This window comes from Bacillus sp. RB3, assembly GCF_030164735.1.
Classification (GTDB): Bacteria; Bacillota; Bacilli; order Bacillales; family Bacillaceae_G; genus Bacillus_A; species Bacillus_A cereus.
Genome location: NZ_JASNGE010000010.1, coordinates 1 through 188940, shown reverse-complemented (window position 1 = coordinate 188940; position 188940 = coordinate 1). Strand labels below are relative to the sequence as shown.

The window sequence follows — 188940 nt, the reverse complement described above, 5'->3', positions numbered from 1 at the left end:
TGAAGAAAATTTAGCCATAAAAAATGCACCTCCAATTGTTAGACTGTGTCTAACAATTGGGGTGCACTTCAAAATTTGTTAATGACTTTTGGTTTCTATAAAAAACCGCTCTAATCCTTCTTCCCAAGACGGCATTTGTGAAAAACCATTTAATCGTAGCATGTTATGTTGAAAGATAGAATATTTGGGCCTCGCAGCTGCAGCCCCGAATTCTTCCGTTGAAACAGGTAATACATTCACTTTCATATTGGCGTATGAAAATATCTTTTGTGCAAATTCAAACCAAGAGCATGAACCACTGTTTGATACGTGGTATGTACCGTATAAAGAAGTATGAATGAGCTTATTAATAACCATATTTAAATCCGCCACATACGTAGGAGAGCCAACTTGATCCGCTACAACGGATATTTCATCTCTTTCTTTTCCTAATCGCATCATCGTTTTCACGAAATTATTTCCATATTTACCATATAGCCACGATGTGCGAACGATAAAATATTTATTATGTAACTCTTTGACGAACTGCTCCCCCGCATACTTAGAGGCCCCATATATATTTATCGGCGCTGGACTATGAAATTCGTCGTATCCATCTGGTCTGGCACCTTGAAATACATAATCAGTACTAATATAAACTAGCTTCGCCCCTACTAATTGTGAAGCAACCGCTACATTTCGAGCTCCGATTGCATTTATTCTATACGCAAAATCCTGTTCTTTCTCCGCATGATCTACTTTCGTATAGGCAGCACAATGAATAATTATATGTGGTTTTATTTCTTGTACCACTTGTTGTATTCGGGATATATTTGTCACATCTAATAACTTTTTATCAAATGGATATATATCATATTCTTCAGAGTCTAACTCTTCAAATAGTTGCTTTCCTAATTGACCGTTTGCTCCTGTTATGATAACCCTCTCTTTCATTTAACATGCCCCTTACTAATCTTTTAGTGGTTTCCACCATTCCTTATTCTTTTCATACCATTTCACCGTCTCTTGTAATCCTTGTTCAAACGTGTATTTCGGTTCCCAATCAAATTCATTCTTCATTTTCTCTGCATCAATCGCATAACGACGATCGTGCCCTAAACGATCTGTAACATATTCAATGTCTTTTTTTGTTTTTCCTAAAAGAGTAATAATTTGTTCCACAACTTCTACATTTGTTTTTTCATTATTTCCACCTATATTATATACTTCTCCTACACGTCCCTTATGCAGAACAACATCAATCGCACTGCAATGATCCGTTACATGTAACCAATCTCTTACATTTAAACCATCACCATATAACGGTAGTTTTTTTCCTTCTAGTGCATTCGTAACCATTAATGGAATTAATTTTTCAGGATACTGGTACGGTCCATAATTGTTAGAACAACGCGTTACTATAACCGGTAATTGATATGTTTTATAGTAAGATAGAGCTATCATGTCCGCGCTCGCCTTACTTGAAGAATATGGACTATTTGGAGCTAACGGCGTTTTCTCTGTGAACTTCCCTGTTTTTCCTAAAGAGCCATACACTTCATCCGTTGATACTTGCACAAGTTTTATATGCGAATATTTTTTAACTAGTTCTAATAAAGTGACCGTCCCAATTACATTTGTATCATAAAAAGGAATCGGATTTTCAATACTACGGTCCACATGTGATTCGGCTGCAAAATTTACAATCACTTGTACGTTTCGCTCTTTTATAACGTGTTCTAATAGCTCTCCATTTTGAATTTCTCCCTTTACAAAAGAGTAATTCGGGTGATCCAGAAGAGATTTTACGTTATTTAAATTCCCGCTATATGTTAAGGCATCGTAATTAATAATTTTATATGTTTCATAACTTTGTAGCATGTAATGAACGAAATTACTTCCAATAAATCCAGCCCCACCTGTCACTAATATATTCATAAACAACGCTCCTACTTAAAAACTATCTTCATATTTCTCTAATAATGGTAATATCTGATCCTTATCGGACAATATAGGATCGGTTACTGGCCAAGGAATTGCTAAATCTTTATCTTCCCAAAGTAATCCTGAGTCATGCTCTGCGCTATAATATTCATCTACTTTATACATAACGATAGTATGCGGAACAAGCGTGCAAAATCCATGCGCAAACCCTTTTGGCACTAGTAATTGCCGATGGTTATCTGCACTTAAAATATATCCTTTCCATTGTTTAAATGTTGGTGATTTTTTTCGTAAATCAACGATAACATCATAAATTGCCCCTTGCATAACTTGAATGAGTTTCGTTTGTGCTTTCGGTTTTTTTTGAAAGTGTAGTCCCCGAATCGTTCCTGCCTTAGCCGAATAAGATACGTTATCCTGTACAAATGAATACGTTATCCCTAATGTTTCTAGCACCTGCTTATTATAACTCTCTGAAAAAAAGCCACGCTCGTCTCCAAACAACCTCGGTTCTAACAATTTTGCATCGGTAAAATTTGTTTCTACAACTTTCATATTCTCACCTATTCTCCGTTAAACTGTTTCCCAAAATTAATATCACGCGCTAACGTATTCGCCTTTTGAAGCGAAGCATGAGTTCCCGCATCAGTCCACCAGCCGCTCATTTCATTATAAGTAAGTACCCCTCGTTTTAAATACCAATTATTTATATCTGTAATTTCAAGTTCTCCCCGTGCAGAAGGTTTTAATTCTTTAATATAAGAAAAGACTTTCGAATCATACAAATAAATTCCCGTAACCGCATAAGAACTTTTCGGCTCTTTCGGCTTTTCTTCAATTTCAACTATTTTTCGGTTTTGAATATGTGCTACACCAAATCTTTCGGGATCTTCTACAGATTGCAATAGCACTTTCGCACCTTCTTTTTGATTTGCAAACTCTTCAACATACGGAAGAATATCATCTGAAAAAATATTATCCCCTAATATAACTACCATACGATCATTCCCGACGAAATCTTCACAAAGCCCTAACGCCTGTGCGATCCCGCCCGCTTTATCTTGCACACGATACGTAAAGGACACTCCAAATTCATGACCACTCCCTAAAAAGCTAACAACATCCCCCATATGCTCTTTACCCGTAATAATCATAATATCTGTAATATCGCATTGTTTTAGCTTATATACCGCATGATAAATCATCGGATACCGACCAACAGGAAGTAAATGTTTATTCGTTACTTTCGTTATTGGATATAATCTCGATCCAGTACCACCTGCTAAAATAATTCCTTTCACTTTTCATCTCTCCTTTATGATGGAGATAATATATCTTTGTAATGTTCTACAAACACTTTCCGGTACTTCTCATATGTATCCACATCAAACTCATCCCCGTTGTAATGAATACACCATAAATTTGCTTGATTTGGGATACCAATTAAATAACCAGCCCTTTGAAACTCTAAAGACTGTGACACATCATAAAAGTGAAACCCTTGAAACAAATCTTCTCGCCACGGAATATCATACTGCGTTGCCATGAATAAACCATCAATTGCCTGAACTGACAAAAATGGTTGATTACCATAAAAAACCTGATCTAAATTTAATAATTGATAATTCCGTCTTCTATACTCAATCACTTTCCCTACTAAATTTTTTCCTTCCCACCATATCCCGTTATTCGGTAAAAACTGAGCCCCAGCGACTCCTATTAAACCAAGCTTTTCATTTTCTTTAAAAAGAGATATAAGTGTAGAAAACATGTCTCGATTAATAAGATATGTATCTTGATGTATATACACTTTGTATTTCGCTGGATATGAAAGGGCTCGGTTGTATGCACTTGCCATACTTTGCGCATCTCGTATCGGAAAAATTTGCACGACATAACCAGAGGGAACAAAAATGTTTCTTATTTGGCTCTCACATTGTTTGAAAAGCTCCTCATTATTTACACAAACAACGACTAATATTGTATGATCTTTCATTTTTGTCCCCCCTTTTATTCTTCCTTATTTACATCTGACATATAGTGTTCCACAAATATTTTCCGATACTTTTCATAGTTCGTCATATTCACATCAAAATGATAATGGATACACCAAGCATCGCGCTGTACAGGTACACCGACTGTATATCCTGCTTTTTTAAATTCAAATGATTGAGATACATCATAAAAATCAAATCCGTCAAATAAGTCTTCTCGCCACGGAACATCATATTGTGTCGCCATTAATAAACCATCAATACATTCTACAGGAATAAATGTTTTTGATTCATGATACGGTTGTTCTAAACTTGCCATATAAAACAAATCATTCATATAACCAATGACTTTTCCTACAATTCCACGCCCTTCGTTCCATACGCCAGTCGGAGGAACATATTGCGCTCCAACCATCCCAATCATCCCAAGGTTTTCATGTTCCTCAAATAATTGAAGTAATCCGTATAAAAAAGCCCTATTTATAATAAAAACATCTTGATGTAAATACACTTTATACTTCGCTGGATGCGAAATGGCTTGATTGTATCCACTCGTCATACTTTTCGCATTTCGAATCGGCATAAATTGGACAATATACCCTGGCGGTACTAACAATTGCAATATATGTCGCACGCAGTTTGCATACAATTTCCGATCATTTATGCATGTAACAAATAATATTGTTTTGTCTGCAGCACTCATAATTGTGATTTTTCAGCTTCAATAATATACTGAAATACAACTGTCTCAGCCATGAAGCCACTTCCAAGACGATATTTTTTACAAATTCCATATAACTCCTCAATAAGCGGCTCATACATTTTATGATCAACATATACACGATCTACTTTACTAATTGAATATCCTGCTTTTAAAAACATTCTTAGCATTTCATTGAATGTAAAGAAACGAATATGTGTTTTATCTAATAAACCATATTCTGTATACGTCCAATTTCCAGCAAGTAAGGGAGCTAATACTGAAATATGAGCAACGTTTGGTATACTTGCTAAAATCATACCATTTTGCTTTATATATGGCTTAACCTTTTCAATCACAGCCCACGGATCAAATAAATGCTCTAATACATCCCCAAATAGGACGCAATCAAATTGCCCCTCCTCATAAGGAAGATCTATTTTTTCTATATCCCCTAAAATAACATGATCTAGTCTTTCCTTCGCTTTTTCTGCCGCCTCTGGAAATGCCTCTATTCCTGATACACGTGTACCGTTTTCTTTAATAGCTGCTCCCAATGTACCGCTCGAGCAACCAATATCAAGAACTTCTTTCCATTCCTTTTTTATATGCTTTAATAAATTCGGATTCGCTGCATTATAATAATGCTCGGATTTTTCTTCATATAAAGAACTTTTTTCGCGATTCATTTCACACACTCCTTATGCAAATTGAATTAGAAATATAAATCTCATATGAATTCTATAAAGTGCAGATTTTGTTCATCCCCCAATGATTATTAGCCCGCAAATAGCAGTATAAAATCTTTTATTTATATTGGTTACGTTACTGATACTCTAATATATAACCAATCTATTAGAGTTAGAATAGCGATAAATCATTTCTAAAAAACGAAACCTATTACACTTTATATGGTTTATCAAAAACTCCCCGAAAATATTTACGGTTATATTCAATTGCAGCATTATTCGGAACATAAGAAGCTGCTAATTCATTGTAATAATACGCTTTATCCTGCTCCCCTAACCTGCTATAACAAATACACATTTGTAAATAGGGTAGCCATGTGTAGCTAGCTGGACTATGGAAAGGACTTTCCGTTGCCATTGGTACTTCCGTGGCAAGTTTAAACCAAAATATCGCTTCATTATATTTTTCTTGTTCCATATATATATATCCTATTCTTGTACAATTCTCTCCTCTAGGGACGTCATACCGAAACGACTTCACACAAGATTCGATTGCCTTCTCCCACATTCCTAGCTTTGCATAGCAATCTCCTAACTTACCACATGCATAAATTTTCTCTTCATACCATCCTTCGTCTTGATTAAGAAATGTTTCATATAGAAGAACTGCATCATCATATTTTTGGTTATCCGTAGATTCATTTGCGTAATAAAATAAATCTCTCGGACTTAATTCTTCACCTGCCGCTACAGTATTTTGAAAAATTTTCAAATTACGATTTGTTACTTTTTTTTCTTTTTTATGTGTAATAGCAACATTACTACTAAAAACCTCACCAGAAATAGCTAAATACTCATGAACCTTTCCAAACCATTGAAATTGTTTTTCACGCTTTACAAGTCGATTTCTTTTTGTACAATATAAAGGTTTCCCGTTAGAATCCATTGCAAGATGATAAGGCATCGAAACAGCATCAATTTTAGGATCTAATTCTCTTTTTAAAAGTTTCAATGCTTCTTGAGCATCTTCTAATAAGACATCATCTGCATCTAGCCACAATATATACTCTTGCGTCGCTTTTGAAAAAGAAAAATTTCTTGCTGCTGCAAAATCATCAATCCACTGGAAATCATATATGTTAGAAGTGTATTTCTCTACGATTTCTTTCGTTCGATCGACGGAACCTGTATCAACTACTATAATTTCATCCACAATTTTTTCAACTGTTTCTAAACAACGGGCTATTGTCTCCTCCTCATCTCGAACAATCATACATAAACTAATTGTAATTCCTTGCTTGTTCAACATAATCACCCTCTTCCAAATCAATCATATGTTATACATATACTAAACTTTCCATTTTTTTAAATTGTTCAAGTAGTTTAAGATTTCTTTTCAATAATTCAAATGTCCGTGTCATTTTCTTTCGGTTTTGCATCTACTATATAATGAACGCTTTATGGAGGTGAATTTATGTCAAATAATAATTATTCAAATGGATTAAATCCCGATGAATCTTTATCAGCTAGTGCATTTGACCCTAATCTTGTAGGACCTACATTACCACCGATACCACCGTTTACCCTTCCGACTGGGCCGACTGGGCCGACCGGGCCGACTGGACCTACTGGACCTACGGGGCCGACTGTACCTACCGGGCCAACTGGACCTACGGGACCTACAGGACCTACAGGACCGACTGGTGGCACTGGGACTACTGGACCTACGGGGCCGACTGGTGGCACTGGGACTACTGGACCTACGGGGCCGACTGGTGACACTGGGGCTACTGGACCTACAGGGCCGACTGGTGACACTGGGGCTACTGGACCTACGGGGCCGACTGGACCGACTGGACCGACTGGACCATCTGGACTAGGGCTTCCAGCAGGATTGTATGCATTTAACTCCGCTGGGATTTCTTTGGATATTGGACTTAATGCTCCAGTACCATTTAATACTGTTGGATCTCAGTTTGGTACAGCAATTTCTCAATTAGATCCTGATACTTTCGTAATTAGTCAAACTGGATTCTATAAAATTACCGTTATCGTATACACTGCAGCAGTAAGTCTATTAGGAGGACTTACAATCCAAGTAAATGGGGTATCTGTTCCAGGTACTGGGGCCACTTTAATCTCAGTTGGAGCACCTATCGTTGTTCAAGCAATTACGCAAATTACGACAACTCCATCATTAATTGAAGTAATCGTTACAGGGCTTGGGCTATCATTAGCTGTTGGTACAAATGCATCTATTATTATTGAAAAAATCGCTTAATTTTTTACTTAGCAGTAAAACTGATATCAGTTTTACTGCTTTTTCAATTTCAAATTCAATCATGAAACATTCGCTATCTACATAATCATATTGTTGTATGACATTTTGCAGGAGGCACAAATATGGAAAGTAAATCTGCTGTTCAGCTTTATCTCGAATTGCTAAAGAAGACCATTTTATTTGAAATATGGTTAGAATATGAGGCATACTTACCCGCATCTCTACATATTTCAAAAGAACTAGAATTCGAGCCAGTTACAGTCCCCCTCCCTTTATTCATTAAGCAATATGCTGAAAACCATAACTTAAAAATTGTAAAACCAAATGTTTCAAAAAGTGAACGCCATGATGGAATGGATTGGCCAAGAGCAGCACATAGCATGATCGGTCGAGAACGTATGAACCAATTACAAGAGGCAATGGAAACCGTTGTTCGTGAAAATATAGAGGGAGATTTTATTGAAACAGGTGTATGGCGCGGAGGATCGTGCATTTTTATGAATGGTTTTTTACAAGCAAACAACATTACAAATCGTAATGTGTGGGTCGCTGATTCATTTGAAGGTTTGCCAGCACCGAATCTAGAACAATATCCAAAAGATTACGGTGATTATTTGCACACATTCGATTATTTACGCGTCTCTTTAGAACAAGTACAAGAGAATTTCAAAAAATATGATTTACTAAATGATCAAGTGAAATTTTTAAAAGGCTGGTTTAAAGATACTTTACCAACAGCACCAATTGAAAAAATAGCAATTGCACGGCTTGATGGTGATATGTACGAATCCACAATGGATGGTCTCGTGAACTTATATGATAAAGTTTCTAAAGGTGGCTATATAATTATCGATGACTACGGGCTACCGCCATGCGCTGAGGCTGTGACAGACTTTAGAAACCAACGAAATTTAAAAGCCCCTATTACTAAAATTGATGTATTTGGCGTTTATTGGAGAAAAGAATAAAAAAGATTTAATCTATAGGAGATTTCATTTTCACTCATCCTTCTCTCACTTCTAATCCAATTAAGTATTCTTTTTCGGAATCTCCTTACATATAACAATTGTTTTCCTGTGTTCTCTCAATACAAATTGAAAATTTTATTAATAGATTTACTACATCTTCTCATACAAGAAAGGGGTATACTCATGAGTGAACTTAACAAAGAAATGACTTTACTCCCCCCTCCTGAACTCGTCCAATATGTAGGTGGCGACTTCAAAAAAGTTGGAAAAGAGTTCCTAAAGCATTTTATTCAAATTGGCGCTTTAAAACCAAATGAAAAAGTATTAGATGTAGGCTGCGGCGTCGGTCGAATGGCTGTACCATTATTGAATTACTTAAATGATGATGGAGCGTATTATGGATTTGATTTGTTTAAAGATGGAATTACTTGGTGTCAAAATAACATTTCAACTATGCGTAATAATTTTCACTTTGAACATGTTGACATATACAATCAATTCTATAATCCAGAAGGAAAAGAAGATGCCTCTCAATATCGTTTCCCCTATGAAGACGGGACATTCGATTTTATCTTTTTAACTTCTGTATTTACGCATCTTCTCCCAAAAGAATTAGAACATTACGTATCTGAAATTGTACGTGTATTAAAAAAAGACGGGAGATGTTTCATTACATTCTTTCTTATAAATCCTGAATCGTCCTATTATTTAAATGCAGGACAAAGTACATTAGGTTTTTATCATCGAATCGAAAATTGCTACGTTGTAAATAAAGATATTCCGAATTTCGCAGTTGCTTATCCTGAGACAGATATTTGCAATCTATTGAATAAGTACGGCCTAGAAATAATCAATAAGCCGCATTACGGTTTATGGTGCGGCAGACATGAATATACAAGTTACCAAGATATTGTTCTTACAAAAAAAAGCTTCTGAAAGGAAGTTATGTATGATGAATGAAAAAAATCCACCTCTCGTTTCCATCCTTATTCCCACTTATAATCGGCCTCATTATTTCAAAATTGCTCTAGAAAGTGCATTGGCACAAACTTATTCTAATATTGAAATCATCATCGGAGATGATAGTACAAATGATGAAACAGCAACTTTAATACGCGAACAATACTTACCAAATTATAAAAATATAACATACATTCGAAATATCCCTACTCTAGGACAATTTCACAATGACCTTATGCTCATAGAAAAATCAAATGGTGAGTATATAAATTTTTTAATGGACGATGACGTGTTTTATAAGCATAAAATACAAAAAATGATGACCTATTTTGAGCAAGATCCCAATAAAAATCTTGCTCTTGTTACTTCTTATCGAGTACGCATTGATGATCATGGAAATCTAATAGGTGATTCCCATCCAACACAAAAGTTATATAGTGAAGACACCCCATTAAACGGGATATTTTTAGGTAATTGGATGTTAAAGGGTGGACACAACATTATCGGTGAGCCTACAACTACCTTGTTCCGAAAGGAATTGCTCACTGAACCTTTTGGCACCCTTAAAGAGCGACAATATTCTTGTAGTGTTGATATGGCCTCATGGATTTCTTTACTTTCTAAAGGAAATGCAATATACATTTCTGAGCCTTTAAGTCAATTTCGCTACCATGCTGGACAACAAATACACAATAAGCTCCTTCAAGGTTGTGAAGATTTCACACACCTCGTTATAACAGCAAAAGAATATGGCTTTTTACAAAATACTACAGACTATAGAGCAGCTCTACTTAGTGCTTACCAATGGTGTAAAAGTTCCTTAAAATACTATCTTCATCAACTAGATATTTTTCCTGACGCACATGTACGTCTTTCCCATTGTTTGGATATAATTATTAAAGAGTTAAACAATTAAACTACTCTGCAAAATTAAAAGTGTATGGACTATATGTGAATCATTCGTATAGTTCATACATTCTTTCTCATACTATAAAGTGAAACTTTAATCAGCTCTCACCAATCGGGCTTTTACGGGCAGTTGATCCCCCACCTAACTTCTTCGCTTTCGCTGAATTTTGAGGTAGGGGTCTTACTGCCCATTAATGCGGGATAAAATCCATTACTATAAAGAGCAGTAGAAAGGAATACCTACATTGAAAGATCCAAATTCTCAATATCAAATAGACTACGTATTACTATTTATTTTATTTGCCATTGGGATTGTTAGTTGTTGTGCTATTGCAAGTGCGCAAGCCTCTTTACCGCCATTTTTACAAAACGTCAATTTTGTACTAAAGCAAATCCAATGGTATTTCATTGGATTTATAGCCATTGGTGTTATTATGATTATCGACTTCGATCGTTATCAAAAAATTGCTTGGTATTTGTACAGCTTTGCAATGGTACTACTTATTGGACTAGAACTTCAAGTACCAGGTGCCGTTACAATTAAAGGCGCTACCGCTTGGTACAGGCTCCCAGGCATCGGAAATTTTCAGCCTTCTGAAATTATGAAATTATTTTTAATTATCGTCATTGGACGAATTATAGCAAACCATAATGAGAAATATTTTTCCCAAACAATACATGACGATTTTTTACTACTTGGAAAAATATTTGCAACAAGTTTGCCACCACTACTACTCATCGCAAAGGAACCAGATTTAGGAAATACAATGGTCATTTCAGCGATGCTTGCAGCAATGATACTAGTTTCTGGCATACGATGGCGTTTTATTTTCGGATTAGTTTCAGCTACTTTCGTTGCTGGAACTACATTAATATATATTTTTTTTACTCACACAGATTTCTTTAAAGCACACATTTTAAAAGAATATCAATTAAATCGCTTCTACGGATGGTTAGCACCTTACAAATATGATGCACAAGGCTATCAATTAAGACAAGCATTCTTAGCGACTGGATCCGGAGAAATGCAAGGAAAAGGGTGGGAAAATGGACAAGTATATTTTCCAGAACCACATACAGATTTTATTTTCACTAATGTCGCTGAACAATTTGGATTTCTAGGCGCAAGTGTCATTATTTCTCTTTTTTTCTTACTCATTTTTCGAATGATTCATATTGCTTTAGAAAGTAATGATCCTTTCGGTAGTTACATTTGCGCTGGTACAATCGGAATGTTTACTTTCCAAGTATTCCAAAATATCGGGATGACAATCGGATTACTCCCCATTACAGGGATAACATTACCTCTTATGAGCTACGGAGGAAGTTCACTGCTTACATACATGATTGCGATTGGATTCATTTTAAATGTTCGCTCAAGAACGAAAATCTTTATGTTTAAATGAACAACACAAAAACGCTATATTTTTATCTCTATCCTTTTTTAGATATACTAATGAAAAATACGATGGAGGTTTAAATATGAAATATGACATTATAGGAGATATTCATGGATGCTTCCAAGAGTTTCAAAATTTAACAGAGAAGCTAGGATATAACTGGAGTAGCGGTCTACCGGTTCACCCTGACCAACGTAAACTTGCATTCGTTGGCGATATTACAGACCGTGGTCCTCATTCATTACGTATGATTGAAATTGTATGGGAACTTGTCATACATAAAAAAGAAGCTTATTACGCTCCTGGAAATCACTGTAATAAACTATATCGATTTTTTCTTGGGCGTAATGTAACAGTCGCTCACGGACTTGAAACAACTGTTGCTGAATATGAGGCACTTCCTCCTAATAAGCAAAACATTATAAAAGAAAAGTTTATCACTCTTTATGAACAATCACCGCTCTACCACATACTAGATGAAAAAAGAGTAATCGTATGTCACGCTGGGATTCGGCAAGATTACATAGGAAGACGAGATAAAAAAGTACAAACCTTTGTATTATATGGTGATATTACAGGAGAAAAGCATGCCGATGGCTCACCTGTCCGTCGCGATTGGGCGCAAGAATACAAGGGGCAAGCTTGGATTGTATATGGACATACACCAGTAGCAGAACCTCGATTCGTCAATCAGACAGTCAATATTGATACTGGTGCTGTATTTGGTGGCAAATTAACCGGATTACGTTATCCTGAAATGGAGACTATCTCTGTCCCTTCTTCTTTACCTTTTGTCGCTGAGAAATTCCGTCCAATTTCATAACTACCTTACTTAGCGAGAAATTACCATATTATTTAGGCAGATTTCATATGAAACTAGGTAAAGTAATTAAAAAAAGATGCAATAAAGTGCATCTTTTTTTAATTACACTACATATAATGTCGCAGGAGGTGACAGAATGAAGAAAAAATCTTCTAAACAAAAAAGAAAATTCCCCCCTTTATATCTGCCCATGTACGGAATTAACAACTGGTGTAGTATTCGGGCTGCAGCGATAGAAGAACTGGAAGAACAAGAGTCATCAAAAAAAAGCAAAGTAAAACCAACATATGTCTCTTTAGAAAATGCTGTGATGAGCCGCATAATCGATCGCAGAAAAATAAAGATGCAACAAAAAAATAAACAGCTTTCAAATCAAGATGAACAGATACTACATTCTAACCAAACAGAAGAAAAGACGGAAGAAAATATTTCTGTAGCAATGAATAAAAAAGTGGAACCAGAAATTCCAGCTGCTATTATAAACAAAGTAAAAAAAATAAAAGAAGCATTAGCTTCATCGAATGATATACAAATTGAAAAACCACTCATAATTGAGACACCTACACCTGAAAATACAAAAGTTAAAAGGGGCGGCCGATATGCATATGCAGAGGGGCTTCACTCTCATGCGGAGGGCATGGCAGCACATGCGGAAGGCTTATTAACACACGCAAAAGGTTCTTTCTCTCATGCAGAAGGATCAAACTCAAAAGCAACTGGACATAGTTCGCATAGTGAGGGAAGTGAAACGACAGCAGGCGGGGCTTATTCTCATGCGGAGGGTAAACAGACAATTGCTTTAGGCGAAGCAGCACACGCAGAAGGAAACGCAACTATCGCTAACGGATCCTCTTCTCATGCGGAAGGTCATCATACATCAACAGCTCATTTTGCAGGTAGCCATATTATGGGGCGCTTCGGCACTGCAGAAGAAGCTTATTCTTGGTTTATTGCAAATGGTGTAAGCGACACCGACCATAATATCGGGGCTAAATGGCTTGCTCATAATGGAGAAATGTACATTGAGGGCGCGTCTTACAATGCAAGCGGAACGGATTTTGCACAAATGTTTGAAACCGAAGGTTATAAACCTATTGATGTCGGTTATTTCGTTACATTTAGTAACGAAGAAAAAATTCGGATAGCTACTTCACGCGATTCGTTCATTTTAGGAATATCTAGTGCAACCCCTGCCCTTATAGGAAATAGCGGGGCTTTAAGTTGGCAAAAACGTTATAAAACAGATAACTTTGGAAAACGCCAATATGTATGGACGGAAGCCGAAGAAATACAACCTCTTTTAAATACAGAATGGGATCCAACTTGCAAATATGTAGCAAGAAAAGATCGCGCCGAGTGGCTTCCTGTCGGATTAATTGGACAAATGTTAGTACGTGATGACGGCACTTGCGAAGCACATGGATATTGTCGTCCAAATGACAATGGCATTGCTACAAAAGCCGAAAGTGGATTTTTCGTTATAAAGCGTACGGGTGAAAACCAAATTTTAATATTATTCCGCTAAGAAAAAAGGGAACAAAATTCTTTATAATATAAGAATTTTGTCCCCTTTTTAAGTATGCCGCAACACTTCTTGCATATCGCTTGGAAGCTTTATAGTGAAAGACATCTCTTTCTCTAAAATAGGATGATAAAACGTCAAAGATTTACTATGAAGTGCTTGCCGTTTCATTTCATCCCTTCTCCCTCCATATAAGCTATCACCAAGTAACGGATGTCCTATATGAGCCATATGCACACGAATTTGATGCGTTCTTCCTGTCTCAAGCTCAAGCGCTACATGTGTCTTATGATATGTACTATCAATTACCTTAAAATGAGTAACTGCCCTTTGTCCATCCTCACAAACCGTTCGCTCAATAATGCTATCAGATTTTCGACCAATTGGTGCATCAATCATTCCTTCTCGTTCTACAATCTTTCCGTGAACAATTGCTTCATACGTTCGTTTCACAGCTTTTTGTTGATGCTGCTTCGATAAAAGATGATGCACGAAACGATTTTTTGCAATAAGCATAAGCCCCGAAGTATCACGATCTAAACGTGTTACGATGTGCACTGTACTTGCAAGGTGCTGCTTATTATAATGAGATAAAAGCGCATTGGCAACACTCCTTGTCGGATGTTCTCTAGACGGAATCGTTGACATGTTCGCCTCTTTATTAATGATAAGAACCGCGTCATCTTCATATACAATGCTTAAAGGGATATCTTCTGCCATCATCCCTTCACTTCTTTCCTCAACTGGAAAAAAGACACGTAATTCTTCACCAGCACGCAACTGATGACGAACACTCGCATGTTGACCATTTACTTCAATTGCCCCGCCGTGAAACTTTATATCCGTTAAAGCGGCTTTAGAAATACATTTCGTTTTCAAAAATTCCCTAACTAAAGTTCCCTCTTCAGCCGGACCTATATCCCATTTCAATGTAAATCTGTTCAAATATATAACCCTTTCTATTTATCTGCAACAAACGAGTCACGAACTCGTTTCCAGAACGGGAATGGACGGAAACGAACAAATCGTACTTTCTCGTTTGCGACGCGATACTGGATTGATTTCACATCTTGATGAACCATCGTTAAATGATCCACTGTAATTTGTAAGTTCATTCCTGCAGCTGGCTTTAACACACATGTATGATGCTTCGGCAATACAAGTGGCGATCCTACAGTACGAAATACACGATTGTTAATGGACGCCATTTCTGCAATTTGTATCGCTTCAATAGATGGGTGAATAATCGCTCCGCCAAGCGCTTTATTATACGCGGTACTTCCTGAAGGAGTAGAGATACAAAGGCCGTCTCCGCGGAATGTTTCAAAATATTCTCCGCGTATTTCTACTTCTGTTACTAATGTACCTTCTGCACTTTTTACAGTCGCCTCATTCATCGCTAAATACTGTGACTCTTTACTTCCATTCACATAGCGAATAATAACTTCTAAAAGCGGATATTCCACCACTTGGAATGGTGTTTTCGCAATTGCAATTACTAATTTCTCTACTTCTGTCGGTAACCAATCTGCATAGAAACCTAGATGTCCTGTATGTACACCAACAAATGCTGTTTCATCCAATCGATTATAATAACGATGAAACGCATATAAAAGCGTTCCATCTCCCCCAACAGAAATTACAATATCGGGTTCCTTTTCATCCATTATAAATCCAAAATCTAGCAAGTACTCTTTCATCGTGCTTGCCAGTGTATCTGATGATTGATCTCCCTTTGACATAATTGTAAATTTCATCGCCCAACACCCTTTAGTTTATGATTCAGAATCTTTCGTTTCTTGCTTTCTTGAAAAAGCCTTTTGCGCTTCTTGAATTTCAAGACGAATAGAAGACATTTCTTCATCTAATAAAAACGCCGCTTCAGCTGCACGTTGCAACCTTATTTTAATATCTTCAGGAAAACGTCCACTATATTTATAATTTAAAGAATGCTCAATTGTTGCCCAAAAGTTCATTGCTAGCGTGCGTATTTGGATTTCTACCAATACTTTTTGTTCACCCTGAATCGTTTGAACAGGATAACTAATGACAACATGATAAGAACGATAACCGCTATCTTTCTTTTGCGTAACATAATCACGTTCTTCCACGATTTCAAAGTCATTTCGTTTTCGAAGATATTCTACAACAGGCTTAATCTCATCAACAAATTGACACATCATTCTAAGCCCAGCAATATCCTGCATATCTTCTCTCAATCGGTCTAGCGGTACATTTCTCTTCTCCGCTTTATCAATAATACTTGCAACCGACTTTACCCTTCCTGTTACAAACTCAATTGGAGAATGCTCTGTTAACATTGCAAATTGAGTACGCATTCCTTTTAGTTTCACTTTCAGCTCTGCCACCGCTTGGTGGTAAGGTGCTAAAAATTCTTCCCAATTTCGATTCATTTCAACCACCACCAAAATCAATCCATTTGCTTATAGAAATACTTTTTCTACAGCAGTTACTAGTTCTTCTCCGTAATTTGCATTACCTTCAATATTTTCAACTAAATATTCTACTTCTTCTTTTAATCCTTCTAATTCCATTTCAATGTCATTCACGCGAACGAACATAACCACATCGTTATTCATCGCTTCATGCATTGCTTCCCAGCATGTGTGCGGAATACTTACATAAATGAAAGATGATTCATTTTCTAAGATATATAAAAATAATAAATTGTCTGAGTCTACAAGTACGTGATTACGCGCACTTAACTCCTTTACCTCTATTTCACTATTTTCCGCACAAAAAATAAGAGCATTCTCTCTCTTTTCTACGCTCTTAACTTGGATTTTATTTTGCATGCTCTAACTCCTCCATCTCAACTTCCTGTCTTACTTAACAGTATTATTGTATCATAACATGGACGCAAACAAATAAAACATTGAACCAAATTTATGAAAAAGCGATAATGTGTAAAGAATTATTTTTCAAAAGGAGATTATACAATGACACAAGAAATTGAAATTGAATTCAAAAATATCGTTACAAAAGAAGAATTCGATACATTATGTAAATCGTTTTCTATTGAAGCATTTACAAAACAAGTGAATCACTACTTTGAAACACCTGACTTCTCGTTAAAAGAAGCTGGCTCTGCACTTCGTATTCGTCATAAAGGAGAAACTTATACGTTAACGTTGAAACAACCTGCAGAAATCGGTTTATTAGAAACGCATCAAGTCGTAACAGAAGACGAAGCAAAAATGATGATGGAAACTAACACAATCATTCAAGGAGCAGTAGTAGATCAATTACACAAATTACAAATTCCTGTTTCTGCTTTAACATATATGGGTAGTTTAACAACAGAAAGAGCAGAAACATTATTTAAAGGCGGAACGCTTGTCTTTGATCATAGTTTCTATTACAATCACGATGATTATGAAATTGAATTTGAAGTGCAAGATGAAGAAACAGGAAAAGCTGCATTTATTGATTTATTAACGCAACATAACATACCTGTTCGCCATACAAATAACAAAGTAAAACGCTTTTTCCTTGCCAAACAAAACAAAGCACGCTAAAGTGAAAATTCCACTAGTGAATATGTTTCACTAGTGGATACATCTCACTAAAAAAGGTTACACCCGTAGAATAAGCAAAGAATCTTTGAGAAGGCTGTTTATTTGCCCTCTCGAACATTCCATTGCTACAATAGATATACATTTCATGGAAAAAGGAGTTTATAAAGGATGAGCAAGCAACCGATGACACCATTTGAAGCAATTGGCGGTGAACAATGCATTGCAATATTAGTAGATACATTTTATTCCTATGTCAGTAAACACCCTGACTTATCTCCCATCTTCCCGGAAGATTTAACAGAAACCGCTAGGAAGCAGAAGCAATTTTTAACCCAATATTTAGGTGGTCCTAATTTGTACACTGAAGAACATGGTCATCCTATGTTAAGAGCACGCCATCTCCCGTTTGAGATTACCCCAAAACGAGCAGAGGCTTGGCTATCATGTATGGAGCAAGCAATGGATGATACTGGAGTGCATGGTCATATAAGAGAGTTTGTTTTTGAACGTTTAGCATTAACCGCTCAGCATATGGTTAATACTCCAAACGAAACAGGTGAAGTGTAATGGATAAGCAGGAAGCAAAGCATATAAATATGCCATCTCCTTCCGCATGCGAGCATAAGTCTGTAGAAGCATATTTATTTATTGATCCACTTTGTAAAGATTGCTGGGAAATTGAGCCTTTTATTATTAAACTATGGCTTGAATACGGGAAATACTTCTCTATTCGTCATATCGTAACAGGGAAAGTGGATGGAACGAACGCTTCCTCACACAAATGGAATAAACCTGCTAATATTCGATTTGTGTGGGAAAAGACAACCAGTTTACAAGGTTTTTCATGTGATGGAAAGGTACATATGCAAGAAGCATCGTCAACACCATATTTAGTTTCGATGGCAATTAAGGCAGCGGAGTTGCAAGGCCGAAAAGCAGGTTCGAAGTTTTTGCGAAAACTCCAAGAATACATTTTCCTTGAAAATGTATCAAACCCTGATTGCGAACTATTACTTGCATGTGCGAGAGATAGCAATATTGATGTAGAAGAATTTAAAAAAGATCTACATTCTGCTAGTGCAAAAAAAGCTTTCCAATGTGACTTGAAATTCACGAATGAAATGCATATTACAGAAATACCTTCCCTCGTCTTTTTTCATGCGAACTCAGATGAAGAAGGTATTAAAATCGCTGGAAATTATTCCTACGATGTATACGTACAATTATTGAAAGAACTTGTAAAATGTGAAATTGAGCCAGAACCATTACCACCTTTAGAAGTGCTACTAGAAGCAACACAATTTATATCTTCAAAAGAAGTAGCATTTATTTATGACTGTCCGCAACAAGAAATTGAACGCGAACTAAAAAAATTACAACTGAAACGAAAAGTACAAATGATAGAAGTAAAATGCGAACGTTATTGGAAATGGATAGCAAAAGAAAAAGACCTGGTGTAAACACCAGGTCTTCTTCTTTACGGCTTATAAAAATATTAAAGGGGATGGGAGAAATTTTCACGTTCAAACAAAGGGGTATATGTTTGTATGTGAATTCGTTCACGCTTATTATATTACAAGATTCGACGTCAGATGACAACCCCTTTTGTCGAATTTCACACTTTTGTCACATTCTAAACGTTTTCATTTTTGAATAAGCTATAAAAAAGGTCATTTAGGGGGTTTATTTATGAAAAAATCTTATATTGCTCTTCTCTTTCTAGCTGTCATCGTTTCTTTTTTCTTGTACATCCTCTCTCTACTACAAGCTTTTCCTAAAATTATTGCCTTACCTCTTTTATTCGGAATCATCGTTATCACACTCTCTTATTTCAATTATAAAAAACGATTCAAAGGGTTTTAATTTCAAAAATCAGCCGTCAAGCTATCCTTTCAGTTAGAAAAAACAAAAAAATCCACCTTTCTCTTCAACAAATATCGACATTAAATCTATTCAACAAAAAAGACGAGGATACAATCCCTCGTCTTTTTCATTACTTTTCTTCAAATAATAATGCTTCTAATTCATTTAATTTCTCTTCAAATACTTGTAGCGCCTCTTTTACTGGTTCAGGAGATACCATATCTACTCCTGCTTTTTTCAGCACTTCAATTGGATAATCAGAGCTTCCTGCTTTTAAGAACTCGTTAATATAACGTTCTACTGCTGGTTGTCCTTCTTCTAAAATCTGTTTAGATAGAGCTGTCGCTGCACTAAATCCTGTTGCGTATTGATATACGTAATAGTTGTAGTAGAAGTGTGGAATACGAGACCATTCTAAACCAATCTCTTCGTCGATTACTAAAGCGTCACCGAAATATTTCTTATTTAAATCGTAGTAAATTTCCGTTAGCATGTCTGGCGTGACAGCATGTCCTTCTTGTACTTTCTTATGAATAATATGTTCAAACTCTGCAAACATCGTTTGACGGAATACAGTACCACGGAACCCTTCTAAATAATGATTTAATAAATATAGACGCTCTTTCTTATCTTCTGTCGTTTTTAATAAATAATCATTTAGAAGTGCTTCATTACAAGTAGATGCCACTTCTGCTACGAAGATGGAATAATCACCATATACGTGCGGTTGTGTTTTTCTTGTATAGTAACTATGCACCGAATGACCAAACTCATGAGCAAGTGTAAATAAATTATTTACATTATCATGCCAGTTCATTAAAATATACGGATTTGTTCCATATGCACCAGATGAATATGCCCCGCTTCGTTTTCCTTTATTCTCATACACATCTACCCAGCGATTTTCATATGCCTCTTTCAAAATATCAACATATTCATCACCAAGTACGTTTAAAGATTTTAATAAAAGGTCTTGCGCTTCTTCGTATTTCACATTCATTTTCACTTCTGGTACAAGTGGTGTATATAAATCATACATATGAAGCTCATCAAGTCCTAGTGCACGCTTACGAATATCGATGTAACGGTGTAATAAATGTAAGTTGTCATTTACTGTTTCAACGAGTTGATCGTATACTGCTTCCGGAATATTATTATTGCTCAATGCAGCTTGGCGAGCAGAATCATATTTACGAACACGCGCATTGAAATTATTACGTTTCACTGCTCCACTTAACGTACTTGCGAATGTGTTTTTAAATTTTCCGTACGTTTCATATACAGCTTTAAATGCATCTTTGCGAACACGAGGATCATCACTTTCTAAAAACTGAATGTAACGGCCATGTGTAATTTCTATTTCTTCTCCGTCTTCCCCTTTAATAGATGGGAATTTTAAATCCGCGTTATTCAACATACCGAATGTATTGCTTGATGAACTCATTACTTCAGACGCTTCCGCTAATAAAGCTTCCTCAGCTTCTGATAATACGTGCGGGCGTTGACGTGTAATTTCTTCTAATGCATGTTCATATACACTTAAATCTCTATTTTCCTTCAAGAATGTTTGCAGTGTATCTTCTGAAATCGATAAAATTTCAGGAACAATATACGCTGTGCTACTAGATACTTGTGAATATAAATTTGTTGCGCGATCATTTAATGCTTGATATACAGAGTTTGTTGTATCTTGATCGTAACGCATATGAGCATATGTATATAACTTACCTAATCGCATTGAAATTTCATCTTCATATTGCAATGCCTCAAGTAAATTGTCCGCAGAGTCACCAAGTTTCCCTTTAAATTCAGTTAACTTCGGCAATAGCTCTTTAATAGCTTGGAATTCTTTTTCCCATTCTGCATCCGTTTGGAAAATATCTTCTAATCGCCACGTACTTGCTTCTTCAATCTCGTTGCGATCTGGTAATGCTTTCGCTTTGTTTTGTTCAGACATTCTTTAAGCCCTCCTTTTAATATCTCTACTTAAGTACAATTCGTTTTTTCTTATGTAATTCCTTCACAATCATTCTTTATTATATCCCCTTTTCCTCCTCTCATGTTAAAATTTGCCTCAAATAAAGATAGCGCATGTATTAAGCAAATCTCATCATGTTTCATAATTTCCTCCTCTGATTTTAACATCACGACATCCCTTATTTTCCGGTACGTATAAGTTCCCACTTTACACAAAACACCTATATAGCATAAAAATGTCATATATTCAGTAACTGCCACTTTCCATATGTGCTTTGAAAAGTACGGAAGTATCCGCCTTTTCGTATACCTTTTTGCATAACTACACACGTATTGAAGAGAAATACACTCTCCCACTGCAAGCTCCCCTATACACTTCATATAGAGGAAAGCTTGCCATATAAATGGGTTTGTTTGTAAAGCAAATGCAGAAGGGAGTGGAACACCAATTTCAGAAGGAAAGCTTGCTGGGGTACATTTAAATTGATATAAGAGGCGTAATAATGACTTATAATTATAATTCCAAATCGGCAGGGCATTTTTGCGGAAGTAGTTCTTTCTCTTCTCCCACTCTTCACCCAATCTTTCTTTCCCGAAAGGAACGGGAGAAAAAAGCATTTCAAAAGTAGTCGTATCAGTTGGTAAATATATAGTATGTGAGAAAAAAACATTTGTAGAAAAGGGAGTGACAAATGCACATTTCATAAATGATTTTTGTTTCGGACAGAAGAAAATAAGAAGTGGCTGAGGATAAGATTGTAAGGAGAAAGCCATAAGTGAGGAAAATTTCATCCAATATGCAGATTGCTTTTTCAATTGATTTCCACCAACGATCCAAATGACCTGTATACCAGCTTGCCAATACGAATATGTTCTTTTGTACAGCTGCTCTATAGCGAGGTTTGCACATTGGTATTCAATTGCAATTTTTCTGCCCGCCCTCTCTACAAAAACATCTGGTCGTTGCTTAATTTCTGGAAGGTAGTACTCTATATCCACCTGAAAGTTTTGACGCTTGAACCATCTATATAACAATTCTTTACCATGCATATGATACGTTGATTCCGCTTCATAAAAGGCAAGACATGAATTCACTTTTTTATGAGCAAAATGCCAACTTTTTTGTTTCCCTAATTTCATTTGCACTTCCTTTCCACAAGCTACACAAAAGAATCGTTCTTGTTGACACATACGGCGCAAAAGCTTTTCATTACAATTATAGAGTAAATGAATTTTCTCTCCGTTTTCTCTTTTAGCGATAAATATCGTAATCACACCCTTTCAGCTCCTTATATTCTACAATTTGTTACAAATTCCTTTTAAAAAAGAGATGTCCCAATTTCGGACATCTCTTTTTATAATAAAGGTGATAATAAGCGGTATGTTGATTCAACAATTCGTCTATGAAGACGTCTTTTATGAAAATGATCAACATGAATTTCACTTGATTCTTCTAAATCATCTTTAAAGTCTTGAACAAGTTTTCGAATGCTATCTGTATCATATAAAAAGGCATTTACTTCAAAATTCAAATGAAAACTTCTCATATCCATATTAGCTGTCCCAATTGAAGCTAAATCAGAATCGACGATGACAACTTTACTATGAAGAAAACCTTTTTCATATTCATATATCTTTACACCTGCATCTAAAAGCTCTGGGAAGTAAGATCTCGATGCGTAAAAGACAGTACGCTTATCCGGTTTACTCGGCATTAATAAACGAACATCAATACCAGCAAGTGCAGCAACCTTTAATGCGGATAAAATATCATCATCCGGAATAAAATACGGCGTTGCAATCCAAATGGATTTCCGAGCAGAAGCAATCATGGCAAAATATAAATGCTTAATCGTTTCCCATTTATTATCAGGCCCACCTGCAACAAGCTGCACGCCTCCCCAATGCTCCCCCTCAACTGCTTTCGCTTGTAAATATTCAGGGGCTAGCACAGCCTCACCAGTCATATAAAACCAATCTTGAAGGAAAATAAGCTGCAAACTTTGTACAGCTTCACCACGCAAATATAAATGTGTGTCTCGCCAAAAGCCGAAGTACTTATCCTTCCCTAAATATTCATCACCAATATTTAATCCACCTACAAAGCCTTCATTTCCATCAATAATAACGATTTTTCGATGATTTCGATAATTAATTTTATCGTTTAAAATCGGAAAGCGTACAGGGAAGAACGGAATCATTTCGACTCCTGCATCGTTTAATTCTTCAATATACGATTTTGATAATTTAAAACTTCCAACCGCATCATACAAAAAACGAACGACTACGCCCTCTTTTGATTTTTGTATTAAAATATCTTTAATTTCCATTCCAAGCTTATCATCACGCACAATGTAATATTCCATATGAATGTGATGTTTCGCTCGTTTTAATCCATCTAAAATGGCCTGAAACGTTTCATCTCCATTTGTTAATGTTCTCGTTTCAGTTTGAAATGAAATATTTAAAGCGCCTAAGCGATCCGCTAAACGAAATAACAGCTCTTGATGCTTATGATTGCGTAAAATCCGTTCTTCGTAATCTTCATGCCCCTTATATTGTAAAAACGCTTGTTCATCGAGCAACGCCTTCTTTTGGAACATTCTCTTCCTCCGAAAGTTCTGTCCGAATAATAAATAAGCGAAGAATCCAAATACCGGAAAAATACCTAACACAATGAGCCATGTAAGTGTTTTTGACGGATGACGGTTCTCTAAGAAAATAACGCAACCAATTAAAAACGCAGATACTGTAAATAAAATACTAATAATACCTAAAACCGAAACATCTTTTATCCCAATCACATCTGAATAAAATGCTACATCAATAAACATACGTAACGAAACAAATAATGCGAACAATAGCAGTATAAAGAAAATCAGCTTTAACGTATTTTTCATCTCTTACCTCCTAACTAAGAAAGCTTTCCTATTCTTCATATAAAAAGCCGATTTCATACTACAGAAATCGGCCTACGTTTTAGCAGGAAAATTATTGCGAATCGTTTCAAGCGCATGCTCTTTCACAATTTGTTTTCCATACTCACTTACACGATGAATTGTTAAAGTTGATTCTTCTCCATATTCTAAAATAATACTTAAAATACGATCGATTTCTTCTTCATCATGTAGCACTTCATCGAATTCCACATATACATAATAGCGGTTCTCAAATGAATACAGCTCATCTTTTATATCTTCAAAGATAAGACGATGACTTAATGAAATGACATCTTCAAAATCATTAAACTTAATTAAAAAGCCAAACGTACCATCTTCATTAAAGTTTGTTCCTGTTTGTTCTTCTACCTCTTCGACTAATTCTTGCTGGAATAATGATTCGATGCCTTCATCTAGAGGAATATCTATAATTTTGTCTACCCCTATCGGTAGTTCCAGCTTTTGCCCGTCCTTTGAAAGCTCTGCTTTCGTGACAAGTACTTCAATCCCTTTATCGACTGCTTGCACTTGAATCCATAACGGCCCATCAATAAAGAAATCGTCATGATCACGAGCTTCGTCCATCATCTCCCAAAAGAGCTCTTCACTTCGTTCGCGATCATACCAAATCTCTTCACGATTAAATCCTCTATCCTCTATATCAATGTACGTAATAAAAAATTTCATCGTATGATCATTAATTCTTTCAATATCCAAAATACAACTCTCCCTTCCTGCTTAGAATTGTTATGAAGGGATTCCCCACTCATATGACAAATCAATAGATTCTTGTACTCTCATTTTATGATAAGATTCTCCAGAATGGAAATAAAATCGATTTATTTTACAAAAATAGTTATATGCCTATCTTTACTCGATAAACTACATAAATATATTATTATAGCGATTTCTTACTTACAAAAAATTTGGACATACATTTCCACATTCCCCCGTACACTGTAATAAAGTGAAACTTCTATTAGAAGAGATTATTTAACAACAACTTTCTTCATCACATACATATAGTTCGCTTATTAAAACATCATAAATGGAGGCAGACGAATGGACTTAGAGTTTTTAACATCCGTACTAATGATTGTCGGTATCGATGTTGTATTAGGTGGTGACAATGCAATCGTCATCGCACTAGCTAGCCGAAATTTACCTGAATCGAAACGAAATAAGGCTATTTTGATCGGTACTCTTTTAGCGATTGTACTAAGAATTGTCCTTACTATACTAGCTGTCTATTTACTCGACATTCCATTTCTACAATTGATTGGCGGGGTTTTACTTACATTAATTGCAGTCAATTTATTAACCGATAATAGCAACGATCTTTCTTCTATTCAAGGAAAAACAACTTTATTTCAAGCTGTGCGGACAATTGTTTTCGCGGATCTCGTTATGGGGTTTGATAATGTTATTGCCATTGCAGGTGCAGCTCACGGGAGATTTTTACTCGTCATAATCGGCTTACTCATTTCTATCCCGATTATTATTTGGGGCAGCAAACTTATTTTAATACTTATGGAGCGATTTCCATTCCTCATTTATTGCGGTGCAGCAATTCTTGCCTATACTGCAGGAAAAATGGTTACACATGAAGACAGACTTGCAACCTTTTTTCATAACAATCCAAGTTTCACTGCAAGCATTCCTTATTTGTTCATTTTCACTATTTTATGCATCGGCTTTATTGTACAACAAGTTCGATTACGCAATGTGAAACATTAAAAAAAACCTTCTACTATATAATAGGTAGAAGGTTTTCATATTATTATAATTAATTTACAAGACGTTGTGCTTCACGTAATTGGAACGTTCTTACTGTACGTGGTAAGAAACGACGAATTTCGTCTTCGTTGTAACCAACTTGAAGGCGTTTCTCGTCAATCATAATTGGACGACGTAAAATCCCTGGATAGTCACGAATCATCTTATATAAATCTTGAAGTGGTAAAGACTCTAAGTTTACATTCAATTCTTGGAAAACTTTCGAACGAGTAGAAATAATCTCATCCGTTCCGCTTTCTGTCATACGTAAAATCTCTTTAATTTCCTCAATCGTTAATGGATCTGAGAAAATATTACGTTCTGTATAGGGAATATGATTTTCCTCTAGCCATAATTTCGCCTTTCTACAAGACGTACAGCTTGGAGAACTATATAATGTTACCATACAAAGCTCACTCTCCTTAAAGAGTACAAATTCTGTACTAAATACAGTTTTAATTTCTAACTTCAGCAATTTTTCGTGATAACTTGTCTTATTGAAAAGTACAAAAATCACATTTCATGTAAGCAACAACTTATAATAAACAACAATTACTTTTAATAAGTAACTTCTATAATCATTATACAATAGATTTTGCAAGAAATATACAGTAAATTTCCTGCTAGTTGAGAAAACTCTCCCGTGTATTTCACTGCTATGTAACATGATTACGCTCATTTCAGCTGTACTTTAACAATAACTTTCAACCCTTTTACTACTCACTTCCCATAGATTTTTCATATAATATATAGTTATTTATCTATAATCTTCCCTATGAAAAAGAGAACGTTTTCTTACTTTTTCTTGATAAATCAATTAAGAAATGTAAGACTATACAAATGAGAATAAAAAGGAACATTTGTTCTTATTTTAACAAATATCCTCCCTCCTGTCTACATGATTTCTAAAGTAAATTAAATATTTTTCTGACATTTCTTTCTTTTTCATTTTTTATCTCATACAATAAACATACAGACAGGCAAAGGGGGAGTTTTCAAATGATTGCTTTTTTTATTGATTTTATTACGGTTGCTGCCCTCATCATCGGAATAACAGCATTGATTGGTGTCATTACAAATAGCATCGGCGAAAAGCTCTTTGGTGGAAAAGAAAAAATGAAGTTTGTTAACAAAAGTTTGGATGTACAATCTGGCTGGAACCAAGTTGGCGGAAAAGGCATTTATAAGAAACGAACGTATTAAAAAAAGCAGGTGATCACCTGCTTTTTTTCTTATTTCTCTACTGACGCCCATTTAAAGCTTAAATCGCCGCCATATTTATGGTTATACATATTTTTAATTGAATCTCTTTGTAAATATGCTCTACCACGTTGATATACTGGAACGATCGCAGCATCATCAAGTAACATTTTTTCTGCTTCTAATAAGTTCTTCCAACGAGCATTTACATCGCTTCCATCTTTTTTCGCCTTCATAATGATTTCATCGTATTTTGGATTAGAGTACTTCATCTTATTTTGTGACCCATCTGTTACAAACATATCAAGATATGTAATTGGATCTGGGAAGTCCGCACTCCATCCAGAGAATGACATGACATAATCGCCCGCATCTTCTAATTTTAGTTTTTGTGCGAATGGTTGTTGTTTAATTTTTACTGTTAAACCTGGTAAATTCTTTTCTAATTCACCTTTTAAATATTCACCAGTTTTCTTTGATAACTCTACATCTTCATTTAATAATTCTAATTCGATTTCATTTTTACCAAGTTCTTTTTTACCAGCTTCCCAATATTTCTTCGCTTCTTTCACGTTTGGTTTTACAATATCCCCGTTTACAGCACGGAAATCTTTTTTATCTGGTCCTTTAATGAAGTTATCAGGAATTAATCCTGTCGCTGGCTTAGAACCGTTATTTAATAATGTATCCACGAATGGCTTACGGTCAAAAGCAAGTGAAATTGCTTTACGAATATTTTTATTTGCTAAAGCTGGATCTTTTTGATTTAAACGAAGGAAGAATACAGATGTATCTTCTACTGTTTGGAAATCTGGTTTTCCTTTATATTTATCAATAAACTCCGCTAATAACGACGCTCGATCAATTGCATTTGTTTCATATAAGTTAATTGGCGTAGATGTATCTTTTACAATATTAAAGTTTACTTCTTCAATCTTCACTTCTTTATTGTCCCAATATGACGCGCTCTTTGTCATTTTAAAGCTACGTTCATGTTGCCAATCACTTAATGTAAATGGCCCGTTATAAAGCGTTGTATTCGCTTCCAAACCAAACTTCGTACCTTGCTCTTTCACAAACTTTTCATTCACAGGATAGAAGATTGGATATACCATTAAATCTACAAGGTATGGAATTGAATTATCTAATTCCACTTCTAATGTATAATCATCAATCGCCTTTACCCCTAATTGATCCGGACTCATCTCTTTTTTATTAATTTTCTCTGCATTTTTTATATCATACATAATGTACGCTGATTTCGCAGCTGTATCTGGGTTAATCGCTCTTTGCCATGCATATACGAAATCTTTTGCCGTCACAGGCTCACCATTTGACCATTTTGCGTCTTCACGTAATTTAAATGTATATTTTTTACCATCTTCTGATTTTTTGAATTCCTTCGCTACACCAGGAACTAGCTTATCATCTTTTCCTAAACTGTATAAGCCTTCCATCGTATTAGTCATTACTCTTGAAGAAACTGCATCAGCTGATAACGCTGGATCCATCGTTGGAATTTCTTGTGTTTCAATTAAGTTAATAACTTGCTTCGCGCCGCTTTTTCCGCTATCCCCTTTAGCGTTTGCTTGCGATTCATCTTTTTGATAGCTACATGCCCCTAACATCATGCTCATCGCTACTGTTGATGCTACAAAAACTGGTATCTTTTTTTTCATACTTCCACCCTCCAAAAAAATGTTAACCCTTTCATTTTCAAACAAAAAGAAATATATATATGTTCTAATAATTCATATTATACACACAAATGTATTTTTTGTATATTTATATTTCTATTTCATTAAAATTTTTCGTTAAAAAATATACCTTTGTAAACGTTTCATATTGCTGATTATTCATACTAAAGTGTTAAAAATAATATTTTTTATACTTTTCTAAATTATCAGAGAAAAATGAATTTTATATCTCATAATATTTTATGTATAATTATCCTTTTGTTTTTATCATAAAATAGCACTCTCTTCATAATAAAAATATGTAGGCTAAAATGAGTGCAAAGGTTAAGAAAGTATGTTACGATACATTTTGCTAAAAATAGATATCGGTAAAGAGGGGACGGACATGGCAGCAATTCAGGCAAAAAACGGGCCTACTGAGAAATTAAGTTTATTCTTATTAACATGGCCTATTTTTCTAGAAGTTTTTCTTTTTATGTTAATGGGGATCGCTGATACTTTCATGTTAAGTGCATTATCAGACGATGCTGTATCTGGGGTTGGTGCAGCGAATCAATATCTTCATATTGCGATTTTGGTATTAGAAGTCATCGGGAACGGCGCTGCTATCGTTGTATCTCAATACCTCGGTGCCAAACGCTTTATGGAAGCATCTAAAATATCAGCATTAGCCGTCACATTAAATTTAATAGTTGGGCTCGTTATAAGCGCTGGTTTTCTTTTATTTTCGAAACATATGATGCTCGCAATGAACTTACAAGGCGATGTACTAACGTATGCGCAAAACTACTTATCTATCGTCGGAGGAGCCATCTTCCTACAAGCTATTATTAACTCATTAGCCGCAATTATCCGTGTACACGGTTTTACAAAGCAAGCGATGTTTATTTCACTCGGAATGAATATGATTCATATCGCTGGAAACTACGTACTCATTTTCGGGAAATTTGGTTTCCCTGAGCTCGGTGTACAAGGGGCTGCAATTTCTTCCGCTATCAGTCGATTGATCGCACTTATTGTTTTCTTCTGGTTACTATACCGCGTTATGGAATATCGTGTGAAATTACAATATTACTTCACTTTATCCAAAGAATACATTGGGAAAATTTTAAAAATTGGCATTCCATCTGCATTTGAACAAGTGATGTATCAAGCTTGTCAAATCGTCTTCCTTTATTACGCAACGTACTTAGGAACGGAATCATTAGCTGCTAGACAATACGCTACTAACATTTCCATGTTCACTTATTTATTTGCAATTGCAATTGGTATGGGAACAGCCATTATTATTGGCCGCCTCGTTGGTGGTGGCGAAAAAGATGAAGCATACGAACGCTTGTGGAAAAGTGTAAAATGGGCAATTGGTGTAACTTTATGTATGGTCGCTCTCGTTATTACATTCCGTACACAATTAATGGGACTGTTTACAGATAATCCGCACATTATCGGGTTAGGCGCAAGTGTTCTTTTACTAAGTGTACTACTTGAAACGGGACGTACGATGAACATCGTCATCATTAATTCGCTTCGTGCAGCTGGTGATGCAAAATATCCTGTTTTAATCGGTGCATTCTCTATGGTGTTAATGAGTTTACCACTAGGTTACTTTTTCGCCTTTCATTTAGATATGGGGCTCGTTGGTATTTGGCTAGCAATCGCCATCGACGAATGGACACGTGCCATTATTATGTTCTTCCGCTGGAAAAGTAGAGCATGGGAGCGTTATGCGCTTGTTAAACCTGAAGAACAAGAGGAGAATGTTTCTGTTCAAGTTCAGTAATTTTGCATATGGATATCACTAATGATACATGAGATTTATACCGGCGATTCTTTAAATATATCGACTGACCGACAAATGTATACAATTCTTTTATATAGTAGAAAAAGAGCCATCCTTCCATAACAGAAGAATGGCTCTTTTTCTTATTGATAAATCTCTTTATATTTCTTGTACTCCGCTTCCGAACATAGTACGAAATGTCCTGGGCGAATTTCACGCATTGTTGGTGCTTCACTACCATAATTATGCTGTGATGGATCATATACGATACGTTTACGATTGCGCTCATAATCTGGATCTGGAAGTGGAATCGCTGATAATAGTGATTTCGTATATGGATGAATTGGATTCGCATATAATTCATCACTTGTTGTTAACTCAACGATTTGGCCACGGTACATTACACCAATACGGTCACTAATGTATTTTACCATTGATAAATCATGGGCGATGAATAAGTATGTTAAACCTTTTTCTTTTTGTAACTTTTTCAGTAAGTTTACAACTTGCGCCTGAATCGATACGTCAAGTGCTGAGATCGGCTCATCGGCAATGATAAATTCTGGGTCTACAGCAAGCGCTCGAGCGATACCGATACGCTGACGTTGTCCACCTGAGAATTCGTGTGGGAAACGGTTTGCGTGCTCTTTATTTAAACCAACTGTGTTTAATAGTTCATGAACACGGTCCATGCGCTCTTTTTTACTTTTCGCTAGTCCGTGAATATCGATACCTTCTGCAATAATATCCCCTACTGTCATACGAGGGTTTAATGATGCATATGGATCTTGGAAAATCATTTGCATTTTACGGTTGAATTTCTTCAGCTCTGCGCGTGATTTTTTACCATGTACATTTTCACCATCGAATAACACTTCACCAGCAGTTGCATCATATAAACGAATAATCGTTCTTCCAGTTGTCGATTTACCACAACCTGATTCTCCTACAAGACCAAATGTTTCTCCGCGGTAAATATCAAATGAAATATCATTAACCGCTTTGACAACACCACCACTCACGTCGAAGTGCTGCTTTACATTTTTTACTTCAATTAATTTCTCACGTTGTTTAGTCATGTTGTTCACCTGCTTTCATTTGAAGAATGCGTTTTTCAACGACTGCCGGCGGTTTTACTTCTGGAGCTTGCTCGTGAAGTAACCAAGTTGCCGCATAGTGCGTATCACTTACTTTAAATAAAGGTGGGTCCATTTCAAAATCAATTTTCAGTGCCTGTGGGTTACGTGGTGCAAAAGCATCTCCCTTTGGCGGCTTCAATAAATCTGGAGGCGTTCCAGGGATTGCATATAACTCTTCTTCTGAACCATCTAAACTTGGCATAGATGCGATTAAACCCCAAGTATATGGATGTTTCGGATTGTAGAAAATTTCATCTACAGTTCCAATTTCAACAACTTTACCAGCGTACATAACTGCCACTCGGTCCGCAACGTTTGCTACTACACCTAAGTCATGCGTAATGAAAATGATTGCTGCTTCTGTTTTTTGCTGAATGTCTTTCATAAGTTCTAAAATTTGCGCCTGAATCGTAACGTCTAGCGCTGTTGTCGGCTCATCGGCAATTAATAATTTCGGGTTACAAGCTAACGCCATCGCAATAACTACACGCTGTCTCATACCACCTGAGAATTGGTGAGGATATTGTTTTAAACGAGCTTCTGGATTTGGAATACCTACAAGGTCAATTAACTCTAAAGCAACTTTACGTGCATCTGCTTTACTCATCCCTTGGTGTTTAATTAGACCTTCCATAATTTGATTTCCAATTGTCATCGTTGGGTTTAATGATGTCATTGGATCTTGGAAAATCATCGCAATATCTTTACCGCGTACTTGCTGCATTTCTTTTTCTGTTAATTTTGTTAAGTCACGACCTTCAAATACGATTTCACCATTTTTAATGCGTCCAGGAGGATTCGGAATTAATCCCATTAACGCTTTAGAAGTAACTGATTTCCCTGAACCAGATTCTCCTACAATCGCCAATGTTTCTCCTTTTTTCAAATCAAAAGTAACGCCGCGTACAGCTTGTACTTCACCTGCATGTGTATCAAAGGAGACTTGTAAATCTTTTACCTCTAACAATGTTTTCATCTTTGCCTCTCCCCTCTTTTACTTACGCATTTTTGGATCTAACGCGTCGCGTAATCCGTCTGCCATTAAGTTAAACGCTAAAATTAATATACTGATGACAACCGCAGGGATGAACATCATATGCGGATACGTTTGAATAGATTTATAACCATCATTTACAAGAGAACCTAGTGACGCAAATGGTGGCTGAATTCCTAAACCGATGAAACTTAAGAACGCTTCACCAAACACCGCTGATGGAATTGTAAACATTGTCATTACGATAATAGGTCCCATTACGTTTGGAATTAAATGTTTCACAATTAATTGTGTATTTGTTGCACCTAATGTACGAGATGCTAATACATATTCTTGGTTTTTTAACTTTAAGATTTGTCCACGAACAATACGCGACATCCCTATCCAACCTGTAATCGCCATCGCAAGTGTAATTGACCAAATACCAGATCCCATAATGATTACCATTAAAATAACGATGATTAAGTATGGAATACCGTTAATAATCTCCATAATACGTTGCATAATGTTATCTACTCTACCGCCGTAGAATGCTGAAATACCTCCGTATGCAACCCCAATTACTAAGTCAATTGCTGCCGCTAAAAGAGCGATATATAATGATACGCGTGTACCTTCCCATGTTCTTGTCCATAAGTCACGGCCAAGGTCATCTGTACCAAACCAGAAGTACTCTTTAATATCACGTTTTTCATATTGGTCAACACCATATTGATCTGTACCGTCAAATGGTAACCAATGAACATTTTCAATAACTGGAATTTTTGGTGGTAATTTCGCACGACCTAAATCTTGCTCTTTATACGAGTGTTTACTTACCATCGGTCCAAAAATCGCTAATAGCGCAATGATAACTAACAATACAAGGCCAAGCATCGCACCTTTATGTTGGAATAAACGTCTTCTTACATCTTGCCAAAACGTTAAGCTTGGACGGGCAATGACTTCATTATCAACATTATTTTGATTGGCTTGTTGAAATAAATCTGGAGATAATTTTTGTACATCTTTCATCATTTTTTCCCTCCCGCTAAACGAATACGAGGATCAATAATTCCGTATAAAATATCGACAATGAAAATAACTAAAATGAAGATCGCACTATAGAAAATCGTAGTTCCCATAATAACTGTATAGTCATTTAAAGTAATCGATTTAACGAATTGTTCCCCAAGTCCTGGTACAGCATAAATTTGCTCGATAACAAGTGTTCCTGTAATTAATGCCGCAACCATTGGTCCTAAAATTGTTACAACTGGAATTAACGCGTTACGAAGTGCATGTTTGACAATGATAACGCCTTGGCTAATTCCTTTCGCTTTCGCTGTTAAAATGTAATCGGCTTGCATAACTTCAATTAATTCTGCACGAGAGAAACGTGCGATTGTCGCGATAACTCCCATCGATAATGCAATTGTAGGCATTACAGTAAACTCTGGTCCTTTCCAGAATGCTACTGGGAACCAGCCTAGTTTTACCCCTACGAAATATTGCAGTAATGCGGCGAATACGAATGATGGTACCGACATTCCGAGTACCGAAATAACTGTTGCACTATAATCTACCCACGTATTATTACGAAGTGCGGCAACAATACCTAAAATTAAACCGATAAATGTTCCTAATATAATCGCTTGTAAACCTAATTGGGCTGATGGTCCAATACGATCCACAATCATGTCTGTTACTGGGCGGTTATCATATTGGAATGATACCCCTAAATCACCTTTTGCTAAGTTACCTAAGTAACGTGCATATTGAACTGGTACCGGATCATTCAATCCGTATTTTTCAAGAATGATTTCTTTTTGTGCCGGTGATAGCTTCTCCTGGTTTTTAAGCGGAGAACCCGGAAGTAATTTCATCAAAAAGAAAGTCATTGTAGTAATTAAAAATAATGTCAAAGCCATGTACACGAAACGTTTTAATACATAACGTCCCATAGTCAAGCACCTCCCCGTTTTTCTCAAAAGCAATAAGATAGTTTAAAATATTCTTACTTTTATTTTTTTAAAATAAGAGCATATGCCCATCATAGGCATATACCCTTGTAAACGATGGAAAAAAAAGATTATTTTTGTTCAACAGATGCCCATTTGTAAGTTAATTTACCACCATAGTTAATTGGGATAATATCTTTTACGGCACCTTTTACTACATACGCTGAACCTTTTTGGAAGATTGGAGTGATAACTGCATCCTCTTTAATTAACATCTTCTCTACTTCTAGAAGGTTGTCCCAGCGAGCTTGTAAATCTTTTGTATCTGTTTTAGCTTTTAGGATTAACTCATCATATTTCTGATTAGAATACCCTGTTTTATTTTGAGAACCATTCGTAACAAACATATCTAAATATGAGATTGGATCTGGGAAATCTGGTCCCCAAATACCAAACGCAATATCATATTGCTGAGAATCTTCTAATTTATTTTTTTGTGCGAATGGTTGCTGTTTAATTTTAATTGATAAACCTGGTAAGTTCTTTTCCATCTCACCTTTTAAGAATTCCCCAACTTTTTTAGCATCTTCATTATCAAAGTTTAAGAATTCTAGTTCGATTTTATCAGTTCCAAGCTCTTTCTTCGCTGTTTCCCAAAGCTTTTTTGCTTCTTTTGGATTTGTTTCAACTAGCTTTCCATTTTCAGCTCGGAAATCTTTTTTATTTGGACCTTCAGCGAAATCTTTTCCAACAAATCCGTAAGCTCCAATTGCGCCGTTATTTAAAATAACTTTTGCAATGTTATCACGGTCAAAGGACATTGAAATTGCTTTTCTTAAGTTTTTATTACTTAAGTACTGATTACTTTGATTAAATCTTAAGTAAGCAACCCCTGCCTCTTTTCTTGTTTGGAACTCTGGGCTTTTTCTAAACTTATCAACAAATTCAGACGTTAAAGCCGCTCGATCAATCGCGTTTGTCTCATATAAATTTACATCAGTTGCTGTATTTTTTACAATATTAAAGTTGATTTCTTCGATTTTAACCGTTTTATTATCCCAATATGAAGGATTCTTCTTGAATTGGAAACTTTGTTCATGTTTCCAATCACTCATAACGAATGGACCGTTATATAATGTTGTATTTGCCTCTAAACCAAATTTATCACCTTGTGCTTTTACAAAGTTTTCATTTAGTGGGTAAAATACTGGATAAACTGTTAAATCGATAAAGTAAGGAACGGGATTGTCTAATTCTACTTCTAATGTATAATTATCAATCGCTTTTACACCTAATTGGTCAGCAGGTAATTCTTTTTTATGAATTTTCTCTGCATTTTTAATATCGAACATAATGTATGAATACGTTGCTTTTGTATCTGGATTTACTGCTCTTTTCCATGAATACACAAAGTCTTTAGCTGTTACAGGTTCCCCATTCGACCATTTCGCATCTTTTCTTAATTTAAATATGTATTTCTTCCCATCATCTAGCTTTTCGACATCTTCTGCAACTCCAGGCATTCTCTTTTGATCTTTGCCAATACGATATAAACCTTCCATCGTATTATTTAATGCTGTAGAAGATGAAGAATCAGATGCTAATGATGCATCCATTGACGGAATTTCAGATAACTCTGTTAAATTAAGAATCTGTTTTCCGTTACTACTACTCGTAGCGTTCTCTTTCCCTTTTGCTTTTGCGTCATCTTTTTGGTAGCTACACGCGCTAAGCAACATACTTGCAGTTAAAGTTGATGCAAGTAATAACGGTATCTTTTTCTTCATGTTGTGTTGCCTCCCCTAATTGCACTTCCTGTACCCTCACTTGTTAAAAAGTAGAATTGAAAGAATAATCTCCAAGTTTCTACAATTTTCATTATACATATAATATAACAATTGTGAATATAGTTTTTTGTTTTTTTGTTAAAATTTTTAATAAAATATTTATATTTTTAATTTTTCGTAAAGGGATACATTAACATTGCTACCATCATCTTAAAATCAGACCTTTAATTGCGTATAATTTTCAAAAAATTAATCCTAGTACTTATTATAGCTTTTATAGTATAATAATTCTAGTAATATTTTGACGGAGGGGAATATTTTGAATAAAGTTTTTTTTCATACTTGTATACTAATTTTTATAGCGATGATTGCTTCTAGTATTGGTGCATTCCTCATTTCATCTCAATTTTTGTTGAACTTTGTCAACATTTTGTTTTATATTGCACTGTTTTTTATTCTTATCGGCGGTTTTTTATACATATTTCAAAATGGTTTTTTCAATGTAACCATTTACGCATTCCAAAGAGTATTTGGTACGAACAAAAAGATTGACTCTTTAATTGAAGAAGTCGAGGAACCTACAGATAAGAAAGAACGTATTTATAAAACATATTCATTCAAATGGACATATCCAATTTGTATTACAGGTATCTTCCTTGGGTTGTTCTCGACCCTTATTAGCTTTACTATTTTGATGTAGTTTGCAAACACTATCCCATATGATATAATAATCAGCAAAACATTTTGTTATAAAACTTTAGTTCTTTCATATTAAAAGAGCTCAAGTAACAATAAATAAATTTATATGTATGCGATGATAAAGAAGAGTACATATTGAGGCAATTTCAGAGAGCTTGTGGTTGGTGTGAACAAGTAATTGTACAGTATGGAATGGGCTTTTGAGCACCAAACCGAACCGAAAGTAGTAGGCTTTGGCGTTATATCCTAACGTTATTATGGATTAGAGAGATTTCACAGTAGTGAAATAATTAGGGTGGTACCGCGGTCCATTCGTCCCTATAGTTTTTGGGATGAATGGGCTTTTTTGTTTGCCTTCTCTCCCCCCCATCACGCATTCAATTTTAGGAGGAATTACTTATGTCAGTTATCTTTTCTGGTATTCAGCCAAGTGGAACGATTACACTTGGAAACTATTTAGGCGCAATGAAGCAGTTTACAGAGCTTCAAAATGAACACGACTGTTATTTCTGTATTGTAAACCAACATGCGATTACAGTACCTCAAGATCCCGTCGGACTTCGTAAAAACATCCGCAGTCTTGCTGCACTTTATGTAGCATGCGGCATCGATCCTGAAAAAGCTACTTTATTTGTACAATCAGAAGTACCAGCACACGCTCAATTAGGATGGATCATGCAATCTGTTGCTTACGTTGGAGAATTAGAACGTATGACGCAATATAAAGATAAAGCTTCGGGTAGAGATTCAGTTCCAGCTGGATTACTTACGTATCCACCATTAATGGCTGCTGATATTTTACTTTACAACACTGAAATCGTACCAGTTGGTGATGACCAAAAGCAACATATGGAATTAACACGCGACCTAGCAGAGCGTTTCAACAAACGCTTCCGTGAAGTGTTCACAATTCCTGAAATTCGTATTCCAAAAGTAGGCGCTCGCGTTATGTCATTAACAGAACCTACGAAGAAAATGAGTAAATCTGATCCGAATCCAAAATCAATGATCAGTATGCTTGATGAACCAAAAACAATTGAAAAGAAAATTAAGAGTGCTGTTACTGACTCTGAAGGTATTGTGAAATTTGATAAAGAAAACAAACCTGGTATCTCTAACTTATTAACAATCTACTCTTCATTCTCTGGAAAAACAGTTGAAGAAATTGAAGCAATGTACGAAGGAAAAGGATACGGCGACTTCAAAGGCGACCTAGCGCAAGTAGTCGTAGAAGCAATTCGTCCAATCCAAGACAAATATAACGAACTAATCAACTCACCAGAACTAGACGAAATTCTAGACAAAGGTGCAGAAAAAGCAAACCGCGTTGCATTCAAACAACTACGCAAAGTAGAAAACGCAATGGGACTAAGCAGAAAACGTAGGTAACATATAAGGTGGAAGCGGCTCGTTCAGAATGTGAGGGGGATGGAGCTCCTGACGTAGAGGCGCTTTTTGCCTCGCAGGAAGGCGCGAAGCCACCGAACATTCTTGCCACTGGAGCTGGATTACTACAAAATTAAAAAACCGCCAATTGGCGGTTTTTTAATTTACCTTTTGCTCATTTTCCATTTCCCATAACTTTTCAAAAAATGGCTGTCCTTTTACGAGACGCTCGCATAATTGTTCATGCTTATCAGACCAGCCTGTTTTCGCTTCATCATACAGCTTAACCCAAATATCTTCAAATTCCATATGTTGAACCATTCCATATGCTGATGGATCCCACTCTGTGAACCAATAGCGAATTTCTGCTGTATTTTTCGTTGTATGTAATTGATCTAACGCCATAAATAATAATTGTTTTAGCTGTCTTTCTTTACGAGTCAAGCCATTCATAATGAAAGGCGATGGTGATAAAATGTGATGTTCTTTTTCTGTTTCTTCTACTTGGAACTCATACTTTTCTGCTTGTACGTTTTCTACCATCTCATATACCATCTGCTCTTGGCGTGGTATAAGTCTGCTTTTGCGAATTGGTACATTGTAACCAATTGTGTCAATCGCAATAATTCCTTTTCCATCTGTAACAACAAAGCAATACTCTTGCTGCAAACGTTCATGATTTTTACGAATATAAGCCTTATGATGTACGTCTTCCAGCATTTTTTGCGGAAGCTCTAACAATTCGTTCTCGATGTAATGATATAATGTGGCATCTACTTTTAATAATGGCACTTGATCTAATAACTCAATCGTATCATCTTTCCGCCATTCGTAAAAATGACAAACGTTATACCCATTTTCTTCACCTTCAAACCAATTTACCCATACATCATGTAGATATAACATTCACTACCCCTCACTTCACTACTGTTTGTACCAATCATTATGTTCATTTTCGCTTAACTTTATTCCACTTGAGGAAATATATTCTAATTATTATTTTTTCTTCTATTAATACTAAAAAAACAGGAAATAGAACTCCTGTTTTTTTATATATGAAATGTACTTGCTTTATTCAATATTTCTTTTGCATCTATAGATAATAAAGAAAGTGTATCTTCTCCTTCCAAAGTTACACAATCTTTGACAATATGAAATCCAAGCGCATAGCCAAGCATCTTCGGATAAGAGTGAAAGCCATTTAATAAGATGTCATGTTCCCTTGTTCCTCGTTTTATACTTATTCTTTCATGTACAATATTTTTCCAATAATAAATAGCCTCTTCCTTTGAAAGATACGCCGTCCACGGTGCATTGTTTTTTTCTGTATACCTTTCTGTTACTGCTTGTTCAGCTAGCCCTTCCATAATCATCGTATCAAGTAATGTATATTCTGTTTCTTTCGTCTCAATTTGATGTAACCTGCATATGTGATGATATTCATGCGCTAATAACACTTTTAATTCTTCTACCGAATTCCGTCCACATACGAATAAGAAAATAACATGACGCATAGATAATCCAGCCCTACCGTTATACTCTTCTTGTACAGTTCGATTATAGGAATCTGATAATAAAATAAAGACAGGGACATCTGGACCTTTTAACCAGTTTTTCAGTTTATCATACTCCAGGCTCAATTCTTTCCAAATTTCCTTTTCCTCTAATTCTTTAATTTCCTTTTCTCCGCGCATGATCGGGCGATACATCCCTTTTGAAATTAAAAAGCGATACAACCTTTCTTTTGGCAACGGAATATACTTCGTAAATTTCTCACAAAGTTTTTCTGGCCGCCCATAATATAAATGTAGCCATTCAGCTGTTTCAACAATCCCCATCTTTATCCCTCCTTTTTCTTATGTATATGCTACAGGAGAAAAAGGCGTAAAAATAAATAAGGAGTTTTTTCGCAATATATTGCGAAAAAACTCCTTATTTCATCTATTATTTATACGATTTAAATACTAACACTGCGTTATGACCACCAAATCCTAATGAGTTACTTAATACTGCATTTACTTCTTGGTGTCTCGCTTGATTCGGTACGTAATCTAAGTCACATTCTGGATCTGGTGTCTCATAGTTAATTGTTGGCGGAATTACTCCGTCTGTAATTGATTTAATAGAGAAAATCGCTTCAACAGCACCAGCTGCTCCTAATAAGTGACCTGTCATTGATTTCGTTGAGCTAATCGCTACTTTATACGCGTGCTCACCGAAAGTTTCTTTAATTGCCATCGTTTCATATTTTTCATTCGCATCCGTACTTGTACCATGCGCATTAATGTAATCAATATCTTCTGGCTGTAGGCCTGCATCAGCTAAAGCTTGACGCATTGCACGCACTCCGCCTTCACCACCAGGAGCAGGCATTGTAATATGGAACGCATCTCCAGTTGCACCATAACCAGCAATTTCCGCGTAAATGTGAGCACCACGCGCTAATGCGTGCTCTAATTCTTCAAGAATTAGAATACCTGAGCCTTCACCCATTACAAAACCGCTACGGTTTTTATCAAATGGACGGCAAGCCGTTGCTGGGTCTTCATTAAATGTTAATGCTTTCGCTGAGCTAAATCCTGCGAATGCCATACTTGTTAGCGGTGCTTCTGCTCCGCCTGTAATCATTGCATCAGCATCACCACGCTGAATTGCTTTAAATGCATCACCAATTGAGTTTGCACCAGATGCACAAGCCGTTACAGAACAAGTGTTAATTCCTTTTGCTCCTGTTGCGATTGATACTTGACCTGCTGCCATATCCGGAATCATCATCGGTACGAAGAATGGGCTCACGCGGCGTGGGCCTTTCTCAGTAAAAATCTTAAATTGTTCTTCGTATGTTTCCATACCGCCAATACCTGATCCAATCCATACACCAATTCGAGGTCCGTTTTCTTCTGTAATTTCAAGCTTTGCATCTGCAACTGCCATTTTCGCTGCTGCTACTGCATATTGTGTAAAGCGGTCCATACGGCGCGCTTCTTTTTTATCAATATATTTCTCGACTTCAAAGTCGTTAATTTCTGCTGCTACTTTTGCTGGAAATAGTTCCGGATCAATTCTTGTAAGTCGTCCGATTCCAGATACACCCTTTTTAATGTTTTCCCATGCTGTTTCAACATCTGTTCCGACCGGTGTAACAGCTCCTAGTCCTGTAATTACGACCCTCTTTTTTTCCATACAAAATACACTCCTTTTTTTCTCTCAGTCCTTATTTACCCCAACGAAGAGCGACTGCTCCCCATGTTAATCCGCCACCAAAACCAACAAGTATAATTAAATCACCATCTTGAATACGTCCATTTTGCAATTCCTCTACCATTGCAATTGGAATTGAAGAAGCTGATGTATTACCAAACTTTTCAATTGTCATACTCATTTTTTCTTGTGGTAAATTTAATCTCTCTCTTGCAGATTCCATAATACGAATATTCGCTTGATGCGGTACTAAGAAATCCACATCCTCTTTTGTAAGACCAGCCTTATCCAGCACGCGAAGACAAGATTCACCAAGTTGACGAACGGCAAATTTAAAGACTTCTCTGCCATTCATCATAACATACTCGTCTTGATATAGATGCTTACCGCCGCTTCCGTCTGCTCCTAATTCGAAAGATAGAACGCCTCTTCCTTCTGAAACTGCTCCCATTACGATAGCACCGGCTCCGTCTCCAAATAATACCGCTGTATTTCGATCATTCCAGTCTACAATTTTAGATAGCTTATCACTACCAACTACTAATACGTTTTTATAAGTCCCCGTTTGAATAAATTGCTGCGCTGTAATCATTCCGTACATAAAACCAGCGCATGCTGCACCTACATCCATTGCAGCTGCATGTTTCGCTCCAATCGTTTCTTGAATGACACAAGCTACTGCTGGAAACGCACGATCTGGTGTTACTGTCGCCACTAAAATAAGATCGATATCTTCTCCGCTAACCCCTGCATCTTCAAGTGCTTTTTTTGCAGCCTCTACGGCCATATATGAAGTATCTATTGTATCATCGGCAATGCGTCTTTCTGCAATTCCCGTTCTCGTACGAATCCATTCATCGGATGTATCCATTATTTTTTCTAAATCGTGATTTGTGACTACTTTTTCTGGCACATATCTTCCGATCCCTAAAATGCCCACGTTCACATCGCAGCCCTCCGTTTTATATCAATTATTATGACTTGGTACTAATTTTAAAACATAAATGTATTTTTGTCTAGAATATATTTCGCATAAAACAGAAAGCTAACGCATTATCCACTTTATTTTTCATTAAAAGAAACAGAAACATACCTCTCAAATATAAAAAGACTCAAACCCTTCTGTTCACGGTTCGAGCCTCTCTTCCATCTAAAAAGATGTTTTTTATTCTTTATCTGCTTTTCTTCTAAACTAGAGAGTTCTCCTCACTACCTTTCCTTTATCCTCTTCATATCTCTGGTTTTCCCCCAGGCGAGAATAAAAAAGGCCCTGACCGCTTCTATCCACGGTTCGGGCCTCTCTTCCATCTTAAAAAGATGCTTTTTATTCTTTATCTGCTTTCCCAAGCTCGTAAGCTTCGTTCATAACTTTCATTAACAACTCTAACACCGGCTGTGCCTTCTCCATATCAAGTGCAATTCCATTATCATCTAAAATTGCCTTTGCTTCCGGTAAATGCTTCATTGCGATTTGTAAAAACTGCATGCTTTTTTCGTTCATATTATACTCTTCCTCTCCATTAAAACTTTCACATACAATAGTGTAACACGCGTACTACCCTTCGTATAACTCTTTATATTTTTTCATGTGTGCCAGTTGCTTATTTAAACCGTATTCTAACGGAGTATTTCTTTTTATCGAAATTACTTCGATAGCCTCATCTCTTACTTCGCTATTATTTTTATTTACTTTATCATCCGCGCGTAAAAGATTCATACCTTTTTCCCATAATGACTGTTTACCACTAAGTAAATTGTATATACCAAGATGCGCCCCGTTCGTTCCATGTTCCCATAAGTATTCACATACATCTTCAACGTAAAGTAAATCATTCCCCTTTTCCTCAATCGTACAACGGCACTCTTTTTCAACTAATTCTGATAAAATAAGCTGATGAAACATCATAAAGGACGGTTGCCACGGTCCATATAATGTTGGAACTCGAAATACACTATATTGTAAATTCCCTTTTTTCAATCCTTCTTCTACTTTCAAAAATAGGCGCTTATTTTCGGATTCATCTGTACTGCCTACTTCAATAGAAGAAATTAAATTTAACTTCACTTTTTGTTCTTCACACATTCTTATAATTCGCTTTAAATATTGTAATATGACTCTTTCATTCCGAAATCCACTTTGCTGATTTGGCTCATATAAGCAAAAATAAACAGTATCGAATCTCTCTTCCTCAACCGATCTCCATCCATCTTCATCTCTTATCGAATAATACGTAAATAACGCATTTCGCCCAATTAATAATAACTTCTCTTCATTAATTTTGGTCATACTATCGAATTCATCAAAATCAAGACCATAGACTTCCACTTCTTCTGCAATCATTTTATTTACAAGGTGATAACCTACAAACGTAAGTGCACCTATTATCAGCACGCGTTCCATACCACCAACCCTTTCCCTCTGAAACAAATAGCTCCTCATTTATGTATATGGGAGCTTCATAATTCTTCTTCATATTTTTTAAAGAAATCAGTCGTTTGCCTAACCATTTTATATTTCACATCTTGCAGATGGAACAAGACAGAAGTATCACATTGATTTAGTTGCCTCATTTTCTCATATCTACGCAACTGCTGTTTTCTTCCTCTTTTTTCTTGTGTTGATACGAAAATTTTAACAGGTACACAAGATGGAAGAAGCGTAAATGATTTCTTATTTATTTTTGATTCTAATTCTTCTTCTTTGGCATCATACGCCAAACTTAATTCCTTCACGAGTCTCTTGTAAAAAAATTTATGCTCTTTCTCAAAACTTACATATTCCGGTAAATCTAAACACGGATTTAGCATAACAACAGAACGAATACATTCAGGATATTTGTTCATCATTTCAAGTGCTACAAGCGCTCCCATACCATCTGCCATAATGTGCATTTTCGCATTTAACGTCTCTTTTCTCAAAACAACATCATATAAACGTTTTGCCAGACGAACAGATTGATCGTTTCCCCAATGTCTTCCGTATAAATTAGAGGAAAAGACCGTGTAGCCTTGTTCAATAAGACCATGTAAAAAATAAGATTTACCCGCATGTTGTGTCCATAAACTTGTACCATTCTCAATAAAGTAGTTATAATCACCGAGGAGCATAACAGAAAATCCATTTGGCTTCTCCGGTAAATAAATGACACATGGTTCTTTTTCTAAGTAAAAAAAACGTTCCGTAATACTCATTTTTCCCCCGCCTTATTTTCTAAACATATAAAAGTACTCTTTTATAATGTATGAACGGAATGCAAATTTGCGTTGAAAAATCTACAAATATTTTTCTATATTCTTTTTTCAATTGTGTTACAATAAGGACAGATTGAACGAATAGAGGTGTAAAATATGCGTTTCATTTGGGCATTAATTTGGTCGTTCTTACTTGTACATATGATGAGCTATGTAATCGGCTCTATGACTGGCGGTACATACGACTTTAACCAAGCGTCTATTTTCTCAGTTGTTCTTGCTGTGTTAGTACTAGCAATTTCAGCTGCAATTCCAAACGAGCCAGTAGAACAACACTAAAAAAGAGTCCGGATTTTATCCGAACTCTTTTTTATTTTTATTTCACATGAACGACTAATTCGTTATTTTCTACATCAACAACTACGTGACTATTGTCAGTAATTGTTCCTGCAATTAATTCTCGTGCTAATTTCGTTTCCACTTGACGCTGTACGTATCGTTTTAATGGACGAGCTCCGTACATTGGGTCGAAACCAGCTTCTACAACAAATTCTTTTGCTGCATCTGTTAATTCTACTGTAATGTGACGGTCAGCTAGACGACCTTGTAGTTCTTTTACAATTTTATCAACAATGCCTTTAATTTCATTCGTTGTAAGAGGTTTGAATAAAATAATTTCATCAACACGGTTTAAAAATTCAGGGCGGAAATGTCCTCTTAATTGCCCCATTACAAGGTCTCTTGATTCCTCTTTAATCGAACCATCTTCTTCTAATCCATCTAGTAAATGAGCAGATCCGATATTTGAAGTCATAATAATAACTGTATTTTTAAAATCCACTGTACGACCTTGCGAATCTGTAATGCGTCCATCATCTAACATTTGTAATAAAATGTTGAATACTTCTGGATGTGCTTTTTCAATTTCATCTAATAAAACAACGGAATATGGTTTACGTCTTACCGCTTCTGTTAATTGACCGCCTTCCTCATATCCTACATATCCAGGAGGTGCACCAATTAAGCGTGATACTGCGTGTTTCTCCATATACTCAGACATGTCAATGCGAATCATTTGCTCTTCACTATCAAATAAAGACTGGGCTAACGTTTTTGCAAGTTCTGTTTTACCAACACCTGTTGGTCCTAAGAAGATGAAAGAACCAATCGGGCGGTTCGGATCTTTAATACCAGCGCGAGCACGAAGAACTGCGTCTGACACTAGGCTTACTGCTTCCTCTTGTCCGATAACACGCTCTGATAAGATTTGCTCTAAGCGTAATAATTTCTCGCGTTCACCTTCCACGAGTTTCGCAACAGGAATACCAGTCCAGCGTGAAACAATATCTGCAATTTCTTCTTCACTTACTTCCTCACGTAATAAACGATTTTCTTGTTTATTATGCCCGCCCATTTCTTCCGCTTCTTTTAACTCTTTTTCAATTGCTGGAATTTTTCCGTGACGAAGTTCGGCTGCTTTATTTAAATCGTAATTACCTTCTGCTTCTTCTAATTCACGACGCAGACGTTCTAAATGTTCACGTAAGTCACGAACTTTGTGAATTTCTTCTTTTTCTTTCTCCCATTTCGCTCTCATACCACTTGCAACTTCTTTTAAATCCGATAATTCACGTTGCAATGTTTTTAGACGCTCTTGGCTACCACGATCCGTTTCTTTTCCAAGAGCCGCTTCTTCAATTTCCAGCTGCATAATGCGGCGCGTTACTTCATCTAATTCTGTTGGCATAGAATCGATTTCTGTACGAATTGTTGCACACGCTTCATCAACAAGGTCAATTGCTTTATCAGGTAAGAATCGATCTGAAATATATCGATCTGATAAAACTGACGCTGCTACAATCGCACGGTCATGAATATTTACACCGTGATAAATTTCAAAGCGTTCTTTTAATCCACGTAAAATTGAAATTGTATCTTCAACAGTTGGTTCTTCTGCTAATACTTGTTGGAAACGTCTTTCTAGCGCTGGATCTTTCTCAATATATTTGCGATATTCATCGAGCGTCGTCGCCCCGATACAATGCAGTTCACCACGCGCAAGCATCGGTTTTAACATATTTCCTGCATCCATGGCTCCTTCTGTTTTACCAGCTCCAACTATTGTATGAAGTTCATCAATGAATAATAAAATGCGTCCTTCACTCTTTTTAATTTCATTTAATACAGCTTGCAGACGCTCTTCGAACTCACCACGGAATTTCGCACCAGCTACGAGTGCACTCATATCTAACGCAAAAATCGTTCTATCTTTCAATCCTTCAGGTACATCCTTTTTCACAATACGCTGTGCTAGCCCTTCAACGATTGCTGTTTTACCAACACCTGGCTCCCCAATTAAAACCGGATTGTTTTTCGTTTTACGTGAAAGAATACGGATTACACGTCGTATTTCACTATCACGGCCGATTACAGGATCGATTTTCCCTGCTCTCACTTCCGCCACTAAATCACGGCCATATTTTTCTAACGCTTCATAAGTTGCTTCTGGATTTTGACTAGTCACTCTTTGATTCCCCCGAACTGTCATTAAAGACTGTAATAAGTTATCTTTCGTAATATGCAATCTTGTAAATAATTGATTTATATCGCCTTTTTCTTCAGAAAAAGCAAGCAATACATGTTCTACTGAAATGTAATCATCCTGCAGTTTTTCTGCTTCTTTCCCTGCTCTTACAAGCAGTTGTTGCAGAGCGCTCGTTACATACAATTTTCCAACTTCTGCACCGCTCCCCGTTACAGAAGGTTTCTTTTTAATTAAACTTTCAGCACCTTGCTTTAATGCTTCTATATCAACATTCATTTTTTGAAATATACGTACTGCTAATCCATCTTGCTCTTCTAATAATGCAAGTAATAGATGAACAGTATCCACCTCTTGGTGATGATGAGATACCGCTAAAGATTGGGCACTCATAATCGCCTCTTGTGTTTTTGTTGTCATTTGATTTAAGTCCATCTTTACAGCCCTCCAAAAGTTTGACTTTCTTTGACCTTTGATTTGATTATACGCCAACTGACTTTTTTATACAATAATTTTGCCTATGTATTTTCAAACTTATTATTTGAAAAAGAAAAAGAGAGCATTCATTATACTGCTAAAAAATACGGTAAATGAAATTACAATGTGTAACGACAAAAAAGCCGCAATAATGATTGCGGCTTCTGTTACGGTTTTCTTTTATATGTCCACTGGCGGTTATGATTCGTGTTATCCGGAAACTTTTCACCGGCAGTTAATTTCACCATTTGCGGATCTTTCACCATACTTCCCGTTTCACCAATTTCTACGTAAATGCCATCATTCGGCGCTTTTTGTCCAGAACGAAACCTGCGATTTTGTCCCATCTTCATTCTCCTTCCATGACGTCTTGCCTCATTAGTATATCCATTTTAAAAGAAAGCTTTTCTGTCATGTTTAGGAAACAGTACTACATCTCATTCTTGTACATATATATGAATGACACAAGCGTAAGCAGGGATTTCTTTCCTACTTGTAGAAAAAAAAAGAAACCAACCTACTCTAGGCTAGTTTCAAAGGAGAGTCAAACATATACGAGAAGATTACATGTTCATTATATGCCTCACCACACGAGCAATGTAACCCTTTTCACAATTTGTACATAATGAAAGAAACATTGTTTGAACTTTCTAAAAAGATGTTGACTTTTCTTAATTTCCAACGATAAATAGTAGACACCGCAGCACTTTGAGACGTAAGATGGATATATAGTGAAATTTCCATCTATGGTGATTTCACCGAGTCTAACCTCTTATTTCTGCATATTAAAAACGGAAATACAGATAGATACAAAAAAATTATTATAAGAGGTGAAATTATGAACAAACAACATTTAATCGCATTAGACTTAGACGGTACTTTATTAACAGACAACAAAATAATTTCCACTCGAACGAAACATACAATTGCAAAAGCAAAGGAACAGGGACATATTGTTGTTATTTCAACAGGACGTCCATTCCGTGCTAGTTATGATTACTATAAAGAACTTGCTCTTAACACACCTATCGTAAACTTTAACGGTGCTTACGTACATCATCCTCTTGATTCAAGCTGGGGAACACACCACTCTCCTCTTGAGCTAGCAACAGCGCAAGAAATTGTCCGAGCTTGCTTTGATTTTGGCGTAAAAAATATATACGCGGAAGTAATGGACGATGTGTATGTTCGTGAAATTGATGAAGATAAAAAACATATTTTCGAATTCGGCTCTCCTAAGATTTTTACCGGAGACTTATTAAATATTTTAAACGATCATCCAACTTGCTTATTAATTGACGCACATGACGAGCATTCTACTGCAATTCGTCAACATTTAACGGATATGCATGCGGAAGTAATCGACCATAGAAAATGGGGCGCACCTTGGCCGATTATTGAAATTGTGAAAAGCGGATTAAATAAAGCAGTTGGATTACAAAAAATTTCTAGTCATTACAACATTCCACAAGAGCGCATTATCGCTTTCGGTGATGAAGATAATGATTTTGAAATGATTGAATTTGCTGGTCATGGCATCGCAATGGGAAATGCCATCCCTGAATTAAAATCACTCGCAAACCATACGACGTTAACGAACGAAGAAGATGGTATTGCTTTATATTTAGAAGAGGTTCTTGGGTTGTAATCTAAAAATTCCCTACTTATAGTTTCCTGCCAAATGTCCATACTATAAGTAGACGCATGAGACATTGCGTCGATTGTTTTCAGCTAAATAAAGGGGGTTTTTCGAATGGGTAAAAAGAACAAATCAAAACGTTTTATCCAACAAGGAGCCGATGCTGTTATGAAGCATGATGCAAGATTCCCGTACAGAGGTACATTAGCTGAGGCAGAAAAAGCAAGAAGTAACTCTTCTTTTGGAGGGGTTTAAATGGGGAACTTACTATTCCAACAAGCTAGAGATGCTGTTGAAAATGCCGTATCTTGTTCAAGCGGTACTGAGCAACAAGATCTCGTGTATAGAGCAAAAAATGCTTTGCAATCCGCTTACGCAAACTCTTCAACTGCTGAAAAAGTTCAGCTCCGTGAAATGCAAGAGCAATTGCAAAACATTACGAATTTACATTAAAAAAGAGGACCAACTTTGGTCCTCTTTAATCTTTCCGAAACAATCCGAACACCCCAACTGTTTGCAGTATATTTGTAAATGCACCTGGGTCCACTTGTCTAATAATCCTCTCTAATTCGTATAACTCGTAACGGGTAATAACCATCATTAACATTTCTTTATTTTCATTCGTATAAGCACCTGTTGCTGGTATCGTTGTAATCCCTCTTACTAATCGCGAGTGAATCGCCTTTCTTACGTCTGCCCCATTCTTCGTAACAATTAATGCTGTAATCTTTACATGACGAGTATGAATTGCATCAATAATTCTCGTTGATACATATAAAGTCACTAGCGTATACAACGCTTTTTCCCATCCATATACATAGCCAGCAGCGATAATGATAATTGCATTAAAAAAGAAAAAGTATGTACCGACAGGCTTATCTTTTATTTTTGATAAAATCATGGCGATAATATCTAATCCACCTGTAGAAGCACCCCACTTTAAAGCAATCCCTACTCCAATTGCCGAAATAATCCCGCCAAAAATCGCATTTAATATAATATCATTCGAAACCGCTCTAACAGGGATGATTTCTAGAAACAGAGTCATAAATATAACACAAAGAAAACTAAAAAAGGTGAAGGCCTTTCCAACCTTTTTCCACGCTAAAATAACGACAGGAATATTAAATAAGCTAAACAATACTCCCGTAGATATGTGAATCGATAAAAAATCACCTAATATTTGTGATAATAATTGAGACAATCCAGCAAAGCCGCTCGCATACACTTTTGCTGGCGTTAAAAATAAATTCATCCCAATCGCGTTTAATAAACCTGCGATGATTACAACGATTAACTTCTTTATAAGTTCAGTATAATTCAACTTCAAATCCATTTCGAATCCACCTTTACCCTTCATAAATGCACCGCTATACATAGTCTTTACGAAAAAGGAAATGATAAACGTACAACGTTTAGAAATGGAGTTGATACATATGCCACATACGAGTGATAACGACAAAAAAGCACGCGATAATAACGCAAAACGCACACAAAAAAATGAGCAAGAGCAAAAAAATATTCAGCAAGGTAAACGTGCATACTCTAAAAAGACCGATCACCTTTGATTCCATCGTACATCAACAATTATGTTGATGTACTTTTTTACATTTTAAAGGAAAAAAACATTAAAAATTCACTTCATGTTCACTTCTATATTCTACAATAGCGATAACATATTCGGATGAGGTGTTGGCATGAGAGGGAAACATATTTTCATTATTACTGCACTAATAAGTATATTGATGCTATCTGCTTGCGGACAAAAGAATGGCTCAGCTACAGTCGCTACAGCAACAGACTCCACCATTACAAAGGATAACTTCGAAAAACAATTGAAAGATCGTTACGGAAAAGACATGCTATACGAAATGATGGCACAAGACGTCATCACAAAAAAATATAAAGTACCTGATGAAGAGGTAAATAAAGAAGTAGAAAAAGTAAAAAAACAATATGGAGATCAATTCAAAAAAGTATTAGAAAATTATGGTTTAAAAGATGAAGAGGATTTCAAAAATCAAATTAAGTTCAAACTTGCTATGAATGAAGCGATTAAGAAAAGCATTACAGAAAAAGACATAAAAGACCACTATAAGCCAGAAATTAAAGCGAGTCACATTTTAGTAAGTGACGAAAATGAAGCGAAAGAAATAAAGAGTAAACTAGATGCTGGTGCTTCATTTGAAGAATTAGCAAAACAAGAATCACAAGATCTACTATCAAAAGATAAAGGCGGAGACCTTGGATACTTCAATTCAGGTACAATGGCTCCTGAATTCGAAACGGCTGCCTACAAACTAAATGTTGGACAAATTAGCAACCCCGTAAAATCATCAAACGGTTATCACGTTATTAAATTAACTGATAAAAAAGATTTAAAACCTTACGATGAGGTAAAAAACTCTATTCGCAAAAACTTAGAGGAAGAACGTACTGCTGATCCTGTATTCAGCAAAAAATTGTTACAAGAGGAATTAAAAAAGGCAAATATTAAAATAAATGATAGTGATTTGAAAGATACATTTACTCTTGTTTCTCCGCAAGGAAATTAAAAAAGCACAACCTTATTTTTTTAAATAAGGTTGTGCTTTTTAATCTTTCATCAATATTTCCAACTTTTTCTTCAAGCTTTTGTAATGCCAATTGATGTGATCTAATTCTATCTCCACTTCAATTAGCGCATCTATTAATTCTTCTTTAGACTGTTGTGAGTTCATAATATTTTCAAGTAATTGTTCGAATCTTTCAGTGCTCTCATATATATCATGTAAATCAACTGCTGCTATTTCGTGTTCTTTTTCAAGGGATAATACCGAGAGACTCTTTATCAATTGTTCCAGTACATTATCTTGCATTTTCGTACCTCTCTTTCAATATCTCATCATCATAAGAAATTATAAGATATACTGCGTTATAAAATTTCATATACACACCTTTTCGTCAAAGCGTATTACCCACACTTATTTTTGTTTAATAACTCAGATATCTAATCCCGGATAGCCCCTAAATATTAGGGCATTCATTCAAGCCCATTGCTAATTATCATACTTCCAATTATCCATAAAGTTTCTATTTCACGGATGCTCTCTAGTTTCTTTATACTCATCAATAATATATCCTGAATAAGCAGTAGCCTGCCTCTCATATCCAATTCTCGTTAGTCTTATATCATTAATCCATTGAAAATAATGTGTTAGTTCATGCGCAATAGTAAACAAATATCCTCCCAAAGCGTCATCTTTCCCTCTTTTCTCTAGCTCATCGTAATAATCTCCTGTCGAAATACGAATATACGGCTCATCATTTCGATCAAATGGTTCAAAGAAAGTACCATAGACCAACTCACCATCCATCGCCTTTATTTTATATGAAGATTTCACATAAATAGGTACTCTAATTGGAAAAAAATATTCTCGGCGTATCCATTTACAAAACTCTTTAATAGCTCTTCTCACTTCAGGATCAACATCTTTATCGAATTTTACTCGTAGTCCCATGCGATGACTCTTCTCTTCTAGATTATAATATTTCCGCCAATTTGTTAGTATCCAAATATGCATATAATCATCCTAATTATTTTATATTTTTAATACTGTCAGCGTTGTAAAAATTCAAAACACAGTGTAAAAGCTATCACAATTTTATACATAAAATGAAACTTTAATCAGTGATGATCTTACTGCCCGGCAAATAGCAGGATAGGCAGTACAAACACTGTGATAAATCTCTTATATTCTTTTAGCCTTTTTAATGAATCACATAAGAAATACTACAATCAAAATCTCACTTAAAAAACTACATAATAATTAACCATATATTTTTAAAACTTTATAACATACCTCTTCTATAACTTTAGTTTCCATCCTGCCTACTTCTTTCACAATATCTACCTTATAGAGCGAATACATTATTAAAAATAAAAAGAACTATCCCTTCTCTTAAAAATTCAGAGAAAGAATAGTTCTTTTTTCATCCACCTTATTTCTTAAAGTACGTCCAACCTTCTTCTTGGTAAACCTTTTCTTCTTTCATCAACTTACCAAGTGCGCGCTTAAATGCAGCTTTACTCATGTTAAAGCGTTCTTTAATATCTTCTGGATGGCTCTTATCCCAAAACGGCATTGCTCCGCCTCGTTCTTCCATATATGCATAAATTACTGCAGCATCATCTTCCATTCCTTCTTCTTTACGAGGAAGAAGTGAAATGTTAATTGTACCGTCATCTTTTACGTCAATAATACGGCCCGTTACACGCTGACCGATGCGGACTTGTTCTTTTCTTTCTGTATGGTGTAGGAAAGCACGGAAATGCTCATCCGTTAGTATGAATGAACCAACTTGAAGTGAACGATATACACGTCCGTTTACGTTTTTATTACGCATAGATGGCGTTGCATCTACGATAATTTCTTGCATATCACTGTCTCTTGCCGGAAGAGCAATTAAACGATCACGATTTGTTAATTTTAACGTACAATATAATTCGTCGCCTACTTCTGGCCATACCGGCATATAAATCGGGAACTCATCAGCTGGAATTAGTATATCTTTTGACACACCAATATCAACAAACACACCTAAACTAGGAATAACTTCTACAACCTTTACCCAGTTCCAATCATACGTTGTAATAATTGGTTCCTTCATTGTTGCTGAAATACGATTTTGGTGATCAAGGTATAAGAATACATCAATCGTATCGCCTTCTGCAATTTCTCCAGCTACTTCGTTTTTATGTAGGAAAATTTCTTCTTCTTCATTCCCAACCATATATCCGATTTCCGTTTCGCGTAAAACAGTTACCTGTTCAATCGATCCTATTTGCAAATACATATTTTTTAATTCCCTTCTATATATATAAAATTATCTTTTTTATCATTCCAAACAAAAGTTAATTATAACATGATTTTTCCTGTATTTGTCCAACTGCCCAAAATTCACTATAATAAAATGAGGTTACATGAATATAAGTACGAAAACACTTAAGTCTAGACTCGTTTTCAGCTATACTTTAGTATGTACAGTACATAACAAGATTGGAAATTTATTTGGAGGTGCTAACTATGGCAAAAGATAGTTCTTTTGACATCGTTTCGAAAGTAGAATTACCTGAAGTAACAAACGCAATTAATATCGCATTAAAAGAAATCCAAAACCGATATGACTTTAAAGGAAGTAAAAGTGATATTAAATTAGAAAAAGAAGTACTTGTTTTAACTTCTGATGACGAGTTTAAATTAGAGCAAGTAAAAGACGTTCTTATCTCTAAACTTGTAAAACGTAACGTTCCAATTAAGAACTTAGATTACGGAAAAGTTGAAGCTGCAACTGGCAACACTGTTCGCCAACGCGCAACACTTCAACAAGGTATCGATAAAGATAACGCGAAAAAAATTAACAACATCATTAAAGAAATGAAATTAAAAGTAAAAACACAAGTACAAGATGATCAAGTACGTGTTACAGCAAAAAGCCGTGATGACTTACAAGCAGTAATCGCAGCGGTTCGTAGCGCTGATTTACCAATCGACGTACAGTTCATTAACTACCGCTAAAAAGAAAACTCCTCTTAATTAGAGGAGTTTTCTTTTTTGTCTTGTAGAGACAATATTACGAGAACAAACTATATAAAAAGGTATATGCGGTGAAAATTGCTAAGTGAACAGAGTCTAACCATACGAAGACTTTACAAGTGACCGTATGATTAAACTAGGCCTTATTGTAGAATTTGTTTTATACATGCATTTAGCAGACCTTATTGAAAATAAGAAAAAGACACCTCAAGACGTTCCCCCTTCGATTTGAATTACTTTTCTTAATAACTACATCCTAGACCAAAATCATCTTAAAAATCGCTGTAACTCATAATTCCCCCCCCGCCAAAACGTAACAATTTATGAGTATAAGAATATTTCCCAACCTTTAATATAATGTAAAATTAATAAGGAACTTAAAAAATGTTAATTAAAAAAGAGTTAGAAGTGGTTATATGAAGAAATTAATACTATGGTTTTTATTGGCCACATTCTCCCTAAATACTGTAGGATGTTCTAATAATGCGAATTCACTAACGGATAAGTCTAACTGTATCAACAAAGCTTGGTACAAAAAAACTATGTCATGTAATCATTTAAAAAAACATTAAATAGTTAATGATAAAAGTCATAAAAAAAGACACCTAAAAGCGCCTTCCTCCGACTTGAACCATCTTAATTTTAATTATATTTGGATGGAGTTAAAAAGAAGCATAAATGGTTAATAAAGATGCAGACTTCAAAATAAAAAGTAAACTAAGTAAACTCTTATTCAAAAATTTATATTAAACACTAATATTTTAAAAGAAAGTTTATAAGTTTAGAACCTACAGGGATTTTCCCTGTAGGTTCTATTATATTTCAAGTAATCCCCAAATGAATTATGAGTGGCTTTTTTCATTTTGGTTTTCAAAATATTTTTCTTTAACCATTTTTATCAGATTTTCTTTTTCTGTTAGTTCAAATATAAATAATGCTTTTTTCATGTTATTTGCAATATCTTCTTCATTCTGTTGTTTAAATCTTAATAAATTCCATCCCTTTAAATAGTAAAGTTCACCTAATAAGTATAAAGTATTTAGATTAATAGCTAATTTGACTTTGTGAACATATTCCATGACATAATTCGGATTGTGATATATTTTTTTAATTCTAAGCTCTTTAATGGTAATACCCAAATCGTAAAATTCCATTTTCCACCTACTATTTAGCACTGTATTAGTATAAGAGTATTCTCTAACTTTTAATGTAATGTAAAATCAATATAGTTACAATTATTGATTGCTTCAAAGATTCTTCCCTATCGGTGCTAACACAAAAAACAGGTTAGGAAGAACATCCCCTTCCTAACCTGGCCCTCCTCTCACTAGGGACGTTTTCATTCTCACATCGTTTCTCTTAAGAAATTTCATATCAACAGAATAAATACTATCGCGCCACCGAACAAACTTACATATACAATAAGAAGACATGAACATAGAGCCAGCAACTTCTCATCTACGTTTCCTTTTAACTGCAATTAAAAACGCAATAAATAATACATTCACACCAACGATTAAGGAGATAAATAACCAATTCACACCTGTTTCTCCGTTAACTTTATACACGTTTGATTCTTCACGCTTTAAAACGAGATAAAATTTTCCGTTTTCCTCTCTTATAATTTCATCCTGCAACAATCCTCTTAACTCTTGTTTTTCACCAATTGCACTTGCAGGTAAGGAGACTTTTTGTGTTTCTTTCGTATTATTAATTGCTACTAAAGTTACTTCATCTTTATATTTTCGTTTTAGTATGCTCATCCCGCTCTTATCATACAGAAGCTCAAACGTACCGCGTCGTAAAGACGGTCTCGCCTGCCTAAGTTCACCTAGTTTTGTTATGTGCTGCATAAACTTTTCGTCTGACTTAAAATCCATTAATCGTCTATTATCGGGTACACTTCCTCCATCTAATGCAATTTCAGTTCCGTAATAAAAATTCGGAATTCCAGGTGATGTTAACAAATAAGTAAGCGCCAGTTTTAAACGTGATGGCGGATAATACATATTTTCTTTTGCAATACGCGCATATCTTTTTGTTTCTTGATCATCTAAAAGCGTAACAAATTCTCCTTCTTTTTTACTCACATCGTATAACGATTTCACCGATACATCTGCTTTAGAAAACGATTCTACTATTTTTTCGTTGTATTCACCATCCTCCTTTGTCATAATACGAAAATCTTTCTTTATCACTTGCATATCTTTTTGCGCGTTATCCCAAAAGGAACGCGGCTTTTTTTCACTATGTATAACATAACTTCCGTCTAAATCAACTTCTTTTATCCACCATTTCGTTGCATCAATTACCTGTTGTTCGTTTTCTCCAAGTGGAAATTGAAATACAACTTTCATTCCTTTTGCATGAGCTTCTTTTACAAGTTCTTTCACATCATTGTCTGTCCCGAAATGTTCATTTACCTTTTTAAAATTTCGCACGTCTAATCCATCGTACTTTCCACTTTCAAAAAGCGGCGAAAGCATAATGGTAGTAAAACCCATTTCTTTTATGTAATCCAACCTTTTTATAATTCCTCTTATATCCCCGCCTTGATACCCTTCTAAATTACCAACTTCTAACTGCTTGTCATTTTTCGGTTCTCCATTATTGAAGCGATCAATCATAATGGAGTATATAACTTCATCTCGCCACTCTCTTTTTTCGTCTGCAAAAGTATGTATTGGTACAAACAAAACAACAGCTAAGCAAAAACAAATGAATAGTTTCCTAGTCCGTATTTTTCCCACACGCATCCCCCAAGTTCTTTAATTGTAAGAATATTATACCAATTTTCTGAATGAAGCGCATATGTCGATTTTAATCCTCACAAAATAATTCATGTTAGGTTTCATTACATCATATATATAATTTTCTGAATTTTTAGTTGATTTTTGGTTTAATTTCGAATATGATATGAAACATAACAAATATATGTTATTTTTTCTAACATTACAGGAGGAGAGATCATGGATATGGGAGATACAGTTTTTATGTTTATGACGACAGTAATGGTCATGTTGATGACACCAGGATTGGCACTTTTTTATGGAGGTATGGTTCGCAGCAAAAACGTACTCAGTACAACGATGCATAGTTATAGCGCAATGGCTATCGTTTCGATTCAATGGATTGTTATCGGCTATTCTTTATCATTCGGACCAGATTGGCACGGGCTTATCGGTACACTTGATTGGTTCGGTCTAAACGGAGTTACCTACGCACCAAATCCAGACTACTCATCTACTATTCCTCACAATTTATTCATGATGTTTCAACTCATGTTCGCCATTTTAACTCCAGCTTTAATTTCAGGTGCATTTGCTGAAAGAATGCGATTTTCTGCCTTTCTTATTTTTATCCTTCTATGGACAACGATCGTTTACAATCCTGTCGCTCATTGGGTATGGGGCGTCGGCGGTTGGCTAAGGGAACTTGGTGCACTAGACTTCGCTGGCGGAAACGTCGTTCACATCACTTCCGGAGTTGCTGGTCTTGTATTAGCTATTTTCCTTGGAAAACGAAAAAACATAAATGGTTCTTCTCCTCATCATTTGCCATTTACAATGTTAGGCGCAGGCTTATTATGGTTTGGCTGGTTCGGTTTTAACGTCGGCAGCGCATTATCTTTAAATGATGTAGCTTTAACTGCATTTATTAATACAAATATAGCTGCTGCTGCCTCAGCATTAACTTGGATGCTTTCAGAGTGGTTCTTCCAATCAAAACCGACTGCGATGGGAGCTGCTTGTGGCGCCGTTTCCGGTCTAGTCGCTATTACACCAGCTTGCGGGTTCGTTACACCTTTCTCAGCTCTTCTTATCGGAGCAATTGGTGGTATATTATGCTTTGGCGCCGTTTTCTTCTTAAAAACAAAATTCGGTTATGACGATACACTTGATGCCTTTGGATGCCACGGCATCGGAGGAACTTGGGGCGGTATTGCAACAGGACTATTTGCAACTACTGCCGTAAACGGGGATGGTGCGAACGGATTGTTTTACGGAAACGCCGCGTTACTGTTTAAACAACTTGTAGCAATCGGGGCAACCTATGCCTTTACAATCATAATGACGTACACCATTATTAAAGTTATTAGCTTTTTCCTCCCCGTTCGAGTAGATGAGCACGAGGAACACATGGGACTTGATATTTCGATGCATGGTGAGAAAGCTTATGAGTATGTAGAAGAATCGGCAAATTAAAACGAAAAAGGTGTACTCCGTTCTAACACGGGGTACACCTTTTTCGTATATTCATAACGATACAATTATCTCAAACTATTGGTATATAAATATCCTTATCTATCTATTCATATAAACATCTTACCTTTTCATTAGTGCATTTAAAACGAGTTGTACTGCAACCGCATCATCTAAATAGCCGATTGGAAATATATAATCCGGAATTACATCGACCGATAATATAAAGTAGATCAGCGCACTTCCCATTAAAGCAAGTTCTGCAGTCGTTCCCTTCTTCTTCGTAAATCTTTCATACAATTCTTTTAAATCATTAATAAACGGGCCAATACTGCTTACCTTTTGAATCTTTTCAAGAAACCCCTTTTCAATCGTTTCTTTGCCTTCTTCTGTTTGCGAATATTGTTCATAATTCGTTAATTGCTGCTCTACATTCGATATACTAAACTTTTGATCATAGAGCTGTGCGGATTCAAGTAAATGTTCAATGTTATTAATGGAAACATGAATATCCGATTGCTCCTCCTGTTTCGTTTCAATAGAATAGCCTGCTGCCACAAACAAATCACCAACTGGAACACCAAGACTCTCCGCGAACTTTTGCAAATGCTTCGGATTTGCCTTTCGCTTACCATTTACAATCATTGAAATAGTAGCCGTATCAATTTCAGTAAGCAAACTAAGCTTTCGCATCGATAAAGACTTTTCCTTAAGTAACTTTTTCAACAACAATCCAAGATTACTTTTTTCATTATCTTGAGACATATCTCATTCCCCTTTATTCACGAGAATAACCATAGTTATTATAAGAAAAACAACTATAATCTCTATACAATTCATATTAACAAATTTTTTTGACTATTTACAAGATAGAAGTCCTTTATATGTTTACATTTTGTAAACAAAAAAGCTATCTTAAAAAATTAAGATAGCTTTTTAACTCATTTTAACCATTTCCGTAATAATAAAAATACACTACCACAAATTATGTAAGAACTCACGAATGTGACAATTGCTATAAAAAATGAATGATGCATAGAAAAGGTCAGTACCATTAATAAGAAAGATACGAAGATTAAATCCAATAAAATAAAATACCCCGAACTTAAAACACTTTCTACTAATTGTAACTCCGATTCTAATTCCGAATATTTCAGTCTTTTATACAGTAATCTCACTTTCACTCACCTTCTATGAATTAATCAAAAAATGCAGCAAAGGCAATAACTAATAATAATGTTCCACTAATCAATGTACCAAACTGACCTAAAGTGAATTTACCGATGCGAACGTGAGCTATCTTTCTTCCCAACACAACTCCGCCCCATACTGTAATAAAACTACCAACTGCAGCTGCAATACAAACAGCAATTGGATTCAAACCGAACAAACCCGCTCCTAATCCATTTGTGAGCGCATTAGCAGATAAACCAATCCCAAGAAAAATAGACTCCACAAAACCGATTTCCCCAGATTTACCGATATTTTTCGTTAAGCCATTTATTTCAGTGTCCCCCACTTCTCCTTCAATCTCTTGCACCGAAACCTTCCGAGGAATTGCTAGTAAGATGATTCGGAGACCGATTATAACTAATAAGAACGAACCGATTACAACCGGCATTATCCCAGGTAAAATTTTTGATAGCCATAAGCCAAAATATATTCCTACTACACTAAATAAAAAGCAAATTACCGAAATAATAAAATTTGATAGATGACTAATTTTTATATTTCGAATGCCATAAGAAATTCCTACCCCTAAGTTGTCAATACTCGATGAAAACGTTAGTGCTAATACCATCATCCATGCTGCCATTTCGTTCACCCCTTCGTATTGTTGAACATCCCGGAAACTAACGTGACATACATAGCATGGAATAGGAATATAGGAAGAAAATAACTCCCTATATTCCTTCCACTTAACAGCTCTGTTTAAAAACGGGGTAGAGTGAACCACTTCATTATATTCATACGATGTACTTTTCCTTTTTCGCGAACGAATTGAAAAATATCTCCCGTAAAAGATCCCATTTTACTAGAAATTTCTTTTTGCATCGCTTTATTTTCCGATACCGCTTTTACACTTAAATCTAATCCTTGCTCAAAATGTTCTAACGCTTTCTCTAGGTGGTAATCTACATCTTGTTCAACAGCTTTATGCGTCATTTCTTACTTCCTCCTTTTCCTCAACCTTTGCAGCTGCTTCAATTATCTCTTGTTCATTAGAATGTTCTTCTTCAACATAAGAAAGTTCTTTCTCGAATTGTTTTTGCATTCTATCCATTTTCGCTTCTACAATAATATCTTCCACTTCTTCTTTAATCGTTTCAAAAGTAGACTTCACACCTTTTGCACCTGATTCAACAAGTGGACGGAGTGTATTTCTTACAACAGGTAATAAAGCGGCACTTGCTAACGCTAAAGTAGATCCAATAACAATTTTTCGTATCATTTTCATTACTCCTTTACACTGTTTTTAATAATGCTAGTTCATTAACTACCAACTTTTTCGAGTCATCATTCTTATATGAGATTAATTTAATAATAGGTTTTGAAATTTGAGACACTGTACCAGCTACAAAAAGAACAGGTACCCATTGCATAAATGTTAATGGAGCGGTATGGAATATACGAGCAAATGGCGGAACATATATAGCTGATAATAATACAAGCCAAGACGTTCCTAACGCCGTCACAAAGAAACGATCTTTTGACCAATCACGCATCGTTTCGTCCGATCCTTCTTGTCTCCAAGAGAATGTTTGAATAAGTTGACCGGCAACTAATGCTGCAAATGCTGATGTTTGCGCTACCGCAAGAGGCACGCCAACCGCTAAGCTCATACCGAATAAAGCAAGTGAACCTGCTCCAAGCAGTATTCCCCGCGTTACAACTTTTTTGTACAACTCTTTATCAACAATATCTTGACGTTTCGTTTGCTTCGTTTTGTTTCCAGGATTTACAGCTAAAATCATCGCTGGTAAAGCATCTGTAATAAGATTCATTAATAAAATTTGAATTGGTACTAACGGAATCGGCATTCCCGCAATAACTGCCGCACTTGTCACTAATACTTCAGCTAAATTTCCCGTCAATAAACATCCAACCGCTTTACGAATATTACCAATAATCGTTCTACCTTCTTTTACCCCTTCCACAATGGAACCGAAATGATCTTTTTTCAATATAAGATCCGCAGCTTCTTTCGTTACTTCTGTTCCTGTTTGCCCCATCGCAATACCAATGTTCGCTTTCTTTATAGCAGGTGTATCATTTACACCATCCCCAGTCATCGCTACAATTTGACCGTCCGCTTGGTATGCAGCTACTATACGTAACTTATGTGCCGGTGTTACGCGAGCAAAAACAGAAGTATTTTTTACAATTTCTTTTAATTGTTCATCTGTTACATTGTCGATTTCTACCCCTGTCAAAACACGATCATCACGATTCCAAATACCGGTCTGCTTCGCAATAGAAATTGCCGTAGTCGGATGATCCCCAGTAATCATGACAGGCTTTACACCAAGTTCAATCGCTTCACGAATACTCTCTTCCACTTCAGGTTTTGGCGGATCAATCATACCAACTAATCCAACAAAAATAAGGTCATCATTCTCAACATTACTATACGCAAAACCTAATACACGTAATGCCTGTTCTGCAAAACCCTCGTTTTGTTGTAAAATGACCTCTTTTTCTTTATCACATAACGGATAGATTTCACCGTTATGTTGATACCATTTACATCTAGTAAGGATTGCCTCTACAGATCCTTTCGAAAACTTATACAATGATTCATTTTCCTTACAAACGACACTCATAATTTTCGTCTCAGAATCGAACGGTTCTTCATGATGTCGTTCAAATGATGCCATATCCTTATATGAAACACCCGCTTTAGAAGCAAAACTTAATAAAGCCCCTTCAGTTGGGTCACCTTTCACAATCCACTGATCGTCTTCATGTTCTAACTTACTATTATTACAAAGAACACTAATTTGCAGAACGCGAACAAAATCTGGATGTTCTAACGGCGTTTTTTCACTTTCATGATAAGTCGCTTCTTCTACTTCCATCTCTACAGCAGCTGCGACTTTAGACGACGTTACATCCGATATTGTACCAACTGGTTCATATCCATCACCCGATACACTCCACATACGATTTGGTGTGGCAATGACTTTAACTGTCATTTCATTCTTCGTAAGAGTACCTGTTTTATCAGAACAAATAACAGTTGTTCTACCTAACGTTTCTAAACTGGAAAGCTTCCGAACAAGTGCATTTTGCTTTTGCATACGAAAGATTCCTGCACTTAAAGCGATTGTAATCATAATCGGTAAACCTTCTGGCACAGCAGATGCTGTAAGAGCAACTGCTGTTGTAATCATTTGCGTAATCGGTAAACCGCGTAGCAATCCTGCTACAAGCACAATACCGCCAGCCACAAATGCTCCTTTAATAAAGGTTTTACTAATAGACGTCACCTTTTGCTGTAGTGGTGTAGGCTCTGTTTCTTCCCCCTTCATTAAGGAAATCATATAGCCCATCTCTGTACTCATCCCGGTTTCCACTACTATAGCTCTCGCCTTGCCGCGCGTTACGGATGTGCCCATAAAGAGCATATTATTCTGCTCCGCTAACGAAGATTCTTCCCCTACCGCATCCACTTTCTTTTCAACTGGTAGAGACTCACCCGTTAGCATCGCTTCATTAACTTCTAAATTCCAAGAGTCTATAATACGAAGATCCGCAGGTACGCGGTCTCCGGCTTGAAGGCAGACAACATCACCTGGGACGAGCTCACTACTTGCTACCTCTATCTCTTCCCCTTCACGGGTTACTATACAATTTGGCGCACGGAATTGATTTAAAGCTTCTACTACTTTTTCTGCTTTTCGCTCTTGAAGGGTTCCAATTACCGCATTGACGACGAGAATTGTCCCCATCGCTAATCCATCAAACACCCCGCCTGATAATACAGACAATCCAGCTGCTCCAAGTAAAATAAGCGATGTAAACTCTTTAAATTGCCCCATAAATGAAACAATCCAAGGAACAGACTGCTTCGGTTCAATTCTATTCATTCCATACTTTTCTTGTCGCATTTGCACTTCTCGAGCGCTTAGCCCTTGCTGTTTCTCCACTTGTAAATCTTTTATTACATCTTCTTGCGAGAGTGCATACCATTTTGTAGAAGTTTCTCTAGCTACCGAGTGGTTCATATTCAGTAACTTTTTATTAGAAAAAATCTTCTCACTTACTCGCTTCGCTCTAGATAAAAACGTTAAAGATAGAGCATTTGCCATTAAAGCGATAATAGGTGCCGTGAATATAGACCAAACAGCCAGCATCTCCCCGGCAATATTCCATATTTTCGCTACTCGAAAATGTTCTTTCACTAATAAATCGATTTGTTTCGCATAGGCGATTGACTGAAATATATTTTTCATTTCATAATAAGATACAGACGGAAATTCAATATTATCCTCACAAACAAATAATACTTCTTCCCCATCCGAACGAATACGCTCCACACGCTCTACAACATCACTATGTTGCCAACTTGCATCAATACCGTGCTGCGAAAGAACACTATGATTTACATGTAAACTATTTTGCAAAACTGCAAACTTCCACTGATTTTCACCTAATTCTTTCATTATTTCTATGAATTCAGGTGTAATCGTCATTTTCGATCCAACTAACAATCCTACACATTTTTTACCTTTAGCAACGAACTGAACGTTAAATCCTTCTTTGCCAAGTCCTTTCGCTTCTAGCTCATAAGCACTTATATCTACACCATTTCGCTGCACAAATACTTTACTCCCGATAAAGGATGGAATGCCTTGTATGTCACCTTTTATCCCTTCGTCATCAACTTCGATTTCAAAAGCTTTCCTTAACGTTCTTCCTGTTTGCTTCGCTCGTTGCACAACTTCCTCTTTCCAATCATGCCCACTTTTCTCCAGCAGTGAGGCTGCCGTGCACCAAACTTGCCCTTCATCTTCTGAAATGCAGCTAATCTCCGCTTCTTCATGACAGAATATACGCGATACATCGTCAAATACGATTGTTCTCGTTCGGGACAGTTGAGATAACGATCCTTCATTTGGAATAAGATATCCTCTTTCCCTCGCAACGAGATCTCCTTGTCGCCATGCATACTCAGCAGACGAAACTGCAGGTTTCGGATTCGCAGCTAATAAAACCGCCATTCCGCGTAGTGGATTTCTCGTAAAGGCCCATGTTGCTCCCCCAAAAAGCATGCCCCATTTCGATTGCTTTTCACTGTATGCTTTAATCTCCGGGGATAAAATTCTTTCTTTATACGAATCTGTCTCTTCATTTATGTTCGCTTGACTACGCTTCCAATTTAAATAATTTAATAGACTAAGTCCCGCTAGTACGACGATATTTTCCCGCGCTAGTGCGAGTGCAAGCGTTCCTATGCCAAGCACTAGATCAGAATTCACTTTTTTGCTAGCAACCATTTTTTTGAATCCTCGTTTTAAAAACGGGTATCCCGTCAAAACAGATAAAGCCCCCGACAAGTAAAAAAGCCCTGGACTTCTAGCTAAAGCTGATCTTCCCATAAATAGTTGCTTTATACCGAACGCACCTAATCCAGCGACAGAAAGCGCTAGTGGCAATGGAACACCTTCACCTTTTTTCTCGTAAGAAATTACACTAGATGAAGAATCTTCTGCTTTCTTCGTTTCTTCAATATTGTTAAAGTTAGTATTCTTTGTAGTTTGTTCTTCTAGGAGTTTAATTATTTCACAAACGGTATGTAGAGAGGTCTTGTTGATATCGTAAGTAATCAGGGCTCTTCCTGTAGAGATAGAGGGACTCACTTGATAAATACCTTCCACGTCACGAAAACGTTCTACTATCAAGTTCGCCATGTCCAAGTTGTATTTTAGTTTATATATTTCAATTCGAATTCTTCCAGGTAACGATCGTATAAATCTCGTTTTTAATAATTTACTCTGCATCATCATCCTCCTTATCCTTGTAAAGGAAGTAAAATCACTTACTATCTAAGGAGTAACAGGTATGCTTTCGTAATCTACACTCTGCTCAGAATGATATGCATTTACACGAGACGCCCATTTTTCCTGGAATTTAGAAATAGTTGTCGGTACAGCTTCTACTGCTCCAATAATTGGCGATACTGTTTTTACTGCCACTTTACGTGCCGCTTCTTTTACTTTCGGTAAAGCTTCTTCCATTTCTGAACTAGCATTTTGAATTTGTTCTTTTGCACCGAGAAAAGCAGACACTGTTTTTACCGCTAGCTTTCTTAGCCCCTTTCTCGCTTTTGGTGACGCTAATATAACCGCTGCTACTCCAACCGCTATACCGATTGGTGATTTCATAAATTGAAACATGTACATTTCTCCTCACTTAATTTTTTTCGAATTTGTAAAGTGAATCAATCCTATCCTACCAAGTAAACATGTAATTCATTCCATCACATCCTTTTTTTGTAAAAAGTATATATAGAGTATATATTTACGTTTGCATTATTTCAACAATTTATTAGTTTTTTGCAAATTTTATGTTAATTCAAAAAATATTTTTGTAAACACTCCTATTCCTATGCCATTAAACAGGTAATATATTCCATGTTTTGTTACTCAATTGTTGAGATTATATTGAGAATTTATTTTGTTTTTTCGCAAATCACAAACTAAGACACGCACTTTTACGAAACAAATTTTATATACTATAAAAAATGCTACAAGGAGTGATTTTCATGAGCTTATCTTATTGGAAATACGCGATTCTTACTCATATCACTGCAAATTTCCGTACCTTTTTATTCAATATCATTGTCGCTATTTTAGGAGAAATCGCCCTCTTTCTTGTCCTCAGTTTTATTCCAAAAAGATTTCATAAATTTTTTGCATAAAAAAGCCTGAGTTCCTATCTATCGTAGAACTCAGGCCACTTAGCCTTATTAAATAATGGGAACTTGTTACATAGATTTCTCAATACCCAATCTGGTATTAGAGAGAATATATCAGCGATTTTTTGGATATATCAACGATTTTTCAAATATATCGATTGTTTCTTTCAATATATCAACGGTTCGACACAACATATCGATTTACCAACAAATTCCGACATGTTTTACATGCGAAATACCCCACATAACTTTATACAAAAAAGACGACCGAAGCCCGGTCGTCTTTTCCTATTTATTTCGGAGCATTTCCTACATATTGCGTAATATCAACATTTAATGCCTGTGCTAAACGCATACCGTATTCTTGATCTGCACGGAAGAAGTTACAAACAGCTAATAATTTTGTGCGTTCATTTACGTCTTTTAGATCATTTGTTAAGTTTGCAATTAAGTTATCTTGCTCTTCTTTAGAGAATGAACGGTAACGCTCACCTGCTTGTTTGAAGTCATTTGGTTTCTCAATTTTTTCACGAGATACATAGCCTTCTACTTTCATAGTTGAATCGCGGTAAGCTTTGTCTTCAACTGGATTCTCTGCATGACGACTCGGTTCGTAGTTGATTGTAGATGGGTTTTGATTCACTTGCATCGCACCATCACGTTGTTGATTATGAACAGCTGCGTATGGGCAGTTTACAGGAATTTGTAAGTAATTTGCACCAAGACGATAACGCTGTGTATCTGGGTAAGAGAATAAACGACCTTGTAATAATTTATCTTCCGATGGCTCAATACCATTTACAGTTGCACTTGGAGAGAACGCTACTTGCTCTACTTCTGCAAAGAAGTTTTTCGGATTACGATTTAACGTCATTGTCCCTACTTCCATTAATGGGAAGCGATCTTCTGGCCATACTTTCGTTGGATCTAGTGGATCAAAGTCTAAAGAGTCCATTTCATCTAATTGCATAACTTGTACGTGTAAATCCCATTTTGGGTAATTTCCTTTTTCGATTGCATCGAACAAGTCACGAGTTGCATGATTGAAGTCTTTCCCTTGTACTTCTTGCACTTCTTTCGCATTTAAGTTACGTACACCTTGCTGTGGTTTCCAGTGGTATTTAATATAAACAATTTTACCTTCTTCATTAATCCATTTAAATGAATGGACGCCGAAACCCTCCATTTCACGATAGCTTGCTGGTGTACCGTAATCAGAAAATACCCATGTCATCATATGTGTAGATTCTGGACTTAACGTCATGAAATCCCAATAACGATCTGGCGTTTGAATATTCGTATCAGGTGCTGGTTTTAAGGAATGTACCATATCAGGGAATTTAATTGCATCACGAATGAAGAAAACTGGTAAATGATTACCTACGATATCGTAGTTTCCTTCTTCTGTATAAAATTTAACAGCAAACCCACGTGGGTCACGTGCTGTTTCAGGAGAACCTTGACCATGAATAACCGTTGAAAAACGAACAAATACAGGCGTTTCAGTTCCTTCATTTTGTAAAAATGCTGCTTTCGTATATTGCTTCATACTATTTTTCGTTACGAATACACCGTGAGCACCTGCACCACGTGCATGCACAACACGCTCCGGAATACGTTCACGATCAAAGTGCGCAAGTTTTTCTACTAAATGATAGTCTTCTAATAATACTGGTCCACGACGACCAGCTGTACGAGAATTTTGGTTGTCTCCAACTGGAGCACCTTGGTTTGTTGTTAAGCGATTATTTGGATTCATCTAGGGGGATCCTCCTCTTTCTTTCGTAGTAATCATTATTTATTTAAAATTATTATAAATTAATTATTATTCAAAACTAAATCTTTGTCAACTATTTCCTTCACTTTTTTGGAAACAATTTCAGCCAAACAGTCGATAAATGCAGATTGTGCATTCGGCATATTTGGTCTGAAATATTTGGCATTTAATTCATCCGTTACAACTTTACATTCATAATCGTTGTCATATAAAACTTCTAAATGCTCCGCTACAAAACCAACTGGGCAATATACGAAAGATTCGTACCCATGCTCTTCATATAAATCTTTCGTTAAATCTTGCACATCTGGACCAATCCACGGATCTGGAGTATTCCCAGCACTTTGCCAACCGATTGTATAGTTTTGAATATTTGCAGCTTCTGCAATTAAATCTGCCGTATGCTTTAGTTGTTCTACATATGGGTCTCCTGCTGCAATAATTTTTTCTGGCAAACTATGCGCTGAAAAAATTACGACTGCTTTCTCTTTATTATCAATTTCTGTAAACGTCTCTTTTATTTGGTCTGCCCAATACGAAATAAATTTCGGTTCATCATACCATTGTTCAATTGGTTCAATAACAGGACCACCGATTTCTTTTGAAAGACGAATAGCACGGTCATTATACGCTTTAATGCTAAATGTAGAGTAATGCGGCGCTAATACGATACTAATCGCTTGCTCGATCCCATCACGCTTCATTTCTTCTACAGCATCTTCTATAAATGGTGCAATATGTTTTAAACCTAAGTAACAAGTAAATTCATACTCTGTAAATATGTTATTCATTGAATCTGTTAATTTATGCGCCTGTTCTTTCGTAATTTTTGCAAGCGGTGAAATTCCACCAATCGCTTTATAGCGCCCAATTAAATCTTCAAGCGCTTCTTCTGATGGCGTACGCCCGTGACGGATATGTGTATAATATGCCTCTACATCGTCTAATGATTCTGGTGTTCCATACGCCATTACGAGTAAACCTATTCTTTTCTTTGTCATCTATCTAACACCTCAATTTTATAAATGAGAATCTTTTTCAGAACGTTTGTTTCCAATTATAACAAGTAATAATAAGTACGTCAAAATAATAATTCTAATTAAGTATTATTTATAAGGTGATTTTGAATTTTATATGACAATTTCTTTAATAAAAAGCGACTTACATAATTGTAAGCCGCTTTTCCCTTATTCCTTAATATTTACCCCATATTCTTTAAACCAAACATGAATTTGTGCTAAATGAGCTAAAAGCTGTGGCCCAGTCATCAATTGACCAAACCATGGTGTTTGAAATGCACTGCCGCCAGACTGAATCAATCCGCTCAACTGCTCTTTATCAAACAGTTCGTGTAAAATTGAACCTTTATCCGTTAATATATTTTGAAGCCATACTGTTACTGCGTTTGTATAGTGTGGATTGTGCGTTTTCGGATACGGACTCTTCTTTCTATATAAGATGTCATGCGGAAGTACATCTTCTAACGCTTTACGTAATAGACCTTTTTCGCGGTTTTTATACATTTTCATTTCCCAAGGAATATTCCACGCATATTCGACAAGACGATGATCTGCAAATGGAACACGTACTTCTAAACTTGCCCCCATACTCATGCGGTCTTTTCTGTCTAATAATGTTGTCATAAACCATACCATATTTAAATAAAATAATTGGCGTCTTTTTGCTTCTAGCGGACTTTCCCCCTCTAAAATAGGAACTTCTTGAATCGACTCTTCATAACGCCTTTGTACATATTGTTGTAAATTTAATTTATTTCTCCATTCTTTTTTTAGAAGTTGTTCACGTGCCTCTGTAGAACGCATCCATGGAAATGCACTCGATTGTAAATCATCTTCTCTATAAAACCACGGATATCCACCAAATATTTCATCTGCACATTCTCCAGATAAGCCAACGACAAAATCTTGTTTAATTTCTCGGCAAAACCATAATAATGACGAATCGATATCTGCCATACCAGGCAAATCACGAACAAGTACTGCTTCAGTTAAATACTCTGCTAATTTTTCATTCGAAATGACGCAGCGATGATGGGTTGTTTGAAATGTCTCAGTCATTAAATTAATAAACGGAGCATCTGAATTTGGCTGGAATGCATTTGCTTTAAAGTATTTGTCATTATCTTCGTAATCAATAGAATACGTGTGTAATTGCCCTTTTCCCGATCTCTCATATTCTTTCGCTGCAATAGCTGTAATAGCGCTCGAATCTACACCACCTGATAAAAAAGTACATAGTGGTACATCAGAAACAAGCTGTCTTGTAATAGCATCTTGTAGTAAAAAGCGCGTTTTCTCTACTGTTTCTTCAAAAGAGTCTTCATGTTTTTTACTTTCTACATTCCAATATCTCCATATACACAAACCGTTCTTTGAAAATGTCATCGCATGACCTGGACGTAATTCTTTTATACCAGCATAAATACCGTGGCCAGGCGTTCTTGACGGTCCGAGTCCGAATATTTCTGATAACCCTTCTAATGTTACTTCCGCCTTCACATCTGGATGCGACAATATCGCTTTTAACTCCGAACCAAATAGTAAGCGTCCGCTATCATATTTATAAAAAAGTGGCTTTACACCTAATCGATCTCTCGCAATAAATACTTGTTCTTTCTGTTCATCCCATACTGCAAACGCATATATACCGTTTAAATGATCGACACATTCTTCTTTCCATTCAATATAAGAAGCTAATAATACTTCTGTATCAGAATGACCTTTGAACGTATACCCTCTTCTTAATAATTCCTTTCGAATGTCTTCTGTGTTATAAAGTTCACCGTTATAGCAAATGGCATAATTCGTTTCATCTTTTAAACAAGTCATCGGTTGTTTCCCCCCCTCAGGATCAACAACAATTAACCGTTTATGCCCAAATGCGACATTTCCTTTAATCCAAACTTTATTATCATCCGGCCCCCGCTTCGCTAACGTCTCAGCCATCTTCGTAACGACATCTCTTTCTCCTTCTAATGAGCGTTTATAATCCACCCATCCTGTAATCCCGCACATATAAATCATCCTTCCATCTTATTTCTTTTCTTGAACGTGCAGTAATCCCCACCCTAAGAGTGCGGATCAAAAAATGAAAAACTTGACGATAACCTACTATCCACATATGGAATAGCATTCTCACTCAGTAAAACGTGTTTTATTGTATGCCCACCTATGTCTAGATGTGTCTAGTTATAAAGAACGCACGAACTGTCTATAACAGGAATAACTACTTTTCATAAAGGAGAAATCGTATATGATACAACGTAAACATATTTTATATAACCAGCCCCGTGCTCATACAGTCGGTAATGTAGAATATATAAACAATGAATGGGTATTCTTTGATGATGAAAATGATGAAGCGTTTCTATTAGAAGATATTGCCGAAGATGGGTTTGAAATTTTGTATAATAACAATTGGTTACCAGCCCGTTTCTATGAACAAGATGTATTACAAATCGCCAACGAGCAACACCATTTGCAAAATGGTGAAATGGTACGTATTCGAAAAAAGTTACTTCTTAGCTATAATGAATGGCTCGAGGAATTACCTGACTCTGTCTTCACATTATTAACTGAATCATTGCAATCACTTCACTACTCTTTATATGATTGCATGTATTGTCATAATTATTTATCCTTCTTACCGAAAGAGGAGTCACGCGAAGGAGTAAATATTCTTTTGTTTGATAACGACGAAATGATCTGTACACTGCAGCACCATTTCGTACGTCACACTACATCAAATAAAAATATGTTCCGTTTTACGAAAGTAAATGGAGAAGAGTTGCATATCGATGCGACATAAAAAATAAAAACCACCTTATCTCCCAAGTCTTTGAGATTATAAGGTGGTTTTATTTTTATTTGAATACGTACCAGCCAAGTGGCAATTTCAGTCCTAAGTATAATACTGCTACTAGCGCAACAATAAATAAGCCCCAAACCGCCCCTGTTGGTTTGTTTTTGCTCATTTTTACAAGAACCATTTCCATTCCGCCGATAACTAAAATACCAGCTAACATTTTCAGGCCGTACCACATGTGCATGCTACCTGTTGCTGTCTTCACAATACTCATGTACAACATGAAGCCTGTCACAATAATGATGATATACATTAGGCGAAGCCCCATATGTACACCTTTACCTTTTCTTCTTGCTGAATAAAGTGAATACGCAACGAAAAATAAAATTAAACCTAACGCCCATGCTGTAATATGCATATGTACCATCGTATCCCTTACCTCCTCTTTTCACACTTTTTCACTCTATATGATAACATGTTCATTTATTTTCAGGAAATGTTTCGCTTTTTTACATTTAAATGATATAATATTTAGAGTATTTACAAACTTCTTGTAATAACAAAAGGGGGAACAATCATGATTCAAACTAAGGATATTATCGAACTTACAGACACATACGGAGCAAATAACTATCACCCACTTCCAATCGTTATTTCTAAAGCAGAAGGTGTTTGGGTAGAAGATCCTGAAGGAAACCGCTATATGGACTTATTAAGTGCATATTCTGCAGTAAACCAAGGTCATCGTCACCCGAAAATTATTAACGCTTTAATTGACCAAGCTAATCGTGTTACGTTAACTTCTCGTGCTTTCCATAGCGATCAATTAGGTCCTTGGTACGAAAAAGTTGCGAAACTAACTAATAAAGAAATGGTACTTCCAATGAATACAGGTGCTGAAGCTGTTGAAACTGCAATTAAAACAGTTCGTCGCTGGGCTTATGATGTGAAGAAAGTAGAAGCAAACCGCGCTGAAATCATCGTTTGTGAAGATAACTTCCACGGACGTACAATGGGTTCTGTTTCTATGTCTTCAAACGAAGAGTACAAGCGTGGATTCGGTCCAATGCTTCCCGGCATCGTTGTAATTCCTTACGGTGATTTAGAAGCATTAAAAGCCGCAATTACACCAAACACAGCTGCATTCATTTTAGAGCCAATCCAAGGTGAAGCAGGAATTAACATCCCGCCAGCTGGTTACTTAAAAGAAGCTCTTGAAGTATGTAAAAAAGAAAACGTTTTATTTGTAGCAGATGAAATCCAAACTGGCTTAGGCCGTACTGGTAAAGTATTTGCTTGTGACTGGGACAATGTAACTCCTGACATGTACATACTTGGTAAAGCACTTGGCGGCGGCGTATTCCCAATCTCTTGCGTAGCAGCAAACCGCGACATTTTAGGTGTATTTGAGCCAGGTTCTCACGGTTCTACATTCGGTGGTAACCCACTTGCATGTGCTGTGTCTATCGCAGCTCTTGAAGTGTTAGAAGAAGAAAAATTAACAGAGCGTTCTCTTCAATTAGGAGAAAAATTAGTTGGGCAATTAAAAGAAATTGACAATCCAATGATCACTGAAGTTCGTGGTAAAGGTTTATTCATCGGTATCGAATTAAACGAGCCAGCTCGTCCTTACTGTGAACAACTAAAAGCAGCTGGTCTACTATGTAAAGAAACACATGAAAACGTAATTCGTATCGCACCACCTCTAGTAATCTCTGAAGAAGATTTAGAGTGGGCATTCCAAAAAATTAAAGCTGTATTATCGTAATGATAGAGAGGTTGTCCGACATGTTGGGACAACCTCTTTCTTTTTATATTCATTTATATTAAGATAAATTTGTATTTTTCTGTATTTTAAAATCATAAAGGAGGTGCGATATGCTATTAAGATATGGTAAACATATTAACTATTTAGCTACATCTTTTATTTTAGTTACATTCTTTGGCTTCCTACTTTCCACAACATGGCTTACTCACTACTCAACTCCTACTACATTCACACTACTGAAAGCATCATTTTGGACTGCTGTTATTCTTACTATCATTGGTTTTGGACGAGAAAAAAGCGCACTTACGGTTATACTATTTGGCATTTGCACACTTGCATTCATTGGTCTTTACACTTTTTCCATTATTGATTACCTCTATAACCCAAGGCCATAAAAAAGAGCTATCTTTTAACAAGATAGCTCTTTTCTTCACTTCACTACATTTCGCAAAGTACCAATTCCTTCTACTGTAATAACCACTTCATCACCAGCATGTAAAAACTTCGGTGGTGTGAAACCTTTTCCGACACCAGCCGGGGTTCCTGTTGCGATAATATCGCCTGGTTCTAAAGTCATTCCTTTACTTATCGTTGAAATAATTTCTTCTATTGAAAAAATCATTTTATTTGTGTTGGAAGTTTGCCTTACTTCTCCATTTACTACCGTTTCAATGTGTAATGCATTCGGCGCATTAACCACCGATTTATGAATTAAATACGGTCCCATCGGACAAAATGTATCGAAGCTTTTCCCAAGGAAAAACTGTTTATGTTTTCTTTGAATGTCTCGAGCTGTTACATCATTTATAATCGTATAACCAAAAACATGCTCAAGCGCTTTTTCTTTTTTTATTTGCTTCCCTCGCTTACCAATAATGATAGCTAATTCTCCTTCGTAATCTAGTTCGTCCGTTGCATGAGGGTGACCATTAATTTGCTCATTTATGCCAATAACTGTTGTTGGTGCTTTCGTAAAAATCATTATATTTTCTGGAATAGACTCTATTCCGCCCATTTCTATGGCATGCTCACGATAGTTTTTTCCAACGCACAAAATATTCTTTCTTGGCCTTGGAATCGGTGCTAATATTTTCACCTCTGTTAACGGATAATACGCCGCTTCCCCGTTCTCTTTTGCCCAATTTACAATTTCACATACTTTCTCAAAGCATTCAGTTCCTCTTTCAATACACTCTAACATTGTAATAGGGATTGTAACCTTTTCCCCTTTTTGTCTTTGCACTTCTCTTAAGTGTAATACCTTTTTTTCTTCTTCATCCACAATACCTACAAATACCTTTTCTTCTTTCTTCGCCGTTACAAAACGCAATATTTCCACTCTCCATCCTAAAACTCATGCCCTTTAATTGTATTCGCATCCGTAAGAAAAAAACCTTCTCATACACGCTAATTTTTACAATATTCTTCTCATACCCTATTCGTTACGCCTTTATATTTGGCATAAAATGTAGAAATTTTACTTTTTTTAGCGAAGGTATTTCTTTTTTATGGAGTTTTTGTATAATATGTACTACATATATACTAAAAATTTCATTTAGAGATGGAGCCGATTTCAATGTTTGAGCAAGCGATTGAAAAAAAACGTGAAAAAATGATTTATTTTGCTGAACGCTATGGAATGACTTCTCAAAAAACAGTGGATTGTAGCCAAGAACTGGACAGGCTCTTAAATGTAATTTGGCATGTACATACGGATTTTCACCCAAATCAAACACTCGACACACACACGCAATAGCGTGTGTGTCTTTTATTTCAAAAAAACACACATTTTATTGAAAACGCCCATACAATAGTAGAAAAGAAAATTTTAAAAACGAAGGGTGTTTTATATGCCAGCTATGGTCGGACATATTCGTATCGTCAATATTGGATCAAGTGGTATTTTTCATATTGGAGATGTATTTGCGATCAGGCCTATTAGTTACTCACGTGCTTTCGCCGGGGCCGGCTCTTTCAACGTTGGAGACAATGTTTCTGTCTACAATTATCAAAGTGCAACGACTGTCAACGATTCAGATGTAATCGATCAAGCGATAATTGGCTCAACTTAAAGGAGGCAATTGCATTGAATTTTTATGTAAACCAAAGTATCATCATCAACAGTATTAAAATTGATAGCATTACAACCTCTTCTGTGTTCCAAATTGGTACTGCCGGAAGTATTAAAGCCCTATCTAAATTTTCAAATACGGGCGGATTTACGGAGCCGCTTCGCCCATTACAGGCGAAAGGACAAATTATTTCTATCAAACCATCAACTAGTTCTTCTTAAGACATCCTTGTCATAAATATATAGCAGGAATATTTTTACCCTCCCTATTGAAAAGGAGGTTTCACAAATGAATCAAGATATATATACTTACTTACACCAACTTCAACAAGCTCTTCAAACACAACAAGCAGCCATCCTGAATTTAGAAGATCAAGTGCGCCAACTCCAAGAAGAGCTTAACGAATTAAAAAATCGCCCCTCCTCTTCTGTAGGAAAAGTGGAATACAAATTCGATCAATTAAAAGTCGAAAATTTAAATGGTACTTTAAATATTGGTTTAAACCCATTTTCAGCAAAAGGACAACAAATTGAAGATTTTCAAGTGGATACAGAAACATTGAAGGTAAACCCTGAAACTGAAACAAACCCAGACTTTTATCAAGGTATCCTCCAAGAAATGCATCGATACTTAGATGAAGAAGCATATAATCGTATTCTCCATTTTGAACAAGAAGAGCGAACACCGCTTGATGAAATGTATCGACAAATGATGGTGGATGACATAAAAAAACAGATGGAGCATCGACTCCCTTATTATTTATCACAAGCGCAATCATATGAAGGTATTTCAACAGATCCAGATTATTTACGAGATATCATTATTCAGGCAATGAAACAAGATATTGACAAAGCCTTTCTCTCCTTTATTCAGCACATACCGGGAAATTTCCGAAAGGAGTAAGTATGTATGAACCTTAACGTTGTAAACCGTGAGTTAAAAGTCGGACAGATTAAAATGAACGGTGTATCGTCGTCCGCACTCTTTTTAATTGGAGATGCAAATCTCCTCATTCTATCTTCTATTCTCGATACACCATTTGAAACAGTTACAGAGGGTCCATTTGTACCATTAGTAACAGATGTCCCTCCTACTCCAGGTTAAGGAGACTGAGAAATTATGTTGCATCATGTGTCTATTGTCCAAAATGTTTCTATTATTTCTTTAGGGATTGCTGCTGTATTTCAAGTTGGAGATGCAAACCAAATGGAATTAAAAAGTAGAGCTATTGCCGTCCACCGTGAAATTCCTTTTTATATACGGGGAGAAGGTCGCTTTGATGCTTTTGAAATCTTTACAGATGAACACATTACAATTCCAAAACGAACGACAGATGTAAAATTAAACATTGTAAATGAATGCCCTTTTATTGAAGTTAATAACGTTGAATTACGCACACTTTTAAATTCTGGTTGCTTTCAAATTGGAAATGTTGATTATGGTTTTAATAACTCTCGTATTATACAAATCCGCCAATATATTACGGATGAACCTTCCGCACAATAATTCATATAGTAATTAAAAAGCTTAGTAAAGTAGGTGGATGGTATGCCTTCGGTTGTAGGAAATCTCGTCGTGCAAAACAGTAACGGCTCTTTCAACTTAGGAGATTTTTATAACGTATCTCCGAAAGAAAACACGAAAGCCTATAACGGATCTGGAGCTTCCAATGTTGGGTTTGTCGTGAATACGTTTAACGGTGTTAGTGCAACGAATACATTTGATTCTGATGTGGCAGATCAAGATCAGATTGGAACAGCGTAAAAAAAGTAGGAGATATTCTCCTACTTTTTTCTTTTATCTAATTCAAAATTATTAAAATAAAATTTTAATAAGCAAGAACTTTACTGTCCACAAATAGTGGTATAAACAAGTAAGTAGTGAAGAGGCACTATTTCATTTTATTTAAATGATAACCCGCTCTCCTCCAAAGCCCTCCTAAGCTTCGGCAAAGACGCATGTCCCATACCATGCAGTTTTAATATTTCTTTTTCACTATATTTTGAGAGTTCTTCTACAGTTTGAATTCCATGGTGTTCTAATGCCCTTCTTGCTGGCGCTGAAAGAAGAGAGAGAAAACCTTCTTTTGGTTTTCTCTCTTTCTCACAGACTGGGCAAGTTGGACAATCGCTACTTTTATAGTACTCGTGTCCCTGTTCACAAGTTCTTAACGTTTTTTCCGTTACCATTTTCAAGCCCCTCTATTCTTCAATATTTACAACGTGATTCCCATCAAAGAAGTATAAACATTTCTCTTTTACAGGATGTTGTAAGCTTTTCTCCAGTGCTTTTGCATATAACGAAAGCTGCACTTTATATCGATCTTCTAAAATTGGTTTCGCTTGTTCGAATCCGCCTGGAAATTTCCCTTCAATCGTATCTGTTTTGAAGTCGATTAACGTAATGCCATCTTCCTCTTCAATCATGCAGTCGATAACCCCTTGGACAAGAATCGATTCCCCGCTATTCCCTTGCCAATCTTGATATGCTTCTTCTGCTGCAAGCATCATCGTAAATGGAACTTCACGCTCAACACTTTTCGCCGCTAATACCCTTTTACCTAAGTCACTGTCAAAGAATGAAATTACTTTTTCAATCGCTATTTCTTCCGCCTGCTCGAATGTTAATAATTCCTTATTTACCATTCCAGCAATTTGCTCTTGAAGAACTTCAACCGTAATCGGCTTCTTCAAATCAACATGCTGCATAACGGCATGGACTGCTGTTCCGCGCTCTGCGTACGTTAACCCTTTTTTCTCCATAAAGCGCGGACGTGTTTTAATTGGTGCACGTAGTTTTTTAATAAAGGCGTTATCACTACCATCTTCTGATTGATAATTTCTCTTTATTTCTGTAACAGATTGCTTCGCACGGTGAGATGTTGCTTCCTCATATCCGTACTTCCACATTAATCTGTCGTACACTTCATCTTTTCGTTCACTTTCTAACGGCACAGCCTTTTTCTCACGAAGCGCTTCTAACAATTCTTGTTTCTCTTCTTGAACTGGCTCTGGTGCAAGTAGCGTATTACCGTCCACAACTTCTACTTTCCAGCTAGTGTCATACCCGTAAATTTCATCTGGAATACTTCCTTGTCCTAATTCAAGAAGCATTTCACTATCACGGTGTCTATATAATGAAGGTGCAATCCAGTCTAAATAACAAGACGCCCCGGCACGTATGTGATCTGGTAATAACCATTCACTATGTTCCCTCGCATCAAGCCATTTTTCCATTTCCTTATTTGCATCCTTAACTGTTCCGATTAAAATTAACTTCTCTTTCGCGCGCGTCAACGCTACGTATAGTACGCGCATTTCTTCCGCAATTAATTCCATTTTCATTTTACGCTTAATCGCAAGCTGTGATAATGTTGTATATTTAATTCGTTTACGCGGATCGATAAATTGCGAACCGAAACCGAAATCTTTATGCAATAAGAAACGTTTCATTAAGTCTTGTGTATTAAAACGACGACCGAGTCCAGCTACAAATACAACCGGGAACTCTAACCCTTTACTTTTATGAATCGTCATAATGCGAACAACGTCTTCTTGTTCACCGAGGGCCCTCGCCGTACCCATGTCATCACCGCGTTCTAAAATACGTTCAATAAAACGTAAGAAGCGGAATAATCCTCTAAATGATGTTGCTTCGTATTGTCTTGCGCGGTCATATAGTACGCGTAAGTTTGCCTGCCTTTGCTTTCCAGCTGGTAAACCGCCAACGAAGTCGTAATAACCTGTCTCACCGTACACTTTCCAAATTAAATCAGAAAGTGATTGTTGACGTGCAAATTCACGCCATCCTTGCAGTAAGTTATAAAACCACTCTAATTTATCATGAAGTTCTTGCTCCTCTTCAAGTGGTGCCCCTTTTAAGAATGAGCTCATTACTTCATAAAACGAGCCTTTCTTTCCATGAGCACGAAGCGTCGCAAGTTCTTCATCGCTCAATCCAACGATTGGAGAACGAAGTACAGCTGCAAGCGGAATATCTTGCATCGGATTATCAATAACGCGGAATACGTTCATCATAATATTTACTTCTGTCGCTTCAAAGTAACCAGTCGCAAGGTCAGCGTACACTGGAATTCCTTGTAATTTTAACTCTTCCATAATTTGCGGGGCCCACGGCATGGAGCGAAGTAAAATAACGAAGTCGCGGTATTGTACTGGGCGCATACTATCATTTTTACGGTCATACACTTCATAACCTGAATCAACCATCGCTTTAATGCGCTGCGCCATAAGACGAGCTTCAAGCTGTGCTTTTTCGACTTCTGCACCTTCTTCTCCGTCTATTACTTCTTCTTCCGTTTGCTGAATGCACAGTAGTTCTGCCGCTACATCTTCACCTTCTGGATAGGTAGCACCTAACTTTAATTCAGCGTCTGCATCGTAGTCGATTTCTCCGACTTCTTCACCCATAATTTGTTTGAAGATAAAGTTCGTACCTGCTAACACTTCATGACGACTACGGAAGTTTTTCGCTAAGTCGATCTTCATTCCACCGCCCAATCCTTCTTGTGTGAAGCGTTTATATTTTCCTAGGAATAGTCCTGGTTCGGCTAGTCGGAAACGATAAATCGACTGCTTTACGTCACCAACCATGAACAAGTTTCCTTCACTCTCAGAATCTTTCGTTACGAATTTAATAATAGATTCCTGTACAAAGTTCGTATCTTGATATTCATCGACTAATACTTCAGCAAATTTATTACGATATTGGAGCGCCACTGCTGACGGATTCATTTCACCATTTTCACTTTGTTCACTTAAAATTTGTAAACAGAAATGCTCTAAATCTGTGAAATCGACCATTCCTTTATCTCGCTTCATCGCTTGGAAACGCTCTATAAATACTTTTACAAGTTGAACAAGCTTTTCTAATACTGGGTGCATATCTTGAAAATCTCGTAAGAAACTTTCAGGTTTTCGGCTAAATAACTCTTCTTGTAATTTCTTCACTTCATCTTTCGCTTTATTACGAAGAGAGTCTACTTGTTTTACAACATCTTCATTGTAATCACTTTTCTTAATACGCTTTAACGTTTGCCACGATACATTTTGCATCGCTTCATACAAACTTGTCCACGACTCATGAGCAGCTGATGATAGCGTTCCAAGTAAAGCTAGATCTGCTTGCAGGGTTTCAATGCGAGGCGCTGGACCGTCAGGAAGCATTGCGAGTTCAGTTGCCTTACGAATATGCTGTTCCGCTGTTTCAAGCTGGAATTTCACATCTTCTAATAAATAAGAAGCATATACTAAATCTTCAATTGTCTTTCCTTCTACGTCATATGCTTCTACTAATTTATCAAGCCATTTTTCCGGATTTGGATGCGCTCTTGACTCTGTATGAAGCGCTAAAATCATACGTTGTAAGTCATCATCACTACGGTCACTCGTATAACGATCAACAAGTTCAAAGAAGATTGTATTATCTTCGATTCCGTACTCTTCTTCTAATATGTCATCTAGCACTTCTTCTTTTAACAATTCATTTTCTGTTTGATTCGCAATACGGAAACGAGGATCAACATCAAGCATGTAGTAATATCCTCTAATTACTTGTAAACAGAATGAGTGAATTGTTGAAATGGAAGCTTTATTTAATAGGCTCAGCTGCTTTCTTACGTGTTGAGAGCCTGGTTCATCAATTAATACCTTTTCTAACGCTTCCCCGATTCGGTTTTTCATCTCTTGCGCCGCTGCATTCGTAAATGTTACAACGAGCAGGCGGTCGACATCGACTGGATTCTCTTCATTAATAATCTTTTTAATAATACGTTCAACTAATACTGCTGTTTTCCCTGACCCAGCTGCAGCCGCAACTAAAATATCACGTCCATTCGCTACAACAGCTTTCCACTGGTCATCTGTCCATTGACTACCTTCTGGTTTTTCAGGCCAATTTTCTATCATTCTCCGCCAACCTCCTCTCTTATTTTCTCCATCGCTTCGCTATCTTTCATATCTTTTAACGATCGGAACTGATTATCTTCAAGTGACTCATCAAATTGACAAACAGATTTGAAGTTACAGAACGTACATGCTGCTTTATTTCCCATTTTATAAGGAGCAATATCGATAACACCTTCTGTAATATCTTTTCCGATATTTTCAAACGTATGGTGTACATATTTTTGCAGTACGTTAAACTCTTGCTCACTTGCAATACTTGAACGCGCACTAAAGCTACCGTCTTTTTTCAGGCCAGCAGAAATAATATCTGAACTTCCTGTTGAAAGTTTGTTATCCATTAAACGAACAACGTCAGCATCTCCTAATACGAGTCCTTTCATTTTAAATTTCTTTAAAATTTCTTTTTCAATTTCAGCTTCAGATGCGTCACCTTTCATCTCAACGATTGGGTTATGAATATGGAAATACAATACACCAGCTGGTGATGCTGCGTGACCTTTTTTCATCCACGTCTGCGCATTCGAAGTAACAACATCTAAATACGTTAACATTTGAAGTGCTAATCCGTAATACACTTCCGTTAAATCTAACGCTTTTGAACTTGATTTATAATCAATAATACGTAAGAACGTCCCGTTTTCATCTTCTGCCTTATCAACACGGTCAATACGGCCGACAACTTCCATCTTCACACCATTTGGTAATGAGAATTCCATCGGCGGAAGTGATCCTGTACCACCCATACCGAACGGCACTTCTAAATCAACTGGTACGAATCCGCTTGACTTCGCATGTTCACGAAGAATGATTGACGTACGGAAAATGATTTGTTGTAGTTTTTGTTTTAAATAGAAATGACGGTTTGAACTTAATAAAATTTGTCGTTGTAATAACGGTGCGATTTCTTCTATTACTAAAACAGAAAGATGCTCACACTCTTTTATGGATAAATCCGCCCAAGTACGGTTTTCACGCAATAGCTTGTCCGCAATTTTCTTTAATGCCGCATGGAATAATTCGCCGATGTCCGGCGCATCAAGCTTGAAAATATCACGCTCTCTAAGCGATAAACCGTGCTGCGCAAAATGAGCGTATGCACAACGGTTAAATAGTTCCATACGAGAGACGCTTCCTTTAATTATATCTCCGTATAAATCTCTACTTACTGCTGTACTTAGTTTCTTCGCACGATTTCGATAGAATAAACTTGATAAGACGCGGCTACTTTTTTGTCTCCATTCATCTGAAGTTACGTAGAAATTATATACGTCCCACCAAAAGTCTAAATTCCCTTCAAATCCGTATCGCTTCCACGTTTGTAGTTGCTGCATAACGTAAGATAACGTTACTTCTGGCGTTGCTACGTATGAAATTTGTTCTGAACGTGATAAATCGTTTACGTCATTGGTAATAAATGAATCTTTCACATTAGGGAACATTCTTTTTATTTTCTTAATAAAGCTAGACGCAAGTAACGTCTTTCCTTCTTCATCTGCAAGCGGGCATGAAATATATAACTTCTCAGATGCTCTCGTTACCATTTGATACATAACGAACTGTTCTTTTAACAAAGTTTGTCTCGTCGTTGGCGCTAATTCAATCCCTGCTGCACCAAGAACTTCTCTTTCTTCATCAGAAAGCATACCTTCGTCCATAGGTGCTGCTGGAATAACACCCTCATTTACACCTATAATAAACGTTGCTTTCACGTCAGATAACCTGGAGTGATCAATATTAGCAATTAACACTTGGTCTAATGACGGCGGAATGTTAGCAAATTGAAGTGCCTCAAGACCTGTCGACATAACGTCCGTAAACATAGAAAGAGACATTTTCTCTTCACCAAGCATCTCTACAAACGTATCAAGAAGGCTCATTACTTCTTCCCATACTTGTTCATGATCTGTCGCAAATAAGAAATCTCCACTTTCTTCTGCACGTATACGTAATTCTTCTAGTTTTTTCGGAACATCCAGCTCTTCTAGAAATAAGTAAACTGCTTCACACATTTGCATAACTGTTCCTGCACGCTTTAACCTTTTTTGCATGCGAATAACAGGTGTTCTTACAACGTCACGTAACCTATTTATTTTCTCTTCCATTTCACGTTCACTGTCTGTAATCATCCCGTTCGTATCATCAAGAGAACGATAACGGCGATACATCCATGGATCCTCTGAAGTCCACCTCTTTCCTTGTACACCGTACGCTAAACAGTAATTTTCAAATTCATCCATTTCTTCACGCATCGTTTCTTTTCTTACGTCTAATGGATATAAAAGCTCTGTTTTCACGCAGCGGAACACCGCATCATAACGCCAATTCCCACTAATAATCTCGAGTGCAGAACGAATACATTCTACTAATGGGTGGTGTGACATCGGGCGCTTTTCATCGATGAAGTGCGGGATATTGTAATCTGTAAATAACGTGCGCATCACATCGTAATAACTTTCCCCATTACGAAGAAGCACTGCAATATCTCGGTAACGATATTTTTCATTCGCAACAAGTTTACGAATTTCACGAGCAACACCTTCTACCTCCGCTCGTAAATTCGCAGCTGTGCTAATCGTTACACTCGCTTCACCGTTAAATTTTTCATTCGGACGCGCTTCATAATGAGCTTCTAAATGCGCTAATGCGGGAGAATGAAAACGCGGCTGTTCCATAAGTGGAATTGTTTTTTCAATTTCTATTTTCTCTTCACGCGCTACTTGTTTGATTTTTTCATACGTTAACGTCGTTTCATAAAATAAATCGAGTTCATTTACTGGCTGTGCTAACGTTTTTTCATCTATCGTTAACGTGATCGTAACTCTCGCTCCGCAAATCATAAGCTGTCTTACAATCTCTAACTCTTGCGGGGAGAGTGAATGAAATCCATCTATATAAATTTCCGCACCATTTACATATTCAGACTGCGGAAGCTTTTCCACTAGCAATTGTAGGTAGTCTTCTGAATCTAAATATTTTCCAATTAAAGCACGTTCAAAATCATCGTATAGTAACTGTAAATCATACACTTTATTCGCTAGTAACTTTTGTTCGGCACTGCTACTATGCGCATCCAATTGTTGCCACATTTCATATACGTTAGATGGCGTTACATTGTAACGTTTAAACTCTGCAATCATACTGCCAAGATGTTCAAAGAAACCGTTTTGCTCCGCTGCTTTTTGGAACACCGATAATCCATCTTTACGAGACTCTACAATTTTACGGAGTAACATATGTACACCCGCTTCATCAATATGAAGACGACTCGCTCCGCCAACTTCTTGTAGTACCTTCCACGCTAATCGTGAAAAACTAAAAACTTGTGCCCGAATAGAACCTCTTACATCCTCACTTCCAATTAACGCCTGCTGCGTCTGGAATGTCATCTGTTCTGGCACAAGATATAATATTGTTTTCCCTCTCGGGCGTTGTTTTAACTCTTCTTGCACTTCGCGTAAACAAAGTGTACTTTTTCCACTTCCCGCTCTACCAATCACAAATCGAAGTGACATGTAACCCCACCTTTCACTTACATAACGAACGTTAGTTTGCTACTATAATTGTATTATAGTACACGAAAAAAGACAAACTGAGTTGTTTGTCTTTTCTATACTTCTACTTCATTATATCAACCTTTTGAAAAATTCGTTTGCACCTCTTGAATTGGCCAATATCGCAAATCAACTTTACCGACAACTGTATCAGCTTTTACAAAGCCAAAGTGTCTACTATCCCAGCTCCCGAGCCGGTTATCACCTACTACAAAAATAAACCCGGGTGGCACCAGCTTTTCTTTCGTTAACTCTTCTAATGTAAAGTCGCCTGTTAGTTGCCTTCCATTTATCTCTTTCTTATACTTCTCTAAATACGGCTCATCAATAAATTGACCGTTTATATATAACTTATCCTGCTTATATTCAATATGATCTCCAGGTAAACCGATAACCCGCTTTACATAGTCCTCTTTTTTATTCGCATGAAATACCACAACGTCAAATCTGTTCAAGTCCCCAACTTGATAACTCACCTTATTTACAACTAGCATATTGCCATCTTGCAATGTCGGCATCATTGACTTCCCCTCTACAACATACGTTGAAAAGAAAAACGTTCGAAAAAATACAGCTAATAATACACCAATTAAAATTGTTCGTATCCACTCTATGCCTTCTTTTTTCAAAGTTTTCTTCATCTGCTTCTCCCCTTATCCTTTAATACTGAAGCTTTCCTTTACAAAGAAGACTATTCTTAATGTAGTTCTAACTTTACTTCGATTTTCTTACCGACATACCATAAAATAAAAATACCAATCGCTACAATAACTGATTTCACTGGATTATGAATAAATGACATTAAATCATGACCGATATACGTTAAAATAAAAATCATCACAAGTTTTCCGAATGCTAACGCTAGACCAAACTGTTTTACACTAATTCGGGATAAACCAGCGACAACATTTATTAGCGCTGACGGTGTAAACGGAAAACAAAATATAACAAAAATCGGTGCGAATCCTTTCCTTTCAACCCACCCCATTGCTTTTCGTACTCTCTCATGCTTATTTACAAACGAAAAGAAACGACTGCGACCAAAATGGCGGATGATGAAAAAGACAAGTAATGCACCCATTACTGATCCAAGCCATGAATAAAGAAAACCGAGCCAAAAGCCAAATGCAACAGCATTCGCCAGTACAAATACAATAAGCGGTAATGCTGGAATCAACGCCTCTATCATCGGTAAACCAATACCAAGAAGTGGTCCGAACGCTTTATAACTCTCAACAATATGATCCATATTTTCTGGTGAAAAATACTCTTTGATTGTCTGAAAATCCATTCTACACTTTACCCCTTTACTCTAAATACTATCCCTACTGTATCATTGCTTATATGAAAGAGGAAATGGTAGATACGACATACGGAGATGTATTTATTAAAGTTTCCATATCTTTCATAAGAATTCCTTCATTATTTAGCTATGATAATCTATCAATATTCGACAGGACGTGTCTTTCATTTTGTTATTTAGATTGTTTTTCGGTTTTTATCGGTAAATGAAATTATACTGGTGATTTTCTAAATATATCAATTACAACTCGTTTTTTCTAATATATCGCCTTATCTACAAAGACTGACTGACAAACAAAAAAAGAATGGGGATTCCCCCATCCTTTCACACTTCGCCTTCCTTCACAAAATACACCTTCTCATAAGCGGGTCTTAATGTTGATTCCTCTTTTTTATCGACCTCTTTAAAACAAGGATTCCCTTGTTTTTTCCTACGATCTTCATATTCAGTACGTAATTTCGCTGTACGATTTTGTTGATTTTCAAAACTAGTTTTTGATATTTCTAATTTCACAGCAAAGCCATTTATAAATCTAATAATAAGATTTCCATCTTCTAATTCTTTATTACTTTCAATATAAAAATGAGACAACCAAGCGCACTCTTTTCTAGAGTAAGAATAGGTAGGGAAAAAATAAAGTTGATCTGCTGGACTAATCGCAATCGGTGCTTTATGTGTAATATGAGTTAACTCTTTCGTTCCTTCTTTTCTGCCTAAGAAACTAGAGCCATGCTTGCGGCAACTTCTTTCTATAATATCTAGAGGTTTTTGAAATACGAAAAAAGAATCATTCATTTCAACGACTCGCGTAACAATTTTCTTTTCACTTAGAATAACAGGAAGTAAGGCCATCGTATTTTTCGTTACAACATAATTTTCGACATAGCGTTCCACTTTACTTTCCATACTCCATTATCTCCTTTTTTCCATTTATATTAGCAGCTGCATATATAATTTTAGCATCTATGAAAAGGAAATAGCTTACAAGTTCCGCTTTTTTACAATTTTTTATCATTTATCAAACATTTGTTAAACAATAAAATCAAAATATAGAAATTAATTAATTTTAAAGTTATAAAAACAGCATTTATACTACCTATAAATATTTATTATCCATTCCTCATTTCACATCATTACAACAACTAACTTTGCTATAATTAAAATGTAAATCCAATATATGGAGGGCCACTATGGAAGAAAAAGAGATCCAACCATCGATTCAAATGAAAAATAGTAGCGTCATTATCGTGAAAAACTCAGCTAGTATTATATTCGGTTTATTTTTCATTCTGCTATTCTTTTCCAAACCGTTTCGTAAATCAAAATGTCCAGAATGTAAAGAACGTGAGAAGAAAAAATCAGGGCAAGAACAATAAAAGGCCTTCCTTTATGGAATGCCTTTTTACATTTGTAGTATCATTTTATTTATTCTTCTTCACCCTAAAAAAACAACTATATTTTCTTCTAAGGTTCTCTACATCTTTTTTGATTTGTAATATGATCCTTATATAAAACATGAGAAAGAGTATTTGTACTTGTTACCCGCTTTTAATTTTTATTAAAAAATTCAAATTTGTACATCTTTATCCATCACTAACAATTCGTTAATTAGTTAACTTTGCAATATAAGTTTTGTATATAATGTCATTCAAAAACAAAATATATATAAGTAGCTATTTATAATTACATTGCTTTTTATCGAATTCTAAAAAGGAGTTGTATACTATGGATAAAGAAAATCCATTAAATCAGCAGGTTAATAGCATTCCCTCAGATGCTCTGAATACCCCTAGTAAGGAACAAGAACAACTGTTAGAAACATCATCTCAAAACGTACAAAATTCCAACAACAACGCTAACAAAAAAGATGTTACTCAAGGTCTATCTGGAAAAGATTTCCCCATTTCAACAGAGAATACAAATTTATAGTTATTTACTATCATACGCAGCAAATGCTCTTGCTGAACTAATTCTTCTACAGAAACTAATACGCATTCCAGATAATTTTTTACCAGTTGTAACATCGAAAAAGAGATTTAGATATAAAAACAGGCTCTAAAAAAACTTTCTCCACAACAAAAAAAGGATGGCATTAGCCATCCTTTTTTCCATCATCAACTATAAAATTATAGTTTGATTACGTTTTTAGCTTGAGGTCCACGGTTACCGTCTTCGATTTCGAAGCTAACTTTTTGACCTTCTTCTAAAGATTTGAAACCGTCAGTTTCGATTGCTGAGAAGTGTACGAATACGTCGTTTTCGCCTGGAACTTCGATGAAACCGAAACCTTTTTCGTTGTTAAACCATTTTACTTGTCCTGTTACTGCCATAATTATTTCCTCCTAAGAAAATACAAATTTTAAATTTTTTAGTCTTCCTGTCTAAAAAAAGAATCCACACATTATCAAATACGAAACATAAACTAGTTCTCACATACTTTTTCTCGTTCGTTTTCAGCACTTGATAACATATGGATTGCTTAATTTAACTATTCAACTGACATCATCATAGCACATTAAAATAAAATGTACAATCTTTTTCGAAAATAGAATTTCTAATTTTTAGTATTTCTTATAAAATATAATTATCTCTATTCTAAATAAGGAGGAGTTTATGACCAATAAAATTCCTAAAAAAACATTAAAAAGAATTGAAGAGGATATTGAAAATAATAATCTTGGAAAAGCAAGAGATAGATTGCATGGCCTCATATTTACATACCCAAATGAATTACATCTTCGAAAACAACTCGGAGATATTTATTATAAATTACAATATCCAGAAATGGCTGGACGTTACTGGTATCTAGAAGAGCATAAAACAGGTATTATGCATGAATCATGTTTATTATTTGAAAAATCAATGGGAAATAGTCCTCATCATATTGCACGTGCTTTAAAGTTTAAAGGCGATTCTAACCATATAAAAGGTTTGTATAAAGATCAACCTTTATCTTTAGTGCAGAAGAAAGTAGCAGAGGAGTTAATTTATGAGTATAAAGAAACATGGAAAGATAAGCTAGTTCCTTTTGGCTGTCTAGCATTGCTTGCTTCCCTTCTCTTTTCTGCCGTTGTTGGTCTATTCACTATTTGGAATTGGATTTTTTAATCACAGGGGGAATTTTCACATGTCAAACTACGCTAAAGAAGAAAGGCTAACAGGGGGAAACGTCTCAAGCGTATATCGTTCTGAAAATACTGTTCGGCGAGAGTTAAAGCCAGACAGTGAAAAGATTCATAAGCTATTGCAACATTTAGAAAACAAAGGATTTCATTATGCTCCAAAGTTTTTAGGTGTAGATGAAAAGGATAGAGAGATTTTATCCTTTATTGAAGGAGAAGCTGGCAATTATCCTTTAAAAGAATATATGCGATCTAATGATGTATTAAAAGAAATAGCAAAGATGCTCCGCCTTTACCATGATGCTGTAAGTGATTTTCCGTTATTAGCTGATTGGAAACCGATGGATCGTACTCCAAATAACATTGAGGTTTTATGTCACAATGATTTTGCCATATATAACATTATTTTTAATAATAAGAAGCCAGTAGGGATTATTGATTTCGATGTTGCTGCTCCTGGTCCAAGACTATGGGATATCGCTTATACACTCTATACTTGTGTGCCTTTAAGTAGAGTGTATTATACTGAATCCGGTGAAGCCGTTCATTATGACTCATCGCAACATGCAGATCGTATTAAAGAGAGAGTGAATTTGTTCGTTCAGTCCTATGATAAAAATATGGATGAAGATTACTTAGGAATGGTGTTGCTTCGATTAGAAGGGTTATGTACATATATGAAACGAAAAGCTCAAGAAGGCGACTTGAATTTCCAAAGAATGATCGATGAAGGACATCTAGAGCATTATGAGAAAGATATGAAGTTTATTCGTGATCATAGGGCTGAGTGGAGTTGATTTAGTAATAAAGAAAAGTTAGTATCGTTTTTTGCCGAAAACTCAATCTCTCTTTTCGAATCGTTTAGAAAATAACAAGGGGCACCTTTCAAAAAGGTGCCCCTTCCTTTTATTTCGTAAACTGTGCTTCTTCCGTAGATCCTTTTAACGCTGTCGTTGATGAAGTTCCGCCTGTAATCACTTGTGCCACTTCATCAAAGTAACCTGTTCCTACTTCGCGTTGATGACGTGTTGCAGAGTAGCCATGTTTTTCAGCTGCGAATTCTGCTTGTTGTAGTTCAGAGTATGCTGCCATGCCGCGCTCTTTATAGCCACGTGCTAGTTCAAACATACCGTAATTTAATGAATGGAATCCAGCAAGTGTTACGAATTGGAACTTGTAACCGTAAGATGCGATTTCCTTTTGGAAGCTTGCAATTGTTTTTTCATCTAGTTTTTGTTTCCAGTTGAATGAAGGTGAGCAGTTATATGCAAGTAGCTTCCCTGGATGCTCCTTATGAATTGCGTCCGCAAATCGTTTTGCATCTTCTAAATTTGGTTCTGACGTTTCACACCAAACGAGGTCTGCGTACGGTGCATACGCTAAACCGCGCGCAATTGCTTGATCAAGACCTGCATTCGTACGGTAAAATCCTTCTGGTGTTCTTTCTCCTGTAATAAATGCTTTATCAACAGGATCAATATCGCTCGTAATTAAATCAGCTGCATCCGCATCTGTTCTTGCAACGATAATTGTCGGCACTCCCATTACATCTGCTGCAAGGCGTGCAGAAATTAAATTGCGTACTGCTGTTTGCGTTGGTAGTAGTACTTTTCCGCCTAAATGGCCACATTTTTTCTCTGAAGATAATTGATCTTCAAAATGCACACCTGATGCACCTGCTTCAATCATACCTTTCATCAGTTCGAATACATTTAATTGCCCACCAAATCCAGCTTCAGCATCTGCTACAATCGGTACGAAATAGTCTGTATCATCGCTTCCTTCCATATGCTGAATTTGATCCGCACGTTGAAGCGTTTGATTAATTCGTTTTACTACAGCAGGTACGCTGTTCGCTGGATATAAACTTTGGTCTGGATACATATGCCCAGAAAGGTTTGCATCAGCTGCTACTTGCCAACCACTTAAGTAAATCGCTTTTAACCCAGCTTTTACTTGTTGCATCGCTTGGTTTCCTGTTAATGCGCCAAGTGCGTTAATATAGTCTTCTGTATGAAGCGATGTCCAAAGCTTCTCAGCACCACGACGCGCTAACGTATGTTCAATATCAATTGACCCGCGCAGGCGAATTACATCTTCTGCCGAATATGGACGTGTGATCCCTTTCCAACGCTCATCTAATTCCCAGCTTTCTTGTAACTTCTCGATTCTTTCGTTTTTCATTTGTTCCATCCCCTTTTCATTTTTTATAAAATTTCATAACCCGGTAATGTTAAAAATGGTACGAATTCATCATTTCGAACGAGATTTGTAAACAACGTTGTCGCCTCTTGGAATCTCCCTTTCTTAAAGGCTTCCTTACCAATCTCTCTTTCTATTTTTGCTAATTCTTCTTCTTTTAATTCTTCCATTAATTCAAGCGTAATATTACGACCATCATTTAGTTTTCCACCTTCATGACGAATCCATTGCCATACTTGTGCTCTTGAAATTTCAGCTGTTGCCGCATCTTCCATTAAGTTATAAATGGGTGCTGCTCCCCGTCCGCTTAACCAAGATGCAATATATTGAATACCTACGCTAATATTCATGCGAAGGCCCTCTTCTGTAATCGTTCCCACCGGTACCTCTAGTAAATCGTTTTCTGTTACACATATTTCTTCACGTCTTCTAAAAATTTGATTTGGTGTTTTCATAATGTGATTAAACACTTCCATTGCAACCGGTACAAGTCCAGGGTGGGCAACCCAAGTCCCGTCATGACCGTCTAAAGCTTCGCGTTCCTTATCAGCACGCACTTTTTCAAAAGCTGCTTCATTTGCTTCTGGATTATTTTTAATCGGAATTTGTGCCGCCATTCCTCCAATTGCTGGTGCATTACGGCGGTGACATGTTTGAATTACTTTCAAAGAATACGAACGCATAAATGGCGTCGTCATCGTGACTTGTGCTCTATCTGGTAGTAAGAATTTATTATGATTACGGAAACTCTTTAAAAAGCTAAAAATATAATCCCATCTTCCGCAGTTTAAGCCAGCAGAATGATCTTTTAGCTCATACAAAATTTCATCCATTTCAAACGAAGCGTGAATCGTTTCCAGTAACACAGTTGCTTTAATCGTTCCATTTGGAATGCCGATATATTTTTGAGCAAATACGAATACATCATTCCATAATCTCGCTTCTAAATAACTTTCCATTTTCGGTAAGTAAAAGTATGGGCCGCTCCCTTTTGCTAAAAGAGCTTTCGCATTATGGAAAAAGTACAAGCCGAAGTCTACTAAGCTACCCGACATATTTTTCCCATCAACTTGCATATGCTTTTCCTCTAAATGCCATCCTCTTGGACGTACAATGAGTACAGCTGTTTTCTCATTTAATCTATATTCTTTCCCTTTATCATTTTCATGTGAAATCGTTCCCTTTACTGCATCTCGTAAATTGATTTGGCCTTCCACTGCATTTTCCCAAGTTGGTGAATTCGAATCTTCAAAATCCGCCATAAAAAGATGCGCTCCTGAATTTAAAGCGTTAATGACCATCTTTCTATCTACCGGTCCAGTAATCTCTACACGGCGATCCTCTAAGTCTTTTGGCAGCTTGGCAATTGTCCAATCCGCTTCACGTATGTGTTTTGTTTCTTCTAGAAACTTCGGAAACTCCCCTGCATCAATTCTCTTTTGTTTTTCTACACGTTTTTGTAAAAGTTCTATGCGGCGCTCATTAAAATTCTCATGTAGTTCCTTCAAAAAACTAAGCACCTCAGGTGTCAATATTTCGCTGTACGCTGGTAACATTTCTCCAACGAGTGTAACCCGTGAAGTTTGCGTCGACATATTAGCATCCCCTTCTTAAACTGTTTTATAACAGATTTGATTTCATGTTTTATATTATATAACAAATCTTCAGAAAAGGAAGTTTTTTTTGAAAATTCATTTCGTTTTTTTTCAAAACGCCATTCTTTCGCGCTTTATTTCATACAAAAAAGGCCGCTGTTATACAACAACGACCTTTTTGTATTATTTTTGAATTTCACTTTGACTAGTTAAACTTTATTACTGCCCTTGTTCCATATCATGCAATATTGCTCTATGTAAAAACTGTGCGTATTGTTCTCTCGTTACCTTCATGGACGGACCGAATTTACCTTCTCCGATTCCCATTGTAATACCATTTGTTTGTACTGCACTAATTGCATTCGTTGCCCATGAATTTGCTGAAACATCATTAAAGTTATGAGATCCCTTTGCCTGTAGGTCAAAAGCATTCGTAAGAACTTGTGCCATTTCCGCACGCGTTAACGTCGCCTTCGGTCTAAAGTTTCCATTCTCGTCTCCCTGGAAAATTCCGATTTCCGTTAGAGCCAATATCTCCTCGATAAAGCTTGTTGAATTTTCATCGATATCTCCATATGGGTTTTCATATTCATCTTGTTCTTCCATATCAAACACACGGTAAATTAAAGCTGCAACTTGCTCACGTGTTACATTATCCCCAAAACCGAATATTCCATCGCCATATCCCAAAATTATTTCTTGTTCCGCTAATTCATGAATTGCCTCATATGCCCAATGTCCTTTTGGTACATCTTTAAATACAATTGTATTTGCTTTTTGCAACGGTGCACTTTCCGCTTTTACACTATTACTCTCTGCTGAGAATAACACCCCACCCATAATTGTTAATGCTGTAGCTGTTTTTAATAATTTTTTGCTCATCAAATTATCTCCCCAATATGTATATGTTTTTTTAAAAATATACAGAATAAATGGTATAGTGACAATATATTTTCCGACACATTTCGTGACGGTTTTGTGAATCATATTACACATCATGTCTTTTTCATCGGGTTGATTATAAAGATTGTTTATAATCATAAAAATACATAAATACGAATAATAATTCTTTTTTAAACAAACAAAAAAGCACAAATTTTTCTATTTGTGCTTTCATATTTCACTCTACTTCCAATCCTCTTTCAAATGATAATTAATAATCGCATTATTAATAAACTGAGCATATTGTTCTCTAGGTACAGGGCGATTTAATTCATACATGCCATTCCCAGTTCCTCTCACAACATTATTAGATTGTAACGCACTAATTGCATCTTCTGCCCAGTGACCTTTTGGAATATCTTTAAATGTATGTTTTTGTTTCGTTTCAAAATTAAATGCTCGTTTTAAAATGACAGCCATTTCCGCTCTAGAGATTGGTGCTTTCGGCCTAAAATTCCCTTGGTCATCCCCTGTAAAAACACCACGTTTTGTTAACGCTAAAATTTCCTTTTTAAAAGTGGTTGTACTATCAGAAACATCTTTATATGGATTCGCTACTGGCCCTTCTTCTTTTATCTCAAGTGTTCTGTAAATAGTCCCAGCTACTTGTTCACGTGTTATAAGATCGCCAACACCATACTTCCCGTTTCCATACCCTAATATAATTTTATGATACGCTAAATCCATAATAGCATCATATGCCCAAAATCCGTATGGAACATCTTCAAACACAATCATTTGTGGATACTCTTCCGCTTTTACAGGTGTCACATTCGCCCCTGCAAATATACCTCCTGCCATTGTCGCAATCATCATTACACCCAATATTTTTTTCTTCATTATCCTCTCTCCCTATTTCATTCAAATAAAATGAACTTCATTGTTTCAGGAGTACTATTTTTTTTGTGAATGTAAGATAAAATGCAAATCTTCTAGAAGAAATATTCCCACTACCTTTCTGCTTTATACCCCCTTCTTTCTTTTTCAAAAAGGAAGTTGTCACATCTAAGGTTGTTATATACTAAAACATTCTACAATCTCTTTATAAACTCCTTTTCACTTTATAACTTCCCTTTATTGGCACCTAAAGGAGATGCCTAATGGAGATTACTATATTCATGGTTTATATTTCAGAGGTAGCATCCCCCTTCACTGATAACTCGCTTTCGCTGAATTTTGAGGTGGGGGTCTTACTGCCCAGCAAATAACGGGATAAAAAAATCATCCTTTTTTCTTAAAAGAGGATGATTTTTTTATATTTATTAACACTCAAATATGCTACTACTTTTGAAGAGTAAATTGGGCAACTATTTGTTTTAATTCTCCTGCTGCGTTATGCATATGTTCAATTGAAACCGAAATCTCTTGAACAGATTTTTCTTGCTGTTGAATAGACTCTTTTACCCTATCAGTTCGGTCAGATGATCTTTGGGAAATTTGAGCCATGTCTTCTGCAGAAGCCGAGATTTCCTCACTACTCGCTGCAATTTCATCTGTAGACATAGATACCGTTTGAATTTGCTCAGATACTTGCTGTACTTTTTCTGTAATTGTTCCAAATACTTTTTCTGTATGCATTACTACTTGTGTACCTGCCTGTACCTCATTATCTACTTTCCCCATCATATGTACCGTATGGTTCGTTGTTCCCATAACTTGAGTAATAAGATTCTCAATTTGTTTTGCAGAATCACTAGATTGTTCTGCTAATTTCCGCACTTCATCTGCCACAATTGCAAATCCTCTACCACTTTCACCAGCACGTGCAGCCTCAATTGCGGCGTTTAATGCTAATAAGTTAATCTGGGAGGTAATACCTTGCATAACATCAATGATTTTAACAATTTCTTCTGATTGTTCTTTCATAGTCTCTACTTGTTTCACACCGCTATGTACCGAATTTTGGATTGTATCCATCTGTTGAATCATTTGTTTCATTAATTTGTTACCACTCTCTGCATCTAATGCTGATTGAGCAGATAATTCATTTACAGAGGATGATGTATTGACTATACTCTGCATTCCTTGCGTCAACTCTTCCATCGCACCCGCAGTTTGTTCCATTGCTTGCATTTGACTCTCTGCACCATTTGCAACTTCTTCAATATCCATAGTGATTTTCTTCGCTGCACTACTAGATACTTCTGATGCAGATACTACTCCGTCTGCATGTTGGAATAAAAGCTGAATATTATTCTCTACTTCTTGCATATTTGTTCTTAGCCCTGCAATCATCTCGTTAAAATTACTTACTAATACACCTAATTCATCCTTAGCAGTATAATCACCATGTACGGTTAAATCTCCTTCTTTCGCTCTTTCCATCATACGACTAACCGTTTGTAAAGGAGCAACTATGAGCTTGCTAATAATATAACTTACTATACATATAACGATTGTAGTAACTACTACAAGAATGATAAAGGTAATAACGGAACGATCAATCATTTTTTGAGAATCTTTAAATACTTGGTCAGCTAAATTTGAAACATACGATTCTAGATCCACTGCATAACCAGCTAACTCTATTCCCTTCGGTTTTAATTCTTTCTGAAATTCATTTACCATTTGTGGCTCATTTGTTGCCTTCGCCTTTTCAAATAATTTTTTATATGTATCTTTATAACTTGGCAAAGATTTCTTCATCTTCTGAAATAGTTCATCCTCTTGCTTACTTAAATTAAAACCATCATCATATTCTTTTAATAAAGAATCATATTTTTTAAGATCCTTTTCAATATTATCAATTATCCCCTCTTTATTTGCCACTTCATTTTGTGATGCCGTAATTAATTCTAGTAAGTTATATTCTAATGAATTTTGTGTACGAAGCATTCCTTCTAATAAAATTGCAGAATATTGATAATCATCTACTACAACCTCTGTATCGTGCTTAATCTTATTAATAGAATTAATTGCTACACTGCTCATAATTACCATACCTAAAACTGCTAATGAAATAAGCGCTAATAATTTATATTTCACTTTTAAATTTTGTAAAAAATACATTTTTCCACCTTTATTCCTTTATATATAGATTTTTAGAATTTTATAGCTTATTATTTACAAAATCGTAATAAAAAGCAATGATAAATATTCCCAATATGAAACTTATATCTCTATAAAAAAAGAAGTAGCTATCATGCTACTCCTTTTTGCTTTGTTTCTCATATTGTTCAAACGTATGAATTCTTTCAAAAATTGGTGGGTGCGTGTATAAGAAAAATTTTACTAACGCAGGCGGATTTACTTGGCTTAAACTTGTTTTTGATAAATATTGAAAAGTTTTCACACCAGATTTCCCATCCTTCGTCATATTTAAAGCATATTGATCTGCCGCTCTTTCTTCTATACGTGAAACGTAGTTTGTTGCTGGTTGTGCTGCAAAAGAGAGGACAGAAGAAATTAAGAAAAATAAAGGTAACATGGAGAAACATGCTACTTTTGAAATTTGCAATGTATCTCCCCATTTGCGAATACACATATTTATAATACGACTAATTAAAAACATACCTATAAACGATAGCAATACATAACTTGCAACGCCAAAATATATATGTTTCATAACATAATGCCCCATTTCATGGGCCATTATAAATAAAATCTCTTTATCTTTTAACTGCTTAAGTGTTGTATCCCACATTACAATACGGGCGTTAGGGCCAATTCCTGTTACGTAAGCATTTAATGCATTCGTTTTTTCTGACATATTTACTTCATATACGTGTTTAGCAGGAATGTCCGCTTTGTCTGCTATCGCTAAAATTTTCGTTTCTAATTCTTTATTTTTCAGCGTCGAGAATTCGTTATACAGTGGATCAATAACGACAGGCTGTATGAATGTTAAAAAGATTGTAAATGGAACAGAGAGCGCCCATCCTGCGAGCCACCATCTCTTCGGAAATTTACGGATAAGCCATAATAGAACGGTAACTACGATTAACATAGTCGCATAACTTTCCCAAAAACCGATAACATGATCTTTTATCCAGCTTTGTGTACTTTGTGTTGAAATGCCGTAATCAACGGACACTTTCCGGCCAATCCATTGCATCGGTAAGGCAAGCACTGTTGTCAATAATGATAAATAAAAGAAATAAATCGCAACTTGCAAAACACTTATTTTAGTCGTTTCCTTCGACCATTTCTCAAACTTTCTTGAAATACCTAGCACAAGTACAAATAATAAAATAATCCATTCAAGAGGCGTCGCTAAAAAGTATAGTAAATTTTTCACGCGCGAATAATCTTGGCTTAGCGTAAGCTCTCTCGTACTCATAAACGTTTCTGGATCTGCACTCGTTCCCTTATACATGTCCGGAATAAGTTCATGATTCCATCCAAATAAATACCAATATATAAGTAACGCAAATCCAACGTACAAAAAAAGCGACCAACCGATAACCTTCTTCACGCTATTCCCTCCTCTATGCTGCCTGTCTATTATTATTGTAAGTTCGTACACGCTAAATTAGAACAAGCTTATTATGTGAATTGCTCTGGATCTTTTTATTTACATAAAAAAACTCTTCTACATAAGAAGAGTTTTACCTATCTTTAAACACTTTCTTCGGTTCACAATCCGTACACTTACAAACCAACACGTACCCTACTTGCTTTTTAGATAAAATAAAAAGCCTCTTTAAGGAAGTACATCTATTAATAAACTAAAATCTTGTAAAGAGAAAGAACTATATTTCATAATACCCTGTACAGCTAAAAGTAAAACAAGACCGATCACACACATATAGTTAACGCTTTCTTCATTCTTTTTTTCAGTAACGACTCCACCACTTATACATAAAATCCCTAGCAAATGGAGCGCTAAATAAATGAAAAAATAAGCTTCCTCCCAGCGCAAAATAACATTCACTGTCGTTATTAACACTAGACTAAGTAAAATCAAATAAAAAAACTTATTTGATGATATCGTTTCATTCATATAATTTTATACATCCCTTTCAAATTTCGAATTAATGATGTTTCAAAGCTATAAAGTAAATGATTGTTTTTATACCATAAAACAAAAGGAAAGCCACCATTACTTTCTCGAATACTTTATGAATCCACATATACTTCTCTTCATTCTTTTTGAAGATGCGCTTCATCATTTCTTCTACAATTAGACCAAATATTAGTAAAACCCCGAACACAATAAGAAGAGAAATAATATTTTCTTTTAAATGAGTACTAGAAAATAAGTAATACTCTGGAAACACAATCGTATCTACTACAGGTTGAAGCCAATGACAAACGCTTTTATCACACATATCTGTAATAGACGTAGAATCTATAATGTCTTTTAATATTTTTTCAACCGTCTTCTTCATCTTATTTACTCCCGACTACATCTGAAAAGCTCTTTTCCTGCTCTGCATATATAACCGGCACTTCTTTACTCCAATATTTGCGATTAACAAATAAAAAGATAAGTACTAAGTTTAATCCTGTTATAAAAATAATAAGTCCAGGAAAGAATGTCGTATAATTTGAAAAATCGGCAAAACTAATAATTTTTTCTCTACTTATTAGAAAAGACGCACCTATTACAAATGCATTGTTTAACATATGTATTGCAATTGGCATGAGTAAACTTTTCGTACGAATATATACGATTGACAATACGATGCTGAATATGGCTGCACCGAGGAAATCAACATGTAACAACGCAAACAATATTGCTACAACGATGGTCGCTATGCTCGTTCCCCATTTTGTTGCAAAACGTTGAAGTAAAAATCCGCGAAAAACAAATTCCCCGATAATTGGTGCGATGAATACGACCCTAATGACTTGAGATACATATCCCCCAGTACTATCTACAATTGGTTCATGCAGGGCGCTCATAATAAAGTCCGGTGTAATCCATGCAAAACTATACATATACAAAATAAGATACCCGTAACTAAACATGCATAACATAACCGTAATGTATAAAACTTGTACCAAGTTAAATGTTTCATTTTTATTAACAAATAATGAAAATGAAATGTGGTGCTTTCTATACTCATAAGAAATCCATACCATCGGAAGGATATAGAATATAAGGATATTTATAAAAGAAGAATTTTGTATATGAAATATACTTGTTAGCAAATCGCCACTACTTCTCGCTATTAAAATTAATAGTGCAAATACAATTAAAAAATATCTAGCTCGCATCACTTGAAACGGGTTCACACTCATCTCCTCCCCTATGTTACTTTTATCATATCATTTGATTCTTAATTTTTTGCGAAAGAAAACCTTAAAATTTCCTTAAAAATTCCATAAGTTACAAAATGATGATATGATATTCGAGAAAATTAGGAGGGATGTTTATGTACCAAGCAAATATTTTACTCGTTGATGATGAAACAGCAATTTTACAATTACTAACTACCATTCTTGAAAAAGAAGGCTTTTCTCATATTACAACTGCAACATCAGCTGAAATGGCTTTATCTCTAACTAAGCAAAACAATTACGATTTAATTATTTTAGATGTAATGCTTCCTGGACAATCTGGTTTTGATATTTGTCCAATCATTCGCCAACAAACAGATTGTCCAATTTTCTTCCTATCAGCAAAAGCATCTGATTTAGATAAAATATCCGGATTTTCATACGGTGCAGATGATTATATTACGAAACCATTTAATCCATTAGAAGTAGTAGCACGTATGAAAGCACAGCTTCGGAGACATATGAAACAAACCGTACCACACGAACAAAAACCACACTCAATTTCATTTGGAAGATTTGAAATTGATCAGCACTCTGCAGAACTAACAGTAGATGGGCACATTGTCGAATGTTCTGCTCAACTCTTTCAACTACTACTCTTCTTTTGCGAGAATCCGAACTACGTATTTTCGAAAGAGGAAATATACGAAAAAGTTTGGGGAGCACCTGCCTATAATGGCGATGACAACACTGTTATGGTCCACATTCGAAAACTACGTGAAAAAATTGAACATGATCCAAGTAAACCAGAATATATAAAAACCGTTCGCGGGCTTGGTTATAAGTTCGTTACAAAGTAGGGTGACGATATGAATTTTAATAAACGACTTATTATTCAATTTATCATGCAACACGTTTTTGTTTTAGTTACATTACTTATCGCTGTAGTTGCTGCTTTTACTTATTTAATTTTTCTTCTTACTAGTACTTTATACGAACCTAACATTCCAGATTCTGATAGTTTTACAATTTCAAAATACATCTCTTCAGAAGATGGGCATATTTCGTTACAATCTGAAGTGCAAGATTTAATAAAGGAGAAAAATGATTGGCTCCAAGTTGTAGATGAAAACGGAAAAATCCTCTACCACTTTAATACACCAAATGATGTTCCGGATGCTTATACGAAGACATCTTTAGTCGCATATATACAACATCATATCGAAAGCAATTATAAATTTACATATTGGGAAATTGAATTAGAAGAAAAGAAAGCACTTGTTATTTATGGTGGTATGTTAAAAAGCAATGCGTTACTGACAGCAATTCAAAAGGAGCATTCCTCTTTAACGATGGATTCGTTCGCATTAACAGACCAAGAAAAACAGTTACTATCTAAAGAAAAAGCAACACTTCAAATATTTAATCAAAATGGCGAAGAGGTTTTTTCCTATCCAACTGGAAAGAAAAAAACATTTTCAGCAATACAAATTGCCCTTAATGAAAAAGAACCGTGGAATCATAAAGAAAACACGTCTAGCTTTTACGATGCAAATAGTGGCAACCTTCTCGTTGTAACTGCAAAAAATGAGCACTACTATCCAGATGACGAAATTGAAGATGTATTTACTAAGAAGTTTCTCATCGGATGCGGATTAATCCTTCTTATCGTATTTGTTTATTTAGTCATTCTTTCTATTTGGTACGGTAATAAATTCGGAAAACCGTTATTACATGCGATGCGCTGGCTAAAAAATATCGCTGGTGGAAAGTATGAAGAACCTATTAGTAAAAAAGGAAAACCTGTCAGGTTCCGGCGATCTGGTAAAGAAAAATGGTCATTCCGTTTGTTTAGAGATGTAACAAGTTCACTAGAACACCTTTCTATTACACTCAAAAAAAATGATGCGATGAGGCAAGTACTCCAGCAAACACGAGAAGAATGGATTACCGGTCTAACGCATGATTTAAAAACACCACTTAGCTCTATATATGGCTACGCATTATTACTCGAATCGAATCAATATAACTGGACTGATCGTGATATTCAGCAATTTGGTAGTGTTATGAAAGAGAAATCTCAATATATGACGACATTAATTGATGATTTAAGCTTAACGTATCAATTAAAAAATAACAGCCTTCCTGCCCAACACGTAAACGTTGAAATCAATCAGTTCGTTCAAAAAGTATTATTGCAATTTATTAACAATCCAACACTCCAAAATCAAAATATTGAATTCGTACCGAGCTCAAATAAAATTCAATATTTCATTGAAGAAAAATGGTTCCAGCGTATTATCGAAAACTTACTCGTAAACGCGGTAAAACATAATAACGAAACAACTACTGTCATCGTAAAACTATCACAAAACGCTAATTCCTTTACACTCTCCATTTCAGATGATGGAAAAGGAATGGATGAAAAAACGAAAGAACTTCTATTTGAACGATATTACCGCGGAACAAACACAGAAGAAAGCAACATTGGAACTGGACTTGGCCTAGCCATTACAAAACAGCTCGTTCATGCTCATAACGGGACAATTTCCGTTGATAGTGCACTCGGAAAAGGAACGACGATTATTCTTGTGTTTCCGTTTCGTTCGTAGGAAAGACGCTATATGGTGTCTTTTTTTCTTTTCTGGGAGAGTTTTGCGGTAATTGAAATTATGCAGATCGTTTTTTTTGAGGTGTTTTAGCGGTATATGAAATTATATCGGCGATTTTTTGAATATATCGGCGCAACTCGAATTATATCAGCGATTTTCTAGATATATCGACTTACCGACAAAAACCGACAATACTAACCTACCTCCCTACTATACAAAGTAAAAATAAAACTATTAACAAATACATTTCTAAACTGTTATACTATAAATAGAAGTATAAACTAACTAAGTTTTGCATAAAATGAAGTAAACGAGGTGCTTCCAACACCCCGTCACTGCAACTAATTACCGTAAGGTGGAAGGTTGCAACTAAAGCTTATTTGAGCTTAGAAGACTTCCCACGCTTCGCAGGCAGACGGGTAGTCTTCTTTTTACGCTTTTTTGCCGTTAATTTCTTAAATCCCAAAACTATACCTTCTCTAGCTATAGTTTTGGGATTTCCAACAAAATTTGCAAAAGAAATTCCATACGATTACACCTCCTTTCTTCACCAAATGAAGAAAGGGCATAACCTTCCACCCGCAATATTTAATTGCTGTTTTATTTTACCATTTTCATATGTATTACAGATAAAAAAATACAAATTTAACAATCCACTTATAAAGTGAAACTTTAATCAGTGGAGATTTTGTTCATCCTGCACTGATTATTAGCCCTCACCAATCGGGCTGCCCGACAAATAGCGGGATAAAAATAACCTTTCATAACTCACTATGAAAGGTCACTCCATATTTCAGCTATTTCCCTACTAACACAAACACATTCTCATCAGGTGCTTCCATTACGGCAACATGTCCTGATTCTGTTGGAAATGGTTCGCGAATCCACTTTACATCTTTATTATCTTTTAAACTCTCATACGTTTGTTGTACATCTTCTACTAATACTTCGACTTCCATAAAATTAATATCCGGATGATTGCTTATTACTAACTCCGAACTTTTTTCATCTGGAAACTTCAATCCTATTAACGTCCAAATAGCTCCTTCTTCTAGTTCTCTTTCTATCATCCAGTTTTGCTTCATTCCCATTTCTTTATAGAAAGAAACTGATCTTTCTATATCTTTCGTATGTATAGATACACATTCTAGTTTTTTGAACATTTTCCTATTTCCCCTTTTATGAAAAAGCGAACCATCTCCCAATGATTCGCTCTTACCCTATTATTTTTTCTTCACCGGTATCCAAAGCTCTACTTGTGCAAACTCACTCTTATCTTCGTGGCAACGCTCATCGTACAGTTCAAACTCTGTAACTCCGCAATGTTCATACCCTGAATGCGGAAACCATTCTGAGAATACTGCATTCCAAGTTTGGTGAATAGACGATACCATTTCTTTATGAGGAACTTTCGGCGTTGTAAATACTGCATATGTTGCTGCAGGGAAAGTACGCTTTGCAATTTCATTTGGTACATTTTCAAAGTCTGTAACTTCCATTCCAATAATATAAGTGAAGTCCCCTGTTTCTAAATTAAAATCAGTACATAATCCAAGCTCTACCCATTGGCTCGTATCTTTACGATTCGGAATCGTTGTTCCAAGATCTTTTTGTAAATATTCTTGCCAAAATGCTGGGATGTCTTGATGGTTTTTCCCTTCTTTACTTGTCGTCTTCAGTTCATAACCTGCCATTAAAAATTCTGGTTTATTTACAATACGATATTCCATTTGTATGCCTCCTAAATACGGATTTAATTTTCTTTGCTTTACATTCACGCTGTAATACATCGGTGTTTCAATTTCTTGTTTTCGATATTCACTCGGTGTCATTTGAAATAATTTCTTAAAGGCTCTCGTGAACGTTTCGTGAGATTGAAAGCCATGCTCAAATGCGATATCAATAACTTTTTCATCCGTATGAGAAAGTTGATAAGCTGCCCGGGCTAACCTCCGCTTTCGAACATACTCCATTACTGTATCACCTACTAATGCCTGAAATACACGATGAAAATGCGACTCAGAAAAACCTGCAATACGTGCTAAATTACGCAGCGTCTGTTTTTCCATTACATCTTCCTCAATATAATCAATTGACCTTTGAATTTGTGTTTCATAGCTTTCCATCTCTGTTCACCCGCCTTATATGTATTATGATAAAAGAGAATCCTATCCAATTCTTGACGTTTTTTACTATAATTCCATAAAAAATTGTAACTTTTTTATATGTATTTCGTTGTTATGTATGAAGGGAGGGAAATGTAGTGAAACGCAAACAATCATTAGAAGACATTTACTCCGAGCATATGCAAGATTTATTTCGCTATCTTCTCTCCCTAACCGGAGATTCCCACTATGCAGAAGATCTCATGCAAGAAACCTTTTACCGAATGCTCGTCCATATTGACTATTATAAAGGAGAAGAAATTAGGCCGTGGTTATTTACAATTGCCTACAATGCCTTTATCGATTGGTATCGTAAAGAAAAGAAATATAAAACAACAGAAGTTGCAGAATTCCATTTACCAAACGTTCCAAGTACAGAACATGCATATTTCGTAAAATTTGAGATTGCTAGTTGGTTAGAAAGTTTATCCATTCTTCCGCTCGAAAGACGAAATGCCCTGCTACTACGAGATTACTATGGATTCTCCTATAAGGAAATAGCAGAAATGACTGGTCTCTCATTAGCGAAAGTGAAAATTGAATTACACAGGGGACGAAAAGAAATAAAAAGCATAAAGGAGTGATACAGATGGGCTGTGCAGAATTTAAAAAACTATGGAAGAAGTATGAAAATGGAACGCTCACGCATGATGAACAAGAACTGTTAGAAAGTCATATTGAGTCATGTGAAGAGTGTGAAGCTTACTTAGATGAGCTGTTAACAAAAACAGAACCAATTAAGAAAAAGTTACCTCCAAAAGATATTAAAATTCCTTTTTGGAGAATTAAGTGGAAACATCGTTTACAAACGTTTGGTTTTATATTATCAATTTGCATCGTTATCTATATAATCGGCGGGGTATTATCAGCCTTTTATTTTCAATCTAATAATGATAAAAGGCTAAAAGAAATTAGAGAGGTTCCTTCGCTTGCACTTGAAGCAACTATCCCAAATAGCCGCGTTATGGGAGGCGGAACAAGTGTAGAAGCTTTTTTCCGTACGAATAGCCAATTTGATTTAGTAAGAACCATCGGTAAAAAAGAAATGCCCCTCGGTACAATAGAAACAAAAAGCTTCTTATCATCTGTAGATATCACGAAGCAAACTTGGATGAATCCGTTCTATCAACCAAAACTCTTCTTTGTTCATCCAAAAACAGAGCAGGGTGATTATTTAAAGGATTCATCAAAAAAAGTATGGGATACACTTGCAAAAGTACATGATGGAACCGTTGCAGAAGTAGCAATTTCTTTTGATAAAGCTTACACTTTAAAAGAATTAGAACCGCTTTTATATAGCATATTCGAGGCACAAGAACTCCCTCCAACTCCTGTATGGTACGCTTTAGATACAGGACAAGAAAGAAAAAATGTAGATGACTATATCCTACATGGCGGAGAAGCTATAGGGTTTCCAGAACATGTAAGATTCCTCGATAATGAAACTGACGGGCAGAAAACGCAAGAAGACAAAGTAACCGAAATGATGCGCGTCCTTTCTATCCATAAAAAAACGGTAAGCAAAATAGCAGCGCTTTCTGAGAAAGAACTAAACTTAGATAAACGTTATCAATATGTAAAGGATAACGGTGTAAAAGTATACGGAATTGTTATTACTGGCCCATCGAAAGAGTTATTAAAATTACAAAACTCCCCGCACGTACGTTATGCGACTCTTGGAGATATTGAGATTTGGAATTGGTTTGATCATTAATAAAAAAGAAGTAGCGCTCTAAAAACGATGCGCTACTTCTTTTTTAATTCGAAATCACTTTCACATACATCCCTCTCACCGCTTTTTCATAAGCAATATCACTCATCTGTCTTATGTTTTCTGACACAACAGACGACTGAACGATTTTCCCTTCACGAAGTAACGGCGGATCAATAAGACGCACTTTATTTTTCTGATGTAAATCATAATCGTTTCTATCTTCTTTTACCTTTACATTTCGATGAACTTTGCTTAATAAAGCTTCTACTTCGGGGTCATTACATTGCTGCAATTTCGAAATAAGCTCCTCATCTTCAAGAAGAAAATCATCTGCATGAATAATCCTTTTATGAAGAGCTACCTTTAACGTTTTCGCTAACATATCATTTCCGTAAATATTCATTGGTTCCATAAAGAAATCGATTACTTCCTTGTAATACGTTTCTGTAAACCATTCCGCTATTTCGATATTTTGCAGAACCATTTTCCCCTTTACTTCGATGACATCCTCTAAAAAACTGTGAACTTCTTCTAAAGAAATATACCCATATGTATACATATCTCGTAATGTATAATCCACTCTGTCTGCGCATAATTCTGGTGCTGACCTTTCGAGTAACGTCCATTTCGAATCATCTAACAAAATATCTTCATAGTTATAACCATACTTCGCAAGAATCGCTGGAATTTCTGAGTTTTTCACAACAGAACTAAATATCTCTTCATGATAACTTTCATCTTCATTATGAAAAACGTAATCAATCACGTGGGAAAAAGCAGTATGCGATACGTCATGCAGTAAACTAGCGATCTGTTCTTCTACTGAACCACCTAGTTTTTTCACTAACAACATAACACCAACTGAATGATCAAAGCGCGTTACATTCCATTTCTCGTTCATTAAGTAACTTGCGCCTGCTTGATGAATTCCCTTTAGTCTTTGCATAGATTTACTTGAAATTAATTCTTCTACTACTTGATCCACTTCAAATTCTCCGTATAGTACATCTGATATGATCACTTACAATCCCCCTTTATTTTGATCGAGTCTTATAATCTTATCTCTTTTATGAAATTAGCACCAACATAAATATTTATTGTTATTTGTTTTTATTAAAAAAAATAGAGAGCCATCAGCTCTCTATTTCATAACCCCTATTCAAATGTAACTTCTACCTGCACAATCTCCGACCTACTTCCAAGTCTAAGCGGTGGTCCCCAAAATCCAAATCCAGAAGAAACAATTGCGTGGAACGCGCCTTTTTGTGCGTATCCCCAGTCTAGCTCGTACATTCTTCTCGTTACAATATGATTGGGCGCCATTTGTCCGCGGTGTGTATGACCGGATAATAATAAATCTACACCTGCCGCTGCTGCTTGTTTCAACTCAAATGGCTGGTGATCCATTGCGATAACAGGCATCGATTTATCTACCGTACTCATTAATTGTTCAAAGCTTTGACGATCTCGCTCTGTTTTATCTCTTCTTCCAACGAGATAAAAGTCATCTTCAATTGTAATTACTTCATCTAAAAGAATACGAATATCAATCTTATCCATCTCTTGTAAAAACTCTGGAACCGCTCTACCGTAGTATTCATGGTTCCCTAAAACACCATATACGCCTAATGGTGCTTTCATTTGTTTCATGATTGGTCCCATATTCTTTTGAATGAACACACCTGGATGATCATCGATAATATCACCTGGCAGTAAAATAATATCAGGTTCCATCTCATTTACATGACGAACAAGTCTTTTTAAATGCGAAACGCCAGACAGTTTACCGAAATGCATATCAGAAGCCATCGCAATGCGTAAACTTTTACGCCCCTCTACCTTTTTCGGTATGTGCACCTCGTACTTTCTTACTACCGGACTATACGCATTAAATACTCCATACGCAAAGATAAAGATAAATGCAGCTATCACAGCCGCCCCTGTCCAAATAATTGCCGCTTCTTTCTCTACTGAAAACTGTAAAAGAAAGACCATAATATTAGCTAATGGCAACAACATAAGCGCATATTGTATAACTGCAAACCAAATCGAACCTATCGTTCGCAGAAATGGCAAAAACTTAAACACTTGCACGAGAATGTACGCATATGAAATAAATGCAACTATGAAAGCATAATATCCCCAAGATTCCCAGCCAAATACCGCATGAAGCCAAACCCATCCGTTCCAGCCAATGTAAAACATAAGTAGTGTGTATATAATTAACATGGTAAATATATTGAGATAACGAAGATTCTTCACAGCCAGCCTCCTTATTGATTTCTTTTATTATAACTTGTTATGCACTTATAACGTAAATATTAAGCACTTCGCTCATCATAGTAAAAACCTATAGTTGTTAGACTTGTATCTAACAACTATAGGCACCATTTATATCAACATTGTTTTTACAAATGCTCTTTATAAAAACTTGTTAATTTTTCAACTGCAATTCCTACTGGTTCTGGTTGATCGTATAAATCGTAATGACTCACACCTTCCACAACAAGTAAATCTTTTTTCTCTGAAGCTGCTTTCTCATAAAGCTCATGACCATCTTTATAAGAACCAAATGCACCTTGCTTACTGCCGACAATAATTTGCAGCGGCTGCGTTAATAACGTATCTGCTAAATGGAACGCATCAAAACCGATTACGGATCCCATACTCGTAAAGTTTAACTTATTTGGCGAGTTCACACTTTGACCTCGCGGCGTTGTGTAATACTCAACTGCTTCTACAATATCTATATCCGTCATACCCGCTGCTACTAACTCTTCCTGATTTTTAGGAATCCAATTTGCAATCATTTCCTCTGCTCCGCGTGCTTCAGCAGTACGTTGTTTACCAATTGCCTCTAACACACCAATCGGGTTAGACTCACGATTTAAACGACCGATATTTGCACCAACAACTGTACCAACCGCTTTAATGCGGCGCTCTGTCATCGCAGCATTTACCGCATAACCACCGCCTGCACAAACACCTAACACACCGATACGTTCTTCATCTATATAAGGAAGAGTAGTTAAATAATCTACTGCTGAGCGAATATCCTCAACTCGCACAGCTGGCTCTTCAATATATCTCGGTGTACCTTCACTTTCACCTTGATATGACGCATCAAACGCAAGCGTGACATATCCTTGTTCCGCTAACTTCTCGGCATACAATCCTGCTGTTTGATCTTTACAGCTACTACCTGGATGCACACAAACAATCGCTGGATTTTGTTTCTTTTCCTCAGCACCTTCAGGAATGTTCAAAACACCTGCAACTTGTAAACCTCTTGTATAAAATCTTATATTTTCCTTCGTAACTGCCATATATAAAACCACCCTTATCTTATTATTAATTTTACACTTGTGAGAGTTATTACTCATGTGTATATTTATAATAAAATGAGTAGAACCTTGTTTCAATGACCACATTTACGCATTTGGGTGATAATACACACATAAAGAAATATGTGTATCAACAACGGAGGAACACGATATGGAGAAAATCGATAGAAGAATTATAAAATCACAAAACGCCATTCAATCGGCATTTATAGAAATGTTAATTACAGATGGATTTGATGAAATTACAGTTAAAAACATTACCGAAAAAGCAAACATCGGAAGAAAAACGTTTTACTTACACTATCTAGATAAGTACAATTTATTAGATAAAATTGTGGACGATCATTTAGACCAATTAAAAGAAATATGCTACGAGAAGCAAAACAAAGAATTTATAGAAGGAACAATCATATGGTTTGAATACTTCAAAGAACACAAACCATTTTTTGCGGCACTATTTAGAAGTAACAGCACCTTATCATTTCAAAAAAAATTACTAACTTTCATCATGGGTGAAATAGAGAAAAAATTAAATACAGACACATCAGTAAATAAAAACATCGATAAACATATCGTCTTAAAATTTTTAGGAACAGCTGTAATGGGCATTTTAGAGTCTTACGTGTTGGATGAAATTGATAGTGATGTTGCGTTTGTTGCGACGCAAGTTGGAGAATTGATTAGGAGGAATATATAAAATGAAACTTTAATCAGTGGGGATTTATTCATCCCCCACCTAACTTCTTTGCTTTCGCTGCATTTTGAGGTGGGGGTCTTACTGCCCAGCAAATAGCGGGATAAAATAAAACCGCATCAATTTCCTTAATAAGGATTGATAAAATGCTATTATCGTTATCCTTCAAAACTCATCTATGCAATTATGCATAACCATCCATTCTGTTTTATTTTCATGTTACGATATAAATGCAATACGACATATATCGACAAAGATAAAAGGAAGTGATTGTATGAAACGTTCTAAAACATACTTAAAATATTTAGCATTATCCGCTGTTTTTGCTAGTAGTGCTATAACTCTTTCAACACCTGCTGCTTACGCTCAAACAACATCACAAGTTGTAACAGATATCGGGCAAAATGCAAAAACACATACGAGCTATAATACATTTAATAATGATCAAGCTGATAATATGACAATGTCTTTAAAGGTAACTTTTATCGATGACCCTAGCGCTGATAAACAGATTGCCGTTATTAATACAACTGGTAGTTTTCTAAAAGCAAATCCTACTATAAGTGATGCACCTATTGATAACTACCCAATCCCTGGCGCTAGTGCAACATTACGTTATCCTTCACAATATGATGTTGCATTTAACCTTCAAGATAACAGCGCTCGTTTCTTTAACGTAGCACCTACAAATGCTGTAGAAGAAACGACTGTAACATCTAGCGTATCTTATCAACTTGGTGGCTCTGTTAAAGCTTCTGTAACGCCTAATGGCCCTAGCGGTGAAGCTGGTGCAACTGGTCAAGTAACTTGGTCGGACTCTGTAAGCTATAAACAAACTAGTTATAAAACAAATTTAATTGACCAAACAAACAAAAACGTAAAATGGAACGTATTCTTTAACGGATATAACAATCAAAACTGGGGTATTTACACACGTGATTCCTACCATTCTTTATACGGAAACCAACTGTTTATGTACTCTCGCACATACCTATATGAATCTGATGCAAAAGGTAATTTAATACCGATGGATCAACTTCCAGCGCTAACAAATAGTGGTTTCTCTCCTGGTATGATTGCTGTTGTTATCTCTGAAAAAAATACAGATCAATCTAACTTACAGGTCGCTTATACAAAACACGCCGACGACTACCAACTTCGTCCAGGCTACACATTCGGAACTGCAAACTGGGTTGGAAACAACGTAAAAGACGTTGATCAAAAAACATTTAATAAATTGTTCACACTAGATTGGAAGAATAAGAAATTAGTAGAGAAAAAATAAAGTGAAAAAACGAAGGGACTATTTAGACTCTTCGTTTTTTACTTACTCATAATAAGATCCTGCAAGTAATACCGTCGCTATGAAATTCCATGATATATTTTTAGGCATCTCTTCACCTTTATTTTGAAAAGCATCCATTAAAATATCAATGCTTTCATCACTTATAATCAATTTATCCCCTTTTATTTCCTCTTTATAAAAAGACATATTTTCTCTCCTTTACTCTCTTATACATATCCCTTGAAGACTCTCTTTTTCTTTCTATCACACTAAAACACGCACCACTTCTTCTAATAATAAACCCAACCATTCATCCAATTTGTTTCAAAACACTCTAATACATTCAGCCTTCTTTCCATAGTACTATTTCAAGATCATACTCATTCTTTAGAAAAGTAAAGCCACTTCTCATAGATGCATCTACTACAATAAGGCTAGAATAAATTAATGATCTTTGAGCATCATCATATCCAATGAAATGTAATACTTCTTTTGTATATAACATGAAATCTTCTAATTCTAATTGCACACCAAAGTCCCAATTTTCATGTGCATACCATAGAATAATCTTCTTAGACAATAAACTAGTTAATTCACGTTCAAATTCTTTTATTTCATTGATAACTTGTTCAGCATTTAATTCACTCATAACTTTGATAGGATTCGGTGTTTCATCAATTAAAAAGTTTACTAATGAAGCAATTTTCTTCCCGCTAATAATCTCAAATTCTTTTATAGACGGACATAACATTAAAAACTTTTCTCTAGTAGCCTTTTCCTCAACCTTTTCTCTTAACATTGCAATTTTCTTTAAACGTTCATTCACATTTATCACCTCATACATTCAGTAAATTAACATAATAAAGCGTATCATCCGTTTGAAAATACATAACCGATCCACAGCTATAATAATTAACAAATTGAATCGGCTCTCCAAAATGTTCATAGTACTTTTTCTGAATGTCACTTAATTTATTTTTTCGAAAAAAATTCATTTATGCTCTACAACCCTCTTTCTACTATACAACCTTGTTATTAAAGATAGATTTCTTCTTTCCAACTACTGGATTTAGATTGAACTACTATTAGATTTTCACTTTCCCATTTTAATGTCCCTAAGAATCTAGAATATACCATTTCATTCCCTACCTCTTCCACCAATAGTTGATCTCGAATCTTTAATCCCTTTTCATCATACACTTCACATCGTAGTTGGAAACCTTTAACACGATGAATTCCTTTTAATATCGCTATCCTCTTACGGCTTGGGCTTTTCTTAGGTGTCTTCCCAACTAAAAATATTCCTTCATAGTTTTGCTTCACAATTTCATCTAAAGATTCCTCTATATACCCTTTAACAACAGATGATGAAAGAGTAGAGTTTTCTTCAAGTCCAGGGACAACATATTGGCGTACTAATTTGCAAAACTCTTTGTATTTCTCTTCAACTGAATTTAATGCTAAAAAGTCCATAAAATCATATGGAACATATATACGAATTTCACCCAAAGCTCTATTCACTTCATATGAAATATCAGTGTTTTCGTTAGCTAAACAAAAGACAGTTACTTTTCCAATCTCTCTTAATCCCATCTCAAACTCGCTAACTTTCTTTGAGAAAATTAGCTCAAAAATTCTAATTTCATGTACAAGCAAATAATGTTTTTTAGGACGTTTTTTTCCAATCGTAAAACTTTACTTCAAGCAATATAATTCACTCCTTTAAATTTATCACCATGCATCGAGGACCTATGATACCTTTTATTAATTTATTAAACTGTACTCCTTTTTCATTCTACCTTATCTATATTTTTCATATGCTCTACTCACAATGCATGCGGTGACATAACAGCCATAAATACATCACTTCTCTCACCTGGTGCCATATACACTCCTTCTGCATCTAAATATTCAATGGAAAAGGCTGCTAGCTCATACGCCATTTCTTGATCACATTCAAAAATTGAATTTATAAAAACTTCATTTCCTGTAATATTTTGTAGATCTTTCAAACAGTTAGACTTACTTCTTGCATAATCAGCCACATTCTCATTAGCCCAAGACCCTATAAAAACAACACTAAATTCAAGTAACACTTGACCATTTTTTTAAACTGTAATATACATCGATCTTGATCATACCAATACTCATCAAAGTTATAGATATTATAATCCGAAATGAATTTTTGCTGTTTACTTTCTAATTTGTCATAACACATAACAAGATAATTTTCGAATTGTTCATCCGTCATTGCCAATTATCACACGCTCCCTTCATTCAAGATCTCCACTACAAACAATATATCTTATATCTTACTCTCTCAAAACCTATATAAAGTGAAACTTTAATTAGTCCTTACTAATCGGGCTTTTACCGGTAGCCCCCCCGCCCACATATCATATACCTTTCTACCACTAAGATATCTTAATATATACAAAGAAAGAAGAACTTATATAAGCCCTTCTTTCCATAAATTGTTTCTTTACTCCATCTAATTTATTTTATCACGATAAATAAATTCACTATTACACAAATGCACCCCAACCGTCTGTATATCCACCAAACTCTTCACCCAGTTTATTCAATTCCTTTTGCATCTCTACAATATCCTCATAAATTAAGAACATTTCTTTAGAACAAGTACATGTCCAATCTTCAAATTCTTCATTATAATCTAATTCACAATTTAAGCCCAGCTCTTGTAGTCTGCCAATTATTTTTTCTCCATTACCTTGATCAGGAATTGCAATAAAGAAATCTACTATATGTTTTTTATTAAAATCTATACCTTGCTTGTATAACATATTTAATACTTGTCCATCTTCATCTTTTGGGAATTTCATTATAATCCCCTCCTAAATACCATTAAAACTCTTATTTTTATGCGAATAATGCCTCTTATCCATAAAGCTACCAAATTCTATCCCTTTACAGACACTAAAATTATCATCTACAACATTACTTTCTGCAAAAGAGAACTACTTTAATCTACACAATGTTTCTATAAAACTTATTGTAATTACATCCCCACAACTAAAAATATTTAGGACCTCTAAATATTACATAGCAGAAAAATCTTCAATTAGATCTTGCAGTAGCTTTAATTTTAATTCTTTTTTGTTCATATAATTCCTTCCGTTCTCTATTTTGATTTATCCCACGAGGATTAGATACATGTCCTATCCTATATATAAAGAAAAAAGAGCGTATATTCGCTCTTCCTTCATACACACATTTAACAAATGAATCTTTCTAACCACTAATTTTTCTGGTGATATATTAATAGCCTCTAAAAGCAAACTGAATATACATGTATGTACCAACACCATAAATAACAAAAGCAACTATAGTAATTAGCCAATTTTCACGAGTTTTTTGTACATACTTCGAGCATGCCCAAAAAAGAAGTAAAATAATTAATTGAATTGCAGTCACTTTTGAGACAGCAATTATAGTAGTTTCTGTAACAAATACTATCCACATTCCCATTAAAATACGTGTGACTTGAATAATTAACAAGATCCTATTATTGGTAATACTTTCTTTAATATCAAACAGATAATTTTCTTGAAAAAAAACGACCAATGTTAATATAAGACTTAAACTCAAAACTATAATAAACTCTAAAAATTCTAGAAACGCTATCCACATCAACAATTCCCTCTTTCTTTTCCTATAGCATAAGGTTCATTGTAAATTTTTAATGCAGCTATTCTATTTTCACTAGAAAGATTCGACAATCATTTTGCATCTACACCATACTAATATGTAACATTGTCATGTATCCTAAACTATCATTTAATAGCTTAGAAACTATCCTCTTGTATCTCCTTGCGCTAAAAAAATCATTTAATTACATCTTATTATTTTCATGTTGCACAAATATCAAAATTATTACTAGCAATTGTTAAAAGCGCACCATCATATTGGATAAATGCACACGCCGATGATGGAACTAATTCGATTTGTGGTACAACACATTCTCCCATTAAACACTTCATCAATTTACTTTGATTTATTTCCTCTAGTTTAATACCAACGCTATTTCCTAAACTGATAATAGCAAAAGTATTTTCTATACTTACACCATAAAAATACTTGATTATATATGATACTTCTGTCCTTGGTATAGAATCAAAAACAAAGAAAAGGTTCCTTCTTCCCGAATCAAAAACTGTGTAGGAAATGTTTTTAGACTCTATTTCTTCTTTCACATTTTTTTCCTCAGATTTATCTACATGTACAATAAACTGATTAATCCTCTCTTGAACAAGTAAACTTAAATTATCAACATTACGATTATCGTCATCAAATAAATCTATTTCATAAATATCAGTTACATTACTAACACGATATATATTTGCATCTTCAATACATTGAACCTTTTCGAATGTAAACTCCATAATACACCTTCTTTTCTCTCAAAGTTATATTTATTCCCATCCTATTCTTACTTAATAATATTAAGTTTATTATTCCTAATTGTTTTTATAAATCAATAATAATCTAATTCTCCTCACAGAGAATCCGCTTTTCACCTTATAATACGCTACTTGTAGAGTATGCATACCGTTCCCTTTTTCATATCTGTTTCGTATAACGGATTAATGTTGTCTCCATTAAAATCAAAATTCCGAATTATAGGCATTTAAATCCCTAGCTTCTTTAAAGTAATTTCTAAATTTATCATCAATATTTATATCGTTACTTAATAACAACATCAAACTGGAATCCCAACAAACAATTTCAAGTTTTGCTTGAGGGTGCTGAATATTTGGACTTGGTACCCAGAGCCCTTCGTTTCCATTTGCATAGGGCTCTACAAGCAAATTATGAATATCAATGTTTATAGACTTATCAAACGCAGATAGTACGCCCCAAATAAATTGAGGATTATATTTTTTTACGAGATTTGAAAGATCTTCACCTGCTATCCAAACTATTGGATACGACATTTTAGGATAATCTCGGATAAGTTTCTCTTCCTGATGTGCGACAATCTCCATGTCTGTTATAAGCCAATTAAACTCTTTTTCCCTACCTTGAAATGAGTCAAAAACGGAAGCTAAAACTGTATGTTTAGATCCATGTAAAATGAAGTTCATCCAATCCCTCCAATTAGTAACAATCGATAAGTTAGCCTTCTTGAACTTATTATGTGTAGCTAATTAAACAAATACCAATGAATACTGTTACTATACACAATATAATAGTTGTTGCAGTATCTAGCAAAATGCTTACGGCTAGGAAAATTATTAATTTAAGAGCAAAAGAAGACCCTTTTTCTTTCCATTGCCGATAGATTTGCATCATTGCATAAATTAATGGAATCATACCACCTATAATCAGAATAATCCCTATTATTTTCCCCATGTTTCCCCTCCTTTTAAATATTCGAATCAATATATATACTATATAATCATACACCCTCAAAATATATCCTTATATTTTTGAAGTTATTTTACACATACAAAACCCTCTAATCATAGCTACACTCGTATTAAGCGCATTGTTAAAAGTTATATAATCTTTCATTCTGTAATTAACGGAACTTTCCATCTGCTAAAAACGTTGCCATACAGCTTAACATCTTCTAAGGTATTAAATTTCCTAAGATATCAATTAGCTCTTCTAATGCTCTTCCCAAATCGTTTATATTGTCTCGTTCATCAAAACCTTTCTCCATTAATTCATCTGCTATAATATCTCTCAATTTATTTATTTTTTCAGTTTCTATCATACTTAAGTCTTCATAAACATTTAACCATAGTAAATGTTTATTTTGTGATTCTAATGTCTGTTTCAATAAAATGTGCATCTCTTTATTTAATTTAAACAACCTTATTTTTTCCTTTCCTTATGTATTTTGAACCTTTAGCAAAAGTTGTAATTACTTTACCTTTTTTATTTAAAACTACTACAGCCTGTTTACTAGTAGATTTAGTTCTACCGCCACTTTGTATAACTTTTTCGCCAGTTTTAACAGCATTTAAAATCACCTTAGATGATACTCCTACACCATCACGACTAATTGCCTATACCATTTCTTTTCTTTCATAAACTCACCTCGCTGAAATATTTTTCAACACAATAATGTTACATATCCAAATCTAAATAAAACAAAGAGTAAAGTAAATACAGTTTAAAAATACATACATCTATCATAAAAAAGAAAAGACGATTTCTTTTCTCATTAATGCTTGTAGTATCCCAACCCATTTAACGATTGATAAAATAAGACAAGGTCTTTTTTGGAATCATCGGTTAAACTTGCAATTTAGTTGAAGAAGGCACAAACTGATGATGCGGAAAAACGTAGTATATAGAAGACTATGTAAGGAGTTTGTCATATGATTGATAACAGAATTTCGAAAGATTATGACCATGAAATAGATGATTCTTTAAAAGAAATTACAGATACAACCATCTTACTTAATTTTCAAAAAGCGATTGTAAGTTTATATCCTCATCTAATACCAATTCATGCTTTTGCCTATGACGCATGGGATGATATTGTAATGCCATTGTTTTATGAAATGGTATATAAAACCTTTGCTTTTAAATACGGGATAGATATTAACTTTAAAGAAACTCATACCTATATGTTTTCGCTTAATAGTTATAAAGGGATACATCACATCGAGTGTGTTCCAAAGTGCACGACATTTAAGATTTATATTAACGAAGAATGGATTGAAATGGATAATAAAAGTTTGAAAGAAAATGTATTTGTATTTAAGTCATTTGGGGATGGATTGCATTTTCTAACTGGTGGAATTGAAATTGCAGATGCTTATCGTGTAGGATTTGACCTTGTTGAGGTTGATATTGTTTCTACCATAACAGGTCTTCCATCTAAAACAAGTATTTTTATTGATAAAGAGCATGTAGACTTTGTGTTTGTTGCAGAAACATATGATACAAATATCCAAAATTAAAAATTTTATGTAAGAAAGTAGGAAGAATATCTTCATTACTACTCATATCAAATAGTTGTTCAAACACGCTCCGCTATTATATATACAAACTTCCTACTACATTTCATATGAGAAAAAGTTATTACGATAAACAAAGAAAAGGTCTCCTAAAAGATATTTTAGGAGACCTTTTCTTATTAATAGATTTTGTGATTTAAGAGTAAACACTCTTAAATTACAAAATCCTCCGGAATAAACACTTTCACTTCTTTCGGCTGTACGTATACGAAATCACCCGCTTGAATGTTCAGCTGTTTGAACTGTTCTTTCGTAATTTCTGCTTCTAAATATTCATCTGTTCCGTCTCGTTTTAATTCTACATATACGACAGGTCCGACTGCGTGAGAATAAGATACTTTTGCCGGGATTGCATCTATGCTTTGTTTCGTACGAGAGATTGATAAATCATGCGGCCTTACGTAGGCTATTCCGTCTACGTTGGAAACGTGCTTATGCTCTGGTGCTTCTAGTTCGACCGATCCTACATTTAGCTTTCCTTTATGAACGCGGCCGTGAAATAAATTTACATTTCCTAAAAAATCGTAAACGAACGGGCTTGCTGGGTTTTCATATACTTCTTCCGGTGTTCCCATTTGTTCAATGCGACCTTCATTCATTACAACAATACGGTCTGCAACGTCTAACGCTTCTTCTTGGTCATGCGTTACGAATACGCTCGTAATTTGAAATTCGTCATGTAATTTTCGGAGCCATCTTCGTAATTCTTTTCTCACCTTTGCATCGAGTGCACCGAACGGTTCATCAAGTAATAAAATTTTCGGTTCGACTGCAAGTGCCCGGGCTAGTGCAATACGTTGACGTTGTCCACCAGATAATTGCGCTGGATAACGTTTAGCAAAGCCATCCATTTTTACGAGCTTTAATAATTCTGTTACCTTTTCTTCTATCGCTTCTGCTGACGGTCTTAAGCTTTTCTTTCTTACTTTTAAACCGAAAGCGACATTCTCAAATACATTCATATGTTTAAAGAGCGCATAGTGCTGAAAGACGAAACCGACTTGCCTGTTTTTCACGTGAATGTCTGTTAAATCTTCTCCATCAAATGAAATAGAACCTCCATCCGCTTCTTCTAATCCTGCAATAATGCGTAATAACGTCGTTTTCCCAGAACCTGACGGGCCTAATAAGGCAACAAGTTCACCTTTTGGAATATCCAAATGAATGTCTGTTAGTGCTTGAAATGTACCATATTGCTTTGATACACCTTGAATTTGAATACTCACCGTAATCCCCCTTATTGTCGTTTTTCCATTCGCCATTCAATCCAGTTTTTTATAACGAGTGTAAACACTGCAATTAATGACATTAACGTCGCTACTGCAAATGCTGCTGAAAATTGATATTCATTGTACAAAATTTCAATATGGAGCGGCATCGTGTTCGTAATGCCACGCACGTGACCTGATACGACAGAAACGGCTCCAAACTCACCGATAGCACGGGCATTACATAGAATCATGCCGTATAAAAGACCCCATTTTATATTTGGAAGCGTAACGCGCCAAAACATTTTCCAGCCACTTGCGCCAAGTGATAAAGCTGCCTCTTCTTCACTTTTCCCTTGCGCCTGCATAACCGGAATTAATTCACGTGCAACGAACGGGAAGGTTACAAAGATTGTTGCGATAATAATGCCTGGTACAGAGAAAATGAGTTTCACTCCATGTTCAAGTAACCATTCGCCAAGAGCACCCCTCGGTGTGAAAAGTAAGACGAATACTAATCCTGCGATAACTGGTGACACAGCAAACGGCAGTTCAATAAGAGAGAGTAATACTTGTTTTCCTTTAAACTGAAACTTTGTAATAAGCCACGCGGCCGCTACCCCAAATATCGTATTAAGCGGCACAACGATTAACGCAACGAGAAGCGTTAATCTAATTGCTGAAAATGCTTCTTGATCTGTAATAGCGGCAATGTATACATCCATCCCTCTTTCAAAGGCTTTTAGAAAAATAGTTATGAGTGGCAGTAATAGAAAGAGAGATAAAAATAAAACTGTAATCGTAATTAATACGCCTGGTACAAGCTTAGATTCTTTTTTAGCTGATACGCTTTTTACTATTTTCTTTTCTAATAATGTTGGTTCCATTTTCTCTCCTCCTATTCACTTTTTAGTTCATGCCTTCTACTCCAGCTTTGAATCATATTAATAAGAAGAAGGAAAAGGAGGGAAATAATAAGCATCACGGTCGCTACAGCTGTTGCCCCCGCGTAATCATATTGTTCTAGTTTCGTCATAATCATCAGTGGTGCAATTTCTGTTTTCATCGGCATATTACCTGCGATGAAAACGACAGATCCGTATTCTCCTAATGCTCTTGCAAATGCGAGTGAAAAACCGGCAAGAAGAGCGGGAAAGATTTCTGGTAAAATGATTTTCACAAATATTTGTAAGCGGGATGCACCTAAACTCGAAGCTGCCTCTTCTACTTCTTTATCAATATTTTGCAGCACTGGTTGCACCATTCGAACGACAAATGGTAAACCGATAAAAGTAAGCGCAACGATAATTCCGAGTGGTGTAAAAGCTACTTTTATATGAAACAGACTAAATATTTTCCCAATCCATCCATTTTCCGCATAAAGCGTTGTAAGTGTAATACCAGCTACAGCTGTCGGAAGTGCAAACGGTAAATCAATGAGTCCATCTAATAGTCTTTTTCCTGGAAATTTGTAGCGTACGAGCACCCATGCTATTAATAAACCGAAAATGGCATTTACAATAGCAGCTGCAAATGAAGTTGTAAAACTAACTTGATAGGAATGCAACACACGCTCGTTCGTTATAACCCCAGCGAACTTCTTCCAACCTAACTGTGAAGTTTGAATAAATACGATAGAAAGTGGTATAAGTACGAATAAACTCATGTACAACATTGTAAATCCAAGCGATAATCCAAACCCTGGTAAAACACGCTTCTTCCTCATCCTCTTTCACCTCATCCCCCTTTAGCAGTACGCATTATTTTTGATAAATTTTATCGAATACGCCGCCGTCATTAAAGTGTTTTTCTTGTGCTTTTTTCCAGCCACCAAATAGTTCATCTACTGTAAATAATTGAACTTTCGGAAATTGAGATGCATATTTTTCTGCTACTTTTTCATTACGTGGACGATAAAAGTTTTTTGCCGCAATTTCCTGTCCTTTTTCTGAGTACAAATATTCAAGATACCCTTCTGCTACTTTTTTCGTTCCTTTTTTATCAACGACTTTATCTACAACCGCTACTGGTGGTTCTGCAAGTACACTAATAGAAGGGGTTACAATTTCAAATTTATCTTTTCCAAGCTCTTTTTGGGATAATAACGCTTCATTTTCCCATGCGATTAATACGTCACCAATTCCTTTTTCAACAAATGTTGTCGTTGCTCCGCGCGCTCCTGAATCTAATACTTCTACGTTTTTATAAATTTGGCTAACAAACTCTTTCGCCTTATCTTCACTATTATTATATTTTTTCAGTGCGTATCCCCACGCCGCTAAATAGTTCCAACGTGCCCCGCCTGATGTTTTTGGGTTTGGTGTAATGACAGACACACCTTTTTTCGTTAAATCATCCCAGTCTTTAATACCTTTCGGGTTTCCTTTTCGAACAAGAAATACAATTGTTGACGTGTATGGAGTGGAATTATTCGCAAGTCGCTTCTGCCAATCTTCTGCTAATTGTTTTTTCTTACTAATCGCATCAATATCATAAGCAAGTGCTAGTGTAACAACGTCTGCTTCTAAGCCATCAATAACAGAGCGCGCTTGACTTCCAGATCCCCCGTGTGATTGTTTTACATTTACTGTTTGCCCGTGCTTCTCTTTCCAATACTTCGCAAAATCTTTATTGAAATCTTGATATAACTCCCTCGTTGGATCATAAGAAACATTTAAAAGCTCAACTGTTTTTTTATCTCCACTTCCTTCAGAATTACTAGTGGATGTTGCCGAACCACACCCTGATAAAAGTACAACTGCTGATAATAAAACACCTGTACTTTTCATAAACGCTGTCTTACCCCACTTTTTCATCGTTAAGCCCCCTTAGTTTATACAATAGAAAAAGGCACACAATATATTCACAAATGTGAACATTGTGCGCCTTCAGTTTATCTGATTAGCTTCTAATGTATTCTATTCGATTTCTTTTCATTTTAATTCTGTAATTCACATGTGTCAACTTGGAATTTGAATTTTCTTATTAAACTAAAATATTGGCATACGTTGAGCCCAATGATTTTTCAAATCAGCAAATTCTTTTGGTAACTTACTATTTTCATTCCATTCTAATTTATATGCATTTACTAACACCGTAGCCATTGATTCACAGTCCACTACTCCATTTTGATTAAAATTACCGTTCTTATCACTTTCAGAGTTCATCCATAATTTCACAAATAAGATATTGCACTCGCCGTAAGCGTTAATCCCTTCTGTTCTATGTATATCTCCTCCTTGTTGGTCATATGAAGCTTTAAATATATGACACCACAGCTTAATCAATGCACAAAAAAATGAGGCAACCACCTTCAAAGATGGTTGCCTCATTTTTACACTTGCATCGCTTTCTCTCTCAATGCTCTTCTTAACAACTTACCAGTCGTATTCTTCGGTAATTCTATTAAAAACTCAATGCTTTTCGGCACTTTATATTTCGCTAAATGTAACGTGCAGTAATGCATTAGCTCTTCTTCTGTTACGTTTGCTTGCTTCAAAACGACGTACGCTCGCACAGCTTCTCCTAAGTTTTCATCAGGAACACCGATTACAACAACTTCCGCTACTGATTCGTGCGTATATAATACTTCTTCTACTTCACGAGGGTATACGTTATAACCGCCAACTAAGACGATATCTTTTTTACGATCCACGATATAGAAGTAACCTTCTTCATCCATTTTCGCCAAGTCACCTGTATATAGCCAGCCGTCTTTCAATGTCGCAGCTGTATCTTCTGGTGCATTATAGTATCCTTTCATAACGTTAGGTCCGCGAACAATTAATTCACCGACTGCGCCGACAGGTACTTCTTCCCCAAGTTCATTTACAATTTTATTTTCTACATGCCAAATATTTGTGCCAATCGACCCTGGTTTACGAGGACGATCTAGCGGATTGAAACAAGTAACTGGTGATGCTTCTGATAAACCGTATCCTTCTGAAACAATAACGTTAAAACGTTTTTCAAAGTTTTGCAGAAGAGCAACAGGCATCGATGCACCACCGGAAATACAAAGGCGAAGCGTCTTCACATCTTCTGCGCTTGCTTCTTCAAATAAATATAAATAATTGTACATCGTCGGTACGCCAGCAAAGATCGTTGGTTCGTACGTGCGACAAATACGGAATACTTCTTTCGGACTAAATTTCGGTAACATTAAAATCGTTGCCCCGTTCACAATCGGTGCATTTACCGCAACTGTTAAACAGAATACATGGAACATAGGCAGTGCCGCAACAACGCGGTCATCAGCCGTATATTGTAAATACGACGCCACATCGTTCGCATTACTATATAAATTTTTATGTGTTAACATAGCGCCTTTCGGTTTTCCAGTTGTGCCCGATGTGTATAGAATAACCGCTACATCTTCTTCATCTAGTTCAGGACCTTCGTAAGTTGTATCTCCAGTCCCCACAAAACTAGTAAACGTTTTCATTTTTTCGGTTTCTGTATGGTTAAAATCTGATGAGGTTTCGCATATGATGATGTTTTCTAATGAAGGAAGTCTTGTTGTAAGAGATTGTATAACAGGTAGAAGGACGTCGAGTACGATGATTGTTTTTACATCTCCATTTTGTAAAATATAATGCATTTCGTCTGCTGTATAAATTGGATTAACTGGAATAACAGTTGCTCCGGCTTTCATTGTTCCGTATAAACCGACCAAAAAATGTGGTGAGTTCCCAACAACTAATGCGACATTGTCCCCTTTTCCAATGCCCATTTCTGCTAAATTGCTAGAAAACCTTGTGACCATTTTGTTTAATTGGTCATATGAGACCGACTGATCCATAAATATATAAGCCGGTTTTTCCCCCTTCTTTTTTGCCGTTTCAGCCAAAGATTGAACGAGATTCACAAAAACCCCACCTTTATAAATTTTAGAATATTTAAAAATTCTAAATTAATTATATTAAAAGAAAATTAAAGTAGCAAGTGATATTCTATTAACTGCATATAGACAGATCACCTTCTCTTAGTTTACTTTGGAAAGATAAGGGAATTTTGTTCGCAAGTAATTTATGAAACTAGACCAGAAATCATTTTAGGATAATATGCATTCATCTTTTCTCTAAGTTTATTAAGTTCCTCTTTATTTAACGTCGTATGCTCTCCAAACAAGTTGATCGCGTCCGCTCCATCTGCATGAAAATACACCGTAACATATAATGTCGGTAACCCTGTATTGTCTTCATCTATTGAAAAGACGACATCTGGTGTTTTATTAACAGTGCTGAATGTTTCATTTCTTTTCCACTTCTTATTTTGAAACATGTCTTGTATATCATGTATCTTTCGTTTGTTATCTGTATGCGTAAAATATATAACATTATCTTTCGCTGGCTTTCCGATAGACAAAATTGTACGACTTGAGGGCGATCCACTGTTACACGCTGTCATTCCGACGGCGAAGCTGAGTAATAATACAACGTACATTACCCTTTTCATTTCGATTCGCCTCCTTTTGAATATATATTCCTTTACGAGGGGCAAATGTCCTGTGATTTTATGTTTTGTGGTAAATGAAATTATATGAGCGATTTTTCAGTTATATCAGCGCAACTCAATTTATATCAGCGATTTTTCAGTTATATCGACTTACCGACAAAACCTGACAATCTACGCAAAAAGAAAGAGGCTGCCCGTGATGGCAGCCTCCCTCATTTTTAGAAGAATAAATGTAAGAAATCTTCTGTTGTAATGTTACCGAAGTAGCGTGCGATATCTACGCCTTCTAAAGCTGCAGTGAATGCATCTTTATCGAACTGAACACCTGTTAGACGCTCTTCGATATCATGAACATCTAGTGAACCGAAGAAGTCGCCGTAAACTTTACATTCTGTTACTGTTCCTTTTTTCACTTCAAGACGAACGTCAACTTGTCCAACTGGGAAGCGGTGTGAATGTTGTAAGTTGAACTTCGGTGATTTTCCGTAGTTCCAATCCCAATTTTGGTAACGTTCTTCAGAAAGTTTATGGATCTCTTTCCAATCCTCTTCTGTTAATTCATACGTTGGGATTTCTGTTTCTCCTTCGAAAATTGTTTCTAGAAGAAGTTGTCTAAACTCTTCTGTCGTCATTTCTTCGTTTAGAAACTCTGTAATGTTCGCAACGCGGCTACGGATTGATTTAATACCTTTTGATTGAATCTTATCCATTTTTACTTTTAATGCCGATACGACGTGATCGATTTCAGAATCAAATAGTAACGTACCGTGACTGAACATACGACCTTTCGTTGAGAACTGCGCGTTACCTGAAATTTTTCTACCTTCAGCTAAAATGTCGTTACGACCACTTAGTTCTGCATTTACACCTAATTTACTAAGCGCTTTCGTTACAGGCTCAGTAAATTTTTTGAAGTTGCTGAAACTGTCTCCATCATCTTTTGTAATAAAACTGAAGTTTAAGTTTCCTAAATCATGATATACTGCGCCTCCGCCTGATAGACGACGAACGACATGAATACCTTTTTCTTTTACGTAATCTGCATTAATTTCTTCTACTGTGTTTTGGTTTTTACCAATGATAATCGAAGGCTCATTAATGTAAAACAGTAAATATGTTTCGTTAATATCTAAATTCTTCACACAATATTCTTCAATCGCTAAGTTTATTCTAGGATCTGTAATCCCTTTATTATCAATAAATAACATCGTATCACCTCATGAGTTCCATACGTAACCACTATGCGCTAACGTAATATGGCCACTGAAAATTTGTTTTGCTTCTGTTACTAAATCAGATGGGTTGCCTGTATGCGGTAAGTGCGTTAATAAAAGTTCTTTTACATTTGCATCTTTTGCAATACTTGCTACTTCTGTACTATTCATATGCCCTGCTTTTGCAGCCTCTTGATGTGCATACATATTACACTCACAAATGAAAAGATCAGCATCTTTCGTGAATGGAATGAATTCAGGAATATAACTTGAATCAGCGCTGTATACTACAGCATCATCTCCAGCTGTAATACGCATCGCAAAGCATGTAACAGGATGAACAGTTTTTAAGAACGAAATCGAGAACGGTCCAACTTGAAGTGTTTCTTCTGGATTGTACGCGATTCCTTTCGTATGTGGTTCATGTGTTAAAGAATGGAATCCATTCTCGTCAAACGTATGACCGTATATTGGTAATTCCGGTAGTTGCCTTGTTGTCGCACTCGTAATTAATCTCGCATATTGCAATACCCCAATGTCCGCAACATGATCGTGATGATAGTGTGACAGTACAACTGCATCTATATGAGATGGTGTTATATATTTTTGAAGCTGTGCTAGTACACCACTACCACAGTCTACAAGTAAACGAAAACCATCGTGTTCAAACAAATACCCCGACGTTGCTTCTCCCGCTTCTGGAAAGCCGCCCCAAAAGCCGACAACAGTCATTTTCATATGTATCCATCCTTTCTAAAACCGAGTAGAAATGCATGTTTTACTTACATCCTACATTGTTAACTATAATCCATTTCCTAAACTTTTTCATTAATTTTCAATTTTGTTATAAAACAGTTGTTGACTTTTATTTTTTGTACTAATACAATGATAGTAAGAAATGGAAATGGAGGGATTGACATGATCGATCAACCAATGGAGTTTTTCAGAAATTTACCGACGAAAACTTGCGCACACTGCGGGAAAGAAATTGATGAGCAGCACGAAGCATACCATAATAAATGTGACGATTGCGTTCACGAAGAATAGTAGTTTGTGAACATAAAAAAACCCAGCAGACATAGTCTACTAGGCTAATAACACCTTATCCTTCATCGTTGAACCTTTCACCAAGAGCTCCAGTTCAAACTCATACAATTCTTTTTTTCGATAATTTTTCGTATGGATTTTATCCATCATTAGGTCGACAACTTTTCGGGCCATTTCATCAATTGGCTGTTCAATTGTCGTAATACCTGGTTCTGTAATCTGCGATAATATTTGATTATCAAAACCGATAACAGCAAGATCATCTGGAATGCTCCAGTTATGGCGTTTCGCCTCTGAGATAATTCCAGCTGCTACCTCATCGCCTCCTGCCAAAATCGCGGTAGGATTTTTTTTGTCCTTTAATACTTCATGGAATATTCGTTTTCCATCTTCCCAAGAGAAAGCGTTTTCAAGAAAGTCAATCGCTTCTACTTGGCGGCTCTTCTCAGTTATTGCACGTAAAAAGCCCATTTTTCGCTGCTGGCTAACGACTTTGGTTTCGTTACCACGGCAAAAAATAAGATTACGATATCCTTGATCTAACACATGCTTCGCAGCTATGTATGCTCCTTGCGCATGATCAAACTTCACTGTTGGAATATTTGCTTCCTCAATATATTCATTACACAACACGATTGGACCGTGCTGTAAGTATGGCTCTACATCTTCCCACGGATTTTCTAGTGAACATAGAATAATCCCATCTACTTGTTTCGTAGATAATAATTGTAAATACTCCATCTCTTTTTCCGGTAAATATCTTGTTTGACAAATAATCAGTTTATATTTATGTTCAGAAGCAGCAATCTCGATTGCTTCAATAAATCTACTGAAGAAAGGATTTGTAATCCTTGGAACTAGCACCGCAATTGTTTCCGTTTTTTGTTTACGAAGCCTTCTCGCCGCAGAATTAGGAACGAAGCCTAAATGCTTCATTGCTAATTGAACCCTTTTTTTCTTCTCATCTGAAACATATGGATGATTATTAATCACCCTAGAAACCGTTGTCCTTGATAACCCTGCTAATTTCGCCACGTCCTCTATAGTCGACACGAAATTCTCCCCCTTTGCATGAAAACGTTTTCTTAAATTGATTATATAGTATATTATTGGAAACTGCAATATCGGTTGTTATGATTTTACTATATTAATATTATACATAGGGAAAAGTCTGTTAATGCATGGGCAATATACTGCTTTTAGAAATTTACGTTATGTACATTCCTTTTCTTAATACCATATATCCTTTATTCAATATAAAACCCCATCAATACGTCATCTCCATATGATCCATCTTCATACTTTATTTGCTTTCTTTGTCTTCCTTCTTCTACAAAACCCATACGTTTGTACACTTTAATTGCCCGATCATTAACAGAAACTACACCTAAACAAATTTTTTCTAAACCTTTCTGCCTTTTAGCCCAACTAATAAGAAATTCAATTAATTTCGTGCCGATGCCTTGATTACAATACGCCTCTTTAATCCCCATTCCCATTGTGCCTGCGTGTTGTAACCGTTCTAGTTCATATCGGTTGAAAATTAAAAAGCCAACTACCTTCCCATCTACTTCATACACGATATAAAGATTTCCTTTCTCATTGCTTTTCCGTATCTTTTCTCTTTCTGCATTCATATCATTCGGTAACTTCTTCGGGGATACTATGAAAAACTTTGTAGTATTTTCCGATAATATAATTTCTTTTCTAATGTTCATTATTGCTTCTGCATCAGCCTCTTTTGCTAATCGTATCATTGAATCACCTCGTACTTTTTCTTTTAAAAAATAATATTAAAACTATAAAACGTCCAATATGCAATATTGCATATTGAGAATCTTTTTACTCTTGATACAATATTCATACATCAAAATAAAAGGAATGTATGCAATGAATCCAATCTTAACAGCTGCAAAACAACTATTACATAAAGAAGAAAAGATTTTATCTACTTTAAAATGTTCACTTACTGGCTATATGATTACGCATAAAGTCCCATATCCTGGCATGTTACTTGCTACTAATAAAAGACTTCTCTTTTTTAGCCAATATAAAAACACATTCATTGCCGAATTTGATTATGAAAAAATTCTATCCATAGAAACGAAGAGAAGAATCTTTGACAAAAAAATAATATTTTACTATGAAGATGAATATATAACGCTTGGATACATTACAAGTTCGAATGTTGAAGCGTTCATAGACTTACTACAAAGAAACAGCAAGACTAGCACAGGCTTATAATCAGCGGGGATCCCCTCGCTGATTCATTATTTTAACTCCTCCCACTTCGTCCAAACTTCTCTCCCGTTTATACGGTACATATTATCCTCTCTATCCATAAACCTATGTACAATAAATTCACGTCTAATTGTACAAAAATCATCGTGATATTGTTTTATAAATGTATTCATTTCTTTTTCCGTATATTGATTTTCAGCGTTTAATTTGCTAATTAAATGCTCTAACAATACTAGTTTTTTCTTCTTTTGACCTGGAATCGATTTTAAACGATCCTCTTTATCGAAAAAGTTACGAATGGTCGTATCCCTAAATTTCATGTCACTTTCAGTCATTTTATTGTCCTCCATTAATTTTTATACAACAAAACTTTATTGTTTGTCCTTACTATTCTTCTTCATTCTTTCACTTACAACATCCATAAAGTAATACCCACTAATAAGCACATAGTAAACTACAAGTATTCCTAGTGCATCTTTCATATTTATATATTTTTCTTTATGAAATAAGATAGGTGAAAGGGCGTAAACAAGAAAGATGATTAGCGGATTTAAGATAAAATAATAAGTAAGATTTCCTTTCATCATATCAACTCCTCTATTCTAGTTTTCTCTGTAAATTGTTGTAAATCCTTTTCTTTCGTTTAAACTGCACATGCGATATGGTGAAATTAAGGAGAAGGATGATTATAAATGATATTTCACTCTAAAATTGATAAATTTTTCTTATTCATTATCTTTTTTGCTATTTTTCACCATAGGTGCTTCAACACTGCTTCCTCTCTTATTCGATAATGAAGCTACTACGACAGACGTATATATTCTACTATCTATTTTCTTTGTATCTTCTGGTTTCCTATTATGGAATTCCTTTTCATTTTTACTCCTCTCACCCACACTTTCTTCAAACTGACTTACCACTTTTACATTTGCAACCTATTATTCAAATTAACAAATTAAAAATGGTAAATTATGTTACAATTAACTTATACATACTTTGGAGGGTACATAGTGAAAAAAGCTATTATAGTATTAAGCATTCTATATCTTATTTTAACCGTACATACAGGAGCTGTTCTTTTAGGAAAAGAAGATTATAGAAGTGCTATCAATACATTAAAAGAAACGAAAGAAGTCTCTTCATTTCAATCTGCAAAAGACGGTGTGATTTTATTAAAAGGAGCATTAACTACTGCGCAACCTATTACAGAGGAAAAACTTCAAAATAAAGAATTCGCACTCCTTGAAATTAATACGTATAAACGAAGAAAAGCAAATTGGATAAACATTGATACAGAGCAACATATTGCAAAGCAGCTCTTACTAAATAATGAGGTTCTTCCTGCATTAAAAGAAATTCGTTTTTCGATGGAACCAATTACACTGTCAGGAAAAGATATTTCCATCGAAGATTACTCACTAAAAAAGGATGATACTCAATTAACAATTAAAAGTAAAGGATACCGATACACGGGAATAGAAAACAAATCAGACACTCTTATTTTTGGCATAAAAAAGGGGGATACCCTTGAAGGGTATAGTGGTTCTGAAATTCTAATAGGAAAAACAAAAGAGGAAATTGCTAGTAATATGAAACTATATACTTTTGCTGAAAAATATGGTCCATTTATTTGGATTGTAGCTACAATTATTCTTATAAGTATCGTTATATACTTGTTCCGTAAAAACAGAAAAACAAATGAACTTTCTCAACCAATGAAGTGAAACTTTAATCAGTGGGGGTTTCTTCATCCCCCACTGATTATTAGCCCTCACCAATCGGGCTTTAATGGGCAGTTGATCCCCACCTAACTTCGTTGCTTTCGCTGAATTTTGAGGTGGGGTCTTACTGCCCATCATTAAAGCGGGATAAAACAAAACTAATAAAAAAAGCACCAAAAAGGTGCTTTTATCTACGCTTCAACCGATTGATTTTCAAGCACATTTTTAAATTTTCGTTTGTGCATCAAAGTTAAAGAAACGATTGTTCCAAATGATAATACAACGATAAAAATCATGAGTATTCCTATGTTTTTCCACATGAAGTCAAAGTCTCCACTCGATACGACTGCTTTCAATCCTGATACAGAGTATGTCATCGGTAACCAAGCATTGAATGGTTGTAAAAACTTCGGAATCAATTCTAGTGGGAATGTTCCGGCACTTGTTGTAAGCTGCATAATTAATGTGATGATGGCGATAAAACGGCCTGCATCACCAAATGCTGTTACTAAACATTGAATTAATGCGATAAAGGCTAAACTTGTAATGATGCTAAAGAGTATGAAGTATGGAATGCTTTGTACTTCTACACCTAATCCGAACAGTAATATAACATCTGCTACTATCGCTTGAATAATACCGACCGATAGTAAAACACCGAACTTACTAATAAACCAGCTAAACCCTGATTTTGGAACACCGACTGTATCGCGTAATGGATATACAATTGATAATAGTAATGCCCCAACAAATAAACCGAGTGATAGGAAATACGGCGTAAATCCAGTTCCGTAGTTTGGAACTTCCGCCATTTTCTCCGTCTTCACTTTTACAGGACTTGCAAACATATCATACGTTTTATCCGTCCCTTTTACTTCACCAGTTTTCACTGCCCCTTCGCCAAGTTTCTCAGCAAGTTCACCTGAACCATCGTTTACTTTTACGAGACCATCCGTTACTTTTCCTGATCCGTCTGCTAGTTTATTTACACCGTCGATTAGCTGGGTTGAGCCAGTTGATAATGTACCTAAGCCTGTTGTTACTTGACCGGAGCCGTCTGCTAATTGATTTACTCCACCTGCCATTTGATTTGCTCCTACAGATAATGTTCCTAAACCACCTGTTACTTGGCTTGAACCATCTGCTAATTTGGATACCCCTGCTGATAATGTTCCTAAACCACCTGTTACTTGGTTTGAGCCATCTGCTAATTGATTTACTCCTGCAGATAATTGACCTAATCCATCTGTTACTTTTCCAGAGCCGCTTTGTAATTGCGTTACTCCATCAATTAATTGAACTGATCCATCTTTTAATTTATCAGCACCTATTTTTGCATTATCTAATCCCTCACCAAATCCATGAAACTTACTAACAAATTCATTTTGTGCGTTCGTTAGTTTCTCAACACCACCTGCCAGAGCTTTCATCCCTGCTGGATTTGGTAATTTATTTTGCAATCCATTTGTTGTTTGATGTATTTCGCCCTTTAATTGTTTTACTTCTTCATTTAGTTTATTTGTTCCACCCGCTACTCCGGCAGCCTTTTGCTGAACTGTCACTGTACTTTTTACAGCACTTGTTATGAACGGTTGTAACTGCTCTTGATATTCTTTTGGTAAACTTTCAATTTGCTTTTGTAAATTCGCTACATCTTGTGCTGCAGTTTTAGCATCTCCTACTGTTGATTGCGTAAGTTCATTTAACTGATTTATATTCGCCTCAGCTCCATCTATTTTTTCATTTACTGTATTCAATATAGAAGGAACTTTCGACTGCATTTCCCCTAAGCCTGCAGCAGACTTTTGTACGTTACTATTTAAATCTTGCAATCCCTTTTGAATTTCTTGAGACCCTTTTTCTAATTGACTTCGCCCTTCAACAAGTTTTCCCATACCATTTGATAGATCAGTTGTTCCTGTTTTTAAATCACCGGATTTACTTACTAATTTGTTCAAGCCACCGGTCACTTTCTCAGATCCATCACGCAATTCACCCGTTTTGCTATTTAATGTATTTAAACCTGCTGTTACTTTTCCTGACCCATCTACTAATTTTCCGATACCTGCATTGCTATTTAATACATGTAAACCATCTGTTACTTTTCCTGATCCATCTACTAATTTCCCGATACCTATTTGCATTTCACCGGTTTTGCTATTTAACGTATTTAAACCTGCTGTCACTTTCCCAGATCCATCAAATAGTTTCCCAACTCCATCCTTCATCTCCCCAGATTTCCCTTGAAGTGTATGAAGGCCATCCGTCACTTTACTTGAACCATCATGCAATTCACTTGATCCGTCGTGTAGTTTACTTGCCCCTTCCGCTCCATCTGCTAATCCTTTTGAGACGTCTTTAATAGAATCGAACATTTTCTCTGCATATGTTTTCGTTAACGTGCTTGATACTTCAGTTTTAATCTTTTCAATGGCTGTTCCTCCAATTTGTGAAGATAAGAAGTTTAAACTTTCGTTTGGAATGTACTCTAAGTTTAATGGCTTTGGATTGTCTTTTAGTAACGTTGTAGCGTTACTTGAGAAGTCATCTGGAATGCGCACTAACATGTAATACTTTCTACCTTCTATTCCTTTCTTTGCTTCTTTTTCACTTACGAACTCCCATTTAAAACTTTTATTATCTTTTAAATTATCAACGAGCCCTTTTCCGACCTCAATTGGTTTCCCATCAAATACTGCACCTTTATCTAAATTGACTACTGCAACTGGTAAGTCATCTAACTGTTTATACGGATCCCAAAAGGCCCACAAAAACATCCCTGCATATAAAATCGGTACGAATAAGACCGCAATAATTGGAATTAATATTTTTTTACTTTTTATAATTTCCGTGAACTCTTTCCGAAGTAACTGATTCCCTTTCATAATTTCTCCCCCTTTTATAAAATGACCAAAATGTTCATATAGTCATTTTCACCCAAACAAAAAGGCTATACTTGTTCATACATATGCCTTATCCCCGAATTTATTACTATGCAACTTTTTCTCATTATGATTATATTTTTTCTATATCCCCCCTTAACTTAAATATATGACCACATTGTTCATTCGGTCATTTTTTTATAAAATTAAAAGGATTATCTTAGTTTGACAATCCTTTTAGTAAATAAAGTTCAAATAACTCTGCAATTTTTTCTTTTTCTAGCGGTTCATGATTTTTTTCCCAATCAAAAATAAGCGATACATATAGACGAAGCATAATAAATGCTGTAATTTCTGGATCACATTTGCTAATTTCACCTTTTTCAATCGCAATCTTTAAATACGATTGAATAACAGAAACGATTTCCACATCAACTTGTTGCATAACTTCTTGTACTTCTTTCGTTCCCATATCGCGCTCTTCTTGAATTAATTTAATCATAAGCTGATGTTCTTTTCTAAATTCCAAGATGCTATATAATGCTCTATGTACATTTTCAAAAAATGAAACATCTGAACGAATTGCACTTTCTGCAACTTGCTTCATTTCTGTAATTAAATTAGAAATAATTTCACCAAATAGCTCTTCTTTATTTTTGAAAAAAGTATAAATCGTTCCTTTTCCTACATTCGCTAACTTCGCTACTTGATCCATCGTTGTTGCTTTATAGCCGAACGCTGAAAAAGACTTTGTTGCAGCCTCAATAATAGAACGTTTTCGATCTATTGCCACATCATCACCTCCAAAAATGACCAATTGGATAATATAGTCAATCAGTACATCTTTGATATTACCACACGCTTACATTCTATACAAGTTCTCTTTTTATTATTTCCAGTATAAAAAAATTCCAGTCAGTGTATATCATACTTTCCATAGTTTATCAAAAAGTATACTTGTATGGAAAGCTAGAATATATTCGTAAATAATTGCTGACTAGATCCCACTAGAAATTTAGTAAAATAGACAGTGTTCTTAAAACCAACGGTTTAAGAACACTGCCTTTTATTTTGACATAGAAAGTAATATTTTCTCCATCTCTTTCTTAGTTAGATCATCATCAATTATCTCTTCGTATATCTTTGTATCTCTTGTAAAAATATCATTTACTATGACAATTTGATAATCACTATTCTTACCTTGTGCTGGTACAAACATTTTAAGGCCCCTTAACTTCCCCTCTCCATGAGAAGATTTATTATATACCATTCCTTTCCCATCTAAACTATAACTTTCTAGATTCTCTACCCCAGGCATCATGTAGTGTAGTGGATCCTTACCACCATTAACATTACCATCCATATACATCCTTGACTGGTAAATTGTAAAACCATATTTCCCTTTTGTATATTCTGATTTAATAACTAATTCTATATCTCTTCCAAAATATGAATCAGCCCATTCTCTCTTTAATTCATAACCTTCAGGTATATAAGTTGGCTCCTTAATTTGATACGGTACATGTTCTTTTGCTTCTTCTATAGTATATGTTAAAGACTTCTCCAGCTTATCTCCAAGCGGTTTTAATGTCTTCTCAATAGTAGCTAGTCTTTCTTGATCAGCTTTCTTCAAGCGTTCAGGTTTATATTCCTTTGTATCTCCATCATAATTCTCAGGCACATTTTTCTTAACCATTGCTTTTTTATGAATTTCTTGCGCTTCCTTAAATAATCGAACATACTGCTCAAATTCTTCTTTTGTAAAATTCTTTTCTGCCAAATACAAAAAATCTGTATTCTTTTTATATGACGTTATTGACATCCCCCATTCTCTACTTGCATTCTCCGGTGTACCTAATACTGTTTCTATCGCTTTTTCAAATGCCGCTTTAGATTGCTTTTTTTCTACAACTTTTTCTTTCTGTCTTTCATCTCCCTCAGTTATCCTTGCATTTAATAAAAATCCGCCTGCTATAGCTGCTATAGCAATAACTCCGAGTAAAGAAAGACGATACGATTTCTTTTGGAATTTTTTAATCATAATGATTCTCCTTTTTAGTGTTCGTTTATTTCTACTTAAATTTGCTAGGCTTGGTAATTGATGGGAATAGTGTTCTAAAAGGGTAATAATTGTATGACCGTATGCAATTTGCTCCTCTTTATCTATAAAAGTAAGTGCATATGCATCACAGGCTAATTCTTGATCTTCTCGCATACAAAAATAGGCGTACCAAAGAATTGGATTGAACCAATTTAATATGATTAAACTGTACATAATCCAATTTACAGCTACATCGTTTCTCTTAATATGAGCTAACTCATGGTAAAAGACATATTGTAATTGTTGTTCATTTAATACTTTCATATGTTTTTTTGATAGTAATACTTTCGGGCGAAAGAAACTAAAAACCGTTGGACTTGCAATCTTTCCTGCAAGACGTAATGAAACTGCCTTCTTCATTTTCATAGACTGCTTACAGCGATTAAACACTGTAGTGACCTTTTCGTCCGTAATATCCGGTTGTTTCTTTATGTAAGAATATAAACGTCTATTTGTAAGAAACGTGATGGCTGCTAATATGATTACCCCAGCTAGCCACACATACAAAGCAAGTTTGTATAAAGAAAATGTAGTCTGTTTTTCCGAACTGACTTTTACTTCCGGTTCGCTAGTTTTTGTCACCATTTTAGAATTTGATTCCAATTCCACTTTTCGGTCGCTTTCTATGTTCACTATATTCTCAGTAGCCGGCATATTTTTTGGAATAACTTCCGATACGCTAGAACTATAAGAAAGTAATGAGTAAATGCTATAAGAGCTATCTGGCGACCACGGTAAAAGGAGTCTTATCATTAATACGATCCACAGCATATATTGCCACCGGGGGGTTAATTTATTTCTAAATAGAACTTTTATACATAAAATAAATCCGACTAATATGCTAGCCATAAGTGACGTTTCTATAAGCCAATCAAAAAAATGAGGAAGGTATACATTTATAAGCGTGTTTATCATTTTTATCGATCCTTCCTCTTATTCTCCTCTGTCTTCTCATCTAAAATGCGTTTTAATTCATTAATATCTTCTGAAGATAATTTCTCCTCTTTTAAGAAATTAACAAGTAATGGCTTAAACGCTGCACCGCAAAAACGTTTTAGTAAAGATTTCGTTTCCACTTGCAAATAATTATCTTGTGATACTAACGGGTAATAAGCGTACATACGCCCTTTATCTTGATGGTAAGCAACGGCTTCCTTTTGCACTAATCGATTAATTAATGTGCGGATTGTTTTCGGTTTCCAGTCCATTGCATCTTCCAGTTCTTCTATAATTTCATTAGCTGTTTGCGGAGAATTCGACCAAAGTACTTTCATAATTTCTAATTCCGCTTCAGATATTTTAGGTAATTGATTTGTCATCGTATGTTTCACTCCTAAGTATTACATTTGTAATCTATAATCAAGATTACAAATGTAATACTTAATTGTCAACCATATTTTAGAAAAATTAATTTCAGCTAAACCTTACTTCACAACAACAAAATTTCTCTTTTTCAAATAATCAAATAAAAAAACAAGAAAATCTTTACAATTAATAGTAATATAGAAAATAGACAAGTTTATCAAAACAGTGGAGGCTTTTTCAGTCATGATGCGTGCACTTCGTTTAAATATAAAGCAAGCTTTTTGTAGTCGTATTTCTTTAATTATGATGCTTAGTGGATTCGTTCTTATTTGCATTTATCACTATTATTATGTAATTCGTTATTTAGGAAACGCAGCAAATGGTCCTATATCAACAGATTTAAAATGGATTGGATTTCGCGACAATGAAATGGATGTTTATTTATTATTAATGCCAGTTATTGCGAGTTTCCCCTTTAGTACAAGTTACAATTCGGATAAGTCCGATGGTTTTAAACCGTTTGTGAGTAAGGGGATTTCTATATTTCCTTATTCAGTAGCGAAATATATCGTTACGTTTTTTTGCGGAGGATTTCTTTATACACTTCCATTCATCTTATCGTTATTATTTTGCAAATTAACCATTCCAGACGGAACACCTACGGTTGGTTCAGGCATCATAAATGCTGATGGAATGTTCGCAAACCTATATTTTGATGCGCCTCTCACTTACATTGCTGTATATATCGGAATTAATTTTTTATTTGCAGGTTTAATGGCCCTTTTAGGACTTGCTGCATCTGTATGGTCACAAAAAGACTATATGGCAATTCTCTTTCCATTTGCAGCCGCCTCCATTCCTTACGTCCTGCTAAATACAATACTTCCTTCAATAGGCGGAGCACCTTTTCATTTATATGATCCGAAACAACCATTGCAAGGCATGTCACCATATATTTTAATGACGCAATGTGCTTTCTTCCTTTTCGTTAGCTTACTTATGTATATACAAGGAGTAAAGCGGGATAGAAAAAAATATAAAAGAAGACTGCAAAAAAGAGAGCGGTGTAGAAAAGCGTTTCAAGTATAATAAAACCCTAATTTCCTTACTATATTGGAAATTAGGGTTTATTTACTATTCACTTATGGCGTACCTGCCATCCCCCATAAAATAACGACCGCTACAAAGTAAATCGCTTTAATACCTACAACTAAACATAATGAAACAATTGCATATTTACTTAATTCTCTTCTTGCACCTATTAAAGTGAAAATAACCGCCAAACTAAATGTTATATAAGAAGCTGCTGTATGTATTAAGTTATACGTAATATCTAGATTGCTTGTAAGTCCTGTTATATCAGCTACAAACTGAAGCATGATGATCGTACTAAAAAAAATTGCAAACTGATTCATTACCTTTCCATTTATTTGTAACTGCATTGTTGTCCCCCTTATTAAAAACTAAATATTCAATCAATTTTATCATTAGATTACAAAAAAAGGAATCATCTCTTTATACTATTCTATAACGATGCAAAAAAAGAACGCTTAGTCACCTAAGCGTTCCCCACTTTAAGAAGCCTTCTTCAAATCAATTTGAGCAAGTACTGGGTCGTGGTCACTTACACGTCCGTGTTCTTTCATAATGTTTGAGTTTAAGTGTACTGGGTCTACAATTGTGTGTGGTGCGATATTGTTTGTTACTAAAATATGATCTAACACTTGTGCATTTCCTTCGTGAATGTATGTGTAACGATTCTCTTTCGGCACTGTGTTTAACATATCTTTTAAGATTGTTCCCTCTAGTGTTTTTAGTGGTTTAGAGAATTCGAAATCGTTCATATCACCTAACACAACAACTGGTGCATTTGTATTCTTTTTCTGAATTCCTTGCACGAAATAATTTACTTCTTGTGCTAACTGAATTCGTTTGTCTTCACTCTTTAATACGAGCGGCTGCACTTTTCCAAATGGCGTTGCATCTCCTAGTTTTGAGTTTAAGTGATTTGCAACGACAACAATGTTTTGTCCTTGGAACGTAAATTCTGCCGCTAGCGGTTTACGTGTACTTTCAAACAATGAATTTTCGTCTCCAATACGAACAACATTCTTATCAAGTAACTTCGGTACCGTCGCTAATTTCACGCGTGATGGATTATAGAAGAAGCCGACGCGAATATTCGCTCCTGGTGCTCCTCCATCTTGATTATTGTTTGGAGCGATTTCTACATACTCATACTTCGGTCCACGAATTTCTAGAACTGCATCAATGATACGTTTTGCGCTTAATGACGCATCTGTTGTACCGTCATTAATTGATCCGTTATTATCTTGCATTTCCTCTACACCGATAATATCTGGCATTTTTAAATTGTATTTAATAGAATACGCTAACGCTTTTACTTTTTCATCTGTTGTTTCTTTTTTATTCGCCGAGAAGTTTTCAATGTTATATGTAGCAACCGTTAACTTATCAAGACGTGGCTGAATATTTGCGCCTACTTGCTTAAATCCGCCATCCACTACAGCTGGCAGTTCTGTTATTGGCGAAATACGGAAAGAACCGTAATCATATCCTACTACCCCTGTTATATCTCCAGTGAAAGTATCTCCTACTTTTGCTACATAATCGCGAGGTACTTTTACAGAAAGGCGCTCTGGGTTTAATTGATTTTCATCTAATAGAGGTGTGCCATATTGTGTTACTATTTTATCTCCACCATTTTTTACTGTTACATATAAATTTCCATTTTTCTGAGGTGTAATAATTTTTGGTGTTGGCATCGTAACACGCATACCTTCTATACTTTCATAGAAGTCGATTGCATCTTCATTTGGATCAAATAAACCAAATGCATCATTATCAATAATCTGGTCCGGGATTTTCACACCGTTTTCCCCAAGTACAATCGGTGCTGGCAAAGATTGATCTTTTGCGATTACAGCAACGCGGCTCGCTTTAATTTCAGTCGTCGTTAAGTCTGTTTCAAATCGTTCTGCATATCCTGGTCCAACATATTCTTCTACTACTCCATCAACTTGAATAAGATCTCCTACTGCTACATTCGCATCTTTTTTATATACGTACATACCTTCTGAAGTAGCTGGATCATCATCTGGCTGATTATCTTCTATATAAAAGCCGTTTTTATCAAGCGCTGTGACAACGCCTTCCACATTGTTTACTTTCTTCCCGTTGTAAGGAGACATATGTGATTTCCCTTGAATGTCATGAATACGAACCTGTTCATTATTTACGATAATAAATGAAAATGTCGAAATTGCTGAAGGAGTAAGTCCTTCTTTTTCTGCGATTGCTTTCACTACACTATTTTCATTCACTATAATTTGTCCATTATAACGAACGCTTTTATTAGTAGGATTAGAGCCATCTAACGTATAGTAGATTGTTGCGCCTTCTGTATTCGTCGTTAATGTTACCGCTGTTCCTTTAGCAACTTCTCCACCGTTCGGTGAAGCTACTACATCGCTAACACGGTTTTGTCCTTCACCTTGAAACTTATAAGCTGTTACTGATTTTAGACCTGGGTTACTAAAATATAATTCAAGGGTCCCAGTCAAACTAACTTTCTTCCCGATATTTTCAGGGTGATCTTTTACATTCACTGCCGTTCTCACATCACCTTTCGGTAACTGAACGGGCATGATTTTGTCTGGATTCGTTTCGTTTGGCGAATCTGCAATTGCTACGTTTGTATCATCAAACTTAGCTGGATCCTTCGTATATTTAGAAGAACTTTGCGTATATCCAACAATATATCCTTCTACTACCCCCTTCGTTTTCCCTTGCTGCTTAAATACTTGAATTGCTTTTTCTACTGACATAGAAGCAGTTTCTTCTGCTTGCGCTAAAGTTCCAGTAAATGAAAGCAATAGCAAGAATGATAAAAAGACACTTAACAATTTCTTCACAGCCATTTTCCTCTCTCTATTTCATATTTTCTCAGCATTTCTATCATAACAAATGATTCGTTATATAGAACTATATTTCGACAAATTTTACAAAAGATTTATTTAATTTACAAGCTTTCAAACTATAATACAAAATAATAATTTTACACCTTCTACAAATACACTCTATAATGTTAGAGAGAGAAAACAGAAAATATCGACATTTAATTGGCATGTAAAATGGATTCATTTGAATAGGAGTGATTGGATGGAAGTGCAAACAGAAACATACCGCGCAGCTATGAATGGAACATTAGAACGTCATTTTTCAGATATGATTGCCGTTATACCAACTAGAATTACAATTGAGCAGTTAAAACAGCGACTAGAAACGATCGCTACTAAAGTTGATGATTTAAAAATTGTTTATAGTGATGAGACAAGCCTTATTGTTGAATTACATATGGGTGAAACAGTCATACCGTATGAACTGCATATTGATGAACCGAACGATCCAGAAGGATATAAAATGTACAATAGACAAGATGCTACAATCGTAGATCGTAATTTTGAAGATGCAGCTTTCGGCACTGAAATTTTCACTCGTACCCTATTTGTAGGCGATGTACTGGACTGCTTTTTCCAGCAGTTACAGTTCTTATGGAATCTCTCCCCAGATTTGTTATTTGTAATCGATTCAAGTGCAGCAATGAAAGTGATATCTAGAAGCTATATTGAATATCACGTTGAAAATGAATTATTACCTGACATTCCTGACTTATACGTTATTCATTCCGTTTATGAAGACGATAAAGACGGTGAGCCTACGCAATATTGGTTTCATACACATGGTCTTTTAAGAGCAGGCGTAACTGAAATAGAGTTAATTATTCCAAATCGCATTTCTTCCTACTACGGCATTAGCGATCTCTTTCAAACATTTGCTAATAATGCCGTTGAGAATGGACAAGTCCCTATGAATGAGCCTATCGTTATCGCGCATAGTCAGCAAGGTTCTATACATACAGTCGCTGTTCCGTGGGAAAAAGGATTATCTTATATAGGGCATAAAACGAGTATGGACCAATTATCTTCAATCGAAGATGAGGAAGTGAAACTACAACCAATAGATGCACAAAATACATTCTTAGGCGGAATGGATGCCCGAGATGAATACCATCAATCTCCATCCGTTCTCTTATTCAAATTTAATACTTCAGAAGAATATATTGAAAGTTTTTTCAAAGAACACGAGGAAGCTACAGGGCTCATGTTCTATAAAACAAATAGTGAAACCGATCGTATGGCTTACAATGCGAAAAATACTTTCGGGTATTTCAGCAACATTTTTCACATTGAACAATCAAATGAAGATTTTCGTTTCCTTGCTAAGTTTGGTGTCTCCTACGAAGAAGGAAAAAGTGAACATATGTGGTTTGAAATGCAAAACATTACGGAAGATTTCATTCAAGGAATACTCATTAATGAACCATATTTCATAGAAGATATGAGTGAAGGAAATAGTTATCATTTAGATTTTGATAACTTAACAGAGTGGGTTATTTATGCAGGAGATGCTGTTATAAAGCCAAATAACTTATATATGTTTATTGGCGAATAAGTATTTTATATAATAAACGAAACGCCTTCAATATGATTGAAGGCGTTTCTTATAATTTATTGTGCGATTAATTCAGCATCTATTACTTTCTCCAAATGAGATAATACACGCTTTGCAGCTTCCTCACCTTGATTAATACAGTCTGGAAGTCCAGCGCCAGCATAGGAGCTACCTGCCAAGTATATACCTGGCAACTCTTTCTCCATAAATGTTGTGAGCTGTTTCATTCGCTCGTTATGGCCTACTGTATATTGAGGCATCGCTTCTTTCCAGCGACTTACGATTGTAAACTCTGGATCCTCTGTAATATCCATCGTCTTCTTTAAATCTTCTAGTACGAGCTGAACGAGTTCTTCTTCAGTTTGTTCTACAACCGCTTCATCACCAGCACGTCCAACGTAGCAACGAAGGAGTGTTTTTCCTTCTGGCGTTGTATGCGGCCATTTTTTATGCGTCCACGTACATGCTGTAATGGTGTAATCGCTATTTCGTGATACGACAAATCCTGTACCATTAATATCGCGCTGGATTGCAGACTTTTGGAAAGCAAGTGCCACATTCGCAACGGATGTGGATGGAATATTACGGAAGAAACGAAACTGCTTGTACTGAGCAAACATGGACGGCAATACTTTATGCGAAGTTGCCACTACGATGGCGTCCGCTTCTATTTCTTTTCCGTTACTAAGAGTAATTGTATAACCATCACCCTGTTTTGCAACTTTTTCAATGCGAGTTCCCTTTATTATCGTACCTTCATGCATCTTTGCTTCGAGAGATTTTACGATAAATTCTAAACCTGTTTTCACTGTTTGGAACATTCCCTTTTTCGGTTCAGCTTTCTCTTCTTTCGGAGCGAGCGTACGCATACCGAGTGAAATACTGCGATGTTTCTGCTCAATCTGATACATTTGCGGGAATGTTGACATTAAGCTCATTTCATCAATATCCCCTGCATAAATACCCGATAGTAACGGTTCTATTAAGTTTTCAACCACTTCGTTTCCAAGACGATGTCTGAAAAATTGTCCGAGTGATTGGTCAGATACTGGCTTTGACCTCGGCATTAATAGATCAAAACCAGCTCTTAGTTTACCAATTGGGGAGAACAGCCCGGAAAATAGAAACGGCGTAATTTGCGTTGGAATTCCCATCATTGATCCATTCGGCATTTTATGTAACCGATTGTTTACGAGGATAAATGATTGACCGGCTTGATTATTTACAAGTTCATCGCCAAGACCTAATTCTTTCACTAATCTAGCTGCACTTTCTTTTCGTGCTAAGAAAGAATCCGGTCCGCGCTCAATTGTAAATCCATCTTTTCGAACGGTTTGAATTTTTCCGCCAAGTTTACCCGATGCTTCTATAAGTAATGTATCAATCGGCAAGTTTTTTTCATGAATATTTTTTTGTAAGTTATACATTGCTGTTAATCCAGTGATGCCTCCGCCGACGATCACAACTTTTTTCCTCAAGCAGGCTCCCCCTTTCTTCTTACAGTACAGATTCTTTTTTCTTTAATACAACATCTGTTAAACAATCAATAAATGCGTCCGATGCATTTGGCATTTCTGGACGATAATATTTCGCACCAATTTCATCCGTTACAACTTTACACTCAAAGTCGTTGTCATATAAAACTTCTAAATGTTCCGCAACAAATCCAACTGGTGCATATACGAATGAAGTATAACCGTGCTTTTCATTTAGTTCTCTCGTTAAATCTTGTACATCTGGACCAATCCAAGGATCTGGTGTGTTTCCTGCACTTTGCCAGCCTACTGCATAGTTTGCTACTTCAGCTCCGCGCGCGATATAATCCGCTGTTTCATTTAATTGATCTGGATATGGATCGCCCATTGCAATAATTTTCTCTGGTAAGCTATGTGCAGATACGATTAATACTGCTTTTTCACGCTCTGCATCTGACATACCGTTATATATACCTTTCACTGCATCAACCCAGTACTGGATGAATTTCGGCTCTTTATACCAGCTATCAATGCCGTGAATTGTTAAGTTTCCAAGTTTCTCAGCTTCTTCTTGTGCTCGTCCAACGTATGATTTCACGCTAAACGTAGAATAGTGAGGTGCAAGAACAAGTGCGATTGCATCTTGTATTCCGTCGTTATGCATATCTTTCACCGCATCTTCAATAAACGGTTCAATATGTTTTAAACCAAGATACATATGGTACTCTACTTCATCTTGTACTTCATTTAAACGCTGTTCTAACTTCTTAGCTTGCTCTAATGTAATAGTAGCTAAAGGAGAAATACCACCAATTGCACGGTAACGCTCTGTTAAATCTTCCAGCATTTCAGGACTTGGCTTTCTTCCTCTACGAATATGTGTATAGTAACGTTCAATATCTTCTTCTTTATATGGCGTTCCGTATGCCATTACAAGCAAACCAATTTTCTTTTTCATACAGCAATTCTCCTTTACTTCGCTAACTGCCCTTTAGAGTATTCATGAATAAATGTAGTTAAACGTTTTAATGTATCCGGATTTACTTCTGGGAATACACCGTGACCTAAGTTAAAGATATAACCCGGCTGTTTCATCCCTTGATCTAAAATACCTTTTACATGTTCTTCAATAACAGACCATGGTGCAAGTAAGAATGAAGGGTCCATATTACCTTGTACCGCCTTATGAACGCCACGTGCACGTGCTTCTTCAATCGGTAAGCACCAGTCTAAGCCGACTACATCAAGCGGTAAGTCGTGCCACTCATTCACTAAGTGTGCAGCTCCTACGCCGTGCATAATCATCGGTACACCCATCTTACGAACTTCTGTAAAAATACGCTCCATTGCTGGTTTAATAAATACGCGATAATCTGCTACATTTACTGTTCCAACCCAAGAATCGAAAATTTGAACTGCTTTTGCTCCTGCGTTTATTTGCGCTTTTAAATATGTAATAACCATATCTGCTAGTTTATCCATTAAAGCGAACCAAGCTTTTGGCTCTGCATACATGAACGCTTTCGTATTATGGTAGTTACGAGATGGACCGCCTTCAATCATATAGCTCGCTAATGTAAATGGAGCTCCTGAAAAACCGATTAACGGTACGTCTAACATTTCTGTCGTTAATAAACGAATTGTATCTAGTATGTACGGTACGTCATCTTCTGGATTGATTTCCCCTAGTTTTTCTACGTCTTGTAAAGAACGGATTGGATTATCAATAACTGGGCCAATACCTGATTTAATTTCTACATCCACACCAATTGCAGGTAGTGGTGACATAATATCTTTATAAAGAATTGCTGCGTCTACGTTATATTGATCAACCGGCAATTTTGTAACGTAAGCACATAACTCTGGATTATGTGTAATTTCAAATAAAGAATACTTTTCTTTAATCTTTCTATATTCCGGCTGTGAACGACCTGCTTGACGCATATACCATGCTGGTACATAATCGGTACGTTCCCCCCTACATGCTTTTAAAAATGTCTCATTTATAGTTCTTACCAAGACCCTTGCTCCCTTCCTTACCAATGCTTCGAATACGTTCGATATTTATCTTTTTTTACTATACAGCTTGTAAAAACAAAATGCATAATATTATGTACGTTGTTCATTAAATTGACACAAACATTCTTAAAAACGCTTACTATTTTCACAACATTCTTATTATAACACAGAGAAAAACTATGGTTTAGCTACTTTTGACTTTTCTCCTTCACGATTCGTTTGTGTATTATATGGTACAACGTAAAAGCTCGGTTTTGAAAATATGTTAACGAACTTTTCCTCATATTCCCCAGCACCATTTACAGTGCTAACATGTGTATGAATTCCGTTCTCCACTCTATAGATTCGGTACATAATTCTGTTATCTGGAAGTGGCGTCCAACTTAATTTTGCTTTAAATAAACCGAAAGGGCTAAATGATAGTTTCATTTTTACATCTTCAATTTTGCGCAGTCGAATCGGAGCGCCGATTGTTTCCACACCTTCAGGCTTCATAAACTTCTCTTTATGTTCTACATTAGCCTTCGTTAAAATTTTCTTAAACAATTTTGTCGCAGATGCACTTTCTCCTTGCAACTGATGCTCCTTATCCGTACGGTCATAACCAATCCAAACAGCGCCTACTAAGTTAGGTGTATAGCCGACGAACCACATATCTCTTGCTCCCTTATCGTCATTTGGCAATGAAGTTGTACCCGTTTTTCCAGCTAACGCACCGTTATATACACCAGCTCTCGCTGTTCCTTCCTTCACAACTCCTTCTAACATTTTCGTCATATACCATGCTGTCTGCTTCGAGAAGATTTTCGTCTCTACTTTTGGAGATTCCCCAATGACTGCACCGTGTCTATTTAATACTTTATCAATAACGTGCGGCTCAATAATATTTCCATTTGCTAAAAATGAACGATACATTTTTACAAGATCAAATGTTGAAACGCCATTTTTTAGTCCCCCAAGCGCTGTACTTAAACCAGCATCTGCAATATGGACATTTCCTTTTTCTAAATATTGCTTTCCTTCTTCTACCCCTAACTCATTTAATAAAGAAACTGCCGGTACGTTTGCCGACTCTAAAATCGCATCATACATCGTCATTTCTTTTGAATACTCATGATTATAATTTCGAGGTTCATACCCTTCAAAAGAATTTCTTTCATTCGTTAATAAAGAATACGGATTATACTTTTTCGTTTCTAGTGCTGGTGCATAAACGATAAGTGGTTTTAAAACAGATCCGGGCTGCCTTTTGGCAAAAACACGATTAAATCCTCTCGGGACGTACTTTCTTCCCCCAATCGCCGCTTTAATCCCTCCCGTACGATTATCCATTAATAAGAAAGCACCTTGCGCCCCTTCTTCTTTCCCAGGAAAATTCCTTGCATCTTGAAACTGGTTATATGCTACCTTTTGAATCTTTTCATCCATAGGTACGACAAACGTATATCCTCCGCGAAGTACTTCTTGATGAGACAACCCGTATAAACGAGCGGCTTCATCTATGACCATATCAATATACGGCATATATGCAAGCTCATTCTCATCTAAATTTTTATATAGAGCAATTGTCTTCCCTTGATAACGAACGCTTTCTTCTGCAGTCAAATAGCCTTGTTTATGCATAAGTGACAATACTAGACCGCGGCGTTCCTTACTCTTCTCTGCAGAATAGTACGGTGAATATCCGTTTGGTGACTTCGGAAGGCCTGCAAGCATTGCCCCTTCCTCTACTGTTAAATCCTCAACATTTTTATTAAAATACAACTTTGCTGCCGCTTGAATACCGTAAGCCCCATGACCAAAATAAATATGATTCATATACATTTCAAGAATTTGTTGCTTCGTATATTTTTGCTCTAATTGAAGAGAAATTGCGACTTCCTTCAATTTGCGCGTAAATGTTTTTTCACGAGTTAAAAAGACGTTTTTAGCGAGTTGCTGCGTAATGGTACTACCGCCCTCTACCTTCTCTCTAGCTAACGTATCTTTATAAAGAGCACGGAATATAGACGGATAATCAATCCCTTGATGCTCATAAAAACGAGAATCTTCCACCGCAACAAACGCCTGCTGCACATACTTCGGAATTTGCTCGATCGGTACGAGGTCTCTATTTTCTACGTATAATTTCGTAATTTCTTTCCCTTTCTGGTCAACGATACGTGATGAAGAGTGGAAAACGAGCTGCTTTTCATCCATCATATAGCCACCAGCTAACACGATAAGTTTATAGAGTACAATCGCTACTACGAACGTTGCGACGCCGCCTAATAAAGTCCACTTTACTTTCTTCATACATCGTCCTTCTTTCCAAATGATGGTACATTTATTATTTGAAAAAGAAGTATCTTTATGTATATAATCTTCGAAGTTTTTTAAGAGAGTTGATATAATAGAAACAAACTAGTAAGGGGGCATTAAAATGAAGGCTATTATTTCATACGAAACACCTCTAGAACAAGCACATTTCACTGCAAAAAATGATGAAAAAAATATGTTTTATAAAGAAAATACAGAAGAATCTGTAGAAGGTTCACTTCAGTATGACGTACTAGATGCTGTCGGCGAATTTAAAGGACAACCTGGCTATATCGTTTGTAACAACATTTCTGTAACAGACGAAGGTCGCCCTGTATTTGAAAACCGCTTTAAAAACCGCGCAGGCCTTATCGAAAACGAACCAGGATTCCAAGCGATCCGTGTTCTACGTCCATTAAGTAACGATACATATGTCATCTTAACGATGTGGGAAACAGAGCAAAACTTTAAAGACTGGACAGAATCACGTTCATTCGAAAACGCTCATAAAAAACGTCCCACGCAAGCAGAAGGAACACCTCAGGCTCAAGCGCATCCACATGCGGAACAGCAAAAGAGTATTTTCTCTCGCCCTTCTTTTGTGACTACTTTTGATGTGTTAGTTTAATTTTTTTGAGTTTGGAGTTCGGAAACCGCGGTATGTGAAATTATATCGGCGATTTTTCGAATTTATCGGCGCAACTCGAATTATATCAGCGTTTCTTCGAATTTATCGGCGCAACTCGAATTATATCAGCGTTTTTCTGAATTTATCGGCGCAACTCGAATTATATCAGCGTTTCTTCGAATATATCAGCGCAACTCGAATTATATCAGCGTTTTTCTGAATATATCAGCGCAACTCGAATTATATCAGCGATTCTTCGAATATATCGACTTATCGACAAATCATGACACAAAAAGGAAACACCATTACACACCGGTGTTTCCTTTTTCTTTGTACCAATTATATATACGAAGTGAATCTTTTTTTCTCATATGCTTTACTTCATAACCCCGCCCAGCTACCGCTACAAGAGTTGTACATAATTCATCCTTTCTTTGAAAATACGATTGATTATAACCTACTGCTTGAACATGTCTTCTTCGCATTATTCCTGTATATTTCGAAAAATTACGATATACAACCGTTAGTTGATTTTCTCTTAATTCATAACCGCCACTTTTATATCTAGCATACGCAAGTAACGAAAACACGATAAATAACGGTAAAATAACAAACAATGCAATATATTGTTTTAAATATATACTTACGCTAGCAATTAGAACTGTGAGTATGATACTTATTAACCAGCCCATAATGAAATAACGACGCAACGCTGTTTTTGGTAAGTGAGCGATCTCCGCTTCAATTTCATAAGGTAACTCTAAATATGTGAGCAGGTGCTGTACATCTTTTTTCTTCATAAAAGGATGCAGCATCACTTCATTACTTGCTGCTCCAATACTGTGAATTGCTTCCACTTCAACAGCGCAATAACCAAATGGCTGGCGAAGCATACATTCTTTTACAGTAATCGCTTGAATTCGGTGCAATTTTAAGACAAACTCTTTCTTTTCAAATAACCCTTGAACGATACGAATTTCTTCCCCTTTTCGCTCAATTTTAAAGTTTGCATATTTCAACACATATCCAGCCGTGGAAATAATCCATGAAATTGCCATTAAAATTAATGCTATTACAATTAGTTTATAAACACCGTTTCCCATCACATACGCTTCTACTTTACTTGTGAATCCTTCAGGAAGAACAAAATCAAACTTTGTGTAAAGAAGTACCAGTCCAGAAAACACTAGTCCGAACCGACCAGATGTAATCGCTGCTGCTAAAACCTCTTTCGCTGTTAACTGATAAACCGTCTTGCTTTCTTCCTCTTCTATTTCTTCTTTTACAGTAGTTTCTTTCTTATGTAATAAAGAGATTAAATGTTTTGCCTCGTCTTCTTTAATACCAGCCAACATCACTTCTGGTTCACTACCACCACCCGCTACTTCTATATTTAACTTCATAAGCCCAAGCATCTGATAAATGACGTTAGAAGACGTACTAACATTTTGCACACGTTCTTTATTTAAATAACTTTCCTTCTTTACAAAAACACCGTGCTTTATATGTAAAATATTATTCTCAATCCAGTACACTTTAAAATACCATTTAATTGCTGAAAAAATAGCCATGATGAATAAAACAACCAGAAGGAAAAGATAAAATAAATACCAAGGTTCCACTTGTTCATCAGGTTTAAATAAAACAAGAATAATAAGTGGCAACAAACTCGCAACTCTAATACCTAACAATATCGTAATCGGATGTTGCCTCTTATACATCCTTATCACTCACTTTCGCAAGTTCTCCAATTTGTCTTTTTAGCTGTTCTGCTTCTTCTTTCGTTAAACCTGGAATACTATGAGAAGTTGCGGCTGTTGAAATGTGTAATTCTGCTAAATTATACTTTCTCATGATCGGCCCTTGCTCAATCGTTACGTGCTGCACACGGATCATCGGAATAAGTACGCGTTTTACAACGAACATTCCCTTTTGAATCTCAATCTCTTCTTCATTTAATCTGTAACTATAATAGCGCTGACGCAAATTTGGAAACACAAAATAATCAAGTGGAATAAATGTAATAGCTCCTGTTACTAATAGTCCAAACAACCAGCCCCACCAGTTAAAGTTAATCATAAAAAAGAAATACGCAATTACGACTGTTAGTATAACTGCCGCCCCAATTAAAGCGTGAATTCGCCACACTTTCAGCATATTAAAATGAATTTCTCTTTCTAACGGCTGCATCTCATCACTCCAATTCTATGAATTTATTACTTATATATTATCAAAAATAAGATTTCATATACATTTTTGTAAATTTATAGTCAAATAATAACATTTGAATCAAAAGCATATTAAAGAAAAACATACCTCAGTTTTGAAAATTATATATTGTAAATATGAATTATATTATTGAACTAAAATAAACCTTACATGATTCATGTAAGGTTTATCGTTTTATACACAATATATTTCATTATTGTTGAGATATACTAGCATCGCTTTCAATTCGCTTTTCTTTTTGGCTCAGTTTTTTATCTTTAGATTTTTTTAATGTTAAAGTCATACCAATAAAAATAAAAAGAATTCCTGTTATTTGCATTAAAGTTGGACGGAATCCAGTAAGTACAGTATCTAATAATATTGCCACTGCCGGATCCAAAAAAACTAATATTGAGATTGTTTTTGTAGATAAATAGCGTAAACTATCAAAAAACAGATAATATACTATCCCTGTGTGAATAAAACCAGTAGCTATAATATATGTCCAATTACTTTGAGTGAGGCCACTAAAAGCATCTAAATCTATAAATGGTATTAAAAGAAATATCCCCAAGAATGTTTGTAAAAATGTCATTGCATACGCACTCATTTTGTTAATCCCTTTACCAAATAAAGTTGTAAATGCATAAAAGAGAGCTGCAAGAAATCCCCATATCATACCTGAAGACATTAATGAACCGACAGAGAAACTTCCATCGATACCAGCAATTAATAAAGCTCCTGCAAAACACACAATTATTGAAATGATAGATATTAATGTTAATTTTTCTTTAAAGACGATACTTCCAATTAACAGTACAATTACTGGTGCAAGATGATAAACCGAGATAGCAATTGTAACTGACATATTTTCAAAGGCTTTAAATAAGAAAACCCAATTAAATACTAAGAAAAAGCCACATATTAAAACTTGAATAACTTCTTTTCGTTCCCATTTATCTTGTTTATATTGCCCTGTAAGCAACCAGCATACACTTAAAAATATTGTCGCAAAAATACACCTTACAAACACTAATTCAAACGAAGGTAAGTTTGTTTGAACTGAAAAAAATCCAACTGATCCAAAGATAACCATTGATGCTATCATCTTTAAAGCCGGTACCGTTTTCTCTTGCTTAAAACTTTTTTGAAGCAAATTAATCCCCCTCCAATAAAAACTCGGTTTATAGTGAGAAAAACACCAGCCTAAAAAAGGACAGGTGCTTTTCCTCAAAAACACTCAATTATAAATTTTTCCCAGCAGTCCAACCACCATCAATTACAAAATTAGAACCAGTAATAAAGCGGGCCTGATCAGAAATCAAGTACTCAATACATGAAACAATATCCTGCGGCAACCCCCAAGTATCTAAAGATTGATTACTTTTTATCATAGACATCAAGGCTGTATTACTAAAGTATTCTTCTGTAAGTTCAGTTCTAATAACACCGGGAGAAATGCTATTCACCCTTATATTTTGCTTTCCAAATTCCATAGCCATCTGTTTAGTCAATCCGATTAAAGCATGCTTTGATGCAACATAAGCAGCTCGCTCTGGTTCAGCCATTAATCCAGAAACCGATGCTATATTCACAATACAACCTTTTATTTTCGATTCACACCATCGCTTAGCTACTTCCCTAGAAAGGATAAATGGGGCTACTAAATTTACATCAATTACTTTTTTAAACATATCATCGGATAAATGTAAAACAGGTGTTATCTCTCGAATACCAGCTGCATTTATTAATATATCAGGAGAAAGCTTTTCTAAATCTAATTGAGTAAAAAGATTATGAATCGCTTCGCTATTACTTAAATCAATTTGCACTACTTTCAAAGGCATATCTGTTTTCATATAATCTATTAAATTATTATTATTAATATCAAGCGCTATTACATGAAATGATTTTTCTAAAAAGTATTTTATACAAGCATGACCTATACCGCTATTGGCTCCAGAAATCATAATTATTTTATTCTCTCTCATTTTGTCTCCTTATAAGAAAATGTTACTAATAAAATATCACGAAAAGCCTCCGTACTACATTCTGTTCCAAGTGGCGTTACGGCATGGAAGACCTTTTGTCCAAATACTAAAGTTTCTAAAGGCTCCTTCAAACTTATAAACTGATTAATTTCCCGAGGAGAATTAGCTATTAAATTATCTCCACCAATAGCTGTATTACTTAAATTCATAAGGTGTAAAAACACTACTGGTTCATCATCTTTATGTAACCAAATAGGTGAACTAAAAGATGGTCTTTCTTTAGTAGCTTTATATCTTACTTGATGTAAACCTATAATTAAGTCTTTACTTGTATCTATTATATTTGTTTTAAATGCAAATTCAGTATCGAAGCGCACGATATTTTGAATTAAAGGATTACATAAAAAGCTATCATTTATGCTATTGAACTGTCTAACTTTCCCGCCATCGTCATAGTTATATTCTTTAGATTGGAAGTAATCATTACTATTATCTAAAATATAATCTGGTGAATCAACATACTTTATATACCTTGAATAAGATCTAGCACGGCATTCACCGTATGCATCATCTTCCAAATTATAATAATCTAACTGTGCTTGTGTTAATAGACGATGATTCTCTTCCTCTTGTAAAAAGATTTCATTTGAGATTTCAAGGAATCCTTTAGATTCAAATTCATGTACCTTTTCTTCTATGCTAAAGCCACTCATTTTACTAAGAACAAACGTCATTATAAAAACCTCCACACTATTGTATTTTTCTATCTCACCCTATGTTAGAAATGCAATAAGTAACCGAGATTCTTGCTTAATAAAATTAAAAATTATGATATTCAATTAATACACCAAATGAAATATACGTAATTCATTAAAATTATTTATTAAGCAATATTATATATCCTTTCGGGTATTTTTTCTAATTATCTGAAGATTTATCAACATTAGTCTTAATATTCAAAAATAAAGAAATAGATTTTTCAGAAAGATAAAACTGCGCGTATTGCAATTATTTATGTATATAACTTTTTTTAAAATTATATTTTAAATATAGCTAGTTTTTTATAAATTTTTTGATATAATTACATACGGGAAAAGGGAAGAACTTTGTCTTCCCTTGTGTTTTTATTTGCATCTAGTACTTTTGCTAGATGCTTTTTTTTATGCTAAAAAAGGTATCCTCAAATACTTTGAGGATACCTTTTCACCTTTATTATCTCTGCTGTTTTCTACCTAATATGAGTAATCCAAAACTCATCATTACAAGAAGTGCTCCCATATATGGTTCCACAGGTATTTTCTGCCCTGTCTTCGGTAATTCTTTTTCAGGTTTCTCTGGATTCGGTGTCCCAGGCTTTTCTGGATCTGGTGTCCCAGGTTTTTCTGGATTCGGTGTTCCAGGCTTTTCTGGATTCGGTGTTCCAGGCTTTTCTGGATTTGGTGTTCCAGGCTTTTCTGGATTCGGTGTTCCAGGTTTCTCCGGATTCGGTGTTCCAGGCTTTTCTGGATCTGGTGTTCCAGGTTTTTCTGGATCTGGTGTTCCAGGTTTTTCTGGATCTGGTGTTTCTGGGCCTGGTGGCGCTAAATGATTCAATTTGTTTAATACTTCTAATTGAACTGCATTTATCATTCCATTTGTAATTTCAAATGGAATTGGATTAGTTAATTTTTCATATCCTTTTGGTGCTTCTACTTCTACTAATGTGTAGTTACCTACAGATAGATCTGTGATTTTTGCCTTTCCATCTTTATCTGTTGTTACTTTCACTACTACTTTTCCCTTTTCATCATGAACCTCAAACACAGCTCCTGATAAGACTTCCTTGCTTTCAGCGGCCATTTTTGTAATCTCCACTGAACCTTTGTCTAACTGTTCATTCTCTACTTGCAATGATAAGACTTTCGTCATACCTTTTGTAATTTCGAATGAAACTGGCTTTTCTAGTGGTTTGTAGCCTGCTGGTGTTTCTACTTCTACTAACTCATACTTTCCAATAGATAAATCTGAAATGTCTGCTTTTCCTTCTTTATCCGTTGTTACTTTCGCAACTACTTTGCCTTTTGAGTCACGTACTTCAAATACAACATTTTCTAATGGTGCTTTACTGTCTTTATCTATTTTTGTGATTTCTACATTCCCCGTATCTACCATTTCATTTTCTACAGTGAACGCTAAAGATTTTGTCATACCTTTTGTAATTTCAAATAGTACAGGCTTTTCTAATTTTTTGTAGCCTGGTAAACTCTCTACTTCTACTAACTTGTACTTTCCTACTGATAAATCTGCAACTGTTGCTTTTCCAGCTTTATCTGTCGTTACTTTCGTTACTACCTTGCCTTTGTCGTCTTGAACTTCAAAGACTACACCTGCTAACGGTGCCTTATTATCTTTATCTATTTTTGTAATTTCTACATTTCCCGTATCTACCATTTCATTTTCTATGTTTAATGATAGAACTTCTGTCATACCCTTTTTAATTTCGAATGATACTGGCTCTGTTAGTTTTTTGTAGCCTGGTAAGCTCTCTTTCTCTACTAATTTGTACTTTCCTACAGATAAGTCTGAGATTTTTGCTTTACCATTTTTATCTGTTTTTACTTCCGTTACTACTTTGCCTTGTTCGTCTTGCACTTCGAAGACTACGTCTTCTAATACTTTTTGACTATCTTTATCCACTTTTGTGATTTCTACTGAGCCTTTGTCTACTAGTTCATTCTCTACTTTTAGTGATAAGACTTCTGTCATACCTTTTTTGATTTCAAATGATACTGGTTTCGCTAGTTTTTTATATCCTGGTAAGCTCTCTACCTCTACTAGCTTATATTTTCCTACTGATAAATCAGCAATCTTTGCTTTTCCTTCTTTATCTGTCGTTACTTTTGTTACTACTTTGCCTTTTTCATCTTGTACTTCGAAGACTACACCTGCTAATGCTTTTTGACTATCTTTATCTACTTTTGTTACTTCCACATTTCCCTTGTCTAACATTTCGTTTTCTACTGTTAAAGCAAGAGATTTTGTCATGCCTTTTTCAATTTGGAATGTAATCGGATCTACTAATTGTTTATATCCTTTTGGTGCTTTTACTTCTACTAACTTGTATGTGCCGACTGATAAATTAGTAACTTGTACTTGTCCTTTTTTATCTGTCGTTATTTTAGCGACTACTTGCCCTGCTTCATCTTGAATTTCAAAGACTGCATCAGCTAAAGCATCTTTATTTTCTTTATCTACTTTTGTAATTTCTACATTTCCTGTATCCACTAATTCATTTTCTACTGTTAGCTTTAGCGCTGTTACTCTACCCTTTTCAATTTCAAATGAAATTGGCTTTTCTAGTGGTTTGTATCCTGCCGGTGTTTCTACTTCTACCAACTCATACTTCCCGATAGATAAATCTGAAACGTTTGCTTTTCCTTCTTTATCCGTTGTTACTTTCGCAACTACTTTTCCTTTTAAATCACGTACTTCAAATACAACATTTTCTAATGGTGCTTTACTATCTTTATCTATTTTTGTTATCTCGACATTCCCTGTATCCACCATTTCATTTTCTACTTTTAATGATAGGACTTCGGTCATGCCTTTTTTGATTTCAAATGATATTGGTTTTTCTAATTTTTTATAACCAGGTAAACTTTCTACCTCTACTAATTCATACTTTCCTACAAGTAAATCTGAAACATTTGCTTTTCCATCTTTATCTGTCGTTACTTTTGTAACTTCATTACCCTTTTCATCTTGGACGATAAATGTTACTCCCGCTAACGGTGCTTTATTATCTTTATCTATCTTTGTTATCTCTATATTTCCCGTATCTACCATTTCATTTTCTATTTTTAATGATAGAACTTCGGTCATGCCTTTTTTGATTTCAAATGATACTGGATCTGTTAGTTTCTTATAGCCTGGTAAACTTTCTTTCTCTACTAATTTGTACTTTCCTACTGATAGATCTGAGATTTTTGCTTTACCATCTTTATCTGTTTTTACTTCCTTTACTACTGTTCCAGCTTCATCTTGCACTTCAAAAACTACGCCTTTTAATGCTTTTTTGCTGTCTTTATCTATTTTTGTAATTTCTACTGAACCTTTATCTAACTGTTCATTTTCTACTTTCAACGATAGGACTGTTGTCATACCTTTTTTAATTTCGAATGATACTGAATCTGTTAGCTTTTTGTAGCCTGGTAAACTTTTCGTCTCTACTAATTTGTACTTCCCTACTGATAAATCAGAGATTTTTGCTTTACCATCTTTATCTGTTTTTACTTCTGTTACTACTTTTCCTTGCTCATCTTGCACTTCGAAGACTACGCCTTCTAATACTTTTTGACTATCTTTATCTATTTTTGTAATTTCTACTGAGCCTTTGTCTAACTGCTCGTTTTCTACTTTTATTGCTAAAGCTTTTGTCATACCTTTTTTTATTTCAAATGGTACTGGTTCTGTTAGCTTTTTATAACCTGGTAAGCTTTTCGTCTCTACTAATTTGTACTTTCCTACTGATAGATCTGAAACATTTGCTTTTCCATCTTTATCTGTTACTACTTTTCTTACTACTTCATCTTTCTCATCTTGGACTTCAAATTCGACACCCGCTAATACTGCTCCGTTTTCTTTGTCCACTTTTGTAATTTCTATATTACCTTTGTCTACCATTGCATTTTCCACTTGTATTGGGAATATGCCGTCCCCTGTTACACTTACTTCGAACTCTGTTTCTTTTAATTGGTAGCCTTCAGGCGCTTTCGTTTCTTTTAAAATATATTTTCCTAGTGCTAACGGTTTAGAGATTGCCTTACCATCTTTATCTGTAACAATATGTTCGACTACTACACCGTCTTTTACTATATCAAACTCTGCATTTGCTAATGGTTTTTCACCATTTTCCGAATCAATTTTCTTTATTTCAATTTGACCCTTTTGCACAGTATTTTTAATTTCAATTGTTTTTGTTTCTCCAGCTTGAAGTGTAACCTCTACTGGGCTTGTTAATTTTTGATATCCTTCTGGTGCTACTGTTTCATAAACTTTATACGTCCCAGGAGCTAAAGTTTGAGGTACTGAAAAACCTTTTTCGTCCGTTGTCAGTTTTGCAACAACTTCATTTGCACTATTTCGAACTTCAAATTCGGCACCTTTTAACCCTTTGTTCGGATTCTCAGAATCTATTTTATGAAGCGATACTGTACCATCTTTTGGAGCTTCAGGCGGTGTAATAGTTACTTCTTTTGATGTTAATGTTTTATCATCAAAATGTAATTCCGCTTTATTAGGAATCTTCTTATCTACGTAAGAAGATAAGTCTGCATTATTTTTAATTTTCGCCTTGATACTAAGATTAATTATCTGGTCTTCATATGACTTATAATCAAAATTCTCACCAAACGTAAATGTTACTTCACTTCTTTGTTTATCTATATTTAACGTCCCTTTAGAAGTAATATCTTGGCCATTTTTATCATACACTTTTGCCTCTAATACTTCTAAAACATCTTCTAAATCATCACTAATTACCATAGATGTGTATTTAGAAGGATCGTTCGGTATATGTGTACCAACTTGGTATTGAATAACTTGATCCATTTGTGTTAGCTGCTCATTCTCTACAAGCTTGCCATTCTCATCAACTATATTTTTTTCAATGCTAGGTGGATTATTGTCACCTGAACCAGATCCTCCCCCACCACTCACAAATACTTGTCCTACTTTTTCTTCAGTTTTAATATTTTTACCTTCTAATTTCACAGTATTTTTATGAGGTTTTGCAGCAGGATTTGTAACCTTTGTTTTATATCTTAAAATATAGCCTTTTGAACTGTCTGGAAATTCAATTGTAAATCCAGTCTTTGTTGCATTTATTTTAATGTTAGATAAATTTGCTGGCTTAATATTTGTTGGTGCATAACCATCTTCAAATACAGCCTCTTCTAATACTACGCTGTCTGTAATTAACTCATGCCCAGGTCCTAATGTATCTGTTAATTTAAGATCTTGCATTTCTGTTCCAGTTGCATTTACATATACAAGCCAATCAGCAATAGACGGATCTTCTTGATTATAAGAACCCCATTTCAATAGATTTTCCGTATTGGGTTGTGGCTTCGGTCTCTCTGTCGTATTACTTACATTTACTTCTTTATTTACGATTTGACCATCAACGTTAAATTCTAATGGAATTTCTTTAACACCATCATATGCTTCTAGACCAAAGTAGAATTCTACGAATAAAGAACCTTTAATGTTGTTCTTTCCTTCTACGTAATCACCCATAGTACACGTTAATAGACCCTTTTTCATCTCACATGTACCAACTGTTTTTCCTTCAGCATCTTTTAAAGGAAAACTCATATTCATAAGGTCTTTTCGAAACTCTTTTGGCATATCAATTGTGAATTGATCTCCACTTTTTATTTTTTCTTTAGCTGACCACTTCACTTCTACTTTCATACCATCTGAGGCTTGATATGGTTCAGATGTCGTGCCATCAGTACGGGAAATATTAATTTCGTCCACTGGACTTTTCATAACAGCAGCTTGAATAACTGGAGCCCACACATTCAGCACTGAAAATAATACTAGAAAAACTAATGAAACCATTGAAATATGTCTTTTAGTACTTTTCATTTGCATAGTTCCCTCCTAAATTTTTATATTTATATAACAAAAAAAGATCGTCCGGTTGCATCAAAAATGTGCAACCAGACGATCTTAGTAACCAATATGTATTACCGTAGACTCTAAGCTTTGCGGCCTATCCTTTCGAATAGTGTGCTAAAAATATCTTTTATTCTTTTTTTGTTTCATTTTCCTCTTAAACCAAATATTACTATACCGTCTGGACGGTTATAATTCAATACTCTATAAAATTGTTCTATTTTTCTAATAAAAAAAATAATTCACCACTACATTAAAGAAGCAATGGTGAATTATTTTCTCATTATATAGTTCGTATATTCTATTTATATGAATTACTAATAAGAGCTTGAATCACTTTTTCTCTTAACTCGGGGCTTAGTCTTCCAACCCCTAAATATTCCGAATACCATAATCCATCTGCTGCTAATCTAATAATTGTTGCACAAACTGAATCTATCTCATCATTTTCTATATTTTTTTGCAGTTGCTGAAATGATTGTTGTAATGGCTCAAGTAATTCAGGTTTTAACATGAGTGCTGCCATCATACTGCTAGACAACTCTTCTGTTCTTCTCTCATTACTTAATCTTTCCTCTACAAAAGAGCGAACCCATCTCCCTTTCCTCTCTGAGTCTTCCGCTACTTTATTGTAAATGGCCCCTTCATAATCCTCTACCCCTCGGACTATCATACCTTCTATTAAAGCTTCTTTATTTGAAAAGTGATACAATAATCCACCTTTGCTTAAACCCGCCTCTTTTGCCACTGCTTCTAAAGTTAATTTAGCAACCCCTTTACATTGTACAATTTGAGAAGCGGCCGCCAAAATCTTTTGCCGCGTTATGCTTATACTCATTCCTTTTTAAAACCCCATTTCTACTAAATTTATATAAATACGAATCTTATTTTTAATATTGTTGATTACTACTAAGTATTTTCTTTATACAACAAAAGCTTCATTACCTTTGAATTTTTAGTTACTTATTCTATTAAAAATTTCCATATCATTCAATATGATAACATTAAATACACAAAGCTGACTATACATCTATACTTTTGTATTTATTGAAAATATATCCATTAATAAAATTTACCGATTTATTCCTTCTTATTACTTTAAGACAGCAGTAATTCTTTCAGTACTAAATAAAAAATGTTATTACTCCCATTAAATTGAGTAATAACATTCTACTTAACAAATTCGCTGCCAACTAGCATCCTTCACATCTTCACTAGTCGGTTTTCTAACTGATCCAATAAAACATTCCTCCCAAGCACCAAATGCAATAAAATTTTTCTGTGCTTGTCTTAACGAGACTTCATTCGCCCCACCTTCATAGTCAGGATCGTTAAACTGAACCCCATCATCTTCCCAATAACATATATTACAAATTTCATATGTATCTGGTGGTTCTTCTTCTAATGTTTTACCCCGCATTAACGGGCAGTAAAATTCCCACCTCAAAATTCAACTAGAGCAAAGGAGTTAGGTGGAAGATTAACTGCCCATAAATGCCCGATTGGTTCAACTAATAATCAGTGGGGAATGAACAAAATCCCCCCTGATTAAAGTTTCACTTTATATCCGCAACATGGACAAGTGTATTTCATTTTGTCACTCCATTATTAACTTGTTTTCCCATATATTCCGACTCACAAAGAATGTAACAGCACAAATCATAGTTATCCCCATGAAAAATGTATTAGAATCTTCATATGTAGTTGGAATGCCTACCGTTACGAAAACAATACTAAAAACTAAAAATAGATATAATAATAAAGATATAATATAGCTTAGTTTAAATCGTAAAATGATACCTCTAAACAATAGCTCACCAAGTAGACAGCCACCTAAAATAATAGGTACTCCGAAATACAATGTAAGGACTCCCATTTGCGCAGTAGATTGAATTATCTTTCCAATTATGTTCGGCGAAACCAGCTCACTATCGTTTCCCATCCTATCATATAAATCAAGTGCTGTTGCTGAAATAAAGAAACTTAATATAGAAAATGAATACGGTATTAAAAATTTGCTCACTCTCATTCACCTCGCTTTTTTCTTTACATATATTATTCATTATTTCCTATCATTTTTACATAAAAAATAACCCTCTATGATAAAACATAGAGGGAAGCATTTCTATATAAAAATCTATACCTTATCCTGAAGTGAATCCCGAAAATAGGACAAATATCAAAACACCTAAACCATCTGCTATCTGCTCCCTACATTCTTTAGGGTAGATAGTTTATATGTTTTATTAGAAAGTAGTGCCTTCTTTTTTATAATATTCTTTTGAAATCTCTTCATAAAATGCGGCTGATGTCGCGTAGAAATAAGGTGCTAACCATAAGAAACCGATTCCTACAGTAAGAATACTTAAAATGAACCAACCTAAGAAACTTAAGCATAGTAAAAAGTAATCCATTTTATGTCCATTCATCATATGACGACTCTCAGTAATCGCTTGATTCGCTGTATATTCTGGATGATCATTCAAAATAAAATATGTCATAGAATAAGAAAATGATTTAATAATACCTGGAATAATAAGAAGTAATGTCCATAGAGTCAAGTATACATACATTAGTAAATATGTTAAAAACGACTTCATCAACTTACTTCCATCGCTAAACCATCTAAATATATGACCAATGCGAGCATCAGTCCCACGAATTGCATTTAAAACAAGATAATAGGCACCTATTGTTAATGGACCAATAACAAGCATTACAATAATACTTACTGTAAGTGAATCACTTGCTTCTTCCCAACCCCAAAATATCGAAAAAATACCTGTGGTTAGCATTTCAACAGCTCCAATAAGGATCCCGATTAATAAGGTTGCCCCTACCGCTAATCCCCATCTTCCTTTTAATGCATCAAGTGCTTCTCTTTTCAACTGACTTATCATATATAACCTCCTAATACTATTTCCATTTTATTATACCATTTATATCAAAAATCCCACATATTTTCCTAAAACAGAAGCATATTACCTTTTTTCATACGTATTGATACATGTGTGCTGTAGTTGTACTAATATATGGATTAAACGACTCTTTTCCCTATAACAAAAAAGCCTGCCTTTCATAATAGGCAAGCTTTCTCAAGTTACATCTCATTTATTTTCTTCTTATACCAATCCTGCATTCTCTCCGCATCTTCTACTCTCGTATGCTCTATTTTATAACTAGATGATGCACTCGAAAACTTATACGTACATAAATCCGCACGGCGCTGGAAATATGATTGTGTCTTCTCCATTGATTGGACGTGTCTTCTTCTAATAAGTCCTGTATATTTTCCGACGCTACGATAGACAAGTGTAATTTGTTCTCCGTTAACACTGTAGCCATTTGTTTTAAATGTTGCGTAGCCAAGTGTAAAGATAAGGATTGCGAGCGGTAGTAATGCCCACATGATGTAATACTTTTCAAAGTATACGCTTATTCCAGTAAGCGGGATTGCGAGCATAGCGAAAAAGATGAAACTATCAATGAGATAGCGGCGCAATGCTGCTTTTGGTAACGAAGTAATATTTGCATTCAGTTCGTATGGTAATTGTAAATGCGCGAGTAATTGTTGCACTCGATTTTTTCGAATGATAGGATGCAGTGTAACTTTTTCTTCTTTCCCTTCACTTTGAATGACTTCTACTTGCACAGCACAATAACCGAACGGTTGGCGTAAAATGCCTTCTTTTATCGTAATCCCTTGAATGCGGTGCAATTTTAGTACGAGTTCTTTTCTCTCCAGTAACCCTTGCGAAATACGGACTTCATCATTTTTTCGATTTACTGTGAAGTTACCGTGTTTTAACGCGTAGCCAATTGTAGATATCATCCAAGAAACGACAAGTAGAATAGCTACCATGTAAATCCAGCCATATATATCGTGGTCCATTACATATGACGTCACACTATTTTTTATCCATTTCGGAATATACTCATCTACTTGGTGATAAACGAAAAAGATTAAAGAGAACAATACTCCAAATTGACCAGATGTAACAGACGCTATTAAAATCTCTTTCCACGTTAACTTGTACTCTGTCGTTTGTTTTTCCTCTGTAACAATTGCTTTTTCTACTGTATTTTCTGCTGCTTCGTCTAACGTTTTTTCTGCTTTCACTTCTGGAGTTGGCTCATTTAGCAAAGTAATAAGCTCCGTCGCCTCTTCTACCGTAATTCCAGCTAAGCTAACTTCTGCTTCATCGCCCCCGCCAGCTGTTTCAATCTGAATTTTTTTCAAACCGAGCATTTGGTATAGTACGTTAGAACTTGTATTAATTGTTTGAACCCGTTCTTTATTTAAGTAGCTCTCCTTTTTCACAAAGAGACCTTGTTTCACATGTAATACGTTATTTTCGACCCAGTATACTTTGTAATACCAGCCTACGATAGCTGAAATAATTGTGATCAACGCAAAACCAATAGGAACTAAATACCAAAATGGAAACTTTCCCCTTAAGCTAAAAAGAAAAATAATGAGTGGTATAAAGTCTGTTATTTTTAACTCTAATAACATCGTGATTGGATGCTGCCTCTTATACATCCTCATCACTCACTTTCGCTAATTCTGCGATTTTCGTTTTCAACATTTCAGCTTCATACATCGTTAAACCTGGGATGCTATGAGAAGTTGCTGCTGTTGAAATGTGTAATTCTGCTAATCCGTATTTTCTCATAATTGGCCCTTGTTCAATCGTAACGTGCTGCACACGAATCATCGGTACTAATACGCGCTTTACGACGAAAAGACCATGCTGAATTTCAAGTTCTTCTTCATTTAGTTGGTAGCTGTAATAACGTTGACGTAGTTTCGGAAACGTAAAGTAATCAAACGGTGTATATACAATTGTTAATCCGATGAGCACATAGAAAATCCAAGCCCACCAATTAAACTTAATCATAAAGAAAAGATATGCCAAAATGACTATAATACTGATTCCTAGCTCAATTAAAGAACGCGCTTTCCACACCTTGACCATGTCAGGGTGAATTTCATTTTTCAATGGATCCATGTAACCACTCCAAATCTAGTAATCTAATATATGAATACTCTTAATCTATATTTTACGTAACTTTACAGAAAATTGAAATTCAATCTTCTTTCTTCTCAGGAATAAAATATCCGAACCAAAGTAGCCAAATGAAACCGATTAACTTCATCCAATTTCCATCCGCTTGAAAAGCTTCAATCATACCTGGTATTTTATAAACCCCAATAAATCCAAGAAAACCGAGCCACCAGTTTTTTTGCATTTTCATCTTTACTCCTCCTTCATGACGTTTTTCACATTTCGAATCCAAATTTCTTTATACTTTAACTGGAATCCCATGAGCATATAGTTGCTCATATTATCAATCACGAGTGCTAGCGTATGAGCATTTTCTTCCGTTTCATGTTGTGACACTACGTCAAGTTCTACGCCTTTCTTCAATAAATCGTGGAAACCATTTAAGAAATCTTCTTGTATTTCAAATAAGCGTTTCTGATACTTTTCATTTCGCGATGCAGTTACGATAAATTCATTGATAACGCGTAATATCCCTTCTTGCCCTTCATATTCAGAGAGCATATGTAAACCATCAGCAATTAACTTTTTTGCAAAGTTTTCTTTCGTATATTGCTCTTTATCGAAATAACTCACGAAATGATATCCAGAGAAAATTTCTTCAAATAAAAAATCGATTAACGCTTCTTTAGAAGAAAAATGATAATAAATAGCCGGTTTTGAAATACCTACCTCTTTCGCAATCATGGAAAGACTCATCTTCTCAATGCCGTGTTCTGCCATAAGTTTAAATGATGCCTCTACAATGTTTTGCGATGTTTGTAAATTCTTCGTCATACTGTACCTCACTTATTTTTACTTACCGGTCGGTAAGTAAATTATAAAACAAAACGAAAAGATTTTCAATTTAGTTAGCACTACAGAAGGTGTTTATCAGAAAATACAGAAAGTTATAAAGTAAAAGCAACATATAACAATAAGGAGGATATCATATGGGACTTGGTGGTAATGGCGGTAGTGGTGGTAATGGCGGCGGTGAAGCAGGACAAGCTGGTAAGAGCGGATTTTCATTAATCATTGTACTTTTTATCGTATTGATTATAGTTGGAGTTAGCTATATCGGACTTGGCTTCTAAGAAAAGGCGTCCTACGTTACACATGTAGGACGCCTTCTTTTTAATCCCTATTCAGCAATCGCATACGATAACAATTCATCGTCACTTCTCCAAGTCTTTGCAGCAATTGATAGTTCGCATATGCGCCGACTGGGGCACCGATTACCGGGACGAGCTGAAGCATTTTTGCTAAATCGATATAGTCTCGGTATTCTGTTTGGAACTTTTCCCAGTCCATATGATTTTCTTTTTCTGTATCCCACGTTTCAATTGCTTTCCATATTTCTTTTCTGTGATTGTCACTTGAAAAGGCAAGCTGAAAAACGTGAAGGATAAAAAGACGCTCTTCTTGTTTACTCGTATCAAATCCGTACAATGTCGCTGCATCGAATAAAAATTTAATTTTAATGCCGAGTAAAAGCGGAAAGTCAGCAAGACCGAGGAGAATACCGCCAGCCCCCGTCCCTGCCCCTTCTGCCGCTGCTATTTTTTTATACTCATCCATTTTTTTACGAACTTCATCGTCACGTCTTTGCAGTGACCATGTCGTCTCTTTTAGCTTCGGCTTTATAAAGTTTGACCCGGCGCTGATTGTTTGCACCATCATACGAATCGTCTCTGTTAGTACCTTTTGTACTTTCGCCGGAATGAGCTGTTGCACCTTCGTCTGCACTTTTTTTGAGAACCGTGTCATCATAGAAGAATCTTTCATAAATGTAGCTTTCCACTGCTCCAGTTCTTTTATAACCTTTTCTTCATATGTAATCATAGGTTCATTCCCTTCAATTTAAACGCTCAATGCGCTTCGCCCCGTATTGGTAAACGAAACCGATACTAAATAATATGCTTACGATAAGTAAAATTCCTGTCATCATGAAATCTTTCGTTGCTAGTGCAAATATAACTGTAAAGATTACGCTCCCGATGATTAGAATCGCGTTTAATAAAGTAAGAAAATCTTTCTTCTTCTCTTCTCCCCCTACCGGATACAAATCAAGCCAAATCTTCATGCGGTGATGTTTCCATAAAGTTAAGAGCTGATAACCGATTAAGTATAGGAAAATAAGGCTTACGATAAATCGTCCATATAAAAACGGAATGAAGTACAAAATAACTCCTCCAAGAGCGAGCAAACGCACATATAATCCAAAATAGTTACCTGATCTTAAAAACGTTCTCGTATATAAGTATAAATATGTACGCTTTTCACCAATCATCGAAAGAATGAAATCGAGCCATTTTCTGCGTGCTACTCTTTCTTTTAATGCTGGTACATCAACGAACATGTTCGCGATGCGGTACAGCAGCATCATCTTCTTACCTTCTTCAGAAATTAAATACTCCCAGTTTAGTGGCTTTCCCTTTACCATTTGATGCATGATAGCAAGGTATAACACCATGAGAAGGACGATTCCACCAATGAAAAGAACTGAAGTACGTTCTACAAGGAAATATACAAATAAACCGTTTAGGATAAAACGAATGAACCAATCCGCTCTTTGTATATTTTGATCTGTTAAAAATGACTTTTCCCATGCTACGAATAAGTTCCACGCTTTTACGATGACAAACGCGAGTACAATCCATATGTAAGCCGCTCCTGTTTGTTTCATTTGCTGAAAGTATAACGGAGCAAGCGCTGCCGCTACAATTGCGATTATGTACAACTGAATCATAAACGTAAAAAGAAACGCCTTTGTAAAGTATGGTTTTAATTTTTGTTCAACTGGCAGCAAGTAAACGAGATCCGCTTCTTTTAATAACGTTTGAATGGATCCAGCCGTTAACACGAGTCCAATTAATACTGCCATTACGAGCGCAGTTGGAAACGAAGATGTTAACGTTTGTAACCATTGCTGGTAATAGTACGCTCCCGCACCAATGATGAACACGAAAATAAATTTCAAATGATCATTAAATACGTATTTACTATATGTACGAACTTCTTTTAGAAAGTGACGAAATCGTTCTTTCCATAACGCTGTGCTATTCATAATCTTCTTCCTTTGTTAGCGCGATGTAAATATCATCTAACGTTGCACCTGGCATATTAAACTGTGATTGCAGTTCAGATAGCGTTCCCTTCGCTCTTACTTCACCTTGATGCAAAATAATGAACGAATCACAATAACGCTCTGCCGTCGCTAAAATATGTGTGCTCATTAAAATACCGGCACCACTCTTTTTCATTTGGTCCATCATTTGAAGAAGGGATTGAATCGCTAACGGATCTAATCCAACGAAAGGTTCATCTACTATGTAAAGAGATGGCTCCACTAAAAATGCGCTCATAATCATTACTTTTTGTTTCATTCCTTTTGAGAAATGAGATGGAAACCATTTTAAACGATTTTTCATACGAAACTCTTGTAGTAGTTGTCCTACACGTTCTTCATATTGTTTTTCATCAACGCCATACGCCATAGCTGTTAATTTCAAATGCTCTTCTAACGTTAATTCATCATATAATACTGGCGTTTCCGGAATGAATGAAAAGCTAGAACGGTACGCTGTCATATCATCACGAATTGTTTTCCCATTAATTGTGACAGTTCCTTTTTTCGGTTCCATTAAACCGATAATATGTTTAATCGTCGTACTTTTACCAGCTCCATTTAAACCGATTAAGCCGACAAGTTCGCCTTTATTAACAGAGAACGAAACGTCTTTTAATACAGGTCGTTTCGTATATCCTCCTGTAACATTTTCTACACGCAATAACTCGTTCATACGACACCACTTTCTTCATTAGTATTCATTCTATATTCATCTTACCAAAAATTATGCTGTACTACATAGTATCCATGTACTCAAAAAAAATTTTTAAATTTATTAGCATATATTTTTCCGAAAGCGGACATCATAATTATTGAAGAAGGAACACATTGAAAAAGCAACCACCTATTGATGAGTACAACAACATAGTGAAGTCATCATGAAATGGGGTGTCCAAGTTGGACAATGAAATTTACACATAACCAGATCATTTGTTTCATTTTCGAAACGGGGTGTCTCTGAAAGAGCATATACTGTTTTAAAAAATAAACAATTTCATTTTAAAAAAGATTGCAATTCATTTCACTTGAAAATGGGGTGTCTACGGCAGAAACTTTAGCCGATTTACCGTGCATTTCTTAAATAAATGAGGTGTCTGCGAAACGTAAATTACGATAATGCTTTTTCAATCCCTCTTCAGAAAACAGGAAGCTGAGTCAGCTTCCTGTTTTTCGTGTTTGTTCTCTTATGTAATTATGGTAAAATACGGCTAAGGATATTTGAAAGGATGAGATCAATGAATCATACAGCAGACAATTGTATTTTTTGTAAAATCATTGACGGGCAAATCCCTTGCTCAAAAGTATACGAAGATGAACATGTGCTTGCATTTTTAGATATTAGTCAAGTAACAAAAGGACATACTCTTGTTATTCCGAAAGTTCACAAACAAGACATTTTTGCGTTAACGCCAGAAATCGCATCACACATTTTTTCTGTCGTTCCAAAAATCGCAAATGCGATTAAAGCAGAGTTTAATCCAGTTGGCTTTAACCTACTTAACAATAACGGTGAAAAAGCTGGACAAACTGTGTTCCACTTCCACCTTCATTTAATTCCACGCTACGGTGAAAAAGATGGTTTCGGTGCTGTTTGGAAATCACATCAAAATGAATACACTATGGAAAATTTACAAAACATCGCAAGTACAATTGCAAATAGTGTGAAATAATGACACTATAAGAAGGCGTAATACATAACAAGCCACTTCCCTGAAGTCATCAAATTCCGCATGGCTTGTTTCTTTACTTAAAATGCTCAGGGATGATTGTTTGTGCATAGCACATATAAGAAAGATATGCATATTTTTCCCATCATGAATACGAACAAAAAATAAGGAGGTCTCCTTTTATGTCAAAAGCTAAATCCTTTATTACAGGTGTTATTTGCGGCGGAGCAGTTGCTGGACTAGCTGTTCTTTTCTCAACTCCTTCTTCTGGTAAAGACATGCGCGGCAAGTTAAAAGAAAAAGGAAATGATATTAAAAAGACTTTAGCTGATATTACAGCCGATACGAAATTATTAAAGCGTCAAATTGTTGAAACTGCTTCAGAAGGTAAAGAAGTGTTTCAAGAATTAAAAGATGACATGCAAGACACGCTTTCTAACTGGAAGCAAGATATTTCTCAAAACAAGCGCCATATTGAGAAAGAAATTTTGGACATCCAAAAGTCAATTGAGAAACTACAAGAAGCTGTTCCAGAAAAAGCGTAAACAAATTCCTGCTTAGTTTTTTGCATATAACAAATATTTTTTATATAAATTGACCTTGACACGGCATATCGTATAGATATGCCGTGTTTTTATGCATTTACAATATATGTTATCACTTAACATGTAAGGACAACGTATGTATTCACGACTCATAAAACGCTTCCATAGTTATGCATGATTTGTATAGAATGTCATTTTTCCGAAAAATTTTCACAATTCTCACAAAAAGACTTTATTAATTTTTATTTTACTGGCATAATAGATAGTAATGAAAAAAGAATGTTAAAGTGGGTGAGTAAATGAAAAGTGGAGAAAAAGATTACTCGGTAAAAGAAGCGATGATTTTCAGCCAACGCATTGCTCAATTATCGAAAGCGTTATGGAAATGTGTAGAGAAAGATTGGCAGCAGTGGATTAAACCTTACGATTTAAATATTAATGAACATCATATTTTAACAATCGCTTATCATTTAAAAGGGGCTTCTATTTCTGAGATTGCTAAGTTTGGAGTTATGCACGTATCAACAGCGTTTAACTTCTCGAAAAAGCTGGAAGAACGCGGCTATCTTGTATTCTCAAAAAAGGAAGATGATAAACGAAATACGTACATTGAAATTACAGACAAAGGGGAAGAATTACTACTTCGCTTAATGGAAGAGTATGATCCTGAAAATAATTCAGTGTTTAATGGGGCTCTTGCACTTCGTAATTTTTATGGGAAGTTCCCAGAAAATATCGAACTGATTGCAATCCTGCGTAACATTTACGGACAAGACTTTATCGATATTTTTGAGAAATCATTAGAAGATATTGAAGAGAACTTTACAGAATCCGATCAAAAGTTAGTTAAGAAATAATCTATTTATTTTTTCGCAATCATGCTTAAGAATTCATTCATAAGCGGCTTAAATAAACCTTGTTTTGCTAGCGCTTCCGCAGTTTCGTGTACTTCGAGCTGATGTGGAAGCGCTTTTTCAAATTGATCTAACAGCACATCGAACAAAAGAAGCCCTTCTGCTTTCTCCACTACATATTGCTCGTTCAGTTTTTCACAAAGATTTAGTATACGTTCAATATCTTTTTTACGAGCTTTTTTCTTTATGATCAAAGAATAAAATGGACACTTCTCTTCATCAATCATTTTAAATAATAAGTCTACATAGTATTCAGCTTGTTCTAATCTTCTAACAACGTCCATTTTCTCCCTCACTTTCTAACACAAAGTCTTCTATTTCTGAATTTTGTAACACGAACAAAATATCGTGTGATACAATATATGTATATGTATTTTAGCCAAAAGGAGGTCTCGCCTCATGACACTTATAACAGTTGTTTTTGTCGCATTCGCACTTCTTGTTATATTTTACACGAATTTCATGACACATACACTGTGTGAACGAAAACAAATAGCTGCGAGCCGCCAGCCCGGTGTCTTTCGGGTTATTAATGTATGTATAACAATTTTATTAATTTCTAGTTATATAGAAATTATATTTCATGGAAAGTGAGGAAGGAAAGCCCCTTCCTCACTTTTTTCCTCTATAAGCAAATTATACCTACAATAACCAATAAAATAAACAGTACAAGTAATAAAATAAGTTGAGAATTCATCCCCATCCCCTCCTCTATTCTGTATATGCGGCATACGCCCAATATGGCACACTTTCAAAATCTGACACGTACTGGTTAATTTTTCTTTATCAATATGAAAACGCGTCGAAATATGATATATTAAATTTTGTACATATTGCTTATACTATAGAACAAAACATTCATCAAAACTTTATCCTCAGCCACGGTAAGCCCTGTTAAGCGCGCTTTACCAATATAAAAAAGCAAAAGTATCAGTGAGACTTAATCGGGCTCTTATGAATCAAAATTCATTGGTGTAGGATAAATTAAAAATACATAATAGTAGGAGTGTTTATCGAATGAAGAAAGCTATGCTTGCCTTAGCCGCAACAAGTGTAATCGCATTATCAGCATGTGGAACATCATCATCAGACAAAATTGTTACATCTAAAGCTGGTGACATTACAAAAGAAGAATTCTACGATCAAATGAAGACACAAGCTGGTAAACAAGTACTAAACAACATGGTTATGGAAAAAGTACTTATTAAAAACTACAAAGTTGAAGACAAAGATGTAGACAAAAAGTTCGATGAAATGAAAAAACAATACGGTGATCAATTCGATACACTAATGAAACAACAAGGTATTAAAGAAGAAACTATTAAAAATAGTGTGCGTGCTCAATTAGCTCAAGAAAAAGCGGTTGAACAATCGATTACTGATAAAGATGTAAAAGCAAAATTCGAGGATTATAAAAAAGAAATTAAAGCAAGTCATATCCTTGTAAAAGATGAAGAAACTGCTAAAAAGGTGAAAGATGAACTTGCTCAAGGTAAATCTTTCGAAGAATTAGCAAAACAATACTCTGAAGATACAGGCTCAAAAGAAAAAGGTGGCGACTTAGGATTCTTCGGACCAGGGAAAATGGTAAAAGAATTTGAAGAAGCAGCTCAAAAGTTGAAAAAAGGTGAAGTAAGCGAACCTGTAAAAACACAATTCGGTTACCATATCATCAAAGTAACTGATAATCACGCAGATGCAAATTTCGATAAAGCAAAAGCTGATATTAAAAAATCACTAGTTCAAGAAAAAACACAAGATGCTCAATTTATGAACGATCTTATGATGAAAGAAATCAAAAAAGCTGACGTAAAAGTTGACGATAAAGATTTAAAAGATCTTTTCGAAGAGAAAAAAGCTGACGCTAAGAAAGACGAAAAGAAATAATGAAGTAAAAAAAGCTTGGGCTTCGGCCCGAGCTTTTTTTATCTCCTCTTCTCCCAGTAGTTAATCTAGATTCGGTAAATGAAATTATATCGGCGATTTTTCAAATATATCGACTTACCGACAAAAAACGACAACAAGCGTGACTCCCTCTTCAAACACAAAAAAACCTTGATCCACGCCACGTAGAACCAAGGTTTATCTTATTATCATTGATTAAATGAAAAAACTATGTTAAATTAGAACAGAAACACGTTTTATAAAACAAAAGGAACGTATTTATCCGTATCTTAATTTTACACCAAAACACATCTTCAGTCAACCTCTATTTTTCACTTTTAAAGGAGTGCTTACCGTATGAACAAAAAACTTGATCTAGAGCAAAAAAGATTGGATACCGTAATTGAAACAATTACGGAGCAAATTGATAAACTGGAAAACGAAACTGGCAGACGCCGAGCAGAAGTAATCAATATTCGTAAACACTTTTGGGATGATGTGAAAGTGAATACTGATACTTTCGATGATTATCTTGAAACAGTTATCAACTTAAGACAACAAGCTCAGTCACTAGCTGTCACACAAATTACCCATAAGCACACCTTTAATCGACTTGCCGCATTAAGACGTATGCATAAAGCACCTTATTTCGGACGAATTGATTTCAAAGAAGAAGGAGAATCTGCCGCGGATCAAATTTATATCGGCGTCGCTACACTTACTGATGCAAGCGGAGAAAACTTCCTTATATATGACTGGCGCGCACCTATTTCGAGTGTGTACTATGATTATCCACCAGGACCTGCTGAATACAGTACACCAGGCGGCGTAATCCACGGTAATGTGGAGAAAAAATTACAATACATTATTCAAAATGGCGAGATTGATTCTATGTTCGATACGAGCCTTACAATTGGTGATGAAATCTTGCAACAAGCGCTTGGAAAAGGCACGAACAAACATATGCAAAGCATCGTTGCTACGATTCAGCGCGAGCAAAATGAAATTATCCGTCACGATGAAGGCCGACTCCTTATCGTGCAAGGAGCCGCTGGTAGTGGTAAAACATCAGCTGCATTGCAACGAATCGCCTACTTACTATATAAATATCGCGAATGGTTAAAAGCAGATCAAATTATTCTCTTCTCCCCTAACTCTATGTTCAACAGCTACGTTTCTAACGTACTACCTGAACTCGGCGAAGAAAATATGCAGCAAGTGACTTTCCAAGAATATTTAAACCATAGACTAAGTAAGTCATTTGACGTTGAAGATCCTTATGAACAATTAGAATATATGTTAACTGAAACGAATAATCCTACCTATAAAACGAGAAATGCGAGCATTCGATTTAAGGCATCTACTCAATTTTTCGAGATGATTAGAGCGTACAGACAATCTCTTGAATCTTCAGGCATGCTATTTAGAGGAATGAAATTTAGAGGAAAACTGATTGTTTCTGCGAAAGAAATTACAGAACAATTTTACAATACCGACTCCTCCCTCCGCTTCCATAGTCGAATTGAGAAGTTAACGGATTGGCTAAACAAGCAAATAGATGCACTTGAAAAAGCAGAACTGAAAAAGCCTTGGGTAGAAGAAGAAATTGAATTACTTAGTAAAGATGAATACCAAAAAGCTTATAAATATTTACAGAAAAAAGGCGAGTTTGACGACAACTCCTTTAATGATTTTGAAAAAGAAACGAGAGTACTTGGACGTATGATTGTCCGTAAAAAATTGAAGCCACTGCGTAAAGGCGTTCAAACATTACGCTTTATCAATTTCACAGGCATATATAAACAACTTTTCACAGATGCATCATGGGTTACTGAGAAAAAACCGAAAGAGTGGGATGACATTTGCTCCTTAACAGTAAACATGCTTGATGAAGGAAAACTATATTACGAGGATGCGACTCCATTTTTACTTTTAAAAGAATTAATTGAAGGCTTCCAAACGAACAGATCGATTAAACACGTACTCGTAGACGAAGCGCAAGATTATTCGCCGTTTCAGTTCGAGTTTTTAAAACGTCTCTTCCCTGCTGCAAGAATGACTGTACTCGGAGACTTTAACCAAGCGATATTTGCTCATGCGAGTGAAGCAGTGAATTTCAACACACTTACTAGCTTATACGGACCAGACGAAACGAACGGCATCAACTTAACTCGTAGCTACCGCTCAACAAAACCGATTATTGAATTTACACGTGCTCTCGTACCGGAAGGCAAGAACATTCACGCCTTTGAACGTGACGGCGAGAAACCTACAGTGACGAAAGTATCGAATGTCAACGAACTGCACGAACGTATTACTGCCAAAGTTGCTGAACTACAAAAAGAGCAGCACAATACGATCGCAATTATATGTAAATCTGCAGCTGAAAGCGCAGCTGCATACGAAGCACTTAATCATATCGATAATATTAAACTTGTGAAAAGTAACTCAGCCGAGTATGAGCAAGGCATTGTCATAATCCCTGCTTACTTAGCGAAAGGTATTGAATTTGATGCCGTTATTATTTACAATGCTTCTAAAGATGTGTACAGCGATGAGAGCGTTCGTAGATTGTTCTACACTGCTTGCACACGCGCAATGCATGAATTGCAACTTTATAGCGTTGGCGAGGTTAGTCCTTTTGTGCTTGGGGCTGATTCGGAGAGTTTTGAGCTTATAATGAAAACACCTTGATGATTCAAGGTGTTTTTCTCATTCTAATTGAAATATCCTTACGCCTATACACACTCAGCACGATCCCCATTATAAGCGCATGAAATACAGTCGGCGTTAATCCGTAACTAATAAAAGGTAAGGATATAGCAGCAAGCGGCAATAATCCTAGTATCATTCCAACATTATAAATGAACTGGAATACAAAAAGAGTCAATCCACCAACGAGTAGCAATTTACCGTACCGATCATTTATTTTATAAGAGATGACTATTAATCTTGCTACAAAAAGAGAAAGAACGAAGACAAGAATTAATGCAAGCCAATACCCATAATAGTAAGTCAAACTTGCAAATACAAAATCAGTATCCGGAGCAGGGATGAATTTCATATCTCCATATGTACCAAACCAACCTGCTGATGACATTACCTCTTTTAATCGTATATACATAAACCCTGCACCACCTGCATCACTCTCCGGATTTAAATACCCTAAAATTCTATCTAAGTGATATCCTGAAGACCAGGATACCGATGCCCTGATAATAAATAAACAAATGGGTACAATCGTAATAATCAACGCCGTTTTCTTTCCTAATTTACTCCACCAAAGCATAACGAATACCATTGTCATATAAACAAAAATTGACGAAAGGGTTGATACAATCAAAAATAAATACAAAGAAAATAAATATAAAACCACAAGATGCATAACCTTTAACCTACTATTATTGAAAAAAGACGCCCACGCTAGAAAAAAGAACGGTACTGCTATTAAACAATCAATTTCAATAGGACCGATTTTTATTAACGGTTCTCCAGTCAACGAAGCGTTCGGAAAACAGTATAGCATTAACAGAATGAGTACCCCGATTGTGTAAAACAACCCTCCCATTCTCTCTAATTTCCGATAATCAATCAGCATCATCCCAAAAGCTGTTACAACACCGAGAATAACAAATATCACCTTATTCATTATTACATCATTCGTATATCCAAAAGCTATAACTGGCAAAAACCCTAGCCCCATCGCAGCCACTAATAAACCAATTAAGAACCAATCAACCTTTGGCTTATGTAGTTTATTAAGTTCCTGGCCAAGCTTAATTGGGCTTCCCATTTGTTCAACAGCCTTATCTTCAGCAACTTCCTCACTTAAGCCTTTCTCTATCCACATATTCTTCGTCTGTTTCAAGTGAAAGTCTAGTTCTGTTGCCACCAAGTCCTTTGCTTCTTTTGATTTAATATGGTTCGTAACTTCTTTTAAAAAACGCTCCCCTTTTTTGCTCAATTTTTTCTCACTCCTGTATTAATCCTTTTAATATAAATCGTGCCTTCGTAGCATTCTTCTCTGCCTTTCGCAGCATTTTATTTCCTTTATCATTTAATTGATAATATTTAGCTCCCGCGTGATCCCAGCTAGATTGGATAAAGCGATTTTGTTCTAGACGATGTAATAAAGTGTATAGAGACCCTTCACCACCTTCGAATTTTTGAATCCCTCTCCCTCTTAGCAACTGCATCAATTCATAACCCGTTTTTTCATTCATAAGAAGTTGTAACACTGCTAAAAGGATATCTTCTTCCTTTTCGGACGATTGCTTAATTTTTTCGCGCACCTGCTTCTGGTGCTGATCAGAAAAACTCAAATGTTTAAACGTTGTGTTCTCCATTGATTTTCGCAAACCTTTTAATCGATCTTCCATTTGATTATCCCTCCAATCCTTTCTTCAAAAGTTCCTTCGCTTTTTTCAGTCTCGTTTTTATCGTATTTTCCTTTACGTCTATTACCATAGCAATCTCTTTAATTGATAATTCTTCATAATAAAATAGATAAATGACTTCTCGATATTTTATCGGTAAACTCATTACCGCAGAAGCCAACCTACTATCCTCCGCATTTTGAATGACAGTTTGTTCGACACTATCATTTTGAATCCCAATATACGCAAATTCATCCTCTGTAACGATTACCTTTTTGTTATACCAACTTTTTATATAGTCCTTACATTGATTAATCGCAATTCTCCATAACCACGTTTTCACATTCGATTTCCCTTTATATGTATGAAGAGATTTATAACATTTCACAAATATATCTTGCGTTATATCCTCCGCAATCTCTTTATTATTCACATATGAATACACAAGCTGCAGGACTTCTTGCCCATACTTGTTCATTATTTCGTCGATAAGTTCCTCCTTATCTTCTATTTCAAACGCTTCTATCGTTAATTCATCCACATCATTTCCTCCTTCCCATATATTAGACGACGCACTGTATGGAAAAGTTTTATAAATGTATAAAAAAATACGGATGGTAATGTCCATACCGTTTTTTATGAATATTTATTTACTTCTTGTCCCCTGACACTAATGCTCTGCTTAAAAACAGGAATTTTCATCCATATATCTTGTTCCCTATTTTAAAACATAATACAATGAATACGTAACTTAATAAGCTATAACTAGTAGGTGTGGCAATCATCTCTTCCATTTTGAAAAAAGGGGGAGGTGATAATATAATCGCGATGTTTGTAATTAAATTAGTGTATGGTATCCTAACCGGAGCTGGCGTTGTCATCGGTAGAAGATACGTCGGTCCGTGGCTAATTTCTGTATACAAAAAAGCGAGAACCACCCTGCTTCGTGGAAAAGGTAAGGGCGGTTCTCGGCTAAAACATTAATGTAATTGTCTTATAACCGCACCTACTACCACCACAATAGCAAGTTAGGTTACACAAGGCAGAAGTTTCTCAGGCTTCTGTCTTTTTTTATTTTATGCAAAATTCACACTACATACTCTATCATCATTGTAACACATTTTATTTATTTTTAGTCAAGAGAAAAACTACCTAAAGGGCTCCCCTTCAGGTAGTTCTCTATTTTGCGCTAACGCAGCTAGACTTTTTCAAGTTCAGCTGTGCCGCTCTCATCATTTATAGCACCAATAAAGACGGATTATGTACCCGCTTCATAACAGTATGAGTAAACAAGGAACAACACCTATTACGAATATAAAAAATCCTCTCACTATATAGCACTTATGTTTTCAGCAATACTCTATTACCATCAAACTAAATTTGTATAATTTAAACTACAGAATAGCAAGCTAATTTTCAAATATCTTCTTGCGCATTATCCTAAATTTATTATCTATTTGTATCATGCTTATAAATAAAAGATATCCTACCGACGCACCGAGCATATTTATAGCAATCCGCCACACATCAAAAACATCAGACAAAGTTAGTAAATGTAATATCTCCCAAACAAGAAAGGTCATAACATACCACTTACGAGCTTTCTTATAGTTAGTCACTTTATTAATCAGCACTGGAACGAAAAATCCGAATGGAACTACTAATATTATATGTTGTAAAACACTTAACCAATAAGTTGAGTTTCCCCAAGGACCTGGATGTGCAATAAAATCTTTAACTTGCCAAAGTGTTATTCCAAAAAGTTGTAATAACGTTTCTAAATCAGATATATGTAAAAATTGCTGCCAAAATTCAATGGGATGATAGACAGTCCCACCTGTCAAACTGCGAACAGAGTCAAATGTAGAAGTTGAAATAAACGTTCCTAAAAAGACAATAAAACAAATGATTATATAAGGAATACATAAAATTTTTGATAATACCTTTAATGGTCTAGGAACTTCGTATACCGATTTATTAATCTCTACGCCAATAACTTTTGATTCTCCAAAACTTTGAATTGCTTTATAAATCGCTTCTTTTTCATTCATACCTTGTTCCATATATTCTTCTTTCAAGCTGTTCAAGTGATCATACATTTCTAGAAATAACTCATCCTGTTCAATATCACTAAGTTCTGAATAGGCTAAAATAGACTTAATATACTCATCAAATTCACTCATAAATAACTCCTTTCTGACAAGCTTGAATTAATGCTGTTACACTCTCCCAAGAATTCACTTTCTTCTGCAATTCTTTTTTCCCTTTATCTGTAATAGTATAGAATTTCCTTTTCATCCCATTCTCAGATTCATTCCAATAAGATTCAAGAAACTCCTTTTTCTCTAATCTCTTTAAAGCAGGATACAAAGTTCCCTGCCCCATACTATACAAATCTTCACTTGCATCCTTTAAACTTTGAGCTATTTCATATCCATATGTATCACGTTTTGCAATGATAGAAAGTAATAAAATATCTATACTTCCCTTCAAGATTTCTTTGTCCAACAATACCACCACCTTATATACATCGTATAACAACATATGTCGTTATGCAATATAGTTAGAAGAATATTCCATAAAAAAGAACCACCTAAAGGCTCCCCTTCAGGTGGTTCTCTATTTTATGCTAATGCAGCTGCTTGCTCTTGTTGATCTACAGGAACGACAGCGTCTGTTAATGCTTTTTCTAGTTCTGCTGTGTATTTCATTTGCTCTTCTTTGCTCCAGCCTAGTTTCGCAGCCATGTAGTTGATTACTGCTTCTTTCCACTCGTATACCCAGTGGATGTTGAAGAATACAGCACCTCTGCGGCGTACGAAGAAGTCAACTGGTTTTGCTGTCATTTCGTAATCCATTGCGTATACAAGTGGGATTAGAACATCTAGCGGCATGTTGTATTCTTTCGCTTCGTCTTTATGTTTTTTCGCTAAGTCGAATAGTATGTCAACGTTAGAGCCATAGAATTTCGCGAATTCTTCTGCTTGTGCTGTCGTTAAACCGTATTTTGTACCTTCGCCTGCTTTTTTCGCGATAAATGCTGGTAATCCTTTAGAGCCATCTACATGTCCACCAGAGATCGGCATATGTTTCGTTGTGCTCTTCGGATATGCACTATGACCTTCTTTTTGTAGTAAGTTTGTTACGTAGTCTACTACCATTTCAGCCATTTTGCGGTATCCTGTTAATTTACCACCTGCGATTGTAATTAAACCAGATTCAGAAGTCCAAATTTCGTCTTTACGAGAAATTTCAGATGCACTCTTACCTTCTTCGTAAATTAACGGACGTACACCAGCCCAGCTTGACTCGATGTCTTTTTCCGTAATTTTTACGCTTGGGAACATGTAGTTAATCGCATTAATGATGTATGTGCGATCTTCTGTTGTCATTTGTGGTACAGCTGCGTCTTTATCGTAGAACGTATCTGTTGTACCTACATAAGTTTTTCCGCCGCGAGGAATCGCGAATACCATACGTTTATCTGGTGTATCGAAGTAAATCGCTTGGCCTAATGGGAAACGTTTTTGATCAATTACTAAGTGAACACCTTTTGATAACTGAAGTACTTTTCCTTTTTTCGAGTTATCTTTTTCACGAAGTGTATCTACCCAAGGACCTGCTGCGTTTACAATTTTCTTACCGTAAACTTCGTATACTTCACCGTCTAGTAAATCGATTACACGTACACCACATACTTTTCCATCTTTATATAAGAAACCATCTACTTTTGCGTAGTTAACAGCTTTTGCACCGCGTTCAATTGCTTCTTTCATTACTTCAATTGTAAGACGCGCATCGTCTGTACGATATTCTACGTAGTAACCGCCGCCTTTTAATCCTTCTTGTTTTACAAGAGGCTCTTTCTTCAGCGTCTCTTCACGGTTAAACATTTTTCTGCGCTCGCTTCGTTTTACACCTGCTAAGAAGTCGTATACACGAAGACCAATTGATGTACTAAATGATCCAAACGTACCGCCTGTATGGAATGGAAGTAACATCCACTCTGGTGTTGTTACATGGGGACCGTTCTCATATACGATCGCACGCTCTTTACCTACTTCCGCTACCATTTTCACTTCAAGTTGTTTTAAATAACGTAGACCACCGTGTACAAGTTTCGTTGAACGACTTGATGTACCTGCTGCAAAGTCCTGCATTTCAAACACAATTGTTGATAACCCGCGTGTTGCTCCATCTAATGCAATACCAGAACCAGTAATACCTCCACCAATTACGATCACATCTAATTCTTGTTTATTTACTCCGTTTAATACGTCTTTACGTTGTTTACTTGAAAATTTCATGGTAATTCCTCCCTTTGATAACGAAAAAAGAGACCACAAACTCCGCTATAGATTTCGCCTCTATAGCGTGTTGTGGTCTCTCCAAATCTCCTACCGAATTATTAACTTGTCACCATTATAACACTGTTTATGATTATTTGAAAGCTTTTGTTGCTTCAATTGCTTTTTTCCATCCAGCATATAGCTCTTCGCTTGTTTTCGCTTCCATCGTTGGTTCAAAGCGTTTGTCCATATGCCACTGTTCTTTAATTTCATCTTGGTTTTTCCAATATCCAACCGCAAGACCAGCTAAGTATGCTGCACCTAGAGCCGTTGTTTCATTGATTACTGGACGCTCTACAGGAACATCTAAAATATCACTTTGGAACTTCATTAAGAAGTTATTTTTAACCGCTCCGCCATCAACGCGTAATGTTTTCAGTTCAATACCTGAATCTGCTTCCATTGCGCATAATACATCTTTCGTTTGGTAAGCTAAAGATTCTAGCGTTGCACGAATGAAGTGCTCTTTCGTCGTACCGCGTGTTACACCAAACATAGCGCCGCGTACTTCACTATCCCAATAAGGTGTTCCTAGTCCAACGAATGCTGGTACAACGTATACACCGTCAGTTGATTCAACGCGATTCGCGTACACTTCACTCTCACTCGCATCTTTAAACATGCGCATTCCGTCGCGTAACCATTGAATTGCAGAACCCGCTACGAAAATACTTCCTTCTAATGCGTAGTTTACTTTACCATCTATTCCCCATGCAATTGTTGTTAATAGACCGTGCTCAGAAGCTACTGCTTTTTCACCTGTGTTCATTAACATGAAGCAACCAGTTCCGTAAGTATTTTTCGCCATACCTTCACCGAAACAAGCTTGTCCAAATAAAGCTGCTTGTTGGTCACCAGCTACACCTGCAATCGGTACATTTTGACCGAAGAAGTGGTAATCAATTGTTTCTCCGTAAATTTCAGATGATGGACGTACTTCTGGAAGCATGCTCTTTGGTACTGTTAACATTTCTAGAAGCTCATCATCCCACTGTAAGTCGTGAATGTTAAACATTAACGTACGTGATGCATTTGAGTAATCTGTTACGTGTGCTTTACCACCAGATAGTTTCCATACAAGCCACGAATCAATTGTTCCGAATAATAGATCGCCGTTTTCTGCTTTCTCTCTTGCACCTTCAACATTATCTAAAATCCATTTTACTTTCGTACCAGAGAAGTATGCATCAATTAAAAGACCTGTTTTTTCGCGAACAATTTCGCTATAACCTTTTTCTTTTAACTCATCACAAATTTCAGCTGTTTGGCGAGATTGCCATACGATTGCGTTGTAAATTGGTTTACTAGTTGTTTTATCCCAGACAACCGTTGTTTCACGTTGGTTCGTAATACCGATACCAGCGATTTGTTCTGGTTTTACATCTGCTTCGCTTAAGCAAGTTGCGATAACTGCTAAAATAGATCCCCAAATTTCTTGTGCATTATGCTCTACCCAGCCCGGCTTTGGAAAATGTTGTGTAAACTCTTTTTGAGCTGAATGAACAATTTCACCTTTTTTATTGAAAAGAATTGCGCGTGAGCTTGTTGTTCCTTGGTCTAATGAAAGAATATATTTTTTCATATCGGTTTCCCCCTTATGCTACTTTTCTACTATTTGTATTGCTTCCACTTTTTTTACTTGTCATATAAGAGATTGCTAGTACAATCACAGTTGCGATAATCACATAAATAAGTGCTGAATTTTGTTTTCCTTCAAATACAACTTGATGGAATAAACCTGCAAGTGATCCACCTAAAATTGGACCAACTACTGGAATCCATGCATACTTCCAGTTTGAACCGCCTTTTCCTGCAATCGGAAGGAAGAAGTGTGCGATACGCGGACCTAAATCACGTGCTGGGTTAATTGCGTATCCTGTTGTCCCACCTAATGATAAACCAATACTTACAATTAAGAAACCTACGATAAATGGATTTAATCCATCTGCAAACTTATTTGCACCAATTGCTAATATACCAAATACTAAAACGAATGTTCCAATCATTTCACTTAAAAGGTTTGCAAATGTGTTCGGAATTGCTGGACCTGTTGCAAATACACCTAATTTTGTTCCTGGATCTTCTGTTTCTTTCCAGTGTGGTAAGTAATGTAAATATACGATAACTGCCCCGATAATTGCCCCAATCATTTGTGCTGCGATATAACCTGGTACATCACTCCATGGGAACGCTCCCTTAAATGCTAGTCCTATCGTTAAAGCTGGATTCAAATGTGCCCCACTAATTGATCCAACCGCATACGCTGCAACCGCTACTGCTAAGCCCCAGCCCATTGTAATAACAATCCAACCTGAATCTTTCGCAAACGATTTCTTTAAACTTACACCAGCACAAACGCCGCCACCAAGTACGATTAACAACGCAGTCCCTATTAACTCTCCTAAAAATGCTGACATAGTATCCCTCCACAATCAATTTAAACGCTTCCAAATGTGATAGAGGTAAAATGAATGGCCATTCGTTTTTGTCAAAAGAAAAAGACCCACAGCTTGCACGCTTCTATATAAATTTATATAGAAACAATGAAATGTGGATCTCTACTTTTCTCCGTCACGTTTATTAACTTGTCTATAATGTTAACCGTAAATGAAAGCGGTGTCAACGAAAAAATTCACATTTTCGTCACTTTTTTTGGTAATGTTTCCATAGTTCGCGTTTTGATGTCGTAATTGCTGTCGCACCAGCGTTTAAAGCTCTTTCCACATCTTCTACAGTACGAATAAAACCACCCGCTAAAATCGGTACACCAGTACGCTCTTTCACTTCAGCGATAACGTCCGTTAATGCTCCAGGAAGTACCTCAATATAATCCGGTTTCGTCTTATCTAAAAGATTGCAGCTCTTCTCCATCGCACTCGAATCGATTAAAAAGATGCGTTGTATTGCCACAACACCTTTTTGCTTCGCCTTCATAATAACGCTCGCCTTTGTTGAAAGTAACCCGTACGGTCTAAACTCCTGACATAAATATTCCGTCGCATGCCCATCACTCTGCAAACCATGAATTAAATCCACATGTAAAAACACCTTTTTACAATATTGCTTCGCAAGCGATATAACACTCTTCAATTGGCCGACATGAATATCTAAAATAACAATATATTCATACGAACTATGTAATAGCTTTTCCAAATCTTTAATTTGCCTCACTGCCGGCAAAATCTTCTGTTCATGAAATTCCATTCTAAATGTCCCGATACGATAAACTTAACTAAATCTATACAATTCAATCAAATTTACACGAGTTAGTGCTTCATCGTGTTCTCGCAGCCCCAAAGGGACGAGGGGTATAACACTCCACACGAGGCAGTATCGTTACCTCCTATTATCAAGCATTTATTTTACCCATCTTGATAAATTTATCGACGCATTTACATCCCTATCGTGATGGCTATTGCATGAAGCACAACACCATTCACGAATCTTTAAACTCCACTGTCCTTCTGGTTGAACTGAATGGTCGTATTTTACTCCGCAACATGAGCAAATCTTGCTTGAAGCGAACCATTTATCAGCTTTTACATACGCAATGCCGTACTTCTCGCACTTGTATGACAAACATTGAAAGAAGAAGTTTAATTTTTGAAATGAAAATGCTTTCGATAGTTTTTTGTTTTTTAACAGGTTTGAGATAGATAAGTCTTCCACAACAATTCTCATTGGTTTGGTTTTCACCAATGTAGCTGTTGCTTGATGGATATGGTTATTTCGGATATTCGTAATTTTCCTAGATAACCGCAGGTGCTCAGTTTTCGCTTTTTCATATCCGGCAGATTGAATTTTTACACCTTTTTTAAATCTCCTAGACATATCTCTTTGCGCTGACTTTTTCCTTTTCAAAAGTTTTTTAACCTTAGCATCTTTGTTTATATTTCGTTCTTTCATACCATTAGAAGCTACAAAAAGCTCTTTTAAACCAACATCCACACCAATCGACTCATCGGTTAGTTCTTGTGATTCAAAGTCTTCTTGGAACCCTACACTCATCCACCAGTGACGACCGTCAAAGGTAACTCTTGGATTTGATGTTTTTTTATTTCTTGGTAGTTGTTGGCTTGTTTTCACTTCTCCAATAGACTGAATATGAACTACTTTCTTTCCTATAACCAGTCTTTCATAATTGGCATAAAATCCTTGAATTAAATCTTTTTTGGATTTATAAGAAGTGTGATAACCATTTTTGTACTTTTTGAACGAATGTTTTCTCGCCGTATCAAAATCTTTTGAAGCCTGTTTGGGAACTTGTGCATTGATGTCTTTTAACCACTCATATCTCTTTCGCTTCTTGATCTTTGTAAATCGTTTCTGTAAAGCTAACTGTGA

Annotated in this window: 194 protein-coding genes, 3 pseudogenes, 1 riboswitch and 1 other annotated feature; of the genes and pseudogenes, 60 read left to right on the top strand and 137 right to left on the bottom strand. The window is 35.7% G+C overall.

Going from position 1 to position 188940, the window contains the following annotated elements; all coding sequences use genetic code 11:
- Positions 1 to 78: 78 nt before the first annotated feature.
- From rfbD to QO049_RS15470, 8 genes are all read right to left on the bottom strand, one after another.
- Positions 79 to 933, bottom strand: a complete 855-nt coding sequence (gene rfbD, locus QO049_RS15505) for a dTDP-4-dehydrorhamnose reductase (RefSeq protein ID WP_048568771.1) — start codon at positions 931 to 933, stop codon at positions 79 to 81.
- Between the two features lie 15 nt (positions 934 to 948).
- Positions 949 to 1917 carry a dTDP-glucose 4,6-dehydratase gene (rfbB, locus tag QO049_RS15500; protein ID WP_001024163.1) on the bottom strand — a complete coding sequence of 323 codons (969 nt, stop codon included), beginning with the start codon at positions 1915 to 1917 and terminating at the stop codon, positions 949 to 951.
- Positions 1918 to 1932: 15 nt separating this feature from the next.
- Positions 1933 to 2478 (bottom strand): dTDP-4-dehydrorhamnose 3,5-epimerase, encoded by a 546-nt coding sequence (gene rfbC / locus QO049_RS15495; RefSeq protein WP_065704580.1) that lies wholly within the window; start codon positions 2476 to 2478, stop codon positions 1933 to 1935.
- An 8-nt stretch (positions 2479 to 2486) separates the two neighbouring features.
- Positions 2487 to 3224 (bottom strand): sugar phosphate nucleotidyltransferase, encoded by a 738-nt coding sequence (locus QO049_RS15490; protein WP_000676160.1) that lies wholly within the window; start codon positions 3222 to 3224, stop codon positions 2487 to 2489.
- A 14-nt stretch (positions 3225 to 3238) separates the two neighbouring features.
- Positions 3239 to 3919 carry a glycosyltransferase family protein gene (locus tag QO049_RS15485; RefSeq protein WP_065704582.1) on the bottom strand — a complete coding sequence of 227 codons (681 nt, stop codon included), beginning with the start codon at positions 3917 to 3919 and terminating at the stop codon, positions 3239 to 3241.
- A 14-nt stretch (positions 3920 to 3933) separates the two neighbouring features.
- Positions 3934 to 4620, bottom strand: coding sequence for a glycosyltransferase family protein (locus QO049_RS15480; RefSeq protein ID WP_001271187.1), 687 nt, complete (start codon positions 4618 to 4620; stop codon positions 3934 to 3936).
- A complete protein-coding gene (locus QO049_RS15475; RefSeq protein WP_284489322.1) occupies positions 4617 to 5306 on the bottom strand; it encodes a class I SAM-dependent methyltransferase in 690 nt (229 codons plus the stop codon). Before QO049_RS15475 ends, QO049_RS15480 begins: the two co-directional genes overlap by 4 nt.
- A gap of 211 nt (positions 5307 to 5517) precedes the next feature.
- On the bottom strand, positions 5518 to 6615 hold the full coding sequence (locus QO049_RS15470; protein ID WP_000932913.1) for a glycosyltransferase: 1098 nt from the start codon (positions 6613 to 6615) through the stop codon (positions 5518 to 5520).
- 165 nt (positions 6616 to 6780) lie between these two features.
- Between QO049_RS15470 and QO049_RS15465 the strand changes: the two genes are divergently transcribed.
- The 7 genes from QO049_RS15465 to QO049_RS15435 all read left to right on the top strand — a co-directional run bounded on the left by QO049_RS15465 (position 6781) and on the right by QO049_RS15435 (position 14172).
- Entirely contained in the window at positions 6781 to 7587 is an 807-nt protein-coding gene (locus tag QO049_RS15465; protein ID WP_284489321.1) for a BclA C-terminal domain-containing protein, read from the top strand.
- A 122-nt stretch (positions 7588 to 7709) separates the two neighbouring features.
- Positions 7710 to 8555, top strand: coding sequence for a TylF/MycF family methyltransferase (locus tag QO049_RS15460; RefSeq protein ID WP_000444386.1), 846 nt, complete (start codon positions 7710 to 7712; stop codon positions 8553 to 8555).
- A gap of 183 nt (positions 8556 to 8738) precedes the next feature.
- A complete protein-coding gene (locus tag QO049_RS15455) occupies positions 8739 to 9491 on the top strand; it encodes a class I SAM-dependent methyltransferase (protein ID WP_001292838.1) in 753 nt (250 codons plus the stop codon).
- Between the two features lie 13 nt (positions 9492 to 9504).
- Positions 9505 to 10431 carry a glycosyltransferase family 2 protein gene (locus tag QO049_RS15450; protein WP_098218417.1) on the top strand — a complete coding sequence of 309 codons (927 nt, stop codon included), beginning with the start codon at positions 9505 to 9507 and terminating at the stop codon, positions 10429 to 10431.
- Positions 10432 to 10669: 238 nt separating this feature from the next.
- Positions 10670 to 11830, top strand: a complete 1161-nt coding sequence (locus tag QO049_RS15445; protein ID WP_000654700.1) for an FtsW/RodA/SpoVE family cell cycle protein — start codon at positions 10670 to 10672, stop codon at positions 11828 to 11830.
- A 76-nt stretch (positions 11831 to 11906) separates the two neighbouring features.
- Positions 11907 to 12647: a bis(5'-nucleosyl)-tetraphosphatase PrpE gene (prpE, locus tag QO049_RS15440; RefSeq protein WP_000872694.1), complete on the top strand. Its 741-nt coding sequence runs from the start codon at positions 11907 to 11909 to the stop codon at positions 12645 to 12647.
- Positions 12648 to 12783: 136 nt separating this feature from the next.
- Positions 12784 to 14172, top strand: a complete 1389-nt coding sequence (locus QO049_RS15435) for a peptidase G2 autoproteolytic cleavage domain-containing protein (protein ID WP_058839332.1) — start codon at positions 12784 to 12786, stop codon at positions 14170 to 14172.
- 48 nt (positions 14173 to 14220) lie between these two features.
- Here the strand turns inward: QO049_RS15435 and QO049_RS15430 are convergent, their stop codons facing one another.
- The 4 genes from QO049_RS15430 to QO049_RS15415 are packed head-to-tail and all read right to left on the bottom strand — an operon-like array spanning position 14221 to position 16985.
- Positions 14221 to 15114, bottom strand: a complete 894-nt coding sequence (locus QO049_RS15430) for an RluA family pseudouridine synthase (RefSeq protein WP_098876456.1) — start codon at positions 15112 to 15114, stop codon at positions 14221 to 14223.
- A gap of 14 nt (positions 15115 to 15128) precedes the next feature.
- On the bottom strand, positions 15129 to 15926 hold the full coding sequence (locus QO049_RS15425; RefSeq protein ID WP_000673190.1) for an NAD kinase: 798 nt from the start codon (positions 15924 to 15926) through the stop codon (positions 15129 to 15131).
- Positions 15927 to 15944: 18 nt separating this feature from the next.
- Positions 15945 to 16583, bottom strand: a complete 639-nt coding sequence (yjbM, locus tag QO049_RS15420) for a GTP diphosphokinase (protein ID WP_001081482.1) — start codon at positions 16581 to 16583, stop codon at positions 15945 to 15947.
- 30 nt (positions 16584 to 16613) lie between these two features.
- Complete coding sequence (locus tag QO049_RS15415) at positions 16614 to 16985, bottom strand: UPF0738 family protein (protein ID WP_246962328.1); 372 nt, start codon at positions 16983 to 16985, stop codon at positions 16614 to 16616.
- 144 nt (positions 16986 to 17129) lie between these two features.
- Here QO049_RS15415 and QO049_RS15410 point away from each other — a divergent pair, with 144 nt between their 5' ends.
- The 4 genes from QO049_RS15410 to QO049_RS15395 all read left to right on the top strand — a co-directional run bounded on the left by QO049_RS15410 (position 17130) and on the right by QO049_RS15395 (position 19571).
- Entirely contained in the window at positions 17130 to 17708 is a 579-nt protein-coding gene (locus QO049_RS15410; protein WP_000191120.1) for a CYTH domain-containing protein, read from the top strand.
- A 168-nt stretch (positions 17709 to 17876) separates the two neighbouring features.
- On the top strand, positions 17877 to 18275 hold the full coding sequence (locus QO049_RS15405) for a globin domain-containing protein (protein WP_000043386.1): 399 nt from the start codon (positions 17877 to 17879) through the stop codon (positions 18273 to 18275).
- Entirely contained in the window at positions 18275 to 19168 is an 894-nt protein-coding gene (locus QO049_RS15400) for a ClpXP adapter SpxH family protein (protein ID WP_000360656.1), read from the top strand. The genes QO049_RS15405 and QO049_RS15400 overlap by 1 nt, the downstream gene beginning before the upstream one ends.
- 229 nt (positions 19169 to 19397) lie before the next feature.
- Positions 19398 to 19571 (top strand): hypothetical protein, encoded by a 174-nt coding sequence (locus QO049_RS15395; RefSeq protein WP_000750355.1) that lies wholly within the window; start codon positions 19398 to 19400, stop codon positions 19569 to 19571.
- 130 nt (positions 19572 to 19701) lie between these two features.
- Here QO049_RS15395 and pepF read toward each other — a convergent pair whose 3' ends face one another.
- The 4 genes from pepF to mecA all read right to left on the bottom strand — a co-directional run bounded on the left by pepF (position 19702) and on the right by mecA (position 25204).
- Entirely contained in the window at positions 19702 to 21528 is a 1827-nt protein-coding gene (gene pepF / locus QO049_RS15390; protein WP_284489320.1) for an oligoendopeptidase F, read from the bottom strand.
- Positions 21529 to 21578: 50 nt separating this feature from the next.
- Complete coding sequence (locus QO049_RS15385) at positions 21579 to 22823, bottom strand: competence protein CoiA (RefSeq protein ID WP_284489319.1); 1245 nt, start codon at positions 22821 to 22823, stop codon at positions 21579 to 21581.
- A gap of 80 nt (positions 22824 to 22903) precedes the next feature.
- Positions 22904 to 24448, bottom strand: coding sequence for a cardiolipin synthase (locus tag QO049_RS15380; RefSeq protein ID WP_246962326.1), 1545 nt, complete (start codon positions 24446 to 24448; stop codon positions 22904 to 22906).
- A 72-nt stretch (positions 24449 to 24520) separates the two neighbouring features.
- Positions 24521 to 25204: an adaptor protein MecA gene (gene mecA / locus QO049_RS15375; RefSeq protein WP_000350716.1), complete on the bottom strand. Its 684-nt coding sequence runs from the start codon at positions 25202 to 25204 to the stop codon at positions 24521 to 24523.
- Positions 25205 to 25549: 345 nt separating this feature from the next.
- Here mecA and QO049_RS15370 point away from each other — a divergent pair, with 345 nt between their 5' ends.
- Complete coding sequence (locus QO049_RS15370) at positions 25550 to 26224, top strand: TerC family protein (protein WP_000362615.1); 675 nt, start codon at positions 25550 to 25552, stop codon at positions 26222 to 26224.
- A 49-nt stretch (positions 26225 to 26273) separates the two neighbouring features.
- Here QO049_RS15370 and spx read toward each other — a convergent pair whose 3' ends face one another.
- On the bottom strand, positions 26274 to 26669 hold the full coding sequence (spx, locus tag QO049_RS15365; protein ID WP_000258267.1) for a transcriptional regulator Spx: 396 nt from the start codon (positions 26667 to 26669) through the stop codon (positions 26274 to 26276).
- A 593-nt stretch (positions 26670 to 27262) separates the two neighbouring features.
- Here spx and QO049_RS15360 point away from each other — a divergent pair.
- A complete protein-coding gene (locus QO049_RS15360) occupies positions 27263 to 27466 on the top strand; it encodes a hypothetical protein (RefSeq protein WP_000559971.1) in 204 nt (67 codons plus the stop codon).
- A gap of 29 nt (positions 27467 to 27495) precedes the next feature.
- On the opposite strand, the gene QO049_RS15355 is transcribed toward QO049_RS15360, so the two are convergent.
- The gene (locus QO049_RS15355) at positions 27496 to 29142 is read right to left on the bottom strand and encodes a peptide ABC transporter substrate-binding protein (protein WP_000727250.1); all 1647 of its coding nucleotides are present in this window, start codon (positions 29140 to 29142) and stop codon (positions 27496 to 27498) included.
- 352 nt (positions 29143 to 29494) lie between these two features.
- Here QO049_RS15355 and QO049_RS15350 point away from each other — a divergent pair, with 352 nt between their 5' ends.
- Positions 29495 to 30940, top strand: a complete 1446-nt coding sequence (locus QO049_RS15350) for an MATE family efflux transporter (protein ID WP_246962324.1) — start codon at positions 29495 to 29497, stop codon at positions 30938 to 30940.
- Positions 30941 to 31083: 143 nt separating this feature from the next.
- Here the strand turns inward: QO049_RS15350 and QO049_RS15345 are convergent, their stop codons facing one another.
- The 5 genes from QO049_RS15345 to QO049_RS15325 form a co-directional block, all read right to left on the bottom strand.
- Positions 31084 to 32019: an ABC transporter ATP-binding protein gene (locus QO049_RS15345; RefSeq protein ID WP_000166348.1), complete on the bottom strand. Its 936-nt coding sequence runs from the start codon at positions 32017 to 32019 to the stop codon at positions 31084 to 31086.
- Positions 32012 to 33055: an ABC transporter ATP-binding protein gene (locus tag QO049_RS15340; protein WP_000854346.1), complete on the bottom strand. Its 1044-nt coding sequence runs from the start codon at positions 33053 to 33055 to the stop codon at positions 32012 to 32014. The genes QO049_RS15345 and QO049_RS15340 overlap by 8 nt, the downstream gene beginning before the upstream one ends.
- Positions 33056 to 33073: 18 nt before the next feature.
- On the bottom strand, positions 33074 to 34090 hold the full coding sequence (opp3C, locus tag QO049_RS15335) for an oligopeptide ABC transporter permease (protein WP_000974106.1): 1017 nt from the start codon (positions 34088 to 34090) through the stop codon (positions 33074 to 33076).
- Entirely contained in the window at positions 34087 to 35016 is a 930-nt protein-coding gene (gene opp3b / locus QO049_RS15330) for an oligopeptide ABC transporter permease (protein WP_000534172.1), read from the bottom strand. The genes opp3C and opp3b overlap by 4 nt, the downstream gene beginning before the upstream one ends.
- A gap of 128 nt (positions 35017 to 35144) precedes the next feature.
- The gene (locus tag QO049_RS15325) at positions 35145 to 36800 is read right to left on the bottom strand and encodes a peptide ABC transporter substrate-binding protein (RefSeq protein WP_284489318.1); all 1656 of its coding nucleotides are present in this window, start codon (positions 36798 to 36800) and stop codon (positions 35145 to 35147) included.
- A gap of 319 nt (positions 36801 to 37119) precedes the next feature.
- Here QO049_RS15325 and QO049_RS15320 point away from each other — a divergent pair, with 319 nt between their 5' ends.
- The 3 genes from QO049_RS15320 to QO049_RS15310 all read left to right on the top strand — a co-directional run bounded on the left by QO049_RS15320 (position 37120) and on the right by QO049_RS15310 (position 39022).
- Positions 37120 to 37500 (top strand): DUF3899 domain-containing protein, encoded by a 381-nt coding sequence (locus tag QO049_RS15320; protein ID WP_001044997.1) that lies wholly within the window; start codon positions 37120 to 37122, stop codon positions 37498 to 37500.
- A 105-nt stretch (positions 37501 to 37605) separates the two neighbouring features.
- Positions 37606 to 37822 (top strand) — a binding site (T-box leader).
- 76 nt (positions 37823 to 37898) lie between these two features.
- Positions 37899 to 38888 (top strand): tryptophan--tRNA ligase, encoded by a 990-nt coding sequence (gene trpS, locus QO049_RS15315; RefSeq protein WP_000110985.1) that lies wholly within the window; start codon positions 37899 to 37901, stop codon positions 38886 to 38888.
- An 8-nt stretch (positions 38889 to 38896) separates the two neighbouring features.
- Complete coding sequence (locus QO049_RS15310) at positions 38897 to 39022, top strand: hypothetical protein (protein WP_098360443.1); 126 nt, start codon at positions 38897 to 38899, stop codon at positions 39020 to 39022.
- Between the two features lie 22 nt (positions 39023 to 39044).
- Here QO049_RS15310 and QO049_RS15305 read toward each other — a convergent pair whose 3' ends face one another.
- The 7 genes from QO049_RS15305 to QO049_RS15275 all read right to left on the bottom strand — a co-directional run bounded on the left by QO049_RS15305 (position 39045) and on the right by QO049_RS15275 (position 45278).
- Complete coding sequence (locus QO049_RS15305; protein WP_000966128.1) at positions 39045 to 39791, bottom strand: YjbA family protein; 747 nt, start codon at positions 39789 to 39791, stop codon at positions 39045 to 39047.
- A 143-nt stretch (positions 39792 to 39934) separates the two neighbouring features.
- Positions 39935 to 40723 carry a DUF2268 domain-containing putative Zn-dependent protease gene (locus QO049_RS15300; protein WP_000513275.1) on the bottom strand — a complete coding sequence of 263 codons (789 nt, stop codon included), beginning with the start codon at positions 40721 to 40723 and terminating at the stop codon, positions 39935 to 39937.
- Positions 40724 to 40829: 106 nt separating this feature from the next.
- Positions 40830 to 42068 carry a beta-ketoacyl-ACP synthase II gene (gene fabF / locus QO049_RS15295; RefSeq protein WP_000412656.1) on the bottom strand — a complete coding sequence of 413 codons (1239 nt, stop codon included), beginning with the start codon at positions 42066 to 42068 and terminating at the stop codon, positions 40830 to 40832.
- 31 nt (positions 42069 to 42099) lie between these two features.
- Positions 42100 to 43032 carry a beta-ketoacyl-ACP synthase III gene (fabH, locus tag QO049_RS15290; RefSeq protein ID WP_070757210.1) on the bottom strand — a complete coding sequence of 311 codons (933 nt, stop codon included), beginning with the start codon at positions 43030 to 43032 and terminating at the stop codon, positions 42100 to 42102.
- Between the two features lie 378 nt (positions 43033 to 43410).
- A complete protein-coding gene (locus tag QO049_RS15285) occupies positions 43411 to 43587 on the bottom strand; it encodes a ComZ family protein (protein WP_001986215.1) in 177 nt (58 codons plus the stop codon).
- A 54-nt stretch (positions 43588 to 43641) separates the two neighbouring features.
- A complete protein-coding gene (locus QO049_RS15280) occupies positions 43642 to 44514 on the bottom strand; it encodes an NAD-dependent epimerase/dehydratase family protein (protein ID WP_001986101.1) in 873 nt (290 codons plus the stop codon).
- Positions 44515 to 44543: 29 nt separating this feature from the next.
- The gene (locus QO049_RS15275) at positions 44544 to 45278 is read right to left on the bottom strand and encodes a lipase family protein (RefSeq protein WP_000028691.1); all 735 of its coding nucleotides are present in this window, start codon (positions 45276 to 45278) and stop codon (positions 44544 to 44546) included.
- Between the two features lie 156 nt (positions 45279 to 45434).
- Between QO049_RS15275 and QO049_RS15270 the strand changes: the two genes are divergently transcribed.
- Positions 45435 to 45617 (top strand): YjzD family protein, encoded by a 183-nt coding sequence (locus tag QO049_RS15270; RefSeq protein ID WP_001211116.1) that lies wholly within the window; start codon positions 45435 to 45437, stop codon positions 45615 to 45617.
- 37 nt (positions 45618 to 45654) lie between these two features.
- On the opposite strand, the gene clpB is transcribed toward QO049_RS15270, so the two are convergent.
- Together clpB and QO049_RS15260 are read right to left on the bottom strand one after the other, a co-directional pair.
- Positions 45655 to 48255, bottom strand: coding sequence for an ATP-dependent chaperone ClpB (gene clpB / locus QO049_RS15265; protein WP_000365405.1), 2601 nt, complete (start codon positions 48253 to 48255; stop codon positions 45655 to 45657).
- A gap of 209 nt (positions 48256 to 48464) precedes the next feature.
- A complete protein-coding gene (locus tag QO049_RS15260; protein WP_000531421.1) occupies positions 48465 to 48644 on the bottom strand; it encodes a YjzC family protein in 180 nt (59 codons plus the stop codon).
- Between the two features lie 491 nt (positions 48645 to 49135).
- Here QO049_RS15260 and QO049_RS15255 point away from each other — a divergent pair, with 491 nt between their 5' ends.
- From QO049_RS15255 to QO049_RS15245, 3 genes are all read left to right on the top strand, one after another.
- On the top strand, positions 49136 to 49945 hold the full coding sequence (locus QO049_RS15255) for a Cof-type HAD-IIB family hydrolase (RefSeq protein ID WP_001041231.1): 810 nt from the start codon (positions 49136 to 49138) through the stop codon (positions 49943 to 49945).
- A gap of 105 nt (positions 49946 to 50050) precedes the next feature.
- Complete coding sequence (locus tag QO049_RS15250; RefSeq protein WP_000516816.1) at positions 50051 to 50191, top strand: hypothetical protein; 141 nt, start codon at positions 50051 to 50053, stop codon at positions 50189 to 50191.
- Complete coding sequence (locus QO049_RS15245; RefSeq protein ID WP_000527407.1) at positions 50192 to 50389, top strand: DUF3813 domain-containing protein; 198 nt, start codon at positions 50192 to 50194, stop codon at positions 50387 to 50389.
- Between the two features lie 25 nt (positions 50390 to 50414).
- Here the strand turns inward: QO049_RS15245 and QO049_RS15240 are convergent, their stop codons facing one another.
- The gene (locus tag QO049_RS15240) at positions 50415 to 51272 is read right to left on the bottom strand and encodes a YitT family protein (RefSeq protein ID WP_000364432.1); all 858 of its coding nucleotides are present in this window, start codon (positions 51270 to 51272) and stop codon (positions 50415 to 50417) included.
- A 100-nt stretch (positions 51273 to 51372) separates the two neighbouring features.
- Here QO049_RS15240 and QO049_RS15235 point away from each other — a divergent pair, with 100 nt between their 5' ends.
- Both QO049_RS15235 and prsA (QO049_RS15230) read left to right on the top strand, forming a co-directional pair.
- Positions 51373 to 51504, top strand: coding sequence for a DUF3941 domain-containing protein (locus QO049_RS15235; RefSeq protein ID WP_001120851.1), 132 nt, complete (start codon positions 51373 to 51375; stop codon positions 51502 to 51504).
- Between the two features lie 129 nt (positions 51505 to 51633).
- Positions 51634 to 52491: a peptidylprolyl isomerase PrsA gene (gene prsA, locus QO049_RS15230; protein ID WP_065704601.1), complete on the top strand. Its 858-nt coding sequence runs from the start codon at positions 51634 to 51636 to the stop codon at positions 52489 to 52491.
- 39 nt (positions 52492 to 52530) lie between these two features.
- Here the strand turns inward: prsA (QO049_RS15230) and QO049_RS15225 are convergent, their stop codons facing one another.
- The 3 genes from QO049_RS15225 to QO049_RS15215 all read right to left on the bottom strand — a co-directional run bounded on the left by QO049_RS15225 (position 52531) and on the right by QO049_RS15215 (position 54772).
- Positions 52531 to 52794, bottom strand: a complete 264-nt coding sequence (locus QO049_RS15225; protein WP_001153798.1) for a hypothetical protein — start codon at positions 52792 to 52794, stop codon at positions 52531 to 52533.
- A gap of 219 nt (positions 52795 to 53013) precedes the next feature.
- Positions 53014 to 53499, bottom strand: a complete 486-nt coding sequence (locus QO049_RS15220) for a hypothetical protein (protein WP_000548429.1) — start codon at positions 53497 to 53499, stop codon at positions 53014 to 53016.
- Between the two features lie 418 nt (positions 53500 to 53917).
- Positions 53918 to 54772: a CvfB family protein gene (locus tag QO049_RS15215; protein WP_000281257.1), complete on the bottom strand. Its 855-nt coding sequence runs from the start codon at positions 54770 to 54772 to the stop codon at positions 53918 to 53920.
- Between the two features lie 230 nt (positions 54773 to 55002).
- Here QO049_RS15215 and QO049_RS15210 point away from each other — a divergent pair, with 230 nt between their 5' ends.
- Positions 55003 to 55494, top strand: coding sequence for a YajQ family cyclic di-GMP-binding protein (locus QO049_RS15210; protein ID WP_001040149.1), 492 nt, complete (start codon positions 55003 to 55005; stop codon positions 55492 to 55494).
- An 860-nt stretch (positions 55495 to 56354) separates the two neighbouring features.
- Here the strand turns inward: QO049_RS15210 and QO049_RS15205 are convergent.
- Positions 56355 to 56573: pseudogene (locus QO049_RS15205) on the bottom strand (hypothetical protein); the annotation flags it as partial.
- 393 nt (positions 56574 to 56966) lie between these two features.
- Positions 56967 to 58268, bottom strand: a complete 1302-nt coding sequence (locus tag QO049_RS15200; RefSeq protein ID WP_065704607.1) for an alpha-amylase family glycosyl hydrolase — start codon at positions 58266 to 58268, stop codon at positions 56967 to 56969.
- Positions 58269 to 58481: 213 nt separating this feature from the next.
- Here QO049_RS15200 and QO049_RS15195 point away from each other — a divergent pair, with 213 nt between their 5' ends.
- Positions 58482 to 59717 (top strand): ammonium transporter, encoded by a 1236-nt coding sequence (locus QO049_RS15195; RefSeq protein ID WP_246962320.1) that lies wholly within the window; start codon positions 58482 to 58484, stop codon positions 59715 to 59717.
- A gap of 120 nt (positions 59718 to 59837) precedes the next feature.
- Here QO049_RS15195 and QO049_RS15190 read toward each other — a convergent pair whose 3' ends face one another.
- The 7 genes from QO049_RS15190 to QO049_RS15160 form a co-directional block, all read right to left on the bottom strand.
- Positions 59838 to 60479, bottom strand: coding sequence for a DUF1232 domain-containing protein (locus QO049_RS15190; RefSeq protein ID WP_000076219.1), 642 nt, complete (start codon positions 60477 to 60479; stop codon positions 59838 to 59840).
- Positions 60480 to 60655: 176 nt separating this feature from the next.
- The gene (locus QO049_RS15185) at positions 60656 to 60892 is read right to left on the bottom strand and encodes a hypothetical protein (RefSeq protein ID WP_001238640.1); all 237 of its coding nucleotides are present in this window, start codon (positions 60890 to 60892) and stop codon (positions 60656 to 60658) included.
- A 20-nt stretch (positions 60893 to 60912) separates the two neighbouring features.
- On the bottom strand, positions 60913 to 61530 hold the full coding sequence (gene ytaF, locus QO049_RS15180; protein WP_000741934.1) for a sporulation membrane protein YtaF: 618 nt from the start codon (positions 61528 to 61530) through the stop codon (positions 60913 to 60915).
- 116 nt (positions 61531 to 61646) lie between these two features.
- Positions 61647 to 61880 carry a hypothetical protein gene (locus QO049_RS15175; protein WP_246962318.1) on the bottom strand — a complete coding sequence of 78 codons (234 nt, stop codon included), beginning with the start codon at positions 61878 to 61880 and terminating at the stop codon, positions 61647 to 61649.
- Positions 61870 to 62166, bottom strand: a complete 297-nt coding sequence (locus QO049_RS15170; RefSeq protein ID WP_000619724.1) for a hypothetical protein — start codon at positions 62164 to 62166, stop codon at positions 61870 to 61872. The genes QO049_RS15175 and QO049_RS15170 overlap by 11 nt, the downstream gene beginning before the upstream one ends.
- A 13-nt stretch (positions 62167 to 62179) precedes the next feature.
- Complete coding sequence (locus QO049_RS15165; RefSeq protein ID WP_246962316.1) at positions 62180 to 66718, bottom strand: cation-translocating P-type ATPase; 4539 nt, start codon at positions 66716 to 66718, stop codon at positions 62180 to 62182.
- 45 nt (positions 66719 to 66763) lie between these two features.
- Positions 66764 to 67114: a YtxH domain-containing protein gene (locus QO049_RS15160; protein ID WP_000486133.1), complete on the bottom strand. Its 351-nt coding sequence runs from the start codon at positions 67112 to 67114 to the stop codon at positions 66764 to 66766.
- A gap of 368 nt (positions 67115 to 67482) precedes the next feature.
- On the opposite strand from QO049_RS15160, the gene QO049_RS15155 reads away from it, so the two are divergent.
- Positions 67483 to 67638: a hypothetical protein gene (locus tag QO049_RS15155; RefSeq protein WP_023901154.1), complete on the top strand. Its 156-nt coding sequence runs from the start codon at positions 67483 to 67485 to the stop codon at positions 67636 to 67638.
- A 289-nt stretch (positions 67639 to 67927) separates the two neighbouring features.
- On the opposite strand, the gene katB is transcribed toward QO049_RS15155, so the two are convergent.
- From katB to asnB, 3 genes are all read right to left on the bottom strand, one after another.
- A complete protein-coding gene (gene katB, locus QO049_RS15150) occupies positions 67928 to 69394 on the bottom strand; it encodes a catalase KatB (protein ID WP_001069180.1) in 1467 nt (488 codons plus the stop codon).
- Between the two features lie 59 nt (positions 69395 to 69453).
- A complete protein-coding gene (gene hemH, locus QO049_RS15145; RefSeq protein ID WP_061655460.1) occupies positions 69454 to 70413 on the bottom strand; it encodes a ferrochelatase in 960 nt (319 codons plus the stop codon).
- 186 nt (positions 70414 to 70599) lie between these two features.
- Entirely contained in the window at positions 70600 to 72447 is a 1848-nt protein-coding gene (asnB, locus tag QO049_RS15140; RefSeq protein WP_000334003.1) for an asparagine synthase (glutamine-hydrolyzing), read from the bottom strand.
- A 238-nt stretch (positions 72448 to 72685) separates the two neighbouring features.
- Here asnB and QO049_RS15135 point away from each other — a divergent pair, with 238 nt between their 5' ends.
- Positions 72686 to 73240, top strand: coding sequence for a DUF2777 domain-containing protein (locus QO049_RS15135; protein WP_000616049.1), 555 nt, complete (start codon positions 72686 to 72688; stop codon positions 73238 to 73240).
- Positions 73241 to 73295: 55 nt separating this feature from the next.
- Here QO049_RS15135 and QO049_RS15130 read toward each other — a convergent pair whose 3' ends face one another.
- Positions 73296 to 73664 carry a YisL family protein gene (locus QO049_RS15130; RefSeq protein ID WP_246962312.1) on the bottom strand — a complete coding sequence of 123 codons (369 nt, stop codon included), beginning with the start codon at positions 73662 to 73664 and terminating at the stop codon, positions 73296 to 73298.
- A gap of 150 nt (positions 73665 to 73814) precedes the next feature.
- Here QO049_RS15130 and rocD point away from each other — a divergent pair, with 150 nt between their 5' ends.
- Positions 73815 to 75005: an ornithine aminotransferase gene (gene rocD / locus QO049_RS15125; RefSeq protein WP_044792702.1), complete on the top strand. Its 1191-nt coding sequence runs from the start codon at positions 73815 to 73817 to the stop codon at positions 75003 to 75005.
- 110 nt (positions 75006 to 75115) lie between these two features.
- On the top strand, positions 75116 to 75400 hold the full coding sequence (locus tag QO049_RS15120; RefSeq protein WP_000926863.1) for a hypothetical protein: 285 nt from the start codon (positions 75116 to 75118) through the stop codon (positions 75398 to 75400).
- Positions 75401 to 75435: 35 nt separating this feature from the next.
- On the opposite strand, the gene QO049_RS15115 is transcribed toward QO049_RS15120, so the two are convergent.
- Positions 75436 to 76335, bottom strand: a complete 900-nt coding sequence (locus QO049_RS15115; protein ID WP_246962310.1) for a fumarylacetoacetate hydrolase family protein — start codon at positions 76333 to 76335, stop codon at positions 75436 to 75438.
- Between the two features lie 246 nt (positions 76336 to 76581).
- Between QO049_RS15115 and QO049_RS15110 the strand changes: the two genes are divergently transcribed.
- The 7 genes from QO049_RS15110 (at position 76582) to gerPF (ending at position 78841) form a co-directional block, all read left to right on the top strand.
- The gene (locus QO049_RS15110; RefSeq protein WP_000462845.1) at positions 76582 to 76761 is read left to right on the top strand and encodes an aspartyl-phosphate phosphatase Spo0E family protein; all 180 of its coding nucleotides are present in this window, start codon (positions 76582 to 76584) and stop codon (positions 76759 to 76761) included.
- Positions 76762 to 76855: 94 nt separating this feature from the next.
- A complete protein-coding gene (gene gerPA, locus QO049_RS15105) occupies positions 76856 to 77077 on the top strand; it encodes a spore germination protein GerPA (RefSeq protein WP_001111187.1) in 222 nt (73 codons plus the stop codon).
- Positions 77078 to 77091: 14 nt separating this feature from the next.
- Positions 77092 to 77298: a spore germination protein GerPB gene (gene gerPB / locus QO049_RS15100; protein WP_001012508.1), complete on the top strand. Its 207-nt coding sequence runs from the start codon at positions 77092 to 77094 to the stop codon at positions 77296 to 77298.
- Positions 77299 to 77365: 67 nt separating this feature from the next.
- Positions 77366 to 77980, top strand: coding sequence for a spore germination protein GerPC (gerPC, locus tag QO049_RS15095; RefSeq protein WP_001070760.1), 615 nt, complete (start codon positions 77366 to 77368; stop codon positions 77978 to 77980).
- Positions 77981 to 77986: 6 nt separating this feature from the next.
- Positions 77987 to 78181 carry a spore germination protein GerPD gene (gene gerPD, locus QO049_RS15090; protein WP_001052807.1) on the top strand — a complete coding sequence of 65 codons (195 nt, stop codon included), beginning with the start codon at positions 77987 to 77989 and terminating at the stop codon, positions 78179 to 78181.
- A gap of 15 nt (positions 78182 to 78196) precedes the next feature.
- Entirely contained in the window at positions 78197 to 78583 is a 387-nt protein-coding gene (locus tag QO049_RS15085; protein ID WP_000902319.1) for a spore germination protein GerPE, read from the top strand.
- A 42-nt stretch (positions 78584 to 78625) separates the two neighbouring features.
- A complete protein-coding gene (gene gerPF, locus QO049_RS15080; protein WP_001141566.1) occupies positions 78626 to 78841 on the top strand; it encodes a spore germination protein GerPF in 216 nt (71 codons plus the stop codon).
- Positions 78842 to 78978: 137 nt separating this feature from the next.
- On the opposite strand, the gene QO049_RS15075 is transcribed toward gerPF, so the two are convergent.
- From QO049_RS15075 to QO049_RS15050, 6 genes are all read right to left on the bottom strand, one after another.
- Positions 78979 to 79266 (bottom strand): RNA polymerase alpha subunit C-terminal domain-containing protein, encoded by a 288-nt coding sequence (locus tag QO049_RS15075; RefSeq protein WP_000255725.1) that lies wholly within the window; start codon positions 79264 to 79266, stop codon positions 78979 to 78981.
- A 12-nt stretch (positions 79267 to 79278) separates the two neighbouring features.
- Complete coding sequence (addA, locus tag QO049_RS15070) at positions 79279 to 83004, bottom strand: helicase-exonuclease AddAB subunit AddA (RefSeq protein ID WP_246962301.1); 3726 nt, start codon at positions 83002 to 83004, stop codon at positions 79279 to 79281.
- Positions 83001 to 86516 (bottom strand): helicase-exonuclease AddAB subunit AddB, encoded by a 3516-nt coding sequence (addB, locus tag QO049_RS15065; RefSeq protein ID WP_284489317.1) that lies wholly within the window; start codon positions 86514 to 86516, stop codon positions 83001 to 83003. Before addB ends, addA begins: the two co-directional genes overlap by 4 nt.
- Before the next feature lie 116 nt (positions 86517 to 86632).
- On the bottom strand, positions 86633 to 87196 hold the full coding sequence (gene lepB, locus QO049_RS15060) for a signal peptidase I (protein ID WP_000751910.1): 564 nt from the start codon (positions 87194 to 87196) through the stop codon (positions 86633 to 86635).
- Between the two features lie 56 nt (positions 87197 to 87252).
- The gene (locus QO049_RS15055) at positions 87253 to 87846 is read right to left on the bottom strand and encodes a TVP38/TMEM64 family protein (protein WP_000347518.1); all 594 of its coding nucleotides are present in this window, start codon (positions 87844 to 87846) and stop codon (positions 87253 to 87255) included.
- A 336-nt stretch (positions 87847 to 88182) separates the two neighbouring features.
- Positions 88183 to 88764, bottom strand: a complete 582-nt coding sequence (locus QO049_RS15050; protein WP_000444439.1) for a competence protein ComK — start codon at positions 88762 to 88764, stop codon at positions 88183 to 88185.
- Between the two features lie 284 nt (positions 88765 to 89048).
- Between QO049_RS15050 and QO049_RS15045 the strand changes: the two genes are divergently transcribed.
- Both QO049_RS15045 and QO049_RS15040 read left to right on the top strand, forming a co-directional pair.
- On the top strand, positions 89049 to 89234 hold the full coding sequence (locus QO049_RS15045) for a hypothetical protein (RefSeq protein ID WP_025967005.1): 186 nt from the start codon (positions 89049 to 89051) through the stop codon (positions 89232 to 89234).
- A 349-nt stretch (positions 89235 to 89583) separates the two neighbouring features.
- A complete protein-coding gene (locus QO049_RS15040) occupies positions 89584 to 89787 on the top strand; it encodes a hypothetical protein (RefSeq protein ID WP_000356922.1) in 204 nt (67 codons plus the stop codon).
- A 197-nt stretch (positions 89788 to 89984) separates the two neighbouring features.
- Here QO049_RS15040 and cspA read toward each other — a convergent pair whose 3' ends face one another.
- Entirely contained in the window at positions 89985 to 90188 is a 204-nt protein-coding gene (gene cspA / locus QO049_RS15035) for an RNA chaperone/antiterminator CspA (RefSeq protein ID WP_000301518.1), read from the bottom strand.
- A 283-nt stretch (positions 90189 to 90471) separates the two neighbouring features.
- Between cspA and QO049_RS15030 the strand changes: the two genes are divergently transcribed.
- A complete protein-coding gene (locus QO049_RS15030) occupies positions 90472 to 90966 on the top strand; it encodes a DUF6584 family protein (protein WP_058839340.1) in 495 nt (164 codons plus the stop codon).
- A 19-nt stretch (positions 90967 to 90985) separates the two neighbouring features.
- Positions 90986 to 91777 (top strand): phosphotransferase, encoded by a 792-nt coding sequence (locus tag QO049_RS15025; protein WP_246962299.1) that lies wholly within the window; start codon positions 90986 to 90988, stop codon positions 91775 to 91777.
- A 109-nt stretch (positions 91778 to 91886) separates the two neighbouring features.
- Here the strand turns inward: QO049_RS15025 and aceA are convergent, their stop codons facing one another.
- The 10 genes and pseudogenes from aceA to QO049_RS14980 all read right to left on the bottom strand — a co-directional run bounded on the left by aceA (position 91887) and on the right by QO049_RS14980 (position 101899).
- Complete coding sequence (gene aceA / locus QO049_RS15020; protein WP_000787346.1) at positions 91887 to 93164, bottom strand: isocitrate lyase; 1278 nt, start codon at positions 93162 to 93164, stop codon at positions 91887 to 91889.
- A 23-nt stretch (positions 93165 to 93187) separates the two neighbouring features.
- Complete coding sequence (gene aceB / locus QO049_RS15015) at positions 93188 to 94777, bottom strand: malate synthase A (protein WP_118414194.1); 1590 nt, start codon at positions 94775 to 94777, stop codon at positions 93188 to 93190.
- 219 nt (positions 94778 to 94996) lie between these two features.
- Positions 94997 to 95764, bottom strand: a complete 768-nt coding sequence (locus QO049_RS15010; protein ID WP_114159535.1) for an S-layer homology domain-containing protein — start codon at positions 95762 to 95764, stop codon at positions 94997 to 94999.
- 138 nt (positions 95765 to 95902) lie between these two features.
- Positions 95903 to 96559: an S-layer homology domain-containing protein gene (locus tag QO049_RS15005; protein ID WP_246962295.1), complete on the bottom strand. Its 657-nt coding sequence runs from the start codon at positions 96557 to 96559 to the stop codon at positions 95903 to 95905.
- 441 nt (positions 96560 to 97000) lie between these two features.
- Positions 97001 to 97792 carry a methyl-accepting chemotaxis protein gene (locus tag QO049_RS30950; protein ID WP_423774752.1) on the bottom strand — a complete coding sequence of 264 codons (792 nt, stop codon included), beginning with the start codon at positions 97790 to 97792 and terminating at the stop codon, positions 97001 to 97003.
- A 156-nt stretch (positions 97793 to 97948) separates the two neighbouring features.
- Positions 97949 to 98728 (bottom strand): annotated as a pseudogene (locus QO049_RS30945) (MCP four helix bundle domain-containing protein); the annotation flags it as partial.
- 136 nt (positions 98729 to 98864) lie between these two features.
- On the bottom strand, positions 98865 to 100133 hold the full coding sequence (locus QO049_RS14995) for a M48 family metallopeptidase (protein ID WP_246962291.1): 1269 nt from the start codon (positions 100131 to 100133) through the stop codon (positions 98865 to 98867).
- 228 nt (positions 100134 to 100361) lie between these two features.
- Positions 100362 to 100661 (bottom strand): DUF2101 family protein, encoded by a 300-nt coding sequence (locus QO049_RS14990; protein ID WP_098283237.1) that lies wholly within the window; start codon positions 100659 to 100661, stop codon positions 100362 to 100364.
- A gap of 31 nt (positions 100662 to 100692) precedes the next feature.
- The gene (locus QO049_RS14985; protein WP_000754332.1) at positions 100693 to 101049 is read right to left on the bottom strand and encodes a hypothetical protein; all 357 of its coding nucleotides are present in this window, start codon (positions 101047 to 101049) and stop codon (positions 100693 to 100695) included.
- A gap of 1 nt (position 101050) precedes the next feature.
- Positions 101051 to 101899, bottom strand: coding sequence for a CPBP family intramembrane glutamic endopeptidase (locus QO049_RS14980; RefSeq protein WP_065845478.1), 849 nt, complete (start codon positions 101897 to 101899; stop codon positions 101051 to 101053).
- 140 nt (positions 101900 to 102039) lie between these two features.
- Between QO049_RS14980 and QO049_RS14975 the strand changes: the two genes are divergently transcribed.
- A complete protein-coding gene (locus QO049_RS14975) occupies positions 102040 to 102744 on the top strand; it encodes a response regulator transcription factor (protein WP_000283870.1) in 705 nt (234 codons plus the stop codon).
- Positions 102745 to 102753: 9 nt separating this feature from the next.
- On the top strand, positions 102754 to 104496 hold the full coding sequence (locus tag QO049_RS14970; protein WP_246962289.1) for a sensor histidine kinase: 1743 nt from the start codon (positions 102754 to 102756) through the stop codon (positions 104494 to 104496).
- Positions 104497 to 105293: 797 nt separating this feature from the next.
- Here QO049_RS14970 and QO049_RS14965 read toward each other — a convergent pair.
- Complete coding sequence (locus QO049_RS14965; protein ID WP_000473642.1) at positions 105294 to 105659, bottom strand: VOC family protein; 366 nt, start codon at positions 105657 to 105659, stop codon at positions 105294 to 105296.
- A 60-nt stretch (positions 105660 to 105719) separates the two neighbouring features.
- Complete coding sequence (locus QO049_RS14960; RefSeq protein ID WP_000446844.1) at positions 105720 to 106622, bottom strand: AraC family transcriptional regulator; 903 nt, start codon at positions 106620 to 106622, stop codon at positions 105720 to 105722.
- Positions 106623 to 106759: 137 nt separating this feature from the next.
- Between QO049_RS14960 and QO049_RS14955 the strand changes: the two genes are divergently transcribed.
- Positions 106760 to 107245, top strand: coding sequence for an RNA polymerase sigma factor (locus tag QO049_RS14955; protein WP_000823979.1), 486 nt, complete (start codon positions 106760 to 106762; stop codon positions 107243 to 107245).
- 5 nt (positions 107246 to 107250) lie between these two features.
- Positions 107251 to 108375, top strand: a complete 1125-nt coding sequence (locus QO049_RS14950; RefSeq protein WP_098329715.1) for an anti-sigma factor — start codon at positions 107251 to 107253, stop codon at positions 108373 to 108375.
- 43 nt (positions 108376 to 108418) lie between these two features.
- Here the strand turns inward: QO049_RS14950 and QO049_RS14945 are convergent, their stop codons facing one another.
- From QO049_RS14945 to QO049_RS14935, 3 genes are all read right to left on the bottom strand, one after another.
- Complete coding sequence (locus tag QO049_RS14945) at positions 108419 to 109396, bottom strand: HD domain-containing protein (protein WP_098329714.1); 978 nt, start codon at positions 109394 to 109396, stop codon at positions 108419 to 108421.
- A 134-nt stretch (positions 109397 to 109530) separates the two neighbouring features.
- Positions 109531 to 110637 (bottom strand): metallophosphoesterase, encoded by a 1107-nt coding sequence (locus QO049_RS14940; RefSeq protein WP_000793767.1) that lies wholly within the window; start codon positions 110635 to 110637, stop codon positions 109531 to 109533.
- 146 nt (positions 110638 to 110783) lie between these two features.
- The gene (locus tag QO049_RS14935) at positions 110784 to 111701 is read right to left on the bottom strand and encodes an alpha/beta hydrolase (RefSeq protein ID WP_141539872.1); all 918 of its coding nucleotides are present in this window, start codon (positions 111699 to 111701) and stop codon (positions 110784 to 110786) included.
- A gap of 169 nt (positions 111702 to 111870) precedes the next feature.
- On the opposite strand from QO049_RS14935, the gene QO049_RS14930 reads away from it, so the two are divergent.
- Positions 111871 to 112416: a TetR/AcrR family transcriptional regulator gene (locus QO049_RS14930; RefSeq protein WP_000410998.1), complete on the top strand. Its 546-nt coding sequence runs from the start codon at positions 111871 to 111873 to the stop codon at positions 112414 to 112416.
- A 271-nt stretch (positions 112417 to 112687) separates the two neighbouring features.
- A complete protein-coding gene (cytK2, locus tag QO049_RS14925) occupies positions 112688 to 113698 on the top strand; it encodes a beta-channel forming cytolysin CytK2 (RefSeq protein ID WP_000830636.1) in 1011 nt (336 codons plus the stop codon).
- 42 nt (positions 113699 to 113740) lie between these two features.
- Here the strand turns inward: cytK2 and QO049_RS14920 are convergent, their stop codons facing one another.
- From QO049_RS14920 to QO049_RS14865, 12 genes and pseudogenes are all read right to left on the bottom strand, one after another.
- A complete protein-coding gene (locus QO049_RS14920) occupies positions 113741 to 113905 on the bottom strand; it encodes a hypothetical protein (protein WP_000011709.1) in 165 nt (54 codons plus the stop codon).
- A 136-nt stretch (positions 113906 to 114041) separates the two neighbouring features.
- Positions 114042 to 114524, bottom strand: coding sequence for a YxiF family protein (locus QO049_RS14915; protein WP_098280310.1), 483 nt, complete (start codon positions 114522 to 114524; stop codon positions 114042 to 114044).
- Between the two features lie 10 nt (positions 114525 to 114534).
- A complete protein-coding gene (locus tag QO049_RS14910; RefSeq protein ID WP_001008989.1) occupies positions 114535 to 114693 on the bottom strand; it encodes a hypothetical protein in 159 nt (52 codons plus the stop codon).
- Positions 114694 to 114733: 40 nt separating this feature from the next.
- A complete protein-coding gene (locus QO049_RS14905) occupies positions 114734 to 115291 on the bottom strand; it encodes a hypothetical protein (RefSeq protein WP_098280316.1) in 558 nt (185 codons plus the stop codon).
- Positions 115292 to 115524: 233 nt separating this feature from the next.
- Positions 115525 to 115955 (bottom strand): annotated as a pseudogene (locus tag QO049_RS14900) (DUF6882 domain-containing protein).
- Positions 115956 to 116223: 268 nt separating this feature from the next.
- Entirely contained in the window at positions 116224 to 116541 is a 318-nt protein-coding gene (locus QO049_RS14895; protein WP_000671650.1) for a ribonuclease E inhibitor RraB, read from the bottom strand.
- Positions 116542 to 116977: 436 nt separating this feature from the next.
- Positions 116978 to 117349, bottom strand: coding sequence for a hypothetical protein (locus QO049_RS14890; RefSeq protein ID WP_044306664.1), 372 nt, complete (start codon positions 117347 to 117349; stop codon positions 116978 to 116980).
- 218 nt (positions 117350 to 117567) lie between these two features.
- Complete coding sequence (locus QO049_RS14885) at positions 117568 to 118101, bottom strand: hypothetical protein (protein ID WP_000397228.1); 534 nt, start codon at positions 118099 to 118101, stop codon at positions 117568 to 117570.
- A 222-nt stretch (positions 118102 to 118323) separates the two neighbouring features.
- Positions 118324 to 118803, bottom strand: a complete 480-nt coding sequence (locus QO049_RS14880) for a hypothetical protein (RefSeq protein ID WP_063246187.1) — start codon at positions 118801 to 118803, stop codon at positions 118324 to 118326.
- Positions 118804 to 118852: 49 nt separating this feature from the next.
- On the bottom strand, positions 118853 to 119071 hold the full coding sequence (locus QO049_RS14875; protein ID WP_016109469.1) for a hypothetical protein: 219 nt from the start codon (positions 119069 to 119071) through the stop codon (positions 118853 to 118855).
- A 220-nt stretch (positions 119072 to 119291) separates the two neighbouring features.
- Positions 119292 to 119537 (bottom strand): hypothetical protein, encoded by a 246-nt coding sequence (locus QO049_RS14870; RefSeq protein WP_000475559.1) that lies wholly within the window; start codon positions 119535 to 119537, stop codon positions 119292 to 119294.
- Complete coding sequence (locus tag QO049_RS14865) at positions 119530 to 119697, bottom strand: hypothetical protein (RefSeq protein ID WP_000602521.1); 168 nt, start codon at positions 119695 to 119697, stop codon at positions 119530 to 119532. Before QO049_RS14865 ends, QO049_RS14870 begins: the two co-directional genes overlap by 8 nt.
- A gap of 351 nt (positions 119698 to 120048) precedes the next feature.
- Here QO049_RS14865 and QO049_RS14860 point away from each other — a divergent pair, with 351 nt between their 5' ends.
- Entirely contained in the window at positions 120049 to 120636 is a 588-nt protein-coding gene (locus QO049_RS14860) for a hypothetical protein (protein WP_000566763.1), read from the top strand.
- A gap of 209 nt (positions 120637 to 120845) precedes the next feature.
- Here the strand turns inward: QO049_RS14860 and QO049_RS14855 are convergent, their stop codons facing one another.
- The 9 genes from QO049_RS14855 to QO049_RS14815 form a co-directional block, all read right to left on the bottom strand.
- Entirely contained in the window at positions 120846 to 121919 is a 1074-nt protein-coding gene (locus tag QO049_RS14855; protein WP_098022987.1) for a sulfate/molybdate ABC transporter ATP-binding protein, read from the bottom strand.
- An 11-nt stretch (positions 121920 to 121930) separates the two neighbouring features.
- Complete coding sequence (gene cysW / locus QO049_RS14850) at positions 121931 to 122788, bottom strand: sulfate ABC transporter permease subunit CysW (protein WP_061655450.1); 858 nt, start codon at positions 122786 to 122788, stop codon at positions 121931 to 121933.
- Positions 122789 to 122799: 11 nt separating this feature from the next.
- Entirely contained in the window at positions 122800 to 123627 is an 828-nt protein-coding gene (gene cysT, locus QO049_RS14845; protein WP_001227879.1) for a sulfate ABC transporter permease subunit CysT, read from the bottom strand.
- Between the two features lie 34 nt (positions 123628 to 123661).
- Positions 123662 to 124717 (bottom strand): sulfate ABC transporter substrate-binding protein, encoded by a 1056-nt coding sequence (locus QO049_RS14840; protein WP_000758702.1) that lies wholly within the window; start codon positions 124715 to 124717, stop codon positions 123662 to 123664.
- A gap of 174 nt (positions 124718 to 124891) precedes the next feature.
- The gene (locus QO049_RS30750; RefSeq protein WP_001999272.1) at positions 124892 to 125068 is read right to left on the bottom strand and encodes a hypothetical protein; all 177 of its coding nucleotides are present in this window, start codon (positions 125066 to 125068) and stop codon (positions 124892 to 124894) included.
- Positions 125069 to 125235: 167 nt separating this feature from the next.
- Entirely contained in the window at positions 125236 to 126768 is a 1533-nt protein-coding gene (locus tag QO049_RS14830; RefSeq protein WP_001055200.1) for a fatty acid--CoA ligase family protein, read from the bottom strand.
- A gap of 161 nt (positions 126769 to 126929) precedes the next feature.
- Positions 126930 to 127358 carry a hypothetical protein gene (locus QO049_RS14825; protein WP_065704640.1) on the bottom strand — a complete coding sequence of 143 codons (429 nt, stop codon included), beginning with the start codon at positions 127356 to 127358 and terminating at the stop codon, positions 126930 to 126932.
- Between the two features lie 218 nt (positions 127359 to 127576).
- On the bottom strand, positions 127577 to 128566 hold the full coding sequence (gene lplA, locus QO049_RS14820) for a lipoate--protein ligase (RefSeq protein WP_000897282.1): 990 nt from the start codon (positions 128564 to 128566) through the stop codon (positions 127577 to 127579).
- A gap of 9 nt (positions 128567 to 128575) precedes the next feature.
- Positions 128576 to 129310, bottom strand: coding sequence for an MBL fold metallo-hydrolase (locus tag QO049_RS14815; RefSeq protein WP_000784690.1), 735 nt, complete (start codon positions 129308 to 129310; stop codon positions 128576 to 128578).
- Between the two features lie 180 nt (positions 129311 to 129490).
- Between QO049_RS14815 and yhfH the strand changes: the two genes are divergently transcribed.
- Positions 129491 to 129619 (top strand): protein YhfH, encoded by a 129-nt coding sequence (gene yhfH, locus QO049_RS14810; RefSeq protein ID WP_000567010.1) that lies wholly within the window; start codon positions 129491 to 129493, stop codon positions 129617 to 129619.
- 39 nt (positions 129620 to 129658) lie between these two features.
- Here the strand turns inward: yhfH and QO049_RS14805 are convergent, their stop codons facing one another.
- Positions 129659 to 130672: a LacI family DNA-binding transcriptional regulator gene (locus tag QO049_RS14805; protein WP_246962286.1), complete on the bottom strand. Its 1014-nt coding sequence runs from the start codon at positions 130670 to 130672 to the stop codon at positions 129659 to 129661.
- A 194-nt stretch (positions 130673 to 130866) separates the two neighbouring features.
- Positions 130867 to 131376 carry a GNAT family N-acetyltransferase gene (locus QO049_RS14800; protein ID WP_097855559.1) on the bottom strand — a complete coding sequence of 170 codons (510 nt, stop codon included), beginning with the start codon at positions 131374 to 131376 and terminating at the stop codon, positions 130867 to 130869.
- Positions 131377 to 131509: 133 nt separating this feature from the next.
- On the opposite strand from QO049_RS14800, the gene QO049_RS14795 reads away from it, so the two are divergent.
- Positions 131510 to 131863 carry a PH domain-containing protein gene (locus QO049_RS14795; protein ID WP_001068217.1) on the top strand — a complete coding sequence of 118 codons (354 nt, stop codon included), beginning with the start codon at positions 131510 to 131512 and terminating at the stop codon, positions 131861 to 131863.
- Between the two features lie 26 nt (positions 131864 to 131889).
- Here the strand turns inward: QO049_RS14795 and QO049_RS14790 are convergent, their stop codons facing one another.
- From QO049_RS14790 to QO049_RS14780, 3 genes are all read right to left on the bottom strand, one after another.
- Positions 131890 to 132195 (bottom strand): DUF2087 domain-containing protein, encoded by a 306-nt coding sequence (locus QO049_RS14790; RefSeq protein WP_140337692.1) that lies wholly within the window; start codon positions 132193 to 132195, stop codon positions 131890 to 131892.
- Positions 132196 to 132231: 36 nt separating this feature from the next.
- Positions 132232 to 132447 (bottom strand): hypothetical protein, encoded by a 216-nt coding sequence (locus tag QO049_RS14785; protein ID WP_001988614.1) that lies wholly within the window; start codon positions 132445 to 132447, stop codon positions 132232 to 132234.
- Positions 132448 to 132585: 138 nt separating this feature from the next.
- Positions 132586 to 132780: a hypothetical protein gene (locus tag QO049_RS14780; protein ID WP_042890589.1), complete on the bottom strand. Its 195-nt coding sequence runs from the start codon at positions 132778 to 132780 to the stop codon at positions 132586 to 132588.
- 51 nt (positions 132781 to 132831) lie between these two features.
- Between QO049_RS14780 and QO049_RS14775 the strand changes: the two genes are divergently transcribed.
- On the top strand, positions 132832 to 133584 hold the full coding sequence (locus tag QO049_RS14775; RefSeq protein WP_003283506.1) for a hypothetical protein: 753 nt from the start codon (positions 132832 to 132834) through the stop codon (positions 133582 to 133584).
- 188 nt (positions 133585 to 133772) lie between these two features.
- Here the strand turns inward: QO049_RS14775 and QO049_RS14770 are convergent, their stop codons facing one another.
- From QO049_RS14770 to QO049_RS14755, 4 genes are all read right to left on the bottom strand, one after another.
- A complete protein-coding gene (locus QO049_RS14770) occupies positions 133773 to 136466 on the bottom strand; it encodes a YhgE/Pip domain-containing protein (RefSeq protein WP_246962284.1) in 2694 nt (897 codons plus the stop codon).
- Between the two features lie 217 nt (positions 136467 to 136683).
- On the bottom strand, positions 136684 to 137256 hold the full coding sequence (locus QO049_RS14765; protein WP_000963381.1) for a TetR/AcrR family transcriptional regulator: 573 nt from the start codon (positions 137254 to 137256) through the stop codon (positions 136684 to 136686).
- A 273-nt stretch (positions 137257 to 137529) separates the two neighbouring features.
- Positions 137530 to 139479: a M56 family metallopeptidase gene (locus QO049_RS14760; protein WP_246962282.1), complete on the bottom strand. Its 1950-nt coding sequence runs from the start codon at positions 139477 to 139479 to the stop codon at positions 137530 to 137532.
- A gap of 2 nt (positions 139480 to 139481) precedes the next feature.
- Entirely contained in the window at positions 139482 to 139883 is a 402-nt protein-coding gene (locus QO049_RS14755) for a BlaI/MecI/CopY family transcriptional regulator (protein ID WP_048568194.1), read from the bottom strand.
- A 229-nt stretch (positions 139884 to 140112) separates the two neighbouring features.
- Between QO049_RS14755 and QO049_RS14750 the strand changes: the two genes are divergently transcribed.
- Positions 140113 to 140958 (top strand): hypothetical protein, encoded by an 846-nt coding sequence (locus tag QO049_RS14750; protein WP_000984174.1) that lies wholly within the window; start codon positions 140113 to 140115, stop codon positions 140956 to 140958.
- A gap of 53 nt (positions 140959 to 141011) precedes the next feature.
- On the opposite strand, the gene QO049_RS14745 is transcribed toward QO049_RS14750, so the two are convergent.
- A complete protein-coding gene (locus QO049_RS14745) occupies positions 141012 to 141311 on the bottom strand; it encodes a hypothetical protein (protein WP_246962280.1) in 300 nt (99 codons plus the stop codon).
- A gap of 132 nt (positions 141312 to 141443) precedes the next feature.
- The gene (locus tag QO049_RS14740) at positions 141444 to 143810 is read right to left on the bottom strand and encodes a DUF6359 domain-containing protein (protein WP_284489316.1); all 2367 of its coding nucleotides are present in this window, start codon (positions 143808 to 143810) and stop codon (positions 141444 to 141446) included.
- Between the two features lie 241 nt (positions 143811 to 144051).
- Here QO049_RS14740 and QO049_RS14735 point away from each other — a divergent pair, with 241 nt between their 5' ends.
- Positions 144052 to 145404 (top strand): DUF4026 domain-containing protein, encoded by a 1353-nt coding sequence (locus QO049_RS14735; protein ID WP_097796474.1) that lies wholly within the window; start codon positions 144052 to 144054, stop codon positions 145402 to 145404.
- A 56-nt stretch (positions 145405 to 145460) separates the two neighbouring features.
- On the opposite strand, the gene hemY is transcribed toward QO049_RS14735, so the two are convergent.
- From hemY to QO049_RS14715, 4 genes are all read right to left on the bottom strand, one after another.
- Positions 145461 to 146882 carry a protoporphyrinogen oxidase gene (gene hemY / locus QO049_RS14730; protein ID WP_246962276.1) on the bottom strand — a complete coding sequence of 474 codons (1422 nt, stop codon included), beginning with the start codon at positions 146880 to 146882 and terminating at the stop codon, positions 145461 to 145463.
- Positions 146883 to 146901: 19 nt separating this feature from the next.
- Positions 146902 to 147837 carry a ferrochelatase gene (gene hemH / locus QO049_RS14725; protein WP_000726800.1) on the bottom strand — a complete coding sequence of 312 codons (936 nt, stop codon included), beginning with the start codon at positions 147835 to 147837 and terminating at the stop codon, positions 146902 to 146904.
- A 14-nt stretch (positions 147838 to 147851) separates the two neighbouring features.
- On the bottom strand, positions 147852 to 148898 hold the full coding sequence (gene hemE / locus QO049_RS14720) for a uroporphyrinogen decarboxylase (protein WP_284489315.1): 1047 nt from the start codon (positions 148896 to 148898) through the stop codon (positions 147852 to 147854).
- A 177-nt stretch (positions 148899 to 149075) separates the two neighbouring features.
- The gene (locus tag QO049_RS14715; protein ID WP_246962268.1) at positions 149076 to 151193 is read right to left on the bottom strand and encodes a transglycosylase domain-containing protein; all 2118 of its coding nucleotides are present in this window, start codon (positions 151191 to 151193) and stop codon (positions 149076 to 149078) included.
- A 127-nt stretch (positions 151194 to 151320) separates the two neighbouring features.
- On the opposite strand from QO049_RS14715, the gene hmoB reads away from it, so the two are divergent.
- On the top strand, positions 151321 to 151824 hold the full coding sequence (gene hmoB, locus QO049_RS14710) for a heme-degrading monooxygenase HmoB (protein ID WP_000644065.1): 504 nt from the start codon (positions 151321 to 151323) through the stop codon (positions 151822 to 151824).
- A gap of 305 nt (positions 151825 to 152129) precedes the next feature.
- Here the strand turns inward: hmoB and QO049_RS14705 are convergent, their stop codons facing one another.
- The 14 genes from QO049_RS14705 to QO049_RS14640 form a co-directional block, all read right to left on the bottom strand.
- Positions 152130 to 153545: a PH domain-containing protein gene (locus QO049_RS14705; RefSeq protein WP_000278150.1), complete on the bottom strand. Its 1416-nt coding sequence runs from the start codon at positions 153543 to 153545 to the stop codon at positions 152130 to 152132.
- Positions 153538 to 154014 (bottom strand): PH domain-containing protein, encoded by a 477-nt coding sequence (locus QO049_RS14700; protein WP_001182698.1) that lies wholly within the window; start codon positions 154012 to 154014, stop codon positions 153538 to 153540. The genes QO049_RS14705 and QO049_RS14700 overlap by 8 nt, the downstream gene beginning before the upstream one ends.
- Before the next feature lie 232 nt (positions 154015 to 154246).
- The gene (locus tag QO049_RS14695) at positions 154247 to 155188 is read right to left on the bottom strand and encodes a DMT family transporter (RefSeq protein WP_088349102.1); all 942 of its coding nucleotides are present in this window, start codon (positions 155186 to 155188) and stop codon (positions 154247 to 154249) included.
- 88 nt (positions 155189 to 155276) lie between these two features.
- Positions 155277 to 156023, bottom strand: coding sequence for an SDR family NAD(P)-dependent oxidoreductase (locus QO049_RS14690; protein WP_001208941.1), 747 nt, complete (start codon positions 156021 to 156023; stop codon positions 155277 to 155279).
- Positions 156020 to 156757, bottom strand: coding sequence for a 2OG-Fe dioxygenase family protein (locus QO049_RS14685; RefSeq protein ID WP_000144819.1), 738 nt, complete (start codon positions 156755 to 156757; stop codon positions 156020 to 156022). The genes QO049_RS14690 and QO049_RS14685 overlap by 4 nt, the downstream gene beginning before the upstream one ends.
- 478 nt (positions 156758 to 157235) lie before the next feature.
- On the bottom strand, positions 157236 to 162659 hold the full coding sequence (locus QO049_RS14680; protein WP_284489314.1) for a SpaA isopeptide-forming pilin-related protein: 5424 nt from the start codon (positions 162657 to 162659) through the stop codon (positions 157236 to 157238).
- A gap of 60 nt (positions 162660 to 162719) precedes the next feature.
- Positions 162720 to 162812: riboswitch (cyclic di-GMP riboswitch) on the bottom strand.
- 172 nt (positions 162813 to 162984) lie between these two features.
- Positions 162985 to 163521, bottom strand: coding sequence for a TetR/AcrR family transcriptional regulator (locus QO049_RS14675; protein WP_000028010.1), 537 nt, complete (start codon positions 163519 to 163521; stop codon positions 162985 to 162987).
- A gap of 336 nt (positions 163522 to 163857) precedes the next feature.
- Entirely contained in the window at positions 163858 to 164103 is a 246-nt protein-coding gene (locus tag QO049_RS14670; RefSeq protein WP_246962264.1) for a CPCC family cysteine-rich protein, read from the bottom strand.
- Positions 164104 to 164280: 177 nt separating this feature from the next.
- Positions 164281 to 164706, bottom strand: coding sequence for a hypothetical protein (locus tag QO049_RS14665; protein WP_246962261.1), 426 nt, complete (start codon positions 164704 to 164706; stop codon positions 164281 to 164283).
- Between the two features lie 223 nt (positions 164707 to 164929).
- Positions 164930 to 165583 (bottom strand): DUF975 family protein, encoded by a 654-nt coding sequence (locus QO049_RS14660; RefSeq protein ID WP_000625400.1) that lies wholly within the window; start codon positions 165581 to 165583, stop codon positions 164930 to 164932.
- Between the two features lie 200 nt (positions 165584 to 165783).
- A complete protein-coding gene (locus tag QO049_RS14655; RefSeq protein ID WP_065704657.1) occupies positions 165784 to 167226 on the bottom strand; it encodes a PH domain-containing protein in 1443 nt (480 codons plus the stop codon).
- Positions 167219 to 167695 (bottom strand): PH domain-containing protein, encoded by a 477-nt coding sequence (locus QO049_RS14650; RefSeq protein ID WP_000371346.1) that lies wholly within the window; start codon positions 167693 to 167695, stop codon positions 167219 to 167221. Before QO049_RS14650 ends, QO049_RS14655 begins: the two co-directional genes overlap by 8 nt.
- A 79-nt stretch (positions 167696 to 167774) precedes the next feature.
- The gene (locus QO049_RS14645; RefSeq protein WP_000783813.1) at positions 167775 to 167942 is read right to left on the bottom strand and encodes a hypothetical protein; all 168 of its coding nucleotides are present in this window, start codon (positions 167940 to 167942) and stop codon (positions 167775 to 167777) included.
- 2 nt (positions 167943 to 167944) lie between these two features.
- Positions 167945 to 168526 carry a TetR/AcrR family transcriptional regulator gene (locus tag QO049_RS14640; RefSeq protein ID WP_284489313.1) on the bottom strand — a complete coding sequence of 194 codons (582 nt, stop codon included), beginning with the start codon at positions 168524 to 168526 and terminating at the stop codon, positions 167945 to 167947.
- Positions 168527 to 168681: 155 nt separating this feature from the next.
- Here QO049_RS14640 and QO049_RS14635 point away from each other — a divergent pair, with 155 nt between their 5' ends.
- Positions 168682 to 168825 (top strand): YjcZ family sporulation protein, encoded by a 144-nt coding sequence (locus QO049_RS14635; protein ID WP_000522760.1) that lies wholly within the window; start codon positions 168682 to 168684, stop codon positions 168823 to 168825.
- 40 nt (positions 168826 to 168865) lie between these two features.
- Here QO049_RS14635 and ecsC read toward each other — a convergent pair whose 3' ends face one another.
- Genes ecsC through ecsA form a run of 3 tightly spaced genes read right to left on the bottom strand, consistent with a single transcriptional unit; the run spans position 168866 to position 171534 of the window.
- Positions 168866 to 169573: an ecs operon protein EcsC gene (ecsC, locus tag QO049_RS14630; RefSeq protein WP_000634138.1), complete on the bottom strand. Its 708-nt coding sequence runs from the start codon at positions 169571 to 169573 to the stop codon at positions 168866 to 168868.
- A 13-nt stretch (positions 169574 to 169586) separates the two neighbouring features.
- A complete protein-coding gene (gene ecsB / locus QO049_RS14625; protein WP_001089127.1) occupies positions 169587 to 170798 on the bottom strand; it encodes an ABC transporter permease EcsB in 1212 nt (403 codons plus the stop codon).
- Positions 170791 to 171534, bottom strand: a complete 744-nt coding sequence (gene ecsA / locus QO049_RS14620; RefSeq protein WP_065704661.1) for an ABC transporter ATP-binding protein EcsA — start codon at positions 171532 to 171534, stop codon at positions 170791 to 170793. The genes ecsB and ecsA overlap by 8 nt, the downstream gene beginning before the upstream one ends.
- Before the next feature lie 562 nt (positions 171535 to 172096).
- Here ecsA and QO049_RS14615 point away from each other — a divergent pair.
- From QO049_RS14615 to QO049_RS14605, 3 genes are all read left to right on the top strand, one after another.
- Positions 172097 to 172531 carry an HIT family protein gene (locus QO049_RS14615; RefSeq protein ID WP_001016835.1) on the top strand — a complete coding sequence of 145 codons (435 nt, stop codon included), beginning with the start codon at positions 172097 to 172099 and terminating at the stop codon, positions 172529 to 172531.
- A gap of 179 nt (positions 172532 to 172710) precedes the next feature.
- A complete protein-coding gene (locus QO049_RS14610) occupies positions 172711 to 173073 on the top strand; it encodes a YtxH domain-containing protein (RefSeq protein WP_000030302.1) in 363 nt (120 codons plus the stop codon).
- 299 nt (positions 173074 to 173372) lie between these two features.
- Positions 173373 to 173930, top strand: a complete 558-nt coding sequence (locus QO049_RS14605; RefSeq protein WP_000834924.1) for an HTH-type transcriptional regulator Hpr — start codon at positions 173373 to 173375, stop codon at positions 173928 to 173930.
- 5 nt (positions 173931 to 173935) lie between these two features.
- Here the strand turns inward: QO049_RS14605 and QO049_RS14600 are convergent, their stop codons facing one another.
- On the bottom strand, positions 173936 to 174271 hold the full coding sequence (locus QO049_RS14600; protein WP_075718621.1) for a DUF1878 family protein: 336 nt from the start codon (positions 174269 to 174271) through the stop codon (positions 173936 to 173938).
- 115 nt (positions 174272 to 174386) lie between these two features.
- Between QO049_RS14600 and QO049_RS14595 the strand changes: the two genes are divergently transcribed.
- The 3 genes from QO049_RS14595 to helD all read left to right on the top strand — a co-directional run bounded on the left by QO049_RS14595 (position 174387) and on the right by helD (position 178565).
- Positions 174387 to 174581, top strand: a complete 195-nt coding sequence (locus QO049_RS14595) for a hypothetical protein (RefSeq protein WP_000172690.1) — start codon at positions 174387 to 174389, stop codon at positions 174579 to 174581.
- 423 nt (positions 174582 to 175004) lie between these two features.
- Entirely contained in the window at positions 175005 to 175874 is an 870-nt protein-coding gene (gene prsA, locus QO049_RS14590) for a peptidylprolyl isomerase PrsA (protein WP_000710063.1), read from the top strand.
- 354 nt (positions 175875 to 176228) lie between these two features.
- Complete coding sequence (gene helD / locus QO049_RS14585) at positions 176229 to 178565, top strand: RNA polymerase recycling motor HelD (protein WP_246962258.1); 2337 nt, start codon at positions 176229 to 176231, stop codon at positions 178563 to 178565.
- Positions 178566 to 178569: 4 nt separating this feature from the next.
- On the opposite strand, the gene QO049_RS14580 is transcribed toward helD, so the two are convergent.
- From QO049_RS14580 to QO049_RS14530, 11 genes are all read right to left on the bottom strand, one after another.
- A complete protein-coding gene (locus tag QO049_RS14580) occupies positions 178570 to 179835 on the bottom strand; it encodes an FtsW/RodA/SpoVE family cell cycle protein (RefSeq protein WP_061655434.1) in 1266 nt (421 codons plus the stop codon).
- A 7-nt stretch (positions 179836 to 179842) separates the two neighbouring features.
- Entirely contained in the window at positions 179843 to 180250 is a 408-nt protein-coding gene (locus tag QO049_RS14575; RefSeq protein ID WP_246962253.1) for a PadR family transcriptional regulator, read from the bottom strand.
- 4 nt (positions 180251 to 180254) lie between these two features.
- Positions 180255 to 180788: a sigma-70 family RNA polymerase sigma factor gene (locus tag QO049_RS14570; protein WP_246962251.1), complete on the bottom strand. Its 534-nt coding sequence runs from the start codon at positions 180786 to 180788 to the stop codon at positions 180255 to 180257.
- A 157-nt stretch (positions 180789 to 180945) separates the two neighbouring features.
- The gene (locus QO049_RS14565) at positions 180946 to 181170 is read right to left on the bottom strand and encodes a hypothetical protein (protein WP_162871148.1); all 225 of its coding nucleotides are present in this window, start codon (positions 181168 to 181170) and stop codon (positions 180946 to 180948) included.
- A gap of 486 nt (positions 181171 to 181656) precedes the next feature.
- The gene (locus QO049_RS14560) at positions 181657 to 182430 is read right to left on the bottom strand and encodes a VanZ family protein (protein WP_001288383.1); all 774 of its coding nucleotides are present in this window, start codon (positions 182428 to 182430) and stop codon (positions 181657 to 181659) included.
- The gene (locus tag QO049_RS14555; RefSeq protein ID WP_000356630.1) at positions 182423 to 182755 is read right to left on the bottom strand and encodes a PadR family transcriptional regulator; all 333 of its coding nucleotides are present in this window, start codon (positions 182753 to 182755) and stop codon (positions 182423 to 182425) included. The genes QO049_RS14560 and QO049_RS14555 overlap by 8 nt, the downstream gene beginning before the upstream one ends.
- Positions 182756 to 182871: 116 nt before the next feature.
- Positions 182872 to 184554, bottom strand: a complete 1683-nt coding sequence (gene glpD, locus QO049_RS14550) for an aerobic glycerol-3-phosphate dehydrogenase (RefSeq protein ID WP_098669761.1) — start codon at positions 184552 to 184554, stop codon at positions 182872 to 182874.
- Between the two features lie 133 nt (positions 184555 to 184687).
- Entirely contained in the window at positions 184688 to 186178 is a 1491-nt protein-coding gene (glpK, locus tag QO049_RS14545; protein WP_000760004.1) for a glycerol kinase GlpK, read from the bottom strand.
- Positions 186179 to 186191: 13 nt separating this feature from the next.
- Positions 186192 to 187013, bottom strand: coding sequence for a glycerol uptake facilitator protein GlpF (glpF, locus tag QO049_RS14540; protein WP_001272195.1), 822 nt, complete (start codon positions 187011 to 187013; stop codon positions 186192 to 186194).
- 226 nt (positions 187014 to 187239) lie between these two features.
- Positions 187240 to 187800 carry a glycerol uptake operon antiterminator GlpP gene (gene glpP, locus QO049_RS14535; protein WP_000394285.1) on the bottom strand — a complete coding sequence of 187 codons (561 nt, stop codon included), beginning with the start codon at positions 187798 to 187800 and terminating at the stop codon, positions 187240 to 187242.
- Positions 187801 to 187953: 153 nt separating this feature from the next.
- Positions 187954 to 188940, bottom strand: a 987-nt coding sequence (locus QO049_RS14530) for an RNA-guided endonuclease InsQ/TnpB family protein (RefSeq protein WP_284489312.1), incomplete at its 5' end; no start/stop codon positions are given.

What these genes read in the sequence shown, in the direction of transcription:
- rfbD (WP_048568771.1), bottom strand. Translation starts at nt 933, where the DNA reads ATGAAAGAGAGGGTTATCATAACAGGAGCAAACGGTCAATTAGGAAAG.
- rfbB (WP_001024163.1), bottom strand. Translation starts at nt 1,917, where the DNA reads ATGAATATATTAGTGACAGGTGGGGCTGGATTTATTGGAAGTAATTTC.
- rfbC (WP_065704580.1), bottom strand. Translation starts at nt 2,478, where the DNA reads ATGAAAGTTGTAGAAACAAATTTTACCGATGCAAAATTGTTAGAACCG.
- QO049_RS15485 (WP_065704582.1), bottom strand. Translation starts at nt 3,919, where the DNA reads ATGAAAGATCATACAATATTAGTCGTTGTTTGTGTAAATAATGAGGAG.
- QO049_RS15480 (WP_001271187.1), bottom strand. Translation starts at nt 4,620, where the DNA reads ATGAGTGCTGCAGACAAAACAATATTATTTGTTACATGCATAAATGAT.
- QO049_RS15475 (WP_284489322.1), bottom strand. Translation starts at nt 5,306, where the DNA reads ATGAATCGCGAAAAAAGTTCTTTATATGAAGAAAAATCCGAGCATTAT.
- QO049_RS15470 (WP_000932913.1), bottom strand. Translation starts at nt 6,615, where the DNA reads ATGTTGAACAAGCAAGGAATTACAATTAGTTTATGTATGATTGTTCGA.
- QO049_RS15465 (WP_284489321.1), top strand. Translation starts at nt 6,781, where the DNA reads ATGTCAAATAATAATTATTCAAATGGATTAAATCCCGATGAATCTTTA.
- QO049_RS15460 (WP_000444386.1), top strand. Translation starts at nt 7,710, where the DNA reads ATGGAAAGTAAATCTGCTGTTCAGCTTTATCTCGAATTGCTAAAGAAG.
- QO049_RS15455 (WP_001292838.1), top strand. Translation starts at nt 8,739, where the DNA reads ATGAGTGAACTTAACAAAGAAATGACTTTACTCCCCCCTCCTGAACTC.
- QO049_RS15450 (WP_098218417.1), top strand. Translation starts at nt 9,505, where the DNA reads ATGATGAATGAAAAAAATCCACCTCTCGTTTCCATCCTTATTCCCACT.
- prpE (WP_000872694.1), top strand. Translation starts at nt 11,907, where the DNA reads ATGAAATATGACATTATAGGAGATATTCATGGATGCTTCCAAGAGTTT.
- QO049_RS15435 (WP_058839332.1), top strand. Translation starts at nt 12,784, where the DNA reads ATGAAGAAAAAATCTTCTAAACAAAAAAGAAAATTCCCCCCTTTATAT.
- QO049_RS15425 (WP_000673190.1), bottom strand. Translation starts at nt 15,926, where the DNA reads ATGAAATTTACAATTATGTCAAAGGGAGATCAATCATCAGATACACTG.
- yjbM (WP_001081482.1), bottom strand. Translation starts at nt 16,583, where the DNA reads ATGAATCGAAATTGGGAAGAATTTTTAGCACCTTACCACCAAGCGGTG.
- QO049_RS15415 (WP_246962328.1), bottom strand. Translation starts at nt 16,985, where the DNA reads ATGCAAAATAAAATCCAAGTTAAGAGCGTAGAAAAGAGAGAGAATGCT.
- QO049_RS15410 (WP_000191120.1), top strand. Translation starts at nt 17,130, where the DNA reads ATGACACAAGAAATTGAAATTGAATTCAAAAATATCGTTACAAAAGAA.
- QO049_RS15405 (WP_000043386.1), top strand. Translation starts at nt 17,877, where the DNA reads ATGAGCAAGCAACCGATGACACCATTTGAAGCAATTGGCGGTGAACAA.
- QO049_RS15400 (WP_000360656.1), top strand. Translation starts at nt 18,275, where the DNA reads ATGGATAAGCAGGAAGCAAAGCATATAAATATGCCATCTCCTTCCGCA.
- QO049_RS15395 (WP_000750355.1), top strand. Translation starts at nt 19,398, where the DNA reads ATGAAAAAATCTTATATTGCTCTTCTCTTTCTAGCTGTCATCGTTTCT.
- pepF (WP_284489320.1), bottom strand. Translation starts at nt 21,528, where the DNA reads ATGTCTGAACAAAACAAAGCGAAAGCATTACCAGATCGCAACGAGATT.
- QO049_RS15380 (WP_246962326.1), bottom strand. Translation starts at nt 24,448, where the DNA reads ATGAAAAATACGTTAAAGCTGATTTTCTTTATACTGCTATTGTTCGCA.
- QO049_RS15370 (WP_000362615.1), top strand. Translation starts at nt 25,550, where the DNA reads ATGGACTTAGAGTTTTTAACATCCGTACTAATGATTGTCGGTATCGAT.
- spx (WP_000258267.1), bottom strand. Translation starts at nt 26,669, where the DNA reads ATGGTAACATTATATAGTTCTCCAAGCTGTACGTCTTGTAGAAAGGCG.
- QO049_RS15360 (WP_000559971.1), top strand. Translation starts at nt 27,263, where the DNA reads ATGATTGCTTTTTTTATTGATTTTATTACGGTTGCTGCCCTCATCATC.
- QO049_RS15355 (WP_000727250.1), bottom strand. Translation starts at nt 29,142, where the DNA reads ATGAAAAAAAAGATACCAGTTTTTGTAGCATCAACAGTAGCGATGAGC.
- QO049_RS15350 (WP_246962324.1), top strand. Translation starts at nt 29,495, where the DNA reads ATGTTACGATACATTTTGCTAAAAATAGATATCGGTAAAGAGGGGACG.
- QO049_RS15345 (WP_000166348.1), bottom strand. Translation starts at nt 32,019, where the DNA reads ATGACTAAACAACGTGAGAAATTAATTGAAGTAAAAAATGTAAAGCAG.
- QO049_RS15340 (WP_000854346.1), bottom strand. Translation starts at nt 33,055, where the DNA reads ATGAAAACATTGTTAGAGGTAAAAGATTTACAAGTCTCCTTTGATACA.
- opp3C (WP_000974106.1), bottom strand. Translation starts at nt 34,090, where the DNA reads ATGATGAAAGATGTACAAAAATTATCTCCAGATTTATTTCAACAAGCC.
- opp3b (WP_000534172.1), bottom strand. Translation starts at nt 35,016, where the DNA reads ATGGGACGTTATGTATTAAAACGTTTCGTGTACATGGCTTTGACATTA.
- QO049_RS15325 (WP_284489318.1), bottom strand. Translation starts at nt 36,800, where the DNA reads ATGAAGAAAAAGATACCGTTATTACTTGCATCAACTTTAACTGCAAGT.
- trpS (WP_000110985.1), top strand. Translation starts at nt 37,899, where the DNA reads ATGTCAGTTATCTTTTCTGGTATTCAGCCAAGTGGAACGATTACACTT.
- QO049_RS15305 (WP_000966128.1), bottom strand. Translation starts at nt 39,791, where the DNA reads ATGTTATATCTACATGATGTATGGGTAAATTGGTTTGAAGGTGAAGAA.
- QO049_RS15300 (WP_000513275.1), bottom strand. Translation starts at nt 40,723, where the DNA reads ATGGGGATTGTTGAAACAGCTGAATGGCTACATTTATATTATGGGCGG.
- fabF (WP_000412656.1), bottom strand. Translation starts at nt 42,068, where the DNA reads ATGGAAAAAAAGAGGGTCGTAATTACAGGACTAGGAGCTGTTACACCG.
- QO049_RS15285 (WP_001986215.1), bottom strand. Translation starts at nt 43,587, where the DNA reads ATGAACGAAAAAAGCATGCAGTTTTTACAAATCGCAATGAAGCATTTA.
- QO049_RS15275 (WP_000028691.1), bottom strand. Translation starts at nt 45,278, where the DNA reads ATGAGTATTACGGAACGTTTTTTTTACTTAGAAAAAGAACCATGTGTC.
- QO049_RS15270 (WP_001211116.1), top strand. Translation starts at nt 45,435, where the DNA reads ATGCGTTTCATTTGGGCATTAATTTGGTCGTTCTTACTTGTACATATG.
- clpB (WP_000365405.1), bottom strand. Translation starts at nt 48,255, where the DNA reads ATGGACTTAAATCAAATGACAACAAAAACACAAGAGGCGATTATGAGT.
- QO049_RS15260 (WP_000531421.1), bottom strand. Translation starts at nt 48,644, where the DNA reads ATGGGACAAAATCGCAGGTTTCGTTCTGGACAAAAAGCGCCGAATGAT.
- QO049_RS15255 (WP_001041231.1), top strand. Translation starts at nt 49,136, where the DNA reads ATGAACAAACAACATTTAATCGCATTAGACTTAGACGGTACTTTATTA.
- QO049_RS15250 (WP_000516816.1), top strand. Translation starts at nt 50,051, where the DNA reads ATGGGTAAAAAGAACAAATCAAAACGTTTTATCCAACAAGGAGCCGAT.
- QO049_RS15245 (WP_000527407.1), top strand. Translation starts at nt 50,192, where the DNA reads ATGGGGAACTTACTATTCCAACAAGCTAGAGATGCTGTTGAAAATGCC.
- QO049_RS15240 (WP_000364432.1), bottom strand. Translation starts at nt 51,272, where the DNA reads ATGGATTTGAAGTTGAATTATACTGAACTTATAAAGAAGTTAATCGTT.
- QO049_RS15235 (WP_001120851.1), top strand. Translation starts at nt 51,373, where the DNA reads ATGCCACATACGAGTGATAACGACAAAAAAGCACGCGATAATAACGCA.
- prsA (WP_065704601.1), top strand. Translation starts at nt 51,634, where the DNA reads ATGAGAGGGAAACATATTTTCATTATTACTGCACTAATAAGTATATTG.
- QO049_RS15225 (WP_001153798.1), bottom strand. Translation starts at nt 52,794, where the DNA reads ATGCAAGATAATGTACTGGAACAATTGATAAAGAGTCTCTCGGTATTA.
- QO049_RS15220 (WP_000548429.1), bottom strand. Translation starts at nt 53,499, where the DNA reads ATGCATATTTGGATACTAACAAATTGGCGGAAATATTATAATCTAGAA.
- QO049_RS15215 (WP_000281257.1), bottom strand. Translation starts at nt 54,772, where the DNA reads ATGTATTTGCAAATAGGATCGATTGAACAGGTAACTGTTTTACGCGAA.
- QO049_RS15210 (WP_001040149.1), top strand. Translation starts at nt 55,003, where the DNA reads ATGGCAAAAGATAGTTCTTTTGACATCGTTTCGAAAGTAGAATTACCT.
- QO049_RS15200 (WP_065704607.1), bottom strand. Translation starts at nt 58,268, where the DNA reads ATGCGTGTGGGAAAAATACGGACTAGGAAACTATTCATTTGTTTTTGC.
- QO049_RS15195 (WP_246962320.1), top strand. Translation starts at nt 58,482, where the DNA reads ATGGATATGGGAGATACAGTTTTTATGTTTATGACGACAGTAATGGTC.
- QO049_RS15190 (WP_000076219.1), bottom strand. Translation starts at nt 60,479, where the DNA reads ATGTCTCAAGATAATGAAAAAAGTAATCTTGGATTGTTGTTGAAAAAG.
- ytaF (WP_000741934.1), bottom strand. Translation starts at nt 61,530, where the DNA reads ATGGCAGCATGGATGATGGTATTAGCACTAACGTTTTCATCGAGTATT.
- QO049_RS15175 (WP_246962318.1), bottom strand. Translation starts at nt 61,880, where the DNA reads ATGACGCATAAAGCTGTTGAACAAGATGTAGATTACCACCTAGAGAAA.
- QO049_RS15170 (WP_000619724.1), bottom strand. Translation starts at nt 62,166, where the DNA reads ATGATACGAAAAATTGTTATTGGATCTACTTTAGCGTTAGCAAGTGCC.
- QO049_RS15165 (WP_246962316.1), bottom strand. Translation starts at nt 66,718, where the DNA reads ATGCAGAGTAAATTATTAAAAACGAGATTTATACGATCGTTACCTGGA.
- QO049_RS15160 (WP_000486133.1), bottom strand. Translation starts at nt 67,114, where the DNA reads ATGTTTCAATTTATGAAATCACCAATCGGTATAGCGGTTGGAGTAGCA.
- QO049_RS15155 (WP_023901154.1), top strand. Translation starts at nt 67,483, where the DNA reads ATGAGCTTATCTTATTGGAAATACGCGATTCTTACTCATATCACTGCA.
- katB (WP_001069180.1), bottom strand. Translation starts at nt 69,394, where the DNA reads ATGAATCCAAATAATCGCTTAACAACAAACCAAGGTGCTCCAGTTGGA.
- hemH (WP_061655460.1), bottom strand. Translation starts at nt 70,413, where the DNA reads ATGACAAAGAAAAGAATAGGTTTACTCGTAATGGCGTATGGAACACCA.
- asnB (WP_000334003.1), bottom strand. Translation starts at nt 72,447, where the DNA reads ATGTGCGGGATTACAGGATGGGTGGATTATAAACGCTCATTAGAAGGA.
- QO049_RS15135 (WP_000616049.1), top strand. Translation starts at nt 72,686, where the DNA reads ATGATACAACGTAAACATATTTTATATAACCAGCCCCGTGCTCATACA.
- QO049_RS15130 (WP_246962312.1), bottom strand. Translation starts at nt 73,664, where the DNA reads ATGGTACATATGCATATTACAGCATGGGCGTTAGGTTTAATTTTATTT.
- rocD (WP_044792702.1), top strand. Translation starts at nt 73,815, where the DNA reads ATGATTCAAACTAAGGATATTATCGAACTTACAGACACATACGGAGCA.
- QO049_RS15120 (WP_000926863.1), top strand. Translation starts at nt 75,116, where the DNA reads ATGCTATTAAGATATGGTAAACATATTAACTATTTAGCTACATCTTTT.
- QO049_RS15110 (WP_000462845.1), top strand. Translation starts at nt 76,582, where the DNA reads ATGTTTGAGCAAGCGATTGAAAAAAAACGTGAAAAAATGATTTATTTT.
- gerPA (WP_001111187.1), top strand. Translation starts at nt 76,856, where the DNA reads ATGCCAGCTATGGTCGGACATATTCGTATCGTCAATATTGGATCAAGT.
- gerPC (WP_001070760.1), top strand. Translation starts at nt 77,366, where the DNA reads ATGAATCAAGATATATATACTTACTTACACCAACTTCAACAAGCTCTT.
- gerPD (WP_001052807.1), top strand. Translation starts at nt 77,987, where the DNA reads ATGAACCTTAACGTTGTAAACCGTGAGTTAAAAGTCGGACAGATTAAA.
- QO049_RS15085 (WP_000902319.1), top strand. Translation starts at nt 78,197, where the DNA reads ATGTTGCATCATGTGTCTATTGTCCAAAATGTTTCTATTATTTCTTTA.
- gerPF (WP_001141566.1), top strand. Translation starts at nt 78,626, where the DNA reads ATGCCTTCGGTTGTAGGAAATCTCGTCGTGCAAAACAGTAACGGCTCT.
- QO049_RS15075 (WP_000255725.1), bottom strand. Translation starts at nt 79,266, where the DNA reads ATGGTAACGGAAAAAACGTTAAGAACTTGTGAACAGGGACACGAGTAC.
- addA (WP_246962301.1), bottom strand. Translation starts at nt 83,004, where the DNA reads ATGATAGAAAATTGGCCTGAAAAACCAGAAGGTAGTCAATGGACAGAT.
- addB (WP_284489317.1), bottom strand. Translation starts at nt 86,516, where the DNA reads ATGTCACTTCGATTTGTGATTGGTAGAGCGGGAAGTGGAAAAAGTACA.
- lepB (WP_000751910.1), bottom strand. Translation starts at nt 87,196, where the DNA reads ATGAAGAAAACTTTGAAAAAAGAAGGCATAGAGTGGATACGAACAATT.
- QO049_RS15055 (WP_000347518.1), bottom strand. Translation starts at nt 87,846, where the DNA reads ATGGATTTTCAGACAATCAAAGAGTATTTTTCACCAGAAAATATGGAT.
- QO049_RS15050 (WP_000444439.1), bottom strand. Translation starts at nt 88,764, where the DNA reads ATGGAAAGTAAAGTGGAACGCTATGTCGAAAATTATGTTGTAACGAAA.
- QO049_RS15045 (WP_025967005.1), top strand. Translation starts at nt 89,049, where the DNA reads ATGGAAGAAAAAGAGATCCAACCATCGATTCAAATGAAAAATAGTAGC.
- QO049_RS15040 (WP_000356922.1), top strand. Translation starts at nt 89,584, where the DNA reads ATGGATAAAGAAAATCCATTAAATCAGCAGGTTAATAGCATTCCCTCA.
- cspA (WP_000301518.1), bottom strand. Translation starts at nt 90,188, where the DNA reads ATGGCAGTAACAGGACAAGTAAAATGGTTTAACAACGAAAAAGGTTTC.
- QO049_RS15030 (WP_058839340.1), top strand. Translation starts at nt 90,472, where the DNA reads ATGACCAATAAAATTCCTAAAAAAACATTAAAAAGAATTGAAGAGGAT.
- QO049_RS15025 (WP_246962299.1), top strand. Translation starts at nt 90,986, where the DNA reads ATGTCAAACTACGCTAAAGAAGAAAGGCTAACAGGGGGAAACGTCTCA.
- aceA (WP_000787346.1), bottom strand. Translation starts at nt 93,164, where the DNA reads ATGAAAAACGAAAGAATCGAGAAGTTACAAGAAAGCTGGGAATTAGAT.
- aceB (WP_118414194.1), bottom strand. Translation starts at nt 94,777, where the DNA reads ATGTCGACGCAAACTTCACGGGTTACACTCGTTGGAGAAATGTTACCA.
- QO049_RS15010 (WP_114159535.1), bottom strand. Translation starts at nt 95,764, where the DNA reads ATGATTCACAAAACCGTCACGAAATGTGTCGGAAAATATATTGTCACT.
- QO049_RS15005 (WP_246962295.1), bottom strand. Translation starts at nt 96,559, where the DNA reads ATGAAGAAAAAAATATTGGGTGTAATGATGATTGCGACAATGGCAGGA.
- QO049_RS30950 (WP_423774752.1), bottom strand. Translation starts at nt 97,792, where the DNA reads ATGCAAGCAATGGAACAAACTGCGGGTGCGATGGAAGAGTTGACGCAA.
- QO049_RS14990 (WP_098283237.1), bottom strand. Translation starts at nt 100,661, where the DNA reads ATGAATGAAACGATATCATCAAATAAGTTTTTTTATTTGATTTTACTT.
- QO049_RS14985 (WP_000754332.1), bottom strand. Translation starts at nt 101,049, where the DNA reads ATGAAGAAGACGGTTGAAAAAATATTAAAAGACATTATAGATTCTACG.
- QO049_RS14975 (WP_000283870.1), top strand. Translation starts at nt 102,040, where the DNA reads ATGTACCAAGCAAATATTTTACTCGTTGATGATGAAACAGCAATTTTA.
- QO049_RS14970 (WP_246962289.1), top strand. Translation starts at nt 102,754, where the DNA reads ATGAATTTTAATAAACGACTTATTATTCAATTTATCATGCAACACGTT.
- QO049_RS14965 (WP_000473642.1), bottom strand. Translation starts at nt 105,659, where the DNA reads ATGTTCAAAAAACTAGAATGTGTATCTATACATACGAAAGATATAGAA.
- QO049_RS14960 (WP_000446844.1), bottom strand. Translation starts at nt 106,622, where the DNA reads ATGGAAAGCTATGAAACACAAATTCAAAGGTCAATTGATTATATTGAG.
- QO049_RS14950 (WP_098329715.1), top strand. Translation starts at nt 107,251, where the DNA reads ATGGGCTGTGCAGAATTTAAAAAACTATGGAAGAAGTATGAAAATGGA.
- QO049_RS14935 (WP_141539872.1), bottom strand. Translation starts at nt 111,701, where the DNA reads ATGGCAGTTACGAAGGAAAATATAAGATTTTATACAAGAGGTTTACAA.
- QO049_RS14930 (WP_000410998.1), top strand. Translation starts at nt 111,871, where the DNA reads ATGGAGAAAATCGATAGAAGAATTATAAAATCACAAAACGCCATTCAA.
- cytK2 (WP_000830636.1), top strand. Translation starts at nt 112,688, where the DNA reads ATGAAACGTTCTAAAACATACTTAAAATATTTAGCATTATCCGCTGTT.
- QO049_RS14920 (WP_000011709.1), bottom strand. Translation starts at nt 113,905, where the DNA reads ATGTCTTTTTATAAAGAGGAAATAAAAGGGGATAAATTGATTATAAGT.
- QO049_RS14910 (WP_001008989.1), bottom strand. Translation starts at nt 114,693, where the DNA reads ATGAATTTTTTTCGAAAAAATAAATTAAGTGACATTCAGAAAAAGTAC.
- QO049_RS14905 (WP_098280316.1), bottom strand. Translation starts at nt 115,291, where the DNA reads ATGGGATTAAGAGAGATTGGAAAAGTAACTGTCTTTTGTTTAGCTAAC.
- QO049_RS14895 (WP_000671650.1), bottom strand. Translation starts at nt 116,541, where the DNA reads ATGAAATTCCCAAAAGATGAAGATGGACAAGTATTAAATATGTTATAC.
- QO049_RS14890 (WP_044306664.1), bottom strand. Translation starts at nt 117,349, where the DNA reads ATGTGGATAGCGTTTCTAGAATTTTTAGAGTTTATTATAGTTTTGAGT.
- QO049_RS14885 (WP_000397228.1), bottom strand. Translation starts at nt 118,101, where the DNA reads ATGGAGTTTACATTCGAAAAGGTTCAATGTATTGAAGATGCAAATATA.
- QO049_RS14880 (WP_063246187.1), bottom strand. Translation starts at nt 118,803, where the DNA reads ATGAACTTCATTTTACATGGATCTAAACATACAGTTTTAGCTTCCGTT.
- QO049_RS14875 (WP_016109469.1), bottom strand. Translation starts at nt 119,071, where the DNA reads ATGGGGAAAATAATAGGGATTATTCTGATTATAGGTGGTATGATTCCA.
- QO049_RS14860 (WP_000566763.1), top strand. Translation starts at nt 120,049, where the DNA reads ATGATTGATAACAGAATTTCGAAAGATTATGACCATGAAATAGATGAT.
- cysW (WP_061655450.1), bottom strand. Translation starts at nt 122,788, where the DNA reads ATGGAACCAACATTATTAGAAAAGAAAATAGTAAAAAGCGTATCAGCT.
- cysT (WP_001227879.1), bottom strand. Translation starts at nt 123,627, where the DNA reads ATGAGGAAGAAGCGTGTTTTACCAGGGTTTGGATTATCGCTTGGATTT.
- QO049_RS14840 (WP_000758702.1), bottom strand. Translation starts at nt 124,717, where the DNA reads ATGAAAAAGTGGGGTAAGACAGCGTTTATGAAAAGTACAGGTGTTTTA.
- QO049_RS30750 (WP_001999272.1), bottom strand. Translation starts at nt 125,068, where the DNA reads ATGAACTCTGAAAGTGATAAGAACGGTAATTTTAATCAAAATGGAGTA.
- QO049_RS14825 (WP_065704640.1), bottom strand. Translation starts at nt 127,358, where the DNA reads ATGAAAAGGGTAATGTACGTTGTATTATTACTCAGCTTCGCCGTCGGA.
- lplA (WP_000897282.1), bottom strand. Translation starts at nt 128,566, where the DNA reads ATGTTATTTATTGATAATAAAGGGATTACAGATCCTAGAATAAACTTA.
- QO049_RS14815 (WP_000784690.1), bottom strand. Translation starts at nt 129,310, where the DNA reads ATGAAAATGACTGTTGTCGGCTTTTGGGGCGGCTTTCCAGAAGCGGGA.
- yhfH (WP_000567010.1), top strand. Translation starts at nt 129,491, where the DNA reads ATGATCGATCAACCAATGGAGTTTTTCAGAAATTTACCGACGAAAACT.
- QO049_RS14800 (WP_097855559.1), bottom strand. Translation starts at nt 131,376, where the DNA reads ATGATACGATTAGCAAAAGAGGCTGATGCAGAAGCAATAATGAACATT.
- QO049_RS14795 (WP_001068217.1), top strand. Translation starts at nt 131,510, where the DNA reads ATGAATCCAATCTTAACAGCTGCAAAACAACTATTACATAAAGAAGAA.
- QO049_RS14790 (WP_140337692.1), bottom strand. Translation starts at nt 132,195, where the DNA reads ATGACTGAAAGTGACATGAAATTTAGGGATACGACCATTCGTAACTTT.
- QO049_RS14785 (WP_001988614.1), bottom strand. Translation starts at nt 132,447, where the DNA reads ATGATGAAAGGAAATCTTACTTATTATTTTATCTTAAATCCGCTAATC.
- QO049_RS14775 (WP_003283506.1), top strand. Translation starts at nt 132,832, where the DNA reads ATGTTACAATTAACTTATACATACTTTGGAGGGTACATAGTGAAAAAA.
- QO049_RS14770 (WP_246962284.1), bottom strand. Translation starts at nt 136,466, where the DNA reads ATGAAAGGGAATCAGTTACTTCGGAAAGAGTTCACGGAAATTATAAAA.
- QO049_RS14760 (WP_246962282.1), bottom strand. Translation starts at nt 139,479, where the DNA reads ATGATAAACACGCTTATAAATGTATACCTTCCTCATTTTTTTGATTGG.
- QO049_RS14755 (WP_048568194.1), bottom strand. Translation starts at nt 139,883, where the DNA reads ATGACAAATCAATTACCTAAAATATCTGAAGCGGAATTAGAAATTATG.
- QO049_RS14750 (WP_000984174.1), top strand. Translation starts at nt 140,113, where the DNA reads ATGATGCGTGCACTTCGTTTAAATATAAAGCAAGCTTTTTGTAGTCGT.
- QO049_RS14745 (WP_246962280.1), bottom strand. Translation starts at nt 141,311, where the DNA reads ATGCAGTTACAAATAAATGGAAAGGTAATGAATCAGTTTGCAATTTTT.
- QO049_RS14740 (WP_284489316.1), bottom strand. Translation starts at nt 143,810, where the DNA reads ATGGCTGTGAAGAAATTGTTAAGTGTCTTTTTATCATTCTTGCTATTG.
- QO049_RS14735 (WP_097796474.1), top strand. Translation starts at nt 144,052, where the DNA reads ATGGAAGTGCAAACAGAAACATACCGCGCAGCTATGAATGGAACATTA.
- hemH (WP_000726800.1), bottom strand. Translation starts at nt 147,837, where the DNA reads ATGAAAAAGAAAATTGGTTTGCTTGTAATGGCATACGGAACGCCATAT.
- QO049_RS14715 (WP_246962268.1), bottom strand. Translation starts at nt 151,193, where the DNA reads ATGAAGAAAGTAAAGTGGACTTTATTAGGCGGCGTCGCAACGTTCGTA.
- hmoB (WP_000644065.1), top strand. Translation starts at nt 151,321, where the DNA reads ATGAAGGCTATTATTTCATACGAAACACCTCTAGAACAAGCACATTTC.
- QO049_RS14705 (WP_000278150.1), bottom strand. Translation starts at nt 153,545, where the DNA reads ATGTATAAGAGGCAACATCCGATTACGATATTGTTAGGTATTAGAGTT.
- QO049_RS14700 (WP_001182698.1), bottom strand. Translation starts at nt 154,014, where the DNA reads ATGCAGCCGTTAGAAAGAGAAATTCATTTTAATATGCTGAAAGTGTGG.
- QO049_RS14690 (WP_001208941.1), bottom strand. Translation starts at nt 156,023, where the DNA reads ATGAGAGAGAATAAAATAATTATGATTTCTGGAGCCAATAGCGGTATA.
- QO049_RS14685 (WP_000144819.1), bottom strand. Translation starts at nt 156,757, where the DNA reads ATGACGTTTGTTCTTAGTAAAATGAGTGGCTTTAGCATAGAAGAAAAG.
- QO049_RS14680 (WP_284489314.1), bottom strand. Translation starts at nt 162,659, where the DNA reads ATGCAAATGAAAAGTACTAAAAGACATATTTCAATGGTTTCATTAGTT.
- QO049_RS14675 (WP_000028010.1), bottom strand. Translation starts at nt 163,521, where the DNA reads ATGAGTATAAGCATAACGCGGCAAAAGATTTTGGCGGCCGCTTCTCAA.
- QO049_RS14670 (WP_246962264.1), bottom strand. Translation starts at nt 164,103, where the DNA reads ATGCGGGGTAAAACATTAGAAGAAGAACCACCAGATACATATGAAATT.
- QO049_RS14660 (WP_000625400.1), bottom strand. Translation starts at nt 165,583, where the DNA reads ATGATAAGTCAGTTGAAAAGAGAAGCACTTGATGCATTAAAAGGAAGA.
- QO049_RS14655 (WP_065704657.1), bottom strand. Translation starts at nt 167,226, where the DNA reads ATGTATAAGAGGCAGCATCCAATCACGATGTTATTAGAGTTAAAAATA.
- QO049_RS14650 (WP_000371346.1), bottom strand. Translation starts at nt 167,695, where the DNA reads ATGGATCCATTGAAAAATGAAATTCACCCTGACATGGTCAAGGTGTGG.
- QO049_RS14645 (WP_000783813.1), bottom strand. Translation starts at nt 167,942, where the DNA reads ATGAAAATGCAAAAAAACTGGTGGCTCGGTTTTCTTGGATTTATTGGG.
- QO049_RS14640 (WP_284489313.1), bottom strand. Translation starts at nt 168,526, where the DNA reads ATGACGAAGAATTTACAAACATCGCAAAACATTGTAGAGGCATCATTT.
- QO049_RS14635 (WP_000522760.1), top strand. Translation starts at nt 168,682, where the DNA reads ATGGGACTTGGTGGTAATGGCGGTAGTGGTGGTAATGGCGGCGGTGAA.
- ecsC (WP_000634138.1), bottom strand. Translation starts at nt 169,573, where the DNA reads ATGATTACATATGAAGAAAAGGTTATAAAAGAACTGGAGCAGTGGAAA.
- ecsB (WP_001089127.1), bottom strand. Translation starts at nt 170,798, where the DNA reads ATGAATAGCACAGCGTTATGGAAAGAACGATTTCGTCACTTTCTAAAA.
- ecsA (WP_065704661.1), bottom strand. Translation starts at nt 171,534, where the DNA reads ATGAACGAGTTATTGCGTGTAGAAAATGTTACAGGAGGATATACGAAA.
- QO049_RS14615 (WP_001016835.1), top strand. Translation starts at nt 172,097, where the DNA reads ATGAATCATACAGCAGACAATTGTATTTTTTGTAAAATCATTGACGGG.
- QO049_RS14610 (WP_000030302.1), top strand. Translation starts at nt 172,711, where the DNA reads ATGTCAAAAGCTAAATCCTTTATTACAGGTGTTATTTGCGGCGGAGCA.
- QO049_RS14605 (WP_000834924.1), top strand. Translation starts at nt 173,373, where the DNA reads ATGAAAAGTGGAGAAAAAGATTACTCGGTAAAAGAAGCGATGATTTTC.
- QO049_RS14600 (WP_075718621.1), bottom strand. Translation starts at nt 174,271, where the DNA reads ATGGACGTTGTTAGAAGATTAGAACAAGCTGAATACTATGTAGACTTA.
- QO049_RS14595 (WP_000172690.1), top strand. Translation starts at nt 174,387, where the DNA reads ATGACACTTATAACAGTTGTTTTTGTCGCATTCGCACTTCTTGTTATA.
- prsA (WP_000710063.1), top strand. Translation starts at nt 175,005, where the DNA reads ATGAAGAAAGCTATGCTTGCCTTAGCCGCAACAAGTGTAATCGCATTA.
- helD (WP_246962258.1), top strand. Translation starts at nt 176,229, where the DNA reads ATGAACAAAAAACTTGATCTAGAGCAAAAAAGATTGGATACCGTAATT.
- QO049_RS14575 (WP_246962253.1), bottom strand. Translation starts at nt 180,250, where the DNA reads ATGGAAGATCGATTAAAAGGTTTGCGAAAATCAATGGAGAACACAACG.
- QO049_RS14560 (WP_001288383.1), bottom strand. Translation starts at nt 182,430, where the DNA reads ATGAGTGAATTTGATGAGTATATTAAGTCTATTTTAGCCTATTCAGAA.
- glpD (WP_098669761.1), bottom strand. Translation starts at nt 184,554, where the DNA reads ATGAAATTTTCAAGTAAACAACGTAAAGACGTATTAAACGGAGTAAAT.
- glpK (WP_000760004.1), bottom strand. Translation starts at nt 186,178, where the DNA reads ATGAAAAAATATATTCTTTCATTAGACCAAGGAACAACAAGCTCACGC.
- glpF (WP_001272195.1), bottom strand. Translation starts at nt 187,013, where the DNA reads ATGTCAGCATTTTTAGGAGAGTTAATAGGGACTGCGTTGTTAATCGTA.
- glpP (WP_000394285.1), bottom strand. Translation starts at nt 187,800, where the DNA reads ATGGAATTTCATGAACAGAAGATTTTGCCGGCAGTGAGGCAAATTAAA.